This is a genomic window from Roseateles cavernae (assembly GCF_040187885.1).
Lineage (GTDB): Bacteria > Pseudomonadota > Gammaproteobacteria > Burkholderiales > Burkholderiaceae_C > Roseateles_E > Roseateles_E cavernae.
On record NZ_JBDPLH010000001.1, the window covers coordinates 595,361 to 812,546 of the forward strand.

Consider the following 217,186-nt stretch of genomic DNA (forward strand, 5'->3'; position numbering starts at 1 on the left):
CCTGCGCATGCACCAGTGCAATACCCATGGCATAGAGGCCGGCCAGCACCAGGCACAGCGGCGGCACCCAGCGGCCCAGCATCAGCAGCACGGGGCCGACGATCTCCAGACCGGTGATGCCTATGGCCAGCGCCATGCCGCCCGGCCAGCCCTGCCCCTGCAGCCAGAGGCCGAAGGGCTGGACCGCGCCGAACCAGGCCCGGGCCAACCCATGCGCCGCGATCAGCCCCGCCAGCGTGAAGCGCAGCAGGGCCCAGGCCAGGGCCTGGCGTTGTTGGTGACGGAGCGGAAGCTGGGGCATGGGGTGGCGATGGGATACTGGTGCTATGCCTGTGTGACAGCTTTTGCATCATCTCAAGCAGCGCGTCATGGGAGCAAACGGAACTTCTTGATGCTTAGCCTTAATTTCATTGAGCCTACTCCCCGGCCAGCCCGCACTGATCGATGAACCCGCAACGTCTCCCCCCGCTGCCGGCGCTGCGCGCCTTCGAGGCCGCCGCCCGGCATATGAGCTTCGCGCGCGCGGCCAGCGAGCTGCATGTCACGCCGGCCGCGGTCAGCCACCAGATCAAGCAGCTGGAGCAGTGGCTGGGCCTGGCGCTGTTCCGGCGCAGCGCCAACGGCGTGCTGCTGACAGCCGCCGGCAGCGACTACGCGCTGCGCATCCGCGACGCCTTCGAGCGCCTGGTCAGCACCAGCTGCGCGGTGCGCGATCATCAGCAGCGGCCGGTGGTCAGGATTCGCACCCAGTTCAGCGTCGCCGCCCTGTGGCTGACGCCGCGCGTGGCGGCGCTGAGCCGCCAGCGCCCCGAAGTCGAGATCAGACTGATCGCCGCGCTGCACCGCGCCAGCGGCGGCATGAACGCCGATATCGGCATCTACTTCCGGCGCGACGATCTGCCCGGCCACCGCCAGCTGCCGCTGCTGACTGGCCAGTTTCGCGCCTACGCGGCGCCGTCGCTGATCGGTCGCGCCCAGGACCTGCGGCCGGCCGATGTCGCGACGCTGCCGCTGCTGCATCTGAGCGCCGAAGACCGGGGCTGGCCCTCACCGGGCTTTGCCGAGTGGTTCGAGCAGGCCGGCGTCGCGGTGCCGGCCGCACTGCCCGGCCTGCGCTTCAATCTCGCCCATATGGCGGCGACGGCCTGCATGCTGGGCGCCGGCGTGGCGCTGCTGCCGGACTATCTGTGCGGCGACGCGCTGCGGCAGGGCAGCCTGGTGCCCATCCCCGGCCCGGCCCTGGACGCGCCCCACCCCTACTTCCTGATGTGCAAGGACGAACCGGACGAGGCCGTGGCCTGGGTGCGCGATGCGCTGCTACGCGATGCCAGCGACGCGGCGTCTCACTGCCAGCGCGCGCCCTGACGCAAGAGCTCGGCGATGCGGCCACCGCTCTGCAGCTGGGCCAGGCCGCTGTCGAAGGCCGCCGCCATGCGCTCGGTCTCCGTCCGGCCCCTGGCGAACACCGTGTACAGCGGCACCTCGCTGAGCGCCGGCTCCAGCCAGGCCTGGCGGGCGGCCTGCTCGCGCAGCTCGGTGTCGAGCAGATGGAAGGCCACGCCCTTGTCGATCAGGGCCAGCTCGACCCGACCGGCCAGCAGCTTGCGCAGATTGGCCAGGTCGTCGACGGCCGGGTCCACCGTCAGCCGCGCGCGCTCGAAACGCTCGGGATTGGCATAGCCCAACACCGTGCCGATGCGCAGGCCGGCCAGCTGCGACAGCTCGTCGACCTTCAGGCCGCTGCCGGCGCGCGCCATGAAGCCAATCCGGTTGATCAGGCCCAGGTCGCGCGGGAAGCGCATCGTCGCGGCCCGCTCGGCGCTGTGCCAGGTGCCGATCACGCCGTCGTGCAGGCCCTGGCGAAACTCCGACAGCGCCCGCGCCCAGGGCCGGAACGCCAGGCTCATGGTCCAGCCCGAGCGCTCCAGCGCCGCGCGGGTGATCGCGCAGGCAATGCCGCCCCCGGGCAGGGTGGCCGAGGTATAGGGTGGAAACTCGGTGGCCACCAGGCGGGCATGCAGCGGCGCACTGCGTGCCGCAGGCGGCAGCAGCGCCGCACCGGCCGTCAGTGCCAGCGCCGCGATCTGCCGCAGGCCGTCCCGACGCGAACTACTCATCACACAATCCCCAACGATTCCTGCGGCAAGCGTAGCGGAAGTTGATGAAAGCTCGTGCCCAACGCGGCACATCAAAGCGCGAGAAGCGGACCGATGCCACGAACCGGCTCACAAGGGCTCGACCGTCACCGCCACCTTGGGATGGGCCTGGCCGCCACGGATCACGCCGCGCAGCGGCGCGACGTCGGCGTAGTCGCGGCCCCAGGCCAGCGTCACATGGTCCAGGCCGACCGGGATGTTGTTGGTCGGGTCCAGCGCCAGCCAGCCCTGCTCGGGGCACCAGACGGCCGCCCAGGCATGCGAGGCGTCGGCGCCGACCAGCTTGGTCTTGCCCTCGGGCGCGCGGGTCAGCAGGTAGCCGCTCACATAGCGGGCCGCCAGCCCCAGCGAGCGACAGGCGCCAATCATCACATGGGCAAAATCCTGGCAGACGCCGCGCTTGAGCGCCAGCGCCTCGGTCGCGCGGGTGCCGACATGGGTGGCCAGCGGCTTGTAAGCGAACTGGCGGTAGATCAGCTGCATCAGCGCCAGCGCGCCCTCGGCCAGCGGCCGGCCGGGCCTGAAGGCCTGGCGGCCGAAGGCGGCCAGCGCCGCATCGCGGGGCACGAACTCCGAGGCCAGCGTGAACTCCACCGCCTCGCTGCGCACCGCGCCGGCGTGGTAGCGCAGCGACTCGGCCACCGCTTCCCAGGCCGGGCTGGCCAGCGGATCGATCAGCGGCGGCGCGCTCAGCCCCACCTCGAAGCCGCTGCTGACCGCCAGCCGCTCATGCACCTGGGCATGGCTGAACACCAGGCGGGCATTGCCCCAGGGATCGGTGCTGAACAGCTCGGGCGGCACCTCGGCGGCCGGCCAGCCATCGGGCGCCGGCTCCACCGTCAGCCGCCAGCCGCGCACCTGCTGCTGCGCGGTGCTGCGCGGGCTCAGGCAGGCCAGGTGATGGGCCAGCTCGACCGGCGAGTCGTAGTCGTAGACGGTGTCGTGCTGGACCCGCAGCCAGCGCTCGGGGGCGGCGATCGCAGCGGTGCTGGACGCGCTCATTGCCACACCCGCTGGTCGTGCGAACCCACATGCGAGAACAGCTTGCGGCCCAGCGCCACCGACAGCGCCTGCGCCTGCTCGCTGCAGCCCTGCAGCTGGGCCACCAGCTCGGGGTAGGCGCCGGCGGCATCGGGCGTGCACAGGCGCTCGAGCAGCCATTCGTCGGGCTGCGGCAGCGGCGCGACGACCTCGGCGGCCCAGCCCAGCTCATGGCGCGCCAGCTTGACGAAGCGGCCGCGCAGCGTGCGCGCGACCCAGGCCAGCGAGCGCGGGTTGTCGGTGTCCTGCACCAGCAGATGCAGCAGCGGCGGCACCTCGCGGCGGGCCTGGAACTTGGCGCGGTAAGTCATCGTCGAATCGAACAGGCCCAGGAGCAGCATGAAGCCCTCGTCGCTGCGCTGCAGGCCGCGCTCGAAGCCGGCGGCCAGCGCTTGCGCGAGAAAGTCCAGGCGCTCGACCTGGCGGCCGACGCTGAGCAGGCGCCAGCCGTCGTCGCGCGTCATGCGGTCGGTCTGGGCGCCGGTGATCGCGGCCAGATGGGTGGCGGCGCGCGCCAGCAGGCCCAGCGCATCGGCGCGCGGGTCGGCCGCGCCCTTGTCCAGCACCGCCTTCATATGCTGGCTGAAATGGTCGCCGACCTCATGGATCAGTTTCCAGTGCTCGGTCGACAGGCGCTCGCGCAGCGTCTGGCCGCAGGACTGCAGGGCGCGCAGATTCCAGGCCACGCTGGTCGAGGCCTTGGTGTCGGCCAGCGCATGCAGCAGCGAGCGCTCGAAGACGCGCGGCGCCTGCTCGGCCGCGGGCACGCTCTCGCCGACCAGGCCATGGCGGCGCGCCAGCTCGTCGAGCAGCGGCAGCAGCTCGGCGGCACGATCGTCGCGCGCAGCGGTGGCCAGGGCCTCCAGGCTCAGCTTGGCCAGGCGCACGCTGTTCTCGGCCCGCTCGGTGTAGCGGCCCAGCCAGAACAGGTTCTCGGCCGAGCGGCTGGTGACGGTCCAGTGCGCGCCGGTCAGGTCGGCGGCGGTCAGGGGCTTGGGCAGCAGGCTGGTGGTGTCGATCTCGTCCTCGGTGCGCACCCAGGTGTCGGCGCTGGCGCTGCCATTGCGCATCGACAGCCAGGGATCGGCGCCGCCGTCGCGCCGGCTGGCCACCCGGGTCAGCGCGCCGGGCATCACATGCCAGCTGCCGGCACCGTCGGCCACCGCGAAGACGCGCAGCACCGCATCGCGCGGCTGCAGATGGCCGTCGCGCCAGACCGGGGTTTCCGAGGGCCGCAGCCGCGCCTGCAGGGTATGGGCGGCCGGATCGGCGGCGATGCGGGCCAGCAGCGCGGCGCGCTCGCCGGCGCTCAGCGCGGCCACCGCCTTGGGCGCGAAGCCCTGGGTGGTCTCGCTGGCCGGAAAGGTCGGCGCGACCACATAGTCATCGAGCTGGTCCTCGTGGGCGCGCCAGGCGGCGTCCTCGCCGCACCACCAGGCGGTGGTGGCCGGCAGCAGCAGCTCCTCGCCCAGCAGCTCGCGGGCCACGGCTGGCCAGAAGCCGGCCAGGCCGGGGCTCTCCAGCCAGCCCGAGCCGGGCGCATTGGCCAGCACCACGCCGCCGGCACGCAGCGCCTGCAGCAGGCCCGGCACGCCCAGCGTCGAATCGGAGCGCAGTTCCAGCGGGTCCAGGTAGTCGTCGTCAACCCGGCGCAAGAGCACATGGACCGGCTCCAGCCCGTGCAGCGTCTTCAGGAACACGCGGTTGTCGCGCACCGTCAGGTCGCCGCCCTCGACCAGGCTGATGCCCAGGTAACGGGCCAGGAAGGCATGCTCGAAATAGGTTTCGTTGTGCGGGCCCGGCGTCAGCAGCGCGACGCGCGAGCGCTCGCCCTCGGGCGACAGCCGCATCAGCCCCTGCAGCAGGGCCTGGAAGCTGGCGCCGACGCGCTGCACCGACAGTTCGCGGAAGGCCTCGGGGAACTGCTGGGCGATGATCAGCCGGTTTTCCAGCATATAGCCCAGCCCCGACGGCGCCTGCGTGCGCTGGCCCACCACCCACCACAGACCGTCCTCGCAGCGCGCCAGATCGAAGGCCACGACATGCAGGTGCACGCCGCCGGGCGGCTGGCAGCCGTGCATGGGGCGCAGGTACTGCGGATGGGCGAACACCAGCGAGGGCGGCAGCAGGCCGGCGTCGAGCAGGCGGCGCTCGCCATAGACATCGGCCAGGGTCTTGTTGAGCAGATGGGCGCGCTGGATCACGCCGCGCTCGATGCCCTGCCACTCGTCGGCATCGACCAGCATGGGCAGCAGCTCCAGCGGCCAGACCCGCGCCGAGGTCTCGCCGGACATGCCTTCGCTGTAGACGTTGTAAGTGGCCCCGTCCTCCTGGACACGGCGCTGCACGCGGGCGGCGCGGGCCTCCAGATCCTGCCAGCCGGCCACGCCGGTGGCCTGGAAGAAGCGCTGCCACAGCGGCGCCATCTCCGCCGCGCCATTGCCGGCGGCGCTCAGGCGGCCACGCAGCTCGTCATGGTGGCCGGGTTTGCCGCGCAAGGCGGCGGCAGCGGCCAAGGCCACCGCATCGGGGAGGAGTTCGTCCTCGGGCAGCAGGCTGGATTGCTGCGCCCGGGCGCTGAAAAGACTGGAGGACATGTGCACATCATGCCCTGTGGGCGGCCCGCCTGGCAGCGGGGGCCGCCCATTCGGGTGTCGTCATGCTCAGCGACCGACCCGGCGCAGGTCCAGCGTGAACGGGAATTCCAGGCTGCGCTGCGGCGGCCGGGCGTCCACCGTGCCGGGCGTGTGGCCCAGCGCCGAAAAGCGCGACAGGCGCCGGCTCTCGGCCTCGTAGCTGTTGACCGGCAGGGTCTCGTAGCTGAGGCCGCCCGGGTGCGCGACGTGGTACTGGCCGCCGCCCAGCGAGCGTTTCATCCAGGTGTCGACCAGATCGAAGGTCAGCGGCACATGGACGCCGATGGTCGGGTGCAGGGCCGAGGGCGGGTGCCAGGCCCGGTAGCGCACGCCGGCCACATACTCTCCGACCCGGCCGGTGGGCTGCAGCGGCAGCGTGATGCCGTTGACGGTGACGCGGTGGCGCGGCTCGACCAGGCCGGTAATCTTGACCTCGATGCGCTCTAGCGAGGAGTCGACGTAGCGCACCGTGCCGCCGGCCGAGCCCTCCTCGCCCATCACATGCCAGGGCTCCAGCGCATTGCGCATCTCCATGTGCACGCCGGCCACGCTGATCTCGCCGGCCTTGGGAAAGCGGAACTCGTAATGCGGCGCGAACCACTGCGCATCGAAGCCGTAGCCGGCCAGACCCATGTCCTCGATGACGTCGTCGAAGTCCATCTTGACGAAGCTGGGCAGCAGGAAGCGGTCATGCAGCTCGGTGCCCCAGCGCACCAGCGGCGCGCGGTAGGGGTCCCTCCAGAAGCGCGCCACCAGCGCGCGCAAAAGCAGCTGCTGGACGATGCTCATGCGCGCATGCGGCGGCATCTCGAAGGCGCGCAGCTCCAGCAGACCCAGGCGGCCGGTCGAGCTGTCGGGCGAGTAGAGCTTGTCGATGCAGAACTCGCTGCGATGGGTGTTGCCGGTCACATCGACCAGCACATTGCGCAGCGAGCGGTCCACCAGCCAGGGCGGCATCGCATCGCCATAGATGGCCTTGCTGCGCTCGATCTCGCCCAGCGCGATCTCGAGCTCGCGCAGCTGGTCGTTGCGGGCCTCGTCGACGCGCGGGGCCTGGCTGGTCGGGCCGATGAACATGCCCGAGAACAGATAGCTCAGGCTTGGATGGTTGTGCCAGTAGGCCAGCAGGGAGGCCAGCAGATCGGGCCGGCGCAGAAAGGGCGAATCGGCCGGCGTGGCGCCGCCCATCACGAAATGGTTGCCGCCGCCGGTGCCGGTGTGGCGGCCGTCGAGCATGAACTTCTCGGTCGAGAGCCGGGTCTTCCAGGCTGCGTCGTAGAGGAATTCGGTGTGCGCGACCAGCTCGCCCCAGTTGTGGGCCGGGTGGATATTGACCTCGATGACGCCGGGGTCGGGTGTGACCTGCAGCATCTTCAGGCGCGGGTCGCGCGGCGGCGGATAGCCCTCCAGCACGATCTTGACGCGCTGCGCGGCGGCCGTGGCCTCGACTGCGGCCAGCAGCTCCAGATAGTCCTCCAGTTTTTGCAGCGGCGGCATGAAGACATAGAGCACGCCGCTGGCCTGGCCGACCTTCTCCGCCTTCGGACCACTGGCGCGGCGCGGGTCGCGCACCTCGACGCACAGCGCGCTGCGGGTGATCCAGTGGGCGCTCTGGAAGCGCTCGGGGCGCTGGCTCAGCGGCACGGCGCTGCCTGAGGCGGCAGATGCGGTTGGCGCGGCCGGCGGCAGCCCATGGCCCGGTGCCGGCCAGGCCGGGAAGGTCGGTGTCTGCGCGCGCAGCTGGGCAGCCGCCGGCAAGGCGTCGCGCGGCGCGAACGGGTCCTGCTCGATATGGAAGGGGAACTCCGCCTCGCTGACCCAGGGCAGCGAATCCAGCGGCAGGCGGTAGCCCATCGGCGAGTCGCCGGGGAACAGGTACATGCGCTCGTCGCGGAAGAACCAGGGGCCGCTGACCCAGGGCGCGCCGGCCAGGCCGGGTGCATCGCCCTTCTTGATCGGCAGCACATAGCCGACCACATGGTCCAGGCCCTGGGCGAAGACGCGACGCAGCCGGCTGCGCTCCATCTCGTCGTCGAGCCTGGACTCGAAGGGGTCGACATTGACCGGCAGGCGGCGCTCACGCCACAGGTAGTACCAGGTGTCCTCGTAGCCGGGCTGGACGAAGCCTTCATCCAGGCCCAGGCGCGCCGTCAGGCCCTGCATGAAGCGCTGGGCATCGGCGCTGGTGTAGGCGTGCGGATCGCGCTCATCGGCGATCAGGGTCGGGTCTTGCCAGCAGGGCTCACCATCGGCACGCCAGAAGATGGACAGCGCCCAGCGCGGCAGCTGCTCGCCCGGGTACCACTTGCCCTGGCCGAAGTGAAGAAAGCCGCCCTGCCCGTACTCGGCGCGCAGGCGCTGCAGCAGGGCCTGGGCATAGCTGCGCTTGGTCGGGCCCAACGCGTCGATATTCCATTCGGCGCCGTCACGGTCGTCGACCGAGACAAAGGTGGGCTCGCCGCCCATGGTCAGGCGCACATCGCCGGCCAGCAGCTCCGCATCGACCTGCTCGCCGAGCTGCAGCACCTCGGTCCACTGTTCTTCGGTATAGGGCTTGGTGACGCGCGGCGACTCCCAGATGCGGGTCACGCTCATCTCGTGGCCGAACTCGACCTCGCACTTGTCGACCGCGCCGCTGATCGGCGCGGCGCTGGAGGGCTGGGGCGTGCAGGCCAGCGGGATATGACCCTCGCCGGCGAACAGGCCCGATGTGGGATCCAGGCCCACCCAGCCGGCGCCGGGCAGGAAGACCTCGCACCAGGCGTGCAGATCGGTGAAGTCGACCTCGGTGCCGCTGGGGCCGTCGAGCGCCTTCTGGTCGGGGGTCAGCTGGATCAGATAGCCGGAGACGAAGCGCGCAGCCAGGCCCAGATGGCGCATCAGCTGCACCATCAACCAGCCCGAGTCGCGGCAGGAACCGGAGGCCTTGGCCAGCGTCTCCTCGGGCGTCTGCACGCCGGGTTCCATGCGTATCAGATAGGAGATGTCCTGCTGCAGGCGCTGGTTCAGCATCACCAAAAAGTCGATGGTCGGCAGCGGCTCCCGGTCGATCCCGGCCAGATAGGCCGCAACCAGCGGTGTGGCTTCATCGGCGATCAGATAGGGCGCCAGCTCGGCGCGCTGCTCCGCTTCGTAGGTGAAGGGGAAGTGCTTGGCATGGGGTTCGAGGAAGAAGTCGAAGGGGTTGAAGACCGACATCTCGGCCACCAGATCGACCGTGACCTTGAACTCGCGGGTCTGCTCCGGGAACACCAGGCGCGCCAGATAGTTGGCGAAGGGGTCTTGCTGCCAGTTGATGAAATGGCCCTCGGGCTCGACCCGCAGCGAGTACGAGAGGATGGGCGTGCGGCTGTGCGGCGCCGGACGCAGGCGCACGACCTGGGGGCCCAGGCTGATGCGCCGGTCATAGCGGTAGTGCGTGACATGCTTGAGCGCGACGTGGATGGACAAGGCGATTCCTTTGAGGCTTTGTGTGGGGGTCCGAGGCGCGGGTCAGGCCGCCGGCATCAGGAAGTCGCGGCTGATGCCGGCACCCAGTTCGCCGACGCGGTTCAGGAACTGGTCGAGGAACTCGTGCATGCCGCCGGCCAGGATCTCGTCGATGCGGCCATAGGCCAGCTCGGCGTGCAGTCGCCCGGCCTGGCGCTGGGTCTCGCCGGAGTGTTCGTTGGCGACCCGGTCGAGGTTGTCGACCAGTCGCGACAGGCAGTGGGCCAGCGAGCGCGGCATATTGCTGCGCAGTATCAGCAGCTCGGCCACCTTCTCGGGCTGGATCACATTGCTGTAGACCTTGCGGTAGATCTCGAAGGCCGAGACCGAGCGCAGGATGGCCGACCAGTGATAGAAGTCGTAGGCGCTGCTGCCGGCGCCGCCCTCGGGCGCCTGGAACTTGACGTCCAGCAGGCGGGCGGTGTTGTCGGCCCGCTCCAGGAAGGAGCCGATGCGCAGGAAGTTGAAGGCCTCGTCCTGCAACATCGTGCCGACCGTGACCCCGCGCGACAGATGCGAGCGGAACTTGACCCACTCGAACAGCGCCGAGGGGTCGCGCAGCAGCAGACCATCGGCGATCAGGCGCTTGAACTCCAGCCAGGTCTGGTTGGTGGTCTCCCAGGCCTCGGTGGTCAGCGCGCCGCGCACCGCGCGGGCGTTCTCGCGCGCCGCGCGCAGGCAGCTGATGATGGACGAGGGGTTGCGCTCGTCGCGCACGATGAAGTCCTTGACACGCTTGGCGTCGATCTCGCCATAGCGGTCCTGGTAGTCCTGGCTCAGCTCCGAGATCGACAAGAGGGCGCGCCAGCCCTGCTCGGCCACCTCGGGTGATTGCGGCAGCAGCGAGGTCTGGTAGTTGACGTCCAGCATGCGCGCGGTGTTCTCGGCCCGCTCCATATAGCGGGCCAGCCAGAACAGATGATCGGCGGTTCTTGACAGCATCGCTCAGTCCTCCAGGACCCAGGTGTCCTTGGTGCCACCGCCCTGGCTGCTGTTGACCACCAGCGAGCCCTCCTTCAGCGCCACCCGGGTCAGGCCGCCCGGCACCATCTGCACCGTGCTGCCCGACAGCACAAAGGGTCGCAGATCAATATGACGGGGCGCTATGCCCGAGTCGACAAAGGTCGGGCAGGTGGACAGGCTCAGGGTCGGCTGGGCGATGTAGTTGGACGGCTTGGCCAGCAGCTGAGCGCGGAAGTCTGCGATCTCCTGCTGCGTCGCGGCCGGGCCGACCAGCATGCCGTAGCCGCCGGCGCCGTGTACCTCCTTGACGACCAGCTCGCCCAGATGGTCCAGCACATAGGCCAGATCGTCCTTGTCGCGGCACAGATGGGTCGGCACATTGTTCAGAATCGGTTTCTCGCCCAGGTAGAACTCGACCATCTTGGGCACATAGGGGTAGATGGACTTGTCGTCGGCGATGCCGGTGCCCACCGCGTTCGACAGCGTCACATTGCCGGCCTTGTAGGCGGCGATCAGGCCCGGACAGCCCAGCGTGGAGTCGGCGCGGAAGACCTGGGGGTCGAGGAAGTCGTCGTCGAGACGGCGGTAGATCACATCGACCCGCTTCGGCCCGCGCGTCGTGCGCATGAAGACGCAGTCCTTGTCGACGAACAGGTCCTGGCCCTGCACCAGCTCGACGCCCATCTGCTGGGCCAGGAAGGCATGCTCGAAATAGGCCGAGTTGTACATGCCCGGCGTCAGCACGACCACGGTGGGATCGACCACGCCCTGCGGCGCCACGCTGCGCAGGGTCTCCAGCAGCAGGTCCGGGTAGTGCGCGACCGGCGCGATGCGGTGCTGAGAGAACAGCTCGGGAAACAGCCGCATCATCATCTTGCGGTTTTCAAGCATGTAAGACACGCCGGAGGGCACGCGCAGATTGTCTTCGAGCACGTAGTAGCTGCCCGAGCCATCGGGCATGGCCGCGCGCACGATGTCGACGCCGGCGATGTGCGAGTAGATGTTCTTCGGCACCGCCACGCCCATCATCTCGGGCCGGAACTGCGCATTGCGCAGGATCTGTTCGGCCGGCACGATGCCGGCCTTCAGGATGGCCTGCTCGTGATAGACATCGTGGATGAAGCGGTTCAGCGCGGTGACGCGCTGGCGCAGGCCGGCTTCGAGCTCGCGCCACTCATGGGCCGGGATCACGCGCGGGATCAGGTCGAAGGGGATCAGGCGCTCGGTGCCCTCGCCGCCGTCCTTGTCACCGTAGACCGCGAAGGTGATGCCGACACGGCGGAAGATCAGCTCCGCCTCCTCGCGCCGCGCATACATGGTCTCGACCGGCTGCTGGGCCAGCCAGCGCTCATAGGCCTGGTACTGCGGGCGCGCCCGGGCATCGCCGCCATGCATCTCATCGAAACCGGATCTCATCGAGGCTCTCCTCTCCCGGGATACAGAGCAATAAGCGCACCAGCTTTGAGCCGGGGGCGATGCACCAAGAGCCGCTGCGGCTCACCGCCGACGCACCAGCGCGGGGCGCGCCCGGTCAATCAAGCGGCGGCGGCATCGGCACCGAGGATGCGCTCCAAGGCCGCGCCCAGACTGGCCACGGTGCGATCAGGCTGGTGCAGCTTGTCCAGGCCGAACAGCCCGATGCGGAAGGTCTTGAAGTCAGGGCCCTCGTCGCACTGCAGCGGCACGCCGGCGGCGCTCTGCACGCCCTCGGCCAGAAAAGCCTTGCCGCTGTGCAGGCCGTCGTGGTCGGTGAAGCTGACCACCACGCCCGGGGCCTGGAAGCCCTCGGCCGCGACGCTGCGCAAGCCCTTGGACTGCAAGAGCGCGCGCACCCGCTGGCCCAGTGCCAGCTGCTCGTCGCGCAGGCGCTCGAAGCCGTAGTCGCGGGTCTCCAGCATCACATCGCGGGTGCGGGTCAGCGCATCGGTCGGCAAGGTGGCGTGATAGGCATGGCCGCCACCCTCGTAGGTCTCCATGATCTGCAGCCACTTCTTCAGATCGGCCGCGAAGCTGGTACTCGTCGTGGCATCGATGTGCGCGCGGGCGCGCTCGCTGAGCATCACGAAGGCGCAGCAGGGCGAGCCGCTCCAGCCCTTCTGCGGCGCGCTGATCAGCACGTCGACGCCGGTGGCGGCCATGTCCACCCACAGCGCGCCCGAGGCGATGCAGTCCAGCACGAAGAGCGCGCCGACCTCATGGGCCGCCTCGGCCACCGCGCGCAGATAGCTGTCGGGCAGCAGCAAGCCGGCGGCAGTCTCGACATGGGGCGCGAACACGATCTCGGGCTGCTCGGTGCGTATCGTCGCCACCACCTCCTCGATCGGCGCCGGCGCAAACGCGGCCTGCCGCGCGCTGCTGACAGGTCTTGCCTTCAGCACCCGCTGCTCGGCCGGGATCTTGCCCATCTCGAAGATCTGGGTCCAGCGGTAGCTGAACCAGCCATTGCGTATCACCAGGGTCTTGCGGCCGCTGGCGAACTGACGCGCCACCGCCTCCATGCCGAAAGTGCCGCTGCCCGGCACGACGATGGCCGAGCGGGCGCGATAGACCTCCTTCAGCACCGCGGAGATGTCACGCATCACGCGCTGGAACTTCTGCGACATATGGTTCACCGCACGGTCGGTGAACACCACCGAGTATTCGAGCAGGCCGTCGGGGTCGACGTCGGGGAGTAATCCAGGCATGGGGGTCTCCAAAGTGCTGGTGGTACGGGGTGTCCCAGTCGCAGGCCAGCTTATCACCAGCAGCCCAAGCGGCCGCGCCCACGACCGGGGCGAGACGCAACAAACGAAACCTGCCGCCCGCATCGGCGAAACGCTGGTGAAGCGGTCCGGCACGAGACTGCCTGCACTTCGGTCACGACCGGCAAGACCTGGCACCCACCACGCCACAGCTTCATTCCACATCACGCAGAGCCCGCAATGACAATTCTCCTGAATACCCGTTCCGTCTCGACCCTGTGCGTCACCCTGCTGGCGCTGTGCGGCACCGCCGCCCAGGCCCAGACCCTTCTCGATCACAACCGGGCCATGTCCGGCAATGCAACGCCGGGCGATGCGCCGGGCTACCCGATCACGCTGAGCCAGCCGGGCCACTATGTGCTCAAAAGCAATCTGAACGTGCCCGACGGGCTCAGCGGCATCCTGATCCAGACCGAGGGCGTGACCCTGGACCTGAACGGTTTCACGATCAAGGGCAGCCGCAGCTGCAGCTTCAACAACAGCAGCTACATCGTCAGCTGCAGTGCCGCCGGTGGCGTGCGTGGCGTCGACAGCAGCAGCCACATCAACACCACCGTGAGGAACGGCCATGTCCGGGGCTTCGCCATCGGTGTCTTCCTGAGCGGAGGCCTGGTCGAAGGCCTGACCGTCAACCACAACCTCACCGGCATTCTGGCCACCAACAACTTCGCCACACGCATCACCGGGGTGCTCGCCGAAATGAACGCAACAGCCGGCATCGCCATCGACTACCTGGGCCTGGTGGACAACGTCGTCACCGTCCGCAATACCACCGGCATCGACGGCAGTACAGGCGTCATGGCAGCCGTTCGAGACAGCCTGGTAACCCACAACAACGTCGGCATCCGCGGCGGCGTCATGCGCGCAACCCGGGTCAATCTCAACACGACGGACACCGTCGGCACGGCTGCGTACTGAACAGCATCGTCATTCCGATCCCTCGTCTAGCCCTCAAGCAAGCTCATGAACACCTCCCGCCACCTCTTCTGGCCGCTCCGTCCCCTCGCCACCCTGGCCGCCGGCCTGCTGACCGCACTGAGCCTGTCTCTGGTGGCCACGCCCAAGGCCCATGCCGTCCCTGTCACCTACAGCTTCGTCGGTGTGGTGGACTGGGACGAGGCCCAGCGCGGCTGGTCCTCCTTCGCCGGCAGCTTCAGCTTTGACAGCCAGGCCGTCGACGGCATTGCCGACGGCAGCACCGCCGCCTATGCCCACGCCGGCGCCCCCTGGGGCATGAGCGTCAGCTTTGACGGCGGTGCGCACGTCGCGGCCTACCAGCAGGTGTTCAACGTCCTGATCAGCGACAACCTGGGCGGCAGCGACCAGTTCGGCGCGCTGGCCCAGAATGCTGCCGGCACACAAAGCCTGCAGCTGACGCTGTGGGACTTCGCCGCCCAGGTCTTCGGCAGCGACGCCCTGCCGCTGCCCGACGGCGGCCTGGCCCTGGCCGACTTCCAATGGAGCAGCTTCAGCTACGAGTCCAGCGCCGGCATCCTGCAGGGCCGGTTGGCCGACTTCGGCTGCACCTCCGGCTGCTCGCCCGCCTCGCCCGTGCCGGAGCCGGGCAGCCTGGCCCTGGCACTGGCGGGACTGGGCCTGCTGCTGACGCGCCGAACCGCTCGCATGGGGTGAACCGGCGCACTCGCCTGGCGAGGCCACCACCCAGGGCAGAATCGCGCCCATGCCTGAGGATTCATCCAGCCCTGCAACGTCGCCCCGTCCCAAATCCGCCCCGCAAAAGGCCATGGAGAAGTTGGGCCTCGTGCGCGATATCGACCTGGCTCTGCATCTGCCGCATCGCTACGAGGACGAGACCCACATCACGCCGATCGCCGAGGCGCGCGAGGGCGAGACGGTGCAGTGCGAGGGGGTGGTGACGGAATGCCGGATCGAGCTGCGCGGGCGGCGTTCGCTGCTGGTGAAGATGGCGGATGACAGCGGCGAATGGCTGCTGCTGCGCTTCATCCACTTCTACCCCTCGCATCAGAAGACCATGGCCGAGGGCAACCGGCTGCGGGTGCGCGGCGAGCTGCGAGGCGGCTTCTTCGGGCGCGAGATGGTGCACCCGAGCTTCAAGGCGGTCAGCGAGGACACGCCGCTGGCGCAAAGCCTGACCCCCGTCTACCCCAGCAGCGCCAGCCTGCCCCAGGTCTATCTGCGCAAGGCCGTGGCCTCGGGTCTGAAGCGGGCCGCGCTGGAGGAGCTGCTGCCGCCCGGCACGGTGCCGGCCCGGCTGCCCAGCCTGCGCGAGGCGCTGGACTTTCTGCATCACCCGCCACCGGCCGCGGGCCTGAGCACGCTGGAGGACCACAGCCACCCGGCCTGGCAGCGACTGAAGTTCGAGGAGCTGCTGGCCCAGCAGCTGAGCCAGCTGCGCGCCCAGCGCGAGCGGGCCCGGCTGAGGGCCCCGGCGCTGCGGGCCGCGCGCGGCGGCCTGCACGAGCGGCTGCTGGCCACCCTGCCCTTCGGCCTGACCGGCGCGCAGCAGCGCGTCGGCGAAGAGATCGCGCAAGACCTGGCACGCCCCGCCCCGATGCACCGCCTGCTGCAGGGCGATGTCGGCTCGGGCAAGACCGTGGTGGCGGCGCTGGCGGCGGCGGTGGCGATCGACGCCGGCTGGCAATGCGCGCTGATGGCACCCACCGAGATCCTGGCCGAGCAGCATTTCAAGAAGCTGCTCGGCTGGCTGGAGCCGCTGGGGCTCAAGGTGGCCTGGCTGACCGGCAGCGTCAAGGGCAAGGCGCGGCAGAAGATGCTGGACGCGGCGGCCTCCGGAGAGGCCCAGCTGGTGATTGGCACCCATGCGGTGATCGAGGACAAGGTGCAGTTCAAGAAATTGGGCCTGGCCATCATCGACGAGCAGCACCGCTTCGGCGTCGCGCAGCGCTTGGCCTTGCGCAAGAAGCTTGCCAGCCAGGCGCTGGAGCCGCATCTCTTGATGATGAGCGCGACACCGATACCGCGCACGCTGGCGATGACTTACTTTGCCGACCTCGATGTCTCGACCATCGATGAGCTGCCCCCCGGCCGCACACCCATCGTCACCAAGGTGTTTGCCGACGGCAAGCGCGACAGCGTGATCGCCAGGATCCGCGACGAGGTGGCCAAGGGGGCCCAGGTCTACTGGGTCTGCCCGCTGATCGAGGAGTCGGAGACGCTGGACCTGAAGAACGCGACCGAGACCCATGCGGAGCTGAGTGCCGCGCTGGAAGGCAAGGTCGTGGGCCTGCTGCACGGCCGCATGGCACCTAGCGAGAAGGCGGCGGTGATGGCGCAGTTCAGCGCCGGGCAGATGAGTGTGCTGGTGGCGACCACGGTGATCGAGGTCGGTGTCGATGTGCCCAACGCCAGCCTGATGGTGATCGAGCATGCCGAGCGTTTCGGCTTGAGCCAGCTGCACCAGCTGCGCGGCCGTGTCGGCCGGGGCGCGGTGGCCAGCGTCTGCGTGCTGCTCTACACCGGCCCGCTGTCGCCGACCGGCAAGGACCGGCTGCGCGCGATGGCCGAGACCAATGACGGCTTCGAGATCGCGCGCCGCGACCTCGACATCCGCGGCCCCGGCGAGTTCATGGGCGCGCGCCAGAGCGGCGCCGAGCTCTTGCGTTTCGCCGATCTGCAGGAGGACGCGCCGCTCTTGAAGGCGGCGCGCGAACTGGCGCCCCAGCTGCTGGACCGCCACCCGGAGGCGGCGAGCCGGCAGGTGGAGCGCTGGCTGGGCTCGAAGGCGGAGTTCCTGAAGGCCTGAGGCGGCGTTGATCGATCAGGTAAATAAATATTGCTGGTCGATTTCTGAACAAACGACCTCGCTACACTCCGGCCACTTTCAAACACCCCCACGATCATGAAATCTGTGCTCTCCCGTCGTCCGGTTCTCGCGCTGAGCTTTGCCACCCTGCTGGGCCTGAGTGCCTGCGGTGGTGGCGGCGGCGACGCCGGCGAACCCGCCGGCAACTGGGCCGAAGTGTCCGGCTCCTCGGCCATCACCGCGCTGAAGACCACCGACACCGCGGTCGGCACCGGCGTCGAGGCCACCGCCGGCAAGAAGTTGACCGTGCACTACACCGGCTGGCTCTACGACAAGCGCGTCACCGCCAACCAGAAGGGCACGCAGTTCGACAGCTCGGTGGGCAAGACGCCGTTTGTCTTCACGCTGGGCGCGGGCGCCGTCATCAAGGGCTGGGATCAGGGCTTCAACAGCATGAAGGTGGGCGGTAAGCGCACCTTGCTGCTGCCGGCCTCGCTGGGCTATGGCGCCAACGGCTCCGGCACGGCCATTCCGTCCAATGCCGCGCTGATCTTTGAAGTCGAACTGGTGGGCGTCCAGTAAGAAGCCAGCAAACGCCGCACGCAGGGGTCAGAACTCCAGGTTGTCAATCAACCTCGTCTGCCCCAGCCGGGCGGCCGCCAGTGCCACCAGCGGCAGCCCTTCGGCCGGCGCACCCAGATCGAGGCGACGGCGCAGCACCAGATAGTCGGGCGCCCAGCCGGCCGCCTGTAGCGTCACCATGGCCTCGGCCTCGATGGCGGCGACATCGCGCTCGCCGCCCTGCCAGCGCGCGATCATGGCCTTCAGCGTGCGGCTCAGGCGCAAGGCCTCCTCGCGTTCGGCCTCGCTGAGATAACCGTTGCGTGAGGACAGGGCAAGGCCCTGTTCGCTGCGCGTGGTCTCGCCGGCCAGGATCTCGATGGGTAGGGCCAGCTGGGCCACCATGCGGCGCAGCACCATCAGCTGCTGATAGTCCTTCTTGCCGAACACCGCCCAGCGCGGCTGCACGATATTGAACAGCTTGGCCACGACGGTGCAGACCCCGGTGAAGAAGCCCGGGCGGAAATGGCCCTCCAGGATGTCGGCCAGCTCGGCCGGCGGCTGCACCTTGTAGCCCTGCGGCTCGGGGTAGAGCTCGGCCTCGTCGGGCGCGAACACATAGTCGCAGCCGGCGCTCTTGAGCAGCTCGGCATCGCGCGCCAAGGTGCGCGGGTAGCGGTCGAAGTCCTCGTGCGGGGCGAACTGCAGCCGGTTGACGAAGATGCTGGCCACCACCGGGCCGCCCTGCGACGCCGCCTTGGCCTGGCGCACCAGGGACAGATGACCCTCGTGCAGATTGCCCATCGTCGGGACGAAGGCGTTGGGGCGGCCGGCCAGGGCCTGGCGCAGTTCGGCGATGGTGTGAGTGACTTGCATCGCGCTCAATCAGTAGCTGTGGACTTGGTTGTCGGGAAAGGTCTGCGCCTTGACCTCGGCCACATAGCGGCCGACCGCCTCCTGGATCGAGGCCGCGCCGGCCATGAAGTTCTTGACGAAGCGGGGCCGGCGGCCCGGCGTGATGTCCAGCATATCGTGCAGCACCAGCACCTGGCCCGAGCAGCCGACGCCGGCGCCGATGCCAATCACCGGCACGGGCGAGGCGGCCGTGATCTCGGCGGCCAGCGTGGCCGGCACCATCTCGTAGAGCAGCATGGCCGCGCCGGCCTCGACCAGCTCCTGCGACTCGCGTTTGATGCGCGCGGCGCCGGCCTCGTCGCGGCCCTGCACCTTGAAACCGCCCAGCGCGTTGACGGTCTGCGGCGTGAAGCCCAGATGGGCGCAGACCGGGATGCCGCGCTCGCTGAGAAAGCGCACCGTCTCCACCGTCCAGCCGCCACCCTCCAGCTTGACCATCTGGGCACCGGCCTTGACCAGGGCGGCGGCGCTCTTCCAGGCCTCCTCCCTGCTGACGTGGTAGCTGTCGAAAGGCAGATCGGCCAGCACCCAGGCCGTCTTGACGCCACGCCGCACACAGGTGGTGTGATAGACCATGTCCTCCAGGCTGACCGGCGCGGTCGAGCCGCGGCCCTGCAGCACATTGCCCAGCGAGTCGCCGATCAGGAGGATGTCCACGCCGGCACCGTCCAGCAGGCTCGCAAAAGCCGCGTCGTAGCAGGTCAGCATCGCGATCTTCTCGCCGTCGGCATGCATCTGCTGCAGGCGGGGCAGGCTCAGGGGTTTGCGCTCGGTACTCATGGTTTGTGCGATGGGCGAATGCCCGCAGACCGCGGGCGGGCGCAGTGTAGCGGGGTCAGGAATTCCCGCAGACTCGGTCAAGGCAATGTAGGCTTCGCCATTGATAGGAGAAAACAATGACCCTGACCGAGCTGCGCTACATCGTCGCGGTCGCCCGCGAGCGGCATTTCGGCCGCGCGGCCGAGGCTTGCCACGTGTCCCAGCCGACGCTGAGCGTCGCGATCAAGAAGCTAGAGGAGGAGTTGGACGTCAAGATCTTCGAGCGCGGCGCGGCCGAGGTCACCGTGACGCCGCTGGGCGAGGACATCGTGCGCCAGGCCCAGTCGGTGATCGAGCAGGCCAGCGCGATCAAGGAGATCGCCAAGCGCGGCAAGGACCCGCTGGCCGGTGCGCTGCGCCTGGGACTGATCTACACGATAGGCCCCTATCTGCTGCCCCAGCTGGTCAAGAGCGTGATCGCGCACTACCCGCAGATGCCGCTGATGCTGCAGGAGAACTTCACCGTCAAGCTGCTGGAGATGCTGCGCACCGGCGAGCTTGACTGCGCCATCATGGCCGAGCCCTTTCCGGACACCGGCCTGGCGATCGCCCCGCTCTATGACGAGCCCTTTGTGATCGCCGTGCCGGCCAGTCACCCCTTCGCCCAACGCCCCTCGATCAGCTCGCAGGAGCTCAAGAGCGAGACCATGCTGCTGCTGGGCACCGGCCACTGCTTTCGCGACCATGTGCTGGAGGTCTGCCCCGAGTTCGCGCGCTTCTCCAGCGACGCCGAGGGCATACGCAAGAGCTTCGAGGGCAGCTCGCTGGAGACCATCAAGCATATGGTGGCCTCGGGCATGGGGGTCACCGTGGTGCCGGGCCTGAGCGTGCCCAAGGAGCCGCAGACCCATCTGCGTTTCATCCCCTTCGCCGACCCGGTACCGACCCGCCGCGTCGTGCTGGCCTGGCGCCGCACCTTCACCCGCTACGAGGCCATCGCGGCGCTGCGCAATGCGATCTATGACTGCGCGCTGGACGGGGTGACGCGGCTGTCCTGACTCCAAAAGGGGCTTGAAGCGGCCGCGCCGTCCGGCGAACATGGGTCTCGCCTGGAGAAGTTTGTTTCTAGCTATCGCCGACTTTGATTCAAACAAATTGATCTATTGGTAGCCGAAATTTAGTCTTCTCCCTTCCATCCAGCCACGGCTGGCCACACCCGAGGAGATAAGCCATGACCAGTGAAGCGAACAAGTGCCCCTTCCACCATGCTGCCGGCGGCGGCACGACGAACAAGGACTGGTGGCCCAACCAGCTGCGCGTCGATCTGCTGAACCAGCACTCCAGCAAGTCCGACCCGCTGGGTGAGACCTTCAACTACGCCGAAGAATTCAAGAAGCTCGACTACAAGGCGCTGAAGGCCGATCTGGTCAAGCTGATGACCGACAGCCAGGACTGGTGGCCGGCCGACTTCGGCCACTACGGCCCGCAGATGATTCGCATGGCCTGGCACTCGGCCGGCACCTACCGCACGCTCGATGGTCGCGGCGGCGGCGGCCGCGGCCAGCAGCGTTTCGCCCCGCTGAACTCCTGGCCCGACAACGTCAATATCGACAAGTCGCGCCGCCTGCTGTGGCCGATCAAGCAGAAGTATGGCCAGAAGATCTCCTGGGCCGACCTCTTCATCCTGGCCGGCAATGTGGCGCTGGAATCGATGGGCTTTCGCACCTTCGGCTTTGCCGGCGGCCGCGCCGATGTCTGGGAACCGGACATGGACGTCAACTGGGGCGCCGAGAGCACCTGGCTGGCCACCGACAAGCGCTTCCACGGTGATCGCGAGCTGGACCATAACCTCGCCGCCACCCATATGGGTCTGATCTATGTGAACCCCGAGGGCCCGAATGCCAGCGGCGACTACATGGCCGCCGCCAAGGACATCCGCGCCACCTTCTACCGCATGGCGATGGACGACGAGGAGATCGTCGCGCTGATCGCCGGCGGCCACACCTTCGGCAAGGCCCACGGCGCCGCCCCCGAATCGCACAAAGGCCCCGAGCCCGAGGGTGCCGGCATCGAGGCCCAGGGCCTGGGCTGGAACAGCAACTTCGGGCAAGGCCACGGCAAGGACACCGTCTCCAGCGGCCTCGAAGTGACCTGGACCACGACCCCGGCGCAGTGGGGCAATAACTTCTTCGAGAACTTGTTCAAGTTCGAGTGGGAGCTGGAGAAGAGCCCCGCCGGCGCCAAGCAGTGGGTGGCCAAGGACGCGCCGGACATCATTCCGGACGCCCATGTGCCGGGCAAGTTCCACAAGCCCAAGATGCTGACCACCGACCTGACGATGCGCTTCGACCCCGAGTTCGGCAAGATCTCCAAGCGCTTCCTCGAAGACCCGCAGGCCTTTGCCGAGGCCTTTGCCCGCGCCTGGTTCAAGCTGACCCACCGCGATATGGGCCCGAAGGCCCGCTACCTCGGCCCCGAGGTGCCGAAGGAAGACCTGATCTGGCAAGACCCGCTGCCGGCCGCCACGCACAACCCGTCCGCAGCGGACATCGCCGAGCTGAAGGCCAAGATCGCGGCCTCCGGCCTGTCGGTCAGCGAGCTGGTGTCGGTGGCCTGGGCCTCGGCCTCGACCTTCCGCGGCGGTGACAAGCGGGGCGGCGCCAATGGTGCCCGCCTGGCCCTGGCACCGCAGAAGGACTGGGAAGTGAACCGGCGCGCCATCGCCGCCCTGCCCACCCTGGCCGAGATCCAGAAGGCCTCGGGCAAGGCCTCGCTGGCCGATGTGATCGTGCTGGCCGGCAGCGTCGGCGTCGAGCAGGCGGCCAAGGCGGCCGGCGTCGCGGTCGAGGTGCCGTTCGCGCCGGGCCGGGTCGATGCCACGCAGGAACAGACCGATGTCGAATCCTTCGCGCTGATGGAGCCGCTGGCCGACGGCTTCCGCAACTATAAAAAGGGCAAGATCGGCGCGGCCACCGAGGCGCTGCTGATCGACCGGGCCCAGCTGCTGACGCTGACCGCGCCGGAGCTGACCGCCCTGGTCGGCGGCCTGCGCGTGCTCGGTGCCAACGCCGACGGCAGCAAGCACGGCGTGTTCACCGAGCAGGTCGGCGTGCTGAGCAATGTCTTCTTCGTCAACCTGCTCGATATGAGTACCGATTGGAAGGCGGTCGATGGCGAGGGCGAGCTGTTCGAGGGCCGGGACCGCAAGACGGGTGCGGTCAAGTACAGCGGCACCCGCAGCGATCTGGTCTTCGGCTCCAACTCGGTGCTGCGCGCCTATGCCGAGGTCTACGCCAGCGCGGACGGGCAGCAGAAGTTCGTCGCCGACTTCGTCGCCGCCTGGACCAAGGTGATGAACCTGGACCGCTTCGACCTGGCGTGATCGCGCGGGCCGGTTTCCGGCCCCTGTCAACACCTGACCCTTCGCCACAAGCGTTGGCGGCAAGCACCTAGGACAACACCTCCCCTCAGACAGGGGGGAGGGCGTCGTTCTGGCTCGTGAACTATTGCCTATTCTCCGAGACCTCGGGATGTCCACAAGACCTGCCGGGCATCATCCGATGCCCGGCCGACAGCCCTGATCGAGTGGCTGACAAAGCCCCAACGGAGGAATCGCAATGAAGACCATCTCTATGCTGCGCACGGTCGCGGCAGCGGCCGCCATCGCCTGCGCCGGCCAGGCCAGCGCGCTGAACATCGTGCTGTGGGACACCGACAACAGCTACGGTGCCTCGCCCGAGGCCTTGCTGGCCTTCCAGAAGGCGGCGAACTACTGGAACAAGACCATCAGCAACGACGTCACCGTCAATATCAAGATCGGCTTTGCCGACCTGGGCGCCAATGTGCTGGCCCAGGCCGGCAGCAGCAGCGGCGAGGTCGCGGTCAAGGATGTCTACAGCGCCCTGCGGGCCAACACCAGCAAGAGCGCGCTGGACAATATCGCCGTCAACGGCCTGGTGGCGCTGAACGCCCAGGGCAGTGTCGCGATGCGCGTCAATGGCTATGTCGATGCCGCCCAGCAGATCGGTGTCGACACCACGATAGGCAGCCGCCGCGCCGACGGCAACGACCACATCAACCGCTATCTGGACGTGAACACCTCGGTGCAGAAGGCCCTGGGCCTGACGCCCTCGAACAACGCCCGCTACGACGCCAACATCACCTTCAGCTCGAGCTTCGGCTTCGACTACAACCCGACCAACGGCACCGCCGCCGGCAGCTACGACTTCACCGCCGTCGCCATCCATGAGCTGGGCCATGCCTTGGGCTTTGTCAGCGGCGCCGACACCTTCGACTACTTCGGTCGCGCCAACGGCCCCGGCGCCGATCTGCTGGAGTCGGGCGTGTTCGGCTCGCAGCGGCTCGACGACTTCGCGATCGGCAGCGTGCTTGACCTGTTCCGCTATGGCGCCAGCCCGGCGATCGACGGCCATTTGCAGCTGCAATGGGGCGCCAACAAGGACGCTTTCTTCTCGATCGACGGCGTCACGCCGTTCAACTTCAACAACCCCGACCAGAAGATTGCCGACTTCTCGACCGGCGCCTACAACGGCGACCAGAATCAGGCCTCGCACTGGGGCGATAGCAAGCTCTATCCCGATGCCGGCCGGCCGGGCTGCTTCCTGAGCGGCACCGATATCGGCCTGATGGACCCCACCGGCACACCGTGCGCCGACGGCCGGGTGACGCAGAACGATCTCGCCGCCTTCGACGCGATGGGCTGGAACCTGAACATCGATGCGCTGCAGGCCAGCAAGTACAGCATGGACACCGCGTCCATCTACCAGCTCGATGGTCTGGCCGTCGTCGCCGTGCCCGAGCCCGCCACCTGGGCCCAGCTGCTGCTGGGTCTGGGCGCGGTCGGCGGCCTGCTGGCGCGCCGTCGCAAGTCCGGCACCGCCTGAGTCGAGGTCGTGCGAGAACCGAAGCCTTGATGCCATCCCTGTGCTGAGAAATCGGCTGGCGCCGGCCTATAGTGCGAAGCCAGTGCCAGCCTTTCTCAAACTCAGCAAGGACATCTCATGAGCAAACGTGCAAGCAAGACCGCCCAGCCCGCCGCCTCGGCCATCAATATCGGCATCAACGACAAGGACCGCGCCGCCATCGCCGCCGGCCTGTCCAAGCTGCTGGCCGACACCTACACGCTCTACCTGACCACCCACAACTTCCACTGGAACGTCACCGGGCCGATGTTCAACTCGCTGCATGCGATGTTCATGACCCAGTACACCGAGCTGTGGAACGCGGTCGACCCGATTGCCGAGCGCATCCGCTCGCTGGGCCACCCCGCCCCGGGCTCCTATGCGCAGTTCGCCAAGCTCAGCTCGCTGAAGGACGCCCCGGCGACGCCGCCCAAGGCGCTGGAGATGGTGCGCATCCTGGTCGAGGGCCATGAAGGCGCGGCGCGCACCGCGCGCAGCCTGTTCCCGCTGGTCGACAAGGCCAGCGACGAGCCCAGCGCCGACATCCTGACCCAGCGCCTGACCGTGCACGAGCAAACCGCCTGGATGCTGCGCAGCCTGCTGGAAGAGTAAATGCGATTGGCAGCGGCACCGCTGGCCCTGCTGCTGGTCGCGGGTGCGGCCCAGGCCCAGGCCCAGGCCCACGTCCAGAAGTTAAGCTGGGACGAGGCCCTGCAGCGCCTGCGCGGCGGCTCGGACCAGCTGGCCGCCGCCCGCGCCGGCCTGGCCCACAAGCAGGCGCGCGCCGAGGGCATCGCCGGCCTGGGCGGGCCCAGCGTCAGCCTGAGCGGCGCGGCCTACCGCTACAAGGCCAGCCTGGACATCGATCTGGACCCCTTGTCCCAGCGCCTGGACCAGATCGTTCCGCAATTGCCGCCGCTGCTGGGTCAGGTCTTGCCTGCCCTGCCGCAACTGCCGCACAGCTACACGCTGGAGCGCAGCAACAGCGGCAGCACCGCCTCGCTGTCGGCCGTCTGGCCGCTCTATCTGGGTGGCGCCACCGAGGCCGCGCGCGGCCTGGCCGCCGCCCAGACCGCCGAGGCCAGCGCCGATCTGCAAAGCAGCGAGCATGAGGCGGCCGCGCTGCTGGCACAGCGCTACTTCCTGACGCAGCTGGCGCGCCGCGCCGCGGCGTTGCGCGAGGCCGCCGCCGAGGGCATCGCGGCCCATGATGCGGCAGCCGAGAAGATGCTCGCCACCGGCGTGCTGTCCAGGCTCGAACGCCTGCAGGCCCGCGCCGCCCTGGAAGACGCCCGCTACCAGGCGCGCAAGGCACGCAGCGATGCGGACCTGGCCGCGCTGGCGCTGGCACGCAGCCTCAAGCTCGACGCCCCGCCCCAGCCCAGCACGCCGCTGGCGCTGAGCCCGCGGCCGCTGCCGCCGCTGCAGGACTTCATCATCGTGGCCCTGGCCAACCATCCGGGCCTGGCCAAGGTGGCGGCCAGGAAGGAGCAGGCCAGCGAACTGCAGCGCGCCGGCAAGGCGCTCAACAAGCCTCAGCTGTTCGCCTTCGGCCAGCGCTCGCTGACGCACAACGGCGACTGGGTGGCCGGCGTCGGCCTGCGCCTGAATCTGTGGGACTCGCTGGACCATGGCGCGCTGGACCGCTCGCACGCCAGCCAGATCGCCCAGGCCGACGCGACCGACGCGCAGGCACGCAGCGATATCGCGCTGCTGGTCGAGCGCCAGTGGCGGGCCACCGAAAACGCCCGCGAGCAATACCTGAGCCTGCAGGCCCAGGACGAGCTGGCCCATGAGCTGCTGCGCCTGCGCCAGGCCGGCCTGCGCCAGGGCACCAGCACCACGCTGGACCTGATCGACGCCGAACTGAACCTCGCCAAGCAGCGCACCGCCCGCGCCCAGGTCGCCTATGACTATGTGATGGCGCTGACCGGCCTGCTGCAGGCCTGCGCTCAGCTCGACAGCCTGGGCGACTACCTGAACCAGGCCGCCCTGCGCATCGAATGAAGAGCGAGCACACCGCGATGAACGCCAAGCAAGTCCTGACCCCGCTGATCATCGCCCTGGCCGCCGGCCTGGGCATCTACGCGCTCTGGCAGGCCGGCCGCGGCCCCGAGCAGGCGCCGATCCAGGGCATGATGGAAGCGCAGGAAACCGATATCGCGCCCAAGCTGACCGGCCGCATCGCCGAGCTGCGGGTGCAGGAGGGCCAGGCCATCGCCAAGGGCGAGCTGCTGCTGCGCATCGACAGCCCCGAGGTCCAGGCCAAGCTGGCCCAGGCCAGCAATGCCGAGGCCGCAGCCTCGGCGGTGGTGCTGAAGGCGCACAACGGCGCCCGCCCGCAGGAGATCCGGATGGCACGCGCCAACTACGAGCGCGCCCAGGCCGGCGCCGAGCTGGCCAGGAAAAGCCATGAGCGGGTCGAGAGCCTGCACCGCGACGGCCTGGTGGCCACGCAAAAACGCGACGAGGCCGAGGCCAACTGGCGCGCCAGCGAACGCCTGGCCGAGGCCGCCAAGGCGCAATGGGAGCTGGCCCAGGCGGGCGCCCGTGCTGAGGACCAGGCGGCCGCCAGCGCCCAGGCCCGCCAGGTGGCCGGCCTGGTGCAGGAGGTCGAGGCGGCCCGCGCCGAGACCGAGCTGAAGAGCCCGGTGGCCGGTACCGTGGCCAAGCTGCTGGCCAAGGTCGGCGAGCTGTCGCCGGCCGGCGTGCCGGTCGTGACCGTTGTCGACCTGGCCGATCAATGGGCCGTGTTCAACGTGCGCGAGGACCAGCTGGCACGCTTCGCGATCGGGGCCGAGTTCGAGGCCCGCCTGCCGGCCCTGCCCGAGCAGCCACGCCTGCGCTTCAAGGTCACCGCCTCCAAGGTGCTGCCCGACTTCGCCACCTGGCGCGCCACCCGCGGCAACCAGGGCTATGACCTGCGCACCTTCGAGGTCAAGGCGCGGCCGCTGCAGCCCATCCAGGGCGCCCGCCCGGGCATGAGCGTGCTGCTGCCGTGACTTCGGGCCGGCGCTCGGCTTGGGCCAAGGTCTGGGCGCGCGAATGGGCACAGCTGCGCGCCAGCCCGCTGGACCTGGCCATGCTCTCCTGGGTGCCGCTGCTGCTGGGCCTCTTGATGCTGTGGACCTTCTCGGCCGGCCTGGCGAGCCGGCTGCCCATCGCCGTGCTGGACCAGGACCACAGCGCCGCATCGCGCCAGCTGCAACGCCTGCTCGATGCCGCGCCAGGCCTGCGCCTGGCCCGGCCGCTGGCCGATGCGGCCGAGGCCCGTAGCGCGCTGCAGGGCGGCGCGGTCTATGCGGTGCTGGTGATCCCGGCGGGCCTGGCCCGCGAACTCAAGAGCGGCCGCGCCGCCAGCGTCACCTTGCTGCACAACGCCCAGTTTGCGACCCACTCGGGCCTGATCCAGAGGGATGTGCGCGGCGCGGTCGGCACGATGTCGGCCGGCATCGAGATCCTGGCGCGCGAGAAGCGCGGCCAGGCGCCACAGGCCGCGACGCAGGGCTTCGAGCCGCTGCGCGCGGGCCTGGGCTCGCAGTACAACCCGGCGCTGAACTACCAGCAGTTCCTGGCCACGGCGCTGATGCCGGCCCTGTTGCATCTGCTGGCCATGGTGGCCGGCGCCTGGACCGTGGGCCGCGAGCTGCGTGACGGCACGAGCCCGGCCTGGCTGGACACTGCCGGGGCTCAGGCCTGGCCGGCCCTGCTGGCCAAGCTGGCGCCCGCCTGGCTGCTGCTGGGCGCGGTCGACGCAGCCCTGCTGCTGGCGCTGCTGGGCCTCGGGCTGCTGCCCTCGGGCGCTCCGATGCTGCTGGCCCTGCATGCGGCGCTGCTGGCGCTGTATCTGGCGCTGGGCGCGGCCGTGGCCTTGCTGGCGCGCTCGCTGCGCCTGGCCTTGTCGGCGGCCGGCTTCATCACCGCGCCGGCTTTTGCCTTCTCCGGCATCGGTTTTCCGCTGATGGCCATGCCCGAGGGCGCGCGGCTCTGGGCCGAGGCGCTGCCGCTGACCTGGCTGATGCAGGCCCAGGTCGGCCTGCTGCAGCAGGGCTGGGCGGCGCAGCGCGCGCTGCCGCTGCTGGCTGCGCTGACGGCCGCTGCGCTGGCCCTGCTGGCGCTGGCCGCCTGGCGGCTGCCGCGTGTGGCCCATGACCCGGCCGCCTGGGGCAAGCGCTGATGAGCGGCTGGCTGCGCGAAGTCGTCGGCACCTGGCGCGCGGTGCTGCGCGATCCCGGCGTGCTGCTGATGCTCTTGATCGCGCCGCTGATCTATTCCTTCTTCTACCCCTGGCCTTATGCGAGCGAGCAGCTGCAGCGGGTGCCGGTGGCCATCGTCGACCAGGATCACAGCGCCCTGAGCCGCCAGATCCAGCGCTTCGCCCAGGCCAGCCCGCGCCTGGAGCTGGCGCTGCTGACGGCCGACGAGGGCCGGGCCCGGGCCGCGCTGGCGGCCGGCGAGATCCAGGGCTATGTGCTGCTGCCGGCCGGACTCAAGCGCGAGGCCGGCCGCGGCCGGGCTCAGGTCGTGCCGGTGCTGGCCGACGGCGCCTACTTCCTCGCCAACAAGATCGTGCTGCTGGGTTTTGCCGAGGTGCTGGGCACGGTATCGGCCGGCATCGAGCTGCGCCAGCTGCAGGCCCAGGGTCAGTCGCCGCGGCAGGCCGCCGCCAGCCGCAGCCCGCTGAATGTGGAGCTGGCCGCACTCTACAACCCGCATGAGGGCTATGGCAGCGCGGTGGTGCCGGCGGTGGCGGTGCTGATCGTGCAGCAGCTGCTGCTGATCGGTATCGCGATGTGGGTGGGCCAGCGCTTCGAGGACCGCACGCGGCCCGCCGAGAGCCTCGCCCTCTGGAGCGCCCGCTGCATGGCCTTCGCCAGCTTCGGCGGGCTCAGCGCGGCCTGGTTCTTCGTGCTGATCTTCCCCTTCTTCGGCTATGCCCATGGCGGCAACCCGGCCGGCGCGGCGCTGCTGCTGCTGCCTTTTTGCTGGGCCATCGCGGCGGCCGGCGTGGCGCTGGGCGCGCTGCTGGCCGAACGCGAGCGGGCCATGCAGCTCTTGTTGTGCAGCTCGCTGCCTATGGCCTTTCTGGCCGGCTTCTCGTGGCCGCGTGAGGCCCTGCCGGCGCCGCTGTGGTGGCTGGGCGAGCTCTTGATACCGGCGGTACCTGGCATCCAGGGCTTTGTGCGGCTCAACCAGATGGGCGCGCCGCTGCACGCCGTCGGCCCGCAGCTGCTGGCCTTGTGCGGCCAGGCGCTGGGCTACAGCCTGCTGGCGGCCTGGGCACTGCGGCGCCGGCCGGCCGCGCTCAGGCCGGCAGCGGTGCCTGGCCTTCCAGGATGACAAAGGCGTCGTCGGCCGGCCGGTAGTCCAGCAAGCGGCGCGTCTGGTCTATGGCCAGGCGCTTGTAGCGGTTGTCGGACACGCCGTGCACCACATGGAAACCGCTCAGCTCGGCCTCGACGCAGCGCTGCAGCAGCTGCACCACATCGCGCTCGCTGATGAAGGCGGCCACATCGCGCGGGCTGTGCTGCTGGCCCGGCGCAAACTCGGCGACATTGGCGATGCGCACCGCCACGGTCGTCATCATGCCGTCCTGCGCGAACAGCGCGGCCAGCGCCTCGCCGAAGGCCTTGCTGGCGCCGTAGAGGTTCTTGGGGCGCGGCGCCATCTGCTCCTGCACCTGCAGGTCCAGCGCATAGCCCTCGACGGCCTGGGCACTGCTGGCAAAGACAAAGCGCCGGCAGCCCTGGGCCCGGGCGGCGGTGAACAGGTTGTAGCTGCCGACGATATTGACCGGCAGCAACGAGCCCATGAAGTCGGCCTCCGGCGAAGGGTCGGCCGCCAGATGGATCACCGTGTCAATGCCGGCACAGGCGCGCATGCAGGCCTGGGCATCGCTGATGTCCAGCGCCAGCACCTCGGCGCCGGACTCGGCCAGGCCTGCGGTGGCGATATCGGCCAGGCGCAGGGCCGAGCGGTCCGGCTGCGCCCGCCAGAAGGCACGGCCTATGCGGCCGGCGGCGCCGGTGATCAGGATCGTCGCAGTCGTCATTGCTGGTCTTTCTTGCTCATCGCTCGGGTCGTGGTCCGCGCCACCAAGCATGCATGAGGCATCGATGGAGTCGGGTAGGCCGCACTGTAGCGACTGCGAATCCTCGCAAAAACCCCGAGTGACGCGGCCGGCCGGGCCTGTATCCTTCGGCCGCCGTGATCGGCGGCATCTCCAACAATATCCTCGATACCGAGGGAGGCTCATGTACAAATCCATCTCGAAGGGCGGCATCGCCCTGTCCGTCACTCTGGTCGCACTGCTGTCGGCCGGTTGCGCCACCAAGGCGCCGCCCTACCAACCCTCTCTGGACAACGTCCAGGCGATCAAGAAGCTGCCACAGTCTCTGGCGCTGGGCGTGTTCTCAGTCAATGCAGGTGCGGCCGGTGCTCAGTCCATCGGCTTGCGCGGCTCCAGCATGGAGTCGCCGGTCGGTGCGAACTACGCCGCCTATCTGGCCGACGCACTGCGCCAGGAACTGGTGCTCGCGGGCAAACTCGATCCCCAGTCAAAGCTGGAGATCAGCGGACTGTTGCTGAAGAACGATATCGACGCTTCCGGCTTCTCGACGGCCAGCGGCGAGATTGAGGCCCGCTTCATCGTCAAGAACGCCGGCCAAACACGCTACGAGAAGACCCACAGAACCACTCTGAACTGGGAGTCGTCCTTCATGGGCGCCGTTGCGATTCCCAAGGCCCAGCAGCAGTACCCGGTGGTCGTTCAGGCGCTGATCACCCGCTTGTTCGCCGACGCCGAGTTTCTGGCTGCATTGAAGTGAGGCCGAGATGACACGTTTCCTGATGCTGCTGTCCTGGGTGAGTCTGGTGCTGATCGCCACCGGCTGCGCCCACCCGATCTCACTGAGCCCCAATCTGGCAAATGTTCAAGCGCCGGCCGGCACCAAGCTGGAGCGCAAGATCGGCCTGATCGTCACCGCCGAGGACCGTCAACGCGAAGTGAATTCGCCTGGCGGCGGCGGAGACAAGCTCAGTTACTTTCCCTATCGCGACCTTGAGGTAGGGATCTACCATGCGCTGAGCCAGAGCTTTGCCGATGTCAGCAAGATCAGCGGCCCCAGCGACCCATTGATCAAGTCCGAGAACCTCAACTACATCGTCAAGCCCAGCATTGCGACCACCTCCTGGTCACAAAGCCTGGTGACCTGGCCGCCCACCTTGTTCACGGTTGAACTCAGCGGTGCGGTGCTTGACCCCCAGGGGCAGCCCGTGACGGAAATTCGGGTGCAAGGCGAGGGGCGGGCCGAGTTCGACGAGTTCAAGAGCGACTTCTCGCTGGCCGCACGACGGGCCTCGGAAGATGCCTTGAAGAAGCTGGTCAAGGCCCTGAGCGACAGCGGCAACAAGCTGCGCTGAGTAGTCAGGAGCGGCGATCTTGCTGCTGGTACATTGCCTGCTGCGACTCGTAGCAGGCAATTCATGCATATCGCCATCCTCAGCTTCGACGGCTTCAACGAGCTCGACAGCTTCATCGCGCTGGGTCTGCTGAACCGGCTGCGGCCGCAGGGCTTCAGCGCCGAGCTGTGCGGGCCGGGCAGCCATGTGACATCGATGAACGGCGTCACGGTGCAGCTGCAGCGGCCGCTGGAGTGGGCCAACGAGGCCGATGTCGTGCTGTTCGGCTCGGGCCTCTACACCCGCGCGATTGCCGAGAACAGCGCGCTGCTGGACCGGCTGCAGCTCGACCCGGTGCGCCAGCTGATCGGCGCGCAATGCTCGGGCACCCTGTTGATGGCCCGCCTGGGCCTGCTGGGCGACTGCCCCGCCTGCACCGATCTGACGACCAAGCCCTGGGTCGTCGAGGCCGGCGCCGTGGTGCTGGACGAACCCTTCCACGCCCGCGGCCCCATCGCCACCGCCGGCGGCTGCCTGGCCTCGCAATACCTGGCCACCTGGGTGATGCTGAAGAAAGCCGGCGAAGCCGCCGCCCGCGAGGCGCTGCACTATGTGGCGCCGGTGGGGGAGAAGCAGGCCTATGTGGAGCGGCTGCTGGCGCTTGTCAAACCCTTCACCGCGCCGGCTTGAACCGAGCCGCCGCAGGGCAGCGGCGATAATCGCCGGTTAGCCCCCTGCCCGACCCCGCCATGTCTGCCGACCTTCCTACCCGCATCGAAACCGAAGTGCGCCGCCGCCGCACCTTCGCCATCATTTCCCACCCCGACGCCGGCAAGACCACGCTGACGGAGAAGCTGCTGCTGTTCTCGGGTGCGATCCAGATCGCCGGCTCGGTGAAGGCCCGCAAGGCCTCGCGCCATGCGACCTCGGACTGGATGGAGATCGAGAAGCAGCGCGGCATCTCGGTGGCTTCGTCGGTGATGCAGATGGAATACCGCGACTGCGTGATCAATCTTCTCGACACCCCGGGCCACCAGGACTTCTCGGAAGACACCTACCGCGTGCTGACCGCGGTCGATGCGGCGCTGATGGTGATCGACGCGGCCAACGGCGTCGAGCCGCAGACCCGCCGCCTGCTGCAGGTCTGCCGGGCCCGCAACACGCCCATCCTGACCTTTGTCAACAAGATGGACCGCGAGGTGCAGGACCCGCTGGCGCTGATGGACGAGATCGAGCGCGAGCTGGGCATGACGGTCGTGCCCTTCACCTGGCCGGTGGGCATGGGCAAGGCCTTCCATGGCGTGATGGACCTGCGCAAGCAGCAGATGCGGGTGTTCGCACCGGGCGAGGACAGGGCCGCCGGCGAGGAGGAGGTGCTGGCGGGCCTGGACAATCCCGAGTACGCGGGCCGCTTCGGCATGCAGTACGAGCAGGCCCAGGGCGAGATCGAGCTGGTGCGCGAGGCCGCGCCGGCCTTTGATCTGGACGACTTCCTGAGCGGCCGGCAGACGCCGATGTTCTTCGGCTCGGCGGTCAACAACTTCGGCGTGCAGGAAATCCTCGACTCGCTGGTCGAGTTGGCACCGGCCCCCGGCGAGCGGGCCGCGCTGCAGCGCGTGGTCAAGCCCGAGGAGACGAAATTCAGCGGCGTGGTGTTCAAAATTCAAGCGAATATGGACCCGGCCCACCGCGACCGCATCGCCTTCCTGCGCGTAGCCTCGGGCCATTTCGAGCGCGGCATGCGGCTCAAGGTGGTGCGCTCCGGCAAGGAGCTGCGACCGAACACGGTGGTGAGTTTCCTGAGCCAGCGCCGCGAGCTGCTGGACGAGGCCTTCGGCGGCGACATCATCGGCATCCCCAACCATGGCGTGCTGCAGCTGGGCGACACCATCACCGAGGGCGAGGCCCTGCAGTTCACCGGCCTGCCCTTCTTCGCGCCGGAAATGTTCCGCAGCGTCGAAGTGGCCGACCCGCTGAAGACCAAGCAGCTGAAGGCCGGTCTGACCCAGCTGGGCGAGGAGGGCGCGATCCAGGTGTTCCGCCCCATCGTCGGCAGCGTGCTGCTCTTGGGTGCGGTGGGCCAGCTGCAGTTCGAGGTGGTGGCGCACCGGCTTGAGCACGAGTACGGGGTCAAGGCCCGCATCACCGGCAGCCGCTTCCAGGTGGCGCGTTGGGTGACCTGCGACGATGAAAAGGAGCTGAAGCGCTTCATCGACGCCAACGACCATCGCATGGCCTATGACGCGGTGGACGCGCCGACGGTGCTGGTCGAATACGCCCCCGAGCTGCGCGCAATCGAGAGCAACTGGCCCAAGATCAAGTTCCACGCGCTGCGCGAGCATGCGGGGCTGGTGTTCCAGCGACGAATCGACGGCTGACGCCAAAAGCTTGGCATTGCTGGCGCTAGCGCGTCATCGGGCCATCACCGGGCCTGCCTACACTGGCCCGATGCAGAAGCAACAGGGAGCCACCCGGCTGGATCGACGGGCGTTCACGGCGCTGGCCTTGATGGGGCTGGGTGGCGCGCGGGCGGCCGACACCCGGCTGCGCGGCTTCACCGAGAACCTGCCACCGCTGAACCATGAGATCGAGGGCCAGCCCGGCGGCTTCAGCGTCGAGCTGCTGCGGCTGATCGCCGCCGAGGTGGAGCTGCCGATAGACATCGAGGTCATGCCCTGGCCACGCGCTCAGCAGGGCGCGGCCCAGACCTCGACCAGCCTGCTGTTCTCGCTGACCCGCACACCCGCGCGGGAGGCGCAGTTCCAGTGGGTGGGACCGATCGGGCCGCGCCGCATCATGATTTACCGGCTCGGCCCACGCACCGACATCCGGCTCAGCAGCCTGCAGCAGTTGCAGGGCCACCGGATCGGTGTGGTGCGCGACTCGGCGGCGGCACGCCAGCTGCTGGCCGACGGGCTGCGGCCCGAGGAGCATCTGGAATGGGCGCTGGATGACGAGAGCAATCTGCGCAAGCTGCTGGCCGGCCGCATGTCGCTGCTGCTGATGCTGGACTGGGCGGCCGCCTGGCATCTGCGCCGGCTGCAGCTGCCTCTGGACACACTGAGTGCCGTGCTGCCCTACGACATCGACAAGTCCTACTGGTACGGCCTGCCGCCCGACACCGACCCGGCCCTGGTGAAGCGCCTGCAGACGGCGCTGGACCGTATCAAGCGCGACGGCCGCTATGCGCAGCTGCGGCAGCGCTACTTCGCCTGAATCGCTAGACTGGCGGGGCCCACCGTCGCCCAAGGCCGCCCATGACCATTCTGCAGACCGAACGACTCCGCCTGGAGCCCTTTGCGGACCACCATTTCGAGGGTCTGCACGCGATCGACAGCGACCCCGAGGTGATGCGCTACATCACCGGCAAGCCCGACACGCGCGAGGACACGGCGTCAGGGATCGCCCGGGTCAAGGCCCGCTGGGCCGAGTGGGGCTATTCCTGGTGGGCCTTCATCGAGAAGGACAGCGGCCAGATCATCGGCTCCGGCTGCATCCAGCACCTGGCCCGCGACAAGGCCAATCCGCTGGAGATCGGCTGGCGGCTGCGGCGCGACCGCTGGCACCAGGGCTTGGCCTCGGAGGCGGCCCAGGTCATGGCCGCCTTCGCCTTCGACACGCTGGACACGCCGCAGCTGTGCGCCGTCTGCCACCCCGACAACAAGGGCTCGGCGCGCGTGATGCAGCGCCTGGGCATGAGCTATCGTGGCAGCGAGCGCTGGTACGAGATGGACACCTCGGTCTACGAAATCAGCCGCGCGGACTGGCAGATACGGACCGGATCCTAGTTAGGAGGCCCACGATGCAGACCCTCGACGAGATGCTGACGCTGAAGCTGCTGACCCCCGACCAGCATGACGAGATCCGCGCCTGGGCGCGCCGGGCCAAGACACCCGAGAAGATCATGCAGATGCCGCCCCATCTGTGGCGGGCACTGGAGGAGGCCAGCGTGCTGATGGATTTCGACGCGGACCTGGCCACCAGCCAGTAGCCGCAGCGATGCTGCGCCGTCCGGGGCGCAGCCATCATCATCAACCGGACATTGCTGCAGTGCACAATAGGCGCTCCACCAGCCTCGGGAGCCTGCATGCGCCGCGTTGTCTTCAATCAGAAGGGTGGGGTCGGCAAGTCGACCATCACCAGCAATCTGGCCGCCATCGCGGCAGCGCACGGTCGGCGCACCCTGCTGATCGATCTCGACCCGCAGGGCAATAGCAGCCGCTATCTGCTGGGCGATACGGCCGACGATGCGACCGTCGGGGCGGCCGAGTTCTTCGAGAGCACGCTGAAGTTCAGCGTGCGCGCGCCCAAGACCGATGACTTCATCGTCGAGACGCCCTGGCCCGGTCTGCAGCTGATGCCCGCCAGCCCGGCGCTGGACGAGCTGCACGGCAAGCTGGAGAGCCGCTACAAGATCTACAAGCTGCGCGACGCACTGCTCGAGCTGGCCGAGGACTACGACGAGATCTGGATCGACACGCCGCCGGCGCTGAACTTCTACACCCGCTCGGCGCTGATCGCGGCCGAGGGCTGCCTGATCCCCTTCGACTGCGACGACTTCTCGCGCCGCGCCCTCTACGGCCTGCTGGACAGCGTGCAGGAGATCCGCGCCGACCACAATGCGGAGTTACGGGTCGAGGGCATCGTGGTCAACCAGTTCCAGCCACGCGCCAGCCTGCCGCAGCGCACCGTGCAGGAGCTGATAGCCGAGGGCCTGCCGGTGCTGCAGCCCTATCTGAGCGCCAGCGTCAAGATCAAGGAATCGCACGAGCTGGCGCGGCCGATGATCCATCTGGATCCGCGCCACAAGCTGAGCCTGGAATTTGTCGCCTTGTATGAAGGATTGAACCCGGGCGCCTGAAACCGGCACCCGGGCACAAGGCTTATTGCGGCACGCTCAGCACGCCGGCATCGAAGCCGATCGCATCGGCGGCCGCCGGCGTCGCGGCCCAGGGCGGCACATCGCCGGCCGCCAGTGCGGTCGCGGCGGCGCGCGGCGTCGTACGCACCACCTGGCTGGCAGGCAGGGCCGTACCGTTCTTCAGATGGGACCACATCTGGTCCATCGCGCGCACGAAGTAGACGTGCAGCGGGATGTAGCGGGTCTCATAGCCCAAGAGCGCGCCGAAGGCGATGAAGCTGTCGAAATGCTGCGCATTGGTGACCTCGTAATAGCGGGTCTTGGCCGTGGCCGCCTCCTGCACCAGGTTCTTGCCGTAATAGGCACGCCCCGCATGGTTGACCGGGATCAGCGTGTCGTTGCGGCCGGCCACGATGATGGTGGGCAGGCCGCGCAGCTTGGCGCTGAGCTGCACCTCGTTGATGCCGGCGATCACGCGGTCCGACCAGGCCTTCATCGTGCCGAACAGGCCGGCGCCGCTGACCGTGTCCTTGCCGGTCACCAGGGTCCGCATGCACAGCGCGCCGTCGAGCGCGAAGTCGGCCGTGGCGCTGGTCGGCGAGACGGCCAGGAAGTCCAGCTTGGCACCGCCGACCGCGTCGTTGTAGACGATGTTGACGCCCGAGGTCGGCGGCACGCCGTTGCCGCCCGAGAACAGCGAGGCCTGCACCGCCGGCACCTGGGCGACGACATCGCCAGTGGCATTGGTGTTGGCATAGCTGAAACCGCAGACGTTGTCCGTGACCTTGAAGCGGCCATAGCTGTTCACATAGGTCATCACGATGGAGTTGGTCGCGAAGCGGTAGTGCGACTGCTGCAGATAGTTGGTCTCGGCCATCCAGCCATAGGCGTTCATCTTGGCCAGCGCCTCGTCGGCCTGCTCGGCCAGGCTCGCGCCGGCCAGCAGTCCGCGGGCCTTCAGCGCGGCGCAGCGGTTTTGCGCGGCCGTGGTGTAGGCGGCCGGCCAGAAGGCCGCGTTCAGCGACAGCCCGGCCTGGGTCGAGAGGGCCGCGCAAGGCTGGTAGATATTGGCGAAGGTGAAGTAGTCGATCAGCGGCTTGCTGTGCGTGGCCACCGTGGCCGCGCCCTGCTTGATCGTCAGCCCGGTATTGGCGCCGGGCTGGGCATTCGGCTCGGTCACGGCCACGCCGTCGATCAGGCTTTCGGTGTCCTGCTCGGCCGCCGCCAGCGCGGCGCCGCCGCCGTTGGACACCGAGGACGCGATCACCGTGGTGTTGGCCGGCGTGATCACGACCTCCTTCTTGCCGGGCTGGGCGGCGATGTCCTTGCCGTACTTCTCGTTGAGCACATAGAAGGCGAACTTGATCGCCCGCAAGGTGTCGCGGCCCCAGTCCTTCTCGGGGTTCTGCTGCGAGTGCGCATGCTTGTAGGCGACCCGGTTCGGGAAGGCCGCGTTATAGCCCAGGCGCTCGGCCTCGCTGAGGTCGGCCTTGAAGTGGGCCTTCTTGGCGGCCGCCGTCGCGCTGGCGATGGTGCCGTCGATCTGGATCAGGTTGTCGCTCGTCAGGTCGTGCAGGCCGTTGCCCGAGCCCTTGTCCACATAGGCCACCGCACAGCCGCGCTTGAGGCCCCACTCGCCGGCCGTGCCGATGGCGCCGTAGACGCCACGCGAGCCCGAGGAGGTGGCACTGACGATGCAGGGCTTGGTGGCATCGAAGCCGGTCGGCACCTGGACCATCAGCACCACGTTCTGCTTGCCCGAGCCGTCATCGGCCACCGCGATGTGCTCGCTGCCTGTCACCTTGCCCTCGCCCAGCGTGTCGGCGCCGGCGCTGTCGATATTGGGGCCATAGAGCCGGCCGAAGCCGCCCGACGCGGTGTAGTCGACCAGGGCGCGGTAGTTGGTGAAGATGGCGTTGCGGCGCGCCTCGGCAACGGTGGGCGCCAGCGGGTTGGCAAAGGCCGGCGCGGCGGCCGCCAGCAGGCCGGTCTTGCCGAGGCCACCGGTCAGCAGGTCGTCGCTGGCCCCGTCATAGCTGGCCGCCGCCACCGCGCCGCTGACGAAGCTGGGCAGGGTGTTGACCACCGGCGCCGGAGCCGGCGGTGGGGCCGGCGGTGGGGCCGGATCGTCGGAACCGCCGCAGGCGCTCAGCAAAGCGACGGCCAGGCAGGAGGAGGTTGCGGTGAAGCGTTTCATCGATGATGTCTCCGGTGGTTCGGTGGGGCCTCTCGATGGGGGCCTTGATCCGCTCAGCCCATGGTGACAATCCCGAGTCGGGACGGCTGGCAGTCCGCTAGGCTAGGCAGCCATGCACATCAGCGACAGCCCCGTGATTACGCCCGGGTTTTCCCCAGCCGAGACCTTTGCGGCCCTCAGCCCGCTGGGCCTGGTGCTGGCTCGCGAGCGTGTGCTGCTGTGGGTCAACGAGGCCTTTGCCACGATGTTCGGCTATGCCCGCGAGGACCTGATCGGCCAGAGCTTCTGCCTGCTGTTCGCGACCAGGACCGAGTTCGAACGCATAGGCCTGCGCATGCAGACCGCGCTGAGCAGCAGCGGCCACTACCAGGACGAGCGCCTGATGCGCTGCCGCGACGGCCGGCTGCAGTGGTTTCGCGTCCATGGCCACACCAGCGACCGCTCGGCGCCGCTGCGCGAGGCGGCCTGGGTCTTCGAGCCGCTGACCGGCGGTGTCGCGCCCGACGCGCTGAGCCCGCGCGAGCGCGAGGTGCTGGCCGGCATGGTCGGTGGCCAGACCGCCAAGGAGTGCGCGCGCGAGCTCGGGCTGTCGCCGCGCACCGTCGAAAAGCTGCGCGGCCGGCTGCGCCAGCGCTATGGCGTGCACACCGCCGCCGGCCTGATGGGCCGGGTGCTGGGATTGCCGTGAACGTCATCCGGGTAAGCCCTTGCGCAATCGTACGTAAAGGTCTTCACCCTGCCCCGGCCACCCGGGATCGCCCTACATTGGGCCTCCAACTCTAAGAAATGCCGATGAGCGAACTCATCCTGGAGACACGCGGACTCACCAAAGAGTTCAAGGGCTTTACCGCCGTCGATGGCGTGGACCTGCGGGTCCAGCGCGGGCATATCCATGCGCTGATCGGCCCCAATGGCGCCGGCAAGACCACCTGCTTCAATCTGCTGACCAAGTTCCTGGAACCGACCCGCGGCGCCATCGTCTTCAACGGGGTCGACATCACCGGCGAGAAGCCGGCCCAGATCGCGCGGCGCGGCGTGATCCGCTCGTTCCAGATCTCGGCGGTGTTCCCGCATCTGACGGTGCTGGAGAACGTGCGCATCGGCCTGCAGCGCTTCACCGGCACCAGCTTCCATTTCTGGAAGGGCTTGACCGGGCTGAAGCAGCTCGACGACCGGGTGCTGGCCCTGCTGGAGCTGGTGGACCTGCGCGAGATGGCGGCGCTGAAGGCGGCCGACCTGCCCTATGGTCGCAAGCGCGCGCTCGAGATCGCGACGACGATGGCGATGGAGCCGGCGCTGATGCTGCTGGACGAGCCGACCCAGGGCATGGGCCATGAGGACGTCGAGCGCGTCACCGATCTGATCAAGCGGGTGGCCGAGGGCCGCACCGTGCTGATGGTTGAACACAATATGCGCGTGGTCTCGAAGATTGCCGACCGCATCACCGTGCTGGCGCGCGGCGCGGTGCTGGCCGAGGGCGACTACAACGAGGTGTCCAAGCACCCGGCGGTGCTGGAGGCCTATATGGGCAGCGAAGCGACCGAGCTGCAGGGGGCGCACTGATGTCCACCGCGCTCGAAATCTCGAACCTGCACGCCTGGTACGGCGAAAGCCATATCCTGCACGGCATCAATCTGAGCGTACCCAAGGGTCAGGTCATGACCTTGCTGGGCCGCAACGGCGCCGGCCGCACCACCACCTTGCGCGCCATCATGGGCCTGACCGGCGAGCGCAAGGGCTCGATCAAGGTGCATGGCCAGGAGACCATAGGCCTGCCGACCCATCGCATCGCCCACCTGGGGCTGGGCTACTGCCCGGAGGAGCGCGGCATCTTCGCCTCGCTGACCACCGAGGAGAACCTGCGCCTGCCGCCGCGCCTGCCCGGCGGCCAGGGCAAGCTGATGAGCGAGGCCGAGATCTACGCGATGTTTCCGAACCTGGCCGAGCGTCGCCAGAGCCAGGGCACACGCCTGTCCGGCGGCGAGCAGCAGATGCTGGCCGTGGCCCGCATCCTGCGCACCGGTGCCGACATCCTGCTGCTCGACGAGATCTCCGAGGGCCTGGCCCCGGTGATCGTCCAGGCCCTGGCCCGCATGATCAAGACGCTGAAGTCCCAGGGCTTCACCATCGTGATGGTGGAGCAGAACTTCCGCTTCGCCGCGCCGCTGGCCGATCACTTCGTCGTGATCGAGCATGGCAACGTCGTCGAGTCCTTTCCCGCCGCCGAGCTAGAGGCCAAGAGAGCCGTGCTCGACGAGCTGCTCAGTGTCTGAGTCCCCCATCACCTTCACATGCCCATCAAGGAGACAAGCATGACCTACTCCCTCAAACGCGTCGCCCTGGCCGCCGCCGCAGCCTGTGCGCTGTCCGGCGGTTCCTTCCAGGCCCAGGCCCAGGTCTCCGGCGATGTGGTCAAGATCGGCATCATCACCGACATGTCCAGCCTCTATGCCGACATCGACGGCGCCGGCGGCGTCGAGGCCATCAAGCTGGCCATCGCCGACATGAAGGGCATGGCGGCCGGCAAGAAGATCGAACTGATCTACGCCGATCACCAGAACAAGGCCGATGTGGCCGCGTCCAAGGCGCGCGAGTGGATAGACACCCAGGGCCTGGACCTGCTGATCGGCGGCACCAACTCCGGCGCCAATCTGGCGATGGCCAAGATCGCGGCCGAGAAGAAGAAACCCTTCATCTCGGTCGGCGCCGCCTCCTCGCGCCTGACCAACGAAGACTGCACGCCCTACACCATCCACTATGCCTATGACACCGTGGCCCTGGCCAACGGCACCGGCAATGCGGTGGTCAAGAGCGGCGGCAAGAGCTGGTACTTCCTGACCGCCGACTATGCCTTCGGCGCCTCGCTGCAAAGCGATGCCACGGCCGTCGTGCAGAAGGCCGGCGGCACCGTCGTCGGCAGCGTCAAGCACCCGCTGTCGGCCAGCGACTTCAGCTCCTTCCTGCTGCAGGCCCAGGGCAGCAAGGCCCAGATCCTGGGTCTGGCCAATGCCGGCGGCGACACGATCAACTCGATCAAGGCGGCCAACGAGTTCGGCATCACGAAGACGATGAAGCTGGCCGGCCTGCTGATGTTCATCAACGACATCCACTCGCTGGGCCTGCAGGCCACGCAGGGCATGTACCTGACCGACGGCTGGTACTGGAACCAGAGCCCCGAATCGCGCGTCTGGGCGCGTCGCTTCTTCGAGAAGATGAAGCGCATGCCCTCGATGCTGCAGGCCGGTGACTACTCGGCGACGATGCACTACCTGAAGGCCGTCGAGGCCACCAAGACCGACGACGCCGACAAGGTGATCGCCAGCATGAAGGCCACCAAGGTCAACGACTTCTTCGCGAAGAACGGCGAGATCGGTCCCGACGGCCGGCATCGCTACGACATGTACCTGATGCAGGTGAAGACCCCGGCCGAATCGAAGGAGCCCTGGGACTATTACAAGGTCGCCCAGGTGATCCCGGCCAACGAGGCCTACACGAAGATCTCCGAGAGCAAGTGCGCTCTCGTCAAAAAGTAATGGTCTTGCGGGACAGACCGCCCGAGCGTACCCGCGAGTAGCTCTGTCCCCAACTGACTGGAAACAAGATGAGCTGCTGAAGACATGACAGACTTTTTTGGCATTCCTTTGCCGGCGCTGCTAGGCCAGCTGCTGCTGGGCCTGGTGAACGGCTCGTTCTACGCGATGCTGTCGCTGGGCCTGGCCGTGATCTTCGGCATGCTCAACATCATCAACTTCGCCCATGGCGCCCTCTATATGATGGGCGCCTTCCTGGCCTGGATGGGCCTGGAATACCTGGGCCTCAATTACTGGGTGATGCTGTTGGTGGCGCCGCTGATCGTCGGCCTGCTGGGCATCCTGATCGAGCGCCTGCTCCTGCAGTGGCTCTACAAGCTCGACCATATCTACGGCCTCTTGCTGACCTTCGGCATCACGCTGGTGATGGAGGGCATCTTCCGCAGCTTCTACGGCGTCTCGGGCCAGCAGTACAACGTGCCCGAGGCCCTGCAAGGCGCGAGCAACCTGGGCTTCATGATCCTGCCGAACTACCGCGCCTGGGTCGTCGTGGCCTCGCTGATCGTCTGCTTCGCGGTCTGGGCCCTGATCGAGAAGACCTCGCTGGGCGCCACCCTGCGCGCCGGCACCGAGAACCCCAAGCTGGTGCAGGCCTTCGGCATCAATGTGCCGCGCATGATCACGCTGACCTATGCGGGCGGCGTCGCGCTGGCGGCTTTCGCCGGCGTGCTGGCGGCCCCCATCCTGCAGGTCACCGCGCTGATGGGCAGCAATCTGATCATCGTCGTGTTCGCGGTGGTCGTGATCGGCGGCATGGGATCGATCCTCGGCTCCATCCTGACCGGTCTCGGTCTGGGCATCGTCGAAGGCCTGACCAAGGTGTTCTACCCCGAGGCCTCGAACACCGTGGTCTTCGTCGTGATGGCCATCGTCCTGCTGGTGCGCCCCGCCGGTCTGTTCGGTAAAGAGAAATGAACGACAAGAAGAACAACCCCCTGATCGGCTACGGCGCGCTGTTCCTGGCCGTCGCCATCCTGCCCTGGCTGGGTGTCTATCCGATCTTCGTGATGAAGGTCATGTGCTACGCCCTGTTCGCCTGCGCCTTCAATCTGCTGATCGGCTTCACCGGCCTGCTGAGCTTCGGCCACGCCGCCTTTCTGGGCGCGGCCGCTTACGGCGCCGGCCACGCGCTGAAGGTCTGGGGCCTGCCGGCGCCGCTGGGCCTGCTGTTCGGCGCCGCAGCCGCGGCCGCCGTGGGCCTGGTGTTCGGCCTGCTGGCGATCCGCCGTTCGGGCATCTACTTCTCGATGATCACGCTGGCGCTGGCCCAGATGCTGTTCTTCTTCTTCCTGCAGGCGCCCTTCACCGGTGGCGAGGACGGGCTGCAGTCGGTGCCGCGCGGCAGCTTCTTCGGCATCGATCTGGGCAGCGACCTGAGCCTGTACTACGTGGTGCTGGCCATCTTCGGCGGCGGCTTCTGGCTGATCTACCGCACCGTGCGCTCGCCCTTCGGCCAGGTGCTGACCTCGATCCGCGAGAACGAGGCCCGCGCCACCTCGCTGGGCTACGACGTCGACCGCTTCAAGCTGGTGGCTTTTGTACTATCGGCCGCGCTGGCCGGCCTGGCCGGCGCCACCAAGACCCTGGTGCTGGGTTTTGCGACCCTGACCGATGCGATCTGGACCACCTCGGGCCTGGTGATCCTGATGACACTGGTCGGTGGCATGGGCACGATGATCGGCCCCATCGTCGGCGCGCTGATCATCATCGCGCTGGAGAACAAGATCGGCGACGCCGGCAAGGCCCTGGCCGAGATCACCGGCATCAACTGGTTCAACGGCCTGGGCGAATCGGTCAGCCTGGTCACCGGCCTGATCTTCATCATCTGCGTGCTGGCCTTCCGCCGCGGCGTGGTGGGCGAGGCACTGGCGCTGTGGGACAAGCTCAAGGCCAAGCGGCCCGCTTAGCCGTCATCCCGCCAGACCGACGTAGACCTCCTGCACATCATCGTGCGCGTCGATGGCAGCGAGGAAGGCCTCCACCTCCTCCAGCTCGGCCGCGCCCAGACCCGCTACCGGGTTCTTGGGCCGGTAGCCCAGCTTGGCCGATAGCACGTTGAAGCCATGGGCCGGCAGCGCCTTGACGACCACATCGAGATCGGCCGGCTCGCTGATGAACAGGGTCTGGCCCTCCTCCTCGCCCGGCTCGAAGTCCTGCGCGCCGGCCTCGATCGCGGCCAGTTCGGCATCGGCGCCGGCCGCGACCGGAGCGCCCTCGATCAGGCCCACATGGTCGAAATCCCATGACACCGAGCCGGCCGCGCCGAGCTGGCCCTTGCGGAACAGCACGCGGATCTCGGACACGGTGCGATTGACGTTGTCGGTCAGGCATTCGACGATCAGCGGCACCCGGTGCGGCGTGAAACCCTCGTAGGTGACACGCTCGAACTGCACCGCCTCGCCCAGCAGGCCGGCGCCCTTCTTGATCGCTCGCTCCAGCGTCTCGCGCGGCATCGAGGCCTTCTTGGCCTGCTCGACCACCATGCGCAGCCGCGCGTTCATGTCCGGATCGGCGCCGCCGCGTGCGGCCTGCATGATCTCCTTGGACAGCTTGGTGAAGATGCGGCCCTTGGCGTTGGCCGCCAGGTCCTTGTGTTTGGCTTTCCACTGTGCGCCCATGGCGGCTGCTCCTTGCTGATCTGCGGGTTGGTGGGGCGGGGTTATACACCTTCGCCGCTGGCACACAATGCGCGCACCATGCCCCAGGACGCCTACAAACCCTCATCCCTGCGGATCGAAGCCCTCGCCCACCATCCCGAGGCCCTGCCGACGCTGGCGGCCTGGTTCGAGGCCGAGTGGCCCGGCTGGTATTGCAGCGGGCGAGGCGATGCGGCGGCCGACCTGCAGGACTTCGCGCGGCTGGATGGGCTGCCGCTGGGCCTGATCGCGCTTGATGAGCAGGGCCAGCTGCTGGGCATCGCGGCGCTGAAGGCCGAATCCATCGCCAGCCACGGCCATCTGTTCCCCTGGGCGGCGGCCGGCTGCGTGGACCCGGCGCGACGCGGCCAGGGCATCGGCCTGCAGCTGCTGCGCGGGCTCGAGGCCCGGGCGGCCGCGCAGGGCTTCGAGCATCTCTACTGTGCCACCGGCAGCGCCGACAGCCTGCTGCAGCGCGCCGGCTGGCAAGCCATCGAACACATCGCCCATGAGGGTCAGGCGCTGACGATCTACCGGAAGCCGCTGCGCCCAGCTGACACAATGCCGGGGTCATGAGTACCGTCGTCCCCACCACCCCGTCCCGCCTGTCGCTGTACCTGGACCTGATCCGCTGGAACCGCCCCGCCGGCTGGCTGCTGCTGCTGTGGCCCACCCTGTCGGCGCTGTGGATCGCGGCGGACGGCTGGCCGGGCTGGCATCTGCTGATCGTGTTCACCCTGGGCACGGTGCTGATGCGCTCGGCCGGCTGCTGCGTCAACGATGTGGCCGACCGCGAGTTCGACAAGCATGTCAAACGCACCGCCAACCGCCCGGTCACCAGCGGCGCGGTGTCGGTGAAGCAGGCCCTGCTGCTGGGGGCAGGTCTTGCGCTGCTGGCCTTCGCGCTGGTGCTGACGAGCAACGCGCCCACCATCGTGCTGTCCTTCGCCGCGCTGGCCGTCGCGCTGATCTATCCCTATGCCAAGCGTCTGGTCGCGATGCCACAGGCGGTGCTGGGCGTGGCCTTCAGCTTCGGCATCCCGATGGCCTTCTCGGCCGCGCTGGGCGGCAATAACTGGAGCTGGCCGGCGCTCAGCGGCGCGGTGCCGCTGTCGGCCTGGGCCTTGCTGATCTCGAACCTGTTCTGGGTGCTGGCCTATGACACCGAGTATGCGATGGTGGACCGCGACGACGACATCCGCATCGGCATCAAGACCTCGGCGCTGACGCTGGGCCGCTTCGATGTGGCCGGCGTGATGGCCTTCTACGCTATCTTTCTGGCCAGCTGGACCTGGCTGGGCCTGCGCTTCGGCCTGGGCTGGGTCTTTCTGCTGGGCGTGGCGGCAGCCGCCGCCCAGGTGCTGTGGCACTACATGCTGATCAAGGACCGCAGCCGTGAGGGCTGCTTCAAGGCCTTCCGACAGAACCACTGGCTGGGCTTCGCGCTGTTCGCCGGCACGGTGGCCGACCTGGCGCTGCGCGGCTGAGGAGGCACCCTCAAGTGCCGCAAAAAGTCCGGTAGCCCGCAGTCAAGGCCGCCGGCGCCGGCTCCGCATAGCGCTGCAGCGCCGGGTCGCTGCTGAAGGGCTGGCGCAGCGCCGCCAGCAGCGCTTCGGTCGGCGCCATATCGCCGCTCTCCGAGGCGGCGGCCAGCGCCTCCTCGACGCGGTGGTTGCGCGGAATCAGGCGCGGGTTGGCCGCGCGCAGCTGGGCCGGCGTGGCCGTGCAGGCGGCCTGCCAGTGGGCCAGCCAGGCAGCCAGGCCCGTGCTGTCGTCAAACAGCGTGTGCAGCGCGGCTTCCTTGCCCTCGCGCGCCTCGGCCAGCGCGCGCCAGGCCTGGGTGAAGTCGGCGCCGCCCCGCTGCAGCAGGGCCAGCCAGGCGTCGGCCAGCGCCGCATCGGGCGCGCCCAGCTTTGCGCGCTGGCCCTCGCGCAGCGCCGTCTCGTACCAGGCCGGGAAGGCATCGATCACTTCGCTGACCTGGGCGATGGCCTGCTCGATCTCGGCCTCCGGGCCGTCCGGATCGACCATGGTCGGCAGCAGCGCCTCGGCCAGCCGAGCCAGGTTCCAGCGCGCGATGGCCGGCTGATTGCCATAGGCATAGCGGCCCTGCTGGTCGATCGAGCTGAAACGGGTGGCCGGGTCGTAGCGCTCCATGAAGGCGCAGGGCCCGTAGTCGATGGTCTCGCCCGAGATCGTCATATTGTCGGTATTCATCACGCCGTGAATGAAGCCCAGATTCATCCACTGCGCGATCAGCCGCGCCTGCCGCTGCGCCACGGCGCCCAGCAGGGCCAGGGCCGGCACCGGCGCGTCGGCCAGCGCGGCATCGTGGCGGGCCAGCGCATAGGCCAGCAGGCGGCGCAGCGAATCGATGTCGCCGCGCGCCGAGAAATACTGGAACGTGCCGACGCGCAGATGGCTGGCCGCCACCCGGGTCAGCACCGCGCCGGGCAGCGGCTGCTCGCGGCGCACCGTCGTGCCGGTGGCCACCACGGCCAGCGCCCGGGTGCTCGGCACGCCCAGGGCCTGCATGGCCTCGCCGATCAGCAGTTCGCGCAACATCGGCCCGACGGCGGCCCGGCCATCGCCGTTGCGTGAGAAGGGCGTGCGGCCCGAGCCCTTGAAGGCCAGGTCGCGGCGCCGGCCTTCGCGGTCGATCAGCTCGCCGATCAGCAGCGCCCGGCCGTCGCCCAGGCTGGGTGAGAAGCCGCCGAACTGGTGGCCGGCATAGGCCTGGGCGATAGGCTGGGCACCGGCAGGCAGGGTGTTGCCGGAAAACAGCGCGGCCGCCTGGTCGGCAGCCAGCGGCGGCAGGCCCAGCTCATCGGCCAGGGCCTGGTTCAGATAGAGCAGGCGCGGTGCCGGTGCGGCCTCCGGCCGGGCGGCGGCATAGAAGGCCGGGCCATCGAGCTCGCGGGCATAGCTGTTGTCGAAGGAAAAGAAAGAGGGGGGCGGCTTCATCGTCATGGTGCGCAGCTTGCCAGTTCCGGCCGCCGCTGTCGCCTTTTCATGCGAACGTTATACTGTTACAGTAACGTTATTACATCGTTATAGATCTGACATCCATGACCCCTGCCGCTCTCTTCTCCAGGCCTCGGCTGCACCTGCTGGCCGCGCTGTCCTCCCTGCTGCTGGCCGCCTGCGGCGGCGGATCGGGTGACGGCGACGACGATCATGACGAGGCGCTGCGCATCGACAGCGCCGGCCGCCTGGCCCTGATCGAGGCCAACTCGCCCAGCCTGCGCCTGTACGAGCTGGACAGCGCCAGTGTGCTGAGCAGCTTCGCGCTGGCCAACACGCCCTCGGCCGTCTACGCCAGCCCCGGCCACCGCCATGCGCTGGCGGTGCAGCGCACCCAGGACCTGGTGCAGATCGCCGACGGCGGCCTGTGGCAGGAAGACCATGTCGACCATCTGCACGACTACAAGCAGGCGCCCAAGCTGCTCGCCGCCCGCATCAGCGGCGCCCGCCCGACCCATTACGAGACGCACGAGGGCCGCGCCGCCTTCTTCATGGACGGCGTCGCGGCCGAGAACCGCAGCGCCCAGGTCCAGGTCTTCAACGAGGCCGCCATCGCCAGCGGCGCGCCCGAGTCCAGCCTGAGCCTGCCGCTGGCCATGCACGGCACGGCCGAGCCGCGCGGCATGTTCCTGCTGAGCACCTGGCGCGCCGCGACGGCCGCCTCCACCCTGCCCAGCCATGTCGAGCTCTACCGCCGCAGCGGCAGCAGCTGGCAGCTCGTGCAGCGCTTCGACACCCCCTGCCCCGATCTGCACGGCAGCTTCTCGAACAAGGACCACAGCGCCTTCGGCTGCAGCGACGGCGTGCTGCTGGTGACGCAAAGCGGCGAGAGCTTCACGGCCCGCAAGCTGCCCAACCCGGCCGATATGCCGGCCAACGCCCGCATCGGCACCGTCATCGGCCACAGCCAGCTGACCACCCTGGTGGGCCTGGCCTCACCGGGCCTGGTCTATGAGATCGACCCGGTGGCCGGCAGCCTCAAGAAGATCGCCTGGGCCGAGGGCCGCACCCGCCGCGCCCACGCTTTCGACCGCCAGGGCGGCAAGCTGATGCTGCTGGACGATCTGGGCACGCTGCACCTGCTCGATGCGCGCCGGCAGTGGGCCGCCGTCAAGAGTCTGGCCGCCGTGCCGGCCATGCCGACGGCCGCGCCCTTCCCGGCCATCGCCACCAGCCAGGCCCGTGACGAGGCCTGGATCTCCGACCCGCTGGGCCGCCAGCTGCTGCCCGTCGACACCGCCGCCGCAACGCTGCGCCCGGCCATGAAGCTCGATTTCGCACCCGCCGGCCTGGCCTGGCTGGGTATCAAACGCTAAACCCACAAACCTCAGCCCATGAAACTGAAACTTTTGACCCTGGCCCTGGCCACCCCGCTCATGGCCAACGCCCAGGCCCAGTTCGCCAAGTCCGATGCGCTGCAGTGGGGGCTGGTGCTCGATGTCGGCGCCGCCTCGCGCGAGCTGGCCCTGGGTGCGCGGCCCCAGGGCGCCCACCTGGGCGGGCTGGAGCTGGGCGTGGCCGGCCATCTGGGCGAGCACTTCGCCGGCCGCGCCACGCTGGCCGCGCACAGCCACAGCCACGATGGCAAAAAGAAGGTCGAGTCCGAGCTGGAGGAAGCCTGGATCGAGACCCGCAGCCTGCCGGCCGGCCTGCAGCTGCGCGGTGGCCGCATGCTGGCCCAGCTGGGCTATCTGAACGAGCAGCATCCCCATGCCGACGACTTCAGCGAGCGGCCGCTGCTCTACCGCGGCTTTCTCGGCGGCCACTATTTCGACAACGGCCTGCGCCTGTCCTGGACCGCACCGACCGCGCTGTACTGGCGCAGCGGCATCGAGCTGCTGGGCGGCCGCGAGCTGAATCCCGACGCAGAGGGCGCCCGCCCCAGCATCGCCGCCTGGGCCGCCAACACCAAGCTGGGCGGCGATATCGGCCGCAGCCAGAGCTGGCAGCTGGGCCTCTCCTATCTGCGCAACAAGGCGCCGGGCAGCGGCGCCCATGAGCACGAACACGAGGAGGCCCACGAAGAAGAGGAAGGCCACGACCATGCCCATGGCGCGCGCTACCAGGGCCGCCATCTGTGGATCGTCGACGGGGTCTGGAAGTGGTCGCCCGGTGGCAACAACGGCGCGCAGCAGCTGCGCCTGTCGGGCGAGTTAGCGCAAGTCAGCCGCCTGAACGAGTTCGCAGGGTCCGGCGATAAGCACCGCTCGGCCTATCTGGCCGCCGTCTGGCGCTTCGCCCCACAGTGGGAGACCGGGCTGCGCGTCGACAGCCTGTCGCTGCGCGAGCCGCATGGCGACCACTTCCACCCGGCCAAGCTGCGCGAGCAGACCTTGATGCTGGCCTGGAAGCCCTCGCATGCGCAGTCGCTGCGCCTGCAGTACAGCCGGCAAGACGATAGAGGCGGCTTCGATGCGGCCGCCAAGCGCTCGCTGCAGCTGCAATACATCGTCAGCTTCGGAGCCCATGGTGCGCACAGTTTCTAAGCTGACCGGCCTGCTGATCAGCGCCTGCGCCGCCCTGCCGGCCCAGGCACTGGAGGTCTTCACTTGCGAGCCCGAATGGGCGGCGCTGACCCGCGAACTGGCGCCCGAGGCCCGCGTCACCAGCGCCACCCATGCGCTGCAGGACCCGCACAATATCGAGGCCCGCCCGGCCCTGATCGCGGCGCTGCGCCGCGCCGATCTGGCCGTCTGCACCGGGGCCTCGCTGGAGGCCGGCTGGCTGCCGATGCTGCAGCAGCGCTCCGGCAATGCCCGGGTGCAGGACGGCAAGCCCGGCATGTTCTATATCGAGGACGTGGTCGAGCTGATCGACAAGCGCAGCGCGGTCGGCTTCAACGAGGGCCATGTGCACGCCGAGGGCAACCCGCATCTGCAGCTGGACCCGCGGCGCCTGCTGAGCGTGGCGGCGGCGCTGGCCGAGCGCCTGGCCGCGCTGGACGTGCCACGCGCCGCCCAGATCCGCCAGCGCCACGCCGCCTGGGCGGCCGACTGGCAGCGCCGCATCCCGGCCTGGGAGCAGCGCGCCGCGCCGCTGCAGGGCCGGGCCGTGATCGGCCAGCACAGCACCTACGCCTATCTGTGGCTATGGCTGAAGCTCCGGCAGGTGGCCGACCTTGAGCCCAAGCCGGGGCTGCCGCCGACGATGAGCCATCTGCAGCAGCTGCAACAGCAGGTGGCGCGCGAAAAACCGCTGGCCATCGTCACCAGCCTCTACCAGGACGAGAAGCCCGGCCGCTGGCTGGCCGAGCAGACGAAGCTGCCGCTGCTGCGCCTGCCAGCCACCGTGACCGACGAGGGCCCCGCCGCGACCCTGGCCGGCCTGTTCGACCAGCTGATCGCGCAGCTGCTCGCGAGCAGCAAGCCCTGATGCCACAAGACCTGACCCTCTTGCTGGCGCCGCTGCTGGGCGGCTGGCTGGTGCTGGCCACCCATCTGCCGCTGGGCCGCCAGGTGCTGGCGCGCGGCATCGTCTTCATCGACCTGGCGATCGCGCAGATGGCCGGCCTGGGGGTGCTGATGGCCGGCCAGCTGCTGGGGCACCCCGAGCATCCGAACGAGCTGCCGGCCTGGCTGGAGGCGCTGGCCCCCGTGCTGCCCCAGCTTTGCGGTGCGGCGGCGGCCCTTGCCGGTGCGCTGCTGGTGGCCGGGCTCTCGCGGCTGTGGCCCGAGCGGCGCGAGGCCTTGATCGGCCTGCTCTATATCGCGGCCGCCTCCACCGCCGTGCTGTGGGTCAGCGCCGACCCGCATGGCGCGCAAAAGCTCGGCGCCCTGCTGTCCGGCGATGTGCTGTGGGTGGACGGGCCAGCGCTCGTGCCGCTGGCCGGGGCCAGCGCGCTCTATCTGGGCCTGCGTCGCCTCAAGCCCGGCCTGCTGGACGGCGGCCCGGGCTTCTACCCGGCCTTCGCGCTGCTGGTCAGCCTCAGCGTGCCGCTGCTGGGCCTCTACCTGGTGTTCGCCACGCTGATCGTGCCGGCCCTGGTCGAGGCGCGGCGGTTGCCGGCCTGGCTGGCCGCGCTGCTGGGCGCGGCTGCCTATGCCCTGGGCCTGGGCCTGAGCTGGCGGCTCGATCTGCCGGCCGGGCCCATGGTGGTGCTGAGCCTGGTAGGCCTGGCCGGCCTGTCCCTGCTGCGCCCGGCTAAACTGCCCGCATGAGTAGCAGCGCCACCAAAACCAAGTCCGCCGAAACGGCGCTGGCCCGTCGGCTGGACGAGGCGCGCAGCCACTGCGAGGCGCGCGGCGCCCAGCTGACCGAGCAGCGCCGCGAGGTGCTGGAGCTGCTGCTGCGCCGCGCCGGCCATGCCAAGGCCTATGACATCCAGGAAGACATGCAAAGCCGCCATGGCCGGGTCGCGCCGACCACGGTCTACCGTGCGCTGGACTTCCTGATCGACCAGCATCTGGTCCACAAGGTCGACACCACCAACAGCTATGTGGTCTGCGAGCACGGCCACCATGCGCACCCGACGATGATGCTGATCTGCAGCAGCTGCGGCAGCATCCAGGAGTGGCAGGCGCCGGGCTGGTTCGAAGGGTTGAAGGCCGCGCTGCGCGCCGACGCCAGCGGCTTCACGCCGGCCGCGATCGAGATCAAGGGCCGCTGCGCGGCCTGCTCGAACGGCTAGCGGTAACTCTCCAGATACTGCTTGAAGCGCTCGCCCTTGAAGGCCTTGGCCGCCAGCGCCCCGAACTCGGCAATCAGGGCCGGGTCGGTCTTCATCGAATAAGCCATCGTGAACGGCCGGGCCGGCATCGGCAGCGGCACGAGGCGTATCGCCACGCCCTGCTGGCGCGCCAGATAGACGGGCGAATAGGGGTTGGCGTAATAGGCCGCCTGGATGCGCTTGGCGGCCAGCTTGCGCAGATTGATCGTCTGCCAGTTCTGCCCCGAGGCCGGCTGCCAGTGGATGGGCAGGGCCGCCAGCTCGCGCGGCGCCTTGCTGCCCGAGACCCAGCCGACCTGCAGGCCGGCCAGCTCGTCCAGCGAGCCGACCTCGCGCAGGCTGGATGATTCCAGCACCGCCAGCTGCGGCGCCGTCTGCAGATAGACCCAGTCGTAACGGCCGATCTCGCGGGACTGCGCGCCATCGGCGCTGTACATCAGCAGCACATCGACGCTGCCATCGCGCAGGCTGCGCAGGGCGCGGGCAAAACTCATCACCGGCTGCCAGACGAAACGGATCCGTGTCTGCGGCGCGATCTCGCTGCGGATGAAATCGGGCAAGGCCCCGTGCACCGGCTGCTCCGGCCCTCCCAGCATCAGCGGCGCCACGGCAAAGCCGCCCATGCGCAGGGTCGCCGGCGCGGACAGCGCCGGGCGCAGCAGCAGCAAGGACAGCAGCAATAGAGGAAACCAGCGGAGCGTCATGGCCTCAATTTAGCGGGCTTGGCTGCCAAGCCGCTGACGGGTTTCCCTCATCAAGTTTGGCGCTCCGACGATTCCGGCCTGCGCTCAGGCTAGCGCAGCGGCAATGGCCCGCATCACCGCCGCATGGTGGGCCCCGTCCAGCCAGCGCAGCACCACCACCGCATCCCGCGCCGGCTCGATCCACACCATATGGCCGCCCGCTCCCATCATGAAGAAGGCCTGCGGCGAGGCACCGGGAAAGGCCTTGCCTTCGCGATTGAGCCAGACCAGGCGGCCGTAGAACGGGGCGATCGCGCAGGGCTCGGTCATGCCCGCCACCCAGCCGGCCGGCAGCAAAGCACGGCCCTCGTGGCGACCGTCCTGCAGCAGCAGTTGGCCGACACGGGCCTGGTCGCGGCTGCTGATCGAAACGCCCGCGCCCCAGTGCGTGCCGCCCGGCACCGACTGCACGCGCCGGCCATCGGCCAGCGTCACCCAGGCATCGTCATAGCCGCGCCAGGCAAAGCCCGCACCGCCGCCAAGGGGCTTCAGGATCTCGTCCAGAAAGACCTCGGGCAGCGGCTTCTGGAACAGCTGCAGCAGAGCCAGCGCCAGCTGGTTGATGCGCACATCGTTGTATTCCCAATAGCTGCCCGGCGCCTGCAGCGGCCGCGCGCCGCCCTTGGGTCCGCCGGCCGGGCGCGGGTCATTGGCCACCTTGCGCCAGCGATCCACCGTGTCAGGCAGGCCGAAGCAGCTGCCCTCCCACTCGCTGGTCTGGTCCAGCAGCTGGGCCCAGCGGATCGCGCCGTTGTGCGTGCCATCGAAACCGATGCCGGGCAGGCGCTGCGCCACCGGCGCCTGCAGATCGGGCAGCAGGCCCTCGCGCTGCGCGATGCCGGCCAGCAGGCACAGATAGGTCTTGGCCACGCTGAAGGTCAGATCGGCGCGGTCCGGCTCGCCCCAGGCGGCGATCTCGCGGCCGTGCTGCAGGATCACGCCGGACTGCGGGCCGCGCGCATGGACCGGGCCGCGCAGCCGGTTGTAGGGCAGCGGGTCTTCGTGGTGCACGCCCCAGGCGGCCGGATCGGCCAGCGGATCGCGCGGCCAGGGGGTTTCATGGGCCTGGGCCAGGGCGATGGCGGCGCTGAGGTCGGGTATGGCGTTCATGCCCGCATTAGAGCCCGCGCCGCGCGGCCCGACCATCCGGGCAAAGCCTCCGCTGTGCGGGGCTCGCCCGGGCTAGTACCGATGGTCAGTGCGGCTCGGAGCTGCGCAGAATCACGCCATCATGTTGCTGCCATCCAAGTCCGCCCTCCTCGTGCTGGCCCTGCTGTGCAGCGGCTGCCAAAGCCTTGCCGAGCTCGATGGCGACGGTAGCTTTGGCACGGTGGCGGCCCTGTACGCCAGCGCGCCCGATGCCAGTGCCGTGGCCCAGGGCCAGTTTGGCGCGGTGCCGATCGCGCTGGCGGCCGAGCATGAGTTGCAGGCCGCCGTCGGCTGCCCCGGCCTGAGTTCGAGCCGGTTGCTGGCCCAGTGCATGCGCCACATCAAGACCGGTCAGCTCGGCTGGCTGCCGGCCCGCTCCGCCGCGCCGCTGGCCACGCCGGCGGCCTCGGTGCTGCACCAATCCTGAGCGATGAGCACGCCGGCCTATCCGCTGGCCGGCGGCTGCGATTGCCGCAGCGTCCGCTACCAGCTCGAGAGCGCGCCGCTGTTCGTCCACTGCTGCCATTGCCGCTGGTGCCAGCGCGAGAGCGGCTCGGCCTTCGCGCTCAACGCGATGATAGAGACCGAGCGCCTGAGCCTGCTGACCGGCACACCCGAGCTGGTCGATACCCCCTCGGCCAGCGGCAAGGGGCAGCTGATCGCACGCTGCCCGCAATGCCGGATCGCGCTGTGGAGCCATTACGCCGGTGCCGGCCGCTTGGTGGCTTTTGTGCGGGTCGGCAGCCTGGATGAGCCCGACCGCCTGCCGCCCGACATCCACATCTTCACCGCCTCCAAGCAGCCCTGGCTGCTGCTGCCGCCGGGCACGCCGGCCGTGCCCGAGTACTACGACCGCAAGACCTATTGGCCGGCCGAAAGCCTGGCCCGGCTCGCAGCGCTGCGGCGGACTTGACGGGGACGCCGCAGCGGCCTCAGACCTGCAAGCGCGCCAGCACGCGCGGCTGTCCGTCGGCGCCAAGGCCCAGCACCAGACCCTCGCCCGAGCCGGTGTTGACGCCCAGCAGATCGCCGAGCACGAACATATGCGTGACCCAGACCTCGAAACGGCCCGGCTGCTGCGCCGCCAGCGCCCGGCGCAGCTCGCCCAGCGATTGCGCATTGGTCGCTTCGGTGCCGGCGCGCGGCGAGCCCAGCGCGGCCCAGGTCGAAGCCGAGCCAAAGGCCAGCTCGGCCGTCTCGACGCAGCGGCACCAGGGGCTGGCCCGCACCGCCGCTGGCCGCAGGCCCCGGGCCTGGAACCAGGCGCCGATGCGGCGCGCCTGGGCCCGGCCCTCGTCATTGAGATTGCGCTGCGTGCCGCAGTCGCCGAGCTTGAAGCCGGGCGGGTCGAAGGTGCCCGGGGCCAGCGCATGGCGGAAGGCGATCACGAGGCCGCCGGTTTTCAGCAGCGCGGCCACATCGCCCGTCTGGGCCCAGGCGGGCAGGGCCAGGCCGGCGGCGGCGGCGGCGAGAAGATGGCGGCGGTCAAAAGTCGGCATGGTGGCGGCGCTCCTGAATTGCGCGCCATCATGCGGGCAAGCCGCTATCCCTTGCTCAGCGCCAGGGCTTGTGCCCGGCCAGGGCCGGCGCGAACAACTCCATCACCCGCAGCTGCGCGCCGCAGCGGCGGAACACCGAGTTGCGCGACCACAGCATCTGCGGCGAGGCCTCGGTGCCGGTGGCGGCGAGCCACTGTTTTTGCATCTGGCGCCGTGTGTGGCCGTGGCGCGCGAGCCGGCGCGGCTGCAGCTCGCTGCGCGCGACGCGCCGGTCGGCATAGAGCAGATGGCCCAGCGGCTTGGCACCCAGGCCCTTCAGCGCCTTCCAGGGCCCGGCCAGCGCGCTGGCATGCAGGGCCGAGCGGGCCCAGACCAGCGGCTGGCCGTCGACCCGCAGGATCACCTCGCGCACCACGGTGCAGCCGCGCCGCGGCAGGCCCAGCGCCGCGCGCTCGGGGCCGCGCAGCGGGGCCACCTCTTGCCGCAAGACCTGGACCTCGTAGCGCTGGCCCAGCGCCGCCAGACGCCGGCTCAAGGAACCCGGCGCGCGCAGCCAGTCGCGCAGGCCGCTCCGGCTTGCAATCCCCATCGCGGCAGACTCAGCGCCCGAACTCTTCGCCGAGCTCGCGGGCACGCTGCTCGGCGGCGCGCACCGCACGCACGATGGCGGCGTCGACCCCATCGGCCTGCAGGCTGCTGATGGCCGCATGGGTGGTGCCGCCCTTGGAGGTGACCTTCTCGCGCAGCAGGGTCGGCGAATCGCTCGATTGCAGGCCCAGGGCCGCCGCGCCGCCACAGGTGGCCAGCGCCAGCTGCCGGCCCTGCTCGGCCGACAAGCCCATCTGCTGGGCGGCCGTCATCATCGCCTCGACGACAAAGAAGAAATAGGCCGGGCCCGAGCCCGACAGCGCGGTCACCGCGTCGAGCTGCGCCTCCTGGTCCACCCACAGCGTCGCGCCGGTGGGGGCCAGGACTTGCTCGACCAGGGCCCGGTCGGCCGCCGACACGGCGGCACGCGCGAACAGGCCGGCAATGCCCTGGCCGATCAGGGCCGGGGTGTTGGGCATCGCGCGCACCACCCGCTCGCTGCCGGTGGCGGCGGCGATCGCATCGCTGCGGATGCCGGCCATCACCGAGAGCTGCAGGGCCTGGCCCAGCAGGCCGGCGCAGGGCGCGGCGGCCTCGGCGAAGAGCTGCGGCTTGACGGCCCAGACCACCAGGCCGGCGCCGGCCAGGCTGGCATCGGGGGCTGCCAGCGCACGCAGGCCGAAGTCGCTGGCGAGCTTGGCGCGCTGGGCCTCAAAGGGCTCGACGACGATCAGCGATTCCGCGGCCCGGCCGGCCCGCAACAGGCCGCCGATGATGGCGCTGGCCATATTGCCGCCGCCGATGAATGCAATGGGGGTGCTCATGGGGCGCAAGTGTAGAGCCCGGCTCGCGGACCCGCCCCATGCACCAGCCGGGTGCGGGTCTTGCCCCCGAACAGGGTGGGCGCACCGCAGCGGGCAAAAAAAGGGCCCGGGGCGTGAGCCCCGGGCCTGAATCCATCCAGGCGGATGGAGGAGACAAACGAAAGTACTTTCACTAGAGCAGCTTCCGTGCCAGCTTGCCGCCGCCTCAGCCGCTAGCATCCGAACACACCATGAGCGAACGCCTGTTTCTGCGCCTGGACGACGACGAGCTGCACGGGCCCGAAGCCCACATGCCGCCGGGCACGCTGCGCGCCTGCCCGGTGGCGGCGCCGCTGCGCCCCTATGTGTCGCACATCCTGGCCTACCGCGAGACCATCCCGGCCGGCTCCGAGATCCTGGAGCGGGTGCTGCCGGATGGCGCGCTGCGCCTGATCGTCGAGCTCGGCGATGCGCCGACCGTCCAGGTGCTGGGCGCCTCGGCAGCACCGGTGCTGCTGCGCTTGCAAGGTCGTCTTGAGGGCCTGTCGCTGACCCTGCGCCCGGGTGCCGCAGCGGCCTTGCTGGGGCTGCCGGCCGGCGAGCTGACAGGTCAGGTCTTGCCGCTGGACAGCCTGTGGCGGGGCGCCGGGGCCGAGCTGGGCGAGCGTCTCGGCACCAGCCAGGGTGACACCGCCCGTCTGACCGTGCTGCAGGCCTTTTTGCAACGGCGCTTGCCGGGGCCGACGATCACCAGCCGGCCGGCGGTGATGCAAGCCTTGCAGCTGATTGGCAGGTCCGAGGGGCGCCGGCCGTTGCGCGAGGTTGCGGCGGCCATGGGTGTCGGTGAGCGCCGGCTGCAGCAGCTGTTCCAGCTCGAGGTGGGTCTGTCGCCGCGCGCCTGGGGCCGGCTGGCCCGGCTGCAGGCTTGCCTGCGCCGGCTGCGTCTGCAGGGCACGACGCCGGGCTGGGCCGATCTGGCACTGGACAGCGGCTTCTACGACCAGGCCCATCTGGTCAAGGAGTTCCGTGCGCTGTGCGGCCTCAGCCCCACCGAGTTCCTGGCCCGTGCCGTTTCGGGTTCTTCCAATACAGGGTCCTGAGCCGGCGCTACCGTGTGGCTTCGACATCAGCAAGGACAAGCCATGCAGGACTCTCCAACACCGCGACCGCTGCAAGGCCGCGTCGCCGTGGTCACCGGCGCCAGCCGCGGCGCCGGGCGCGGCATCGCGCTGGAACTGGGCGCGGCCGGCGCCACCGTCTATGTGAGCGGGCGCAGCACCCGCGAGCAGCCGGCCGACGGCTATGGCCAGATCCTGGCGCTGTCCGGGCTGGAGCGCCTGCCCGGCACGATAGAGGACTGCGCCGAGGAACTGACCCGGCTGGGCGGGCACGGCATCGCCCAGCGCTGCGACCACACGCAGGACGAGCAGGTGGCCGCGCTGTTCGCCCGGGTCTGGCGCGAGCAGGGCCGGCTCGATCTGCTGGTCAACAACGCCTGGGGCGGCCATGAGTGCTTTGACGGCGTCTTCGAGGCGCCGTTCTGGCAGCATCCGCTGGCCCAGTGGGACGCGATGATGGATCGTGGCGTGCGCAACCATCTGCTGGCCGGCCGCCATGCGGCGCCGCTGATGGTGGAACAGGGCCACGGCCTGATCGTCGGCACCACCTTCTGGGACCGCGACCGCTATCTGCGCGGCAATCTGTTCTACGACCTGGCCAAGGCCGCGATCGGCCGGCTGGCCTTCGGCATGGCCGAGGAGCTGCGGCCGCATCGCGTGGCCTCGCTGGCGCTGTCGCCGGGCTGGATGCGGACCGAGTTCGTGCTCAGCGGGCACCGGACCGACGAGGCCCACTGGCAGGACAGCCCGGCGCTGGCCCGCACCGAGTCGCCGCGCTATCTGGGCCGCGCGGTCGCCGCGCTGGCGGCCGACCCGCAGGTGCTGGCGCGCAGCGGCCGGGTGCTGCGGGTCGCCGATCTGGCACGCGAGTACGGTTTCAGCGATATCGACGGCCGCCAGGTGGAGGCCTTCGAGCTGCCGGAGGGCTGATCAGTAGCTGACGCTGAAGCGCTCCCCGCGTGCCGAGAAGATCGCGCGCTTGAGCTGGATCTGTTCGAGCACCAGACCCTCGGCGATCTTGTCGCCCTCGCGGAACAGCTGGCCGTTGACGATCAGCATGCGCTGGGCGGGCGCGTCGGAGTACATCGCGCCGCTGGTCGCCAGCGGCGGCAGGCTGCGACGGAAGGCCTCGGGCAACTCGACCAGCGCAGGCACCGCGCGCTCGATGGCCGCAGGCGGGGTGATCGGGGCGCTAGCCACAGTGGGCGGGGCCGGGCTGGGTCGGGTCTCGACCGGCGTCTCGATGATCAGCGGGGCCGGCTCCAGCCGCTTCAGCTCGGGGCCGGGCTGGGGCGCGGCGGCCGGTGAGCGCTGGATCGGTGGCGGCGGTGGCGGCGCACTGGCCAGCTGCACCGGGGCCGGCGCGGCACCGGGCCGGAGCAGCCAGGTGGCGAGGGCCGCGGCGCCCAGCGCCAGCACCGCCGCGCCCCACAGCCAGCGTCGCGCCGGCACGGCGGTCTCGTCATCATCGGCATGGTCGGCGGGGATGGGGTTGGCGTGCAGGCCGGGCACGTTGCCGCGCTCCCGTTCGGATTCGGCACGCCGCAAGGCATCGAGGATGTAGGACATGGTGCTTCAGTGCCCGGCCAGGGCTTGTTGCAGGCGCGGCTCGTCGATGCCGCTGGCGCGGTTGAGCAGCATCAGCGTGACAGGGCCGGCCAGGCCGTCGCTGCGCAGCCCCTGGGCGCGCTGGAAGGCCGCCACCTTGGCGCGCAGCGCCTGGTCGTACTTGAGGCCGAGCGGCACCGGCGCGCCCTCCGCAGCCGGCGCGCCGGAGAAGGCCTGGTCGAGCCGGGCATCGAGCCAGGCCGGCAGCGGGCCGCTGGTGATGCGGCCCTGGTAGGCCGGCGGCGCGCGCCACAGGGTCCTGAATTCGCCGCGCCACTGCCGGTCCAGAGCCAGCAGGCTGACGGTCTGCGTGTGGCCGCCGGCGCTGACGGTGGCGTGCTGGCCGCCCAGGCTTTGCAGCAGCACATAGGCGGGCTCGCCGCTGGCGTCGTGCAGGGTCAGGATGGCGGGGCGGTCCAGCAGGCGCAGCAGGGCCAGTCCGCCGTCAGCAGTGCCGCTCTGGGTGAAACACTGGGGCGTCGGGCCGGCACTGGTCTGCGCGGTCTTGCGCAGGCCCGCGCAGAGCCCGGCGAAGTCGGCCTCGGCCCTGGGCGGCGGCAGTGCCCAGAGCGCCGCCAGCTCACGCCAGGCATCGGCCTCGCTGCGCAAGGCCAGTGTGATCGTCGCGGCCGGATCGGGTCGCGGCACCGGGGCGGAGGCGGCCGCGCTGGCGGCGGAAGCAGCAGCCACGGAAGAAGCGCTCGGCGCAGCGCTGGCCGCAGCCGAGGCAGCCGCCGCAACGACGGCGACAGGCCGTTCGGCCTCAGGCCCCAGCGCGCGCGTGGCCAGTGCGAACACGGCGGCGGCGGTCAGCGCGCCGCCGGCCCCGAGCATCCAGGCCCGGCGCCGTCCAAAACCGGAATTGGGCCGCGAGGCCGCGTCGTCGAACACCTCGGCGGCGGCCTTGTCCAGCGTCTTGCGATCGATGCGTTGGCGGCCCTGGGCATAAGCGCCCAGCAGGGCGCGGTCGCACAGCAGATTGATGCGCCGCGGCACGCCGCGCGCGAGCCGGTGGATCTGGCGCAGTGCCGCGCGATCGAAGGGCAGGGCCAGCGACCCACCGAAGCCAGCGACGCCCAGCCGGTGCCGCACATACTGCGCGGTCTCGGCCTCCGACAGGGCCTGCAGATGAAAGCGCGCGATCACGCGCTGGGCCAGCTGCTCCAGCTCGGGGGCGGCCAGCATGGTGCGCAGCTCGGGCTGGCCGATCAGCACGATCTGCAGCAGCTTGCGCTCGCGGGTTTCGAGATTGGTCAGCAGGCGCAGCTGCTCCAGCAGCGAGGGCGCGAGGTTCTGCGCCTCGTCGATGATCAGCACCGTGTTGCGGCCGGCCGCATGCTGGGCCAGCAGAAAGGTGTTCAACGCGTCCACATAGGGCTTGACCGTGCGCAGCTCGCCCGGGCCCAGCTCGATGTGATATTCCTCGCACACCGTCCTCAGCAGCTCGGTGACAGTCAGCTTGGGGTTGAAGATGTAGGCGACATTGCAGTCCTGGGCCGGAATCTGCTCCAGGAAGCAGCGGCACACCGTGGTCTTGCCGGCACCGATCTCGCCGGTCAGCAGCACGAAGCCGCCGCCACCGCGCAGGCCATAGAGCAGATGGGCCAGCGCCTCGCGATGGCGCTCGCTCATGAACAGATAGCGCGGGTCCGGCGCGATCGAGAACGGCTCTTGCTGCAGGCCGAAGAAGTTCGCGTACATGGCGGCGATGTCAGCCCGGCTGCATCAGCCCAGCACGCGGGCCAGGCCGTAGATGGACAGCGCGCCCGAGGCGATCAGGGCCAGGGTCTTGGCCGAGCGGTTGCCCAGCACGGCGCCGATGACGCTGCAGGCCAGGATGGCGCCGAAGAGATAGCTTGTTTTCATGCGGCGATGGTAAGGGCTGGCGCGGGCATTTTCTGCCACCGCGACAATCGCGGCTGCCATGCCGCCGCGCCCGCGCCACCACCACCACGTCTACGTCGTCGAACTGTCCGACCGCGTCTGGAACCTGGCGAGCTTTCGCCGCGCCAATCCCGACCACGACATCCGCAAGCCCTGCGTCTATGTCGGCATGACCGGGCTAGACCCGGACCTGCGCTTCGACCGCCACAAGGCCGGCGTGCAGGCCAACCGCCTGGTGCGCGACTACGGGCTGCGCCTGCTGCCCGAGCTCTACGCGGTCTACAACCCCATGCCTTACGAGGCCGCCCGCGAGATGGAGGTGGAGCTGGCGATCGGCTTGCGCGAGGCCGGCTACGCGGTCTGGCAGGCCTGAGCCCAGATGTCGGTGCTCAGGCCGCCAGATGGACCGGCACCACCGCGTCCTTCAGCACGCTGCGCAGCACAAAGCTGCTGTGCACGCCGGTCACCCCGGGGATGCGGGTCAGATGACCCAGCAGCAGGGCCTGGTAATGGTCCATATCACGCACCGCCACCTTCAGCTGGTAGTCGGCGGCCTGGCCGGTGATCAGCAGGCACTCCAGCACCTCGGGCAGCAAGGCCACCGCCGCCTCGAAGCCGGCGAAGCGCTCCGGCGTATGCACATCCATCGAGATATGGACCAGGGCCATCAGGGTCAGGCCCAGCTTCTTGGCGTCCACCACCGCGCGGTAGCCGCTCACCAGCCCGGCCTCCTCCAGCGCCCGCACCCGCCGCAGACAGGGCGAGGGCGACAGCCCGATCCGGTCCGCCAGCTCCTGGTTGTGGATGCGGCCTTCCTTCTGAAGAATTTCCAGAATCTGCCTGTCAAACTTGTCGATGGCCAATCAGCAACCCTTAAGAAATTGATTATTGGCAGATTATTGCGCATTGGATGAATTCCAAGCCATCTTCGCAATCATCTGCCAAGCCCTGTTCCCTACACTGAAGGCACTGAGTTACCCACTCCGACAGCGCCCAGGCCACCCGCCCGATCTCGCGTCAGGACCACCGCTTCACAAGAGCACCGGTTTGAACGCCACCCCGACCCCAAGCACAGCGATGTGGCTTGGGGTTTCGCTTTTGGGGGCATGGCGCGAAGCCATCCGCATCCGCGAGGCAGCGTCGTCGTTGGCGCTGGGATACTGTCGTCATCAGCCCTGCGCCTCGCGGTGGCAGATCAACGCAATCCATGAGATCACTCACATGCGCAAGCCCACCATCGCCGTCTCGCTGATGCTCGCCGTCTCGGCTCATGCGGCCACTGCCGCGCCCTGTGATCGAGCGGGCTTGCTGGCCAAGTTCAGCGAGGCGCCAGCGCTTGGCGCCGCACCGGAATTTCCGGACAAGCTCGAGACCCAACTCAAGCGCTTCGTGCTGTTCGACTCGCCCTTGGCGATGGATGGCTACAAATACAACGGCCTGGTCGATATGGGCGGGACGCGGGCATGGATTGTTCGCTTCGGTGGCATTGCCGGGGCTGTCGAGTGGTTCGGGCCAGTGCCTGTCGAGCCGGCCAAGTTCGTGGGCTGCCCTGACAGCCCCGCGACCACCCGCCCCGCCGGCAGCAGCGCAAGCGGCGGGCAGATCAAGTCCTGACCCCGGCGCTCGCGGCCTTGCCTTCCCGGACCTTGTCGACCCACGCCAGCCTGACCCTCGCCGCCCTGCTCGCGCTCGGCCCGACGGGCGCCTGCGCGGCCGGCCCGGTGGGCGATATCGCGGCCGGCAAGGCGAGTTTTGTGGCTGCCTGTGCGTCCTGCCATCAGGTCGGCCCCTCGGCGCGCGGCGGCTTCGGGCCGCAGCTCAATGGCATCGTCGGGCGGCCGGCCGGGTCCACGCCCGACTACAGCTACTCGGCCGCGATGAAGAACTCCGGCATCGTCTGGTCGGCGACTACCCTGGCGGCCTTTATCCGCGACCCCGAGCGCAGCGTGCCGGGCACCAAGATGCGCTTCTTCAGCATCGGCTTTAGCGACCAGAAGATGGCGAATCTGCTGGCCTATCTGGCAAGCCTGCCGGCCTCCCCTCCCTCCTCCCGATGAGCCTGGCCGATCTGCGCGCGGCGCTGGCCGCCGAGCTGGCGGCGACGCCCGAGTTCTACGACTTCAAGGTGCTGCGCAGCGAGTGCGAGGGCATGCTGTGGCGCGTCACGCTGGAGCCGGGCTATGTCTATGCCGAAGGCCAGCGGCCGGGCGCCGCCTCGGCCCAGGCCTTGCTGGACGACAGCCTGGACGGGGCCTCGGCCTGGTGGGGCGCGCCGGTCAAGGGCGGGGCCAGCGTGCTGGCCGTGCTGGCCGAGGAGGACCAGCTGCTGCTGCAGAACGCCAGCAGCGCGCCGCCGGGGCCGGACTGCCTGATACGCCTGTACCCGACCCGCTTTCTGAACGCCGTCGCCGAGGCCTGGTGGGACACGCCCTGGGCCGAGCGCGCGCTGGCCTGCCTGCCCGATCTGGGCCGGCCCCGCCCGGTGGACGCCGCCACGGCGCTGAACGGCGCGCCGTTTCGCTGGCTGCGCCCGGCACAGCGCGCCGCGCTGGCCCTGGTGCAGCACAGCAGCGCCTTTCTGTGGGGCCCGCCCGGCACCGGCAAGACCACGACCCTGGGCGTGCTGCTGGCCGAGTATCTGGAGCGCCGGCCCGAGGCCCGCGTGCTGCTGCTCTCGACCACCAACCAGGCAGTGGACCTGGCCACCATCGCGGTCGACAAGGCGCTGGAAAAAGGCCGGCGCGAGCAGTACCGGGCCGGCGTGCAGCGCCTGGGCACCCGCTTCGATGCCGCGGCCTATGCCGGCCGCGAGCACCTGATCCCGAGCGACGACCGGGGCCTGATCGGCCGGCTGGCGCGGGCCGAGGCGGCGCGGCCTTCGGCGCGCGGCGATGCCGGCGCGCTGAAGGCCTGGGCCGACCGCGTCGCGGCGCTGCGCGAGGAACTGCGCGCCGCCTCGCTGCAGGTGCTGCGGCGCTGCCGGCTGGCCAGCATGACCACCACCCGCGCCGCCTTCACGCTGAAGACGCTGCGCGAGCTGAGTGGCAGCGATGCCGACGAGCCGCCGTTCGACCTGCTGGTCTTCGACGAGGCCAGCCAGGTCAGCCTGGCCCATGCGCTGGCGCTGATGCCGCTGGGCCGCGCCCGGCTGTTCGCCGGCGACCCGCAGCAGCTCTCGCCGGTGCTGCGCAGCCCGGATCGCGGCGCGCGCCGCTGGCTGGGCCGCTCGGCCTTTGCCGAGATGCCGCGCCAGGGGCCCTCGGTGGCCCTGCTGGACGAGCAGTCGCGCATGGCCGCGCCGATCAGCGAGCTGGTCAGCGCGCTGTTCTACGCGGGCGCGCTGCGGGTGGCCGCCGACGCCCAGGCCACGCCCGCCTGGGCAGCGGCGCGCCGGCGCGCGCTGGGCGAGGCCGATGCCGACACCCATGTGCGGCTGCACCGCATCAGGAGTGACGGCGCCTGGTCGGCGGCCGAGCGCGGACCGGTCAGGCGCGAGTCGGCCGAAGCCATGGCCCGGGCCGTGGCGGCCGCGCTCGCCAGCGGAGACTGGCGGCCGCAAGAGCTGATCGTGCTGACGCCGTTTCGCGCCCAGCGCGCGCTGATACGCCGCTGCCTGCGCGAGCACGGCGTGCCCGACACGGCTGTCAAGGTCAGCACCGTGCACCGGGCCCAGGGCAGCGAGGCGCCGGTGGTGCTGTTCGATCCGGTCGACGGCAGCCAGCCTTTTCTGCACGGCGAGGAGGCGCAGCGCCTGCTCAATGTCGCGTTCAGCCGCGCCCAGGCCAAGCTGATCGTCTATCTCTCGGCCAGCGACGCGGCCAGCCCCCTGCTCGCGCCCCTGGTGCAGCGCCTGCGCCTGGCCGGCGATGCGCGCGTGGCGCTGGACCTCAGGGATCTGGCGCGGCAGCCGGACTTCCCGGCCAATGCCCTGGGCCGGCGCGTGCGGGCCGGCCGCCACACCGGCGAGGTCAGCCGGCTGAGCCCGGACGGGCTGCAGTTCTGGCTGGTCAACGAGGTGAGCGGCGCCGAGCAGCTGATCGATGCGGGGTTCTGGCGCGCGCGGGCCCTGGCGGAGGGTTGAGCCAGCGCCTCAGTGCGTCTGGGCCTTGGGCAGCCTGGCGATCACCTTGATCTCGAACTGGAAGCCGGCCAGCCAGGTGACACCGACGGCGGTGGCGGTCGGATACGGCGCCTCGCCCCAGTACTCTGCAGCCACGGCCCAGGCGCGTTCGAAATGGTCCTGGGGGTTCACCATGAAGACCGTCACATCGATCACATCGCCGAAGCTGCAGCCGGCCTCGGCGAGGATGGCGTTGAGATTGCGGAAGGCGAGGCGCACCTGCTCATCGAGCTCGGGCTCGGGCGAGCCATCGGGCCGGCTGCCGACCTGGCCCGAAACGAACAGCAAACCGTTGGAGCGGATGGCCGGCGAATAGCGGTGCAGCGCGTAGAGCGCGTGGCGGCCGGCGGGGATGACAACATCGCGTGCGGACATGCGGGAACTCCTTGAAGGCATGAATGAAATAAGTGAAAAGGGGTCGGATGCCGGGACTTTAGGAAGCCAGCGCCGCGCGATAAACAAGCAGCTCGCACAATGACTGTTTGGCGAATCGGGACAATCGCCGCCAAGCCCTCACCCCCTGCCTCTCACAAGCTGACCCTGCCGATGGACCGATTCGACGCGCTGCAAGCCTTCGCCCGCGTGGTGGAGGCCGGCAGCTTCACCAAAGCGGCGCAGACCCTGCACCTGAGCAAGACCACCGTGACCCAGTTGGTGCAGCAGCTGGAGGCGCGGCTGCGCGTCAAGCTGCTGCACCGCACGACCCGCCGGGTGACGGTGACGCCCGAGGGCGCCGCGTACTACGAGCGCGTCGTGCGCGTGCTCGCGGACCTGGAGCAAGCCGATGCCGGGCTGGCCGGCCTCACGGCGGCGCCGCGCGGCCGCCTGCGGGTGGATGTGCCGAGCCCGTTCGCGCGCCTGGTCCTGATGCCGGCGCTACCCAAGTTCCATGCGCGCTATCCGGAAATCCAGATCGATATGGGCGTCAGCGACCGCATCGTCGACGTGATCGGCGACAAGGTCGACTGCGTGCTGCGCGGCGGCGAGGTCACCGTGCCTTCGCTGATCGCGCGGCGCGTCGGCGAGCTGCCACTCGGCGTCTATGCCGCGCCCGACTATCTGCAGCGCGCGGGCACGCCCACCCATCCCGCCGAGCTGAACGACGACGCCACGCAGCACCGTATCGTCGGCTTCCTGCGCTCCGGCAGCGGCCGGGTGGCGACGATGCCGATGCGACGCGGCCGGGGCGCCGCCGGGGAGTCCGTCGAGGTCAGTGGCCGCTACATCGTCGCGGCCGACGACGGCAACGCCTATCTCGCGGCCGGCCTCGCCGGCATGGGCCTGCTCTGGCTGCCGCGCTACATGGCCGAGCCCCATGCGGCGCGCGGCGAGCTGCTGCCCTTGTTCGACGACTGGCAGATCGACGCCATGCCCATATACATCGCCTACCCGCCGACACGGCATGTCGGCGCGAAGCTGCGGGTCTTCATGGAGTGGATTGATGAGCTGATGGCGGGGGTTGCGCTGGGGTCGAGCCGTTCCTGACGACTGGCTGTTCGTGGCTGTTGCGGCCCCGCGTGCCAAGCGCACGACGGGCATCGAGGCATGCGGGGACAGGTCTTGACGGGTAGGTGTCGCTGGCCGAACCGCTCAGCGCCGAGTTGCGGAAACGTCGCTAGCGCCGAACGATTCCCCCAAAGGGCTGGCGAGGGCGATTCCGCAGCTTCGCGGTTCGGCGCCCGCCCATAATTGGCCACATGGCCTCGTCAGATTCGATCCAATTATCAACAGCCGGCGATGTCGGGCTAGCTGCCGCTATGCGGCAAGTTCGGGACGGGGAAGTCCCTTTCATTCACTAGCCCGCACAGGAACCTTGTATGCCTAGTTGGCACCTTGAAGATGCTGACCCGATTGCGGCAGAGAGTCCGTACACGTTCTACAAACCGTCACGCGAACTCATCTCACGCGTGCGGCCCGGCGAAGTCGTAAAGCTCATCTTCTGTTTCAGCAGCGACGATCCTGAGGCACCCAGAGCAGAACGCATGTGGGTTCTGGTGGATGAACTCCGTTCCGATGGAAGCTTCCGCGGGCGCTTGAACAACGAGCCTCGCTACATCCATGACTTGAAGTGTGACGATCCTGTGTCGTTCCAACCATGCCATGTGATCAACACTGAGCACGATGACGACGACAACTTGGTCGAGCGCTACATCAAGCGATGCTTCGTCACCAAGAGAGTCCTGGACGAGGGGAAGTTGGTCGGCTACCTCTACCGAGAGGATCCAGATGAGGACAACGATAGCGGTTGGCGCATCACTGCAAACGATGAGTCAGATGAGTACATGTCAGACAGCGAGAACTTGGCTTATGTTTCTCTTGGCGCGGTCTTGAGCAAAGACGATTCATTCCGTAGCCTGCTTGACGAGCCAGGCGGCTCCGCCTTCATTCGCGATCCAAAAACCGGAGAGTTCGCGGCAGAGAGTGGGGGTTGAGGCGATTGACGCCGATCCGAGGAAGCAGATGAACTTTCGCAATCGCTTGTTGCTGTCACCAGCACTCGGAGCCCAAACCCGCCCTCGTCATCCGCCCCGCATCAATGCCCCCCCGCCAGCAACGCCGCGTTGCCCCCCGCTGCTGCCGTATTGATCGTCAGCGTCTGCTCCGCCGCAAAGCGGTAGAGCTGGCCAACGCTGCAGGCTTCGAAGGCGGTGATCAGCGGCAGGATGGCGCCGGGGCGTTCGGCCAGCTGGCGCTGGACCTGGCGGGCCAGGGCGGCGTCGGGCGTGGCCAGGCAGACGCCGGCGATGCCGGCGCTGGCGATCCAGGTGGTCTGGCCCTCGTGGCCGATGACTTGCACCAGGCTCCGGTCCAGACCGGCGCCGCTCAGCGCCTGCAGCAGCTTCTCGGCAAGGGGCCGGCTGTGCTCATCGACCAGCAGGGCCAGCGCATTGCCGGCCAGCAATGCGCTGGCGACCACACCGCTCAGGCCGCGCTGGCCGGCGCCGGCGGCCAGGGCGACGAAGACGCCGCGGGCATGCTGGCGCAGCTCGTTGCTTTCGCCGGTGGGGCCCGGCAGGGCCTTCGGGGTCAGGTCTTGCTCGGCCTGCTGGGCCAGGGCAGCGATCAGCGCGGCGCTGGCGGTGTCCAGGCTCGCGCCGGCGCGCTTGATCAGCGCGGCGCGTTCGGCCACCGGGCGCTCGCGCCAGTGCGCCTGGGCCTGCTGCAGCGCAGCCAGCGCGTCGGCGGGGATCGGTGCTGCCGAAACGCTGCTACTGCTTGAAGCAGCAGCGCCTGTCGTCGTTTCCAGTCCGGCCTCGGCCACCGCCGCGAAGCGCTGCAGATAGTGCGGGCCGCCGGCCTTGGGGCCGGTGCCGGACTGGCCCTCGCCGCCGAAGGGCTGGACGCCGACCACGGCGCCGATGATGTTGCGGTTCACATAGACATTGCCGATCCTGGCCAGGCTCGCGAGCCGCTGGGCGCGGCTGTCGATGCGGGTCTGGATGCCCAAGGTGAGGCCGAAGCCCAGCGCGTTGATCTGTTCGATCACCGCGTCCGGCTCGCCGCTCCAGCGCACCACATGCAGCACCGGGCCGAAGATCTCGGCGCCCAGCTGGGCGATGCGGCCCAGCTCGAAGGCCACCGGCTGGACCAGGCGCGGCATGCTGTCGTGCACCGGCGCCTCGGCAATCAGTGTCGCCTCGCGCTTCAGGCGCTCGACATGGCGGGCGATGTTCTCGAAGGCCTCGTCGTCGATCACCGGGCCCACATCGGTGGCCAGATCATCCGGACGGCCGACCCACAGCTCGCGCAGCGCGCCGGCCAGCATCTCGATCAGGCCGTCGGCAATGCTCTCGTGCACGCACAGCAGGCGCAGCGCCGAGCAGCGCTGGCCGGCCGAGCGGAAGGCGCTCTGCACCACGGCGTCGATGACCTGCTCGGGCAAGGCCGTCGAGTCGACCAGCATCGCGTTGATGCCGCCGGTCTCGGCGATCAAGGGAACGATGGGGCCGGGCTTGGCGGCCAGGGTCTTGTTGATGATTTGCGCCACCTGGGTCGAGCCGGTGAAGCAGACACCGGCCGTCTGCCCATGGGCCACCAGGCCGGCGCCGACGGTCTCGCCGGCGCCGTGCAGCAGCTGCAGCGCATCGGCCGGCACACCGGCCTCGTGCAGCAGCTCGACCAACTTCAGCGCGACGAACGGGGTCTGCTCGGCCGGCTTGGCCGCCACCGTGTTGCCGGCCACCAAGGCGGCGACCACCTGGCCGGCGAAGATGGCCAGCGGGAAGTTCCAGGGGCTGATGCAGACGAAGACGCCGCGCCCCATGAGTTGCGGCTGGGCCTGGGCCTCGTCGGCGTAGTAGCGCAGGAAGTCGACCGCCTCGCGCACCTCGGCGATGCAGTCGCCGGCGGTCTTGTAGGCCTCCTTGACCAGCAGGCCGCTGAACTCGTGCAGCCGCGCATCGAGCGCATCGGCGGCGCGGCGCAGGATGGCAGCGCGCTCGGCCACCGGCGTGGCGTTCCAGCCCGGGAAGCCGGCCGCCAGGCGCTGCATCGCGGCCTCAACCTCGGCGGCCGTGGCCTCGGCCACCGGCGCGATGCGGGCGGCGGCGATCGCGTCGACAAAGGGCTGGCGCTGGGCCGGCGCGCTCAGGTCGGCACCGCTGGAGTTGGCGCGGCGGCTGCCGTACAGGGCCACCGGCAGCGGCAGGGCGCCCTGAGCGGCCACCTGCTCCAGCGGCGAGCCCAAGAGCTCGGGCACCTGCACATTGACATCGGCCAGCTGGTGGACGAAGGAGCTGTTGGCGCCATTCTCCAGCAGGCGGCGCACCAGATAGGCCAGGAGATCGCGGTGCTCGCCGACCGGCGCGTAGACGCGGCAGGGGATGCTGCCGTCCTTCAAGACCTCGCGGTAGACGCCCTCGCCCATGCCGTGCAGGCGCTGCATCTCGAACGGGGCCTTGGCCTTGCGCGCCATCTGCACGATGGCCGCGATGGTGCCGGCGTTGTGGCTGGCGAACTGCGGATAGATCACATCGGCATGCGCGATCAGCGCCTGGGCGCAGGCCAGATAGGAGACATCGGTGTGCTGCTTGTGCGTGAACACCGGGTAGGCGGCCAGGCCCTGCTCCTGGGCGCGCTTGATCTCGCCGTCCCAGTAGGCGCCCTTGACCAGGCGCACCATGAAGCGCAGCCCATGCTTGCGGGCAATCGCCGCCACCTCGTTGACCACGTCCAGCGCGCGGGTCTGGTAGGCCTGCACGGCCAGGCCGAAACCGCGCCACTGCGGGTAGTGGCCGGCGATGCGGGCCGCCAGCGCGTCCAGCACATCCAGCGAGAGCTCCAGGCGGTCGACCTCCTCGGCGTCGATGGTCAGATTGATATTGGCCTGGGCGGCCAGCTCGATCAGTTGCCAGACCCGCGGCAGCAGCTCGGCGAACACGCGCTCGCGCTGCAGCACCTCGTAGCGTGAGAACAGCGCGCTGAGCTTGATCGAGATGCCGTCGGCGCCTTCGGGCGAGGCCGCCTTGGCGCCGGCCGCAATGGCCTTGATCGCGCCGATATAGGCGGCCTGGTAGCGGCGCGCGTCGCTCTCGGTGCGGGCGCCCTCGCCCAGCATGTCGTAGGAGAAGCGCAACATCGGCTGGGCCTTGCGGGCATCCGCCGCCTCGCCCATCGCCTCCTGGATATTGCGACCCAAGACGAACTGGCGACCCAGCAGCTGGATCGCGCGCACCGTGGCCGCGACCACGGTCTGCGCACCCAGCCGGGTCAGCAGGCCGCCCTCGCCCTCGGCATTGGGCAGGAACTTCTTGGACAGCGAGATGGCCGAGGCGGACAGGCTGGCCAGCATCTTGTGCGGCCCCTCCGACGCGCCGTCGAACTGCCCCCGGCCCAGCTGGTCGGCCGTCAAGGCAATCGCGGTCGGCACATCGGGCACGCGCAGCAAGGCCTCGGCCAGCCGCATCAGGGCCAGGCCCTCGCTGCTGGTGATCGGGTATTCGCGCAGCAGCGACTCCATCGCCCAGAACGGTGCCGGGTTGGCGCGCACCTGCTGCACCCAGGGGCCGGCCTGATCGATCACCGCCGGCCAGTCGAGGCTGACGCTGGCGGCCAACGCGGTGACCACCGGGATCTCGGCGCGGTAGGGGTCGGGCAGGCGGGCAGCTTCGGGCAGCAGGGCAAAGGCGGTCATGACGGTCCCCAGAGAGGTGGAGCTAGTGAATGCCTGAACTTTATTGATCTCTCACATGGATTAAATTCGGAAGCAAGACACTTCAGACGACAAAAATCCCGTGACCAACGAACTCGACAAGATCGATGCCCGCATTCTGCGCGCGCTGCAGGCCGATGGCCGCATCTCCAATCTGAAGCTGGCCGAGGCGGTGCATCTGTCGCCGACCGCGGTGCTGGAGCGTGTCAAGCGCCTGACCCGCGAGGGCTACATCCTCGGCTACGAGGCGCGGCTGAACCCCGCCAAGCTGGGCGTCAGCATGCTGGTCTTCATCGAGATCCTCTTGGACCGCACGGTGCACGATGTGATGGACAACTTCAAGGCCGCCGTCCAGGCCCGGCCCGAGATCATGGAATGCCATCTGGTGGCCGGCGGCTTCGACTACCTCTTGAAGACCCGGGTGGCGGACATGGGCCACTACCGCGAGTTCATCGGCAGCGTGATCTGGACCCTGCCGGGCGTGCGGGAGACCCGCACCTATGCGGTGATGGAGGAGGTCAAGCACACGACGGCGCTGCCGATCTGAGGCGCCTAGGCGGTGAAAGGCTGAGTTTCAAGGTCTATCGGAGCCCCCCGGCGGGGGGTGGCAAGACCACCCCCTCCCCCATCGCCCCTCCCTGCGTGTGATGGGAAAGCGCCCGGCCGGCGACCACACTGAATCCATCGCCAGCCCACTTCCCCGGAGTCCATCATGCAAGTCCAGGCCCGCCAGACCAGCACCGCCACCCAAGCCGGCCAGGCCCTGATGGCCGCGCTGCTGACGGAGCCGGGTGCGCGCTGCGGCTGGTTCGACTCCAGCTTCGAGCTGAGCCAGGGCCTGGTGATCAGCGAGGAAGCGGACGAGACGCTGCTGGCGCTGTGGTGCCAGCAAGGCGGTGCGGCACTGCACTGAGCCTGGGCGGCAGCCGGCGACGATGCAGGTCCTGGCGGGTGTAGACCTGAGGCCGGCCCGAGAGCTGCAAGGACAACTCCACCATCAGATCATGGCTGCGCGATCGCGGCGCGCTCAGCGGCAGGACCAGCAGGCCGGCAGCCAGCGCGGCCGGCAGCCACAGCGGCAGGGCCAAGCGCAGGGCCGGCGCGCCGCGCAGCGCCATCACGCTGGCCAGCGCGCCGAGCGCGAAACCGCTCGCCGATTCGGAGGCCGAGTGAGCGTGCACTTCCAGTCTGGAGTAGGCCACCAGGGCCGCCAGCACAAAGCTGGCGATCACGGCCAGCTTCTGCATCAGCCGGTCCCGGCCCAGCAGCGCGACCCAGGCCAGCAGCGGAAAGCAGGCGGCGGCAAACATCGCATGGCCCGAGAAGCCGGTGAAGTCCCAGCGCGCCGAGCCATGGCCCCAGCCCATGAAGGCCACTTTGCTGAGCGCGGTCAGCCCGGCGGCCAGGGCCAGGCAGGTCAGCCAGCGCAGCACCAGCCGACCCTGGCCGGCGCCCAGCCAGAGCCACAGCATCGCGGCCAGCAGCAGCGGCACAAGGATTTGCGCCTCGCCCAGCCGGGTCAGCAGCGCCCAGGTGGCGAGAGGTGAAGAATCCGGGTTTTCCAGCATGGCCGGCATGCTACGCGATGGCGATGACGCCCCGGCCGATCACGCCAGCTGCAGGCGGCGCACGGCCGGCTTGCGGTCGGGCTCGGGCGGCGGCGTGAAGCTGAAGTCCTCGGCCGGCATCGCGCGGCCATAGAACCAGCCCTGGGCCCAGTCGCAGCCCTCGCGGCGCAGCCAGGCGGCCTGCTCGGCGGTCTCGACACCCTCGGCCAGCACATCCAGGTTCAGGCTGCGCGCCAGCACGATGACGGTGCGGGCGATCGCCGCCACATTGCTGTCGGTGCCCAGCTCGGAGACGAAGCTGCGGTCGATCTTCAGGGTCTGCACCGGCATGCGCTTCAGATAGGACAGCGAGGAGTAGCCGGTGCCGAAGTCGTCGATCGCGACCCGCACGCCGCGCTCGGTCAGCTGGGTCAGCAGCGCGATGGCCGCCTCGGCGTCCTCTAGCAGCAGGCTCTCGGTGACCTCCAGCTCCAGCGCCTGCGGCGGGCAGCCGGTCTCGGCCAGGATGAAATCGACGGTCTCGACGAAATCGGCCTGGCGCAGCTGGCGCGCCGAGACATTCACCGCGATCTGCTGCGGCTTGCCCGGCTGGCCCTGCCAGCGCGCCGCCTGGGCGCAGGCCTCCTGCAGCACCCAGCGGCCGATCGGGATGATCAGGCCGGTGTCCTCGGCCAGCGGGATGAACTCGGCCGGCGAGATCGGGCCGCGGGTCGGATGGCGCCAGCGCAGCAAGGCCTCGGCGCCGATCAGCTCGCCGTCGGACAGGCGCACCTGCGGCTGATATTCGATGCGGAACTGCGCCGCCTCATTGGCCAGGCGCAGCGCATGGGTCAGCTCGAAGCGCTGCTGCACCGCCTGGGTCAGCTCGGGCCGGTAGGCCTGGACCGTGTTGCGTGCGCTCAGCTTGGCGCGGCACATCGCGGCCTCGGCATTGCGCAGCAGGTCGTCCACCGTCGTGCCGTCGGTCGGGAACAGCGCCAGGCCGATGCTGGCGCCCAGGTTGAAGCGCTGGGCGCCGACCATGATGGGCTCGTCCATGGCCTGGATCAGCCGGTCGCCCAGGCGCATCGCGGTCTCTTCGTCGACCAGGCCCGAGAGCACGACGACGAACTCGTCGGCCCCGACGCGAGCCACCGAGTCGCTGGCCCGCACCACATTGATGAAGCGCTCGGCCGTGACCTTGATGACCTCGTCGCCGGCGGCATGGCCGGCGATGTCGTTGACATCGCGGAAGCCGTCCAGATCGATGTAGAGCACGGCCACGCAGGTGTGGTCGCGCTGGGCGATGCTGATCTGGCGCGTCACGCGGTCGCGCAGCAGGGCCAGGTTGGGCAGGCCGGTCAGGCGGTCGTGCAGCGACTGGTGCAGCAGCTCGGCCTCGGTCTGCTTGATCTTGGAGATATCGGTCAGCACCAGCAGGTGCTGCAGCGGGCTGGAGCTGCCGGGCTGCACGCGCACCAGCGTCGCCCAGACCGGCACCGGCTCGCCATCGTGCCGGCGCAAGGTCAGCTCGCCGCACCACTTGCCCTCGCGCTCCAGCGCTTCGGCGAGCTGGGCCTGCAGCTCGGGCGCCTGCTCGCCGGGGCGCAGCGGCTGCGGCAGCTGGCCCAGCACCTCGCGCGAGTCGAGGCCGCTGATCTGGAAGAAGGCCGGGTTGGCATCGACCACCCGCACCTGGGCGTCGAGCAGCAGAATGCCCTCGGCGCAATGTTCGAACACCATGGCCGCGCGCTTGAGCTCGTCCAGCGCCAGCTGCAGCTCGGTCATGTCGCGCGCCACGCCCAGCAGGCCCAGCGACTGGCCCTCGGCACGCACCGGCGCCTGCTGCATGTCCAGGCACAGGCGCACACCGTCGGTGCCGCGCGCCCAGGCGCGGCCGCGCTCGGGCAGCGGCTCGGCCAGGTCGGTGTCGCGCTTGCCCTGCAGCTGCGCCTCGCTGAGGCCGATCAGGCGCTCGAAGGCCGGGTTGCAGGCCTCGTAGGCGCCGCTGGCGTCCTTCAGATAGACCGCGTCGGGGATGGCATTGAGCAGGGCCGCCAGGCGGCTGCGCTCGCGGCGCGCGGTGAGCAGCTCGGCGCGGCGCTGGCGCAGCCAGCGGCGCTGCTGCCAGACCAGGCCCAGGGTCGCGCCCATGGCCAGCGCGCCGACCACGCAGAAGGCGCCCAGCCACAGCGTCGGGTCGCGCAGCCCGCCGGCGGTGTCCGCCCAGGCGGCGGCCGCCGGCAGCGACAGCAGCGCGAATCCAGCCAGCGGCCGGTGACGGCGACGGTTGATCAAGCTCATGGACGGACAGACCCTCGGTTCACGACATGCCGGCGCGACGCTGCGCCGGTGGTGACTGCTTTATGTGTCACAAGCGCTCGTGGCGCTTGTCCCCTCATCATTCCCTGAGGCTGTCGGAGTGTCTGCGCCCGGCTTGAGTCTGGCTAGGGTTTACAGGCTGCTGCCGAGCCGGGTTCCCTGCAATATTGCACGCTTGGCATCGAGTTCTCCGGCCTCCAGCGCGCCGCCGATCAGGTGCACGCTGCGCCCCGCCGCACGCAGCGGCGCCTCCAGTTCGCGCAGCGGCTCCTGGCCGGCACACAGCACCACGGTGTCGGCCGCGACCAGCTGCATGTCCTGGCGCTTCTCGCCGTAGCTGACCCACAGGCCCTCGGCGCTGATGGCCTCGTAGTTGACGCCCGCCAGCATCTCGACCTGCTTCATCTTCAGCGCCGCGCGATGGATCCAGCCGGTGGTCTTGCCCAGGCCCGCGCCGGGCTTGCCGGCCTTGCGCTGCAGCAAGGTGATCGCGCGCGCCGGCGCCGAGGGCTGCGGGCGGCGCACGCCGCCGCGCACCTCGCCGGGATCGGCCACGCCCCACTCGCGCTGCCAGGCCGCCGGATCGAGCGTCAGGGAGTGCCCCCCTTCGACCAGAAACTCCGCCACATCGAAGCCGATGCCGCCGGCGCCGACGATGGCCACGCGCTGCCCCACCGGCGCGCGCTTGAGCAGCACATCGATATAGGACAGCACCATGCCGGCCAGCGCCGGGTCGTCCTGGCCCTTGATGCGCGGGTTGCGCGGCGTCACGCCGGAGGCCAGCAGCACCTCGTCAAACGCCATCAGATCGGCGGCGGACACCCGCCGATTCAGATGCAGCCGCACACCGGTGATGTCTATGCGGCGGCCGAAATAGCGCAGGGTCTCGCCGAACTCTTCCTTGCCAGGAATGCGCCGGGCCAGATTGAACTGGCCGCCGATCTCGGCCGCGCTGTCGAACAGATGCACCTCGTGGCCGCGCTCGGCCAAGGTGGTGGACGCCGCCAGGCCGGCCGGGCCGGCGCCGACCACGGCGATCTTCTTGCGCGGCGTCTGCGTGGCCGCGAGCGGCACGATGCGCAGCTCCTGCTCGAAGGCGGCGCGCGGGTTCACCAGGCAGGTCGAGATCTTTTGCGCAAAGGTGTGGTCCAGGCAGGCCTGGTTGCAGGCGATGCAGGTGTTGATCTCGTCGGCCCGGCCCTCGCGCGCCTTCTTGACGAACTCGGGATCGGCCAGAAAGGGCCGCGCCATGCTGACCATGTCGGCGCTGCCCTCGGCCAGCAGGCGCTCGGCCACCTCGGGCGTGTTGATGCGGTTGCTGGTGATCAGCGGCGTCGTGATGCCCTCTTGCCGCAGCTGGGCCCTGAGTTTGGCGGTCACCCAGGCAAAGCCGGCGCGCGGCACGCTGGTGGCAATCGTCGGGATGCGCGCCTCGTGCCAGCCGATGCCGGTGTTGATGATGGTCGCGCCGCCGGCCGCGACCCGCCTGGCCAGGGTCAGGACCTCGTCCCAGCTGCTGCCGCCGGGCAGCAGATCCAGCATCGAAAGCCGGTAGATGATGATGAAGTCGGGCCCGACCGCCTCGCGCATGCGCGCGAGGATTTCCAGCGGCAGACGCATGCGGTTTTCATAAGAGCCGCCCCAGCCGTCGCTACGCTGGTTGGTGTGTGTGACCAGGAACTGGTTGATGAAATAGCCTTCCGAGCCCATCACTTCGACGCCGTCATAGCCGGCCTCGCGGGCCAGCCGGGCGCAGCGCACAAAGGCGCGGATCTGGCGCTCTATGCCTCGTGCCGACAGCTCGCGCGGCGTGAAGGGCGAGATCGGCGACTGGATGCGTGAGGGCGCGACGCAGAAGGGGTGGTAGCCATAGCGCCCGGTGTGCAGGATTTGTAAAGCGATCTTGCCGCCCTCGGCATGCACGGCCTGGGTGATCTGCCGGTGCCGCCGCGCCGCGCCCGCGCTCGCCAGGGTGCCGGCGAAGGGCTTGGCCCAGCCCTCGATATTCGGCGCGAAGCCGCCGGTCACGATCAGCCCGACCTCGCCGCGCGCGCGCTCGGCGAAATAGACCGCCATGCGCTCGAAGTGCTTGCGTCCGTCCTCCAGGCCGGTGTGCATGCTGCCCATCAGCACGCGGTTCTTCAGCGTCGTGAAACCGAGGTCCAGCGGCTGCAGCAGATGGGGATAAGACATGGCGGGCAATCCTCGGGGGTCAGGTCGCGTCGGATGACGCCCGGGATGGTAGCCCCAACACTTCTTCACACTCAGCAATACGAGGACAAAGCCCAGCAATGTCGGCCCGCTCCAATCGCGCCCAACAACAAGGAGTGAGAGATGGTTTCGAGGCGCTTGATCATGGGTGTGGCGGTTTCCGCAGCAATGCTGGCGGCCTGCGGCGGCGGCGGCAGTGACGACGACAGCGGCAACGCGCAGATCCGTCTGGTCAACGCCAGCAGTGCCTACAGCACGCTGGACCTGACGGTCAGCGACGCCAGTGCCGCCACCGGCGTGGCCTATGGCGGCGTCAGCGCCTATGCCTCGGCCAAGGCCGGCGAAAGCATCACCACCCTGGTCAAGAACGCCGGCACCACGATCAGCTCGCTCTACCCGACCCTGACCAAGGGCAGCCACTACAGCCTGATCGCCTATGGCTGGGCCGGCAATATGAAGAGCACCATTCTTCAGGAAGAGGAAGAAGCGCCGGCCGAGAACTACAGCAAGCTGCTGGTGCTGAACCTGGCCGCCGATGCCGGCACGCTGGACATCTACCTGACCCAGAACACCGACAGCCTCGACAACGCCTCGCCCACCATCAGCGCGATCGCCGGCGGCGGCAGCAGCGGCTACACCTCGATCAGCAGCGGCACCTACCGCGTGCGCGTCACCGGCGCCGGCAAGAAGAGCGATCTGCGCCTGGACATTCCCAGCATCACGCTGAGCAGCAAGCAGGTCGGCTCGCTGGTGATCACGCCGACCCCCGGCGGCGTGCTGGTCAACAGCATCCTGATGACCCAGCAGGGCAGCGCCAACGCCTATGGCGCCACCAATGCGCGGGCCCGTGTGGTCGCGGCGGTGGCCGACGGCGCCCAGGTCAATGCCACGCTGGCCGGCACCGCCCTGATGCCGACCTCGACCGCGCCCAGTATCGGCGAGTACCAGATCGTGGCCGCCGGCAGCCCCAGCCTGCTGGTCAATGTCAACGGCAAGGCCATGCCCGTGGCCACCCCGGCGCTGACGGCCGGCAATGACTACACGGTGCTGGTCTGGGGTGAGCCCGGCGCGCCGCAGATCAGCGTGATCAGCGACGACAACCGCCTGCCCGCCACCACGGGCACGGCCAAGTTCCGCATCATCAACGGCGTCGCACGCCTGAACGCCGGCCTGACGATGACACTGGACTACAGCGCCATCGCCAGCAATGTGCTGCCGGGCACGGCCTCGGCGGTCGCCACGGTCAACAACAGCAGCAGCTCCCTGCTCAATATCACCGCGCCGACCTCGGCCACACCGGTCTACAGCGTCTCCAGCCTGCCGGTGCTGTCCGGCGGCATCTACACCGTCTTCATGATGGGCGGCGCCAACAACATCCAGGGCACCTTGCGCCGCGAGCGCTGAGCCGCCGCCGCCCCTTCCCAGAGTTCCTCCCCTGTGACCCCGTCCAGCGTTCGGCGCTGCGGGGTCTTTTTTTGTTTCGCGCATGCCGCCAGGCGCACAAGCCCCGGGCAGGCCTGATGCAAGATGGCGCCCATGTCCGCCAGCGCCGCCGCCGCCGCCCGCCAGGCCCTCTGGGTCGGCCTCGCCACCATCCTGGTCTGGGGCCTGAACTTCCCGCTGCAGAAGACCCTGTTCGGCGTGATGGGGCCGGAGGGCTTTCTGTTCCTGCGCTATCTGCTGATGCCCATCTGCGCGGCCGCGCTGCTGATCTGGCATTTCGGCCTGGCCTGGCCGCGCCTGCCGCGCGCCGACTGGCTGGCGCTGCTGCGCCTGGGCCTGATCGGCCAGGGCCTGCATCTGGCGCTGGCCACCTATGGCGTGCATTGGTCCACCGCCTTCTCCAGCTCGGTGCTGCTGGCCTGCGGGCCGGTGTTCACCTTGCTGATACTGCGCGCCTCCGGGCTGGAGCGGCTCAGCCGCGCCCAGGTTGGCGGCGTTGCGGTCGCGGCGGCCGGCGCCCTGCTCTTCATGTCGGACAAGCTGCTCGGCGCCCAATGGCAGGCCAGCGGCGGCGACCTGGTGCTGCTGCTGGCGGCGGCGCTGTTCAGCTACTACACGGTGGCCAGCAAGCCGCTGATCGCGCGCCATGGCGGCGTGCTGGTGATGGGCCATGCGACGCTGATCGCCACGCTGCCGGTGCTGCTCTTCAGCGCGCCGGCCGCGCTGCGGGTCGACTGGGCCGGCCTGTCACCCTGGCTGTGGCTGGGCGCGGTCTGGGCTGTGGTCGCCAGCGGTTTCATCGGCTGGCTGGCCTGGGGTTGGGTCAATGCCAAGCGCGGCGTTGCGCGCACCGCGCCGCTGATCTATCTGATGCCGCCGATTGCCGGTCTGGCCGCCTGGGCCAGCACCGGCGAGTCCTACACCGCCGTCAAGCTGCTGGGCGCGGCCGTGGCGCTGGGCGGCGTCGCGCTGGCCCAGTTTGCCAAGCAGGGCCAGGCCGCCCTGGTGGCCAAGGACACACCACCGCTGGACTGACTAGAACAGCGCGCTTGTCGGCCGACACGCCGATGTGCGAGCATCGCCTCATGTCCATCCGACGCCGCCCGTTCCTTGCCGCCGGTCTGGCCCTGCCCGGCTGGGCCGGCGCCCAGCCGGCGACCGTCCCGCTGCGCATCGTCAGCGGCGACCTGCCGCCGTTCGCGATCGAAGGCCAGCCGGGCCGGCCGGGCGTGCTGGTGGAGCTGGTCGAGGAGCTGGCCCGGCGCGCCGGCCACAGCGTCAAGGTCGAGTTCTACCCCTGGGCCCGGGCCGTGCAGATGGCCAGCGCCCAGCCCCGCGTCGCGATCCTGCCGCTGACACGCACGCCCGAGCGCGAGCCCCACTACCAATGGCTGCTGAAGCTCTATGTCCAGCATTTCGTCTTCATCAACCGCGCCGGCCGGCCCCCGGTCAGCAGCCTGGAGCAGGCCAAGCGGCTCAAGCTGACGGTGCTGCGTGCCAGCCCCAATCTGGCCCAGCTGCAGCGCCACGGCTTCAAGGAGGAGCTGGTGCTGCAGGCCCATAGCGTCGAGGACATGCTGCGCCAGCTCGAGCGCGGCCATGTCGACGCGATTTATGGCGGCGATGTGATCAATATGGACAAGGTGCGCGGCAGCGGCCGCGACCCCGCGCAGTTCCAGGTCGGCATGGCGCTGGAGTCCGGCGAGGTCTGGCTGGCGGCCAGCGCCGGCGTCGACGAGGCCGAGCTGGCGCGGCTGCAGGACGCCCGGCAGGCGATGCTGCGCGACGGCAGCATCGAGCGCCTGTTCAAGGCCTACGGCATCAGGCCGCGCGCGGAAGACCTGCGCTGAGCCCGGTCGGGCGCGGCGCCAGCAGCAGATAGAGCAGCGGGCCGAAGGAGCCGGCCGCCAGGGTCAGCAGCACATAGGGCCAGAAGCGCCGGCCGCTGCGCTGCGCATCGCGCCACAGAAAACCCAGCAGCAGCACAGAGGCGATCAGCAGGTCCAGCACCACCTGCCAGCCGGCAAGATTGCTGAGCAGGGCCTGCCACAGGCCCAGATAGCCCAGCTCGGCGATCACATACAGCGAATAGGCGCCAAAGGCGGCGAACACCAGGGCAAGAGCGGCTTTCATCACAGGTCCTTTCATCAGGGTTTGGCATCGGGAACGGCGACAGTCTCGGCGCCGGCCCGGCTTGCGGCAATGACCTGCCAGGTCATTGCCGCAAGACCTGGCCCCGTTAGGATTCAGGCCATGAGCACCTCCACCCTCGCCGCCCTGCGGGCCCAGCGCCGCATCAGCCAGCTGGAACTGTCGATGCGGGTGGGCGTCTCGCAACGCCATCTCAGCTGCATAGAGACCGGCCGCTCGCGCGCCAGCCGCGAGATGCTGATGGCCGTGCTCGACGCGCTCGATGCGCCGCTGGCCGAGCGCAACCAGGCCTTGCTGGCGGCCGGCTACGCCCCCGCCTATGCCGAGACCCGCCTCGACGACCCCGGGATGGCGCCGGTGCGCGCGGCGCTGAGCCATCTGCTGGAGGCCCATGACCCGGCTCCGGCCCTGGTGATGGACGGCAGCTGGACCCTGCTGATGGCCAACCGCGGCCTGCGCGGCCTGATGCGCCTGCTGGGCGTGGACCCGGCCCTGCTGGACAGCGGCGACTTCAATCTGCTGCGCGCCTGCCTGCTGCCCGGCGGGCTGCGCCATCTGTGCGTCAACGAGGCCGAGGTCTGCGCCGGCCTGTGGCAGCGTGCCTGCGGCGAGGCGCAGCATGTGCCGGCGCTGCGCCCGCTGCTGGAGGAGCTGCGCCCCCATGTGCCGAAGGCGCTGGCGCCCGCGCCGGTGACGCCGCTGATGCACACCCGATTGCGCTCCTCGGCCGGCGAGCTCGCGCTGTTCTCGGCCTTCACGACCTTCGGCACGCCGCTGGATGTGACGGTGGCCTCGCTGCGGGTCGAGCATTTCTTCCCGGCCGATGCGGCCACGCGCGAGGCGCTGGCGCGGGCGGCGTCGGACTGATCATCATCGATCAGCGGCTAGCGCGGCAAATACAGCCGGTCCGAATAGGTGGCCAGCCACTGCGGCCGGAAGGCCACGAAGATGGCGGTGACCATGCCGGTGATGAAGGCGTCGCCCCAGGCGCTGAGCCAGCGGCCCAGCATCAGGTCGGCCTCGCTCAGCGAGGCCATGCCGCCGTGCAGGGCCAGCGCCGCCGCGCCGCTGAGCGTGCCGGCCAGCAGGGTCGCGAAAAAGCCCCGGCCCAGGATGTAGACCATCAGATGCGGCGGCAGCCAGCGCCGCACGCCGGCGCCCAGCCCCAGCGCCAGCGTGGCCGGCAGCAGGCCCAGCCACACACCGCGCTGCAGCGCCTCGGCCCAGGACAGATCGGCCAGCCAGGCCGTCAACAGGCACACCGGCACCAGCCCCAGCACCGCCAGCGGCCAGCCCGCCATCAGCAGCAGCAGGCAGGCCCCCGACAGCGGCTGCAGCACCGCCGACTGCGCCAGCCGGTCGGCGCTCCACAGCAGCGGCATCGCCGCCACGCCCCAGGCCAGCCAGGGCCAGGGCGGGCCGCCCGGCGGCAGGCCGCGCCAGGGACGCAGCAGCAGCGCGATGCCGATCGCGGCCAGGGCCAGCAGGAGATTCAGGAGCCAGTGCATGGGAGGATTGTCGGCACTTGGGCGGCTAGCATCGCCCGGGCGGGCCGCTGCCATCGCGCCCCGCCCTTGCCGACCACTGCTCGTTCTTCCTTACCCTCCTCGTTCCTTCCGCAACTCCTGGAGTCGCCATGCCGCGCAGCACCGCCCCCGCAATCACCCGCGCCAAAGCCCGGCCACCGGGCTCGAACTTCGCCGACTACTGCTGCGAGCTGCTGGGCAGCCTGGGCGAGGTGCGGGCCAGGCGCATGTTCTCGGGCTGGGGTCTGAGCGTGGACGGCCTCACGGTGGCGATCATTGCCTGGGACCGGCTCTACCTCAAGGCCAACGCCCAGACCCAGGCCCACTTTGCCGCCGTCGGCTGCCAGCTCTTCGAATACGAAGCCCAGGGCAAGACCCGGCGCCTGCAGTACTACACCGCCCCCGACAGCGCGCTGGAGTCGCGCGCCGCGATGCAGGCCTGGGCGGAGTTGGCGATGCAGGCGGCGCTGGCGGCGAGGAAGCCGGGCAAGCGCGGCCAGACCCTAGCTGCGCCGAGCTGAAGCCGATTCGCGCGCCAGGAACGCCAGCGCCTTGATCACGAAGTCAGCGTGGAACTGGAATACCGCGCCGTGTCCGGCGTCGGGATAGATCAGGAGTTCGCTGTTCGGCAGTCGCCGAGCCAGGTCGTAGGTATTCTGGCTGGGGACCATGCGATCACTGTCGCCGTTGGCGACGAGCACCGGATGCGCCAGCCTGCTCAGGTCCGCCGGGGCCTTGACGCCCCACAGGCGCAGCGCCTTCAGCTGGGCGCGCAGCGCGGCCACGGTGATCTTCTTGTCACGGCCTTCGGCGCGCTCCTGGATTCGCTGCAGGAATTCCTGGCCCGCGCGGATCCCGGCCGGTGTCCGGCTGAAGAACAGGAACTGCTTCGGGTCCTGCCCGGTCAACAAGCCCCGCAGCATGTCCAGATAGGTCACGCGGGCCACCTTGCTGATGCCTTCGCCGCCTGCCGGGCCGGTCCCCGTGATGATCATCCTGCGCACCAGTTCCGGCCTCATCAGCACGATCTCCTGCGCAATCATGCCGCCCATCGAAAAGCCGAGAAGATCCACCTGAGCCAGCCCCAGGCCCTCGATGAAGGTGATCGCATCCTTGGCCATCGCTTCGATCGAGGCCGCCGGGGCGCCGCTGGACGCGCCCACGCCTCGATTGTCGAAGGCGATGACACGGTGCCGGGCCGCCAGTCCGTCGATGACGCGGGGGTCCCAGTTGTCCAGCACGGCGGCCAGGTGGGTCAGGCAGACGAGCGGTGTGCCGGGGTTCTGTACCCCGAGCTCGCGGTAGGCGAAAACCACGCCGCCTGCGCTGATTGTCCGGGTTGGAACTGCCTTCCAGGTGGGCGTCGAGGGCTGCAATGCCAGCGGTTCGATAAGCATGGTGGTCCTTGCGTAAATACCTGCGCTCGGCAGCGGTGGACCCGGATCACTTGAGCTTGATGACGACCTTGCCCTTGGCATGGCCGGCTGCAACATATGCCAAGGCCTCGTTGGTCGATTCGAAGGGGAAGACCTGGTCGATGACGGGACGGATGGCGCCCGCTTCGATGAGCTCGCTGATCTGCTGCAGCTGGGCGCCATCGGCCTTCATAAAGAGGAAGGCATAGCCAATGCCCAGGCCTCGCGCGCGGCGCCTGACGCCCGCACTCAGCAGCCGCATCACCAGCCTCACGAACCCCGGCGCGGCGATCTCCCGGCCGAACTCTGGGTCCGGTGGCCCGGAGATGGAGACAAGCTTCGCGCCCCGCTTGAGCACCCGCAGCGACTTGTCGAGCGCCTTGCCATCCTGGCTGTTCAGCACCAGGTCATAGTCGTGCAAGACCTGCTCGAAGTCCTGTGTCTTGTAGTCGATGACGAGGTCGGCACCCAGGCGCTTCACCAGCGCGACATTGGCCGTGCTGGTTGTCGTGGCCACGGTGGCGCCCAGCTGCTTGGCCAGCTGAATCGCGAAAGTGCCGACGCCACCGGAACCCGCCTGGATGAAAACCTTCTGCCCCTTCTTCAGGCCCGCCTTCTCGACCAGTGCCTGCCACGCGGTCAGACCCACCAGCGGGATGGAGGCGGCTTCCACCATCGAAAGGCCCCGGGGTTTGAAAGCCAGTGATGCCTCCCGGACCGGAACGAGCTCGGCGAAGCTGCCGATCCGGAAGTCATCGACACGCGCATAGACCTCGTCGCCCACCTTGAACTTCCGCGCGCGCGCTCCCGTGCTGACCACGACACCGGCCACATCGTGCCCCAGGACGACGGGCAAGCGGTAAGGCAGGATCAGCTTGAACTCGCCGTCCCTGATCTTCGAGTCCAGCAGATTGACGCCGGCGGCATGGACTTCGACCAGAACCTCGTCATCGCGCAGCGACGGGCTCGGCATGTCTGCCAGGCGCAGTTCGCGCTGCTTGCCGTAGCGCTCGAGAATGAATGCTTTCATCGGGTTTCCTTATTCACATGATGTTCATCATGTCAAAATGCGAGCAAGAACGACAAGCCGGCCATGGGCTCAGCGACCGGTCGGGCTCAAGTGATTGAGTGCAGCCTCGCGCAGGCCTTCCGACAGCCCGGGCTCATCGACAGCGCGGGCCAGCAACAAGGCGCCGACCATGGTCGAAATGGTCACGAGCGCCCGTTCGTGGGCACCGGGCTGCCCCCAGTCCGGTGACTGGCGCGCAATGAGATCGACCATTTCCTTGATGTGCCGGGTCGCCACCCGACGCACTTCGGGCGCCTGACGCGAGGTCTCCGAACCCAGCGCGGCCAGGGGGCAGCCCAGGTCTACGTTCTCTACATGGGCTTTGGAAAGGTAAGCGCTCAGCATGGATGCCAGCGCCATGCCAGGAGGGACTCTGGTCACGACATCGGCCGCGGCGGCGGCGGATTCGGCACACGCTCTGCCAGCCGCTTCCGCCAGCATGGCCTCGCGTGACGGGAAGTGGGAGTAGAAGGCCCCATGCGTCAAACCCGCCTCCTTCATGATGTCGGCAACCCCGGTCCCGTCGTAGCCGCTTCGACGGATGGCTCGGGCCGCCACAGACACGATGCGCTCATGTGTCGCATCCTTCGCTGCGGCCCTGGCGCTGATGTTTGAATTTCGCATGATGATCATCATATGTCATTTTGAGATGGCGTGCAGCCCGGCGCTCTTGCTCAGCAGCCGCAACAGAGAAACCCTCCAGCCCCGGCGCCCCACCGCGTAGCATCCCCTCACCCCCACCCGTCGGAGCCCGCCATGCCCCCCAAGCCCACCCTCTGCCTCTGGTACGACGGCGCCGCGCTGGACGCCGCGACCTTCTATGCCGCAACCTTCCCGGACAGCGCGGTGAAGGCCGTCCATCACGCGCCGGGCGACTATCCCTCGGGCAAGCAGGGCGATGTGCTGACGGTCGAGTTCACGGTGATGGGCATCCCCTGCCTGGGGCTGAACGGCGGCCCGGCGTTCAAGCACAGCGAGGCGTTTTCCTTTCAAGTGGCGACCGAGGACCAGGCCGAGACCGACCGGCTGTGGCACGCCATCATCGACAACGGCGGCCAGGCCAGCGCCTGCGGCTGGTGCAAGGACCGCTGGGGTCTGTCGTGGCAGATCACGCCGCGCGCGCTGACGGCCGCGATCACCGACCCGGACCCGGCGGCGGCCCAGCGCGCCTTCGAGGCGATGATGCAGATGGGCAAGATCGATATCGCGGCGATCGAGGCGGCGCGATTCAAGGCGAACTGAGCGCCATTTCCTGCAGCCGGCCCGCGCTGAGACGCAGCTGCTGTGTGATCTTGCCGCTGGGGCAGCAGCGCGGGTCGCCTGGCTTCTCGACGGCGCTGTCAATCCGAACCAAGGGGGGTGCGAGCGTCAGCACCGGGTTGATGCCGCGCACCCTCTGACTGCCTGCCAGGCGCCAGCCCGGCCGGCCGGTGCCTTGTGGTGCTGGCGCCAGCAGGCTCAGCGAGGTGCTCAGGCTGTTGCCATAGGGTTTGCTCCAGAGCAGCAAGATCTCGGGGCGGCCATCAGCATCAAGATCGACCGGGCGCGCCTGCTCGACCCAGGGCCGGGCGCGCGGCTCCTCGGGGTCGCGCTGCTTGGCGAGGAACTTCTGCACGGCACGGCGCTGCGCCGCATCGAGACCGGCCAGGGCCTCGTCGGCGTGCGTAGGCAGGTGCGCAGCAGCACAGCTCAGCAGCAAGGCCGCCAAACCACCGCATTTAAGGAGTGATTGCATCATGGGCTCCCGGGTCGCGAGCATGGGCATGCTCGCCCCGTCGACCGGCCTGCGTCCACTTCCAGATGGGAGTGGTGGCCCCCTCAGTCCGCGTGGCGCGCCAGCAGCGCCACCAGGCCGGCCTGGTGGGCCACACCGGTCTTGGCGAACACCTGCTTCAGGCGCTGGCGCGCGTGGGCCTCGCTGATGGCCAGGCGCTGGGCAGACTGGCGCAGCGTCAGCCCATCAAACAGGGCCAGCGCGAGCTCGGCCTCGCGCGGTGTCAGCTGATAGGCGGCGCGCAGCAGGGTTGCCAGCCGGGGCTGCGGCGCGGCCCGCTCGGGGTCGCGCAGCTCGATCAGCAGGCCCGCCTCCAGCGGCGCCAGCCACAGGGTCAGCGGCCTGCGGCCCGGCCGCGGCAGGGCCAGCACGACCGGCGTGGTATCGGCGCGGCCCGCCAGCGCGGCGGCCGCGGCATGCAGCGCCGCTTGCAGCGCGGCCTGGCATCCCGGCTCGCGGGCGCACAGGCGCTGCCCGCGCAGGCTCAGGCCGTCCTGCTCGCGCAGCAAGGCCTGGGCGGTGGCGCAGGCATAGAGCAGCCCTCCCGCGCGGTCCACCAGCATCAGCCCGCGATGCGGCGCGGCGCTGCTCTGGCTGGCCAGCTGCTGCAACCAGCCCTCGCGCAACCCTTCGTGCAGGCGCAGCGCGCGCTGCAGATGCGGCAGCAGCAGCGCAGCGCGGCGGCGCTCGGACGTGCCATAGGGCCGCGCACCGCGTGGCCGGTGGATGCCCAGCACGCCGGTGCCGCCATCGCCGAGGTCGAACACCGCGCCTACCATGTGGCGGATCTCCAGCGGCCGCAGCCAGTCTTGGTAGAAACCGCTGCGCTCCAGCTCGCTGCTGCTGAGCAGCTGATCGTCGGTGACGATGCAATGCTTGCCATGGCGCAGCGAGCGCTCGACCCAGAGATCGTGGGCATGCCAATGGGCGGCCCAGTCGCCCTGGCTGCCGGGGATCTGCAGATTGGCGCTGCTGTCGGTCAGCCGTACCTGGCCCTGCGCGCCATGGGTCTTCAGCACCGCGCTGCTGGCATCGAAGGCCCGTGCCAGGGTCTGGGCCATGCCGCACCAGCCCTGCTGACGGGCCGCCGCCTCATAGCAGGCGCCGATCAGCGATGACAGGCTGCGATCTATCGTGCTCATCGGGGCTCCTGCGGCGAGGAGTCCCGAGTCTAGTGAAGTGCGCGTGCCGCCGGAAGTGCCGGCTGCCGATGCGACCCGCAGCGGCGGATCAACGGCGTGGCGTCAGCCGGCCAGTTGCAGCGCCGCCGTCAGGCGCTGCGCCAGCTCGGTCGCCACGCCCTCATGCACCTGGTCCACCACCTTCACTTCCTGGCCGCCATAGCGCAGGGCCACGCCGAAGCCGCGTTCGGCAAACTTTCTCGCCACCGCCTCGCCGGCCATCTGCCCGGAGCGCTGCGCCCCGGCGTTCCACGAGTTGCTGACGACGATATGGCTCGAGTGGTTCTGCGGCGGCGCGCTGACCCAGAGCGCGCGGATGTCGGCGCGCGCATAGAGCTTGCCGTCGACATCCAGGCCCGCCGGGGTCACGGTGAGCGTGACCGTGCGTCTGGCCTGGCTCAGCTTGGCACGTATCAGGACATGGAAGAGCCCGCCGCAGACCAGGCCGGCGACCAGCATGCACAACAGCAGGCTGGGGCCCCGGCCGCTCGAATGATCGGTCAGCAGGCCCCAGAGGACGAAGCCGCCAACCAGCCCGCCCGTCAAGCCCACGCCGAGCCAGCCGCCGATTAGCAGGCCCGCGGCGGCGCCGCCATAGGGCGGCGGCGTGACGATGAAGCGCCTGCCCTGCGGGCTCTCAGCCTCGCGAAAACCGTAGTCCGCCGTCATGGCGCTCGGGGCTGTGGTGGACATGGACATGATGACCTCCTTGCAAGATGTGGTACCTGCCCGTTCAGCGCCCGGCGCAAGGCGTGACCGCCGGCAGCAGGGCCGCCATGGCCAGCAGGCCGGCGGCGATGCAAGAAGGGATGCGGTTCATGCGGCACTCGGGCGGTGGATGACCCGGGCGATCTTGCGAGCCGGTCAGGCCCGGCGCCACTCCTGTTTGGGAGCGGTCGGCATGCGGCACGGCGGGTTCCCGGTCCTGTCGCCCTACTCGTTCAACTTCTTGTTTATTTCTTCAAGTTGACGAGGGTTCCGAGTGGACTCCTTCAGTGCCGCCAGCGCCATCCTGTAGGCCACATGGCGCGCCTGTGCACTCGTCGCTTTCACGTCGGGCTGAACGCCGACATGCTCCCAGTTTGCCTTCGAGATGGGGTTGATCGCCTGCCCAATGGGAATGGCAGCGCGATACCCATGGCCCAGTTCGAAGAAGCGCCAAGGGTTCGCGCCCCCTTTGGTGGTTTCACCGACGATGGTTGCCCGACGCAGCTGTTTCAGGTTGTAGGCAAACTCCTCGGCGGCCGAAAACGTTTCGGCGCTGGTCAGGACGTACAGCGGCACATCCGTACGCCTTTTGCCGTCGATGTCTTCCAGGGTCCAGAATTCGGTGGTGGTGTTCGACGGCTTCCAATAGAAGCTGTTCAAGTGAACCTTGCCAGCCAGCAGATAGCTGCTGATCAATCGCACCATATCGCCACTGCCGCCACCATTTTTCCTGAGGTCGAAAATGATGGCATCGGTGTCGGCAACCATAGCCATGACCGTTTTGACCCGGGTTCTCGAGGCGTCATTGACATTGTCGAAACCCCAGAAATCGACATAGCCGATATTGCCGTCAAGTATTTCGACTTTCTCAAAGCCAGAATTCTTTCGTCCCAGCTTGGCGAACCAGTCTTCGCCGCCAGCCCCCGCACTTGCATGCTTCTGATCTCTCCACTGGACGCCAAAATGCTTGTCGAACCGGCGCAACGATGCGGTCAACAGCTCGGTCATTTCCTGGTGTGTTGAAACACTCTTTATCGAACCCGAACGAATCGCTTCATCCAGCGTCTTGTTGATCGCACCGACATGCTCGCTGAGTACGTAGTTGTCTCCTATCTCTTGCCTGAGCTTGCCTACGATCAGGTCTTTTTCCTGTTGCGTGATTGCGGCACCAGTAGCGAGCGAGGACATCGCCAGCGAGAAAGCAGCGGCAGCAATGGACTTGGTTATCAAGTTGCGACTCCATGGTTAAGGGCGTGAACGAACTCCCCTGATTGGAATCGAGTCTAAACCTGGGGCTCGGTTCAGCAGGCTTCTGCGCTGGTCGATGCGCCTCTGAGCCCATAGGCCGCAGTGACCGACCCGGCGGCCGCCCCGGCGTTCTGCAGCGCTGCCGCTGACAGTGCGGATTCGGCAAGCCGCGCCAGCACCGGGGCGTCGTAACCAGTCGCGATGAAGATCCAGTCCGCCGCCTGGTCTGCCAGGCCGCGTAGGCGCTGCTCGGTGGTGGGTGCGATGGCCGGCTTGTCGGTCTGCAGCAGTTGCGCGCCGACCAGACCCGGCTGCGCGGGAAGCGCACGCACCAGCGCGCGCAGATGGCTGTGCAAGCGCTGCTGCTCGCCGGCCGCCGCCGGTGAGCAGCGTAGCGTCAGCGCGTGGCCCGCCACGGTGCTCCCGCTGCTGTCCAGCACGCGGCATGGGCCGCCGCCGGCATCCGCCCAGCGCAACGCTCGCAGAAAACCCGGCAGCGCCAGCCGCTCCGGGAAGTGCTCGTGCGAGTGCCAGTGCTCGAACTCCTGCGCACCTCGGCATCGATGTCCCACCACATCGCGAGCGCGGCTTGGCCCAGCATCATGTGCTCCTGTCGGGGTCGGGCGGCGCGAGCCGCAGCAGGCGCCGGAAGTGCTGTTCCATGCGCGCCGCATCGGCCTTCAGGCCGGTGAACAGCTCGAACGCACCCACCGCCTGGCCGACGGCCATGTGGCCGCCGTCCATCGTTGCGCAGCCCCGGGCACGGGCCGCCTTCAGCAGCTCGGTCTCGAGCGGAAAGTACACCGCCTCCGAGACCCATAGCGGGGGCCGCAAGAGCTCGGCGGCGAGCGGCAGGCCGGGCAGCTTGGCCATGCCGGTGGGCGTGGCGTGTATCAGGCCGGTCGCGCCTTGCAGGGCCTGCGCCGCATCGCCATGCGCGCTGACGCGAAACGGGTAGCGCAGGTTCAGCGCCTCGGCCAGCGCCTGGGCTCGCGCGGCGTCGGTGTCCACCAGGCGCAGCTGGGCCGCGCCCAGGCTCAGCACCGCATCGGCGATGGCCGAGCCGGCGCCGCCGGCACCCAGCAACACCACGCAGCCCAGATCGGCATCGGGAAGCACACGCTGGAAGCCCCAGGCCCAGCCCGGGCCATCGGTGTTGTGACCGAGCAGCCGGCCGCCGCGCAAGAGCACCGTGTTCACCGCGCCCATGGCCTGGGCCTGCGGCGAAAGTTCGTCGAGCAGCGGGATCACGGCCTGCTTGCAGGGATAGGTGATGTTCAGGCCGGCAAAGCCCATCATGCGGGCGGCGGCGAGCAGTGTCGGCAGCTGTTCGGGTGTCGCTCCACAGAGGTCCAGGTCGATCAGCTGGTAGAGCAGCTGCAGCCCGTGCCGGCGCGCTTCCTCTTCGTGCAGGGTCGGGCTGAGCGAGCGCTGGATGCCGGCGCCGATCAGGCCGAGCAGCAGCTTGTCGCCCGGCGCGTTCACCCGGTGTACCCCGCCAGGCGCGGCAGCCACAGCACCATGTCCGGCCACACCGTCACCAGCGCGAGCGCCCCCAGCATGACCAGCAGGAAGGGAAACACATCGCGCATCAGCACCGTCAGCGACACATTGGCGATGCGCATCATCATGAAGAGCAGCAGGCCATAGGGCGGCGTCACCAGGCCTATCATGATGTTCAGCACCGCCATCACGCCGAAGTGAACCGGGTCTATGCCGAGCGCGGTCGCGGTGGGCAGCAGCACCGGCAGGATGACCAGGATGATGGTGGAGCCCTCCAGGAACATGCCCAGGCCCAGCAGGATCAGATTGACCAGCAGCAGAAAGCCCAGCGGAGACAGGTCCAGGCCCCGCATCGAGGCGCTGAGCGTGGCGGGGATGTTCTCCGAGGTGATGACGTAGTTGAACACCAGCGCGCCGGCGATCAGCATGCCGATCGAGATGCTCATGCGCGCGCTGGACAGCAGCGCCTCGTACAAGTCGCGCCAGCCCATGCTGCGGTACAGCCCCGCCGAGATCAGCAGCGCGTAGGCGGCGGCGATGCCGGCCGCTTCGGTGGGCGTCGTGACACCGCTGTACATGCAGCCCAGCAGGATGACGGGCAGCATCAGCGCCGGGAAGGCCTCGCGCGTGATGCGCGGCATCTCGCGCAGCGGTGTCCTGGCCTCCACCGGGAAACCGCGCCGCCGAGCCAGCCCATAGATCAGCCCCATCTGCACGGCACCCAGCAGCAGGCCCGGCAGCACGCCGGCGATGAAGAGATAGCCGATCGAGCTGCCGGACACCAGCGCATAGAGCACCAGCGGGATCGAGGGCGGCAGGATGGGCCCGATCACCGAGGACACGGCGCTCAGTGCGGCAGCGAAGCCCGGCGTGTACTTGCCGTCCTTGGTCATCATTGCCTGCATCAGCTTGCCCGAGCCGGCGGCGTCGGCCAGCGCGGAGCCCGACATGGTGGCGAACACAATGCTCTGCAGCACATTGACCTGGGCCAGCCCGCCAGGAAAGCGGCCGACGATGGCATTGCAGAAGCGCAGCAGGCGATCCAGGATGCTGCCGCTGCTCATGATGCTGGCCGCGAGGATGAACAGCGGTATCGCCAGCAGCAGGAAGCTGGAGTAGGTGCCGTTGAGCAGCTGCTCGGCGGCCGCGCCCATGTCCATGCCCTTGAGGTAGAGGTAGAGCACCGAGCCGCAGATCATCGCGTGGCCGACCGGCACGCCCAGCAGGCTCAGCGCGACGATGACGACCAGCGCCAGCGCGAAGGGGCTGTTCACAGCGCGGATGGCGGCGTGGGGGGCGTATCACCGCCCGGCGCGGCCGGGCCGCGGGCCAGATGAAGCAGGCTGCGGGCCATGACGGCGACGGCAAACAGCAGGTAGATCGAGTACATCAGGTCCATGCGGATCCCCAGGTAGGCGCTTTTCTCGACCTTCATGAAGCTCACATAGGCCCAGGAGGCCGGCAGCGACATGCCGAACAGCAGGATCAGGCTCAGCGCGCCGACGGCGCCGATCACCCGGCGCGTGCGCCGGCTGGCCCGCTCCGGGACGAGATCGATGCGGATCTCGTCCTCGTCCTTCAGCACAAAGGCCGCACCCCACAGCACCAGCCACAGCCAGGCCGCGAGCGACAGCTCGGTGGTCCAGCCGACCGGCCAGTTGAACAGATAGCGCATAGCGATCTGCAGCAGGAAGGCGACAAAGATCAGCGCGAGCAAGACCACCGCGACCGCTTCGGCGAAGCGGTGCAAGGAACGCATGAGCCGACGCAGCATCCTTGGCTCACTTCATCGCATTGATCTTGTCGAGCATGCCGGCCGGCCAGGTCTTGGCCTCGTCCGAGCCCAGATAGACCTTCTGGGCATGCTCACGGAAGGCCGCGATATTGGGCACATAGACCTCCAGCCCCTGCTTGCGGAAGGTCTCGGCCAGCTCGGTCTCGCGCTTCTGGTGTTCGCTCGTGCTCCAGGCGATGGCCTTGTCGGCGGCGGCCTGGAAGGCGCGCTGCCGGGCCGGCGCCAGGCCCTGCCAGGTCTTCATACTGACGGTGAGCAGATCGAAGGCCACCAGATGCGAGGTCAGCACGATCTGCGACATCACCTCGTAGAACTTCATGTTCTGCACATTGGGCAGCGGGTTGTCCTGGCCGTCGATGGCGCCGGTCTGCAGGCCGGTATAGGTCTCGGCATAGGCCATCGGCGTCGGATTCGCGCCGATCGAGCGGCCCAGCATCTGCCAGGTGTCGCCGGGCGGCATGCGCAGCTTCACGCCGGCCAGGTCGGCGGGCACGTTGACGCGCTTCTTGGTCTTCAGCCCCAGATGGCGGGTGCCGAAGAAGGTCGGGCCCAGGATCTTCACCTTGAGCTGGTCCTCCACCAGCTTCTTCATCTGCGCACCCGCCTCGCTGGCGAAGAAGCTGTTGAGGTGGTTGGCATCGCGGAACAGATAGGCCGAGGTCAGCAGCGACCAGGCGGGCACCTGCTTGGAAATGTCCTGGGGCGAGATATTGCCCATCTCCAGGTTGTCGCGCTGCAGCGCGACCAGCTCGGTGCCCTGGCGAAACAGCGTCGAGTTCAGATGCATCTCGAGCTTGAAGTCGGCCTCGATGTCCTTGGCGAACATCTTCATCATCTCGGCACGGATGTCCTTGTCGGAGAACACGGCGGCGAAGCGCAGGGTCGGTGGTGTCTGCGCCCAGGCCGGCAGCATGGCCCCGGCGGCGAGCGCGGCGCCCGCGCCCAGCAAGCGGCGGCGATCGATGCGAGAAGGGTTCATGGTCGTCTCCTTTGGAATTGTGATGAGGGCCAGTTCTTCAGGGCGAGGCAGCCGCCAGCTTCTGAGCCAGCGCCCGGATCGCGAGCTCGTAGCCGAAGGCGCCGAAGCCGCAGATCACGCCGGTGGCGGCGAGCGACATCAGCGAGTGCTGGTAGAGCGGATCGCGTCTATGGATATTGGTCAGGTGGACCTCGGCAATCGGCTGCTCCAGCGTCTTCAGCGCATCCAGCAGCGGGATGGACCGGAACGACAGGCCCGCCGGGTTGATCACCAGCGCCGCCGCCCGCTCGCGGGCTTCCTGCACCCAGTCCACCAGCACGCCCTCGTGATTGCTCTGCCGGAACTCGCAAGCCAGCCCCAGCTCGGTGGCCACGCGCTGGCACAGCTGCTCGATCTGCGGCAGCGAGGTGCTGCCATACAGATGCGGCTCGCGTATGCCCAGCAGGTTCAGATTGGGGCCGTTGAGGACGTAGAGGGTGGCACTCATGGCTTGATTGTTGGGTGCGGTCCAGAAAGACTTTCCATTCAGGAAACCTGTTTCACAATACAGGAATGACCCTCGCTCTGGAACGCGGACTTGCGCTGCTGGAACACCTGATCCAGCACCCTCAGGGTCTGCCTCTGACCCTGATCGCCGCCGAGCTGGACATGCCGCTCAGCGTCTGCCACCGTCTGCTGGCGGACCTGCAGCGCTACGGCTATGTGCGCCAGGCCCACAAGCAGGGCGACTATGTGCTGACGACCAAGGTGGTGTCGATGGGCCTGGGCTTCCTCAGCAGCGCGGGCATCGTCGACATCGCCGAACCGCTGCTGGAGCGGCTGGCGCAGGCCTCGGGCGAGCTGGTGCGGCTGTCCATCGTCGACGACGACCGCCTGACCTGGGTCGCCAAGTCACAGGGCATGCGGCAGGCGGGCCTGCGCTATGACCCGGACATGGGCATGGACGCGCGGCTGTCCTGCACGGCCTCGGGCCACGCCTGGCTGATGACACTGAGCGATGAACGTGCGTTCGAACTGGTCGCGCGCCAGGGCTTCGGCCAGCCCAGCGACTATGGCCCCAAGGCACCCACCACCATCAAGGCCCTGGTCGGGTTTCTGCACGCGGCGCGCGTGCGCGGCTACGCGCTGATCGACGAGGTGTTCGCGCCGGGCATGGCGGCGATCGCGGCCCCGGTGTTCTGTCGCCAGCAGGCGATCGGCGTCATCAGCATCGCCGGCCCCCGTACCCGCCTGAGCAGCGCGCGGGCCCGCGATCTGGTGCCCGCCCTGCTCGCTGCCACCGCCGAGCTCGGACCGATCAGCAACGCCTCCAGCCTGTTCGGCCGGCCACCGCTGGGCAAGGGCTGAGCGGGGTTGTCCCTGCGCAAAGCCCGTTAAGCGCCCGCCCCGGGCCGGTGGACTCTCGGCCCCAGCTCGCGCAGCGCATCGGCGCCTATCCAACGCGCGCTCTTCTCGGGCCGCTCGCGCAGACGCTCGGCGCAGTCAATGGCATGGGGCAGCAAAACATCCGAGCGTTTGCCGATCTGGCGCAGCGCCCAGTTGACGGCCTTCTTGACGAAGTTGCGCTCATCGTCGGCCGCCGCCTCGATCAGCGGCAGCAGCGCGATGAAGTCGGCATCGGGCCGCTTCTTGTCATGCACCGCCATCACGGCCAGCAGCGCATAGCCGGCGCGCCGCACGAACTCTTCGCGGCGGGCGGCCCAGACGGGGATGCGCGCCCAGGCCAGCGGCGATTTGCGCAAGGCATTGTTGCAAGCCTGGTCGCAGACATCCCAGGCCGCCATGCCCTGGGTCCAGTGGTCCATCTGCGCCAGCGTCAGCTTTGCCGGCTCGGCGATCAGGCCGGCGACGATCTGTGCGTCGGGGATGGCCGTGTCCCACAGCGCCAGCGCCAGTTCGTGGTCGCGGCCCAGCTGCCGGGCCACGTCGCGCATCTGCGGCACCGACAGGCCCAGCCGCCCCTCGCCCCCGATCGCAAAGCGCGCCAGCGCCTGCAGCGCCTCGGGCCGGGCTTCGGCCCGGATCAGCTGCAAGGCCTCGGCCAGCCTCTCGGACATACCTTCGGCAAGACCTGGCACCGTGGAGATGTTCATGGCCGTTAGCATAAGCGCAGCACAGGACAGCAGGCCGAGTCGCCACCGCCGATGAAATACGTCGTCTTCTTCCGCAATCTCAATCTGGGCCGCCGGAACTGCCCGGACAAGGCCTTGCTGGAACAGGTTTTCGAGGCGGCCGGTGCGCTGCGGCCGGCCTCCTTCCAGGTCAACGGCACCCTGGTGTTCGAGGCCCGCAGCGATGCGGCGGCGCGGCGCGTGCTGGCGGCGGCCTCGGCCCATCTGAACACGGCCTGCGGGCTGCGCGAGCCGGGCTTTCTGCGCCGGCTCGCGGCGGTGGCCGAGCTGGTCGACAGCCAGCCCTTCGCGAGCCAGCGGCTCGACGATGTCTACGACTGCTGCATCAGCTTTCTGTCCGCCGAGGCCGGCGAGCTGCCGGCGCTGCCGCTGTGCTCGGCGCGCGGCGACGCCGAGGTGTTCGCCTATCACGCCGCCAGCCACACGGCGCTGGGCCTGAGCCGCCAGCTCGGCGCCAGCCCCGGCAGCAGCAATGCGCTGCTGGAGAAGACCCTGGGCACGCCAACGACGATGCGCAACTGGGGCACGCTGAGCCGGCTGGTGGCCAAGCACTTCAGCCGACGCTGAGCAGGCTTAGCGCCGGCGACGGACGGCTCGCCAGCGCAGATCCTGGCTCCCGGCTACAGCAGCCCCATCGTCAGCGCCTTCAGCGTGGCGGCGGCGCGGGTCGTGCAGTCGAGCTTGCGGAAGATGTTCTCCAGGTGCGCGCGCACCGTGCTCGGGCTGATGCCCAGCGCACGCGCCGCCTCCTTATTGCTCTCGCCATGGCTGATGCGGCGCAGCACCTCGATCTCGCGGGCGCTCAGCGGCCCGGCCGGATCGGCGGGCGCCGGCGATGGCGCCGGCGCGCCGGTCAGCGCGGCCACCACACGCGCATCGAAGCGGCCCCGCTGCGCCTCGTCGCGCAGGCGCTGGCTGGCCTCGGCCGCGTCCAGGCCCGGTTGGCCGGGCCGCTTGGTCTGCCACAGCAGCCATTGCGCGGCTGCGGCCAGCACGCGGCCCTCGATGCCGATCGCGTCGCCCGACGCGCCACGGAAGAAGCCCGAACCGTCCAGGCGCTCGTCGGCCTGGGAGGCGATGTCGGCCTCCTCGCTCAGGCTGCCGATGCGGCGCGCGGCACGCGCCGTCCAGTAGGGCACCAGGCGCAGCCGCTCCAGCGCCGCCTCGCTGTGCGGGCCGGGCCGGTTCCAGATCTCGTTGGGCACCGCGGCGCGGCCCATGCCGTGGATCAGTGCGGCGCGGTAAATGCGCTGCGCCTGCGCCTCGCTCAAGTCAAGCCGCAGCGCGGCGGCGCGCGCCGCCTCGGCCACGCGGCGCGAGTAGCCGGTCAGCCAGGGCAGCTTCAGGTCGATCACATCGGCGATCAGCTCCAGCGGCGCGGTCGGCAGCGGCAGCTGCGCCGGCGCATCGATGCAGGCCGGCTCGCTCTCCAGCGTGTGCAGCCAGTCGGCCGCATGCTGGCGCAGCACCGGCAGCCACGCGGCGGGGTAGTGGCGGCCGGCGCGCGCGGCCAGGCCGGCCAGCGCGTGTTCCAGGTCATGGACGCGGCTCTGGATCTCCAGGTCGCTGGCGACCTGGGCCAGCAGCACCTCGACCGGCACCTCGGCGCCGGCGAGCGCGTTCGGCTGACCGCTGCCGTCCAGCTTCTCGAAGATGCGGCGCAGCGCGCGCTCGATCTGCGGCGGCAGGCCCAGGGTGCGCGCGACATCGCCCGAGACCTCGCAATGGATCTGCGCCGCCGGGATCAGCCGGCCGGACAGATGGGCCGGCAGGCCGACCGCCAGCATCGCCTGCCGCCCGCCGACATCGTCGCCGATCACCTCGGCGACCTCGGAGGCGTTGGCGGTGCAGCCGGACCAGCGCAGCAGCGCGACGTAGGCCGCGTTGGCCTGCAGCGAGGCATCCAGGCCCAGCGCCGCCGCCAGCTGCACGGCCAGCCAGGCGCTGCGGGCGGATTGGTCGATCGGCTGGCCCATGCTCAGATCGCCGACAAAGGCAAGCGCCCTGACGGCATCGAAGACCTGGACCTGGGCGTTCGCGAGGACGGGGGCGCTGACGACAGACATGGTGTGCGTTGAACGGAAGCGGGCGCGCCGCATCGCACGGCGCGCCCGCCCATCATGCCCTGTTGCTTACTTGACGCTCTGCACCGCGTCCAGTATCACCGCAGCCACCTGGGCCGGCTGCGACTGCTGCGGCACATGGCTGGCCTTGACGGTGCTCAGCTTGGCCTTGATGGCCTGGGCCGTGGCGCGCTGCAGCTCCGGCGCGATCATGCGGTCGGCCTCGGCCAGCAGATACCAGGAGGGCTTGTGCTTCCAGGCGGCCACCGAGACCTTGTCGCCGAAGGCGGCGCCCAGGATCGGGCCCTGCGTGGCCGCCATCACCGCGGTGGTGGCGGCCGGCAGGTCCTGCGCGAAGTGCTGGCTCATGCCTTCGGGCGTCAGGTACAGCCAGCCCGCCGGATCGGGCGCGAAGTGGGCCAGGCCCGAGGGGGTCGGGTAGTTCTTGCCGAGCTCGCCGACGGCCTGGCCGACATCCGGCGCGAAGGCCGCGATATAGACCAGCGCGGCCACCTTCGAGTTGACGCCGGCCTCGGTGATGACCGCGCCGCCCCAGGAGTGGCCAACCAGAACCACCTTGCCGGGCTGCGCGTCGATCGCGCGCTTGGCAGCGGCCGCATCGTCGGCCAGCGAGCTGAGCGGGTTCTGCACAGCGGTCACGCGCACGCCTTGGGCCTGCAGCAGCGGGATCACCTTGGCCCAGTCGGAGCCGTCGGCAAAGGCACCGTGCACGATGACGACGCTGGGTTTCGCGGCATCAATCGGCGTGGCGGCAGCGGCGGAGCCGGCCATGATGGACGCGGCGAGGCCGAGGGTGGCGAGCTTGAGGAAAGAGTTCATGATGGAGAAAAGACAGCTTGGTTGGGGGAGGCCTCACTGTCTCCTGATGGCGCCAGGCGCGCCATTGGACGAATGTCCAGTCGGCCGCGCGATGCTGCTGACCCCGGCAGCAATTGCTGCGGGCGTGCTGGCTGCTCGCGGCCAAAGCCAGTCGCTCAAATCCGTCCGCAATGGGAAGGCGGGCTGAAGACCATATCGGCCGTCCGGCAAGAGCATCGACGGAAACCTCGGAAGCGAGTAGGCTGCGGCTTCCATGGCAACCAGATAAGGAGGTGATATGCAAGCAACTTCTAGGTCCGGGGCAGCCTCCAGCCCTTGAAAGAGGGCCGGAACGGATTCCTACTTCATGTAGCCCGGCGTCTGTAGCCGGACCCGCGGGCGCTCCCCTGTGAAGGGCAGCGCCCGCGTCATTTGTGGGAGCGCCGACTCGACGTGAAAGGCGGCAGCCAGCGAGCACCCAATGGACCCAATCTGCCGAATGACAAGCGGCAGCTTCCTTCATGCCTCGACCTGCTGACGCTGTCGGCGACCAAGAGTCCTTCAGTACCGGCTCCGTTCCGGCATCTCATCTTGGTTATGCTCGCGGTGCCGTAGCCAGGAGGTGGGCACCAGAAAACTGGTCACATCGCGGAATATGCAGCTTTGCAGACGGTCAGGCTATCGAAGCCGAAGATCAACCGGGAATTTCTGATGACGCATCAAGGCGCATGCCACTGCGGCGCGGTCCGCCTCACGCTCCCCTCGACGCCCGAGGTCGCCACGGATTGCAACTGCTCGCTGTGCCGCAGGATCGGCGGGCCCTGGGTGTACTTCGAGTTCGGAACTGTGACGATCGAAGGTCATCCCGACTCGACCGAAGCCTACGTCCAGGGCGACAAGACCCTGCGCACGATCCGATGCCGGCATTGCGGCTGCGTCACGCACTGGGAGCCGATCGCGATGGAGGCTGGCGCGAGGCATGGCGTTCATCTTGGAAACTTCGACCCAAAGTTGATCGCATCCGTGCAGGTTCGCAAATTCGACGGCGCGGACACTTGGAAGTTCTTGGACGAATGAACAAGCATTTGGCCCCGTGGCGCAGAGTTGGACGATAGTTTGCAAGCCTCATGTAGGCCGTCTTGAAGGGCAGTAACGGGTCGCATCCAGCGCGGCGGGTGGGCCAGCACGGAGCGCGCGCGTCAGCGCATCGGCATCAGCAGGCGCCCCATCCGGCAGCGCGATGGCAAAGGCATCGGCGAGACGCGGCGAGGGGTGTTGGGCATGGCAGGTGGGGGGCAGGTCTTGCGCGGTGGGCCATCCCAGCGGACGCCGCTACGGTTAGGCTGAGTGCGTGTCTACGATCCCGTCATGGTGCCCACCTTGCAGACCAGCAACGACAGCAGCGACGACTTCCCCTTCTACAACGGCCAGCCCGTCGCGCTGAGCCCGCTCGCCTGGGGCCTGCTGATGCTGGCCGTGGTGGCCGGCTTCGCGGCCTTGTACCTGCCGCTGCCGGCCGGTCCGGCCCGCCTGATCCCGGCCCTGCTGTTCCCGCTGATCCCGCTGCTGGCTCTGCGCGCGCTGGCCGGGCCGCACTGGCGCGCCCTGTTCCGGCGGCTCGGTCCGCGCGAGCTGGCGCTGGCCCTGGGCATCGCGCTGCTGAACATCGCGGTGACCGTGGCGATAGGCTGGGTCGTCTCCCGCTGGATAGGCACCCACGCCAACCCAGCGGTCGAGGCGCTGGGCCGGGAGTCGGGCGGCGCGCGTGCGCTGTTCTTCCTGCAGTCGATCCCGCAACTGCTCGGCGAGGAGCTGCTGACCCTGCTGCCGCTGCTGGCCTTGCTGAGCTGGTTCAGCGGCCACCTGGGCCTGCCGCGCCGGCGTGCGCTGCTGCTGGCCTGGCTGCTGTCGGCCCTGCCCTTCGCGCTGGCCCATCTGCCGACCTACCAGTGGAACCTGGCGCAATGCCTGCTGGTGATAGGCTCGGCCCGGCTGGTGCTGAGCCTGGCCTATCTGCTCAGCAAGAACATCCTGGTGTCGACCCTGGCCCATGTGCTGAACGACTGGATGCTGTTTGGCGGTGCCATCGTGCTGAGCGGTCTGGCCGTCCGGGGCTGAGCGCCGCTTGTGCGCAGCGCGCATAAGCTCCTGCATTCCCCTCATGGGCAGGGCCTGGCTGTTGGGCAGACAATATCCCTCCTGATCAACAAGCCCGGCCCGCCTCACAAGGGCGGCGCGCTCGCCCCATGACACCACGCCTGACCGCCCTCGCCCTGGCACTCGCCCTGAGCAGCCCCACCGTCCTGCAGGCCGCCGCGCCCGCCGGCGTCAGCTGGCAGGCGGCCGCCGCCGATGCCGATATCGAGCGCGCCTTCGCGCAGGCCAAGGCCGAGAAGAAGCCGGTGCTGCTGTACTGGGGCGCCAAATGGTGCCCGCCCTGCAACCAGCTGAAGGCCACGCTGTTCAACCGCCAGGACTTCATCGAGCAGTCGCGCGCCTTCGTCGCCGTCAATATCGATGGCGACCTGCCCGGCGCGCAGAAGCTCGGCAGCCGCTTCAAGGTGCGCGGCTATCCGACCATGATTCTGTTCAGCCCCGAGGGCAGCGAGATCACCCGCCTGCCCGGCGAGGCCGATGCGCCCCAGGTCATGAAGGTGCTGCAGCTGGGCCTGGCCGGTGGCCGCCCGGTCAAGGCGGTGCTGGCCGATGCGAAGGCCGGCAAGAAGCTGGCCGCCAACGAGTGGCGGCTGTTGGGCTTCTATTCCTGGGAAACCGACGAGCAGCAGCTGGTGCCGGCCACTGAGCGGCCCGGGCTGTTGACCCAGCTGGCCGTGGCCAGCCAGGGCGTCGATGCCGAGACCACCACCCGGCTGTGGCTGAAGGCGCTGGCCGCCAGCAACGACGGCCAGGGCGTCAAGGCCGATGCCGCGCTGCGCGAGCGGGTGCGCGCGGTGCTGGCCGACGCCAGGCAGAGCCGCAGCCAGGCCGATGTGCTGACCAACGAGGCCGCCGACATCGTCCGGGCCCTGCACAACGAGCCCGGCACCGAGCGCCAGGCCCTGGTGGCCGAGTTCGAGACCGCGCTCAAGCGCCTGGAGGCCGATGTCACGCTGTCGCGCGCCGACCGCCTGGGCGCGCTGCTGGCCCGGGTCGGCCTGGCCCGCATCGACCAGCCCAAGACCGAGCTGCACCCCAAGATCGCGCCGGCCCTGCAGCAGGAGGTCAAGACCCATGCGGCCCGCGCCGACCGCGAGATCAGCGACGGCTACGAGCGCCAGGCCGTGATCACCTCGGCCGCCTATCTGCTGGGCCAGGCGGGGCTGTGGAAGGACAGCGACGAGCTGCTGAAGGCCAGCCTGGCCAAGAGCCATTCGCCCTACTACCTGATGAGCCAGCTGGGCGGCAATGCCAAGAAGCAGGGCCGCAACGACGAGGCGCTGCGCTGGTACGAGGAGGCCTTCAACAAGAGCGAAGGCCCGGCCACCCGGCTGCAATGGGGCTCCAGCTACTTCAGCGCGCTGGTCGAGCTGGCGCCGCTGGACGCGGCCAAGATCGAGAAGACCGCCGCCCAGCTCTTCGCCGAGGCCGCCAAGGACAAGGGCGCCTTCTACGAACGCAGCGCCCGCTCGCTGCAGCGCGTCGGCACCCAGCTGGCCAGCTGGGGCGCCGAGGGCCAGCACCAGGCGGTGCTGAACCGGCTCAAGACCCAGCTGAACGGCATCTGCGCCAAGGTCGACAGTGCCGACCAGCAGCGCGCCACCTGCGAAGGGCTGATCAAGGCGCCGGTCAAGAAGACCTGAGCGTCTGCAGCTTGGCGGCCAGGCCCCGGTAGCGGGCCTCGTCGCTGGCCGCCAGATACTCGTCCAGCGGCCGCCAGGCCGCGCCATGCACCTCGGCCAGCTGCGGGGCCAGGTCTTGCGTCAGCGGCGCGATCACCAGATAGGCGTAGTCGTGATGCCAGTGATCGCCCTCGCCCTTGTTGGGATTGGCGGCGATCGGGTGGCTGTCGATGTCCAGCGGCAAGGCCTGACCCCAGGCCGGATGAGCGGCGAGATCCGTCACCCCGGTTTCCTCGGCCACTTCGCGCAGCGCCGACCCCCACAGGTCCAGGCCGGGCTCGTAATGCCCGCCCGGCTGCAGCCAGCGGCCGATCACGCGGTGGTGTATCAGCAGGATGTGGCGCAGCGACGCGTCCAGCACCAGGGCGCTGGTCGTCACATGGCCACGCATATTGGCGCGGCTCAGCGGGTCGCCGGCGTCCTCGTCGAGCTGTTCGCGCAGCGCGGCCAGGCGCGCCGCCTCGGCCGGAAAGCGCTGCAGATAGAGCGCCAGCTGCTGGCGCGCCTGCGCTCTCACTTGATCAGGCCTTCGGCCTTCATCGCTTCCTGCACGGCCGGGCGAGCCGCGACGCGCTCGCGATAAGCCAGCAGCTGGGTGTAGGCGCCGAGCTCGACATGGACCATCTTGGCCCAGTTGCTGACGGTGAACAGATAGGCGTCGGCCACCGTGAACTGATCGCCCATCAGGAATTGCTTGCCGGCCAGCTGGGCGTCAATCCAGCCCAGGCGCTCGGCCAGCTTGGCGCGTGACAGCGCCTTGGCCTCCTCGGGCATGGCCGGGTTGAACAGCGGCGAGAAACCCTTGTGCAGCTCGGTGCTGATGAAGTTCAGCAGCTCCTGCAGGCGGTAGCGCGCCCAGCTGCCATTGGCCGGCGCCAGCTGCTTGTCAGGCGCCTGGTCGGCGATGTACTGCACGATGGCCGGGCCTTCGCTGAGGCGCTCGCCGTTGTCCAGCTCCAGCAGCGGCACATAGCCCTTGGCGTTGATGGTGTAGAAATCGGTGCCGTCCTGCAGCTTGTGGGTCTTGGTGCTGGCCAGCACCAGCTCGAAGGGCAGACCCGCCTCGCGCAGCACGATGTGCGGGGACAGCGAGCAGGCGCCGGTGCTGTAGTAGAGCTTCATCAGGGGTTCTCCGTTGCGGGTTCAGAAAGCCGTGACGATACGACGGATTCAGCCGGCCTGCCGGATCGGCCCGAACAGCCCGCTGGGTGCCGCGAAACGCCGCACCAGCGCCGGTATCTCCTCGGCCGGCAGCGCGCGGGCGAACAGCCAGCCCTGCAGCTCGTCACAACCCTCCTGCTGCAGAAAGACCTGCTGGGCTGCGGTCTCGACGCCCTCGGCCACGACCGTCTTGCCCAGGGTCTTGGCCAGGCCGATGATGGCCCGGGCCAGCACCGCGTCCTGCGGGTTGCGGGTGACGCCCTGGATGAAGTCGCGGTCCATCTTGAGTCGCGACACCGGCATCTGCCGCAGATGGCTCAGCGAGGAGTAGCCGGTGCCGAAATCGTCCAGCGCCAGCTGCACGCCCAGCGCCGCGACCCGCTCGAGCTGCGCCTGGGCCTGGTCGTGGTGGGTCATCGCCGCCGTCTCGGTGATCTCCAGCTCCAGCAGCGCGGGCGGCAGCCGCCAGCGCTCCAGCAGGCCCTGGATACGGTCGGCAAAGCCGGGCTGGCGCAGCTGGTGCACCGACACATTGACTGCCACCCGCAGCGCCAGCCCCTGGCCGCGCCACAGCGCAATCTGCCGGCAGGCCGCCTCCATCACCCAGTCGCCCAGGCCCTGGATCAGGCCGGAACTCTCGGCCACCGCGATGAAGCGCGCCGGCGCCACCTCGCCCAGCTCGGCATCCTGCCAGCGCAGCAGCGCCTCGACGCCGACCACCCGGCCGCTGACGGCGCACAGCTGGGCCTGGTAGTGCAGGCGCAGCCCGGTGCCGTCCAGCGCCTTCTTGAGCCGACCCTGCAGCAGCACTCGCTCTTCCATCTGCCGGGCCATGCCGAGATCGAACACCGCATAGGTGCCGCGCCCGGCCTCCTTGGCGCGGTACATCGCCATATCGGCGCGGCGCAGCAGGGTCTCGGCGTCCTGACCGTCATGGGGCGCGAACACCACGCCGATGCTGGCGCCCGGGAAACTCTCCTGGTGGGCGAACTGCCAGGGCCGCGAGATCGCCTCCACCAGCTTGTGGGCCACCGTGGTGGCGGCCAGCACATCGGCCTGCTCGCGCAGCAGTACCGCGAACTCGTCCCCGCCCAGCCGGGCCAGCGCATCGCAGCCGCGCAGCACAGCGCGCATGCGCTTGGCCACCTCCTTCAGCAGGGCGTCGCCGACGTGGTGGCCATGGCCGTCGTTGACCGCCTTGAAGTCATCCAGATCGATCAGCAGCACGGCCATCGGCTGGCCGCTGCGGCGCGTGTGTTCGACGGCCTGGGCCAGCAGCTCGCCGAACATATGGCGGCTGTAGAGCCCGGTCAGCTTGTCGTGCATGGCCAGGTAGCGGGCCTGCGCATGCATGGCCTGGATCTGGCTGATGTCGCGGATCACGGCCAGCGCATGGTCGCCCTCGGCGCTGCGAAAGCGCCCCAGCGAGATGTCCACCGGCACCGCCCGGCCCTCGCTGTGCCACAGGCCCAGCTCCTGCACCCGGCCCATCGCCCGGCTGCGCGGCTCGGCGAAAAAGTAGGCTATGTGCTGAAAATGCCGCGCGCGCTGCTCCGGCGGCAGCAGCAGGGCCAGCGGCTGGCCGAGCAGCGCCTGTGGCGTCCGCCCGCTGAGTTCCGCCAGCGCGGCATTGGCGCAGACGATCAGGCCCTGCCCGTCGATGATCAGCACGCCGTCGGGCAGGAGATCGATCAGCTGCCCGACCTGGGCCAGGGACAGCGGCAGCCCGGTGTGGGGATCAACCATCGCGGAACACCTCGACCGCGCGCGCCAGCCAGCCCGACTGGCTGCGCATCTGCCGCGAGGCCGCCAGCGACTGCTCGGCCATCGCCGCGTTCTGCTGCGTCATGCGGTCAAGCGCCTCGATACGGGCGGCCACGCCCTCGACGCCGCGGGCCTGCTCGGCGCTGGCCGCGCTGATGTCGGCAATCAGCGCGGCCGCCTGCCGCACCTGCTCGACCAGCCCGTCCATCGCCAGGCGCGAGCGCCCCACCAGGGCCGAGCCGGTCTGCACATGGTCGGCGCTGGCGCCGATCAGGCCCTTGATCTCGCGGGCCGCCCGCTGGCTGCGCTGCGCCAGGCCGCGCACCTCGGCCGCAACCACCGCGAAGCCGCGCCCCTGGGCGCCGGCGCGGGCCGCCTCGACGGCCGCATTGAGCGCCAGGATATTGGTCTGGAAGGCGATGTCGTCGATCACGCCGATGATGTCGCCGATGCGCTCGCTGGCCCGACTGATCTGCGCCATGCTGGTCTCGGCCTCGGACACCAGGCCGCCGACCTGGCTCACCGAGGCCGCCATCGCGCTCGCCCGCTGGCTGGCCTGGTCGGCGGTCTGCGCGTTGTGCCCGACGCTGCCGCTCAGCCGGGTCAGCGCCGCCGCAGCCTCGGCCAGACGGGCCGAGGTCTGCTCGGTGCGCGCGCCCAGATCGCCACTGGCCGCCTCGACCTGGCCTGCCATCGATTGCAGGCCGGCGACCTGCTCGCTGACATCGGCCACCAGGGCGCGTACATTGAGGCCGGCCTGATTGATAGAGCGCAGCAGCATGCCGATCTCGTCGACCCGCTCCATCCGCACATCGGCATCAAAATAACCGGCGGCGACCGCCGCCGCCTGCCGGGCGACGCGCCGCAGCGGTGCGGCCAGCTGATGTTGCAGGCCCGCATCGAGCGCGGCCAGCGCCAGGCCGCTGCCCAGCGCCATCGGCAGCAGAGCCTCCAGCTCGCGCAGGCCGCAGGCCCAGGACAGCCCCAGCAGCGCCGGCCACAGCGGCCAGACCGCCAGCCGTATGCGGGCCGGCAGCGCCAGCCGCTTCAGCAGATCAGGCCCGCCCCGCCAACCGCGCCGCAGCACCAGGCCGCGATAGAAGGCCAGGCCCAGCGCCTGCCCTTCGCGAAAGCGCCGGTACACCGCCTCGGCCCCCGCGACCTCCTCACGCGTGGGCCGGGTGCGCACCGAGATATAGCCGCTGACCTGCCCGCGACGCGCCACCGGCGCCACATTGGCCCGCACCCAGTAATGATCGCCGTTGCGGCGCCGGTTCTTGACCAGGCCCGTCCAGGCATGGCCGGCGCGCAGCGTGGCCCACAGATCGGCAAAGGCCTGGCGCGGCATGTCGGGATGGCGCACCAGCTGGTGCGGCGCACCGATCAAGGCCTCGGGCTCGAAGCCGCTGACCGCGACAAAGGCGGCATTGGCGTACTGGATGTGGCTGTGCACATCGGTGGTCGACATCAGCGTGGCCTCGGCCGGAAAGCTGAACTCCTGCTGCGTCACATGCCGTTCGGTCATCCTGCGTCCTCTGCTGTGCTGGTCCCCGGTGCGGGGGTCTGCCCGGCCCGGGTCCTTGGGGGCGCTTGCATTCTGTGAAACGCGACCAGGGCCGGACGCCGGCGCCGACCGCCGCTGTGAGGCAGCGCACAGCCCGGCGCGCAAAAAGCGTGCATCAGTTGTCGGCCGTCAACAGTTTTTCCAGCGCCGGCATGTCGAGATCGACCGCGCGCGCATGGCGGCGGCGCACGATGCCACGGGTCTCGAGCTCGCGCCAGGCCCGGTTGACGCTCTCGCGCGTCACGCACAGCAGCTCGGCCAGCACCGCCTGGCTCGGCAGCTGGATCGCCGAGGCGGGCTGGAACGCGGCAATCAGACGCAGCGCCGAGGCCAACCGCCGCATCGGGCCGGGCATGCGCACGACCTGGCTCCAGCCGGCCAGCGACAGCACGGACTGGCGCGTGTAGCGGGCGATGCAGACCGGCAGCGACAACTCGCAGACCGACACCGAGGTCAGCGCCTGCACGGTCAGCACCGCCGCCTGGCCATGAACCAGGGGCTGGCCGACCAGAAATCCAGGGCCGATGACGGCGATGGCGCGCTCCACGCCGTCCATGCCGGTCTGGCGCACCCCCAGCAGCCCCGACTTGATGAACAGCAGATGGGCCGGGCGCTCGCCCTCACGCTGCAGCCGCACACCGCGCGCGAACAGGCGCGGCCGAGCTCCCCTGCGCAGCGGGGCGCGGCCGGACATTGGTCCGCCAGCACGCACTGCACACAGGGAGGGTCGCGCCCATCCTGCGCCATCTCATCAGGCTTCATCAAATCAAGGTCTCGTCGAGTCAGGGCCGGCCGAAGCAGCGGATTCTGTGGGCCGGCCCCCGTGCCGGCTGTGATGCAGATCACAGCCGCCGCGCCGGTACGGGCGAGCAGCGCGCAACAACCCGCCCGATCGCGGGGGGCGGCAATAATCCGGCCATGCACCCACCACCCGACTCGCTGCGCCAGACGGCCGCGCTGGCCTTGACGGCGCTGCTGCTGGCTACCGCCCGGCCGGCCGGCGCGCTGGACCTGAACGCGATGTGGGATTTCGGCAACCCCGCGCTCAGCGAGCAGCGTTTCCGCGCCGCGCTGGTCCAGGCCAGTGGCGACGAGGCGCTGATCCTGCAGACCCAGATTGCCCGCACCCATGGCCTGCGGCGCGATTTCGAGGCGGCGCGCACCGTGCTGGCCGCCATCGAGCCGCAGCTCGCGAGCGCCGGCCCCGAGCCGCGCGTGCGCCATGCGCTGGAGCTGGGCCGCAGCTACAGCTCGGCCACCCATGCGCCGGCCACCCAGACCGCAGAGACGCGCGCCCTCGCCCGCGCCGCCTACCTGCGCGCGCTGGAGCAGGCGCGCGCCGCGCGGCTGGACGGCCTGGCGGTGGACGTGCTGCACATGCTGGCCTTTGTCGACACCGCGCCGGCCGATCAGCTGCGCTGGGGTCGCGAGGCGCTGGCCCTGGCCCAGGCCTCCGAGCAGGCGGACGCGCGGCGCTGGCGCGCCACGCTGCACAACAATATCGGCATCGCGCTGCGCGAGCTGGGCCGGCCCGAGGAGGCGCTGGCCGAGTTCCGCACCGCGCTGGCGCTGCGCCAGGAGGCCGGCGAGACGGCGCGGGCCCGCATAGCGCAGTGGATGGTCGCCAACCAGCTGCGTCTGCTGGGCCGCGCCGACGAGGCCCTGGCCCTGCAGCTGGCGCTGGCGCGGGACAACGCCGCAGCCGGCGCGCCCGACCCCTATGTGTTCGAGGAGCTGGAGGCGCTGTACCGGGCGCGCGGCGATGCGGCCCAGGCCGATCACTACGCGCGGCTGCGCGCCGCCGGCAAGCCCTGACCCTGGCGCCCCTCAGGGACGCGTCTGGCCGTCGTGCCGCGCACGCTTGATGCTGCGGCTGTTGCGGTCCTGACGCTGCTCCAGCCGCAGCGCCTCCTTGCCGGTGACGCGGCCATCGGCCTCGACCCGCTGCTCCAGCCGGGCGGTCCTGGCCTGCTGGTGCTCCAGGCGCAGCTGCTCGCGACGGGTCAGCTGGCCGGACTCGATGCCGGCCGCGATGCGGCCGGTCTGGCGTTCCTGGCGCTGATCGACGCGTTGCTCTTGATGATCGGCCCAGCCGGCCTGGGCGCTGCCGACAGCCAGGCTCAAAGCGGCGATGGAGATGAAGCTGCGAACCACAGTCATGGTGCTTCCTTTCGGGGTTGAGAACAAAAAGTTGGTCTACGGCGCTTGAACCCGCGCCAGCCGGCCGGCTTACGGCCTGGCGGCAAATCCCTGCACACCGCTCGGATTTGCCGTAAGAGACTGCGGCCGGCCGGGTTCAATAGTCATGCAAGCCCCTGCCCTCGCCGCCCATCGCTTCGGTTATGCCGAGACCAGCCTGCGCGCCATGCAGGCCGACCCGCGTGCCTGGGTCCAGGCCCAGTTCGCTGACGATCGGCAAGACCCGACCCCTTTCGACGCCAGCGGCCTGCCCGGCAGCGCGAACGCGCTGGCGCTGAGCGCCGAGCTGCTGCAGGCGCTGCGCCAGCCGGGCGAGACCGAGGCGGTCCGTGAGGCCAGGCAGCGCCTGCGCGCGCTGAACGCCGCCGGCCTGCAGCGCCGCTGGCAGCACATCATCACAACCGAGTCGCCGGTGGCCGAGCGCTGGGTGCAGTTCTGGGCCAATCACTGCTGCGTCGCGGCCACCAAGCTGGCGGTGGCCGGCCTGGTGTGGCCGCATGAGAACGAGGCAATACGCCCGCAGGCGCTGGGCCGCTTCGAGGACCTGCTGCGCGCCTCGACCCTGCATCCGGCGATGCTGCTGTACCTGGACAATGCGCAGTCGATAGGCCCGCAGTCGCGCGCCGGCCGGCGCCGCGAGCGTGGCCTGAACGAGAACCTGGCGCGCGAGCTGCTGGAGCTGCACACGCTGGGAGTGGGTGGAGGCTACACCCAGACCGATGTCACCGAGACCGCCCGCCTGCTGACCGGCTGGACCGTGCGCCTGCGTGGCGACGGCCGCGCCGGCTTCGAGCCGGCCCTGCACGAACCGGGGCCGAAGACGGTTCTGGGCAGGCGCTATCCGGAAGGCCCGCAGGCCCTGGACCTGCTGCTGGCCGATCTGGCCCGCCACCCGGCCACGGCCCGCCATCTGGCGCTGAAGCTGGCCCGGCATTTCGTCACCGACGATCCGCCGGCCGCCCTGGTCGACGCGGTGGCCGCCCGCTTCCTGGCCAGCGACGGCGATCTGCGTGCCACCGCGCAGGCCCTGTTCTCCCATGAGCAGAGCTGGCGCGCCGAGCATCGCCCCAAGTTCAAGCGGCCCGAGGAGCTGCTGCTCTCGGCCCACCGCATGCTGAAGCTGCCGATTGGGCCGCAGCAGCTGGGCGCCGCCAGCCAGGCCTTGCTGGCGATGGGCCAGGCGCCGGGCCGTGCGCCCTCGCCGCAGGGCTGGCCCGACCGCAGCGAGGACTGGCTCTCGCCGGACGCGCTGCTCAAGCGGGTGCAATGGGCCGAGCGCTTCGCCCAGGACCATGCCGATGCGGCCGATGCCCGGCTGCTGGCCCCACTGAGCCTGGGCCCCGATCTGGGCGCGACCACACGGCAGCAGATCGAACGCGCGGCCAGCCCGGCCCAGGCGCTGGCGCTGTGGCTGGCCAGCCCCGACTTCCAACGGAGGTAAGCAGATGATGACGCGCATCGACACACAACGCCGGCTTCTGCTCCAAGGCCTGGGGCTGGCCACCCTGCTGCCGACCCGCCTGGCCCTGGCCGCCGGAAAAAACACCGTACCCGAGGCGCCGCGCCTGGTGGTCGTGATGCTGCGCGGCGCGCTGGACGGGCTGGCGGCGGTGCCGGCCCCCGGCGACCCGGCCTGGGCCGCGCTGCGCGGTGCCGATGGCCCGGCCCCGCTGCCACTGGACGGCTTTTTCGGTCTGCATCCGGCGCTGACCGGGCTGCAGCGCTGGTGGGGCGAAGGCCAGCTGCTGCTGCTGCATGCGGCGGCCAGCCCTTACCGCGAGCGCTCGCATTTCGATGCCCAGCAGCTGCTGGAAAGCGGCGGCGAGCGGCCCTTCGAGCTCGGCACCGGCTGGCTGGGCCGGGCGCTGCAGGCCAGCGGCCAGGGCAGCGCGGTGGCGCTGAGCAGCAGCCTGCCGCTGGCGCTGCGCGGTGCCCAGCAGGCCGGCACCTGGACACCGGCGCGGCGCGCCGGCGCCGACGAGGACCTGCTGGCCCGCGTCGGCCAGCTCTACCAGGACGACGCCGCGCTGTCCGCCGCCTGGCAGCGGGCGATGGCCCAGCAGGGCATGCTGGGCGGGGAGTCGGCCGGCACGGGTAATGGTTTTGCCGCGCTGGCCCGCCAGGCCGGCACTTTTCTGGCGGCCGAACAGGGTCCGCGTGTCGCCTGGCTGGAAGCCAATGGCTGGGACACCCACACCAACCAGGCCGGCCGTTTGCAGCGCCTGCTGGCAGGCCTGGATGAGGGCCTGCTGGCGCTGCGCGAGGCGCTGGGCGCGCAGTGGCCGCACAGCACGGTGCTGGTGATGACCGAGTTCGGCCGCTCGGCGGTGCTGAACGGCAGCGGCGGCACCGACCATGGCACGGCCGGCATGGCCTTGCTGGCCGGTGGCGCGGTGGCCGGCGGTAAGGTGCTGACCGACTGGCCCGGCCTGGCCCGGACCCAGCTGCTCGATGGCCGCGATCTGCGCCCGACCCTGGACCTGCGCCAGCTGATCGCGGCCCTGTTGCAGCGCCAGTTCGGCCTCAGCCAGGCCCAGCTGGCGGGCGGCGTGCTGCCCGGTGTGAGCGCCCGTGAGCTGGCGCTGTGGCGCGCCTGAGCGATGATGGTGAACAGGATGAAGGCAACGCTGATCTCTCTTCTGCTGGTGGGCCTGGTCTGCGCGGCGGCCCGGGCCGCACCGCCGGCCGTGCCCGACCCGCAGGACTGGGCGCGGCTGACGCCCGAGCAGCAGCAGGAGCGCCGCAGCGAGCTCAAGCAGCGGCTGCAGCAGGCCACGCCGGCCGAACGCCGCGAGTTCCGCGAGCAGCTGCGCCAGCGGCTCGAGACACTGAGCCCGGCCGAGCGCCGCGCGCTGGTCGCCCAGACCCGTGAGCGCTGGGATCAGCTGCCGCCCGAGCAGCGCCGGCGCATGGCCGAGCAGCGCCGCCAGGAGATCCAGGCCATGTCGCCCGAGCAGCGCCGCGAGCTGCTGCGGCAGCGCCGGGCCATGCTGGACAAACTCAGCCCCGAGGAGCGGCGGGCACTGCGCGAGAAGCTGCCCGAGCGATGAGCGACAGCGCCGCTGCCACCGCGCCCGGCCTGCTGGCCCGCTGGTTCGGCCGCGCGCCGCGCCAAGCCGGCGAGGACTGGGCGCTGTGGCGCCGCGCCTGCGAGGGCGAGGCGCTCGCGGCCACCGAGCTGGTGCGCCGGCTGACACCCCAGGCCCATGGTCTGGCCCTGCAGCTGCTGCGTCGCAGCGAGGACGCCGAGGATGCGGTGCAGGAGTCCTTTCTGCGCCTGTGGGGCAGCCGGCCCAGCGATGCCCGCGGCGCCAGCCTGGCCACCTTCTTCAACACCATTGTGATCAACCGCTGCAAGACCTGGCTGGGCCGGCGCCAGGAGCTGGCCACCGAACAGGCGCTGCTGACCGAGCTGGCCGATGCCCAGCAACAGCTTGTCGAGCCTGCCCCGGCCCGATGCGCTGGCGAGTTGACCGCCGCCATGCAGCGCCTGCCGGCGCGCCAGCGCATGGCGCTGGCGATGTGGGCCTATGCCGATGCCTCGGTGGCCGAGATTGCCGCCACGCTGGACCTTGAACCCAATGCCGCCCACCAGCTGCTGCACCGCGCCAAGCTGGCGCTGCGCCAGCAGCTACGGGAAGGAGAGTCATGATGAAGCCCGATGAAGCCGGCGCTGACGAAGCGCTGCGCCAGACCCTGCGCACCGGCCTCCACGCGGCCGACGATTCCCGTGAGGCGCTGCAGGCCCGCGTGCTGGCCCAGTGGCGCCAGCGCCATGCACCGCTGTCCGCCGAGGCCAGGCTGGCAAGCGCCGGCGGGCAGGACTGGCCCGCCTCGCGCCCGCGGCGCTGGCTGGGCGCCGCCGCGCTGGCCGCGACCCTGCTGCTGGCGCTGGCCTGGTGCAGCCGGCCCGACCCGGCGCTGGACGAGCTGATGCAGCTCGATGTGCTGTCGCAGATCGCGATCGGCGAGCTGTAGCAGCCCGCTGTCGCCGAGGCGATGCCCGGCCGGCCCGGCCCTGCCTATAGTCGGCGCATGGACGCCACGACAAAAACCCATGCTTTCGAAGACTTCCAGGTCGGCCAGGTGCGCGAGTTTGGCGGCCGGGTCGTCGACAAGGCCGAAGGCCTGAGCTTCGCCGCCGCCTACGACCCGCAGCCCCTGCACCTGGACGAGGAGGCCGCCAACGCCTCGGTGCTGGGCGGGCTGTCGGTCAGCGGCTGGCACACCTGCGCGATGGTGATGCGCATGATGTGCGATGCCTACCTGCTGGACTCGACCAGCCAGGGCTCGCCGGGCATTGACAATCTGCGCTGGCTCAAGCCGGTGCGCCCCGGTGACACCTTGCGGGTACGCATGACGGTGCAGGAGACGAAAGCCAGCAAGAGCCGCCCGCAGCTCGGCCTGGTGCGCTCGGCCTGGGAGGTCTTCAACCAGCGCGACGAGGCGGTGATGACGATGGAGGGCTGGGGCATGTTCGGCCGACGCGAGGCCACAACCACCAGCTGACGAAAACTTGCCGTTCGCCGCCCCCGGCCGCCGTTCGGGACATCGCCGCGCGGCACTTGTCGCAAGCCTGCTCATAATCCGCTCGCATCAAGCAAGGAGCATGGGCAGATGGCGATGTGCAGAAGAATCCTGGCGCTGGCCCTGCTGGCCGCGGCGCTGGGCCAGCCGGCCAGGGCTGCGACAACACCTGGCCCCACCGAGCCCTGCCGCATCGAGGGCGTGGCCACCGAGCTGCGCTGTGGCCGGCTGCAGCGGCCGCTCGACCCCGGCCAGCCGCAGGGCCGGCAGATCAGCGTCCACTATCTGGTGGTGCCGGCGATGGCGCGCAACAAGCAGCCCGACCCGGTGCTGCTGCTGGCCGGCGGGCCCGGGCAGAGCGCGATCGAGATCGCCGGCCGGGTCCTGCCTCGGCTTGCGCGGCTGAACAACCGGCGCGACCTGGTCTTCATTGACCAGCGCGGCACCGGTCGCTCGGCGCCGCTTCAATGCGCCGATGACAGCCGCCTGGCGATGGCCGAGGCGCTGGACCCGCAGGCCCAGCAGCGCCGCCTGGCGCAATGCCTGATCGAGCTGCAGAAGCTGCCCCATGGCGATCTGCGCTTCTACACCACCACGATCGCGATGCAGGACTTCGACGCAGTGCGCGAGCAGCTCGGCGCCGCGCAGTGGAATCTGGTCGGCGCCTCCTACGGCACACGCGCCGCGCTGGAATATCAACGCCTGTTTCCGCAGCGGGTGCGCCGCACGGTGCTGGACGGCATGGCGCCGCCCGATATGGCCTTGCCGGCCAGTTTCTCGACCGACGGGCAGGCGGCGCTGGACGCGGTCTTCAAGGCCTGCGAGGACGAAGCCGCCTGCAAGACCGCCTTTCCCCGGCTGCGCCAGGACTGGGCGACCCTGCTGCAAGGCCTGCCTCGGCAGGTGGTGCTGGCGCATCCGCTCAGCGGCGCGCCCGAGCGGCTGACGATCACGCGCGAGCTGCTGATGCGGGCGGTGCGCGCGCCCATGTATGTGCCAGCCTACGCAGCCGGGCTGCCGGCCGCGATCAATGCGGCGGCCGGTGGGCGCTTCGAGGCGATCTCGGGGCTGAGCGGCGCGCTGGGCAGCAGCCGCAGCGGCAAGCTGGCGATGGGCATGCACTTGTCGGTGATCTGCAGCGAGGACCTGCCGCGCCTGGAGCGCACGGCCGATGCGCCGGGCGCCGACTTCGGCCGCATCGATGCCGAGTTCTACCGACAGGCCTGCGCGCAGTGGCCGCGCGGCACGGTGGCCGAGGCCTTCTACCGGGTGGGCGCCGCGCCCGCGCCGGTGCTGCTGCTCAGCGGCGGGGCCGACCCGGTGACACCGCCGCGCCATGGCGAGCGCATCGCCGGCGCGCTGGGCCCCAAGGCCCGCCATCTGCAGGTGCCGGCGGCCGGGCACGGCGTGCTGTCCATCGCCTGCATGGGCGAGCTGCTGCACCGCTTCATCAACAGCAAGACCGAGGCCGAGGCGCTGGCCGTCGAGGCCGCTTGCGCCGCCAAGATGCCGCGACCGACGGCGGTATTCCCCATCCAGACCGCGACGCGATGATCAGCATCAGCCAGCTCAGCAAGCAGTTCACGTCCCGGCCCGGCGGCTCGGTATTCAAGCGCGCCCCGAAGCAGATCGTGCGGGCGGTGCAGCATCTCGATCTGGAGGCACCGAACGGCCGCATCACCGGACTGCTGGGACCGAACGGCGCCGGCAAGACCACCAGCCTGCGCATGCTGGCCGGCCTGTTCGCGCCGGACAGCGGCGCGATCAGCGTCGACGGCATCGATGTGCGGCAGGCACCGCAGCAGGCGCTGGCGCGCATGGGGGTGCTGGGCGATGCCCATGGCCTCTATCCGCGCCTGTCGGCGCGCGAGAACATCGTCTATTTCGGGCGGCTGCAGGGCATGGAGGCGGATGCGGCCCATGCGCGCGCCGAGGCGCTGGCCGAGCTGCTGGACATGCGCGCCATCCTGGACCGGCGCAGCGAGGGCTTCAGCCAGGGCGAACGGATGAAGACCGCGCTGGCCCGCGCCCTGGTGCATGACCCCGCCAATATCGTGCTGGACGAGCCGACCAACGGGCTCGATGTGCTGGCCACCCGCGCGCTGCGCGAGGCGCTGCGCCATCTGCGCTCGCCGGCCGGGGGCAGCAAATGCATCGTCTTCTCCAGCCACATCATGCAGGAGGTCGAGCTGCTGTGTGACCATGTCGTCGTGATGGCTCAGGGGCGGTCTGTGGCCGAGGGCTCGGTGGCGGCGCTGCTGGAGCGCACCGGTCAGCAGCGCTTCGAGGACGCCTTCGTGGCGCTGGCGTTTGCCGACACGCTGGAGGCGCGGCCATGAGCAAGAGTTTCACGCGCGCGCTGCGGGTGGTGTTTGCCAAGGAGGTGGTCGACGCGCTGCGCGACCGCCGCACGCTGCTGAGGCTGCTGATTCCGGCGGTGCTGATGGGGCCGCTGCTGCTGCTGGCCTTGTCCGGCCTGATCGCCTCGCTGGAGGAGCGGGCCGAGAAGCGCGAGATCCTGGTCGTCGGCATCGAGCACGCGCCGACCCTGCGCAACTTCCTGGAGCGCCAGACCTACACGATCAAGACCGCGCCGGCCGACTACGAGGCCGGGCTGCGCGCCACCACCCTGCTCGATCCGGTGCTGGTGATAGGCCCGGACTTCGAGGCCGCGCTGGCGCGCGGCGAGCAGCCGGCCGTGGAGCTGGTCAGCGACAGTGCCAACCAGCGCGCCAGCGCCAGCGTCGGCACGCTGGGCCGGCTGCTGCAGGGCTTCAACCGCGAGCGCGCCGGCGTGCTGCTGGCGCTGCGCGGCGTCTCGGCCAGCCTGCTGCAACCGGTGCTGGTGGAAGAGCGCGATCTGGCCAGCACACAGGCGCGCGCGGCGCGGCTGACGGCCATCGTGCCGATGTTCATCATCATGGCCGTGCTCTACGGTGCGCTGACCGCCGCGCTGGACAGCACCTCGGGCGAACGCGAGCGCGGCTCGCTGGAGCCGCTCCTGATGAACCCGGCCCCGCATATGGCCCTGGTGCTGGGCAAATGGGGCGCGGTAGCCCTGCTGGGCATGGTGGTGGCCGTGCTGGCCAATCTGAGCTTCATCCCGGCCCAGCGCCTGATCCAGAGCGACAGCCTGCAGGCGATGTTCCAATTCGGCGGCTACGAGGTGGCGGTGTTCGTGCTGCTGCAGCTGCCGCTGGCGGCCGGGCTGGGGGCGCTGCTGATGGCCATCGCGATCCGCACCAAGACCTTCAAGGAGGCCCAGGCCAGCACCACCATCGTCATCACGCTGGTGGCCTTGGCGCCAATGGTGAGCCTCTTGAACCCGGGCGGCGAGGCGGCCTGGTATTACTGGGTGCCGGGCCTGGCGCAGAACAGCCTGATGATGCTGGTGCTCAAGGGCGAGGCCCTGCCCTGGCCCAAGCTGCTGCCCTCCTTGGCCGTGGGCGTGGCGCTGACCTGGGTCTGCCTGGCCTTCGTGGCCCGCTCGATGCGCAGCGCGGTGGCGCGGTGAGGGGTGGTTGATCGCTTCAGTGCAGACCGAGCACGCGCTGCACCTCGTTCTGCCAGGGCAACGCATGGACGATCTCGTTGAGCTGCAGCACCGACTGCATAGGCGCCAGCACCTCGCCGGCCGGGCTCAGGAACTGCAGATTGGTCACCAGCGACATCGGATCGACCATCGCGACCACGCCCTCGGGCAGGCGGATCCAGTCCCAGGCGACCCCGGCGGCGCCGCTGTCGGATTCACCGGTCCACAGGGTTTGCCCCAGGGCCGGATGCTCCGCGTCTCCCGACACCAACACCCGGGTGCTTAAATGCGCGAAATGCAGACGCGGTGCGCGTTCCGCCTCACACAAAATTCGCGGCCATGCGTACACAATCCAAGCTGGAGTCATTGTCTATAGATTTTCGGGTGCGGTTGTGGAACCAAGCGTTCTGGGTGTTGCCAGTTTGCTGACGGGCAACGTAAATCGCTAGCTGTAAACCTTGTCAGGGATATGACGTCCGGCGTCGCAGCTGCGGCCCGGTCAAGCCATTGGAAACAAGTTAGATGCTGCAGGGCGGTTACCAGTCGGTGCTCGAAGCCAGAACCCGTGATGAATTTCGCGGGGAGATCAGTCGCTTCACGGAAGCCTTGGAGTTCGAGACCTTCTCTGCGATCACCGTGGTCGACCATGCAATCGGAAAATCCGAGTTCATTGCTATCGACAACTGCCCGCCCGGCTTTAATGACGCATTGAATGATCCCAAGCTGGGCCGGATCGACCCGGTGATGCAGCATTGCAAGCGCCATAGCGTGCCCATCGTCTGGGATAGGCAGACCTATGTCCGCCATGAGGCGACGGACCTGTGGGAAACCCAGGCGCGCTTTGGCTACCGCACCGGCATCTGCCTGGCCCTGCATCTGCCCGAGGGGCGGCACTTCGTGCTGGGCGTGGACCGCGACAAGGCCTTGCCCAAGGACACCACCGAGCTGACCCGGCTGGTGGCCGATCTGCAGCTGTTTGCCGTCCATGCGCTGGACGCGGCGATGCGCGTGCTGCTGCCGCCGGAGCAGCAGCTGGACGCGCCCAAGCTGACGCCGCGCGAGCTCGAGTGCCTGCGCTGGACCATGGAGGGCAAGACGGCCTGGGAGGTCGGCGCGATATTGAGCATCACCGAGCGGACGGCAGTGCTGCATATCAATAACGCGATGCACAAGCTGGGTAGCCATAACAAGCATCAAGCCGTTCTCAAAGCGTTGCGCTTAGGCCTAATACGCTAGCACGCTGCCGTACATCCCCCACTGTAAGAGTTGACAGTTACTCATGAATGTTCTTGCTGCTCAAATTCGTTCTGTGCACTTCCTCGCACTTCAACGAATTTGGAGCCGGTCATGCAAAATCAAAAGCAAGTTTCCCCGTCGCAAACCCTGTCGAACGACAAGCTGGCAGCGCCTCGCGAAATCGACGCCAGCCTGCTGCATCTGGTCAGCGGCGGTGCACCGAAGAACACCTGGGGCGCACAGACTCTGTCCACCCAGGCCCCCAAGAACACCTGGTAAGTCACAAGTTTTCGCTGTCATCGGCTCGCGTGAGCGGGCATCAGTTTTGCCGAGTCTGAATGCTGTTTCGTAAAGAGGCGCTGGCCGGCCAGCAACAAGCCTGGCTTGGCAGCATTCAACTTCTCAGGCCCCTTTCGCTGAAGCTGCTCACGGCCGTTGCCGTGGGCAGTGTTTTTTTGGTCGTCACTTTCCTGTGCACGGCCGAGTACAGCCGCAAGGCCCGTGTCGCCGGCTATCTGGTGCCCGACCGCGGCGTGCTGCGCATCAGCTCGCCGCAGTCGGCCACGGTGCTGGCCCGCCAGGTCAGCGAGGGCCAGGCCGTCAAGGCCGGCGATGTGCTGTTCGTGCTGAGCCTGGACGCCGCCAGTGGTGCCGGCGAGGGTGTGGCACAAAGCCTGAGCGAGCGCCAACTTTCTCTGAATGAGGCAGCCGAGCAGCAGCGCCGCCTGGCCAGCCAGCAGGACGAGAGCCTGCGGGCACGCATCGCCACCTTGCAGCGGGAGCTGGCGGCCGCCGCCGTCGAGGCGCAGGCCTATGCCGAACGGCTGCGCCTGCTGCGCGAGGATCTGAGCAAGCATGAGGCGCTGCGCCAGCAGGGCTTCTACTCCGACACCCTGCTGCAGAACAAGCGCCAGGAGCTGCTGCTGGCCCAGGCCCAGGCCCAGAACCTGGCGCGCGAGCGCGAGGCCTCGCAGCGTGATCTGCTGGCCCTGCAGGCCGAGGCGCGCGAGCTGCCTTTGCGCAGCCAGGTGCAGCAGGGCCAGATCGCCCGCGACCTGGCCAGCCTGAAGGCGCTGGGCCTGGAGACCGAGGCGCGGCGCCGGCTGATCCTGCGCGCGCCCGCCGATGGCGTCGTCAGCACGGTGCAGGCCGAGCCGGGTCAGCCGGTCAACCCCTCGACGGCGCTGGCCCAGGTGCTGCCGGCGCATACCCAGATGCTGGCCCATCTGTATGCGCCGTCCAGCGCGGTCGGCTTTGTGCGCCCCGAGCAGGCCGTGCGCCTGCGCTACCAGGCCTTCCCCTATCAGCGCTTCGGTCATCAGCACGGCCGGGTGCTGCAGGTCTCGCGCACCCCGCTGGCAAGCCAGGATCTGGCGGCTCTGCCGCTGGGCGAGAACAGCGGCAACGAGCCGCTGTACCGGATTACCGTTGCCCTGGAACATCAGTCGGTGGCCGCCTACGGGCAGGAACAGCCGCTGGCGGTCGGCATGCAGCTGGATGCCGATGTGCTGCTGGAGAAGCGCCGCCTGATCGAGTGGATTTTCGAACCTTTGCTGAGCCTGGCCCGACGTGTCTGAGTCCTTGTTGAACCGCCTGCACCTGGGCTTGGGCCGGCGCTCCAGGCTGCCGCTGATCCTGCAGACCGAGGGCGCCGAATGCGCACTGGCCTGCCTGGCGATGGTGGCCAGCTTCCATGGCCAGCGCTGCGATCTGGCCGAGCTGCGCGGGCGCTTCTCGCTGTCGCTGAAGGGCGCGACGATGGCCGACCTGGTCCGGATGGCCGACCAGCTGGGCCTGGCCAGCCGTGCCTTGCGCGCCGAACCCGAGCATCTGGCCCAGCTGCAGCTGCCCTGCATCCTGCACTGGGACTTCAAGCATTTCGTCGTGCTGGCCGAGGTGCGCGGCGACCGGGCGCTGCTGCACGACCCGGTGGCCGGTCAGCGCTGGATCACGCTGGCCGAGCTGTCGCGCCACTTCACCGGCGTGGTGCTGGAACTGCGGCCCGGTGCCGATTTCGCGCCCAAGCCGGCGCCGCCGAAGATACGCTGGCAGCAGCTCCTGGGCCGCATCACCGGGCTGAAGCGCTCGCTGGCCCAGATCCTGGCGCTGGCGCTGGCGCTGGAGCTGCTGGTGCTGCTGTCGCCCTTCTTCATGCAATGGGTGGTGGACGGGGTGCTGGTCAGCGCCGACCACGACCTGCTGGTGACGCTGGGCCTGGGCTTCGGCCTCTTGGTGCTGCTGCAGGTGGGCATCGGTGCGCTGCGCTCCTGGGCCGTGCTGCAGCTCTCGGCCAGCCTGAACCTGCAGTGGCTCAGCAATGTGTTCACCCATCTGCTGCGCCTGCCGCTGGCCTGGTTCGAGAAGCGCCATCTGGGCGACATCCTGTCGCGCTTCGGTAGCGTGCAGCAGATGCAGCAGACGCTGACCACCCACTTCATCGAGGCCTTGCTGGACGGGCTGATGGTGCTGATCACGCTGGTGATGATGTGGATCTACAGCCCGCGTCTGGCCCTGGTGGCGCTGGCCGCCGTGCTGGCCTATGGCCTGCTGCGCTGGGTCTATTTCCGGCCGCTGCGGCTGGCCTCGGAAGAAGCCCTGGTGCACGAGGCGCGGCAGACCAGCCACTTCCTGGAATCGCTGCGCGGGGCCCAGGCCGTCAAGCTCTTCAATGCCCAGGCCGACCGCAGCGCGCGCTTTGCCAATCTGGTGGTCGAGACCATGAACGCCCTGCTCGGCACGCACCGGCTGGAGCTAGGCATGGGCGTGGCCAACAAGCTGCTGTTCGGGCTGGAGCGCGTCATCATCATCTGGCTGGGCGCGCTGCTGGTGCTGGACCGGCAGCTGTCGGTGGGCATGCTGTTCGCGTTCATGGCCTACAAGGAACAGTTCAGCCTGCGCATCAGCGCGCTGATCGACAAGGCGGTGAGCCTGAAGATGCTGGGCCTGCAGGGCGAGCGTCTGGCCGATATCGTGCTGACCGCGCCCGAGCCGAACGAGGCCCCCGCCCTGCCCCGCCCGGTCGAGCAGGCGGCGGCGCTGGAGCTGCGCGAGGTGTCGTTCCGCTATGCCGACGGCGAGCCCGAGGTGATCTCCGGCTGCAGCCTGCACATCGAGGCCGGCGAGTCGGTGGCCATCGTCGGCCCCTCGGGCTGCGGCAAGACCACCTTGCTGAAGCTGATGCTGGGCATCCATGCGCCGCAATCGGGCGAGATCCGGCTCGGCCAGCAGGCGCTGTCGCAGATCGGCCTGCAAGACTGGCGCGCGCGCATCGGCACGGTGATGCAGGACGACCAGCTGTTTGCCGGCAGCATCGCCGACAACATCTCCTTCTTCGACCCCGAGGCCGATGCGGACTGGATCGAGCGCTGCGCGGTACTGGCCTGCGTGCACGAGGACATCGTCGCGATGCCCATGGCCTATGAAAGCCTGATCGGCGATATGGGCTCCAGCCTGTCCGGCGGCCAGCGCCAGCGCGTGTTGCTGGCGCGCGCGCTGTACAAGAAACCGGCCTTCCTCTTCCTCGACGAGGCCACCAGCGCGCTGGACGTGGAGCGCGAGCGCCAGGTCAATGCCTCGCTGCGCCAGCTGCCGCTGACCCGCATCGTGATCGCACATCGGCCGGAGACGATTGCGGCGGCCCAGCGCGTCATCACCTTGCAGCAGGGCCGGGTCGCGCAGGACTTGCGCAGCGTGCCACCACCGGGCGCCCAAGCCTAGCTATCGCCACGATGGCCAGATTCAACTGGTCGGCCCAGATGGGAATCATTAGCATTCTCCTATCCAAATTTCGGCATCGATAGGGGTAACACCATGGCCAAAACCGCCAGCTTCGGCATCCTGCACCTGGGCACCGCCTTTGGCGTCACCTATGCGCTGACCGGCGATGTCGCGATCGCCGGCGCCGTGACCTTTGTCGAACCGATGGTCAACACCGTGATGCACTACTTCCACGACAAGCACTGGGACCGCATCGCCCAGCACCTGCCGCGTCTGACTCAGTTCTCCGGCCTCAATCGGGCTTGATCTTGGCGCGGGCGATCACGGCCTTCCAGCGCTGCTGCTCCTGGGCGATGAAGCTGGCGAACTGAGCGGAGGTGTTACCCACCGGCTCGGCGGCATCGGTGGCCAGGCGCTCCCTGGCGCTGACCGAGCGGATCGCCTTGACGGCCTCGACCGCCAGCTTGTCGATATGGGCCTGCGCCATCGAAGCCGGTGCGTTCAGCCCGTACCACTGCGTCATCTCGAAGCCCGGGAAGCCCTGTTCGGCCACGGTCGGCACATCGGGCAGCTGGGGCAGGCGCTCCTTGGAGCCGGTGGCGATGCAGCGCAGCTTGCCGGTCTTGATGAATTGCAGGATGGCCGGCGCACCGACGGCCGCCGCATCCAGCCGGCCGGCCAGCAGATCGGTCAGCTGCGGGCCGGTGCCGCGATAGGGCACGTGCAGGATGAAGAGATTGCCGGCCATCTTCAGGTATTCGAAAGCCAGGTGGCCGGCGCTGCCATTGCCGGCCGAGCCGTAGTTGAGCTTGCCGGGCTTGCTGCGTGCCAGCGCGACGAATTCCTTGAGATCCTTGGCCGGCACATCCGGATGGACCACATAGAGGCTGGGCACCTTGGCCAGCAAGGTCACCGGCTTGAAATCCTTGTTGGTGTCGAAGGGCAGCTTGTCGTAGATGAAGGGGTTCACCGCCAAGGTGCCGATATGGCCCAGGATCAGTGTGTGCTGGTCATCGGCACGGGCCACCTCGCCCATCGCGATATTGCCGCCGCCGCCAGGCTTGTTCTCGACATAGACGGTCTGGCCCAGGGTCTTGCTGAGCTCGAAGGCGGTGGCGCGGGCGACGATCTCGCTGCTGCCCCCCGGTGCAAAAGGCACGACCAGACGCACCGAGCGGCTCGGCCACGGGCCGGCCTGCGCGGCAGCCGGCAGGCCCACCAGGCCGGCGGCACCGGCCAGGCCGGATTGAAGAATGAGGCGGCGATCTACGGGCATGGGCTTGTCTCCATCGTTGTTGTGGAGCCAGTCTAGGCCTGCCGCCTGTCAAGGCGCTGTCTCGCGCTCCATCCAGCCCAGCCAGCGCAGTGCCTGTTCGCGCGTTTCGCCACACATCATCTCGCTGGGCTGCAGCGAGCCGCAGACGGCCGGACGCTCGGGCCGGCCAAAGATCTTGCAAGCGTCCTGCTCGTCGAGCTGGATGCAGCGCACACCGGCGGGCTTGCCCTCCGGCATCCCGGGTATGGGCGAGCTGATCGACGGCGCGATGCAGCAGGCGGCGCAATGGTCTCGGCACTTCATCGCGATATTGTCGCGGCCCTCGCGGTCCCCAGCCGTGACTTATCCACAGCCCCCCGGTAAAATTCAGGGTTTGCCCGCGCCGGCATTTTCGGCGCCTGATCGAGGCACTTCCCCATGCTCTACCCCAAGGAATTCGACGTCATCGTGGTCGGCGGCGGCCATGCCGGCACCGAGGCCGCGCTGGCCGCCGCCCGCATGGGCGTCAAGACCCTGCTGCTGACCCACAATATCGAGACCCTGGGCCAGATGAGCTGCAACCCCTCGATCGGCGGCATCGGCAAGGGCCATCTGGTCAAGGAGGTCGACGCGCTGGGCGGCGCGATGGCCGCCGCCACCGACGAGGGCGGCATCCAGTTCCGCATCCTCAACGGCTCCAAGGGCCCGGCCGTGCGCGCCACCCGCGCCCAGGCCGACCGCGTGCTCTACAAGGCGGCGATCCGCCGCCGGCTGGAGAACCAGCCGAATCTGTGGCTGTTCCAGCAGGCGGTCGATGACCTGATGGTCGAGGGCGACCGCGTGGTCGGCGCCGTGACCCAGATCGGCCTGCAGTTCCGCGCCCGCGCCGTCGTGCTGACGGCCGGCACCTTTCTGGACGGCCGCATCCATGTGGGCCTGCAGAACTACAGCGCCGGCCGAGCCGGTGATCCGCCGGCGGTTTCGCTGTCCGGCCGGCTCAAGGAGCTGAAGCTGCCGCAGGGCCGCCTGAAGACCGGCACGCCGCCGCGCATCGACGGCCGCAGCATCGATTTCTCGAAATGCGAGGAGCAGCCCGGAGACCTGGATCCGGTGCCAGTGTTCAGCTTCATGGGCTCGGCCGATCAGCACCCGCAGCAGGTGCCCTGCTGGATCACCCACACCTCGGCCCGCACCCACGAGATCATCCGCTCCGGCTTCGAGCGCAGCCCGATGTTCACCGGCGTGATCGAGGGCGTCGGCCCGCGCTACTGCCCCTCGATCGAGGACAAGGTCAATCGCTTCGCCGACAAGGACAGCCACCAGATCTTTCTGGAGCCCGAAGGCCTGACCACGCACGAGTTCTACCCGAACGGCATCTCGACCTCCCTGCCCTTCGACATCCAGCTGGCCGCAGTGCAATCGATCCCCAGCCTGGAGAACGCCCACATCCTGCGCCCCGGCTATGCGATCGAATACGACTACTTCGACCCGCGCGAGCTGAAAAGCAGCTTCGAGACCCGCGCGATCCAGGGCCTGTTCTTCGCCGGCCAGATCAATGGCACGACCGGCTATGAGGAGGCGGCGGCCCAGGGCTTGTTCGCCGGGCTGAACGCCGCGTTGCAGGTCAAGGACCAGGGCCCCTGGTTGCCCGGCCGCGAGCAGGCTTATCTGGGCGTGCTGGTCGACGACCTGATCACCAAGGGCGTGACCGAGCCCTACCGCATGTTCACCAGCCGCGCCGAGTTCCGGCTGCAGCTGCGCGAGGACAACGCCGATATGCGGCTGACCGAGGCCGGCCGTGAGCTGGGTCTGGTCGATGATGCTCGCTGGGAGGCCTTCAATCGCAAGCGCGATGCTGTTTCACGTGAAACAGAGAAGCTGAAGTCGACCTGGGTCCATCCCAGCATTCTGCCGGCGGCCGACGCCGAGCGTCTGGTCGGCAAGGCGCTGGAGCGTGAGTACAACTTCATCGACCTGCTGCGTCGGCCTGGCGTGGTGTTTGACACGCTGGTCGAAGTCGCTTCGATCGCGCGACCCGAAGCGGGTGTTTCACGTGAAACGTTGACCACGGAGTTGGGCGCAACGATGGCCGATGCCGTCATCGAGCAGATCGAAACCAGCGTCAAGTACGCGGGCTACATCAACAAGCAAGTCGAGGACGTTGCCCGCGCGGCCCACTTTGAGAACCTGAAGCTGCCGGCGGAACTGGACTACGGCCAGGTCCAGGCCCTCTCCTTCGAGGTGCGCCAGAAGCTCAGCAAGCACCAGCCCGAAACCCTGGGCCAGGCCTCGCGCATCTCGGGCGTGACGCCAGCGGCGATCTCGCTGCTGCTGGTCCATCTGAAAAAAGGTCGATTCAAGGGATTCGTTGATGCCGCATGACATGAAGCCGGCGCTGGCCGGTGCTGCCGCCGAACTGGGCCTGGCGCTCACCGAGACGCAACTCGATCAGCTGCTGGACTATCTGGCACTGATACAGAAGTGGAACAAGGTCTACAACCTGACTGCGGTGCGCGAACCCCAGGCGATGCTGACCCAGCATCTGGTGGACAGCCTCAGCCTGATCCCGGCCTTGCGCCGGCACACCAAAGGCCAGGCCCTGCGAATGATGGATGTCGGCAGCGGCGGCGGACTTCCAGGTGTGGTGGTGGCGATCTGCGACCCGTCGATCGACGTCACCTGTGTCGATGCCGTCGCCAAGAAGGCAACCTTCATCAAGCAGGTGGCTGCCGAGCTGGCTTTGCCGAATCTGCACGGTGAGCACTCGCGTGTCGAGGCCCTGGACACCGCTCCATTCGATCTGATCACCTCTCGCGCCTTTGCCTCGCTGCTGGACTTCACGACGCTGACCCGTCAGCACCTCAAGTCCGATGCCATCTGGCTGGCGATGAAGGGCCAACACCCCGCCGAGGAGCTGGCGGCCCTGCCCTCCGACCTGGATGTGTTTCACGTGGAACAACTGCAGGTGCCCGGGCTCGATGCCCAGCGTTGTCTCATCTGGATCAAGCCTAGGGCCTGATCCGGGCTTTTGCCCCGCCCATCCGGGCTACCATCGCTGCCTGCTGAGAAAAACTAGACCATGGCCAAAATCTTCTGCATTGCCAATCAAAAAGGGGGGGTCGGCAAGACCACCACGACGGTCAACCTCGCGGCCGGTCTGGCCCAGGTCGGCCAGCGGGTGCTGGTCGTCGATCTGGACCCGCAGGGCAATGCCACGATGGGCTCGGGCATCGACAAGCGCGCACTGGAGTTGAGCGTCTATGACGTGCTGCTGGAATCGGCCTCGATCGCCGAGGCCAAGCAGCGCAACGACAAGGTCGGCTATGACGTGCTGGGCGCCAATCGCGAGCTGGCCGGCGCCGAGGTCGAGTTGGTCGAGCTGGAGCGCCGCGAGCGCCGCCTCAAGGGTGCGCTGGCCGCCGCCAAGGACGACTACGACTTCGTGCTGATCGACTGCCCGCCCTCGCTGTCGATGCTGACACTGAACGGCCTGTGCTCGGCCCATGGTGTGGTCGTGCCGATGCAGTGCGAGTACTTCGCGTTGGAGGGCTTGTCCGACCTGGTCAACACGATCAAGCAGGTGCATGCCAATCTGAACCCGGACCTGCAGATCATCGGCCTGCTCCGGGTGATGTTCGACCCCCGCATCACCTTGCAGCAGCAGGTCAGCGAGCAGCTGAAGAGCCATTTCGGCGACAAGGTCTTTGACAGTGTGATCCCCCGCAATGTGCGCCTGGCCGAAGCGCCCAGCTACGGTCTGCCGGGCGTGGTGTTCGACCCAGCCTCCAAGGGCGCGCAGGCCTTTGTCGAGTTCGCCCGGGAGATGGTGCGCCGCGTGGGGGCGATGTGATGGGGCTCGAAGCACTGGCGCGTCGCGCCGAAGCGGCCGGTCTCAATGCCAGCGCCCCGCCCCAGCAAGCCCAGGTCGACGGCTGGCTGATTCGTTTGTCACCGGGCAAGGCCAAGCGCTCGCGCTGCGTCAATGCCTTGAGCACCGGCAGCACCGCGCTGGAGCACTTGCTGGGCCGGTGCCGGCAGGCCTTCGATGCGGCCCAGCTGCCGCTGATCGTGCGCATCACCCCCTTCAGCCAGCCGGCCGATCTGGACGCCCAGCTGGCAGCCAAGGGCTGGTTCGAATTTGATCCGGCCGATGTGATGGTGCGCCCTCAGCTCGATGAGCTGCCGGCCGTCCATCAGCGGCTGCAAGCCGTCGATGCGCCGCGCTACGCGCAGATCGTTGGCGAGCTGCGCGGCTCCAGTGCCGGCGCGATCGCTGCCCATGCTGAGCGCATGCTGGCCGCTGCTGTGCCTTATCAGGGCTTTGTGCTGCAGGGTGGCGCGGGGCAGTTGCTGGCCTGCGGGCAATTCGTCCGCGAGGGCGATATCGTCGGCCTCTACGACATCTTCACGCCGCCCGAACAGCGCGGCCAGGGCCATGCCCAGCAGCTGTGCAGCGCCTTGCTGCAGGCCGCCAGGGCCCAGGGCGCGGCGCAGGCCTATCTGCAGGTCGGCAGCGACAATGAAGTCGCCAAGCGCCTGTACGCGCGCCTGGGATTCAGCTTCGCCTACCGCTACCACTACCGGAGCGACAACCCGGACGCCGTGGACTGAGTGCGGTCGCGGCTCAGTCGCGCGGCTTCCAGACCTTCAGCAAGGTGTGTCGCGTGAAACCGGGCACGAAGTCGTGGACATGGGCGATGCAGGCGTAGCCGAGGTGCTCGTAGATCTCGGCCACCTCGTCCAGCAGGGTCTCGATCAAGGCATCGACGCAACCGCGACGCAAGGCCTGGGCCTCCAGCTGGCGCAGGCAGTCGCCACCCAGGCCCTGGCCGCGATCAGCATCGCGGACCCACAGATAGCTGATATAGAGGCGCTGGAACTCGGTACGGCCCCAGGCACCGGCGACCAAGTCCTCGCCTTCGTACAGCGCACAGGCAATATCGGCCGCATCGCTGCCCTGGGCCTGCTGGCGACCATGGCTGATCACGCCGTCGCGGATCGCCTCCAGCGCCGATTGCGGCACGGCGTCATCGCGACGCCACTGCCGCGTCGCGCGCATCAGAGGCCCAGGCCTTCGTCCAGGCCCAGATGCACATTCATCGCCTGCACGGCCGCGCCACTGGCGCCCTTGCCCAGGTTGTCCAGGCGGGCCATCACCAGCACCTGCGTGTCGGAGCCGAACACGAACAGGTCGACCCGGTTCGTGTCATTGCAGGCCTGCACATCGAAGAAGCCTGCTTCCAGGGTCGCCGCATCGCGCAGCGGCATCACGCGAATGAAGCGCTCGCCTTCGTAATGGGCCGCCAGCGCCTGCTGGATGTCCTCGGCCTTGGCGCCAGCGCGCAGCTGGCTCAGATGCAGGGGCACGGTGACGGCCAGGCCCTTGTAGAACTTGCCGACGATGGGCATGAAGACCGGCGCGGTCTTCAACCCGGTGTGGGCCACCATCTCGGGCAGATGCTTGTGGGCCAGGCCCAGCGCATAGGGGCGCGGCGAATCCAGCTTGGCATCGCCACCGGCCTCGTACTGCGCAATCATCGATTTGCCGCCACCCGAGTAGCCGGTGATCGAGGTCGCCGACACCAGGGCATCAGGCGACAGCAGGCCGGCATCGACCAACGGGCGCAGGGCCAGGATGAAGGCGCTGGCATGGCAGCCGGGATTGGCGATGCGCTTGGCGGCGCGGATCTTGGCGCGCTGGTCGCGGGCCAGCTCGGGCAAGCCGAAGGCCCAGCCGGGCACGGTGCGGTGCGCGGTGCTGGCGTCGATCAGGCAGGTATTGGGGTTGTTGATCATCGCGGCCGCTTCGCGCGAGGCCGCGTCGGGCAGGCACAGGAAGGCGACGTCGGCCGCGTTCAGCAGGCGCGCGCGCTCGGCCGGGTCCTTGCGCTTGTCGGCATCGATGCGCAGCACCTCGATGTCTCGACGCGCGGCCAGATACTCATGAATGCGCAGGCCGGTCGTGCCCTCTTGACCATCCACAAACACCGCGTACGTCATGACATCTCCAGCACAATGAGCAACAAAGGAAGCGAAGCATAAAGCATGACGATGTCTGACGAACGCGTGTTGTTGTTGCCCGGTTGGCTGAACTCCGACCACTATCACTGGCAAAGCCGCTGGGAGCGGCAGTTCGGCCACCAGCGCGTCGAGCAGGCCGACTGGCAATGGCCGCGGCGCGGCGACTGGATGGCCCGGCTGGACGAGGTGCTGCTGGCCGATCCGCGCCCCGCCCTGCTGGTCGCCCATTCGCTGGGCTGCCAGCTGGTGGCCGCCTGGAGCCAGCATTCTCAACACACAGCCCGCGTGCGCGGCGCCCTGCTGGTCGCGCCACCGGATACCGAGGCCGAGCACATGCCACCACAGCTGCACAACTGGCGGCCCATCCGCCGCCCGCGCCTGCCCTTCAAGGCCATCGCCGTGATCAGCAGCGACGACCCCTACTGCGATCCGGCACGCGCCAGCCAGATGGCGGCCGACTGGGGTGCCGAGCTGGTGATCGCTGGCCCGCGCGGCCATTTGAACAGTGAGTCCGGCCTGAGCGACTGGCCCGAGGGTCAGGCCTTGCTGGCCTCTCTGAGGTCATAAGCGACAATCGCGCCCTATGGTCACGAAAAAACCCAAAGGCCTCGGCATGGGCCTGGAAGCCCTGCTGGGCCCCAAAGTCAGCGAGAACGCTGGCGCCGCCGCCCGCGACGGCGAACCCAGCAGCCTGCGCCTGGAGCTGATGCAGGCCGGCAAATACCAGCCGCGCACCCGCATGGACGAGGGCTCGCTGTACGAGCTGGCCGAGAGCATCAAGGGCCAGGGCATCATGCAGCCCATTCTCGTGCGCCCCATCAGCGCCGAGTCCTCCAAGGACGGCGAGGCCCGCTACGAGATCATCGCCGGCGAACGGCGCTTCCGCGCCGCCAAGCTGGCGGGCTTGCGCGAGGTGCCGGTGCTGGTCAAGACCGTGCCCGACGAGGCCGCGGCGGCGATGGCCCTGATCGAGAACATCCAGCGCGAGGACCTGAACCCGCTGGAAGAAGCGCAAGGCCTGAAGCGCCTGACCGAGGAGTTCGGCCTGACCCACGAACAGGCCGCCCAGGCGGTGGGCCGCTCGCGCAGCGCCGCCAGCAATCTCTTGCGCCTGCTGCAGCTCGCCGAACCGGTGCAGGCCATGCTGATGGCCGGCGATCTGGACATGGGCCATGCCCGTGCGCTGCTGCCGCTGGACGGCGCCCACCAGATCACCACGGCCACCGAGATCGCCGCCAAGAAGCTCAGCGTGCGCGAGGCCGAAAAGCTGGTCGCACGCCATCAGGGCGCGGGTCGCCAGTCGCCCTTGCTGCGCGTCAAGAACGACAAGAGCCGCGACCTCCTGCGCCTGGAGGAGGAGCTGTCGGATTTGTTGACGGCCCAGGTCGAGGTGCGCGTGAAGAAGCGCACCAAGCGCGGCGAGCAGGGCGAGGTGTCGATCCAGTTCGGCTCGCTGGACGAACTCAACGGACTGATCGACCGGCTGCGCGGCCCGCAGTAAGTCCGCAGGTAAAGCCGTGCAAAGCCGTGACTCGTTCACGGCTTTTTTGTCTGCGCCGAGCAAAGCTGGCACGCCCTATGCATATTGATATTCGCTGCCCATCCACCGTTTTCGGGGGGGTGGCTCAGGGGGTCAGGTCTTGCCTTGCACGAAAAATCACAGAAGGGCGTAGCATGGTGTCAACTCAGGGAGCATTCGACGTGTTGAAGGCCTAAGACAGGGCTTATCCTGTGTTCAAGGCGGCAGCCTTGAACGAAGCTAGAGTTGAAGAGATCACGCTGAACCTCGGAAAGCTCTGATGACGCCTCGGCCCAGATTTAGGGGCGCCATCAGAACTTCCCAGACGACGCCGGGTAGCCCATGACCCGCGCCGTCTCACCCCGACACAGGAGGTCAGCATGGACGTGATCAGCAGCTTCGCCGCTCGCTACGAACGCACAAGGGTTGAAGAAATCTCTCTCGAAGAGTATCTGGCCGAGTGCAAACGCAATCCCCTCGCCTACGCCACCGCAGCCGAGCGCATGCTGCAGGCCATCGGCGAGCCGCAGATGGTGGACACCCGCAATGACACGCGGCTGTCGCGCATCTTCGCGAACAAGACCATCAAGATCTATCCCGCCTTCGCCGAGTTCTACGGCATGGAGGACGCGATCGAGCAGGTGGTCAGCTATTTCCGCCATGCCGCGCAGGGGTTGGAGGAGAAAAAGCAGATCCTCTACCTGCTGGGCCCGGTCGGCGGCGGCAAGAGCTCGATCGCCGAACGCCTCAAGTACCTGATGGAGCAGGTGCCCTTCTACGCACTGGCCGGCTCGCCGGTCAACGAGTCGCCGCTGGGCCTGTTCAATGCGGCCGAGGACGGCCCGCTGCTGGACAAGGAATACGGCATCCCGCTGCGCTACCTGAACCGCGTGATGAGCCCCTGGGCCGTCAAGCGGCTTGAGGAGTTCGGTGGCGACATCCGCCGCTTCAAGGTCGTCAAGCGCTATCCCAGCGTGCTCAAGCAGATCGGCGTGGCCAAGACCGAGCCGGGCGATGAGAACAACCAGGACATCTCGTCCCTGGTCGGCAAGGTCGATATCCGCAAGCTCGAGACCTATGCGCAGGACGATCCCGATGCCTACAGCTATTCCGGCGGCCTGTGCCTGGCCAACCAGGGCCTGCTGGAGTTCGTCGAGATGTTCAAGGCGCCGATCAAGGTGCTGCACCCGCTGCTGACCGCCACCCAGGAGGGCAACTTCAAGGGCACCGAGGGCTTTGGCGCGATCCCCTTCGACGGCATCGTGCTCGCCCACAGCAATGAGAGCGAGTGGAAGACTTTCCGCAACAACAAGAACAACGAGGCCTTCCTGGACCGCATCTACATCGTCAAGGTGCCCTACTGCCTGCGCGTCTCCGAGGAGGTCAAGATCTACGAGAAGCTGATCCGCGGCTCCTCGTTGGCCCAGGCCAAATGCGCGCCCGGTACCTTGAAGATGATGAGCCAGTTCGCGATCCTGACCCGGCTGAAGGAGCCGGAAAACTCCTCGCTGTATTCGAAGATGCAGGTCTACGACGGCGACAACCTGAAGGACACCGACCCGCGCGCCAAGAGTTATCAGGAGTACCGCGACTACGCCGGCGTCGACGAGGGCATGAGCGGCGTCTCGACCCGCTTCGCCTACAAGATCATCTCCAAGGTCTTCAATTTCGACAGCGCCGAGGTGGCGGCCAATCCGGTGCATCTGATGTATGTGCTGGAGCAGCAGATCGAGCGCGAACAGTTCCCGGCCGAGACCGAGCAGAAGTATGTCGGCTTCATCAAGGAGCTGCTGGCGCCGCGCTATGCCGAGTTCATCGGCAAGGAGATCCAGACCGCCTATCTGGAAAGCTATAGCGAATACGGCCAGAACATCTTCGACCGCTACGTCACCTATGCCGACTACTGGATCCAGGATCAGGAGTACCGCGACACCGACACCGGCGAGGTGTTTGATCGCTCGGCGCTGAACGGCGAGCTGGAGAAGATCGAGAAGCCGGCCGGCATCAGCAATCCCAAGGACTTCCGCAACGAGATCGTCAACTTCGTCTTGCGGGCGCGCGCCAACAATGCCGGCAAGAACCCGGCCTGGACCAGCTACGAGAAGCTGCGTACCGTGATCGAGAAGAAGATGTTCTCGAACACCGAGGAGCTGCTGCCGGTGATCAGCTTCAATGCCAAGGCCAGTGCCGACGAGGCCAAGAAGCACGAGAACTTCGTCCAGCGCATGGTGGACAAGGGCTACACGGCCAAGCAGGTGCGTTTGCTGTGCGAGTGGTATCTCAGAGTCCGCAAGAGCTCATGATCTGAGGAGCCCCGATGCTTCAACAAATCATCGATCGCAGGCTGTCAGGGAAAAACAAGTCGATAGGCAACCGCGAGCGCTTTCTGCGCCGCCACAAGGAGCAGATCCGCGAGGCGGTGAAGCGGGCCGTCGACGGCCGCGGCATCCGCGATATGGAGCGCGGCGAAGAGGTGCGCATCCCGAAGAAGGACCTCAGCGAGCCGGTGTTCGGCCATGGCGAGGGCGGCGTGCGCGAGGTGGTGCGGCCCGGCAACACCGAACATGTGCGTGGTGATCGCATCGCCAAGCCGCCCGGTGGCGGCGGTGGCCAGGGCGGCGGCCAGGCCAGCGATTCGGGCGAAGGCGAGGACGACTTCGTCTTCCACCTCAGCCGCGAGGAGTTCATGCAGGTCTTCTTCGACGACCTGGCCCTGCCCAACCTCGAACGCACCCAGTTGGCCGATACGCCGGAGTGGAAGAGCCACCGCGCCGGCTATGTCTCGGACGGCACGCCGACGAACTTGCATGTGGTGCGCTCGATGCGCGGCGCCTTGGGCCGACGCATCGCGCTGGGCACCAGCAAGCGGCGCGAGCTGCACGAGCTGGAGGAGCGCCTGGACCTGCTGCACCGCGAGGATGCGCGCAAGCTCGATGTGCAGGCCGCACTGCAGGAGACCGAGGCCCGCATCCTGTTCCTGCGCCAGCGCATCAAGGCCATTCCCTTTCTCGACCCGATCGATCTGCGCTTTCGCAACCGCGTGCGGGTGCCGGTGCCGACCAGCCGGGCCGTGATGTTCTGCCTGATGGATGTCAGCGGCTCGATGGACGAGAGCCGCAAGGATCTGGCCAAGCGCTTCTTCATCCTGCTCTATCTGTTCCTGACCCGGCACTACGAGAAGATCGAGGTGGTCTTCATCCGCCACCATACCCAGGCCCAGGAGGTCGACGAGCAGAACTTCTTCCACGCCACCGAGACGGGCGGCACCGTGGTCTCCAGCGCCCTGGTGCTGATGGAAGAGATCATCCGCGAGCGCTATCCGCGCAGCGAATGGAATATCTACGGCGCCCAGGCCAGCGACGGCGACAACTGGCACCATGACAGCGGCCGTTGCCGCGAGCTGCTGGCCGACAAGATCCTGCCGCTGTGCCGCTACTTCGCCTATGTGCAGGTGGCCGAGGCCGAGCAGAACCTCTGGGAGGAGTACGCCAAGCTCAGCGACGAGGTCGGTCACTTCGCGATGCGCAAGGCCGTCGAGGCCTCGCAGATCTACCCGGTCTTCCGCGAGCTGTTCAAGAAGGAAGGGGCCAGCACATGAGCGTCATCGAGAACCGCCGCAATATCGGCATCGCCCCCGACAAGCATGAGTACGGCGGGCGGCGCCACCGCGAGCCGCTGCGGCAGATGCTGCCGCTGAAGCAGCGCCCCGCAGCACCCCTGCCCTCGCCCAGCGACTGGACCTTCGGCCTGATCGAGGACTATCACGATGTCATCCGCGCCACGGCCGAGCGCTACGGCCTGGACACCTACCCCAACCAGCTGGAGGTCATCAGCTCCGAGCAGATGATGGATGCCTATGCCTCGGTCGGCATGCCGGTCAACTACCGGCACTGGAGCTATGGCAAGGAGTTCATCGCCACCGAGCGCAACTACTCGCGCGGCCAGATGGGCCTGGCCTACGAGATCGTCATCAATTCCGACCCCTGCATCGCTTATCTGATGGAGGAGAACACGCTGGCCATGCAGGCCCTGGTGATCGCCCATGCCTGCTACGGCCACAACAGCTTCTTCAAGGGCAACTACCTGTTCCGCATGTGGACCGATGCCTCGTCCATCATCGACTACCTGGTCTATGCGAAGAACTTCGTCGCCGAATGCGAGGAGCGCCATGGCCTGGATGCGGTCGAGCAGACGCTGGACTCCTGCCATGCGCTGATGAACCACGGCGTCGACCGCTACCGCCGCCCGGCCAAGCTCTCGCTGGCCCAGGAGCGCGCGCGCCTGCACGACCGCGAAGCCTATGCCCAGCAGCAGATCAACGACCTCTGGCGCACCTTGCCGCGTCGCGCCGACAAGGCCGAGGAGGAGAAGGAGGTGCGTCGCTTTCCCGAGGAGCCGCAGGAGAACCTGCTCTACTTCATCGAGAAGAATGCACCGCTGCTGGAACCCTGGCAGCGGGAAATCGTTCGCATCGTGCGCAAGATCGCGCAGTACTTCTACCCGCAGCGCCAGACCCAGGTGATGAACGAGGGCTGGGCCACCTTCTGGCACCACCGGCTGCTGAACCAGATGTATGACGATGGTTATCTCAGCGACGGCATGATGATCGAGTGGCTGAAGTCCCACACCAATGTCGTGGCACAGCCGGCGATGGCCAATCTGAACCCCTATGCGCTGGGCTTCGCGATGTACACCGACATCAAGCGCATCTGCGAGAAGCCCACCGACGAGGACCGCCGCTGGTTCCCCGACCTGGCCGGTGCCGACTGGCTGCCGACGCTGGACCATGCGATGCGCAACTACAAGGACGAGAGCTTCATCGGCCAGTACCTGAGCCCGCATCTGATGCGCGAGTTCCGGCTGTTCTCCATCGTCGATGACGCCGCGCAGCGCGAGTACGAGATCTCGGCCATCCACGACGAGGCGGGCTACCAGCATGTGCGCGAGGCCTTGTCGCGCCAGTACGACCTCAGCACCCGCGAGCCCAATATCCAGGTCTGGAACGTCAATCTGCGCGGCGACCGCTCACTGACACTGCGTCACACCCAGCATCAGAACCGGCCCCTGCATGAGAGTGCACAGGAGGTGCTCAAGCATGTGGCGCGGCTGTGGGGCTTCGGCGTCCATATGGAGAGCGCCAACGACAAGGGCGACATCACCAAGCGCTGGAGCGTGCCCGCCCCCGAGCATTGAGCCCGCCGCAGGTTCAGAGCGCGAAGATCTTGCCCGGATTCATGATGTTGCGGGGGTCCAGCGCCTTTTTCAGCTGACGCATCACGTCCACGGCGCCCTCGCCCGCCTCCTCGACCAGAAAGCCCTGCTTGTGCAGGCCGATGCCGTGCTCGCCGGTGCAGGTGCCCTCCAGGCGCAGCGCGCGCTGCACCATCTGGGCGCTGAGCCGCTCGGCGGTCTCGCGCTCGGCCGGGATCGCGGGGTCGATCAGATAGCCGAGATGGAAGTTGCCGTCGCCGACATGGCCGACGATGAAGTACGGCAGGCCGGCCTCCTCGACCTCGCGCACCGATTCGTTGATGCTCTCGGCCAGGCGCGAGATCGGCACGCAGGTGTCGGTCGTGACACAGCGGCAGCCGGGCTTGGTCTGCAGCGCCGACAGATAGGCGTGGTGGCGCGCGGTCCAGAGCTTGGTCCGGGCCTCGGGCGTGGTCGCCCATTCAAAGTCCTCGCCGCCAAACTCGCGGGCAATCTCCTGCACGGTCTCGGCCTGCTCGGCCACGCCGGCCTGTGAGCCATGGAACTCCATCAGCAGCATCGGTGCCTCGCGCAGACCCAGCTTGTCGTGCAGATTGACGGCCCGCACCGAATGCGCGTCCAGCAGCTCGCAGCGCGCGATCGGCACACCCATCTGGATGATCTGTATCGTGGTCTGCACCGCCGCATCAATGCTGGGGAAGAAGCAGATCGCCGCCGACAGCGCCTCGGGCAGCGGGTAGATGCGCAGGCTGACTTCGGTGATCACGCCCAGCGTGCCCTCGCTGCCGACGAACAGGCGCGTCAGGTCATAGCCGGCGCTGCTCTTGCGGGCGCGCGAGCCGGTGCGGATGATCTCGCCCTGCGGTGTCACCACCGTCAGCCCCAGGACGTTTTCGCGCATCGTGCCGTAGCGCACCGCGTTCGTGCCGCTGGCCCGCGTCGCCGCCATGCCACCCAGCGAGGCATCGGCGCCGGGGTCGATCGGGAAGAACAGGCCGCTGTGGCGGATCTCGTTGTTCAGCTGATTGCGGCTGACGCCGGCCTGCACCGTCACGGTCAGGTCTTCGGCGTTGACCCGCAGGATCTCGTTCATGCGCGAGACATCCAGGCTGACGCCGCCCTGCACCGCCAGCAGATGGCCCTCCAGCGAGGAGCCGGCGCCATAGGGGATCACCGGCACATGGTGTTCATGCGCCAAGGCCAGCACAAAGGCCACCTCCTCGGTGCTCTGCGCAAACACCACGCAGTCGGGCGGCGCCACATCGAAGGGCGACTCATCGCGGCCATGCTGCTCGCGCACCGCCAGCGCGGTGGCGCAGCGCTCGGCAAAGCGGGCCTTCAGCGCCTCCAGCATCGCGGCCGGCAGGGGCCGGCGCTCGGCGGCGAGAAGATGGGCGGGTGGGGAAGAAGCATTCATCGCGGGCGCTCCGGGTGTCCGAAGCGCCCATTCTGCGCGTTTGCGGCAGAGGTCTGAGCGCGATGCGCCCAGACCTTGGCGCTCACTCGCTGATGCTCATGCTCTTGTAGGCCGGGTCGGCCTTGATCTCGGCCTCGCTGAAAGGCAGCTTGGCCCACTTGGCCCCCTTCAGGAAGATGTCCGAGTAGAGCCTGGTCTGGTCCGAGAAGTGCGGCGACAGCAGATGGCTGGACTGCGAGTAGGTCAGCACCCCCTCGGCCACCGGGCCGTTGGCATCGAAAGTGACGAACTGCATATAGCTGTTGCCATAGACCGGGTCACCGTAGAGGCCCGAGGCACCCAGATTGCCGCGCACATTGTTGAAGGTGTAGCGGCCTCCGGGGAACGGGATCGGCGCACTGTCACGGATGATCACCTGCTTGCGCGCATTGATCTCCTCCAGCGCGAACTTGTTGGTCGCGAACCATTGCACCGTATCGGCCAGCAAGGTGACGGCCTTGGTGTTGGCGGTGTTGAAGCCGCGCGGCGTCATCACCGGATCGGCCGCGCTGAAGGGCACGCGCCAGTAGCCGGCCTCCTCCAGCTCGCCGGCCAGCTCATAGAGCTTGCGGAACAGCAGGGCGCCCGGATCGGTCAGGCCCTCGGTCTTCTTCCAGATGGCCAGCACGCCGCAGGCCTTGGTGATGTCGGTGTCGACGCCGTTCGTGCCCTTGACGACGATGGGTTGAGGCTTGCCGGCGCAGGTGGCGGCCAGGAACTCGTCCAGCCACATCTCGGCGCGGAAGAAGCGGCTCTTGGCATAGACCTGCTGCAGATTGGCGAGGGTGAAGCGGTTGCCGCCCAGGCCGTCGGCATTGCTGAGCCTGTCCTTGACCTGGACGATGCCCATGCGGGTGCGCTCGCCCTGGGGCATGCCTTCGGCATCAGGCCCGGTGGCGATGATCTTCGGGAAGGCCGTCAGCCGCACCTGTTCATTGGGCAGCCAGTGGCTGTCATTGGCATTGACGATGTAGTCGTCGCGCAGCACATAGGGCCGCTGGGTGGCCGGGATCGCGCCGGTCCACTGGCAGCTGCTCTTGCTGCCGTCCATCAGCACCAGGCCGCGCGTGGCCAGCAGGAACTGACCGGTGGGGCTGTTGACGCAGCTCGCCAGCTGGGCATCGCTGACATTGGCCGCCACCGAGTAGTTGGCGTAGAGGGTCTTGCCGTTCTTGTCGGCCGCCATCGTGTTGACCCAGGGCAGCGCGTTGTGCGTGGCCAGGTTCTGGCGCAGGCTCTCGGCGCTGGTGGACATGCTGTTCAGCAGCGCCTGGTCGATCAGCTTGTAGTTCGTGTAGTTGGCGTCGCGGATCACAAAGGCCGCCGCGCCGCTCCAGCTGAAGGTGGCGCCGTCGCTGAGCAGCGGGCCGAAGTCGGTGCCGTACAGCGTGCGCTGACGGGTCTTCAGGCTGCCATCGGGCTGCAGGGCCTCGACCGTCAGCGCGGTCTTGCTCATCGCCTTGTAGGCACCGTCGACCTGGTAGCGGGTCGGGTCAGCCGGGTCCAGCTTCAGCTGGAACAGCGTGAAGCGGTTGTCGGTCGAGAAGGTATGGGTCCAGGCCACGTCCTTGTTGAAGCCGATCAGCGGCACCGGCGCACCCAGCAAGGTGGAGCCGAAGACATCGAGCTTGCCGGGAATGGTCAGGTGCAGCTTGTGCAGGCGCAGCGCGCCCCACCAGGGAAAGTGCGGGTTGCCCAGCACCATGCCGGCGCCGCTCTGCGTCACGTCCTTGCCCAGGCCGTAGCCATTCGAACCGACCGCGTGCTCGAACAGCGGGTTGGTCGCCTGCACCAGCGGGCTGTTCAGCACCGCCAGCTGGCTGCGCTGGGTCTTCAGCGCCTTGCTGCTCAGCACCGGGGTGGCCGCCACCTTGACGACCGGCGGCTGGGCACTGCCGATGGCCTCGATGAACTGGATCGAGCTGCCGGCCATCGCCGCCTGGCTGAAGCGCCAGTAGGCCTCGTCCTCGGTCATCGGCTTGACCCAGGCCGCGCCCTTGCACTCGACCGGCAGGCCGTTGACGCCCTTGTCGCGCAGATAGCGGTTGTAGCCGGCCACAAAGCCGCTGACCAGATCGCGCGTGTCGGCGCCGGCGGCGGCCCGCATCGCCTGCGCCAGGGCCGGGGTCAGGTGCAGCTTGTAGAAGAAGTCGGAGGCCAGATTGGGCGTGGCGGCACCGAACTGGCCCAGATAGTTGATCGGCACGCCCTTGGCATCGAAGTCACCGAAATAGCGAGAACGCTCGCCGCGCATCGTCACCAGCTCCTGGGCGAACAGGCAGACATGGTCCTCGGCAAAGGCGTAGCCGTAGCCATAGCCGGCGCCCTTGAAGTTGTCGGCCTTGATATGGGGTACGCCATAGCTGGTGTAGCGGATCTCGGCGGCGAAGCCGGGCGCGGCCGGCGGCGGCGGTGCGGTCGGATCGGCATCGCCGGAGCCGCCGCAGGCGCTCAGCAGCGCGGCCAGGGCCAGCAGGCTGCAGGCGCCGGCGACGGGGGTCAGGCCTTGCCTGCGCGCGGCAGTCGGCGTTTTTGTCTGTCTTGTCATCGGGTGTCTCCTTAGTGTTTTATCACGACAACGGCCTGTGCGAGCCGTAACGCAGAGCGGGCTTCCGTATACGTCAGGCAGGCTATCATCAAATGCAAAAGGCCAGCTACCCGGCCTACCCTCAAAACATACGGAGACCGCATGCGATTCGCCCCCACACCCCTGTTGCTCGGTCTGCTGTCCGCACTGAGCGCTTCCTCCGTGATGGCCTCGGGCTATCACTTCGGCTCGCAGTCGGCCTCGGCTCAGGGCACGGCCAATGCCAACGCCGCCGAAGCCGGCGACGCGACGGTTGTGTTCTACAACCCCGCCGGCATGACCCGTCTCGACGGCACCCGCGCCAGCGGCGTGCTCAATGTCGTCGTGCCCGAGGGCAAATTCAAGGACCAGGGCAGCATCACCTCGCTGGGCCTGCCTATCAGCGGCAGCAACGGCGGCAAGTTCGTCGAGGCCACCGCCGTGCCCCATGGCTACATCACCCACAAGTATTCGGACCGCCTCAGCCTGGGCCTGGGCATCTTCGTGCCCTTCGGCTCCAAGAGCGATTACTCGAAGGACTGGACCGGCCGCTACAACAGCATAGGCACCGAGCTGAAGACCCTGGCCTTCAATCCCTCGATCGCTTTCAAGCTCAACGAGAAGCTCAGCCTGGGTGCCGGCCTGACGGCCCAGCACATCGAGGGCAAGCTGTCCAAGGCCGCCGACTTCGGCTCGGGCGCGATGAATCTGGTGATCGAGCAGCAGGTGGCCGCGAACGCGGCGCCGGGCGTGCCGCTGGACGTGGTGCGTGCCGCCGTGATCAATCAGCTGGGTGGGCTGATCAAGCAGGTCTCCGGCAATCCGACCTATTCGGGCCGGGTCGATGTCGAGGGCAAGGACTGGGGCTTCGGCTTCAATCTGGGCCTGATGTACCACTATGACGAGAGCACGCGTTTCGGCATCGCCTACCGCTCGCGCATCAAGCACCAGCTCAAGGGCGATTCGCAATGGCAGGTGCAGACCCCCGCCGGCAATCTGGGTGCGCTGCTGAACGCCGCCCTGCCCGGCGCCGGCACCCAGGTGCAGCAGCGCCTGGTCGGCCTCTATACCGACAGCGATGCCCGCCTGAAGGTCAACACGCCGGAGTCGCTGTCCTTCTCCTTCTACAAGGAGCAGGACAAGAAGTTCGCGGTGATGGGTGATGTCACGCTGACCAAGCATTCGCGCTTCCAGGAGCTGCGCATCGATTTCGCCAACAACCTGCCCGACTCGAACACACTGCAGCGCTGGGAAGACACGGTGCGTGCCTCGCTGGGCATCAACTACAAATGGAGCGATGCGCTGGCCCTGCGCGCTGGCGTGGCCTTCGACCAGTCGCCGGTGACTGCCGTGCGTCGCACACCGTCGATCCCGGACAACGACCGTACCTGGTTGTCCGGCGGCTTCAACTGGAAGCTCGACAACAAGCGCTCGGTGGACTTCGCAATGAGCTATATCCATGTGGCCGACAGCCAGATCGATATGTTCGACAACGGCGGCCAGCGCAATGCGGTCGGCTCGGCCGTCTGCAACACGGCCGGCAACACCTCCAGCTGCGCCACGCTGCGCGGCCGCTATCAGCTGAGCTCGGCCCTGTTCGGCCTGCAGTACAACCATCAGTTCTGAGCCCGACCCTGGTGCCGGCTTGCCGCCAAGGCCGGCCGGTGACACCATAGAGGCCTGTTCCTGATGAAGGAGGTCGGCCATGTCGGATCCCGCCAGCCTGCTCTTGCTGCTCGTCCTGCTGCTGGCCCTGATCGGCGCGCTGCGCTTCGATCTGATGGGCCTGATCTGGCGCGAGTGGCTCAAGCTCGGCAACAAGGGCAGCGCCCTGCCGCCGGCCGACTCCGCCCACGGCCCCTATCAGGGCCGGCCCGGCCACCTGCCGCATCGCAGCCCGGCCGCCGCCCACAAGCCTGACTTCCACCGCAGCGGCCGGCGCGGCTGACCCCAAGGCCGAACTCGGGCAAGATGCGGGTCTTCCCAAGACCCGCAGACATCAAGCCCCATGGCCAACCGACTCTCTCAAATCGCAACCCGCACCGGCGACGACGGCACCACCGGCCTGGGTGATGGCAGCCGCGTGCCCAAGGACCATCTGCGTGTGCAGGCCATGGGCGATGTCGACGAGCTGAATTCGCAGATCGGCGTGCTGCTGGCCGAGCCGCTGCCCGATGATGTCCGCGAGCTGCTGATCACGATCCAGCATGAGCTCTTCAATCTCGGCGGCGAGCTGTGCATGCCCGGCTATGAGCTCTTGAAGATGGACGCCGTGCTGCGCCTGGACGAGGCCCTGGCCCACTACAACACCGCCCTGCCCCGGCTGAAGGAGTTCATCCTGCCGGCCGGCACGCGCAGCGCCGCGATCGCCCATGTCTGCCGCACCGTGGCCCGCCGCGCCGAGCGCGCCGTCGTCACCCTGGCCGCGCAGGAGAGCATCAACGCCGCGCCGCGCCAGTACCTGAACCGCCTGTCCGACCTGCTCTTCGTGCTGGCCCGCGTGCTGAACCGCGCCAACCTCGACGGGCTGGGCGGCGACGATGTCTACTGGCACAGCGAGCGCCTGAAGCGCCAGGACGCCGCCGATCAATCCAGCTGAGCTGCGGCCTCCCTGAGCCGCTTCGCATAGGCCTGGCGCAGCGCCGGCGGCGCCAGCACCTCGACCTGGCCGGCGTGGCGCAGCAGGTCCATCAGCAGCTCGGTGGCATCCACATACGGCACCTCCAGCTGCCAGCGCCCGTCCGCCAGCCACTCGCTTTGCTGGCTGGCGTGCCACTCCTCGCGTGAAACCCAGGCCGCCGCCTCGGCGCTGAACACCAGCTGCGCCTGCTGGGTCTGGCCACCGGCAAAAATGCCGTAGCCCTGGTCGAGCTCCGTCTCCAGCGCCTTCAGCGCCACCGGCTTGGCTTTCTCGTCCAACAGCTCGGCAGCCTCCATCGCGTCCAGCGCAAAGCGGCGCAGGCCCTCGCTCTGATGGCACCAGGCATCCAGATACCAGGTGTTGCGGTAATGCACCAGGCGCTGCGGCGACACCACCCGCGAGCCCAGCGTGCCGCCGCCCTTGCCGCGCTTGCGATAGCTGATGCGCAGCTTCTGACGCTGCACCACGGCGCTGCCCACCGTCTCGAAATACTCGCTGGCCACGCGCCGGCGTGCGGTACTGATCAGCTTGACGCGCCGCGTCATCTCCTTGGCCTCGGCCGCATCGGTGCCCAGCATGCCGGTCAGCTTGTCGAACATGGGCTGCAGATGCCGGCTCAGGATGCCGTTCTCGTCCAGCCCGGACAGCAGCTGGTGCATGGTCAGCAGCGCATGCAGCTCTTTCTCGTTGAACCAGACCCCCGGCAGCTCATGCTGCTGGCCGCGCCATTGCTGGCCGAAGCGGTAGCCATTGGCCAGCGCGTCGTACTCGATCGGCGCATCCATGCGCTCGCGCAGGTACTGCAGATCGCGTTTCAAGGTCGCCGGCGACACCTCCAGCGCCTCCAGCAAAGTCGCAAAACTGACACATTCACGGCCGCGTATCAGCAGCTCGATCTTGTAGAAGCGCTCGGTCCTGTCCATGCGATGGCCATCCCTTCTCTGATTTTTTTACTGGCTCATTCCATGAGCTAGTGAGGTCAGACACTGTGCCACATGGTTGCTGACAAATCGATGGCAGCCGCAACCGGAGCACCTCATGGCACAGATCGCAGCAGCATCCGCCCAGATGGAATTGGGCATCCTCCCCGTCGAACAGGCCGCGCCTGCCAGCCTCGGCTTCGAGCTGGGCTGGGATTTCGCCCACCATGGGGTGGCGCCGCCGGTGGCCCATCTGTATGCGCAGTCGCCGCTGCTGCAGGGCTGGCAGGCCGGCTCGGCCACCTTCGGCCGCCGCACGCTGAAGCCCTCCCGCCACACCCAGCTGTGGCTGCAGCTGCGCACCCATGCCTGGGCGCGCGGGCGCAGCTTCGAGGATGTGCAAGTCACACCCAACTATCTGCAGCAGATCACGGTCGACTACTGCCCCATCCTGCGCCAGCCGCTGCTGGGCCAGGCCTCCGTCGACCGCGTCCGCAACGATGCCGGCTACGCGGCCGGCAATCTGGCGATGATGAGTGCCGGCGCCAATGCCGCCAAGGCCGCCCATGGCTGGGCCGAGGCGAACGAGATCGCCGGCAGCGTCAATGAAGGCCCTTTCCAGCGCATCGCCGGCCTGGGCCCGGCCGAATGGCAGCGGGTCGCGGTGCTGTGCAGCTTCGTCACCGAGCTGTCTCATGAGGAAGCGGCGACGATCCCGCTGCATCTGCTGCCGCCGAACCGGCTGCGCCTGTTCAATCCGATCCAGGCGCTGCAGGCCCTGGTGACCCGCCAGCTCGCGACACCGGGCTGGAGCGCCCGCCTGGCGCGCATCGAGGCCCTGCTGCCGGGCGATGCGCTGCGCGCCGACTTCAACCGCTTCCTGATGGCGCTGGCGCCACGGGTGCTCCGGGTCGGCGTGCTGACCGAGGCCCAGGACATCCGCTGGGCGCTCGAAGACGCCTGGAGCGATGCGCTGGTGCAAAAGCGCTGGGTCCGTTTCGCGCTGCAGCTGAACGCCGCCCAGGCCGAGAAGCTGGTGCAGCGCGCCGCCGCCAAGCGGCTCAGCACCGTCCATGTGCAGCGCCATCCGCGCCTGAGCGCCACCGAGGGTTGGGCGCTGGAACGCGGCGGCTACCGGGCAGCCGCCTGACGAATATTCAGCCCGGCAAACCCTGGCTGACCTTCTCCATGCCGCCGCTCTGGTCCTGCAGGGCCACATGGTGACCGCGCTCGCCGAACCAGTGCGCCCATTGCTCGGCCAGCTTCTTGTTGGGCAGCCAGGGACCGGTGCGGTCCATCTGTACGCGGTTGCCGCGGCGCTCATAGAACACCACGCGCCACATGCCGCTGGAAATTGATCGGTCGAAGTTGCTCATCGGTCGGCGAATCTAGCAGAGCTTGTGTGACGCTGCCGCCCCGTCAAACCCTCAGCGCCGTCAAAAATTCCTCGCTGCCCAGCAGCTTGAAACCGGGCTTGGCGGAACGTGCGACCAGCGCCCGCAATGCCCTGCTGTCGCTGACCAGAACACGGCCGCGCGCGCCCTGCGCCAGGCTCAGTGCGAGCTGCTCGAAGGCCGGCAGCCGTGCGGTCCTGGCAGCTGCCGGCGCCTCGGCCGGCAGCACCTGGGCATAGGGCAGATAGTCGGCCAGCAACTCATGCTGCTGCGTCGCCGACAGCCCCAGCACCGGGCAGGCCAGCGCCAGCATCAGCGCCCGTGCATTGGCCGGATCGACCAGGGCCTGGCAGCGCCCGAGCTGCCAGCTCTGGCGCAGCCGCTGCGCCCGGGCATCGCCCGACACCAGGGCGCCCAGCAGCAGCCGGGTGTCGAACACCACGGTCGGCGCGGCGATCGCTTTGGTCAATCGGCGAGCGGTGCTCATCGCGCGGTCTTGCGCTTGCTGACTGTCTTGACGGCCGGCCTGGCAGCACTCGATGGTTTTTTTGCCGCCGTTGTTTTGCGCGCCGCCACCAGCTTCTTGACGGCTGGCTTCTTGGCCGCTGCGGTCTTTTTGGCACTCAATGGTTTTGCCGCTGCCTTCTGGGCCCAGTCCAGCGCCGCATCCAGCGTTTTTTCGTCGATGGCCAGTTCGGCCAGCTTGGCCCGCAGCGCGTCGCCGCGCTGGATGCGCACCGGGGTCAGGATGATTTGCCCGGCCTTCTCCTGCACCTCGAAATACTGCACCGGCCCGAGGGCCTGGGTCACGCTCTTGGGCAGCGTCAATTGGTTCTTGGAGGTGATCTTGGCCAGCACTTGGAGGACTTGTGGAAAGTAAGGGGCCATTACTTTAACGTTTTCCGACCGGCGGAAAGTGCGTAGGCAAGACCTGGCCCTTGTGGTTCGGAAGGGTGATCGGAGGGACGAAAAAAAGCGCCCTTTGAAGGGCGCTTCATCAACGGAGCTTGGGGTCTCAGACCAGCGAGCGCTGCAGGCGCAGCTCTTCCAAACGCACGCCGCTGACCTCGGTGGTCTTGGTGCTGCCGAGCTCGCGCTTGAAACCGGCCAGCTCGAAGAAACGCAGTGCGCGCTCATTGCGCAGCCAGGTCCACAAGGTCACCTTGGTGCAACCTTCTTCCTGCAGGCCATCGCGGGCCGCATCCCACAGGGCCAGGCCGACGCCCTTCTCCCAATGCACCGGCGAGGCATAGATGGCCCAGATCTCGCCGGTGGTCGACGGCGTGCCCTTGTCGCGCGAGCGGTCGAAGCCGACAAAGCCCATCACCTCGTTGTCGATATGGGCCACCAGCACCTGGGGCTCGCAAAGATCGATGGCCTCACGCCAGAAGGCCTGGCGCTTCTGCACCGACAGCGCGTCCAGTGCGGCATCGGGCAGCAGCCCCTTGTACGCGTCCTGCCAGGCTGCAACATGGATTTCGGCAATGGCTTTGGCGTCACGCAGGGTGGCCGGACGGACCTGAATACTCGACATACGAATGAATAGAACTCTGGGAACTCAAACAAAAACGGAAGGGCGGAATTTTGCGCCCCTAAAGCGCCGCGATGAGCGCTTGACAGCGGGTTTTTTTCTGCCGTCAGTTCGCGGCCAGTGCCGGACTGCGCGCCGCCAGCTGCGGCCGGGCGTAGTCGGATACACAGCGTTGCAAAGCCGTCTTGGCCGCGCGCTGCAGCCGCGCCAGCAGTGCGTGCTCGACGCGCAAGGGCCCGAGCTCACGCGCAAAGCGTTGCGCCAGATCGGCCTGCATGCGCAGCAGCAGATGAGCGGTGGTCTGCGCATCGGCCAGCGCGCGGTGAGCCCGGCCCATGTCCGGCAGCGCATGGAACTGGGCCAGCGTGCCGAGCTTGCAGTTCGGCGCCTCCGGATAGAGCCGGCGCGCCAGCAGCACGGTGCAGGCGAACTCATGGGCGCTGTCGCGCTCGCAGCCGGCCCGCTCCAGCTCATGGAACCAGAAGCCGCGATCGAACGAGGCGTTGTGCGCCACCAGCGGGCAGCCGCGCGTGAACTCGGCCACCTCGCGCATCACCCGCGCCGAATCGGGCGCCTGGGCCAGCATCGCATTGCTGATGCCGGTCAGCTGCTCGATGAAAGGCGGCACCCAGGCGCCGCTGTTCATCAGGCTCTGGTAGCTGCCGACGATCTTGCCGCCGCGCACCAGCACCGCCGCGATCTCGGTGGCGCGGCCGCCCGCGCCGGGTCCGAGGCCGGTGGTTTCAAAGTCGATGACGGCGATGGTCTGCATGCGGTTGAGAGGAGAAAAGATTCAGGGCGGCGGGTACTTCAAGGCATTCTTGGCCAGCTTGCGTTCGACTGCCGCCGCCATATCGACGCCGCTGTGATCGGCAATCTGCAGCAAGTAGAGCATCACATCGGCAACTTCATCGCCCAGATGTTCGAGCTTGGCCGGATCCTGCGCAATCGCCTGCGACTCTTCCGGTGTCATCCACTGAAAGATCTCCACCAATTCGGCCGCCTCCACGACCATGGCCATCGCCAGGTTCTTGGGCGTCTGGTAGGGCTGCCACTGCCGCTCGGCGGCGAACTGGCGCAGCCGCTGCTGCAGGTTCCGGATGTCCATGTCTTCAATCCCTGTATTTAGATCTTTTAACTTGGTAGTCGTAGTAGAGCCGGCAGCCTGCTGTGGACAGCTGGCAAAGTCGCTTTGAATTCAAAGACTTAGCAGCACCAAAAGGCTGTGCGCCGAAGCCGGGACAGCGCCGGGCTCAGCCGACAACAACTTGGTTGCACAAGACATTGCTGTGGACAAGCACCCACTTGCTCAAGACTTATCCACAGACTTGTTCCATCACTCGATGCCGATGACCTTGTGCATCTGCACGCTCAGCCGCCACTGCGGGTGTTCCATGCAATAGGCCACGGCCGCGCGGGTGTGCTGGGCCTTCAGCAGCGAGTCCATCGGCTGCAAGAAGAAATGCTCGAAGTCCAGGCCGGCAAAGCGCTCGGGCAGCGCGGCCGGTTGGGGATAGACCAGCTTCAGCTCATGGCCGCGGGTCAGCACGATCTCGCTGTCGGCCTTGGGGCTGACGCAGATCCAGTCCAAACCCTCGGGCGCCGGCTGCGTGCCATTGGTCTCGACCGCGATCTCGAAGCCGCGGGCGTGCAGCGCCTCTATCAGCGCCGCGTCGAGCTGCAGCAGGGGCTCGCCCCCGGTGCAGACCACATAAGGCCTGCCAGGCCGGTCTGCGGGCCAGCGCGAGGCAATCGCGGCGGCGAGGGCCTCGGCCGTGGCGAACTTGCCGCCGCCCTGGCCATCGGTGCCGACGAAATCGGTATCGCAGAAGTTGCAGACGGCGCTGGCCCGGTCCTGCTCGCGCCCGCTCCACAGATTGCAGCCGGCAAAACGGCAGAACACCGAAGCCCGGCCGGCCTGCGCGCCCTCGCCCTGCAAGGTATAGAAAATCTCTTTGACAGCGTAAGTCATACCGGAATCAGATCATCAATGCCCGAGGCGCTGACGATGGCGCCCGAGCCGCGGGTTTCGTACATATCGACCCGGTCCAGCTGCGGCAGCACGGCCCGGCCCTTGGCCAGCACCCAGGCCGCCAGGCTGGCGCTATCGCCATCGGGCAGGTCGGCGATCTCGTAGAGCGGGCGGTGGTCGATGGCCTTGAAGATGGGATCGAAGCGTGTTTTCACATCGCCGAAGTCCACCGTCCAGCCCTTCAGCGCATCGAGCTCGGCGCTCAGATGCAGGCGCAAGGTGTAGGTATGGCCATGGATGGCCCGCAACGGGCTACCGGCCGGCGCGCGCTTGAGCTGGATCGCGCTGTCCAAGGTCAGCTCCTTCCAGATCCGGTACTGCTGGCCATCGAAATTGGCGCCGCAGGAGCCGGTTTCATAAACCGTGATCCAGGACAGCTCGGGCAGCTGGGGCTTCAGCCGCTGCCACAGCCAGGCCGAGATCACCTCGCTGGTGGGGTTGTCCAGACCCTCGATCTCGTTGAGACACTGGTAGTTCAGCTGCATATGGAAGGGCGCCCAGACCTCGTCCAGATGGTCGTAGTCGATGCTCAGATCACGCTCGCCCAGATCCTGGTTGGCATGGACGATGACCTCGAAGCCGTGGCCATGCATGCGGCCGCATTTGTGGCCGGGCGGCACATTCGGCAATTGGTGCGCGGCCTGGAAGCGGTAGCGCCGCCAGACATGGGCGCGGCCGCTGACATCCAGATCGACCCCGCTGTGCGCGGTGCTCTGGATGCCGATCTGCTGGATCCCCGGCACATCGAAGGCCTGCTCCAGACGGTTTTTGATCCAGCGCGCGATGTTTTCGTCGGTCGGCTGTTCCAGCGTGGTGTTCAGCAGCCCGTGATCCAGCGGCGCCAGACAGGCTTCCAGCCGCCGGCGCAATTCCTCGACCTCCGCGCCGGGAAACGGCGCCCAGTGGGGCGGCAGCGCGGCCCTGACGGTGGCGAGATAGCTGTGGCCGTGCAGACCGCGGCTGCGATGGCCCTCGGGCAAGGCCGGGATCTGGCAGGCGGCTTCGAAACCGCAGGAAGCCGAGTACAGCGTGGAGGGGAGTGGGGCGGGGGATGTGGTGGTCGTGTGCATGGCGCTCCGTGGCGCGATGCACACGGGGCGGCAGTGTGACATGAGCCGGGCTTTGTGCGCTAACCGCGCGACCAAGCCCGCCCGGGCCGCTCAGGCTTTGAAATACAGCGGAGAAACGCTCCGCTCTTCTTACTGGTATTTCTATCTTTCAGATTAGTAGTCTTAGTAGAGCAGCGCTGCGGCTGTGGACAAGCTGTTTTTTCCGTTCTGATTCAAGCACTTGCAAGCGGTCAAAGCATGTGGGTCGCTTGGGGTCAGCGCGGCACACCGACAGATAACAACTCCGGCTCAACGCAAACAGCTGTGGATAACTGGGGTCTTGTTCAAATATTGTGCACAGCTTTGTCCGTCACAGTGCCGGCGCCGCCTCCAGCAAGGACCCCACCATTGCATTGAACATCGCCGCATGGCTGATCGGCCCCAGATGGCCGGCGCCGGGCAGCATGCACAGCTCGGACTGCTCCAGCGCCAGGGACAGCAGCTCGCTGACCCGGCGTGCCGGTGCCCGGGTCAGCGAACCACAGACCAGGCGCAGCGGCAGCGCCCGCAGCCGGGCCAGCTCGCGCGGCCCCCAGGTGGCGGCGAACAGCGCGGCGAAATGCCGATCGACGCTGGGCATGCAGCGCGCGATGCGCTGCTGCTGGTTGTCGTTCATGCCCTGCCAGGCCGGACCGGCCGCCCAGTAGTTGCAGAACATCTGGCCCGCCGCCTCGAAGCGGCCGGCGCCGACCAGCTCGCTGACGATGCGGGCGATCTGGGATATTTCGCTCCAGGCCTCGCCCCAGGGCTCGTGTCTACGCAGCAGACCAAACAATACCGGCTCATACAAGGTGAGTGAGCGCACACAAGACGGGCGCTCCACCGCCATCTGCAGCGCCAGCGCGCCGCCATAGGAATGGCCGACGATGTCCAGCGGCTCCTCGATATCGCCCAGCGCGGCCCAGACTGCGTCGCTCTCCAGCCCCAGCCCGATGGGCGCATCGGCGGGCCAGTCCGGGCTGCGGCCGTGGCCGGGCAGATCGGGGATCAGCAGCTCGCGCTGCCCTTGCAACTGCTCGGCCAGCCCGCGCCATTGGCCGGCACTGGCGCTGCTGGAATGCAGGCACAGCAGCGGACGGCCCTGGCCCAGGCGCTGCATGTTCAGGGAGAGGGTGGCGGTCATCGTGCAAGCCTTGTCTTGTTCAACAACAGGCTGGCAGTCTCGGCGGCTGCGGTTTCAGCCCGGCTTCTGCGGCCGGGTCTGGCGGTTTCGTTTGTTCAAGCGTGTATCCAGAAGGCGCTCTCGGCGAACTCCTGGCCCAGCCACCAGCCGGCCTTGCCGGTGCCGAAGCGGAAGTTGCTGGCCCCGGCCTGGCTTTGCAGCGGCGCCATGACCTCGCCGGCGCTGTCGCGCCTGGCCCGCAGCTCACCGAGCTCGGGCACCACCGGCACGATATGGCCGGAGCGTCCGTCTTCCTTGCGCCGCGCGATGATCAGACCGATCGCGCCCTGGTTGGCGGCCTGCTGCAGCTTGGTCAAGGAGCCGGTCTGGCGCCAGCCAAAGACGGCACCATGGTCGCGCAGCCAGCGGAACAGATCGTTGGCACGCAGCTCGACGATGGTGTTGCCGATCAGCGGCGCCACCGTCTCGCCCTGGGCCAGTTTCAGCAAGGCATGGGCCGACCACCAGACCCGCGGCAGGTAGACACCGGCCAGATGGCAGTAGTCATGCGCGTAGATATTGCAGAAGGTCAGGCCGCTGCGCGGCTGGTAGCGCCCATGGGCCGGCTTGTCGACCGCCAGCCAGTCGATGATGGCGGCCAGCTCCTGGCGCAGGGTCTCGGCATCACCGCCCTTGCGCTGCGGCTGGCCGGCTTCGTTCAGCGAATGGGCATTGGCCAGGTCGATGCGGCGTGTCACCGAGCCGCTCTTGCGCGGCATCCAGACCGCGACGATGCCGCTGCTGGGCAGGGCCGGCGCTGGCTCGACGACGGCAATCGGCTCCGGCGCGGCATCGGCCACCAGCAACTTGGCCGAGACGAAGCCGCGGATCAGTGCGCCGGCCAGGCTGGTCTCGATCTCGAGAAAGCCCTTGACCGGCTTGCCGCTGACGGCACGCACCGGATGGCCGTCCGGCAGGTGGCTGATCACATTGGCGGTCTCGGGCTGGCTGATCAGCGGTTCGCTGCGCACGCGCAGCATGGACAGCTGGGTCTTGACGCGGAACTGGGGGCCTTCGGCGGTGACGGGGCTGGGCGGCGGCAGGATGGCCTGGCCGGGCGGCGGCGCGTCAAGCAGCGCATCTTCGCCGCTCAGCGCCACCGTATGGGCCAGGCGGATGAAGTCGAACAGCGCCTCGCCATAGAACTGCGTGCCGTTGAAATGCCCCTGCTTGAGTCCCTTGGTCGGCTTGAAGCCGCCGGTGTTGTAGGCGATGCCGACGGCGGCCAGCTCCTGGTCGCTGAGCTCGCTGCGGTCCTGCAGACCCAGCTTGCGCAGGCCCTTCTTCAGCTCGTCGACGCACAGGGCCAGCGTGTCTTCGAAGCGCTCATAGCGCTTTTCCAGAAAGTAGTCGGGGTCGCTGAGGAAGAACTGCAGATCGCGCTGGAACAGGCCATAGCCGTGGCAGAACTTGTGCGGCCGCGCGGCCACAGCGGCGAAGCCGGGGATGTGCTGTGCCATGTCGACCAGGGCCTGGTGGGCAATCTCGAACATCGCCGCGCCATCGGGCGCGGCGAGCAGATCGGCCTTGGTCTGCGGGAAGGCGCGGCGGCCCTTGTCGGCATCGAGCGTGTCGCCAACGCACAGGGCCAGGATCTTGTTCGTGCCCAGGTTCTTGCGCCGCAGCAGCGACCAGATGGCACCGGTCTCCTGGCAGGCGATCGCGGTGATCATGTCTACCGTCAGTGGCGTGCCGGCCAGCGCCGGCGTGATGCGGGCCTGGAACTGTTTTTTGAACCACAGGATGTCGGCGCTGTCGGGCATGGCGGTCTCCAGGGAGTGTGCGCCCGACATTAGGGGATCGCAGGGCCGGCGCCTAGCCGTCGGCGGCGGCTTTGCTCCTGCAAGATAGGGATGCCGTGCCCGGTTCCGGGCGCCTCAGCGCCGGCCCGCCGGCTTGGCCGGCAGGGTCTGCAGATAGGCGTACATCGCGTGCAGGTCGGCGTCGTTCAATTCCTTCAGCGCGTTGAAGGGCATCACCGGGCTGACCGCGCTGCCGTCGGGGCGCTGGCCGCTGCGCATCATCGTGGCGAACTGCTCGGCGCTCTGGTAGGCCGGCATCGCGCTGCCCTCGCCCGGCGTCAGGTTCGAGGCCGGCGGCCAGTCGGGCGGCGTGCCCGGGATCTTGCCGCCCGAGAAGCCGGGCCCGTGGCAGCCTATGCACATGCTGGCCACATAGGCGCCGTTCGCGACGCTGACGGTCGAGGCCATCGCTGGCGAGGGCGGCAGGCTGTGGTCGATCTTCTCGGCCGCATCCTCGATCAGGCCCAGGCCGTACATGGCCTTGAAGGGCAGCGACAGCTGGACGATGGCCGGCCCGCCCTCGACCCGGGGCATGCGCTGCAGATGCGCGATCAGCGCGCCCATGTCCTCGTCGCTGAGCCGGTTGTAGTCCTCGCTGGGCATCACGATGGCGGGCCGGCCATCGGGCTTGACGCCATGGCGGATCGCGCGCACCCAGTCCTCGACCCGGTAGTGGGCGACGGTCGGCGAACCCTGCGCGATATTCGGGCCGCGCACGAGCAAGCCCTTGCCATCGTCGATCAGCACCTTGCCGCCGCCGGCGCGGTCATGGCAATCGACGCAGCCGCGCGACAGATAGAGATAGCGACCGCGCTCCAGCGCGGCCGCATCGGTCGGCAGCGGGACGGCTGCCACCCGCAGATCGACCTGGCGCTGCAGCTTGTAGTCGGCGCGGGCCAGGGCCAGGCCGACGGTGGCGGCCAGGGCGGTCGTGAGGCCAAGCAGTATCAAGAGGCTGCGGCGCAGCCAGGTTCGCTGGGTCATGGGTGTTTCCTTGCTTCGGTGGCATCAGGCCGGGCCGCACCTTAATCGCCGGCCGAAGCGAAAAACCGGGGCTGAAACAAACGAAGCCGGGCTGAAACAATCTAAGCGGGGCCGGGAGTCGCCAGGGAGTCGCGCCGGTACTGCAGCAGCCGGCCGCTGTAGCCGGGCTGCTTGATGACGGTCTCCTGCAGCCGGTAGCCCAGCGTCACCATATGGCGGCTGAAGGCCGGGCGATTGCCGCGGTTCGGGTCGACGATGATGACCTCGCTGGCCGGCCGCGCGTGCAGCGCGATGAAGGCGGCCAGGCTGCCGGCCTCGTCGCGCTCGTACAGCACATCGCTGCCGATGATCAGATCGAAGCGGCCCTGCACGCGCGGCGCGCTCTGAGCGCGTTCGGTGGTGGCCGGGCCCCAGTCGCCATGGCAGTAGCGCATCGGCGCCAGCGCATTGAGCCGCAGGTTCTCCAGCAGAAAGCCGGCCGCCATCGGATGGCAGTCGCTGGCCGTCACCAGCGCGCCGCGCCGGTGGCTGACCAGGCTGGCCAGCGCCAGGCCACAGCCGATCTCGAGGATGCTCTCGCCGGCCAGCAGCGGCCGGCACGCCATGGCCGCCGCCAGGTGCAGGCCCGAGGGCCACAGCAGGCCGAACAGCGGCCAGGCCGCCGACGAGATGCCGCGTGCCAGGGCTTCGCCCAGCGGGTCGTCGAACTGCTGGCGGTCCAGCAGCGAGCGGATCTGCAGATCCGCCACGCCAGCGATGGCGATGCACTCCTGCTTGACCACATAGGGCCGGCTCACGACGACGGCCCCGAAAAACCGGCAGGAGTTGGCAGGCCGCAGGGCCGGCCGGGCCTATATTCCCGCCCATCCGAAAGAACCAGGCGGTGAACACGATGAAAAGCCAAGCATTCCGTCATGGGCGCCCCGCCCACGCGCTGCTGCTGACCTTGCTGCTGCTTCAGCCCGCGCTGCAACCCGGTTCGGCACAGGCCGGTCCGACGCTGGATCGCATCAAATCCAGCGGCCGCATCGTGCTGGCGCACCGCGAGTCCTCGGTGCCTTTCTCCTATCTGGATGCGCAGCGTCGGCCGGTCGGCTATGCGCTGGACCTCTGCCACCGGCTTGGCGAGGCCTTGCGCAAGCATCTGCAGCTCAAGAGTCTGGCCACCGACTATCTGCAGGTCAGCTCCAGCGACCGCATCGCGGTGATCGCCGAGGGCCGTGCCGACCTGGAATGCGGCTCGACCACCAACAACGCCGAGCGGCGCGAGAAGGTGGCGTTCACCGTGCCGCACTACATCACCGGCTCGCGCTATCTGGTGCGCGCCGATTCCGGCATCAAGGAGCTCAGCGATTTCGCCAAGCGCCGGCTGGTGCCCACCAAGGGCACGACCAGCTTCAAGGAGATCCAGGCCGTCAACCGCGACCGCCTGCTGGGCATCCAGGTGCTGGAGGCGCCCGATCATGGGCGCGCCTTCGAGATGGTCGAAAAGGGCGAGGCCGACGGTTTCGTGATGGACGATGTGCTGCTCTACGGCCTGATCGCCGGCAGCAAGAATCCCCGGGGCCTGGAGGTGGTGGGCAAGTTCCTGACCATCGAGCCGCTGGCGGTGATGATGTCGCGCGAGGACGCCGAGCTCAAGCGCGTCGTCGACGCCGAGATGAAGCGCCTGATCGCCAGCCGCGAGGCCCATGCCCTCTATGAGCGCTGGTTCCAGCAGCCGATACCGCCGAAGCAGACGGCGCTGAATCTGCCGATCAGCTATTTGCTGCGCGACTTCTGGAAGTATCCGAGCGACCAGGTGCCGAACTGAGCGAGGGCCGTGCACCTGATGGCCCATGGCCTCAGCTCAATAGCGTGTAAGGCCCGCCGCGCTCCAGCGCGCGCTGGTAGGCGGGGCGTGCATGGATGCGCTTCAGGAAGTCGCTCAGCCGGGGTCGGTCGCCGGCCAGCCCGCCGCGCGAGGCGGCTGCCTCGAGCGGAAAACTGAGCTGCACGTCGGCGGCCGTGAACTCGGCGCCGGCGAACCAGGGGCTCTTGGCCAGCTCGGCCTCCATGAAATCCAGATGGCTCTTGATCGCCGGCAGGATGAAGCCGGCCTTGACCTTGGCCGCGATGCCCTTGGCAATCGGCTTGGCGAAGAAGGGCATGGGCCCGCGCTCGAGGCGGTCAAAGATCAGCTTCATCAGCAGCGGCGGCATCGCCGAACCCTCGGCGTAATGCATCCAGTAGCGGTAGCGCAGCGCCTCGGCGCTATCGGCCGCGGGCTTGAACCGGCCCTGACCGTAGCGGTCCACCAGGTATTCGAGGATGGCGCCCGACTCGGCCACCACCAGCGCGCCGTCGGTGATCACCGGGGACTTGCCCAGCGGGTGCACCGCACGCAGCTCGGGCGGCGCCAGCATCGTCGCCTTGTCGCGCTGGTAGTGCTTGATTTCGTAGGGCAGGCCCAGCTCTTCGAGCAGCCACAGCACGCGCTGGGAGCGCGAGTTGTTGAGGTGGTGAACGGTGATCAATCCAAGCTCCTGTTGTCAGCGGCGGCCGCGGGTCTGCCACAGCGGCTTCTTGCCCTTCAGATGGCGCTCGATGCCGTCGTTGAGCCGGCTGCGCAGATCCCCGACGGCCGCCACATGGCCGTAGACCCCCGGGAAGCGCAGGTCCAGCCACAGCCACAGGGTGCAGGAGCGCAGCGCCTGCTCCATGCGGTCGAGGCGGCTGTGCTCGTCGACATCATCGAGGAACCAGGGCGCGCCGACCGTGCCGGTCAGCGCGTGGCGGCTGGCCCAGTCCAGATACTCCTGCACCTGGCTGTCGGTGCGACTGTCCACCGGCGCCTGCGCATAGATGAAGCGGGCCTTCAGCGGCAGGCCGCCGGCCGCGCGGTCCAGCTGCTCGGCCAGCGCCAGCATCTGCTCCAGCTCGGCCACCTCGAAATGGGCGTTGTCCAGCAGCAGCTGGTCCATGAAGACCATCAGCACCCCATGCAGCTTCTTCAGGCCCAGGCGCTGCGCGATGGTGTCGATATGCCACCAGTTCGGCGCCACTGCGGCCTTGAAGTCGCGCGGCGCGCGCGGGCTCTTGGGCAGCAGCTCCTTGAGCGTGCGCGCCGCCGTCGGTTCGGCCTCGCGCAGCACGCCGACAAAGCCCTCGTCATGCATGCCGTAGCGCCCGGCGCGGCCGGCGATCTGGTGCACCTCGGTGACTTCCAGTGTGCGGTCGCCCTGGCCATCGAACTTCGTCATCGTGCTGAACAGCACGCGGCGGATCGGCAGGTTCAGCCCCATGCCGATCGCGTCGGTGGCCACCAGGATATGGGTCGCGCCATTGGCAAAGCGCTCGGCCTCGCGGCGTCGCACCTCGGGCGGCAGCGCGCCGTAGATCACCGAGACCGGATGGCCGGCTGCGCCGATCTGGTCGCGCAGCATCAGCACCTCGCGGCGGCTGAAGGCCACGACCGCGTCGCCATGCTTGAGCGCCGCGATCGGCACCGGCGCCGGCAACAGCTGCACCTCCTGCTTGCGCTCGAAATGGCGCACCGTGCAGCGCTCGCCACACAGGCCCAAGAGGCTTTCGATCGCCGGCACCGCATAGGCGCTGCAGATGATGATCAGCTCATTGGCCGGCACCGCGACGATGGCCTGGGTCCAGGCCCAGCCGCGGTACAGATCGAACAGCATCTGCGCCTCGTCGATCACCGCGACGTCGATGGGCTTGTTGGTGTTGACCATCTCGATGGTGCTGGAGACCACGCGCGAGTTCTCGGCCGGCACATTCTCCTCGCCGGTCAGCAGCGAGCAGGGCACGCCGCGGCCCACCAGCCGGTCGCGCCCTTCCAGTGCCAGCAGGCGCAGCGGCGCCAGATAGGCCCCCTGCTGGGCCTGGGCCAGGCGCTCGAAGGCCGCATAGGTCTTGCCGCTATTGGGCGCACCGACGTAGAGCGTCACGGTGCGCTGCATGCGCCGCGCGATGTCGAAGGTGTCCGGATAGCCCTGGAAGGCCAGATCCTGGTTCAGGCCGGCCAGCGCATTGAGCTCGGCGACGCGATGTTCCCAGCGGTCCTGGGCCCGCGTGCAGCCGGCCTTCAGGGTCTCGAAGGACTGCGGCGTCGCGCACTCCGACTGCAGGCGCGGCAGCAGCGTGTCCAGGTGTTCCGGGTGGCCCGATTCGCTGCGCAGATAGAGATTCTCCAGATGCGCTTGCAGCTCGGCCGCATGGGTGTAGGCCGGCATCTGGCCGATCGCGGCCTTCAGCGCGTGCAGATCGCCGCTGCGGTAGAAGGCCCAGATCGGCGCGTCATCGGCGACTTCGGCGCGGTAGCTGACCGGAATCTGCCAGCCCGGCTCGGCGAGCTTGAGCACCAGCTTGCACAGCCGGCTCCAGCGCTGGCCTTCACGGCTCAGGCCCAGCGCGGTCTCGATCTGGGCGGTGCGCTGCTGCATCAGCGCGCGCACCGTCGGGGCGGTGCCGACCACATCGAGATGGGCCAGCGCCGAGGCGATCAGGCGCGGCGCGATCCAGCGGCTGGGCCGCGCGCCGCTGCTGGCCTTGGTGGCCTTCTGGATCTGGATCAGGCCCAGCTTGTCGAGCTGATCTTCGTGTCCGGTCTCGCCATCGAAATCACCGGGTGTCAGCACCTGCGGCAGCTGATAGGCCGCCTGGCGGATGCGCTGCCATTGCTCGGGCGCGATGTCGGCCGGCAGGCGGGCCGCGTGGCGCGGGTTCGGGAGTTGCATCGTGGCCGGCGGGAGTTGGGCGGCCGGCGCGGGAGTGGGGAGAGTTTTTGTATCAGGCACTTGGGGAGTGGAACACAAGAGGCCGGCGGGCTGTGCCTCTGCTCTGGCAGAAGAATGCACTGCCAGCCCCTGCCAATCGCGCAGATGTCGCCGTTGCGGGCACCGACTTCGGCATCCGTCCGAGCCGGTTCTGCCTAGCATCAAGCCATCCCTGATCAACTGCCGAGAGGCGTCCTCCTGCATGTCAAACCATCTGCTCGTCCCCTTCAACTTCGACCAACTCGGCGAGGCGCAGGAATACCGGCCGCCGGCCGACCGTGTCATCGAGGGCGATATCGTCTGCCGCAGCTGGGAGGTCGACAGCGCCAAGGACGGCAAGGTGCGCGCCGGCGTGTTCGAGGCCACGCCGGGCGTCAACCGTTCGATCAAGGGCGAAACCTGGGAGTTCTGCCTGATCCTGTCCGGCCGGGTCGAGATCACCGAGGACGGCCACCCGCCGGTCATCTACAAGGCCGGCGACTGCTTCATCATGAAGCCCGGCTACACCGGCACCTGGCGCACCTTGGAGACTGTGCGCAAGGTCTGGGTCACGGCCTGAAGAGGTCGGCAGCGTCGCCGGCCCCCACCTGCCCGAACACCTCCAGCGCCCGCTGCGCGTGCAGGGCGCTCAGCATGTCCGCCGGATCCACCGCCTCTGCCAGCGCCAGTGCACCACTGAGCCGATACGAGGGCGCCAGCAGGCGCCGGGCCGCTTCGATGACGATGGGGGCGGTCACGGCATAGATGTCCTGCCCGCGCACGCCGGCCTTCTTGCTGACACCGTCCTGCAGCAGCTCCAGCTGCAGCTCGAAGCGCTGGGCCGAACGGCCGCTGTCGTCCACCGCGGTGGGCGGCGGCGTCGTGGCATCGCGGATGTCCTCGAGCGCCGAGCGGTTGAGCAGGGAGCGGATCGCACCGATCTCCAGATGATGGCTGAGCGTGATGATCTCGCTGAACGGCAGCTCGACCATGGGCAAGCGGCCCAGCGGCGCCCCGAAGCGCCAGTCTTGTGGCTCGGCCGCCGGCACCAGCGGCGCAAGCCGGCCTTGCTTGACCACCAGGCGGGGCAGCTTGTTGCGCTCGCCGGTCTCGCGCGTGCCATGGGTGGGCCACCAGCGGTCCAGTCCGATCGCGACCGTGATCGCATCGATCGTGCCGGCCGAGGCCATCGCGCTGGCCAGCAGGTCGGCCAGGCCACCATAGAAGCCGGCCGCCGGGATCACGACCCGGCCGGCGGCGCGCGCCGGTGCATCGAGCTCGGCAAAGCTGGCCTGGGCGCTGCCCTGTTCGGCCGTCACATCGATGTAGTGGCTGCCGGCCCGCAAGGCCGCCCGGGCCACCGGCGCGGCGGTGTCGAGAAACGGCCCGACGCAGTTGATCACCACGGCGCAGCCGGCAAAAGCCTGTTCAAGACTGGCGTCGTCGTCGAGCGCTGCGACCCGGTGGGTCACGGCCGCCGACGCAAACATCTCCGCGAGCCGCGCGGCATTGCGACCGACCGCGGCCACATTCAGCCCGCGGCGCAGGGCTTCAGCAACGACGAATCGACCGGTAGTGCCGCTGGCACCGTAGACGGCAATGGAGGCGGCGGAAAAGGGCTTGCTGGTGGATGTTGGCATGATGTCCTTTCGGTAGATACAGACCTGTCTGTTCTTTAATGATTACAGACAGGTCTGTATCATGTCAAGCATGGTCAACACACCAACCCCCCGTTCCCCACGAAATCCGATGGCCGGTGCGGCCATCAAACGTGCGGCCAAGGCTGCGGGCGGTGTCGCCATCGAGCCGGTGCCGGATGTGCGCGACCGCATCCTCGACACCGCGTCCACGCTGTTCTATCAGCGCGGCGTGCGTGCCGTCGGCGTCGATCTGGTCGTGCAGGAGGCGGCGGTGGCCAAGACCAGCCTGTACCGCTATTTCCCCACCAAGGACGATCTGATCGTCTCCTTCCTGGAGCGCGAGGATCTGGAGTTCTGGGCGCTGTGGGACAGCGTGGCCGCGCAGCATGCCGACGACCCCGCCGGCGAACTGGCCGCCCATATGCGCTGGATCGGCGAACGCCTGGCCCGCGCCAACTACCGCGGCTGCCCGCAGATCAATGTGGCCGCCGAATTCGCCGAGCAGGATCACCCGGCCCGCCAGGTCGCGCAGCGCCATATGCTGGCGCTGCGCGGTCGGCTGCAGGACATCGCCCGGCGGCTGGGCGTGGCGCGCCCCGACCCACTGGCCGCCCAGCTGGCGCTGCTGGTCAACGGCGCCTTCGTCAGCTCGGCCCTGCTCAGTGCCGAGGAGGCCACCGATGTGCTGCTCGGCGCGCTGCAAGCCCTGCTGGCCGCAGCGCGCGCCGGCGCCTGAACCGAGCCCCGCTCCGAACCCCCAAGCCAGAAAGGTTTGATCGCCATGAGCACGACCACCACCATCCGTCTGCACCGCGTGCTGCGCGCGCCGGCCGAGCGCATCTACCGCGCCTTCCTCGATGCGGCGGCCTTCAGCAAATGGCTGCCCCCGCATGGCTTCACCGGCACGGTCCACGAGATGGATGCGCGGGTCGGCGGCGGCTATCGCATGTCCTTCACCAATCTGACGACCCAGCAAAGCCATGGCTTTGGCGGCCGTTATCTGGAGTTGGTTCCGCATGAGCGGCTGAGCTATACAGCCATCTTTGATGCGGCGCTGAACCTGCCCGGCGAGATGCGCACCACCGTGACGCTGAAGGCCGTGTTCTGCGGCACCGAGGTTCATATCGAGCAGCAGGGCATACCGGCCCAGATTCCGGCCGAGGCCTGCTATCTGGGTTGGCAGGAGTCGCTGACCCTGCTGGCCCAGCTGGTCGAGCCCGAGATCCGCCAGTAGCATCCAGCGGTCCGTCCCTCCATCTGGCCACCGGGAGCCCGTCGATGTTTTCCCACGTCTTTGTCGGCGTCAGCGACTTCGAACGCGCTCTGGCCTTCTACACGCCGCTGATGGCCTGCCTGGGTCTGCCGCCGCGCTTTTGCGATCATGATCGCCCCTGGGCCGGCTGGCAGACGCCGGGAAGCGCCAACGGCCGCCCGCTATTCCTGATCGGCCGGCCCCATGACGGCCAGGCCCATCTGCCGGGCAATGGTCAGATGCCGGCCTTTCTGGCCGCTGATCGAGCCAGCGTCGATGCCGCCCATGCGCTGGCGCTGCGCCTGGGCGGCCGCTGCGAGGGTCCGCCGGGGTTGCGGCCCGACTACCACCCGCACTACTACGGCGCCTACTTCCGCGACACCGAGGGCAACAAGCTCGGTGTGGCCTGTCACACGGCCGAGTAGCTGGGTCGGCATCAGCCGGGCTTCTTCGACCGCCGCGGCCCCGCCCCGTGCTGGCGCAGTTCCTGCGCCGTCAGGAAGAACTCGCGGTTGCCCGCCACCCGCTCCACCGCGAGATCGATGAAAGCCCGCACCCGGGCCGGCTGTGCGAGCCGGCTACCGTAGTAGGCATACAAGCCCAGGTGCTCGGCCACATGGTCGGTCAGCAGCGGTACTAGCAGGCCGGCGCGTATCAGCGGCGCGGCGCTGACGCCGACCAGCTGGCCGATGAACTCTCCGGCCAGCACGGCCTTCTCTTCCAGCTCGACATCGTTGGTGCACAGCCGCGCCGGGATCGTGCGCGAGACGATGTCCTCGCCGACCCTGAAGTCCCAGCTCATCAGCTTGCCGGTGGCCGGGTGGCGGAAGCCGCTGCAGCGGTGCTGTGAGGACAGCAACTCGTCGATGCTGGTGGGCACGCCGTGGCGTTGCAAATAGCGGGGCGCGGCGCAGACGATCAGCTGGATCGGCAGCAGCCGTCGCGCCACGACGCCCTCGGCCGGCGGGCTGCCGGCACGAAAGCCGACATCGATGCGGTCCTCGACCCAGTTGCCGATGCGATCGTCCAGCTGCACATCGGGCTCGACCTCGGGGTGGCGCCGGCAGAACTCCTCCAGCACCGGCCACAGCATCGGCAGCATGATGGAGCGCGGCGCCGCGATGCGCAGCGGCCCGGCGATCTCGTCGCGGCCGCGCCGCGCGCCATGCAGTGCGCGTTGCAGCGTCGCCAGACCCGGTTGAGCGGCTTCCAGAAAGGCGCGGCCCTCCTCGGTCAGGCTCAGGCTGCGCGTCGTGCGATGGATCAGCCGCACCCCCAGATGCGCCTCCAACTGGCTCAGCGACAGGCTGGCCGCTTGCGGCGTGATGCCCTGCGATGTGGCGGCCTGTCGCAGGCTGCCCAGCTCGACGGCCTTGATGAAGGTGGCGACGGCGCGCAGTTCGTTGAAAGCCATGCAAGTCCTCGAATTGTCATGATTATCTTGCGGATCAATGCATGGATTGTGGGCTAGTTGGCGCGCAATCCAACACCTACATTGAGCTCACCCCATCACTTTTCTGCAAGGAAACGACCATGAGCTCCTCCCCTTCTTTCAAGCGTGTCTGGATGATCACCGGCGCCTCGCGCGGCATCGGTGCCCGCCTCGTCGAGGCCGTGCTGGCCCATGGCGATGCGGTTGTCGCGACGGCGCGTGACAGTGCCGCGCTGCACCAGCGCTTCGGTGCCCAGGCCGGGCTGCTGGCCCTGCCGCTGGATGTGACCCGCGAGGCCGATGCCGCCCATGCGGTCGAAACAGCGCTGGCCCATTTCGGCCGCATCGATGTGCTGGTCAACAACGCCGGCTATGGCCTGCTCGGTGCGGTGGAGGAGGCGAGCGGCGACGAGGTGCGGCGTCTCTACGAGACCAATGTGTTCGGCCTGTTGAACGTCACGCGGGCGGTGCTGCCGAGCATGCGCTCGCGCCGCAGCGGCCATCTGATCAATATCTCCTCGCTGGGCGGCTACCAGTCGGGAGCCGGCTTCGGTGTCTATTGCTCGACCAAGTTTGCGGTCGAAGGCCTGACCGAGGCGCTGCACGCCGAACTGGCGCCGCTGGGCATCCATGCCACGGTGGTCGAGCCGGGCTATTTCCGCACCGACTTTCTGGAGAGCCAGTCGCTGGCCGTGTCGCCCAAGGTGCTGGAGGACTATGCGGCGAGCGCCGGTCAGGTGCGCGAGGCGGCCAAGCGCATCAGCCTGAACCAGCCCGGCGACCCGCAGCGCCTGGCCCAGGCCCTGATCCTGCTGGTCGAGACTTCGCGCCCGCCACTGCGCTTGCCGCTGGGCAGCGATACGCTGCAGACGATCCGCGCCAAGCATGCCTTTGTCGAGCAGGAAACGGCGGAGTGGCAAGCGCTGGCCGCCTCGACCGACTTCCCGGCCGGCGCCTGAGTGCCCGATCAGGCGTCGACGATCACCTCGAAGCCGCCAAAAATCATGCGCTGGCCATCGAAAGGCATATTGGCCGGGCCTATCGCCGTCATGCGCGGATCGGCCATCGCGTTCTTCATGCCCTCGTCGCGCATGCCGCGCGAGGGCCAGACGATCCACGAGAACACCACGCTCTCATCCTCCTTGCGCTGCACGGCCATCGTGAACGAGGTGAGCTTGCCCTCGGGCACATCATCACCCCAGCATTCGACCACCGACAAGGCGCCGTGGTCCTTGAAGACCTGGGCCGCGGTTGTCGCGAGTTCACGATAAGCCTCCCGCTTGGCGGTCGGCACGGCCAGCACGAATCCATCGACATAGCTCATTTCGCTGCTCCTGAAAAAGTTTGGCTTGGAATCCAGACGACGCCGGGCTGCACGCAAAATCGACGAGTCACCAGGAAAAAACTGCCATGACCCTTGCCCTGCCCCCCGCCGCACGCCCCGGCGACCCGCTGTCGGCCGTCGACACGCCGGCCCTGATCCTCGATCTGGACGCCTTCGAACGCAACCTCGATCGCATGCAGGCGGCCGCTGCAGCCGCCGGCCTGGCCCTGCGCCCCCATGCCAAGGCGCATAAGTGCCCGGCCATCGCCCAGGCCCAGATCGCGCGCGGCGCGCTGGGCATCTGCTGCCAGAAGGTCAGCGAGGCCATCCCCTTTCTGCAGGCCGGCATCAGCGACATCCACATCAGCAACGAGGTGGTCGGCGCCGCCAAGACCGCACTGCTGGCCCGGCTGGCGCTGCAAGGCCGACTGAGCGTCTGTGTCGACCACGCCGAGCAGGTCGCGGCGCTGGCTGCGGCCACGGCTGAGGCCGGCAGCCGGCTCGATGTCTTCGTCGAGATCAATATCGGCCAGCACCGCTGCGGCGTGGTCGCCGAGGCGCTGGCCGTGCTGCGCCTGGTCGAGGCGATTGCCGCCCATCCGCAGCTGCGCTTCAAGGGACTGCAGGCCTATCACGGCGCGCTCCAGCATCTGCGCGGCCATGCCGAGCGGCGCGAGGCGGTGGCCGCGGCGGCGGCGCGCACGGCCGCGGTCGTCGCGGCGCTGGCCCAGGCCGGGGTGCGCTGCGAGACCGTGACCGGCGGCGGCACGGGCAGCGCCGAGTTCGATCTGCACTCGGGTGTCTACACCGAGCTGCAGCCGGGCTCCTATGTCTTCATGGACGGCGACTACGGGCGCAACGACTACGGCCAGGCGCTGCGCTTCGAGCACAGCCTGTTTGTCGCCACCACGGTGATGAGCCAGGGCAGCGGCGATCGTGTGGTGGTCGACGCCGGGCTGAAGTCGCTGGCGGTGGACTCCGGACTGCCGACGCTCTGGGACGAGGCCGGGCTGGTCTATGTCTCAGCCAATGACGAGCATGGCCTCGTGCAGCTCGCCGATGCGAGTGTGCCCCGGCCGGCGCTGGGCCGCCAGCTGCTGCTGGTGCCCGGCCATTGCGACCCCACCTTGAATCTGCATGACGAGATCGTCGCGCTGCGCGCCGGCCGGGTCGAGGCTGTCTGGCCGATCGCGGCGCGGGGCTTGAGCCGCTGAGCCGCTGAGCCATTCGCAGTGGCGGCGGCCCAGGCTTGCGCCGGATCCATGGCGCGCAGCGACGACGCCGGCGTTTGCGCTATTTGTTGTCCGATTTGGCCGCCGGCACGCTCAGCACGATCTCTTCCGAGCCGCGACCGACCGCATCGCTGATGAGCAGACGCAACTCGCCTTCCGGGGCGTTGCTGCCGATGTGCAGGTCGACGATGACGACCGTGCCCTCCAGGCTCACGGTCAGGCTGCGTTGATTGTCCGGCGGCGTGCCTGGATTGCCCTGCAAGGACACCGCCGGCACGCCTTTGGCGCCGCTGATCTGGAAGCGATAGCTGCTGCCGCGCTGCACCGTGCGGTCGTCGGCCGGAAAGACGGCCAACGAAGCGCCGCCGCCGCCACGGCATTCGGGAATATTGCGCACCCGCCCCGCCATATCGTAGTGGTTGACCAGGAACTGGTTGACCACCCGGCGTGTCGCATAGAGCAGGGCAGTCTGCTCCACCACTTCGACAAACTCGGTGTCGGCCAGGCGGGGTACCCGGTTGAGCGCGGCAATCGCCTTGTCCTGTTCGGCGTTCTTTTTGCGCAGCTCGGTCAGCTCCCGGTCGCGGTGCTGGGCGTTCTTGGCTGCAGCCTTCTGCTCTGAGGCCAGCGCTCTCTCGGCATTGGGGTTGCTCTTGATCAAGGCCTCCAGCCGCTTGTTGACCTCGGCGAACTGTTGCGCCACGGCGGGGTCCAGGGTCTTGGCCGCCGGCGTTCCCGGCGTTGCCGCACCGGCCACCGGTGCCGGCGCATCGGATTCCTCCTGAGCCTCCCCGGGCTCGCCGCTTTCGGGCACGGGCGCGATGGCCTGGAATCGCCCGGTGACGGCCTTGAGATTGGCCAGCAGAAGTTCGGGTTCGACGATGCCCACATTGTTGCGCCGCAGTTCCTCGCTGACCGCCGCAACGATCAGATCGCCCTGTCGCCGCAGCTGGAACGCCGCGCTGTCGATTCGGGCGCGAAGTTGCTCGCCCGACAGCAGCGTCTTGCGGGCCTGGCGCAGCGCCTGTTCGGCTTCCTGTAGTGCTCGGCCCTCGAAGGTCGTCCTGTCGTTGCGCGGAATGCCGTGCTGAAAGCGCAGGCGCAGCACCACAGCGTCCAGATGGCGGATGCGGTCGCTCAGGGATGGCTCTAGGGTCGGCATATAGGTCGGGGCAAGGCTGGTGCTTGAGACCAGCTGCTCGTAGGCCTGCGGACTCAGCAGATAGGGCCTCGCCCGAGCCATCAGGCAGGACAGGGCCTTGAAGCCCTCGACATAGGTTTCATCGTGTTTCGGGTTGAGAAAAAGATTGCCGACGGCGTAGGCCGAACCGGCGCCAATGCCGGCCTTGGCGACATTGCGTCGGGTGGCTTCGCTGGCGACGCCGTCCTTGACGAATCCCGGCTTGAGGCCTTGATAGAGCCCCCAGGCACTCAGGCTGTAGACCGCCAGCGAGGAGAGATGGGCCGTGCGGGCGTGACTGGACAGGGAGTCGAACCATTCAACCCTTTGCAGATGCAGGTCGCGCAGGGCGGGACCGAGATTCTGCGCATAGCTTGTGAGCTGAGTACCCGGCGCGCCCTCCTTGGTGATCAGGTCGCTGTCCAGGGCCTCGCTGCGCTGGTAGGGGTTGATGGTGCTGCAGCCGGTCAGGAACACGGCGGCGAAGATGGTGCTGAGTTTGCATGGACCGGTCATGGCGCCCTCGTTCGTTGGAGATACCGGCCCTCAGGCTAGGCCCCCGGATCAGACGGCCGCATCCTCAAGGTGGAGGGTCTGGGCGCGGGAGCAACGACGTTCCCGCAGAACCCGCGCCTTTTCGCCACGGCCAGGAAGACGGTGGCGACGCCTCAGCAAGCTCGAGTTCCGCAACGGCCGCGACGCGCTGGCCGGTGGCCAGATCGACGACTGCTATGCGAACGACCGGCTCAGCATCGAGATCGCCCATCAGCAGGCCTTGGCCGACCCGATCTGGACCAAGCGGGTGCCGGCGCGGCTGGAGCCGGCCTATCTGCTGTCGAGCCAGCAGGCTTTTGTGGGTTTCTCTCAGCAGGCCCTGAGCAAACGGCCCGAGCTGGCCCAGCTGCGTGCCAGCGGCGAGATGCAGCGGCTGGCGGGCATGTACAAGCCGCGCTGAGCGCCGAGACCGGCGACATCACCCAGCCCGCGCTGGAAATCTGCACAATCACGCGCACCATCCATACCGGGGAGTACGAATGTCCTACTTGCTTTTGATCGTTGAACCCACCGGCCAGCGCGCGGAGCGCGGCCTTGACGCGGGCCGTGATGCCTGTGAGCAGATGGGGCGCTTCGGCGCCGATCTGCAGGCCAAGGGTCTGCTGGTGGGCGCCAATTCACTGGCCACCTCCGGTGTGCGCCTGCAGATGCGCGAGGGCCGGCGAGTGCTGACCGACGGGCCATTTGCCGAGGCCAAGGAGCTGGTGGGCGGCTATTTCCTGCTGAACTGCGAAAGCCGCGAGGAGGCGCTGGCCATCGCCGCCGAATGCCCGGCTGCCCAGTGGGCGAGCGTCGAGGTCCGCCGCATCGCCCCCTGCTACGAGGACTGAGTCGGGACCGAGGCGAGTCCCTGCGGACTCACTGACGCCCGACGAAGGCCCAGACGCGTCTCGTGCGGCTGGGCTGAGTCATGGCGAGGCCCTGCGGAATCGGCGATGCCCGACGAAGGCCCGGCCGCAGTCCGTGCGGTTGGGCTGAACCGCCGCCCTCAGACCGGCGGCCCGAACACCAGGGCCTGATGCACCGAGGCGCCGGCCATCACGCCGTCGGCCGAGGCGAAAGTGGCGTTGTGCGGCACGCGCGCGGCATCGCCGGCCGCGTAGACGCCGGCCACCGTGGTCTGCTTGAAGGCGTCAGTGCGTATCACCGGGCCGAAGGGGCCGGTGTCGAATTCGCAGCCCAGCTGCTCGGCCAGCGGGCTGGCCATCTCGGTGCGGCTGGCCAGATACAGGGCCGCGATCTCGATCAGCCGGCCGTCGCGCAGGCGCACGCCGCCGTCTTCCATGCCTGCCAGCGGCGCCGGCTCCAGACTGACGCCGCGCGCCAGCAGCTGGGCCCGCATCTCGCCATCGAGCTCAGCTTCGCGGCCGTTCAGCAACAAGGTGGTCGGGCCCCACTCGGGAATCAGCTGGGCCTGGTGCGCCGACATCGGTGCAACCCACAGCACGCCCAGCGGCCGGCCGTTGAACTCGTAACCATGGCAGTAGGGGCAGTGCAGCACGGTCCGGCCCCAGCGCTCGTGCAGGCCCGGGATGCCCTCGGGCAGGCGGTCGACGATGCCGCAGGCCAGCACCAGCTTGCGCGCGCGCAGCGCCTCGCCGCTGTCCAGCACCACCGAGAAACTGCCGCCGCCGGCCTCGGCCGCTGCGCCGACGGCCAGTCCCTGGATGAAGCGCACATTGGGGTAGGCCAGCAGCTTCGCGCGCGCGTTCGCGATCATCGCCAGCGGCGCCTCGCCGTCCTGGCCGAAGAAGCCGTGCGAGGCGCTGGCAAAGCGGTTGCGCGGCGCGCCGGCGTCGACGACGCAGACCCGGCGGCGCCCGCGCGCGATCTGCATCGCGGCGGACAGGCCGGCGAAGCTGCCGCCGATGACAAGCGCATCAAAAGTCATGGTCGTGGTGGTGTTGATGGGCCGCACCCCGGTGGGATTGCAGGCGTTGATGAAAGTCAGCGGACAGCTGGGCCAGGCTGACGCCCCCCAGTCGTGCCAGCAACAGGGCCTCGGCCTCGGCGAAGGCGCTGCCCAAGGCCGCATTGACGGCTTTCTCGACCAGGCAGTCGGGGTGCTCCGAGCGGTGGCCGATGGCCAGCAGGGTCGGCGCGCCCAGCGCCTCGTGCACATCGCGCAGACTGATATCGGCCAGCCGGCAGGCCAGCGACCAGCCGCCGCCATGGCCTTTCTCCGAGGCGACAAAGCCGGCCTCGCGCAAGCCGCCCAGCAGCCGGCGCAGCACCACCGGGTTGCTGCCCATCGCCTTGGCCAGCGTTTCGGAGGTGGCGGGGCCGTCCATTTCGGCCAGGTGCAAGAGCACATGCAGAACGGCGGAGAGGCGGCTGTCTCTAGTCATGCAACATCATATGTTTCATGATCTGAGAACGTCAAACCGTTTCGGTGAAAACCATCTGGTTTCGATAAAACCCTTTGTGTCGATGGTCTTGTCGATTTCGTCCGATCTGCTTCGTCGTGCATGCAGGGGCCGACGAAACGCTCCACCCAGCCAAGGAGAACACCATGCGTTACATGATCATCGTCCGGGCTACGGCCCAGAGCGAAGCCGGCGTGATGCCGCCGCCCGAGGACGGGCTGATGGCCGAGATGGCCGCCTTCCACGAGCAGCTGGCCCAGGCCGGCGTGCTGCTCGATGCCAACGGTCTCAGGCCCAGCAGCGAGGGCTGGCGCATCCGCCACCAGCGCGGCCAGCGGCTGCTGATCGACGGCCCCTTCGCCGAAACCAAGGAGCTGATCGCCGGCTACACGCTGATCCAGGTGCGCTCGCGCGAAGAGGCGATGGAATGGGCGCGGCGCTTTCCGGCGCCCTTTCGCGACCAGCTCTGCGAGATCGAGGTGCGCCGGCTCTACGAGCTGGAGGACTTCGAGGACCAGGCCTCCGTGGACCGCTTCCGCGAGCTGCCGCCCTACAAGAACTGAGTCACATCGTTAACATCAAACTTCAGGGAAAACATCCAATGATCAAGACCATTGCCCTCGTCATCGTCGCCGCCCTGGCCCTGCTGCTGATCTATGCCGCCACCCGCCCCGACAGCTTCCGCGTCGAGCGCAGCGCCCGCATCCAGGCGCCGCCCGAGAAGATCTATGCGCTGATCCATGATCTGAAGGGCTTCAACCGCTGGAACCCCTACGAGAAGAAGGACCCAGCCATCAAGGGCCAGTACAGCGCCGTCACCGCCGGCCCTGGCGCCCGTTATGGCTGGGAGAGCGACAAGGTCGGTGTCGGCAGCATGGAGATCACCGAAGTGACCGCGCCCAGCCGGGTCGCGATGAGGCTGGACTTCGTCAAGCCCTTAGAGGCCCATAACCAGGTGGAGTTCAGGCTCAGGCCCGAGGGCGGCGCCACCCAGGTGAGCTGGGCCATGCAAGGCCCCTCGCCCTTTGTCTCCAAGCTGATCGGCGTCTTCATCAGCATGGACCAGATGATCGGCCAGGACTTCGAGGACGGGCTGGCGAACCTGAAAAGCCTGGCCGAGCAGCACTGAATCACCCACCCACCCACCAAGCAAGCGAACAAACCACCCAGGGAGACCTCATCATGCACAAGCAAATCTTCGTCAATCTGCCGATCAAGGACATGGCCCGTTCGCAGGCCTTCTTCCGCGCCATCGGCTATGAGTTCAACAGCCAGTTCACCAACGATCAGGCCGCGGCCCTGGTGCTGGGCGAGAACCTCTATGCGATGCTGCTGGTCGAGGACTTCTTCAAGGGCTTCACGGCCAAGACCCTGGTCGATGCCCACCAGAGCACCGAGGTGCTGACCTGCCTGTCCTGCGACAGCCGGGCCCAGGTCGATGCGCTGGTCGCCAAGGCGGTGGCCGCCGGCGCCACCGTGCCGCGCCCGCCACAGGACCATGGCTTTATGTACTCCCATGGCTTCGAGGACCTGGACGGCCATGCCTGGGAGCTGATGTTCATGGACGCCAGCGCCGCCGCCAATCCCGCCCAAGATGCCTGAGCGCAGCGAGATCCATCGCGCCATCGATGCGGTCTGGCGCATCGAGTCGGCCAAGATCATCGCGGTCGTGGCCCGCATGGTGCGCGATGTGGGCCTGGCCGAGGAGCTGGCCCAGGACGCGCTGGTGGCCGCGCTGGAGCATTGGCCCGTCGACGGCCTGCCCGACAAGCCCGGCGCCTGGCTGACCACGACGGCCAAGCGCCGTGCGCTCGACCGCCTGCGCGAGCATGCGCTGCACGAGCGCAAACATGAGGAGATCGGCCTGGACCTGGAAGCGCTGCAGCAGCATGTCGAACCCGATTTCGTCGACGCGCTCGACGCCGCCCGCCAGGACGATATCGGCGACGACCTCTTGCGCCTGATCTTCACCGCCTGCCATCCGCTGCTCTCGACCGAGGCGCGGGTGGCACTGACCCTGCGCCTGCTGGGTGGCCTGTCCACCGACGAGATCGCGCGCGCCTTCCTGACCGCCGAGACCACGGTGGCCCAGCGCATCGTGCGCGCCAAGCGCAGCCTGACGGCGGCGCGCGTGCCCTTCGAGGTGCCGCCGGCCGGCCCGGCCCGCGCCGAGCGTTTGGCCTCGGTGCTGGAGGTGATCTACCTGATCTTCAACGAGGGCTACTCGGCCACCGCCGGTGACGACTGGATGCGCCCGGCGCTGTGCGAGGAAGCGCTGCGCCTGGGCCGGGTGCTGGCCGGGCTGGCACCCGATGAGCCCGAGGTGCATGGCCTGGTGGCGCTGATGGAGATCCAGGCTTCGCGCACCCATGCCCGCACCGATGCGCAAGGCCGGCCGGTGCTGCTGATGGCCCAGGACCGCAGCCGCTGGGACCGCTTGCTGATACGCCGCGGCCTGGCCGCGCTGCAGCGCGCCGCCGGCCCCGGCGCGGCGCTGGGCCCTTACGGCCTGCAGGCCGCGATCGCCGCCTGCCATGCCCGCGCGGCCCGCCCCGAGGACACCGACTGGGCCCAGATCGTCGCGCTCTACGACGCGCTGCACCAGCTGATGCCCTCGCCGGTGGTGGCGCTGAACCGCGCTGTCGCGGTCGGCATGGGCCAGGGCCCCGGCCTCGGCCCAGCCGCCGCGCTGGAGCTGGTCAACATGCTCGCCGCCGACCCGCAGCTGCAGGGCTACCACTGGCTGCCCAGCGTGCGCGGCGACCTGCTCGCCAAGCTGGGACGCGGCGCCGAGGCCCGCGCCGAGTTCGAGCGGGCGGCGGGCCTGACGCGGAATGGGCGGGAGCGGGAGCTGCTGCTGGGGAGGGCGGGGGAGGCGGGGTAGGGCGCTGGCGGGCGGGATGCGAGCAGGCCAGGCGAGCTGACCGGCGAGGACGGCGAGTTCCAGGGAATCGCGCCGGCCTACGATATCCTGCCCATGCGTTACGCCTCCATCGGCGGGGGCCTGGACCCAGAGCTGAGTCCGGTAGAACCCAAACGTCGGCCCCGTCGCGGATATCTCCACAGTCAAGACATGACCCCATCAGCATTGCCCATCTACCGGCAATGCCCCTACAAACCACGATGACCCACCACCTTGAGCTTCGATTCGAACCCGACACGGATGGCACGGGTGAGCTGTTCGCCTCGGCCCGGTGTGAGAACTTTTCCGGCGCCGGGTCGGCTTGGTTTCATGAGTGGGAAGTCCGGGCCTTCGGTGCCAAGCTGCAATCGTGCTTCCCGCTGCTCCCGGGCACGGAACTGCGACTCGAAGGAGGGTATTGGGATTCCAGCTGCTCGCCAACCCGACTGAAGGACGTGCTGGTGGGCATCCGGATCTACCCGGTAGGCATTACTGGCGAGATCGGGGTTCGCTTGGAGCTGGGCGACGGAACGTATGAGCGTCAGCGGCCGGAGAGCCGTGGGCGCGCAAGCTTCGAGCTCACGGCGACCTACGAGGACATCCAGAGATTCGGCGCTCAGATCCAGCTGCTGGTGCAGTCGACCGGCGGCACCGCCAGCCTCTATCGAAATGCCGCTTAGACGGTTGCGGGGCTTTCCGTCGCATGAGTTCTCTCATCAAGACCTGACCCCCGCACAGGTCCGCCATCCCACCAGCGCGCGAGCAACCCCATGGCCAAATACCTGATCTCCTTCCCCAGCGCCGCGATGGTCGTGCCCGATGGTGAGTGGGGGGCCGTCGGCCGCGACGCGCATGCGGTGATCGACGAGGCAAAAACCGCCGGCGTCTATGTCTTCGGCGGTGGCATCGATGAGGATGTGCTGCCCGTACTGGTTGCGGCTGACGGCACGGTGGCCGAGGGCGGCTATCCCTGGGCGCCTGCGCTCAATGGTGGCTTCACCGTGCTCGAACTGCCCTCGCGCGAGGCGGCCGTTGCCTGGGCCGCGCGCATTGCCAGAGCCTGCCGCTGCGAGCAGGAGCTGCGCGTCTTTCAGTTCGACCCGCAGTCCTGAGGAGGCCCGAGCGGCCGCAGCCCATAAACTGCCCCGCATGCCGTCCCCGTCCACCGCCTCCCTGAGCCAGCTGATCCTGTTGCGCGCCGTGCAGCGTCTGGAGGCACAGCAGGGGCCGTTGGACGACGCGCAGGCGATGCGCGAGGCCCATGCGCAGCAGCGCGCGATGCCGCAGCGCCTGCTGGCCCGGTCCGCCTGGCTGGCGCGCGAGCAGCGGCTGGATGTAGCACTGGCGCAATGGCGCGGCCGGCTGCCCTGGCTGGCGCTGTTGGCGGCCATGCTGATCGGCCTGCTGAGTTTCAGCCTGCTGCAGGCGGTGGTCGGGGGCAGCCGCCAGATCAATGCGGTGGCCGCGCTGCTGGCGGTGCTGGGGCCGCATCTGCTGAGCCTGGCGCTGTGGCTGCTGATGCTGGTCGCCGGGAGCGAGGGCGGTGGCCTGGCTCGTTGGCTGGCCTGGGCCATGGCCCGGCTGCCGGGCGGTACGCCCGCCCAGACCCTGGTGCTGGAGGCCGGCCTCGATGTGCTGGGCCGCAAGAGGGGGCTGAGCGCCTGGGTGCTGGGTGCCGTCAATCATGCGATCTGGTCGCTGGCCCTGCTGCTGACGCTGGCCGGCCTGGTGTTCGTCTTTTCCTTTCTGGCCTACCGCCTGACGTGGGAAACGACGATTCTGGATGCCCGTTTCTTCGCCGGCTTTGCCCGCATCAGCGGCTGGCTGCCGGGGCTGCTGGGCTTTGCCACGCCGGAGCTGGGCATTACCGGGTCGAGTGGCGCCGATGACAACCGGGGCTGGGCCCTGTGGCTGCTGGGCTGCACCCTGGTCTATGGTCTGGGCCTGCGCTTGATCGCGCTGCTGGTGAGCGTCTGGCGCAGCCGCCGCCTGCTCGCCGGGCTGACGCTGGACAGCGAAGACCCGCAGCTGCGCCAGCTGATGCAGCGCTTTGCCGCGCTGGACGCCAGCGCCCTGCTCGATGCCGAGCACCACCGCGCGCCGCCGCCGCCCGCGCCGCCCGAGGGCGGGCGCGTGATGCAGGGCGCGGCCCTGCTCGGCTACGAGCTGCCGCTGTCTCTGCCCTGGCCGCCGGCGGGGCTGCCGGCGCCGCCGCTGGCCCTGCGCATCGCCGGTGCGGCCGATGAAAAACGCCGCCTGCTGGCCCAGCTGCAAGACCTGGCCCCGCAGCGCCTGCTGCTGGTCTGCCATGGCCCGTCCAGCCCCGACCGCGGCACCGAGCGATTTGTCCGCGAGGCCTTGCAGCGGGTCGGTGCCGGTGCCCTGCTGCTCAGCGGCGAGGCGGGCGCCGCGCGCTGGCACAGCTGGGTGGCGGACTGCGCCCTGCCCCTGCAGGCGGTGTTCGACGCACCGGCGCCGGCGCGCGCCTGGCTGGAGGGGGCGGACCATGGCCGCTGAGTTCCCGGCGCTGAATATCGCGGTGGTCGGCCACACCAATGCCGGCAAGACCTCGCTGCTGCGCACCCTGACGCGGCGCGCCGATTTCGGCGCGGTGTCCGACCGGCCGGGCACGACCCGCCATGTCGAGGCCATCACGCTGGACCTGGACGATGGCGAGCCGGCGCTGTGCTTTGTCGACACGCCGGGGCTGGAGGATGCGGTCGCGCTGCTGGATCATCTGCACGGCCTGGACGCCGCGCTGCCGCGTGCACAGCGCCTGCAGGCCTTTCTGCAGGGCGAGGCAGCCAAGAGCCTGTTCGAGCAGGAGGCCAAGGTGCTGCGCGCGCTGCTGCAGGTCGATGCCGGCCTGCTGGTGATCGATGCCCGCGAAGACCCGGCCCTGCCCAAGTTCGCCGCCGAGCTCGAGATCCTGATGCTCGGCGGCCGCCCGCTGATGCCGGTGCTGAACTTCGTCCGCGAGCCGAGCGCTCAGGAGGCGGGCTGGCGCGCGCTGCTGGCGGCCCATGGCCTGCATGCGCTGCTGCGCTTCGATGTCGTCGCGCCCTTTGTCGGCGCCGAGACTCATCTCTATGGCGATCTCGGCGCCCTGCTGCCCGAGCGGCGCGCCCAGCTGGCGGGCGTGGTGGCGTTTCTGGAGCGCGAGCGCGCCGCCCGCCGCAGCGCCAGCCTGCGCCTGATCGCCGCCTCGCTGTTGGGCCTGGCGGCCTACCGCGAGGCTGCGCCCGGACAGCAGCTGGACGATGAGCATGCGCGAACGGCCTTTGTGCGCGCCTTTCGCCAGACGGTCAATGCGCGGCTGCAAATCAGCCGGCTGCAGCTGCTGGCCCTGCATGGCTTCGGCGCGGCCACCGCCGAGGCCGCCGAGCTGCCTCAGCTGGTCGGGCGCTGGGAGGCCGATCTGTTCAACCCCGAGCTGCTGAAACAGGCCGGCCGCCAGTTCGGCACCGGTGCGGCAGTGGGCGGCGCCATCGGCGTGGTGGCCGATGTGGCGCTGGCCGGGCTCTCGCTGGGTGCCGCCGCCACGCTGGGCGCGACCATTGGTGGCCTGGCCAGCCAGGGCCTGGGCCAGGTCGGCCGGCGCCTGGGCAACAAGCTGCGCGGTGTGCTGGAGCTGAGCCTGGAGGACGCAGCCCTGCTGCAGATCGCCACGCAACACCTGACCCTGCTGCTGGGCCTGGAGCGGCGGGGGCATGCGGCGCTGGAGGTGATGCGCGAGCAGGCCGGCATCAGCATTGAGCCCGAAGCCGTGGCGGCGCTGCTGCGTGCGCTGCGGCCGGCGCGCGGCCACCCGGAATGGGCCGGTGTCGGCGCACGGCCCGGCGGGGCCGACGAGGCGCGGGTGCTGGCCGCGCTGGCCTCGGCGCTGGCGGCGCAGCCGGGTGATGCTCAGTCGCCGAGCTCGATCAGCGCCGCCAGCGCCACGCCGCCCAGGCCGGCCGGCAGCGCGTAGTCCGCGATCACCCAGGCCCGCTGCGCGCTGTCGGCCGCCTCGGCCAGCAGCTCGCTGAGCAGGCGGCCGGAGCGCGCGTCCAGCGCGGCATAGGGTGTGTCCAGCAAGGTCAGCGCGGCGCCGCTGGCCGCAGCCGCCACCAGGCCCAGCTTGCGCCGGCTGCCGGTGGACAGCATGAACATCGGCTTGTCCATGTGCGGACTCAGCCCCAGCCCCTCGATCAGCCCCAACTCCAGCGCCGGCAGCCAGGTCGCCGCGAAGCGTCCCGCGCGCCGCTCAGCCAGCCAGGCGCGGGCAAGCACCGGGTCGTGCACCGGATCGGCCGGCTGCTCGAAGCTGCAGCTGGCCGTGTCGGCGCTGCGCAGGATCTGCCCGGCGCCGGGCGCCAGCTCGCCGGCGATCAGGCGCAGCAGGCTGGTCTTGCCGCGCCCGTCGCCGCCGCGTATCAGGCTCAGTCCGGGCGTGAGATCGAAGCTCAGGTCGGCGAACAGCGGGGCGCTTTGACCGGGATGGGTGTAGGCGAGGCGGCGGGCTTGCAGGAGGGCGATCGGGGCGGGCATGGTGGGTGGGGCGTCACCGGAGCGGCACGGGCGCCCAGTTTATGTCCGCACCGCCGGTGGCCTGGCCGGCCCTGTCATGCGCAAGTCTGTGGAGGCCCGCTTGCGCTGCCGGGCGTAGGCTGATGGCTTCTCGACCGTGACAAGGAGCTTCCCATGCCAGGTTCAAGCGTGCTTATGACGTCGACGTCCAACGATGCCGTCACCGACGGGTCACAGGGTAGTGTCGACAAGCCGGGTGTCAGCGACTTTCTGACCGTCCAGTCGTTCACGAACTTCGCCGCCGTGAGCGGCGCCATCACCGCAGCCTGGCACGCGATGCCCGCGCTGATACCGCAGGCGGCCGGCGCCTGGTTTCCCTATCTCTGCGCCGGCCTGTGGGCCGTCATCTCCTACCAGATCTCGAAAGACGGGCTGGCCAAGGACGACGGTAACGGGGGCAAGACCGTGCCCTGGGGCACGACGGGCCAGGCCTTGTTCTTCGCCCTCATCAACGCGCTGGTGCTGGCCGGCTCGGTGGTCGGCACCAGCGGTGCGATACGGGCCGTTGCGGCACCATAGCGTGGCGATGAACAGGTCCGTTTTCGGCCGGTTTTCTGCCGAGGTCCCGCTAGGCTTGAGTGATCAGACAAGCCAAGGAGACCGACATCATGAGTCCGAAGGAAGTAGTGAGCGCGCTTTACGCCGCCTATGCGTCCGGCGACCCCAAGCAGATCGGAGACCTGCTGCACGAGGAGGTGATCTGGGTCGCCCCGCCGGGCAATGCCACCCAGGTCGCGCTCGGCTTCGGTCGGGCCGAGGACGCAGGCCCGCCCGGTGATTCGAACAACCTCGGGCATCGCCATATCGTCCAATTCATGGCCTACAACTTCGCGCGCCTGTTCCTGAGGCCGAGCAACAAGTTCCGCTCGATGATTGCGGAGGGGGACCTTGTTTTTGTCGAGCATCGCCTGTCCGCGCTGCTGCCGAACGGACGGACCTATGTGAACGACTACTGCTTTGCCTACGAGGTCCGGGACGGCCAGGTGCGGCATATCCGCGAGTACATGGACACCCGGGGCGGCTGGGCCCAGGTCTTCGGCGAGGAGCCCGCGCGGGTGCTGCTGCCCTTCATCGAGCGATAGGCGAAGGCTTGGTTACGATCCGGGACCAAGCAAGGAGCCCTTCATATGATCACCTGCCATCTCCGCTATGTGCTCGACCCGGCCAAGCTCAAGGAGTTCGAGCATTACGGCAAGCGCTGGATTCCGCTGGTGCGCAAGTTCGGCGGCATCCACCACGGCTATCTGCTGCCCTCGGAAGGGGCCAGCAATATCGCGCTGGCCTCGTTCTCCTTCCCCTCGCTGGCGGCCTACGAGCAGTACCGCATCCAGTCCTTCGACGACCCCGAGTGCCAGGCCGCGTTCCAGTACGCCGAGCAGACGCGCTGCTTTCTCAGCTACGAGCGCACCTTCTTCCGCCCGGTGTTCGAGTGATGCGGGACATGCCGGCCCTCGCGCTCTCCCCCGTTTCCCTCGCCGACCTCGACGAGCTGCACGAATTCGAGCAGCGCAACCGCGCCTTCTTCGAGGCATGGATCAATGCCCGGCCCAAGGACTACTACTCGCTCGACGGTGTGGCCCAGGCCATCGAAGCGGCGCGCCGCGATGCCGAGCAGGACCGGGGCTACCAGTTCCTGCTGCGTGAGGACGGGGTGCTGGCCGCCCGGGTCAATCTGAGCCAGGTGCGGCGCGCGCACTTCCACTGCGCCTCGCTGGGCTACCGGGTCGGCGAGCAGCACCAGGGCCGAGGCCTGGCCAAGGCGGCGGTGCGTCTGGCCCTGCAGCAAGCCTTTGCCGAGCTGGCGCTGTGGCGGCTGGAAGCGACATCGCGTGTCGAGAATCCGGCCTCGATCCAGGTGCTGACGGCGAATGGCTTTGTGCAGTTCGGTCATGCCCGGCGCTGCTTCCAGCTCGGCGAGGCCTGGTTCGACCTGCTGCACTTCGAGGCGCATGCCAAACCCCGTTGAGCCTGCCCATGTTTTTTTTCACCCTCAAGCCTGTCCTCTACATCCAGATCTCGCCCGAGCGCATCACGCTGAAGAACCTGAAGACCGGTGAGCTGATTGCCGAGGTGCCCGAGATGGCAATCACCGCCGCACCAAAGCCGACGATTCTGGCGGTCGGTCCGCAGGCGCGCCTGGCCTGCGCCGCGCAGGCGGCGCAGCTGCGCAACCCGTTTGCCCACCCGCGCAGCCTGGTGTCCGATTTCACGCTCGCCGAGCAGCTGCTCCGCTACTACGTGCACCGCATCCGTGGCCAGGCTTGGCTGAGCATCGCGCCGCGCATCGTGCTCCATCCGCTGGGCCAGCCCGCCGGCGGCTTCACCCAGGTCGAACGCCGGGCGTTCCGGGAATTGGCCTTGGGCGCCGGGGCTGCCGAGGCGGTGGTGTGGATGGGCCGCGTCCTCACCGACGAAGAAATACTGACCCGGCGCTTTCCGGCCGGCGAGGGTGAATGGGAATGATCAGTCCCCGCGCCGCCCCAAGCGCTCTACCAGCAAAGCCAGCTGCCGGCGCGCGCCCTCGCCGACGCTGATCTGCGGGTTGGAGTAGCCGTCGGTCTTGCCGGCCTCCTGCTCGCGGGCGTCGATGATGGGCCGTGCCGCCGCGTGCGCGGCCTCGAAGGACAGGGTGTGCTGGCGCAGCTGCTCGGCATACATGGCGCGGCCGAAGAAGGTCAGCTCGGAGCCCTTGCCGCAGCCGTAGGAGGTGTGCTCTGCGTCGGCCGCGCTCATCACCAGGCTGCCCGGCCCGGCCAGCGGCGCGATCCAGCTGCCCGAGTAGCAGGCCGAGACCGAGAGCACGCGCCAGCGGATGCCGGCCTCGTCCAGCCAGGTCTTGAGCATTTGGGGCGTCACCTCGTCCAGTGCCAGCGGATCGAGCGAGGCCGCCAGCTTGCCGTCCTGCGCGCCATGTGAGGTCAGGTGGATGAACAGGATGTCTTCGTCGCGATTCATCAGTGCGGCCATCTGCCGGATCGCGCGTTGCAGGTTCAGCGCCGTGGCCCAGGGGTGTTCGAGCGCCGTGCTGGCATGATTGACCAGCTGCAGGCTGCGGCCCTGGGCGCCGAAGCGATCTTGCATCAGCCCATCGACCAGCGCACTCTCGTTGCGGAACACGTCTTCGGGTGCATAGGGGGCGAAGGTGATCGAGTACAGCTCCACCTCGCCGCTGCGGCCGGCCTGCAGCGCCTGCAGCCGGCGCTCCAGCAGGGCCGGCTGCAGCTCCAGCAGTTCCTGGGTCAGGCGCAGCCTTGCGGGTTGCCCATCCTCGGTGGCTTCGGCATACCAGTGCGCGGAGGGCTGAACCCAGACCGGCAGGGCCGCCGCCGCCGCGACCAGCAGGCCCGCCGGCCAGCGCCGCCACGCCGTCGTGTCGCTGCGCCACAGCAGCAACCACTGGGCAGCGACCAGCCACAGCGTCGCGGCGCCCCACAGACCCCACCAGCCCCAGGGCCCCAGTTGCTGGTGCCAGTCCAGGCGCACGGCCGGCACCAGCACCAGGCTGGTGATGAGGGTGATGGGCAGGGCCAGAGCGATCAGCAGGCTGAACAGCGCAGCGCTGCTACCCTCCTCGCTGCGCGGCCTCAGCCACCAGCAGGCCCAGGCCAGCACCAGGGTGCCTATCCAGCCCTCCCACAGCGCGGGCCAGTAGAAACTGGCCGGGCCGGCGATATAGAGCCGTTCCGCCAGCAGCTGGACCGCGAGCAGGCTCAGCAGCAGTGCGGCGCAAAGCCCCGGTGTCGCCTGCAGCCCGCGCCAGTCCGGGCGCCGGAACAGCGCGCTGCGCAGCCCCTGCCGCCACCACAGACCCAGCGAGCCGGGCGCCGCCGCCGCTGTTTGCTGCTCATCTCCCTCGCTCATCACAAGCTCCTTTGGGCGCGAACTGTAGCGGGATCAAGGGGGCCGGGCCCGGTCACAGGCTTTTCATCTGCGCGGCCTAGCATCGCGCGCTTCTCCGCTCACCAGACATCGCCACCATGCGCACCATTCCGCTCCTGCTTGCCCTGCTCAGCGCGTTTGCGGCCCAGGCCCAGCAAGCCTTCCCCGCCACCCTGGCCGGCCACAGTGTGCTGCCGGCGCTGAGCTTTGTCAGCGCGCCCAAGAACGCGCCTGCCAGCCTGCGCACCTCGGGCAAGTACACCGCCCCCGACGGCCGCCGCGAGGACCGGCTGGAGGTGATCGCCGGCAGCTCCTATCTGTCGGCCAAGGGCGTGCCCAAGCCCACCGGCATCAGCCTGCCCTTCCGCGGCCAGCCGGTGCAGGGCTTCTCGGGCATCAAGGCGATGGCGGATGGCAGCTACTGGGTGCTGTCCGACAACGGCTATGGCAGCAAGGCCAACTCGGCCGACGCGATGCTGATGTTCCACCAGCTCAGGCTCGACTGGAAAAGCGGCGCCGTGCAGCGCCAGCAGACCGTGTTCCTTCACGACCCGGACAAGAAGCTGCCGTTCCTGATCGTCAACGAGGCCACGCCGCAGCGCTACCTGACCGGTGCCGACCTCGACATCGAATCGATGCAGTTCATCGGCGAGCATGTCTGGTTCGGCGACGAGCTGGGCCCCTATCTGCTGAAGACCGACCGCAAGGGCCGGGTGCTGGCGGTGTATGAGACCCTGGTGGACGGCAAGCCGGTGCGTTCGCCCGACCATTTCGCCGTCACCACGCCGGCCACGCCCGGCGCCTTCACGACTCCGGTGCGGCGCTCGCGCGGCTACGAGGGCATGGCCGCGTCCAAGGACGGCCAGTTCCTCTACCCGCTGCTAGAAGGCCCGCTGTGGAACGAGGCCTCCAAGCAGTGGGAGCACAAGGACGGCCGCGAGTATCTGCGCGTGCTGGAGTTCAATGTCGCCAAGGGCGAATGGACCGGTCGCTCATGGAAGTACGCGCTGGAGGCCAATGGCAACAATATCGGCGACTTCAACATGATCGACGCCGACACCGGCCTGATCATCGAGCGCGACAACGGCGAAGGCCTGGCCGACACCGCCTGCGAGGGCGCGCCCCGGCCCGACTGCCAGAATGTGCCGGCCCGCTTCAAGCGCGTCTACAAGATCAGCCTGAAGGACGCCGATGCCGATGGCTTCGTGCGCAAGATCGGCTATGTCGATCTGCTGGACATCCAGGACCCCAAGGGCCTGGCCCGGGTCGGCGGCAAGGATGGCCGCTTCAGCTTCCCCTTTGTGACGATCGAGGATGTCGACGTGGTCGACGCCGAGCACATCGTGGTCGCCAACGACAACAACCTGCCCTACTCCTCGGGCCGCCGGCTCGGCAGCAACGATGACAACGAGTTCATCCTGCTGCATGTGCCGGGGCTGCTGTCGGCGCGTTGAGCGTCAGGCTAGGCCTTACTTGTAGAAGGCCTCGACGGTGCCGGTGAGCTTGATCAGCAGCGGCTGGCCCTTGCGGTCGACCTTGCGGCCCACCGGCACCTTGATCCAGCCCTCGCTGATGCAGTACTCGGACACGTCGAAGCGCTCCTTGCCGTTCAGGCGGATGCCGACGTCGCGCTCGAACACGGCGGCGTCGTGAAAGGGGCTGCGCGGGTCGATCGAGAGGCGGTCGGGCATGGCCGCGGGTGTGGAGGGTTGCTGGTCTTCGCTCATGGCTTGGCAATCGATAAAAGGGTTCAAGAAAGCGCTATTTTCGCTGCTCGCCGCAGGCCCGTACCCGGGCGACGGTGTGTGGCAGCGCACAGACCCCGACCCTGCCGGGGTGCAGACTGGTGCTTTGACACAGTCGTGAGGGTCTCCCCATGTCCAATGCCATCGCCGCCCACAAGCATCGTGCCCGTCTGCATGTCCTGCGCGACAAGGTCAAACGCGCGCTGCGCGACCAGCAGCGCGGCATCCCCGGCGCGGACGCGCGCGTGATCGCGCACCAGGCGGCGCGGGCCGCCTACCGGGCCGCGCATCCGGCTTGATGTAGGACAAGCGCCGGGCCTGGCCCGCCACCCACAATGGCCGCATCCCAGTCCGAAGCGGAGATGCGCATCATGGCCAAGCTGACGAGGTTCCTGATCCTGGCTCTGCCGCTGCTGGTGGCCGGCTGCGCCGTGGAGCTGCAGAACACCGAGATGGTGGCGCGTGAGCGGGCCCAGCTGGCCGGGCCTTCGGGCTCGGTCTACACCGGCTGGCGCATCTTCCAGGACAAATGCGCCGCCTGCCACGGCAGCGCCGCCACCGGCGGCAAGGGCGCACCCGATCTGCTGCAGCGCGTGCGCGAGATCGGGCCGCAGCGCTTCGTCGGCCTGGTGCTGACACGCTATGACTGGAACCTCCCGGCGCTGCCGCCCGCCGGCGCCGCCCGCGAGGCCGCGCTGGAGGCCCTGTTGCAGCGCCAGCAGGGCGCGCTGACGATGCCGGCCTGGCAGGGCGAGCCCAGCGTCAATGTGCATATCGCCGATCTCTATGCCTATCTGTCGGCGCGGGCCGCCGGCACGCAGGGGCCGGGGCGGCCGGCGCCGTAGTGGCGCTGCGTTGAGGCCGCGCCATGGGTGAAGCACAAGCCGCCGGCGGCCTGGACGCCGCCACCGCCGCGCGCCGCCTGCGCGAGGAAGGCCCCAACGAGCTGGGCGTCAGCCAGCGCCGCGGGCTGCGCGATATGGCCTGGGATGTGCTCACCGAGCCGATGTTCCTGCTGCTGCTGGGTGCCGGCGCGATCTATCTGGCGATGGGCGACGCGCAGGAGGCGCTGATACTGCTGGGCTTCGTGATCATCATCATGGGCCTGACGGTGCTGCAGGAGCGCCGCAGCGACCAGGCCCTGACGGCGCTGCGCGACCTGTCCAGCCCGCGCGCGCGGGTGCTGCGTGACGGCGTGGCGCTGCGTATCGCGGGCCGCGAGGTGGTGCGCGAGGATGTGCTGATGCTGGCCGAGGGCGACCGGGTGCCGGCCGATGGGCTGCTGCTGGAAGCCCATGAACTGGCCACCGACGAATCGATGCTCAGCGGCGAATCGGAGCCGGTGGCCAAGCGCGCTGACGGCGATGCGGTGTTCGCCGGCACCCTGGTGGTCGGCGGCCAGGGCCTGGTGCGGGTGACGGCGGTGGGACGGCAGACCGAGCTGGGCCGCATCGGCCAGTCGCTGCAGCAGATCGGCCTGCAGGGCTCGCCGCTGCGCGACGAGATGAGCCGGCTGACGCGCCGCCTGCTCTGGATCGGCATGGCCCTGTGCCTGCTGCTGGTGGGCCTGCTGTGGGCGCTGCGCGGCGATGCGCTGCAGGCCCTGCTGGCCGGCATCACCTTGGCCATGGGGGTGCTGCCGCAGGAGCTGCCGGTCATCATGATCGTGTTCCTGGCGCTGGCGGCGCGCCGGCTGGCGGTGCAGCAGGTGCTGACGCGCCGCCTCAACGCCATCGAGACCCTGGGCCAGACCACCGTGCTGTGCGTGGACAAGACCGGCACGCTGACGCACAACCGCATGGCCGTGGCCACGCTGGTGGCCGGCGATGCCGAGCTGGATGTTGCTGCACTGCCGCCTGGTGCGCTGCCCGTGCCCTTTCACGCGCTGCTGGAGTACGCGGTGCTGGCCAGCGAGATCGCGCCGCACGACCCGATGGAGCTGGCCTTCCACCAGCTGGCCGGCCAGCAGCTCGCCGATACCGAACAGTTCTCGCATCGGCACTGGACGCTGGCGCGCGAGTACGAGCTCTCGCCCGAGCTGCTGGCGATGAGCCATTTGTGGCGCAGCGCGGCGCCGGCGGCCGCGCACGATGTGGTGGCCAGCAAGGGCGCGCCGGAGGCGGTGATGGCGCTGTGCCGTCTGCCCGAGGCCCGGCGCATGCAGTTGGCGGCCCAGGCGGCGCGCCTGGCCGACCGCGGCTTGCGGGTGCTGGCGGTGGCGCGCGGCCGGCATGCGCGCGACACGGCGTGGCCGGCGCTGCAGCAGGACTTCGATTTCGAGTGGCTGGGCCTGGTCGGCCTGGCCGATCCGCTGCGGCCCGAGGTGCCGGCGGCGGTGGCGCAATGCCAGCGGGCGGGCATCCGCGTCGTGATGATCACCGGCGACCACCCGCGCACCGCCCGGGCCATTGCCGAACAGGCCGGCATCGCCAGCGCCCGGGTGCTGAGCGGTGACGAGATGCAGGGCCTGGACGCCGCCGCGCTGGCGGCTACCTTGCGCGAGGTCAGCGTCTATGCGCGCGTCAAGCCGCAGCAGAAGCTGGCCCTGGTCGAGGCGCTGAAGGCGCAGGGCGAGGTGGTGGCGATGACCGGTGACGGCGTCAACGACGCGCCGGCGCTGAAGGCCGCCCATATCGGCATCGCGATGGGCCAGCGCGGCACCGACGTGGCCCGCGAGGCGGCGTCCCTGGTGCTGCTGCAGGACGACTTCGCCTCCATCGTCGGCGCCATCGCCGACGGCCGTCGCACCTTCGCCAATCTGCGCCAGGCCATGGTCTACACGCTGGCCGTCCATGTGCCCATCGTCGGCCTGGCGCTGCTGCCGGCGCTGTTCGGGCTGCCCCTGCTGCTGGCGCCGCTGCACATCGCCTTCCTGGAGCTGGTGATCGCGCCGACCTGCTCGCTGGTGTTCGAGGCCGAGCCCGGCGCCGCCGATCTGATGACGCAGCCGCCGCGCCGCAGCGGCGCTGCCCTGCTCGCGCGCCGCCACGTGCTGCTGAGCCTGCTGCAGGGCGGCCTGGTGACGGCGCTGAGCGTGGGCCTCTACATCTGGGTGCTGAGCCTGGGTCTGGCGCAGGGGGCGGCCAACACGGCGGCCTTCATCGCGCTGGTGACGGCCAATGCCGCGCTGATACTGCCCAGCCGCTCGGCGCGCAGCGGCTGGCGCCACCTCTGGCAAGGCCTGACCCCGGCCGCCGCCTGGGTGCTGGGCGGCACCCTGCTGGCGCTGACCCTGATCACGACGCTGCCGCCGCTGAGCCGGGCCTTCGGCTTTGCGGCGCTGCCGCCCGCCCTCTGGGGGGCAGCGGTGGCCGCCGGCCTGGCGATGATTGCGGTATTTCAGCTGGCCAAGCAGCGGCTGGGCCGCAGCGCGGCCGAGCCGCGCGTCAGCGGTCCGCTGCCTGCTCCTTGACCAGGCGCTGCATCAGCGCGAAGAAGCGGTCATAGAACTCGCCGGCCGGGATCGTCTCCGAGGCCACCTTGACCAGCGAGTCCTGGGTCGAGGACAGCGGCACCGAGATCGAGCCGATCGCGCTGACACCGATGCTGGTGGAGTTGGGGCTTTTCTTCAGCGTGTAGCGGTCCTGCTGGGCCGAGACATAGGCGGTGGACAGCTGGGTGCCGGTCTTGCCGTCGGGCACGCAGACCACGGTGAAGCCGATCTCCACATGCACCTCGCCCTCGGGCTGGAAGCGCTTGGCGCCGTTGATCAGGCCGGATTGCGCATTGCTGATCACATAGCCCTGGCTCAGCAGCGCACGGCGGGCGGCCTCGCAGGTGGTATCGACATCGGCATCGAACAGGCGCGAGAAGGTCTCGTCGGACTGGAAGCGTTCCTTCTGGTAGACCTGGGCCGGCCGCGTCGACTTGCCGAGCCCCGTGCCCAGGCCGCCGCAGGCAGCCAGGCCGGCCAGGCAGACGAGTCCGAGAACGGTGTGGCGGGCGCTGCGGCGCAGCAAGCCGGCAGACGGTGAGGGCGGCTGTATCGGGATCACGGGCTGCATTATCCCGTGCCGCGCTGTCATGGCCCGGTCACCGCCGCTGGCTATGGTGCGGGCCTTTGACCGTTCCAGTGAACCCCACCATGTCCTCGATGATGTCCCCGCGCGCCCAATCCCTGCTGGCCCTGCTGAGCCTGGCCCTGCTGTCCGCCTGCGGCAGCGATGACGATGGGCCCGCGGCCATCAACGCGCGCCTGCTGGACGGCGCGGTCGAGGGCGTGCAGTACAGCGCCAGCCCCTCGGGCCTGGCGGGCCGCACCGGTGCGAATGGCGCCCTGAGCTGCAAGCCGGGCGACCAGCTCAGCTTCAGCCTCGGCGGCGTGGCGCTGGGCCAGGCCGGCTGCGCGGCCGACATCACGGTCGGCGATCTGGCCGGCACCCAGGCGCTCGGCGAGGCGCGGCTGCAGAACCGCCTGCTGTTCCTGCAGGCGCTCGACGAGGACGACGAGGCCGCCAACGGCATCCGCATCAGCGAGGCCGTGGCCGCCGCGCTGGCCGGCAAGAGCCTGGACTTCGCGGCTCCGGCCGCCGCCTTCGATGCCGCGCTGAAGGCCCTGCTGCCGGCTGCGCTGCAGGACGGCTATGGCCAGCCCTACAGCGCCCGCACGCTGGGCGCGCTGCGCCGCCTGGCCGCCACCGATCACTACGAGGCCATGCTGGCCGCCGAGCTGGGCAAGACCGAGACCACCGCCAGCAGCCAGACCAGCGCTGGCGGCGAGGTCAGGATCACCAAGCATGAGCTGCGCGCCGAGGCTTCCCTCTACGTGCCCTATGAGGGCACCAACGCGGCCGCCAGGAAGGACTTCCCCAAGGGCTTCTACCCGGCCGTCGGCTCGGGCCTGGTGTTCAAGGGCAAGGCCGCCGACGGCAGCCTGGAGTTCTGGGGCATCACCGACCGCGGCCCGAATGGCGACAGCCCGAATGCGCCGCGCCCCGACAACAACGCTGCCAGCCTCAGCAAGATGTTTCTGGCGCCCGGCTTCACGCCATCCATCGGCACGATCAGCGTCGGCGCCAAGGGGGCGCAGCTGAGCAGCCTGCTGCCGCTGAAGTCCGACGCCAGCACCCGCATCTCCGGCCGCCCGCTGCCCTTCACCAGCATCGGCGCCAGCCTGGAGGTGCCGCTCAACGACGCGCTGCGCTACGACGCCGCCAAGGGCGGGCTCGACCCGCAGGGCCTGGACAGCGAAAGCCTGGTCTATGACGCCGCCGCCAAGGTCTTCTGGACCTCGGACGAGTACGGCCCCTTCATCGCCAAGATCGATGCCGCCAGCGGCCAGATCCTGAAGCGCTACGCCCCCGGCACCGGTGCCGGCAGTCTGCCCGAGGTGCTGAAGCACCGCCGCGCCAACCGCGGCATGGAAGGCCTGGCGATGGACGCCGCCAGCGGCAAGCTGCACGGCTTCCTGCAAAGCCCGATCGATCCGCTGGACGCGGCCGGCAAGTCCGTCGAGACCACCGACAGCGCCGATCTCGACCAGGACGGCAAGCGCAATGACAAGGTCAAGGTGCGCGACTTCGCGCAGTTCGCCCGCTGGATCGAGTTCGACCCCAAGACCGAGACCTCCAAGCTCTATGCCTACCCGCTGAGCTACGCGCTGGCCGGCGACAAATGGGACCGCAACCGAACCGGCAGCGCCAAGCTGGGCGATCTGGTCGCGCTGGGCCATGGCCGCTTCATCGTCATCGAGCAGGGCACGGACGCCAGCGGCGCGGTGCGCAACTTCCTGATGCTGGTCGAGCTGTCGGCCGATGCCAGCGATATCGCGGCCATCGGCATCGAGCTGGAGAAGAACAGCATCGACGCCAGCACGCCCAGCGCGCTGAGCTGGAGCCAGGTGGTCAAGCTGAAGAAGACCCTGCTGCTGGACCTGAACGCCGCCGGCTGGAAGGCCGAGAAGGCCGAGGGCCTGGCCCTGGTCGATGCCCAGACCGTGGCCCTGATCAATGACAACGACTTCGGCCTGCGCACCACCCTGGTCGACGCCGCCGGCCGCGCGCTGGACGGCGACCCGACCGCCTGCACCGTCGATGCCAACGGCGTCATCGTCAACGACGGCGCCTGCGCCGCCGGCGCGGTGGGCGTGCGCGTGGCGCGCGGCAACGAGATCGACCGCGGCACGCGGCTGTGGCTGCTGAAGTTCCCGAAGGCGCTGAGCAGTTACGCGATGCCTTGAACGACCGTTGGCGGCCGACCCGGAATGGGTGGAAGATGACGGGGCCTTTTTTCCCGAAAGTTCTTCATGTCCCAGCTCGTCTTCCGCCAACTGTTCGATCCCCAGTCCTCCACCTACACCTATCTGCTCGGCGATGCCGCCTCGGGCGAGGCCTTGCTGATCGACCCGGTGTTCGAGCAGGTGCGGCGCGACACCGCGCTGCTGCGCGAACTGGGCCTGCGCGCCATCGCGACGCTGGACACCCATGTGCATGCCGACCATGTCACCGGCGCCTGGTTGATCAAGGCCGGCAGCGGCAGCCAGATCATGCTGTCGGCGGCGGCCGGCGCCACCAATGCCGACCGGCTGCTGCGCCACGGCGAGCGGGTACATTTCGGCGCCCGCTACGTCGAGGTGCGTGCCACGCCGGGCCATACCGATGGCTGCCTGAGCTATGTGCTGGACGACCACAGCATGGCCTTCACCGGCGACAGCCTCTTGATACGCGGCTGCGGCCGCACCGACTTCCAGCAGGGCAGCCCGGCCCAGCTCTACCGCTCGGTGCAGCAGCAGATCCTCTCGCTGCCGCAGGCCTGCCTGCTCTATCCGGCGCATGACTACCGGGGTCTGACGGTCACCAGCGTGGCCGAGGAGCGGCGCTACAACCCGCGCCTGGGTGGCGATGTCAACGAGGCCGACTTCGCCGGCTATATGAACAACCTCGGCCTGCCTCACCCCAAGCTGATGGACATCGCCGTGCCCGCCAATCTGCGCTGCGGCCGGCCCGAGCCGGACAGCGCGGCGGCGCAGCAGGAACCGACCTGGGCGCCACTGAGCTGCAGCTTTGGCGGCATCTGGGAAATCCAGCCGGCGGCGCTGGACGAATGCCTGGCGGCCAATGACCAGGCCATCCAGCTGATCGATGTACGCGAGCCGGCCGAGTTCAGCGACAGCGCGCTGGGCCACATCCCCGGCGCCCGCCTGCTGCCGCTGGCCGAACTCGCCGCCCGCGACGGCGCCGAGATCGCCAGGGACAAGCCCGTCGTCACCATCTGCCGCTCCGGCGCCCGCTCGGCCCAGGCCACCGTGCTGCTGCAGAAGGCCGGCTTCACCCAGGTCGCCAATCTGGCCGGTGGCATGCTGCGCTGGCGGACCGAGGGGATGGGGGTGGAGGCCGGGGCGCAGGATTGAGCGATCCCCTCCGGCCGAACCAACCGGGCCCGAGATATGGGGTCCAGGAGCATCCTAGGGTCTGGCGACAGCAACAGGCAGTGCTGCGGGCCGTCCTTCCAGTGCCCGCACCCGCAAGAACAGCCAGCCGACGATGCTGAGATTCAGGAGATTCCATCCGATGCCGTTGACGAAGGCGGCGTCGTAGCTGCCCGTCATGTCGAATACCCAGCCCGACATCCAGCCACCCAGAGCCATGCCAAGCAGGGTGGCCATGATGACCGTGCCAACCCTGGAGCCGGCCTCCTGCGGCGCGAAGTGCTCGCGCACAATGATGGCGTAGGTCGGCACGATGCCGCCCTGGAACAGGCCGAACAGGGCCGAGATCAGATAGAGGGAGACCAGGCCGTCGAAGGGCAGGAACAGCAGCAGCGCCAGGCCCTGCAGGGCCGAGCCCAGCAGCAGCGTCCGGATACCGCCGATGCGGTCACAGACGAGGCCGAACACCAGGCGGCTGACGATGCCGCAGGCCAGCATCAGCGAGAGCATCTGGGCGCCGCGGGCGGCGCCAAAGCCCAGGTCTGAGCAATAGGCCACGATATGGACCTGGGGCATGGCCATCGCCACACAGCAGGCCACCCCGGCCACGCAAAGCAGGAACTGCGCCTGCAAAGGACGCAGGCCGAATGGGCGGCTGCGGTCGAACACCGGGGCCCCGGCACTCGCCGGTGCAGAACTGACCAGGGGCGGGCGCTGCCGCATGCCCAGCGACAGCGCGAAAACACCCAGCCCGCACACCAGGCCGAGCAGCATATAGGTGTGGCGCCAGCCTAGGGTCTCGATGCCGTGCTGCACGATGGGCGGCCAAATCGCGCCGGCGATGTAGTTGCCACTGGCGCAGACGGCCACGGCGATGCCGCGCCGCCGGTTCCACCACAGGGCGGTGTCGGCCAGCAGCGGCGCGAAGGTGGATGAACTGCCGAAGAATCCCAGCAGGCCATGCGCCAGGCCGAAGGCCCAGATGCTGCCCGACAGGCCGGCCCAGACAAAGCCGCCGCAGACCGCCAGCGCGCCGACCCACAACACCGGCATCAGGCCATAGCGGTCGGCCAGTCGCCCGGTCCAGATGCCTCCCAGCCCCAGGCAGACCATCATCAGCGTGTAAGGCATGGCGGCCTCGGCCCGGCCGATGCCGAATTCGGCCTGCACCGTGGGCAGCACGACAGCCACCACATACATGCTGCTATTGCCCAGCACCACCAGGCCCAATGTGACCAGCAGGCGCCACGCGGCCTGGCGTGAGTCGATGAGGGAGGGGTCGGCCGGGGCGGTGCTCAGCATGCTGCCGAATTTACTCGAAAGGTGTCGTCAAGCGCCTGGGGCTTGCTCGGGCATGTAGGCAAGCCGCTGTAGCACCTTGGTGCTACATTGATGACACTCCAGGAGCGCTGCCCATGTCGACCACCACCATCCGTATCGAAGACGAGCTGAAGGCGAGGGTTGCTGCCGCTGCGGAGCGGGCGGGCAAGACCTCGCATGCCTTCATTGTGGACGCCATCGCCCAGACCGTTGAGCAGGCCGAGCAGGACGACCGGTTCCACCGGATCGCCGACCAGCGTTGGGAAGAGATACTGGCGACCGGCAAGACAGTGGCTTGGGACGAAGCGCGCGCCTATCTGGCGGCCAAGGCCAGCGGCCAGCCGGCGCGCAAGCCCACCGCACGCAAGCTGGGTCGCTGACGCTCTCGCCCCACTTCATGACCCGCATCGAACTCGCGCCGGCGGTGCTGCGTGACTTTGATCGCATCTTTGACCATGTCGCGGGCTTCGATCCCGGTAATGCACCAGCTCGTATTGAGGAGATCCTGCAGGCCCTGCAGCTGCTGAGCAGCAGCCCGCTGATCGGCCGTCCGGTACGCGGCGACAAGCGCGAACTGGTGATCGGGCGAGCGACGCGCGGCTATGTGGCCCTGTACCGCTACGTCGCCGAACTCGATACGGTGTTCGTGCTGGCGGTGAAGCATCAGCGGGAGGCGGGGTTTGGGGCGTAGCCGGCGCTGCACCGCACTCAATTGGGGGACGCGGAGCAGTGGTGTTGGGCCAAGGGGGGCATCTAGCTCGCAGCAGCGCTAAACCCAGAGGCGCAGGTACCTGCAGGTTCTTACCGGCAACCCGTTGGTCAGCCAGTTAATCCGTGGCGGCAAGCCCGAAGTCGTGATTTGGCTGGCGCCGTATCTATCCGTCGCAGGACGTGTTTATGGGAAGCGCAAGGCCTGACCCTACCGCCGCTTGTCGTTACAGCTGGCGCCCGTGGGCGCACGCGCAGAAGAACATGCGACGATTGCGACCAGAAAAAACGGCGCGCACCATATGAGCATTCAGTTCCTCAAGACGGATTTCGAAAAGGTTAGCTACATGCTCAACTTGCTTGTTGCGCATGCGACAGGAAAGCCAGCCGAATCCAGCGAGTACGAGGCCCTTCGGCATCAACTGCTTTCTGACCCACTGATCGCAGACGCGCTACCTGTCTGGATAAAGACTCATCGAAGCTTGGAGTCATTCTGGGGTTTCATTCAGCCAAAGTTCAAATCCTATGCAGAACGTCGCACCTATCTATCCGAGCAGTTCACACCACTGCTTGACGCGCTTGAGTTCGATGACATCAAGTCCTTGCAGAACCCCACGACCGCACGTAAGCCGCACGGAGGAACTGCAGTCACGCGGAACAAACGGAAGGTCTTCATCGTTCACGGACGAAACAACGAGGTCAAGCAAGAAGTCAGTCGCTTCATCGAGCGACAGGGAATAGAAACCATCATCCTCCACGAACAAGCTAGCGCCGGGATGACCATCATTGAGAAGATTGAGCACTACTCAAATGATGCGGACTTTGCCTTGGTTCTCTATACCGCCTGTGATCATGGTCGCGGCGCCCATGAGACAAAGATCCCACCGAAGAATCGCGCGCGGCAGAACGTTGTGTTTGAACATGGGTACCTCATGGCCAAGCTCGGACGCGAGAATGTTTGCGCCCTCGTCCAGGGCGACATCGAAACTCCCAATGACATCAGTGGAGTTGTCTACGTTTCTCTTGATGCATTTGGAGCGTGGAAGTCCGAGGTGATCAAGGAGCTCAAAGCTTGTGGCTACAGGGTCGCTGAGTTTCCTTGAGGAGACGCAGGGGTAAACCTTCCGCATTGCAGAGCTCAGCCTCAAGGCCACCCATCACCCCCTCACATACCCCGCCAAATGCCGCCCCGTCAGCGTCGACCGCGCCTTGACCAGCGCGGCGGGTGTGCCCTCGAAGACGATGCGGCCGCCGTCGTGGCCGGCGCCGGGGCCGAGGTCGATGATCCAGTCGGCGTGGGCCATCACGGCCTGGTGGTGCTCGATCACGATGACCGATTTGCCGGCGTCGACCAGGCGGTCCAGCAGGCCCAGCAGCTGCTGCACATCGGCCAGGTGCAGGCCGGCGGTGGGCTCGTCCAGCACATAGATGCCGCCCTGCTCCGACATATGGCTGGCCAGCTTGAGGCGCTGGCGCTCGCCGCCGGACAGCGTGGTCAGCGGCTGGCCCAGGCGCAGATAGCCCAGGCCCACATCGGCCAGGCGTTCAAGAATGGCTGCAGCGGCCGGCAGGCGTGCCGCGCCGGCGCCGAAGAAGGCCCGGGCCTCGGCCACCGACATCGCCAGCACCTCGCTGATGTCGTGGCCACCCAGGCGGTGCTGCAGCACGGCGGCCTGGAAGCACTTGCCCTCGCAGTCCTCGCAGGGGCTGGCGACGCTGGCCATCGGCCCGAGCTCGGTGTAGACGACGCCGGCACCGTTGCAGCCGGGGCAGGCGCCCTCGGAATTGGCGCTGAACAGCGCGGGCTTGACCCCATTGGCCTTGGCGAAGGCGCTGCGAATCGGGTCCAGCAGGCCGGTGTAGGTGGCCGGGTTGCTGCGCCGCGAGCCGCGCACCCCACCCTGGTCCACGAAGACCACGCCGGCGCCGGCCGGCATCGCGCCGTGCAGCAGCGAGCTCTTGCCCGAGCCGGCCACGCCGGTGACCACCACCAGCAGGCCCAGCGGAATGTCGACATCGACATCGCGCAGATTGTTGGTGTTCGCTCCCCGTATCGAGAGCGCGCCGCTGCGCTGGCGCAGCTGCGGCTTCAGCGCGGCCCGGTCGTCGAAATGGCGGCCGGTCAGCGTGTCGCTGGCGCGCAGGCCCGCGACGCTGCCTTCGAAGCAGACCCTGCCGCCGGCGCTGCCGGCGCCGGGGCCGAGGTCGACCACATGGTCGGCGATCTGGATGGTCTCGGGTTTGTGCTCGACCACCAGCACCGTGTTGCCCTTGTCGCGCAGGCGCAGCAGCAGCTCGTTCATGCGCTGGATGTCGTGCGGGTGCAGGCCGATGGTGGGCTCGTCGAACACATAGCTGACATCGGTCAGCGCCGAGCCGAGATGGCGGATCATCTTGACCCGCTGGGCTTCGCCGCCCGACAGCGTGCCCGAGGGCCGCTGCAGCGACAGATAGCCCAGGCCGATCTCGACAAAGGAGTCCAGCGTGTGGGTCAGCGCGGCCAACAACGGCGCCACCGTTGGTGCTTCCAAACCGCGCACCCAGTCGGCCAGCTCGCTGATCTGCAGCGCACAGGCCTCGGCGATATTGAGCTTGCCGATCCGCGAGGAGCGGGCCGCCTCGCCGAGCCGGGTGCCGGTGCATTCGGGGCAGGTCGTGAAGCTCACGGCCCTCTCCACGAAGGCGCGCACATGGGGCTGCAGCGTGTCCACATCCTTGGACAGCATCGACTTCTGGATCTTGGGGATCAGGCCCTCGTAGGTCAGGTTGATGCCGTCGACCTTGATCTTGGTCGGCTCCTTGTACAGCAGGTCGTGCAGCTCCCGCTTGGTGAACTTGCGGATCGGCTTGTCGGGGTCGAAGAAGCCGCAGCCATTGAAGATGCGGCCGAACCAGCCGTCCATGCTGTAGCCGGGTATCGTCAGCGCCCCTTCGTTGAGCGACTTGCTGTCGTCATAGAGCTGGCCCAGGTCCATATCGCTGACCGAGCCCATGCCCTCGCAGCGCGGACACATGCCGCCCAGGCGGGTGAAGCTCTGCTTGACGGCCTTGCTGCCGGCGCCGCGCTCGACCTCGATCACCCCCACGGCCCGCACCGAGGGCACGTTGAAGGCAAAGGCACTGGGCGGGCCGATCTGCGGCTGGCCGAGCCGGCTGAACAGGATGCGCAGCATCGCGTTGGCGTCGGTGACCGTGCCCACGGTGGAGCGGGCGTTGGCGCCCAGGCGTTCCTGGTCCACGATGATGGCCGTCGTCAGCCCTTCCAGCACATCGACCTCGGGCCGCGCCAGCGTCGGCATGAAGCCCTGCACAAAAGCGCTGTAGGTCTCGTTGATCAGGCGCTGCGATTCCGCCGCGATGGTGCCGAACACCAGCGAGCTCTTGCCCGAGCCCGAGACCCCGGTGAACACCGTCAGCCGGCGCTTGGGCAGCTCGACGCTGATGTCCTTCAGATTGTTGACCCGCGCGCCCTGCACGCGGATGCGGTCGTGGCTGCCGCGCGGCTCGATGGTTTTGGCCGGCTTGGCGGTTTTTTTCGTGGCCCTCATGTCTGTTTGTCTCCCTGGGTTCGTCGGCTGGGCGCCTGGCGAGGTGTTGTCGGATCATCGTAAATCCAGGAATACAGAAATCCGGGTATGCCGAAAGTAAGGAAGTCGGAAAAGTCCTGCCGAGCCGCCCGGGTTTGCCCCTGCATCCCAAGCTGGTGCGCCGGGCGTAGACTGGCCCGAGGAGTGAGGCACCGATCTGGCGCGAGTTCGCCCTGTTCTGGACGGTGAGCCCTGCTCGCTTAGCCCCATGCAGGAGGTCAGCCAGGTGCAGCCCAGCGACATCGCCGATCCGGCCTATTTCCACAAGGTCGTCGACTGCCAGTGGGCCTGTCCGGCCCACACCCCCGTTCCCGAGTACATCCGCCTGATCGCCCAGGGCCGCTATGACGAGGCCTATCTGGTCAACTGGGTGTCCAACGTCTTCCCGGGCGTGCTGGGCCGCACCTGCGACCGGCCCTGCGAGCCGGCTTGCCGGCGCGGGCGGGTGGAAGAGGTCAATGCACAGAAGCCCGAGGCTGTCGCGATCTGCCGGCTCAAACGCGTGGCGGCCGACAACAAGAGTGAGGAACTGCGGGCAATGCTGCCGGTGCCGGCGGCTCGCAATGGCAAGCGGGTCGCCTGCGTCGGTGCTGGACCGGCGTCGCTGACGGTGGCGCGGGATCTGGCGACCCAGGGCTATGCGGTGACGGTGTTTGACGGCGAGGCGAAGGCGGGCGGTTTCATCCGGACACAGATCCCACGCTTTCGTCTGCCCGAGAGCGTGATCGACGAGGAGTGTGGCTACATCCTGGGCCTGGGCGTCGAGCTGCGCGCCGGCCAGCGCATCGCGTCGATGAAAGCGCTGCTGGCCGAAGGCTATGACGCGGTGTTTGTCGGCAGCGGTGCGCCGCGCGGGCGAGACCTGAGCCTGCCGGGTCGGCAGGAGGCCGCCGCTGACATCCATATCGGCATCGACTGGCTGGCATCCGTATCTTTCGGCCATATCACGGCGGTCAAGCCCAGAGTCATCGTGCTGGGCGGCGGCAATACCGCGATGGACTGCTGCCGCTCGGCCCGCCGGCTCGGGGCCGAGTCCGTCACGGTGGCGGTGCGCAGCGGCTATGCGCAGATGAAGGCCTCGCCCTGGGAGAAGGAGGATGCGCAGCACGAGGGCATCCCGATACTGGACTTCCAGCAGCCGCTGGCCTTCGAGCATGACGGCGCGGGCCGGCTGACCGGCCTACGCTTCAAGCGGGTGCAGCAGGGCGACGAGATCGTGATCCCCTGCGACGAGGTGCTGATCGCCGTGGGCCAGGAGAACGCCTTCCCCTGGATAGAGCGCGATGCGGGCATAGACTTCAACGAGCAGGGGCTGCCGGTGCTCGACGCGATCAGCCACCAGTCCAGCCTGCCGCAGGTCTTCTTCGGCGGCGACGCCGCCTTCGGGCCCAAGAACATCATCTGGGCCGTGGCCCATGGCCATGAGGCGGCGGTGTCCATCGACCGCTTCCTGCATGCCGAGCCGGTGAGCAGGCGACCGCCGCCGCACGTCAATCTGCTGTCGCAGAAGATGGGCATCCACGAGTGGAGCTACGACAACAACCCGTCCAACGATCTGCGCAACAAGGTGCCCTGGACCGCGGCCGACAAGGCGCTGGCCAGCATCCGGGTCGAGGTGGAGCTGGGCTTCGATGCCGCCACCGCCTTCAAGGAGGCGCAGCGCTGCCTGAACTGCGATGTGCAGACGGTTTTCAGCGACAAGCTCTGCATCGAGTGTGATGCCTGCGTCGACATCTGCCCGACGGACTGCATCAGCTTCACCGAGAACGGCGAGGAGACCGAGTTGCGCCAGCGGCTCAAGGCACCGGCGCTGAACCTGAGCCAGGACCTGTATGTCAGCGGCGCCTTGAAGACCGATCGCGTGATGGTCAAGGACGAGGACGTCTGCCTGCATTGCGGCCTGTGCGCCGAGCGCTGCCCGACCGGGGCCTGGGATATGCAGAAGTTCCTGCTGCTGACGACCAAGGCGGGACCGGGCTGCCGGGATCATGCGGTCAGGAGAACGACATGAGCCGCATCGAGGCCACGAACGACTTCGTCGTCAAGTTCGCCAATGTCAACGGCTCGGGCTCGGCCTCGGCCAATGAGCTGTTCGCGAAAGCGATCCTGCGCATGGGCGTGCCGGTCAGCCCGCGCAATATCTTCCCCAGCAATATCCAGGGCCTGCCGACCTGGTACGAGGTGCGTGTCAGCGAGGCCGGCTGGCTGGGCCGGCGCGGCGGCGTCGACCTGATGGTGGCGATGAACCCGCAGACCTGGGCCCAGGACGTGGCCGAGGTCGAGCCGGGTGGCTATCTGTTCTACGACTCGACCCGGCCGCTGGGCCCCGAGTCGGTGCCGCGCAGCGACATCCATGTGCTGGGCATGCCGGTCACCGCCATCTGCAACGCCACCTACGAAGACTCGCGCCAGCGCCAGCTCTTCAAGAACATCATGGTGCTGGGGGCGCTCAGCCAGCTGATGGAGATGGACCCGGCCGAGATCGAGACGCTCTTTGCCGAGCAATACCGCGGCAAGGAGAAGCTGCTGGACTCGAATGTGCGGGCCCTGCATGCCGGCCGCGAGTTCGCGCGCGACCACCTGGGCCAATCCTTGGAAGGAGGGCTGCGGCTGAAGGTCCGGCGTGCCGACCGGATCGGCGAGCGCATCTTCATCGAGGGCAATGCCGCCACCGCGCTGGGCTGCGTGTATGGCGGTGCGACGGTCTGCGCCTGGTACCCGATCACGCCCTCCTCCTCGGTGGCCGAGGCCTTCCAGAAATACTGCGCCAGCTACCGGGTCGATCCGCAGACCGGGCAACACCGCTACGCCATCGTGCAGGCCGAGGACGAGATCGCCTCGATCGGCATGATCACCGGCGCCGGCTGGAACGGCGCGCGCGCCTTCACCGCGACCTCCGGCCCCGGCGTCTCGCTGATGACCGAGTTCCTGGGCCTGGCCTATTTCGCCGAGATCCCGATCACCATCATCGATGTGCAGCGCGGCGGCCCTTCGACGGGCATGCCCACCCGCACCCAGCAGGCCGATCTGCTCAGCAGCGCCTATGCCTCGCATGGCGACACCAAGCATGTGCTGCTGCTGCCCGAGGATCCGAAGGAGTGCTTCGAGCATGCGGCGGCCGCGCTGGACCTGGCGGACCGGCTGCAGACCCCGGTCTTCGTGATGAGCGATCTGGACATCGGCATGAACCAGCGCCTGTGCGAGCCGCTGGCATGGGACGAGGCGCGCGCCTATGACAGGGGCAAGCTGCTGAGCGCCGAACAGCTGGACGCCGGTGCCCACCAAGGTCGCTACGAGGATGTCGACGGCGACGGCATTCCCTGGCGCACCCTGCCCGGCACCCATGCCAGCAAGGGGGCCTACTTCACGCGCGGCACCACCCGCAATGCCCGGGCGCAGTACTCCGAGGCCGGCGCCGACTACCTCTACAACGTCGAGCGCCTGCAGAAGAAATTCGCCACCGCCGCGACCCTGGTGCCGCAGCCGGTGCTGAAGCCGGCGGCGGTCAAGACAGTGCTGGGCGTGATCTATTTCGGTTCCACCGCGCCGGCGATGGACGAGGCCCTGCAGGCCCTGGCCGAGGCCGGCATCCATCTGGACGGGCTGCGGCTGCGCGCCTTCCCCTTCCCGGCCCTGGTCGGCGAGTTCGTGCGCGCGCACGAGCAGGTCTTCGTCGTCGAGCAGAACCGCGATGCGCAGATGCGCACGCTGCTGATCACCGAGCTGGAACTGAATCCGGCGCGCCTGAGCAAGGTGCTGCATTTCGACGGCACGCCGATCACCGCACGCTTCATCACGCAGGCGATCACCCGCCATGTGCATGCCCTCGCCACCACGCCCCGCCAGGAGCCGGCATGACCTACCTCGCCAAACCCAAGCTCCACCACCCCTCGCTGCAGAAGAATGCGGTCGGCTACACCCGGCGCGACTACGAGGGCAAGGTCTCGACCCTGTGCGCCGGCTGCGGCCACGACTCGGTCTCGGCCGCCATCGTCCAGGCCTGCTGGCAGCTCGACATCGCGCCGCACCGCGTCGCCAAGCTCTCGGGCATAGGCTGCAGCTCCAAGACCCCGGACTATTTCCTCGGCGCCAGCCATGGCTTCAATACCGTGCACGGCCGCATGCCCAGTGTGCTGACCGGCGCCAACCTGGCCAACCGCGAGCTGCTGTATCTGGGCATCAGCGGCGACGGCGACTCGGCCTCGATAGGCCTGGGCCAGTTCGCCCATGCGATGCGCCGGGGCGTGGCCATGGTCTATATCGTCGAGAACAACGGCGTCTACGGCCTGACCAAGGGCCAGTTCAGCGCCACCGCCGACCGCGGCTCGACGGCCAAGAAGGGCGCGACCAATCAGGATGCCGCGATCGACCTGGTCAGCCTGGCCCTGCAGCTGGGTGCCAGCTATGTGGCGCGGGGCTTCAGCGGCGACAAGGGCCAGCTGGTGCCGCTGATCGAGGGCGCAATCAAGCATCGCGGCGCGGCCTTCATCGATGTGATCAGCCCCTGCGTCGCGTTCAACAACCATGCCGGCAGCACCCGCAGCTACGACCATGTGCGCGAGCACAACGAGGCGCTCAACCGCATTGACTTCATCGAGCTGGCGCCCGAGCAACAGGCTATCGGCGACGAGGCCGTGATCCTGCTGCCGCAAGAGGACGGCAGCCAGATGCGATTGCGCCGTGTCAAGGCCGACTATGACCCCACCGACCGCATCGCCGCGATGAACCAGGTGGCGGCGCTGCAGGCCGCCGGCGAGATCGCCACCGGCCTGCTCTTCGTCGACCCGCACCCGCGCGATCTGCACCAGGGCCTGAACACGGTGACCACGCCGCTGAACCGGCTGGGCGAGCGGGAGCTCTGCCCCGGTGCAGCGGTGCTGGCCAAGATCAACGCGGGGCTGCGCTGAGGCAGCCCTCAAGCCAGGAGCGAGACAACCATGCGCATCGATCCCTATCTCTTCTTCACCGGCCGCTGCGAAGAGGCCATCAAGTTCTACGTCAGCGAGCTGGGCGCCGAGCTGCAGATGATGATGCGCTTCTCGGACAGCCCCGAGCCGGCGCCACCGGGCATGGTGGCGCCGGGCAGCGAGCACAAGATCATGCATGCCTCGCTGCTGATCGGCGGTGCCCTGCTGATGTTGTCCGACGGCGACTGCAGCGGCGCCGACCCGGCCGCCGCCTTCAAGGGCTTCTCGCTCTCGCTGGACTGTGCCGACGAGGCCGAGGCACGCCGTGTCTTCGACGCGCTGGCCGGCCAGGGCGGACAGGTCACGATGCCGCTGGGCCCGACCTTCTGGGCCCCGCTGTTCGGCATGGTCAGCGACAGGTTCGGCGTCGGCTGGATGGTGGGGGTGGCGGCTGAGCCCGAGGCCTGATCGATTTTCTGGCGGCCGGTGCTACTGGCCTGCTGCCGCCATCGCCTCCAGAGCCTTCAGCGCCGCCGGATGCTGCGGCACCGCCAGGCCCTGGCGGGCGTTGGCGGCGGCGATCTGGGCACCCTGGGCGCTGCCGCGAGCGGTCAGGTCGCCGCCCTGGCCGAACACGAAACGGGTCAGCGCGCCGACCTCGGAGTCCGACAGCTCCGGCGCGGCCAGCAGCAGCGCGGCGGTCGCGACCGTGCTGATCTCGGCGCTCTGGCTTGCATAGCTGCCGCGCGCGATGCGGTGCGCGAACAGGCCCGAGGGCGCGGCGCTCAGCCGGGAGATGGCGCGATCGGACAGCGGCAGCAGGCGCAGCGGCAGCTCGGACAGCGCCTCGCGGAGGCTGTCGGCCGGCACGCCGATGACCTGGATCAGCGCATCGACCCGGCCCTGGCGCAGCGCCACCAGGGCTTCGCCCAGCGGCAGCTCGACGGCCCGGATGTCAGTGTCGGCCAGCTCATGGGCGCGCAGCACGCGCAGCGCGGTCAGCCGCGAGGCCGAACCCGGCACGCCGATCGCGATGCGCTGGCCGCGCAGATCGGCCACCGTCCTGGCCTTGGAGTCGGCCGCGACCAGCACATGGACCGGCTCCGGATAGAGGCTGCCGATGGCGCGCAGCGCGGCGTCGGGCCCGTCGGCGGCGAAGGCCTCGCTGCCCTGGTAGGCGGCCAGCGCCGCATCGCCCTGGGCCAGCGCCAACGCGACCTTGCCGGCGCGCAGCAGGCGCAGGTTCTCGTCGCCGCCGCGCGTCACCAGCGGCACGGTGCGCGCGCCCTGCTGCGACGACAGGGCCTGCACAAAGCGCAGATACTGGCCGCGCTCCGGGCCGGCGGCGATCGCATAGCCGTCGGCCGCGCGGGCCAGGCGCGCGCGTATCGCCGCATGGGCGGCGGCCAGTTCTTCCTCGATCAGCGCGGCCTGGGCCGGCGCCGAGTCACGCGACACCGCCTCCACCACCTTGCGCATCGCCTCCAGCAGGGTCGCGGCGCGGCCGGCCGGCGCATTGCTGGCATAGCTGGGCGCGGCGGCGGGCTGGTAGCCGCCGGGCGCCACGGCCAGCCATTGATCGCCGTCGCGTTGGTAGATCGCCGTGCCATGGACGCGCACGAGGTCGCCGGCCTTGTTGCCGCCGGCCGTGATGCCCACCAGGCCTTTGGGCCCGGCGCCCAGTGCCGACACCAGACCGGCCACGCCGGGCGAGTCCCAGCCGCCGAAGTCGAAGTCGCGCTTCAGCCGCAGCGCGATGTCGTAGTAGACGATGCGGCGCGTCTGGCCGTCCGGTGCCTTGCTGTCGGACTGCGAGCCGCGGCGCTGCAATTCGTGCAGGCTGACCGTGCCCTCGGGCAGGGCCTGGGCCAGACGGGCCTGCAGATCGCGCTGCAAGGTGTCGGTGTCGGCGACGCGGCCGCAGGCGATCAGCAGCGGCAGCAGCACGAGGCCGATGAACAGGGTTCGTAGCGTCATCTCAGCCTCCGATCAGCGGCAGGGTCAGGGTCAGCACCACCGCGTTCATCAGATCGATGAAGAAGGCGCCGGCCAGCGGCACGATCAGATAGCTCTGCGGCGCCGGCCCGTAGCGGGCCGTGATGGTCTGCATATTGGCCATCGCGGTGGCGGTCGAGCCCATGCTGAAGCCGATCAGCGCCGCCGACGAGACGGCGGCCTCGTAGTCGCGGCCCATGAAGCGGAAGCAGACGAACACCGTGTAGAGCACGATGAAGACCACCTGGGCCGCGATCATCAGCACAAAGGGCCCGGCCGACAGCGCCACCTCGACCAGGTTCAGTGCCATCATCGTCGTCACCAGGAACAGCGACAGGCAGATCGTCGAGATCAGGTCCGAGGCCCGGTCGTCCAGGCGCATGCCGGCGAAGGGCAGCAGATTGCGTATCGCGACCCCGACCACCATGCACCACAGAAAGCTCGGTATCGTCACCGCGCCGCCGCCGAAGCGCCCGGCCAGCCATTGGCCCGCCACCACGGCCGCCAGGATGCCGGCCAGCGCGCCCATCATGCCCAGGCTGTTCAGCGTGGACTCGGATTCATGGCGTGCTTGCGGATCGGTGCTGCCCGCAGCGGCGCTCGCCTCGGCGCGCAGGCCGTGGCGCTTGATCAGGTACTGGGCCACCGGGCCGGCAATGATGCCGCCGACGATCAGGCCCAGCGTCGCCACCGTCATCGACAGCTCCATCACCGACTGCAGATTGTTGACCTCGGCAAAGCGCTCGGCATAGGCCGCGCCGGTGCCATGGCCGCCGACCAGCGTGATCGAGCCGCCCACCAGGCCGAAGATCGGGTGCTGGTCCAGCGCCAGCGCGACCGCGATGCCGACCCCGTTTTGCACCAGGATGTAGGGGAACAGCACCAGCAGGAAGATCAGCAGCGCCCGCCCGCCGCGCCCCAGCATGCGCAGATCGGCGCACATGCCGACGCCGGCGAAGAACATCAGCAGCAGCACCGGCTTGAGCGTCTGGTCGATCTGCAGCCTGAAGTCGGTGATGGCAAAGACCAGCGAGGCCAGCGCCGCGAACAGCAGGCCGCCGGTGATCGGGTCGGGGATGTTGTAGCGCGACAGCAGGCCGATGCGGCGATTCAGCAGGCTGCCGATCAGCAGCACGACGGTGGCCGCCAGCAGCGAGGCGAGGGGATCCAGACTCATTGAACTTCCTAGGAGGGGGGCCGGTGGCGGCCGCAAACGTGGCCCCGATTGTCCCGCCCTGACGCAGATCAGTCATTTCGCCGGGCCGTGATGTGCGATGTGGCGCACCGCCGTGCCGCCGCGCGTGCGGCTGGAGCCGGTCGCGCGCTATCCTGTGGTCGTGGCGTGCCAGGTAGTTGCGGACATTCCGATGCCCTGGCCATCGTCTTGATGGCGCCGCAGCGCCGTCCTTACTTCCTTGTTTGCTCACCCAGCCGCCAGTGCCGATGTTCTTGCTCTCCAAACCGCCCGCCGCAGCGGGCTTGTTGCGTTGCTTAGGCCTGCTGTGTGTGGCGGCTGCGCTGTCGGGCGGCGCGGCAGCGGCCAGCGAGGAGGGCGCCGAGATCGTGCTCGGCAGCTCGGCGGCGCTCAGCGGTCCGGCCTCGGCCCTGGGCCAGCGCTATCACCTGGGCGCCCGGGCGGCCTTCGAGCAGCTCAACAAGCAGGGCGGCATCCAGGGCCGGCGCGTCGTGGTCGATCTGCAGGACGATGGCTACGAGCCCGACCGCAGCGAAGCCAATACCGTGGCCCTGCTGCAGGATGCGCGGGTGCTGGCTCTGTTCGGCTATATCGGCACCCCCACCAGCCGGGTCGCCCTGCCCCATCTGCGGCGCGCCGGCCCCGTCGCGTTTCTCGGGCCCTTCACCGGCGCCAGCCTGCTGTGGGATGAGCGCAGCCACCCGAACGTCTTCAATGTGCGAGCCAGCTATCAGGACGAGAGCCGCGCCCTGGTCCGTGCCATCAAGGCCAGCGGCGCGCGCCGCATCAATGTCATGGTGCAGGCCGATCCCTTCGGCCGCGCCGGGCTGGAAGCGATGCGCGAGGCCACCCGGGCCGCCGGCCTCGATATGGTGGCCACGGCCACCGTCAAGCGCAACAGCACCGAGGTGGCCGAGGCCGTCCACACCCTGGTGCGGCAGCACAGCGCCGACGCCATCTTCATGGTCAGCACCTATGAGACCTGCGCCGCCTTCATGCGCCAGGCCCATGCCCAGGGCTTTCGCGGGCGTTTCTACACCTTGTCCTTTACCGGGCTCGAGCCTTTGCGCATCGCACTGCAGGATGAGCCCGAACTCAGCGGCCGCCTGACCCTGGCCCAGGTGGTGCCCGACGCCGAGGACCGCAGCGTGCCGGTGGTGGCCGCCTATCAGCGCGCGATGCGCGAGGCCGGCGAGCGCCAGTTCGACAGCATCAGCCTGGAGGGCTATCTGGCCGCCCGCGTGATGAGCGAAGGCCTGCGCAAGGCCAGGCCGCCGCTGACGCGGGCCAGCCTGCTGCGCAGCCTGCAGACCCTGGGCGATCTGGACCTGGGCGGCTTTGCGGTGCACTACCGCGAGGACGACCGGCGCGGCTCGTCCTATGTGGCCCTGCGCCGCCTGGTCGACTGAAGGACAAGCCCGCGCTCAGAGCGGCGTCAGCAGCGCCCGGCCCGCCTCCAGCGCCTCGACATTGGCGATGAACAGCTCCACCGTCGCGCGGATCGCCTCGGGCGACCAGCCGGCGATATGCGGCGTGAGTATCACGTTCGGAAAACCCAGCAGCGCCGTCGGCGGCAGCGGTTCGCTCTCGTAGACATCCAGCGCCGCGCCACCCAACTGGCCGGCGGCCAGCGCGGCGGCCAGGGCCGCGGTGTCGACCAGGCTGCCGCGCGCGATATTGACCAGATGGCCTTGCGGGCCCAGCGCGGCCAGCACCTCGGCATTGACCGCATGCCGGGTCGCGGCGCCGCCGGGCGCGGCCACCACCAGGAAGTCGGCCCAGCCGGCCAGGGCCGGCAGGCTGTCGAAATAGAGGGCCTCGCCGGCATCGGCGCGCGGGCTGCGATTGTGATAGCCGATCTGCATCTCGAAGGCCTGGGCGCGGCGCGCGATCTTGCGGCCTATCGTGCCCATGCCGAAAATGCCCAGCCGGCGGCCGTTGACGCTGGGCCGGATCGGCAGTGCGTCGCGCCACAGGCCGGCCCGCAGCGCCTGCTCCTGCTGGGGCAGCGCGCGCACGCTGGCCAGCAGCAGGGCCAGCGTGTGGTCGGCCACGCAGCTGTCATTGGTGCCGGCGCCGTTGCACACCGCAATGCCGCGCGCCTTGGCCGCCGCCACATCGAGGTTCTCGTAGCCGGCGCCCTGGGCGGCGGCCAGCCGCAGCCGGGGCATCGCGGCCATCTCCTCGGCGCGCAGGCCGGTCGCGCCATTGCTCAGCACCAGCTCGATCTCGGCGCCGCGCGCCGCAATCGCGGCGGCGCGTTCCGCCGCAGTCGGCGCATCGATCAGCTCGAAGCGCTCGCGCAGCAGGTCCTTGTACTCATCGGCCAGGGCCACCAGCAACAGGCAGGGGGTTTTCGCTATTTGCGTCATCATGCCTGCCATCATCGCCGCTCTCGGCCTGTGCCGGTGCGCGCAGCGAACCGGGCGTCACCCCCATCACGCGCTTGAAGGCGCGGTGGAAGGCCGCCTCGGAGGCATAGCCCAGCTCGTCGGCCAGGCGCGCCAGCGGCACCGGCCGGCGACGCAGCCGGGTGGCCGCCAGATGGATGCGCCAGCGGGCCAGATACTCCATCGCCGGCAGGTCCACCAGGCGGCTGAAACGCTCGGCAAAGGCCGAGCGCGACAGCCCCGCCTCGGCGGCCAGGGTTTCCAGGCTCCAGGCCTGGCCGGGGCGGCGGTGCAGCGCGGCCAGCGCGCGGGCGATCTGGCGGTCCTGCAGGCCGCGCAGCCAGCCACGCTGGGTCGCCGGCATCTGCTCCAGCCAGCCGCGCAGGGCCTGCACCACCAGGATGTCGGCCAGCCGGGTCGTCACGGTCTCATGGCCGGGCCGGCGCGCGCGGGCCTCGGCCAGCAGCAGCTGCAGCGTGCTGTGCAACCAGCCCTGCTGCTGTTCCTGGGCGCCGACCGAGAGCAGCGGCGGCAGCAGGGCCAGCAGATGCAGGCTGGCCGGATCGTCGACCCGCAGCGCCCCGCACAGCAGCTCGCTGCGTGGCCCCGGGCCGTCCCCCAGCAGCAGCTCCTCGAACCACTCGGAGCGGGCGCTGCGCTGCAGCGAGAAGAGATCCGGGCATTCGACGCCGGCGGCGCTGAGCAGCCGGTGCTCGACGCTCTCGGTCAGCAGCGCGAAGTCGCCGGCCTGCAGCTGCAGCGCCGGCTCGCCGTCCAGCTCCAGCCGGGCCGAGCCCTGCAGGACGATATGGAACATCAGGCAGCCTGGCATCGCCGGCAGCTGGATCCCCCAGGGCGCGGCCGGCTCGGAGTGGCAATAGACCACCGCGCTCATGCGCAGGAACTGCAGCGCCTCGCCGACCGGGTCGTCGCGCTGCCAGCCGGCGGCGGGCGGGGTGTCGCTATGCATGGATCTGGATGCTCGATCAAGAAGGCCGGACGGGTGGCGATGGCGGCCGCAAGGCAGCGCCGCGAGACTGCGGGCATCGTAATCAATCCATCAGCGGGAGCCTCCATGAGCCAGACCACCACCATCACCATCCTGGGCGCCAGCGGCCGCACCGGCGCGCGCGTCGCCGCCCGGCTGCTGGGCCGGCCCGGGCTGAAGTTGCGCGTGATGGGTCGCAGCGCTGCGGGCCTGGCGGCGCTGGCCGCAGCCGGCGCCGAGCCGCGGATCGGCCGGCTGCAGGATGCGGCCTATCTGCGCGCGGCCTTCGAGGGCGCCGATGCCGCCTATGTGATGCTGCCGCATGAGCTGGACCGGCCCGGCTTTCTGCAGCGCCAGCGCGAGGATGCCGAGGCGATCGCGGCGGCGCTGCACGGCGCCGGCGTGCGCCATGTGGTGGCGCTGAGCAGCCTGGGCGCCGAGCAGACCGAGGGCACCGGCGTGATCCTGGGCCTGCATGCGCTGGAGCGCAGCCTCGGCGCGCTGCACGGTCAGCATGTGCGCCTGCTGCGCCCCGGCGCCTTCTTCGAGAACCTGCTGGCCCAGCTGCCGGGCCTGAGCGCCGGCGCCCCGCTGGTCGATGCGCTGCGGCCCGATCTGGCCGTGCCCATGCTGGCCACCCGGGACATCGGCGACGCCGCCGCCGCGGCCTTGCTGGCGCGCGACTGGCAGGGCCTGTCGGTGCAGGAGCTGCTGGGCCCCTGCGACCTCAGCGGCGAGCAGCTGGCGCGCCAGCTGGCCCTGCAGCTGGGCCGCCCGGCCCTGGTCTACCAGCAGCTGCCCTACGAGGTGATGGCGGCCGAGCTGCACGAGGCCGGACTGGCCGCCGACGCCGCAGCGCTGATGATGGACATGGCCCGCGCGCTCAACGAGGGCCGCATCCGCTCGCTGCAGGGCCGCGCCGATGGCAACAGCACGCCGACCGGGTTCGCGCAGTTTCTGCGCGAGCAGCTGGCGGGCTAGGCCCATAGCCGGCAGGTGCCGGTTTCTGGCAGAGTGCGCGGCATCGTTATCAGAGGGAGAGACACGCCATGCTGCAACGCCGCCACATCCTGCTCGCCGCTGCCGCCACGCTGAGCCTGCGCCCATCGCGCGCTGCCGCGCGTCCACGCCTGCGCCTGGCGATGATAGGCACCGGCATGCGGGGTCAGGTCTTGCTGCGCGAGCTGCTGCGCCGCGAGGATGTGGACCTGGTGGCGCTGTGCGATATCGAGCCCATCATGCTCAAGCGCGCGCTGGCCATGGTCGAGGGTGCCGGCAAGCCCGCGCCCAGGACCTATGGCGAGAGCGGTGACACCCAGGCCTGGCGCCGGCTGCTGGAGCTGCCGGGCCTGGACGGCGTGATCATCGCCACACCCTGGGAATGGCATGCCGAGATGGCCATCGCCGCGATGCAGGCCAAGGTGGCGGTGGGCTGCGAGGTGGTGGCCGGCGTCACGCTGCAGGACCACTGGGATGTGCTGAACACCCAGCTGAAGACCGGCACGCCCTATATGCTGCTGGAGAACGTCTGCTACCGGCGCGACGTGATGGCGGCGCTGCAGATGGTGCGGGCCGGCCTGTTCGGCGAGCTGGTGCATCTGCAGGGCGGCTACCAGCATGATCTGCGCGCGGTCAAGTTCAACAGCGGCGACCCGGCCAAGCCCTATGGCGGCGGCGTCGAGTTCGGCGCCAAGGGCTGGAGCGAAGCGCGCTGGCGCACCGAGCACTCGGTGCAGCGCAATGGCGAGCTCTATCCCAGCCACGGCATCGGCCCGCTGGCCATGTATGCCAATATCCATCGCGGCAACCGCTTCACCCGCATCAATGCCTTCGCCAGCAAGGCCCGGGGCCTGCAGGACTATGTGCAGACCCAGGGCGGCGCCAAGCACCCGAACGCGGCCGTCAGGTTCAAGCTGGGCGATATCGTCACGACCACGCTGGCCTGCGAGAACGGCGAGACCATGGTGCTGCAGCACGACACCTCGCTGCCGCGCCCCTACTCGCTGGGCTTCCGGGTGCAAGGCACCAAGGGCCTGTGGATGGATCTGAACCAGTCCATCCATATCGAGGGCCGCAGCAAGCCGCATGACTGGGAGGCCTTCAAGAGCTATCAGGACCGCTACGACCATCCGCTGTGGAAGAAGTACGAGGGCGCGGCCGCCGGCGCCGGCCATGGCGGCATGGACTTCTTCGTAATCCACGCCTTTGTCGAGGCGCTGAAGGCCGACGCCCCGATGCCCATCGACATCTATGACGCGGTGGCCTGGAGCGCGATCACGCCGCTGTCCGAGCAGTCGATCGCGCAGAACTTCCAGACCCTGGACTTCCCCGACTTCAGCGGCGGGCTGTGGAAGACGCGCAAGCCCATCTTTGGCTTCGACGAGCGCTACTGAGGGGGCTGGGTGCCGCCACGCCGGTAATAGCGCCCCAGCTCCACACTGACGATGCAGACGCTGAGCCAGGCCAGGCCGGAGGCGAAGCCGGCGGCCACATCGGTGGCGAAATGCACCTGCAGAAAGACGCGGCTGCAGCCGACCGTGAAGGCCAGGGCGGCCGCCGCCAGCACGGCCGGCAGATGCCAGACGGCCGGCAGGCTGCGCAGCGCCAGATAGGCCAGCATGCCGTAGGCGACCACGGCGCCCGAGCTGTGGCCGCTGGGGAAGCTCCAGCCCAGCTCGCTGACCAGGCCGTGCTCGTGCACCGGGCGGGCGCGCTCGAAGATGCGCTTGAGCAGCGGATTCAGCAGCCCGTTGCCGCCCAGCGCCAGCACCCAGCCCAGCGCCAGCGCATGGCGGCGCTTGAAGAGCAGCAGCAGCGTGACGACCACGCCCAACAGGCTCAGGTTCAGCACATCGCCGAAGCGGGTGAAGCCGGCGAAGGCGCGCAGCGTCGCGGCGTCGACATGCTGGCGTATCGAGGCCGTCAGCGCTTCGTCGGCCAGCGCCAGCGTGCCGCCACGGCCCAGGTGTTCGGCAATCTCGGCGAACAGCCCGGCCCCGCCCAGCAGCAGGCCGAAGCCGGCCAGTGCGTTCAGCAGCACGAAGCCGCTGGGCGGCAGCGCGCTGCGGGCGCGCGGCAGCAGATGGCGGTCCAGCGACCACCACAGCGTGGCCGTGGCGAGCAGCAGCAGCATCAGCAGGGCCAGGAAGACGGGCAGGGCCTGGGCGCCCGTCTGGGTGGCCAGGGTGACGAGGGGGTGGTCCAGCGGCGTGGCGGTCATCGGTGCGGATAGTGAGGGAAGCGCCGCATCATGCCGGAATCAGCAATAGTGCATTGAAGCCAGCCTGGTTTTTCCGGAGCGCCCGAAGTTTCACAGTAGAGCCCATGGACACGGCGGGTGCCGGGTCCAAGCAAAACCCCCGAAGCTGAAACCCAAGGACCCCATCATGAACAAGCTGACCCTGATTGCCCTGTCCACCCTGCTGAGCGCCGGCGCCGCGATGGCCGACGGCCTGAGCCGCGATGAGGTGGTGGCCGAGCTGGTGCGTGCCCGCAATGCCGGCGAACTGACGGCGCTTCAAAGCGAGAGCTATGGCGGCTACGGCCTGAAGGTCGCGGCGAGCAGCCTCAGCCGCGAGGCGGTGACCGCCGAGCTGCGGCGCGCCCAGCAATCCGGCGAGCTGGCCCGCCAGGAGGCCGAGCGCTATGGCCTCTCGGTCGCGCCGATTGCCTCGACCAAGACGCGTGCCCAGGTGCTGGCCGAGCTGCAGACCGCCCGCGACAGCGGCGAGCTGGCCCTGCTGAACAGCAACAACCCGGGCTACACCGAGCTGTTGCAGCTGGGCCAGCGCAAGGCCGCCACCGAGCTGATGGCCGGCCAGCCCGCCACTGCGCGCTGAGGGGCAGGGCCGGCGACCCCAGGGCCGCCGGCCCGCTCGTCGCGGGAAATTGCAGCTCATCCGCAGCGCCCGGCAGCCCATCGCGAGGCCATGGCAAGCCAGGCCGGCATTGCCGACACTGCATGCACTGACACAGCAACGCCATCCCAGGAGCCCACCATGAACACCCGCCGCCACCTCCAGTCCCTCGCCGTCCTCGCCACCGCAGCCGTCGCCGTTCTCGGCGCCGCGATGCTGGCCACCCACGCGCCCAGGACCGAGATCGTGCAGCTGGAGCGCGTGGTGATCGTCGGCAAGCGCGCCGAGGCTCCCGTCGTCGCGCAACTGCCGCGCGTCGTGATCACCGGCCGCAGCACGGCGGCCGAGCAGCTGGCCGAAGCCAGCCTGCTGAAGGCGAAGATGGTCTGAGCGCTGGCTTCGCTGCTGTCACCGGGCCCGCCTTGTGCGGGCCTTTTTCATTGCTAGGCCTCGAAGGGATGGCCCTCGGCCCGCAGCCGGCGCAGGCCGCTGTCCAGATGGGCGCGCGCGCTCTGTGCATCACCCTCGCGCATCTGCTCATACGTGCGTTGCGCGATCGCCGGCGGCACCGGCTTGAGCGCCCGCCCGCTGCTCATGGCCTTGAGCTGGACCTCGGCGGCGCGTTCCAGATAGTAGAGATCGTCCCAGGCTTCGGCGATGCTGGGGCCGCCCACCATCACGCCATGGTTCTTCAGGAACAGGATGTCGGCCCTGCCCATGGCTGCGGCGATGCGGTCGCCCTCGGAGGCGTCAAGCGCCAGGCCGTTGTAGTGCTCGTCCACCGCGGTGCGGCCGTAGAACTTCAGCGCGGTCTGGCCGGCCCAGAGCAGCGGCGGGCCCTCCAGCATGGCCAGCGCGGTGGCGTTGGGCATGTGCGTGTGGAAGGCAGCGCGCAGGCGCGGCTGGGCGCGGTGCAGCCGCGCGTGGATGTAGAAGGCCGTGGCCTCGGGCTGGCCTTGGCCGGCGACCACATGGCCGTCGACATGGCAGACCAGCAGCCGCGAGGCGCTGATCTCGGCGAAGGCGTAGCCGTAGGGGTTGACCAGGAAGAGCTCGTCGTGGCCGGGCAGCAGGGCCGAGAAATGGTTGCAGATGCCTTCCTCCAGCCCGTGCCGGGCGGCCAGCTGGAAGCAGGCGGCCAGCTCGATGCGGGCCTGGCGGATCGCGTCGGTTTCTTCCAGCGCGAGGTGCAGCGCTGGCGCGCCGCTGATCGTGATGGTGTGAGCCATAGCTTGATGCCTCCCTCGCTCACCAGTCTAGCGAAGCGAACAGCGGCGGCACTTCGTCCAGCCGCGTCAGGGTCGCGTCGGGGCGGTAGTCGGGCAGCGGCCGGCGGCCGGTGCCGCGATCGATCCAGACGCAGCGAAAGCCGAGATCGCGCGCCGCCGCGTGGTCCAGATGCGGGCTGGCGCAGATGTGGACCACCTCGTCCTTGCCGACGCCCAGCGCGGCGTGCGCGTGCTCGAACAGCCGGGGCGCGGGCTTGTAAGCACCCGCCTGCTGGGCCGTGATCACGCGGTCGATATGGCCGCCCAGCTGGGCCACATTGCCGGCAATGATGTCATCGTCGGTGTTCGAAACGATGCACAGCCGGTAGCCGGCCTGCTTGAGCCGGGCCAGCGTGTCGACCACTTCCGGGAAGGGCGGCATGCGCGAGATGCGCTCGGTCAGCACGCGGATGTCGCTGTCATCGACCGGCAGACCCAGCTCCTGCAGCGCCAGGCGCAGCCCCTGGCCGGCCACCTCGCGGAAGCTGCGGTGCGGCGGTGTCTGTTCCAGCGCATGTTCGTGGCGGTCATAGACCTCGATCAAGGTGGCCGGCTCGATATGGCCGGCCTGCTTGCGCGTCAGCAGCTCGCGCACGGCGGCCTGCAAGCCTTCATCCCACTGGATCAGCGTGCCGTAGCAGTCGAAGGTCAGCCAGCGCGGCCGCGAAGTGCTGTGAAGAGACATCGGGAGTCCTGGGTCATTGGAGGAAGAGCGAAGCCTAGCCAGCACTGAAGACATTTGGAAATTGGATTTGTAGTGGATGTGAATTTGAATATCTAATGGCTTCATGCTCGATCTGGAACTGCTTCACACCCTGGTCTGCGTCGTCGACGAGCGCAGCTTCACGCGCGCCGGCGAGCGGGTGCACCGCACCCAGTCCACCGTCAGCCAGCAGATCCGCAAGCTGGAAGAGCGGCTGGGCCATGCGCTGCTGCTGCGCGACCGCAGCGGCAGCCGGGTGACGCCCACCGAGCAGGGCGAGCTGCTGGCCACCTATGCGCGGCGCCTGCTGGCGCTGGCCCAGGAGGCCGAGGAGGCGCTGGGCAGCGCCGGCAGCGCGCTGCTGAGCCTGCGCATCGGCGTGCCGGAGGATTTCGATGCGCGGCGCATCTCCAGCCTGCTGTCGGGCTTTGTCGCGCGGCAGCCGGGCTTGCGGCTGGAGACCATCAGCGGCATGAGCAGCGAGCTGCAGCGCCGGCTGGCCGGCGGCGAGCTGGATATCGCGCTGGTCAAGCGGGTGCCGGGCGAGGGCGGGCCCTGCGTGGCGGCCTGGCCCGAGACCCTGGTCTGGGCCGGTGCCGGCCAGGTCTTGCCGGCCGACGAGCCGATCCCGCTGGCGCTGTTTCCGCAGGGCTGTGTCTACCGTCAGCGCGCGCTGGCGGGCCTGGACCAGGCGCGGCGGCGCTGGCGCATCGCCTTCGGCAGCCACAGCCTCAGCGGCATCCAGGCGGCGCTGTCCTCGGGCCTGGGCATCTCGGTGCTGCCCACCACGGCGCTGCTGCCCGAGCACCGCCTCTGCGAGGGCCTGCCCGCGCTGCCGCCCACGGAGCTGGCCCTGCTCAGCGCGAGCACCTCGCCCAGCGCCGTGCAGCGCCAGCTGCTGGACACCCTGTGCGAGGCACTTCGATCATGAAGGAATCAGCAACAGTGCGTTGAAGCGGCGCTGGTTTTTCTCTTGGAGCCCAAGCTTCACAGTGGAGCCCATGGACACGGCAGGCAAACAAGCCGGGTCCAAGAACCCAACGAAGCTGAACTGAAAGGACTCCATCATGAACAAGATCACCGCCATCGCCCTGACTTCCCTGCTGGCCGCCGGCGCCGCCATGGCCGATAGCGCCAGCACCCGCGAGTCGCTGCGCCAGAGCCAGACCGCCGCACAGAGCACGACCACCCGCAGCGCCGTGATCGCCGAGCTGCAGCGTGCCCGCCAGGCCGGCGAGCTGAATGGGCTGTACCGCGAAGTCGATCTGCGCCCGGCCTCGAGCGCCTCGACCACCACCCGCGCCGCCGTGCTGGCCGAGCTGCGGGCGGCCCGCGCCTCGGGCGAGCTCGCGGTGCTGAACAGCAACAATCCCAGCTATGCGCAGCTGGCCGCACTGCATGGTGGCAAGAGCGCTGGCGGCGAGCTGCTGGCCGGCCAGCCCGCCACGGCCCGCTGACGATCGGGCGCTCCCTGGCGGGCGCCCACGAATTCAATACAAGACGAGGACCGTTGACCCCGGTCTGCCAAGGGTCAGCTTCGTCTGGTGGTGCGTTGTTGTAGTTACCGCCTGCCAGGCTTCGCCCGGTGGCCTGTACAGGCCATCGGGCTTTTTTACGTCCGCTGCGTCGCCGTTTCGTCGCCGGCATTTGCATCTCGTCCGGCCGGGCCGCCGACTCGTCGCCAGGCTGTGGCGGCGCCGGCCACCAAGTCAGACACTGCAATCACTGACACAGCAACACGCACAAGGAACACACCATGAACACCACCACCGCCACCAAGTCTTTCGCACTCTTCGCCATCGCAGCCGTCGCCGTCGCGGGCGCCGCGATCTTGCAGAGCCCGGCCAAGCCGGCCGCCAGCGAGATCGTGCAGCTGGAGCGCGTGGTGATCGTGGGCAAGCGTGCCGAGGCCGCGGTGATCGCGCAGCTGCCCCGCGTGGTGATCACCGGTCGCAGCACGGCGGCGGTCCCCACCCAGCTGGCCGCTGCCGGCACGACCCCGGCCATCTGATCGAGCGCTCCCCACGCGGCCTTGCCGTGTCCAGTACAAGCCCGCTGCATGCGGGCTTTGTCTTTTAAACGCCTAGGCGTGCTCGGTCGGCGCGGCGATGTGCGCCAGCTGCTCGCGCAGCTGCTTGCGGCCCGCGCTGTTGCTGGCCCGCCAGGCGGCCAGCGCCAGCGCCATGAAGGCCTTCTCCTTGTCGGTCGGCGCGGCGTCCAGCCGGGTCTCGTCCAGCCAGCCTGGCGGCTTGCCGCAATGGCTCTCGATCTGGCGGGCCAGCTTGTCGCCGATCGGGCGTGCGGACTTGATCTGGCTCCACATGCTGGGTGAGATCTCGACGCTGGCGGCAAAGGCCTGCTCCAGTCCCTTGGGCGAGGTGCCTGCAGCCAGCGCCTGCTCGGCATAGAGCTGGAACAGCGCCAGCGCGTTCTGGCGGCGTATGAGAGTGGGATTGGTCAGCAAGGCTGTGCGCTTCGTACAACAGGAACAACAGCGATTGTCGCTGTAGCTTGACGCGATAGTAAAGACTATTTACAGTGCGGCCAGCGCTGTGGGAGCCATCAGCCCTCGCAGTACCGACCCAACAATCACCCAGCAAGAAAGGCAGCATCGTGAACACCCGCCACCTCATCGCCAAGCTCAGCGCCCTCGCGGCCCGAGGTGCGATCGTGCGTGGACTTGGTGAGCCGAAGCGCTTTGTTGCTTGCATGCATCCGGGAGAAGGCAGCGCCTGACGCGCCCGCCCTCTCTCCTCTGACCCCAGAGGCCCGGATTCTGCAAAGAGTCCGGGCCTTTTGCTTTGGGCCAGTGGTTTGAACGTCCGACTTCGGCTGTGTCCTTGCACTCCGTCGCTGCATCTTGACGGTGTTGGCAGCGCGGGATGTGCGCGGGACCGATCGCAATGGGCCAGCCCCTCGTGCAGCGAGACACCACGTCCGACGGGACGCTCGCGCTTGGGCACAGCCGAAGTCGGAGGTCGTCGAACCTCCTCCTCATCAAGAAGCCTCCGTCGAGCTCACGCCTCGGGGGCGGAAATCGGCCGCAACGATTGGGCGGCGCCGGAACCCGTGACCGGCACT

At 68.8% G+C, this 217,186-nt stretch carries 223 protein-coding genes (1 of these 223 only partly in view); 128 read left to right on the forward strand and 95 right to left on the reverse strand.

What is annotated here, in order from left to right; translation table 11 throughout:
* Positions 1–301, reverse strand: partial view of a DoxX family protein gene (locus ABGI63_RS02880; RefSeq protein ID WP_349740947.1) — the 5' portion only. It extends 131 nt beyond the left edge of the window; 301 of the gene's 432 nt are visible here — the first part of the coding sequence; the start codon lies at positions 299–301; its stop codon lies beyond the left edge, outside the window.
* A gap of 143 nt (positions 302–444) precedes the next feature.
* Between ABGI63_RS02880 and ABGI63_RS02885 the strand changes: the two genes are divergently transcribed.
* Positions 445–1,365, forward strand: a complete 921-nt coding sequence (locus ABGI63_RS02885; RefSeq protein WP_349740948.1) for a LysR substrate-binding domain-containing protein — start codon at positions 445–447, stop codon at positions 1,363–1,365.
* Here the strand turns inward: ABGI63_RS02885 and ABGI63_RS02890 are convergent.
* From ABGI63_RS02890 to ABGI63_RS02920, 7 genes are all read right to left on the reverse strand, one after another.
* Positions 1,344–2,117 carry a substrate-binding periplasmic protein gene (locus ABGI63_RS02890; RefSeq protein WP_349740950.1) on the reverse strand — a complete coding sequence of 258 codons (774 nt, stop codon included), beginning with the start codon at positions 2,115–2,117 and terminating at the stop codon, positions 1,344–1,346. The two genes, ABGI63_RS02885 and ABGI63_RS02890, sit on opposite strands and share 22 nt — an antisense overlap.
* 108 nt (positions 2,118–2,225) lie before the next feature.
* Positions 2,226–3,158, reverse strand: a complete 933-nt coding sequence (locus tag ABGI63_RS02895; RefSeq protein ID WP_349740951.1) for a transglutaminase family protein — start codon at positions 3,156–3,158, stop codon at positions 2,226–2,228.
* A complete protein-coding gene (locus ABGI63_RS02900) occupies positions 3,155–5,794 on the reverse strand; it encodes a circularly permuted type 2 ATP-grasp protein (RefSeq protein WP_349740953.1) in 2,640 nt (879 codons plus the stop codon). The genes ABGI63_RS02895 and ABGI63_RS02900 overlap by 4 nt, the downstream gene beginning before the upstream one ends.
* Before the next feature lie 66 nt (positions 5,795–5,860).
* Positions 5,861–9,283: a transglutaminase family protein gene (locus tag ABGI63_RS02905; RefSeq protein ID WP_349740954.1), complete on the reverse strand. Its 3,423-nt coding sequence runs from the start codon at positions 9,281–9,283 to the stop codon at positions 5,861–5,863.
* 42 nt (positions 9,284–9,325) lie between these two features.
* The gene (locus ABGI63_RS02910) at positions 9,326–10,264 is read right to left on the reverse strand and encodes an alpha-E domain-containing protein (RefSeq protein ID WP_137944280.1); all 939 of its coding nucleotides are present in this window, start codon (positions 10,262–10,264) and stop codon (positions 9,326–9,328) included.
* Between the two features lie 3 nt (positions 10,265–10,267).
* A complete protein-coding gene (locus ABGI63_RS02915; RefSeq protein ID WP_349740955.1) occupies positions 10,268–11,701 on the reverse strand; it encodes a circularly permuted type 2 ATP-grasp protein in 1,434 nt (477 codons plus the stop codon).
* A 119-nt stretch (positions 11,702–11,820) separates the two neighbouring features.
* The gene (locus ABGI63_RS02920) at positions 11,821–12,969 is read right to left on the reverse strand and encodes an aminotransferase class V-fold PLP-dependent enzyme (protein WP_349740956.1); all 1,149 of its coding nucleotides are present in this window, start codon (positions 12,967–12,969) and stop codon (positions 11,821–11,823) included.
* A gap of 237 nt (positions 12,970–13,206) precedes the next feature.
* Between ABGI63_RS02920 and ABGI63_RS02925 the strand changes: the two genes are divergently transcribed.
* From ABGI63_RS02925 to ABGI63_RS02940, 4 genes are all read left to right on the forward strand, one after another.
* Complete coding sequence (locus ABGI63_RS02925; RefSeq protein WP_349740957.1) at positions 13,207–13,944, forward strand: hypothetical protein; 738 nt, start codon at positions 13,207–13,209, stop codon at positions 13,942–13,944.
* Between the two features lie 45 nt (positions 13,945–13,989).
* The gene (locus ABGI63_RS02930) at positions 13,990–14,658 is read left to right on the forward strand and encodes a PEP-CTERM sorting domain-containing protein (RefSeq protein ID WP_349740958.1); all 669 of its coding nucleotides are present in this window, start codon (positions 13,990–13,992) and stop codon (positions 14,656–14,658) included.
* 49 nt (positions 14,659–14,707) lie between these two features.
* Positions 14,708–16,771, forward strand: coding sequence for an ATP-dependent DNA helicase RecG (gene recG / locus ABGI63_RS02935; RefSeq protein WP_349740959.1), 2,064 nt, complete (start codon positions 14,708–14,710; stop codon positions 16,769–16,771).
* A 234-nt stretch (positions 16,772–17,005) separates the two neighbouring features.
* A complete protein-coding gene (locus tag ABGI63_RS02940; RefSeq protein ID WP_432767382.1) occupies positions 17,006–17,353 on the forward strand; it encodes an FKBP-type peptidyl-prolyl cis-trans isomerase in 348 nt (115 codons plus the stop codon).
* A gap of 27 nt (positions 17,354–17,380) precedes the next feature.
* Here ABGI63_RS02940 and panC read toward each other — a convergent pair whose 3' ends face one another.
* Together panC and panB are read right to left on the reverse strand one after the other, a co-directional pair.
* A complete protein-coding gene (panC, locus tag ABGI63_RS02945; RefSeq protein ID WP_349740960.1) occupies positions 17,381–18,208 on the reverse strand; it encodes a pantoate--beta-alanine ligase in 828 nt (275 codons plus the stop codon).
* A 9-nt stretch (positions 18,209–18,217) separates the two neighbouring features.
* Complete coding sequence (gene panB, locus ABGI63_RS02950; RefSeq protein ID WP_432767368.1) at positions 18,218–19,108, reverse strand: 3-methyl-2-oxobutanoate hydroxymethyltransferase; 891 nt, start codon at positions 19,106–19,108, stop codon at positions 18,218–18,220.
* A gap of 35 nt (positions 19,109–19,143) precedes the next feature.
* Between panB and ABGI63_RS02955 the strand changes: the two genes are divergently transcribed.
* The 8 genes from ABGI63_RS02955 to ABGI63_RS02990 all read left to right on the forward strand — a co-directional run bounded on the left by ABGI63_RS02955 (position 19,144) and on the right by ABGI63_RS02990 (position 29,268).
* On the forward strand, positions 19,144–20,064 hold the full coding sequence (locus ABGI63_RS02955; RefSeq protein ID WP_349740962.1) for a LysR substrate-binding domain-containing protein: 921 nt from the start codon (positions 19,144–19,146) through the stop codon (positions 20,062–20,064).
* 173 nt (positions 20,065–20,237) lie between these two features.
* Positions 20,238–22,388, forward strand: a complete 2,151-nt coding sequence (gene katG / locus ABGI63_RS02960) for a catalase/peroxidase HPI (protein ID WP_349740963.1) — start codon at positions 20,238–20,240, stop codon at positions 22,386–22,388.
* Between the two features lie 235 nt (positions 22,389–22,623).
* Positions 22,624–23,910 carry an NF038122 family metalloprotease gene (locus tag ABGI63_RS02965; protein WP_349740964.1) on the forward strand — a complete coding sequence of 429 codons (1,287 nt, stop codon included), beginning with the start codon at positions 22,624–22,626 and terminating at the stop codon, positions 23,908–23,910.
* Positions 23,911–24,027: 117 nt separating this feature from the next.
* Positions 24,028–24,540 (forward strand): Dps family protein, encoded by a 513-nt coding sequence (locus ABGI63_RS02970; protein WP_349740965.1) that lies wholly within the window; start codon positions 24,028–24,030, stop codon positions 24,538–24,540.
* Positions 24,541–25,935 carry a TolC family protein gene (locus ABGI63_RS02975; protein ID WP_349740966.1) on the forward strand — a complete coding sequence of 465 codons (1,395 nt, stop codon included), beginning with the start codon at positions 24,541–24,543 and terminating at the stop codon, positions 25,933–25,935. It abuts the gene before it with no gap.
* The gene (locus tag ABGI63_RS02980) at positions 25,932–26,930 is read left to right on the forward strand and encodes an HlyD family secretion protein (protein ID WP_349740967.1); all 999 of its coding nucleotides are present in this window, start codon (positions 25,932–25,934) and stop codon (positions 26,928–26,930) included. Before ABGI63_RS02975 ends, ABGI63_RS02980 begins: the two co-directional genes overlap by 4 nt.
* Entirely contained in the window at positions 26,927–28,105 is a 1,179-nt protein-coding gene (locus tag ABGI63_RS02985) for an ABC transporter permease (protein ID WP_349740968.1), read from the forward strand. Before ABGI63_RS02980 ends, ABGI63_RS02985 begins: the two co-directional genes overlap by 4 nt.
* A complete protein-coding gene (locus ABGI63_RS02990) occupies positions 28,105–29,268 on the forward strand; it encodes an ABC transporter permease (protein ID WP_349740969.1) in 1,164 nt (387 codons plus the stop codon). Before ABGI63_RS02985 ends, ABGI63_RS02990 begins: the two co-directional genes overlap by 1 nt.
* Here the strand turns inward: ABGI63_RS02990 and ABGI63_RS02995 are convergent.
* Entirely contained in the window at positions 29,234–29,980 is a 747-nt protein-coding gene (locus tag ABGI63_RS02995) for an NAD-dependent epimerase/dehydratase family protein (protein ID WP_349740970.1), read from the reverse strand. The two genes, ABGI63_RS02990 and ABGI63_RS02995, sit on opposite strands and share 35 nt — an antisense overlap.
* A 202-nt stretch (positions 29,981–30,182) precedes the next feature.
* On the opposite strand from ABGI63_RS02995, the gene ABGI63_RS03000 reads away from it, so the two are divergent.
* From ABGI63_RS03000 to ABGI63_RS03035, 8 genes are all read left to right on the forward strand, one after another.
* Positions 30,183–30,755: a hypothetical protein gene (locus ABGI63_RS03000; RefSeq protein ID WP_349740971.1), complete on the forward strand. Its 573-nt coding sequence runs from the start codon at positions 30,183–30,185 to the stop codon at positions 30,753–30,755.
* A gap of 7 nt (positions 30,756–30,762) precedes the next feature.
* Positions 30,763–31,350 (forward strand): hypothetical protein, encoded by a 588-nt coding sequence (locus tag ABGI63_RS03005; protein ID WP_349740972.1) that lies wholly within the window; start codon positions 30,763–30,765, stop codon positions 31,348–31,350.
* A 63-nt stretch (positions 31,351–31,413) separates the two neighbouring features.
* The gene (locus ABGI63_RS03010; protein WP_349740973.1) at positions 31,414–32,019 is read left to right on the forward strand and encodes a type 1 glutamine amidotransferase family protein; all 606 of its coding nucleotides are present in this window, start codon (positions 31,414–31,416) and stop codon (positions 32,017–32,019) included.
* Between the two features lie 59 nt (positions 32,020–32,078).
* Entirely contained in the window at positions 32,079–33,707 is a 1,629-nt protein-coding gene (locus ABGI63_RS03015; protein ID WP_349740974.1) for a peptide chain release factor 3, read from the forward strand.
* 70 nt (positions 33,708–33,777) lie between these two features.
* Complete coding sequence (locus ABGI63_RS03020) at positions 33,778–34,545, forward strand: substrate-binding periplasmic protein (RefSeq protein ID WP_349740975.1); 768 nt, start codon at positions 33,778–33,780, stop codon at positions 34,543–34,545.
* A 41-nt stretch (positions 34,546–34,586) separates the two neighbouring features.
* A complete protein-coding gene (locus tag ABGI63_RS03025; protein WP_349740976.1) occupies positions 34,587–35,117 on the forward strand; it encodes a GNAT family N-acetyltransferase in 531 nt (176 codons plus the stop codon).
* A gap of 14 nt (positions 35,118–35,131) precedes the next feature.
* On the forward strand, positions 35,132–35,320 hold the full coding sequence (locus ABGI63_RS03030) for a hypothetical protein (RefSeq protein ID WP_137944301.1): 189 nt from the start codon (positions 35,132–35,134) through the stop codon (positions 35,318–35,320).
* Positions 35,321–35,416: 96 nt separating this feature from the next.
* Positions 35,417–36,190 carry a ParA family protein gene (locus ABGI63_RS03035; protein ID WP_349740977.1) on the forward strand — a complete coding sequence of 258 codons (774 nt, stop codon included), beginning with the start codon at positions 35,417–35,419 and terminating at the stop codon, positions 36,188–36,190.
* Between the two features lie 22 nt (positions 36,191–36,212).
* Here the strand turns inward: ABGI63_RS03035 and ABGI63_RS03040 are convergent, their stop codons facing one another.
* Positions 36,213–38,387, reverse strand: coding sequence for a 3-hydroxybutyrate oligomer hydrolase family protein (locus tag ABGI63_RS03040; RefSeq protein WP_349740978.1), 2,175 nt, complete (start codon positions 38,385–38,387; stop codon positions 36,213–36,215).
* 112 nt (positions 38,388–38,499) lie between these two features.
* Here ABGI63_RS03040 and ABGI63_RS03045 point away from each other — a divergent pair, with 112 nt between their 5' ends.
* The 6 genes from ABGI63_RS03045 (at position 38,500) to ABGI63_RS03070 (ending at position 43,884) form a co-directional block, all read left to right on the forward strand.
* Positions 38,500–39,075, forward strand: a complete 576-nt coding sequence (locus tag ABGI63_RS03045; protein ID WP_349740979.1) for a LuxR C-terminal-related transcriptional regulator — start codon at positions 38,500–38,502, stop codon at positions 39,073–39,075.
* Positions 39,076–39,179: 104 nt separating this feature from the next.
* Positions 39,180–39,950: an ABC transporter ATP-binding protein gene (locus ABGI63_RS03050; protein WP_137944305.1), complete on the forward strand. Its 771-nt coding sequence runs from the start codon at positions 39,180–39,182 to the stop codon at positions 39,948–39,950.
* Complete coding sequence (locus ABGI63_RS03055; RefSeq protein ID WP_349740980.1) at positions 39,950–40,660, forward strand: ABC transporter ATP-binding protein; 711 nt, start codon at positions 39,950–39,952, stop codon at positions 40,658–40,660. The genes ABGI63_RS03050 and ABGI63_RS03055 overlap by 1 nt, the downstream gene beginning before the upstream one ends.
* Before the next feature lie 39 nt (positions 40,661–40,699).
* Positions 40,700–41,920: an ABC transporter substrate-binding protein gene (locus ABGI63_RS03060; RefSeq protein WP_349740981.1), complete on the forward strand. Its 1,221-nt coding sequence runs from the start codon at positions 40,700–40,702 to the stop codon at positions 41,918–41,920.
* Positions 41,921–42,004: 84 nt separating this feature from the next.
* Complete coding sequence (locus ABGI63_RS03065) at positions 42,005–42,892, forward strand: branched-chain amino acid ABC transporter permease (RefSeq protein WP_349740982.1); 888 nt, start codon at positions 42,005–42,007, stop codon at positions 42,890–42,892.
* A complete protein-coding gene (locus tag ABGI63_RS03070; RefSeq protein ID WP_349740983.1) occupies positions 42,889–43,884 on the forward strand; it encodes a branched-chain amino acid ABC transporter permease in 996 nt (331 codons plus the stop codon). Before ABGI63_RS03065 ends, ABGI63_RS03070 begins: the two co-directional genes overlap by 4 nt.
* Before the next feature lie 3 nt (positions 43,885–43,887).
* Here the strand turns inward: ABGI63_RS03070 and ABGI63_RS03075 are convergent, their stop codons facing one another.
* Entirely contained in the window at positions 43,888–44,595 is a 708-nt protein-coding gene (locus ABGI63_RS03075) for a YebC/PmpR family DNA-binding transcriptional regulator (RefSeq protein WP_349740984.1), read from the reverse strand.
* Positions 44,596–44,673: 78 nt separating this feature from the next.
* On the opposite strand from ABGI63_RS03075, the gene ABGI63_RS03080 reads away from it, so the two are divergent.
* Together ABGI63_RS03080 and ubiA are read left to right on the forward strand one after the other, a co-directional pair.
* The gene (locus ABGI63_RS03080) at positions 44,674–45,189 is read left to right on the forward strand and encodes a GNAT family N-acetyltransferase (RefSeq protein ID WP_349740985.1); all 516 of its coding nucleotides are present in this window, start codon (positions 44,674–44,676) and stop codon (positions 45,187–45,189) included.
* Positions 45,186–46,100 carry a 4-hydroxybenzoate octaprenyltransferase gene (gene ubiA, locus ABGI63_RS03085; protein WP_349740986.1) on the forward strand — a complete coding sequence of 305 codons (915 nt, stop codon included), beginning with the start codon at positions 45,186–45,188 and terminating at the stop codon, positions 46,098–46,100. Before ABGI63_RS03080 ends, ubiA begins: the two co-directional genes overlap by 4 nt.
* 10 nt (positions 46,101–46,110) lie before the next feature.
* Here ubiA and ABGI63_RS03090 read toward each other — a convergent pair whose 3' ends face one another.
* Positions 46,111–47,583 carry a protein adenylyltransferase SelO gene (locus ABGI63_RS03090; RefSeq protein ID WP_349740987.1) on the reverse strand — a complete coding sequence of 491 codons (1,473 nt, stop codon included), beginning with the start codon at positions 47,581–47,583 and terminating at the stop codon, positions 46,111–46,113.
* Positions 47,584–47,681: 98 nt separating this feature from the next.
* On the opposite strand from ABGI63_RS03090, the gene ABGI63_RS03095 reads away from it, so the two are divergent.
* The 5 genes from ABGI63_RS03095 to ABGI63_RS03115 are packed head-to-tail and all read left to right on the forward strand — an operon-like array spanning position 47,682 to position 52,264.
* Positions 47,682–48,953 (forward strand): hypothetical protein, encoded by a 1,272-nt coding sequence (locus ABGI63_RS03095; protein ID WP_349740988.1) that lies wholly within the window; start codon positions 47,682–47,684, stop codon positions 48,951–48,953.
* Between the two features lie 18 nt (positions 48,954–48,971).
* Positions 48,972–50,123, forward strand: a complete 1,152-nt coding sequence (locus ABGI63_RS03100; protein WP_349740989.1) for a hypothetical protein — start codon at positions 48,972–48,974, stop codon at positions 50,121–50,123.
* Entirely contained in the window at positions 50,104–51,009 is a 906-nt protein-coding gene (locus ABGI63_RS03105; protein WP_349740990.1) for a metal ABC transporter substrate-binding protein, read from the forward strand. The genes ABGI63_RS03100 and ABGI63_RS03105 overlap by 20 nt, the downstream gene beginning before the upstream one ends.
* Entirely contained in the window at positions 51,009–51,794 is a 786-nt protein-coding gene (locus ABGI63_RS03110) for a metal ABC transporter permease (RefSeq protein ID WP_349740991.1), read from the forward strand. The genes ABGI63_RS03105 and ABGI63_RS03110 overlap by 1 nt, the downstream gene beginning before the upstream one ends.
* Positions 51,791–52,264, forward strand: coding sequence for a Fur family transcriptional regulator (locus ABGI63_RS03115; protein ID WP_349740992.1), 474 nt, complete (start codon positions 51,791–51,793; stop codon positions 52,262–52,264). Before ABGI63_RS03110 ends, ABGI63_RS03115 begins: the two co-directional genes overlap by 4 nt.
* Here ABGI63_RS03115 and ABGI63_RS03120 read toward each other — a convergent pair.
* Together ABGI63_RS03120 and ABGI63_RS03125 are read right to left on the reverse strand one after the other, a co-directional pair.
* A complete protein-coding gene (locus ABGI63_RS03120) occupies positions 52,261–53,007 on the reverse strand; it encodes a substrate-binding periplasmic protein (protein ID WP_349740993.1) in 747 nt (248 codons plus the stop codon). The genes ABGI63_RS03115 and ABGI63_RS03120 overlap by 4 nt on opposite strands.
* 84 nt (positions 53,008–53,091) lie before the next feature.
* Entirely contained in the window at positions 53,092–54,156 is a 1,065-nt protein-coding gene (locus ABGI63_RS03125; protein WP_349740994.1) for a serine hydrolase domain-containing protein, read from the reverse strand.
* Positions 54,157–54,277: 121 nt separating this feature from the next.
* On the opposite strand from ABGI63_RS03125, the gene ABGI63_RS03130 reads away from it, so the two are divergent.
* Both ABGI63_RS03130 and ABGI63_RS03135 read left to right on the forward strand, forming a co-directional pair.
* Complete coding sequence (locus ABGI63_RS03130; RefSeq protein WP_349740995.1) at positions 54,278–54,622, forward strand: hypothetical protein; 345 nt, start codon at positions 54,278–54,280, stop codon at positions 54,620–54,622.
* A gap of 3 nt (positions 54,623–54,625) precedes the next feature.
* Positions 54,626–55,108, forward strand: a complete 483-nt coding sequence (locus ABGI63_RS03135) for a GFA family protein (RefSeq protein ID WP_349740996.1) — start codon at positions 54,626–54,628, stop codon at positions 55,106–55,108.
* 19 nt (positions 55,109–55,127) lie between these two features.
* On the opposite strand, the gene ABGI63_RS03140 is transcribed toward ABGI63_RS03135, so the two are convergent.
* From ABGI63_RS03140 to proC, 3 genes are read right to left on the reverse strand one after another with little or no spacing between them, the layout of a single operon-like run.
* Positions 55,128–55,694, reverse strand: a complete 567-nt coding sequence (locus ABGI63_RS03140; RefSeq protein ID WP_349740997.1) for a histidine phosphatase family protein — start codon at positions 55,692–55,694, stop codon at positions 55,128–55,130.
* Positions 55,695–55,749: 55 nt separating this feature from the next.
* Positions 55,750–56,283, reverse strand: a complete 534-nt coding sequence (locus ABGI63_RS03145; protein ID WP_349740998.1) for a chorismate--pyruvate lyase family protein — start codon at positions 56,281–56,283, stop codon at positions 55,750–55,752.
* A gap of 10 nt (positions 56,284–56,293) precedes the next feature.
* Positions 56,294–57,106: a pyrroline-5-carboxylate reductase gene (gene proC / locus ABGI63_RS03150; protein WP_349740999.1), complete on the reverse strand. Its 813-nt coding sequence runs from the start codon at positions 57,104–57,106 to the stop codon at positions 56,294–56,296.
* 230 nt (positions 57,107–57,336) lie between these two features.
* Here proC and ABGI63_RS03155 point away from each other — a divergent pair, with 230 nt between their 5' ends.
* Positions 57,337–58,185, forward strand: a complete 849-nt coding sequence (locus tag ABGI63_RS03155; RefSeq protein ID WP_349741000.1) for an AraC family transcriptional regulator — start codon at positions 57,337–57,339, stop codon at positions 58,183–58,185.
* A gap of 42 nt (positions 58,186–58,227) precedes the next feature.
* Positions 58,228–59,133 (forward strand): SDR family NAD(P)-dependent oxidoreductase, encoded by a 906-nt coding sequence (locus ABGI63_RS03160; protein ID WP_349741001.1) that lies wholly within the window; start codon positions 58,228–58,230, stop codon positions 59,131–59,133.
* On the opposite strand, the gene ABGI63_RS03165 is transcribed toward ABGI63_RS03160, so the two are convergent.
* From ABGI63_RS03165 to ABGI63_RS03175, 3 genes are read right to left on the reverse strand one after another with little or no spacing between them, the layout of a single operon-like run.
* Positions 59,134–59,772 (reverse strand): general secretion pathway protein GspB, encoded by a 639-nt coding sequence (locus ABGI63_RS03165; RefSeq protein WP_349741002.1) that lies wholly within the window; start codon positions 59,770–59,772, stop codon positions 59,134–59,136. It lies immediately after the preceding gene.
* 6 nt (positions 59,773–59,778) lie between these two features.
* On the reverse strand, positions 59,779–61,512 hold the full coding sequence (locus tag ABGI63_RS03170) for an AAA family ATPase (protein ID WP_349741003.1): 1,734 nt from the start codon (positions 61,510–61,512) through the stop codon (positions 59,779–59,781).
* Positions 61,513–61,536: 24 nt separating this feature from the next.
* Positions 61,537–61,677, reverse strand: a complete 141-nt coding sequence (locus ABGI63_RS03175; protein ID WP_171018366.1) for a hypothetical protein — start codon at positions 61,675–61,677, stop codon at positions 61,537–61,539.
* A 58-nt stretch (positions 61,678–61,735) separates the two neighbouring features.
* Here ABGI63_RS03175 and ABGI63_RS03180 point away from each other — a divergent pair, with 58 nt between their 5' ends.
* Positions 61,736–62,068: a hypothetical protein gene (locus ABGI63_RS03180; protein WP_262972148.1), complete on the forward strand. Its 333-nt coding sequence runs from the start codon at positions 61,736–61,738 to the stop codon at positions 62,066–62,068.
* 16 nt (positions 62,069–62,084) lie between these two features.
* Here ABGI63_RS03180 and ABGI63_RS03185 read toward each other — a convergent pair whose 3' ends face one another.
* Positions 62,085–62,558 (reverse strand): Lrp/AsnC family transcriptional regulator, encoded by a 474-nt coding sequence (locus ABGI63_RS03185; RefSeq protein WP_349741004.1) that lies wholly within the window; start codon positions 62,556–62,558, stop codon positions 62,085–62,087.
* Between the two features lie 184 nt (positions 62,559–62,742).
* Between ABGI63_RS03185 and ABGI63_RS03190 the strand changes: the two genes are divergently transcribed.
* Genes ABGI63_RS03190 through ABGI63_RS03200 form a run of 3 tightly spaced genes read left to right on the forward strand, consistent with a single transcriptional unit; the run spans position 62,743 to position 65,776 of the window.
* Positions 62,743–63,309: a hypothetical protein gene (locus ABGI63_RS03190; RefSeq protein WP_349741005.1), complete on the forward strand. Its 567-nt coding sequence runs from the start codon at positions 62,743–62,745 to the stop codon at positions 63,307–63,309.
* Positions 63,310–63,341: 32 nt separating this feature from the next.
* A complete protein-coding gene (locus ABGI63_RS03195; RefSeq protein WP_432767369.1) occupies positions 63,342–63,752 on the forward strand; it encodes a c-type cytochrome in 411 nt (136 codons plus the stop codon).
* Positions 63,749–65,776, forward strand: a complete 2,028-nt coding sequence (locus ABGI63_RS03200; RefSeq protein WP_349741006.1) for a DEAD/DEAH box helicase — start codon at positions 63,749–63,751, stop codon at positions 65,774–65,776. The genes ABGI63_RS03195 and ABGI63_RS03200 overlap by 4 nt, the downstream gene beginning before the upstream one ends.
* A 9-nt stretch (positions 65,777–65,785) precedes the next feature.
* Here the strand turns inward: ABGI63_RS03200 and ABGI63_RS03205 are convergent, their stop codons facing one another.
* Complete coding sequence (locus ABGI63_RS03205; protein WP_349741007.1) at positions 65,786–66,190, reverse strand: RidA family protein; 405 nt, start codon at positions 66,188–66,190, stop codon at positions 65,786–65,788.
* A 171-nt stretch (positions 66,191–66,361) separates the two neighbouring features.
* Between ABGI63_RS03205 and ABGI63_RS03210 the strand changes: the two genes are divergently transcribed.
* Both ABGI63_RS03210 and ABGI63_RS03215 read left to right on the forward strand, forming a co-directional pair.
* Positions 66,362–67,300, forward strand: coding sequence for a LysR family transcriptional regulator (locus ABGI63_RS03210; protein ID WP_349741008.1), 939 nt, complete (start codon positions 66,362–66,364; stop codon positions 67,298–67,300).
* A gap of 332 nt (positions 67,301–67,632) precedes the next feature.
* Positions 67,633–68,247, forward strand: coding sequence for an immunity protein Imm33 domain-containing protein (locus ABGI63_RS03215; RefSeq protein WP_349741009.1), 615 nt, complete (start codon positions 67,633–67,635; stop codon positions 68,245–68,247).
* 101 nt (positions 68,248–68,348) lie between these two features.
* Here the strand turns inward: ABGI63_RS03215 and putA are convergent, their stop codons facing one another.
* Positions 68,349–71,948, reverse strand: a complete 3,600-nt coding sequence (gene putA, locus ABGI63_RS03220) for a bifunctional proline dehydrogenase/L-glutamate gamma-semialdehyde dehydrogenase PutA (RefSeq protein WP_432767370.1) — start codon at positions 71,946–71,948, stop codon at positions 68,349–68,351.
* Between the two features lie 100 nt (positions 71,949–72,048).
* Between putA and ABGI63_RS03225 the strand changes: the two genes are divergently transcribed.
* Together ABGI63_RS03225 and ABGI63_RS03230 are read left to right on the forward strand one after the other, a co-directional pair.
* Positions 72,049–72,513, forward strand: a complete 465-nt coding sequence (locus ABGI63_RS03225; RefSeq protein WP_349741010.1) for an Lrp/AsnC ligand binding domain-containing protein — start codon at positions 72,049–72,051, stop codon at positions 72,511–72,513.
* 165 nt (positions 72,514–72,678) lie between these two features.
* On the forward strand, positions 72,679–72,879 hold the full coding sequence (locus ABGI63_RS03230; protein ID WP_349741011.1) for a hypothetical protein: 201 nt from the start codon (positions 72,679–72,681) through the stop codon (positions 72,877–72,879).
* Here ABGI63_RS03230 and ABGI63_RS03235 read toward each other — a convergent pair.
* From ABGI63_RS03235 to ABGI63_RS03245, 3 genes are all read right to left on the reverse strand, one after another.
* Positions 72,812–73,534, reverse strand: coding sequence for a phosphatase PAP2 family protein (locus ABGI63_RS03235; protein ID WP_349741012.1), 723 nt, complete (start codon positions 73,532–73,534; stop codon positions 72,812–72,814). The genes ABGI63_RS03230 and ABGI63_RS03235 overlap by 68 nt on opposite strands.
* Before the next feature lie 39 nt (positions 73,535–73,573).
* Positions 73,574–75,817 (reverse strand): putative bifunctional diguanylate cyclase/phosphodiesterase, encoded by a 2,244-nt coding sequence (locus ABGI63_RS03240; RefSeq protein WP_349741013.1) that lies wholly within the window; start codon positions 75,815–75,817, stop codon positions 73,574–73,576.
* Between the two features lie 150 nt (positions 75,818–75,967).
* Positions 75,968–78,028, reverse strand: coding sequence for an oxidoreductase (locus ABGI63_RS03245; protein WP_349741014.1), 2,061 nt, complete (start codon positions 78,026–78,028; stop codon positions 75,968–75,970).
* Positions 78,029–78,169: 141 nt separating this feature from the next.
* Between ABGI63_RS03245 and ABGI63_RS03250 the strand changes: the two genes are divergently transcribed.
* From ABGI63_RS03250 to ABGI63_RS03260, 3 genes are all read left to right on the forward strand, one after another.
* A complete protein-coding gene (locus tag ABGI63_RS03250; protein ID WP_349741015.1) occupies positions 78,170–79,450 on the forward strand; it encodes a DUF4397 domain-containing protein in 1,281 nt (426 codons plus the stop codon).
* A gap of 132 nt (positions 79,451–79,582) precedes the next feature.
* A complete protein-coding gene (locus tag ABGI63_RS03255; protein ID WP_349741016.1) occupies positions 79,583–80,524 on the forward strand; it encodes a DMT family transporter in 942 nt (313 codons plus the stop codon).
* Between the two features lie 50 nt (positions 80,525–80,574).
* Positions 80,575–81,339: a substrate-binding periplasmic protein gene (locus ABGI63_RS03260; protein ID WP_349741017.1), complete on the forward strand. Its 765-nt coding sequence runs from the start codon at positions 80,575–80,577 to the stop codon at positions 81,337–81,339.
* Here ABGI63_RS03260 and ABGI63_RS03265 read toward each other — a convergent pair.
* Positions 81,311–81,622 (reverse strand): DUF2834 domain-containing protein, encoded by a 312-nt coding sequence (locus ABGI63_RS03265; RefSeq protein WP_349741018.1) that lies wholly within the window; start codon positions 81,620–81,622, stop codon positions 81,311–81,313. The two genes, ABGI63_RS03260 and ABGI63_RS03265, sit on opposite strands and share 29 nt — an antisense overlap.
* A gap of 120 nt (positions 81,623–81,742) precedes the next feature.
* On the opposite strand from ABGI63_RS03265, the gene ABGI63_RS03270 reads away from it, so the two are divergent.
* Positions 81,743–82,507, forward strand: a complete 765-nt coding sequence (locus ABGI63_RS03270; protein WP_349741020.1) for a helix-turn-helix domain-containing protein — start codon at positions 81,743–81,745, stop codon at positions 82,505–82,507.
* Between the two features lie 17 nt (positions 82,508–82,524).
* Here ABGI63_RS03270 and ABGI63_RS03275 read toward each other — a convergent pair whose 3' ends face one another.
* Positions 82,525–83,148 (reverse strand): hypothetical protein, encoded by a 624-nt coding sequence (locus tag ABGI63_RS03275; RefSeq protein WP_349741022.1) that lies wholly within the window; start codon positions 83,146–83,148, stop codon positions 82,525–82,527.
* A 128-nt stretch (positions 83,149–83,276) separates the two neighbouring features.
* Here ABGI63_RS03275 and ABGI63_RS03280 point away from each other — a divergent pair, with 128 nt between their 5' ends.
* Positions 83,277–83,687 (forward strand): TfoX/Sxy family protein, encoded by a 411-nt coding sequence (locus ABGI63_RS03280; RefSeq protein WP_349741023.1) that lies wholly within the window; start codon positions 83,277–83,279, stop codon positions 83,685–83,687.
* Here ABGI63_RS03280 and ABGI63_RS03285 read toward each other — a convergent pair.
* From ABGI63_RS03285 to ABGI63_RS03295, 3 genes are all read right to left on the reverse strand, one after another.
* Entirely contained in the window at positions 83,670–84,563 is an 894-nt protein-coding gene (locus ABGI63_RS03285; RefSeq protein WP_349741024.1) for an alpha/beta fold hydrolase, read from the reverse strand. The two genes, ABGI63_RS03280 and ABGI63_RS03285, sit on opposite strands and share 18 nt — an antisense overlap.
* A 46-nt stretch (positions 84,564–84,609) precedes the next feature.
* Complete coding sequence (locus ABGI63_RS03290) at positions 84,610–85,611, reverse strand: NADP-dependent oxidoreductase (RefSeq protein WP_349741026.1); 1,002 nt, start codon at positions 85,609–85,611, stop codon at positions 84,610–84,612.
* 69 nt (positions 85,612–85,680) lie between these two features.
* Positions 85,681–86,286 (reverse strand): TetR/AcrR family transcriptional regulator, encoded by a 606-nt coding sequence (locus ABGI63_RS03295; protein ID WP_349741027.1) that lies wholly within the window; start codon positions 86,284–86,286, stop codon positions 85,681–85,683.
* A 120-nt stretch (positions 86,287–86,406) separates the two neighbouring features.
* Here ABGI63_RS03295 and ABGI63_RS03300 point away from each other — a divergent pair, with 120 nt between their 5' ends.
* The gene (locus ABGI63_RS03300) at positions 86,407–86,892 is read left to right on the forward strand and encodes a VOC family protein (RefSeq protein ID WP_349741028.1); all 486 of its coding nucleotides are present in this window, start codon (positions 86,407–86,409) and stop codon (positions 86,890–86,892) included.
* On the opposite strand, the gene ABGI63_RS03305 is transcribed toward ABGI63_RS03300, so the two are convergent.
* From ABGI63_RS03305 to ABGI63_RS03355, 11 genes are all read right to left on the reverse strand, one after another.
* Positions 86,879–87,385, reverse strand: a complete 507-nt coding sequence (locus ABGI63_RS03305; RefSeq protein ID WP_349741029.1) for a hypothetical protein — start codon at positions 87,383–87,385, stop codon at positions 86,879–86,881. The genes ABGI63_RS03300 and ABGI63_RS03305 overlap by 14 nt on opposite strands.
* An 83-nt stretch (positions 87,386–87,468) precedes the next feature.
* Positions 87,469–88,566: a helix-turn-helix transcriptional regulator gene (locus ABGI63_RS03310; RefSeq protein ID WP_349741030.1), complete on the reverse strand. Its 1,098-nt coding sequence runs from the start codon at positions 88,564–88,566 to the stop codon at positions 87,469–87,471.
* Positions 88,567–88,668: 102 nt separating this feature from the next.
* Positions 88,669–89,304 (reverse strand): hypothetical protein, encoded by a 636-nt coding sequence (locus ABGI63_RS03315; protein ID WP_349741031.1) that lies wholly within the window; start codon positions 89,302–89,304, stop codon positions 88,669–88,671.
* A gap of 34 nt (positions 89,305–89,338) precedes the next feature.
* A complete protein-coding gene (locus tag ABGI63_RS03320) occupies positions 89,339–89,515 on the reverse strand; it encodes a hypothetical protein (protein WP_349741032.1) in 177 nt (58 codons plus the stop codon).
* 23 nt (positions 89,516–89,538) lie between these two features.
* Positions 89,539–90,543 carry a S41 family peptidase gene (locus tag ABGI63_RS03325; RefSeq protein WP_349741033.1) on the reverse strand — a complete coding sequence of 335 codons (1,005 nt, stop codon included), beginning with the start codon at positions 90,541–90,543 and terminating at the stop codon, positions 89,539–89,541.
* A 71-nt stretch (positions 90,544–90,614) separates the two neighbouring features.
* Positions 90,615–91,136, reverse strand: a complete 522-nt coding sequence (locus ABGI63_RS03330; protein WP_349741034.1) for a hypothetical protein — start codon at positions 91,134–91,136, stop codon at positions 90,615–90,617.
* Positions 91,137–91,161: 25 nt separating this feature from the next.
* Positions 91,162–92,046, reverse strand: a complete 885-nt coding sequence (locus ABGI63_RS03335) for a shikimate dehydrogenase (RefSeq protein ID WP_349741036.1) — start codon at positions 92,044–92,046, stop codon at positions 91,162–91,164.
* Positions 92,043–93,338: a TRAP transporter large permease gene (locus ABGI63_RS03340; RefSeq protein ID WP_349741037.1), complete on the reverse strand. Its 1,296-nt coding sequence runs from the start codon at positions 93,336–93,338 to the stop codon at positions 92,043–92,045. Before ABGI63_RS03340 ends, ABGI63_RS03335 begins: the two co-directional genes overlap by 4 nt.
* Complete coding sequence (locus ABGI63_RS03345; protein WP_349741039.1) at positions 93,335–93,823, reverse strand: TRAP transporter small permease; 489 nt, start codon at positions 93,821–93,823, stop codon at positions 93,335–93,337. The genes ABGI63_RS03340 and ABGI63_RS03345 overlap by 4 nt, the downstream gene beginning before the upstream one ends.
* A gap of 22 nt (positions 93,824–93,845) precedes the next feature.
* A complete protein-coding gene (gene dctP / locus ABGI63_RS03350) occupies positions 93,846–94,838 on the reverse strand; it encodes a TRAP transporter substrate-binding protein DctP (protein ID WP_349741041.1) in 993 nt (330 codons plus the stop codon).
* 37 nt (positions 94,839–94,875) lie between these two features.
* Entirely contained in the window at positions 94,876–95,325 is a 450-nt protein-coding gene (locus tag ABGI63_RS03355; protein WP_349741043.1) for a type II 3-dehydroquinate dehydratase, read from the reverse strand.
* A gap of 65 nt (positions 95,326–95,390) precedes the next feature.
* Between ABGI63_RS03355 and ABGI63_RS03360 the strand changes: the two genes are divergently transcribed.
* Positions 95,391–96,185: an IclR family transcriptional regulator gene (locus tag ABGI63_RS03360; protein ID WP_349741044.1), complete on the forward strand. Its 795-nt coding sequence runs from the start codon at positions 95,391–95,393 to the stop codon at positions 96,183–96,185.
* Between the two features lie 26 nt (positions 96,186–96,211).
* Here the strand turns inward: ABGI63_RS03360 and ABGI63_RS03365 are convergent, their stop codons facing one another.
* Positions 96,212–96,931 carry a DNA alkylation repair protein gene (locus tag ABGI63_RS03365; RefSeq protein WP_349741046.1) on the reverse strand — a complete coding sequence of 240 codons (720 nt, stop codon included), beginning with the start codon at positions 96,929–96,931 and terminating at the stop codon, positions 96,212–96,214.
* 51 nt (positions 96,932–96,982) lie between these two features.
* Here ABGI63_RS03365 and ABGI63_RS03370 point away from each other — a divergent pair, with 51 nt between their 5' ends.
* On the forward strand, positions 96,983–97,537 hold the full coding sequence (locus ABGI63_RS03370) for a DUF1697 domain-containing protein (RefSeq protein WP_349741048.1): 555 nt from the start codon (positions 96,983–96,985) through the stop codon (positions 97,535–97,537).
* Between the two features lie 53 nt (positions 97,538–97,590).
* Here ABGI63_RS03370 and ABGI63_RS03375 read toward each other — a convergent pair whose 3' ends face one another.
* On the reverse strand, positions 97,591–99,036 hold the full coding sequence (locus ABGI63_RS03375; protein ID WP_349741050.1) for an HD domain-containing phosphohydrolase: 1,446 nt from the start codon (positions 99,034–99,036) through the stop codon (positions 97,591–97,593).
* 66 nt (positions 99,037–99,102) lie between these two features.
* Positions 99,103–99,873, reverse strand: coding sequence for an alpha/beta hydrolase (locus ABGI63_RS03380; RefSeq protein ID WP_349741052.1), 771 nt, complete (start codon positions 99,871–99,873; stop codon positions 99,103–99,105).
* Positions 99,874–100,563: 690 nt separating this feature from the next.
* Here ABGI63_RS03380 and ABGI63_RS03385 point away from each other — a divergent pair.
* From ABGI63_RS03385 to ABGI63_RS03395, 3 genes are all read left to right on the forward strand, one after another.
* Entirely contained in the window at positions 100,564–100,929 is a 366-nt protein-coding gene (locus ABGI63_RS03385; RefSeq protein WP_349741053.1) for a GFA family protein, read from the forward strand.
* Positions 100,930–101,220: 291 nt separating this feature from the next.
* Complete coding sequence (locus tag ABGI63_RS03390; protein WP_349741055.1) at positions 101,221–101,970, forward strand: CPBP family glutamic-type intramembrane protease; 750 nt, start codon at positions 101,221–101,223, stop codon at positions 101,968–101,970.
* 128 nt (positions 101,971–102,098) lie between these two features.
* Complete coding sequence (locus tag ABGI63_RS03395; protein WP_349741057.1) at positions 102,099–103,652, forward strand: thioredoxin family protein; 1,554 nt, start codon at positions 102,099–102,101, stop codon at positions 103,650–103,652.
* On the opposite strand, the gene ABGI63_RS03400 is transcribed toward ABGI63_RS03395, so the two are convergent.
* The 5 genes from ABGI63_RS03400 to ABGI63_RS03420 form a co-directional block, all read right to left on the reverse strand.
* Positions 103,639–104,208: an NUDIX hydrolase gene (locus ABGI63_RS03400; protein ID WP_349741059.1), complete on the reverse strand. Its 570-nt coding sequence runs from the start codon at positions 104,206–104,208 to the stop codon at positions 103,639–103,641. The two genes, ABGI63_RS03395 and ABGI63_RS03400, sit on opposite strands and share 14 nt — an antisense overlap.
* Positions 104,205–104,813 carry a glutathione transferase GstA gene (gstA, locus tag ABGI63_RS03405; protein ID WP_349741061.1) on the reverse strand — a complete coding sequence of 203 codons (609 nt, stop codon included), beginning with the start codon at positions 104,811–104,813 and terminating at the stop codon, positions 104,205–104,207. Before gstA ends, ABGI63_RS03400 begins: the two co-directional genes overlap by 4 nt.
* A 48-nt stretch (positions 104,814–104,861) precedes the next feature.
* Positions 104,862–106,598 (reverse strand): putative bifunctional diguanylate cyclase/phosphodiesterase, encoded by a 1,737-nt coding sequence (locus tag ABGI63_RS03410; protein WP_349741062.1) that lies wholly within the window; start codon positions 106,596–106,598, stop codon positions 104,862–104,864.
* Positions 106,591–108,141 carry a methyl-accepting chemotaxis protein gene (locus ABGI63_RS03415; RefSeq protein ID WP_349741063.1) on the reverse strand — a complete coding sequence of 517 codons (1,551 nt, stop codon included), beginning with the start codon at positions 108,139–108,141 and terminating at the stop codon, positions 106,591–106,593. The genes ABGI63_RS03410 and ABGI63_RS03415 overlap by 8 nt, the downstream gene beginning before the upstream one ends.
* Positions 108,142–108,295: 154 nt before the next feature.
* Positions 108,296–108,874 (reverse strand): Crp/Fnr family transcriptional regulator, encoded by a 579-nt coding sequence (locus ABGI63_RS03420; protein ID WP_349741064.1) that lies wholly within the window; start codon positions 108,872–108,874, stop codon positions 108,296–108,298.
* 224 nt (positions 108,875–109,098) lie between these two features.
* Here ABGI63_RS03420 and ABGI63_RS03425 point away from each other — a divergent pair, with 224 nt between their 5' ends.
* Entirely contained in the window at positions 109,099–109,995 is an 897-nt protein-coding gene (locus ABGI63_RS03425; RefSeq protein WP_349741065.1) for a tetratricopeptide repeat protein, read from the forward strand.
* Between the two features lie 12 nt (positions 109,996–110,007).
* On the opposite strand, the gene ABGI63_RS03430 is transcribed toward ABGI63_RS03425, so the two are convergent.
* On the reverse strand, positions 110,008–110,340 hold the full coding sequence (locus ABGI63_RS03430) for a hypothetical protein (RefSeq protein ID WP_137945390.1): 333 nt from the start codon (positions 110,338–110,340) through the stop codon (positions 110,008–110,010).
* Positions 110,341–110,485: 145 nt separating this feature from the next.
* On the opposite strand from ABGI63_RS03430, the gene ABGI63_RS03435 reads away from it, so the two are divergent.
* From ABGI63_RS03435 to ABGI63_RS03475, 9 genes are all read left to right on the forward strand, one after another.
* Complete coding sequence (locus ABGI63_RS03435; protein ID WP_349741066.1) at positions 110,486–111,820, forward strand: DUF1800 domain-containing protein; 1,335 nt, start codon at positions 110,486–110,488, stop codon at positions 111,818–111,820.
* 4 nt (positions 111,821–111,824) lie between these two features.
* Positions 111,825–112,976 (forward strand): DUF1501 domain-containing protein, encoded by a 1,152-nt coding sequence (locus tag ABGI63_RS03440; RefSeq protein ID WP_349741067.1) that lies wholly within the window; start codon positions 111,825–111,827, stop codon positions 112,974–112,976.
* Positions 112,977–112,994: 18 nt separating this feature from the next.
* Positions 112,995–113,429, forward strand: coding sequence for a DUF3106 domain-containing protein (locus ABGI63_RS03445; RefSeq protein ID WP_349741068.1), 435 nt, complete (start codon positions 112,995–112,997; stop codon positions 113,427–113,429).
* Positions 113,426–114,031: an RNA polymerase sigma factor gene (locus ABGI63_RS03450; protein WP_349741069.1), complete on the forward strand. Its 606-nt coding sequence runs from the start codon at positions 113,426–113,428 to the stop codon at positions 114,029–114,031. Before ABGI63_RS03445 ends, ABGI63_RS03450 begins: the two co-directional genes overlap by 4 nt.
* A complete protein-coding gene (locus ABGI63_RS03455) occupies positions 114,031–114,357 on the forward strand; it encodes a hypothetical protein (protein WP_269839614.1) in 327 nt (108 codons plus the stop codon). The genes ABGI63_RS03450 and ABGI63_RS03455 overlap by 1 nt, the downstream gene beginning before the upstream one ends.
* 57 nt (positions 114,358–114,414) lie before the next feature.
* Positions 114,415–114,888, forward strand: a complete 474-nt coding sequence (locus ABGI63_RS03460) for a MaoC family dehydratase (RefSeq protein ID WP_349741070.1) — start codon at positions 114,415–114,417, stop codon at positions 114,886–114,888.
* A gap of 108 nt (positions 114,889–114,996) precedes the next feature.
* A complete protein-coding gene (locus ABGI63_RS03465) occupies positions 114,997–116,460 on the forward strand; it encodes an alpha/beta hydrolase (protein WP_349741071.1) in 1,464 nt (487 codons plus the stop codon).
* On the forward strand, positions 116,457–117,245 hold the full coding sequence (locus ABGI63_RS03470; protein ID WP_349741072.1) for an ABC transporter ATP-binding protein: 789 nt from the start codon (positions 116,457–116,459) through the stop codon (positions 117,243–117,245). The genes ABGI63_RS03465 and ABGI63_RS03470 overlap by 4 nt, the downstream gene beginning before the upstream one ends.
* The gene (locus ABGI63_RS03475) at positions 117,242–118,420 is read left to right on the forward strand and encodes an ABC transporter permease (RefSeq protein ID WP_349741073.1); all 1,179 of its coding nucleotides are present in this window, start codon (positions 117,242–117,244) and stop codon (positions 118,418–118,420) included. Before ABGI63_RS03470 ends, ABGI63_RS03475 begins: the two co-directional genes overlap by 4 nt.
* A 16-nt stretch (positions 118,421–118,436) precedes the next feature.
* Here ABGI63_RS03475 and ABGI63_RS03480 read toward each other — a convergent pair whose 3' ends face one another.
* Entirely contained in the window at positions 118,437–118,706 is a 270-nt protein-coding gene (locus ABGI63_RS03480; protein WP_349741074.1) for a DUF4902 domain-containing protein, read from the reverse strand.
* A gap of 254 nt (positions 118,707–118,960) precedes the next feature.
* Here ABGI63_RS03480 and ABGI63_RS03485 point away from each other — a divergent pair, with 254 nt between their 5' ends.
* The 5 genes from ABGI63_RS03485 to ABGI63_RS03505 all read left to right on the forward strand — a co-directional run bounded on the left by ABGI63_RS03485 (position 118,961) and on the right by ABGI63_RS03505 (position 123,697).
* Positions 118,961–119,674, forward strand: coding sequence for a helix-turn-helix transcriptional regulator (locus ABGI63_RS03485; protein ID WP_349741075.1), 714 nt, complete (start codon positions 118,961–118,963; stop codon positions 119,672–119,674).
* A 111-nt stretch (positions 119,675–119,785) separates the two neighbouring features.
* Positions 119,786–119,953 (forward strand): hypothetical protein, encoded by a 168-nt coding sequence (locus ABGI63_RS03490; protein WP_349741076.1) that lies wholly within the window; start codon positions 119,786–119,788, stop codon positions 119,951–119,953.
* A gap of 59 nt (positions 119,954–120,012) precedes the next feature.
* Positions 120,013–121,251, forward strand: coding sequence for an HlyD family secretion protein (locus tag ABGI63_RS03495; protein ID WP_349741077.1), 1,239 nt, complete (start codon positions 120,013–120,015; stop codon positions 121,249–121,251).
* 4 nt (positions 121,252–121,255) lie between these two features.
* Positions 121,256–123,391: a peptidase domain-containing ABC transporter gene (locus ABGI63_RS03500; RefSeq protein ID WP_432767383.1), complete on the forward strand. Its 2,136-nt coding sequence runs from the start codon at positions 121,256–121,258 to the stop codon at positions 123,389–123,391.
* 93 nt (positions 123,392–123,484) lie between these two features.
* The gene (locus ABGI63_RS03505; RefSeq protein ID WP_349741079.1) at positions 123,485–123,697 is read left to right on the forward strand and encodes a DUF2061 domain-containing protein; all 213 of its coding nucleotides are present in this window, start codon (positions 123,485–123,487) and stop codon (positions 123,695–123,697) included.
* Here the strand turns inward: ABGI63_RS03505 and ABGI63_RS03510 are convergent.
* Together ABGI63_RS03510 and ABGI63_RS03515 are read right to left on the reverse strand one after the other, a co-directional pair.
* Complete coding sequence (locus ABGI63_RS03510) at positions 123,684–124,667, reverse strand: Bug family tripartite tricarboxylate transporter substrate binding protein (RefSeq protein ID WP_349741080.1); 984 nt, start codon at positions 124,665–124,667, stop codon at positions 123,684–123,686. The genes ABGI63_RS03505 and ABGI63_RS03510 overlap by 14 nt on opposite strands.
* Before the next feature lie 48 nt (positions 124,668–124,715).
* Positions 124,716–124,970 (reverse strand): YkgJ family cysteine cluster protein, encoded by a 255-nt coding sequence (locus ABGI63_RS03515; protein WP_349741081.1) that lies wholly within the window; start codon positions 124,968–124,970, stop codon positions 124,716–124,718.
* Between the two features lie 114 nt (positions 124,971–125,084).
* On the opposite strand from ABGI63_RS03515, the gene mnmG reads away from it, so the two are divergent.
* Genes mnmG through ABGI63_RS03535 form a run of 4 tightly spaced genes read left to right on the forward strand, consistent with a single transcriptional unit; the run spans position 125,085 to position 129,257 of the window.
* On the forward strand, positions 125,085–127,028 hold the full coding sequence (gene mnmG / locus ABGI63_RS03520; protein WP_349741082.1) for a tRNA uridine-5-carboxymethylaminomethyl(34) synthesis enzyme MnmG: 1,944 nt from the start codon (positions 125,085–125,087) through the stop codon (positions 127,026–127,028).
* Entirely contained in the window at positions 127,018–127,665 is a 648-nt protein-coding gene (rsmG, locus tag ABGI63_RS03525) for a 16S rRNA (guanine(527)-N(7))-methyltransferase RsmG (RefSeq protein ID WP_349741083.1), read from the forward strand. Before mnmG ends, rsmG begins: the two co-directional genes overlap by 11 nt.
* 60 nt (positions 127,666–127,725) lie before the next feature.
* Entirely contained in the window at positions 127,726–128,496 is a 771-nt protein-coding gene (locus ABGI63_RS03530) for a ParA family protein (protein WP_137945373.1), read from the forward strand.
* Positions 128,496–129,257 (forward strand): GNAT family N-acetyltransferase, encoded by a 762-nt coding sequence (locus ABGI63_RS03535; protein WP_349741084.1) that lies wholly within the window; start codon positions 128,496–128,498, stop codon positions 129,255–129,257. The genes ABGI63_RS03530 and ABGI63_RS03535 overlap by 1 nt, the downstream gene beginning before the upstream one ends.
* Positions 129,258–129,270: 13 nt before the next feature.
* Here the strand turns inward: ABGI63_RS03535 and ABGI63_RS03540 are convergent, their stop codons facing one another.
* Together ABGI63_RS03540 and argC are read right to left on the reverse strand one after the other, a co-directional pair.
* Positions 129,271–129,705: a GNAT family N-acetyltransferase gene (locus tag ABGI63_RS03540; protein WP_349741085.1), complete on the reverse strand. Its 435-nt coding sequence runs from the start codon at positions 129,703–129,705 to the stop codon at positions 129,271–129,273.
* The gene (gene argC, locus ABGI63_RS03545) at positions 129,705–130,646 is read right to left on the reverse strand and encodes an N-acetyl-gamma-glutamyl-phosphate reductase (RefSeq protein ID WP_349741086.1); all 942 of its coding nucleotides are present in this window, start codon (positions 130,644–130,646) and stop codon (positions 129,705–129,707) included. Before argC ends, ABGI63_RS03540 begins: the two co-directional genes overlap by 1 nt.
* 45 nt (positions 130,647–130,691) lie before the next feature.
* On the opposite strand from argC, the gene ABGI63_RS03550 reads away from it, so the two are divergent.
* The 5 genes from ABGI63_RS03550 (at position 130,692) to ABGI63_RS03570 (ending at position 137,379) form a co-directional block, all read left to right on the forward strand.
* Entirely contained in the window at positions 130,692–131,234 is a 543-nt protein-coding gene (locus ABGI63_RS03550; RefSeq protein WP_432767371.1) for an RBBP9/YdeN family alpha/beta hydrolase, read from the forward strand.
* A gap of 16 nt (positions 131,235–131,250) precedes the next feature.
* Positions 131,251–132,168, forward strand: a complete 918-nt coding sequence (locus tag ABGI63_RS03555; protein ID WP_349741088.1) for a ParB/RepB/Spo0J family partition protein — start codon at positions 131,251–131,253, stop codon at positions 132,166–132,168.
* Positions 132,169–132,566: 398 nt separating this feature from the next.
* The gene (locus tag ABGI63_RS03560) at positions 132,567–134,489 is read left to right on the forward strand and encodes a PrkA family serine protein kinase (RefSeq protein WP_349741089.1); all 1,923 of its coding nucleotides are present in this window, start codon (positions 132,567–132,569) and stop codon (positions 134,487–134,489) included.
* A 14-nt stretch (positions 134,490–134,503) separates the two neighbouring features.
* Positions 134,504–135,784 (forward strand): YeaH/YhbH family protein, encoded by a 1,281-nt coding sequence (locus ABGI63_RS03565; protein WP_349741090.1) that lies wholly within the window; start codon positions 134,504–134,506, stop codon positions 135,782–135,784.
* A gap of 86 nt (positions 135,785–135,870) precedes the next feature.
* Positions 135,871–137,379, forward strand: coding sequence for a SpoVR family protein (locus ABGI63_RS03570; RefSeq protein ID WP_349741702.1), 1,509 nt, complete (start codon positions 135,871–135,873; stop codon positions 137,377–137,379).
* 13 nt (positions 137,380–137,392) lie between these two features.
* Here ABGI63_RS03570 and ABGI63_RS03575 read toward each other — a convergent pair whose 3' ends face one another.
* Both ABGI63_RS03575 and ABGI63_RS03580 read right to left on the reverse strand, forming a co-directional pair.
* Complete coding sequence (locus ABGI63_RS03575; RefSeq protein WP_349741091.1) at positions 137,393–138,814, reverse strand: FAD-binding oxidoreductase; 1,422 nt, start codon at positions 138,812–138,814, stop codon at positions 137,393–137,395.
* 82 nt (positions 138,815–138,896) lie between these two features.
* On the reverse strand, positions 138,897–141,401 hold the full coding sequence (locus ABGI63_RS03580; RefSeq protein WP_349741092.1) for a penicillin acylase family protein: 2,505 nt from the start codon (positions 141,399–141,401) through the stop codon (positions 138,897–138,899).
* Between the two features lie 141 nt (positions 141,402–141,542).
* Between ABGI63_RS03580 and ABGI63_RS03585 the strand changes: the two genes are divergently transcribed.
* The 3 genes from ABGI63_RS03585 to ABGI63_RS03595 all read left to right on the forward strand — a co-directional run bounded on the left by ABGI63_RS03585 (position 141,543) and on the right by ABGI63_RS03595 (position 144,018).
* A complete protein-coding gene (locus tag ABGI63_RS03585) occupies positions 141,543–143,045 on the forward strand; it encodes an OmpP1/FadL family transporter (RefSeq protein WP_349741093.1) in 1,503 nt (500 codons plus the stop codon).
* Positions 143,046–143,124: 79 nt separating this feature from the next.
* The gene (locus tag ABGI63_RS03590) at positions 143,125–143,367 is read left to right on the forward strand and encodes a hypothetical protein (RefSeq protein WP_349741094.1); all 243 of its coding nucleotides are present in this window, start codon (positions 143,125–143,127) and stop codon (positions 143,365–143,367) included.
* 60 nt (positions 143,368–143,427) lie between these two features.
* Entirely contained in the window at positions 143,428–144,018 is a 591-nt protein-coding gene (locus ABGI63_RS03595) for a cob(I)yrinic acid a,c-diamide adenosyltransferase (protein ID WP_349741095.1), read from the forward strand.
* On the opposite strand, the gene ABGI63_RS03600 is transcribed toward ABGI63_RS03595, so the two are convergent.
* Complete coding sequence (locus tag ABGI63_RS03600) at positions 144,006–144,983, reverse strand: helix-turn-helix transcriptional regulator (protein WP_349741096.1); 978 nt, start codon at positions 144,981–144,983, stop codon at positions 144,006–144,008. The genes ABGI63_RS03595 and ABGI63_RS03600 overlap by 13 nt on opposite strands.
* Positions 144,984–145,098: 115 nt before the next feature.
* Between ABGI63_RS03600 and ABGI63_RS03605 the strand changes: the two genes are divergently transcribed.
* On the forward strand, positions 145,099–146,130 hold the full coding sequence (locus ABGI63_RS03605; protein ID WP_349741097.1) for a hypothetical protein: 1,032 nt from the start codon (positions 145,099–145,101) through the stop codon (positions 146,128–146,130).
* 7 nt (positions 146,131–146,137) lie between these two features.
* Here the strand turns inward: ABGI63_RS03605 and ABGI63_RS03610 are convergent, their stop codons facing one another.
* The 12 genes from ABGI63_RS03610 to ABGI63_RS03665 form a co-directional block, all read right to left on the reverse strand.
* Positions 146,138–146,356, reverse strand: coding sequence for a hypothetical protein (locus tag ABGI63_RS03610; RefSeq protein ID WP_137945357.1), 219 nt, complete (start codon positions 146,354–146,356; stop codon positions 146,138–146,140).
* Between the two features lie 43 nt (positions 146,357–146,399).
* Entirely contained in the window at positions 146,400–146,861 is a 462-nt protein-coding gene (locus ABGI63_RS03615; RefSeq protein WP_349741098.1) for a hypothetical protein, read from the reverse strand.
* The gene (locus ABGI63_RS03620) at positions 146,858–147,232 is read right to left on the reverse strand and encodes an AbrB/MazE/SpoVT family DNA-binding domain-containing protein (protein WP_349741099.1); all 375 of its coding nucleotides are present in this window, start codon (positions 147,230–147,232) and stop codon (positions 146,858–146,860) included. The genes ABGI63_RS03615 and ABGI63_RS03620 overlap by 4 nt, the downstream gene beginning before the upstream one ends.
* Before the next feature lie 157 nt (positions 147,233–147,389).
* A complete protein-coding gene (locus tag ABGI63_RS03625; RefSeq protein WP_137945355.1) occupies positions 147,390–147,908 on the reverse strand; it encodes a GNAT family N-acetyltransferase in 519 nt (172 codons plus the stop codon).
* 103 nt (positions 147,909–148,011) lie between these two features.
* Positions 148,012–148,677: a 3'-5' exonuclease gene (locus tag ABGI63_RS03630; protein ID WP_349741100.1), complete on the reverse strand. Its 666-nt coding sequence runs from the start codon at positions 148,675–148,677 to the stop codon at positions 148,012–148,014.
* 21 nt (positions 148,678–148,698) lie between these two features.
* Positions 148,699–149,013, reverse strand: a complete 315-nt coding sequence (locus ABGI63_RS03635) for a nucleotide pyrophosphohydrolase (protein ID WP_262972223.1) — start codon at positions 149,011–149,013, stop codon at positions 148,699–148,701.
* A gap of 228 nt (positions 149,014–149,241) precedes the next feature.
* Positions 149,242–149,877 carry a 7-carboxy-7-deazaguanine synthase gene (gene queE / locus ABGI63_RS03640; protein ID WP_137945352.1) on the reverse strand — a complete coding sequence of 212 codons (636 nt, stop codon included), beginning with the start codon at positions 149,875–149,877 and terminating at the stop codon, positions 149,242–149,244.
* A complete protein-coding gene (locus tag ABGI63_RS03645) occupies positions 149,874–151,007 on the reverse strand; it encodes a 6-pyruvoyl trahydropterin synthase family protein (RefSeq protein WP_349741101.1) in 1,134 nt (377 codons plus the stop codon). Before ABGI63_RS03645 ends, queE begins: the two co-directional genes overlap by 4 nt.
* A 349-nt stretch (positions 151,008–151,356) precedes the next feature.
* Entirely contained in the window at positions 151,357–152,169 is an 813-nt protein-coding gene (locus tag ABGI63_RS03650) for an alpha/beta fold hydrolase (protein WP_349741102.1), read from the reverse strand.
* Between the two features lie 95 nt (positions 152,170–152,264).
* Positions 152,265–153,971: a hypothetical protein gene (locus tag ABGI63_RS03655; RefSeq protein WP_349741103.1), complete on the reverse strand. Its 1,707-nt coding sequence runs from the start codon at positions 153,969–153,971 to the stop codon at positions 152,265–152,267.
* A gap of 114 nt (positions 153,972–154,085) precedes the next feature.
* Positions 154,086–154,994, reverse strand: coding sequence for a c-type cytochrome (locus ABGI63_RS03660; RefSeq protein WP_349741104.1), 909 nt, complete (start codon positions 154,992–154,994; stop codon positions 154,086–154,088).
* A 101-nt stretch (positions 154,995–155,095) separates the two neighbouring features.
* The gene (locus tag ABGI63_RS03665; RefSeq protein WP_349741105.1) at positions 155,096–155,791 is read right to left on the reverse strand and encodes a class I SAM-dependent methyltransferase; all 696 of its coding nucleotides are present in this window, start codon (positions 155,789–155,791) and stop codon (positions 155,096–155,098) included.
* Positions 155,792–155,886: 95 nt separating this feature from the next.
* Here ABGI63_RS03665 and ABGI63_RS03670 point away from each other — a divergent pair, with 95 nt between their 5' ends.
* Positions 155,887–156,807 (forward strand): amino acid ABC transporter substrate-binding protein, encoded by a 921-nt coding sequence (locus ABGI63_RS03670; RefSeq protein ID WP_349741106.1) that lies wholly within the window; start codon positions 155,887–155,889, stop codon positions 156,805–156,807.
* A 31-nt stretch (positions 156,808–156,838) separates the two neighbouring features.
* On the opposite strand, the gene ABGI63_RS03675 is transcribed toward ABGI63_RS03670, so the two are convergent.
* Both ABGI63_RS03675 and ABGI63_RS03680 read right to left on the reverse strand, forming a co-directional pair.
* Entirely contained in the window at positions 156,839–157,510 is a 672-nt protein-coding gene (locus tag ABGI63_RS03675) for a glutathione S-transferase family protein (RefSeq protein WP_349741107.1), read from the reverse strand.
* A 15-nt stretch (positions 157,511–157,525) separates the two neighbouring features.
* A complete protein-coding gene (locus ABGI63_RS03680; protein WP_349741108.1) occupies positions 157,526–159,727 on the reverse strand; it encodes a helicase-related protein in 2,202 nt (733 codons plus the stop codon).
* 241 nt (positions 159,728–159,968) lie between these two features.
* Between ABGI63_RS03680 and ABGI63_RS03685 the strand changes: the two genes are divergently transcribed.
* Complete coding sequence (locus tag ABGI63_RS03685; protein WP_349741109.1) at positions 159,969–160,325, forward strand: cupin domain-containing protein; 357 nt, start codon at positions 159,969–159,971, stop codon at positions 160,323–160,325.
* Here the strand turns inward: ABGI63_RS03685 and ABGI63_RS03690 are convergent.
* On the reverse strand, positions 160,315–161,385 hold the full coding sequence (locus tag ABGI63_RS03690) for a saccharopine dehydrogenase family protein (RefSeq protein WP_349741110.1): 1,071 nt from the start codon (positions 161,383–161,385) through the stop codon (positions 160,315–160,317). The genes ABGI63_RS03685 and ABGI63_RS03690 overlap by 11 nt on opposite strands.
* A 109-nt stretch (positions 161,386–161,494) precedes the next feature.
* Here ABGI63_RS03690 and ABGI63_RS03695 point away from each other — a divergent pair, with 109 nt between their 5' ends.
* From ABGI63_RS03695 to ABGI63_RS03705, 3 genes are read left to right on the forward strand one after another with little or no spacing between them, the layout of a single operon-like run.
* Positions 161,495–162,121 (forward strand): TetR/AcrR family transcriptional regulator, encoded by a 627-nt coding sequence (locus tag ABGI63_RS03695; protein WP_349741111.1) that lies wholly within the window; start codon positions 161,495–161,497, stop codon positions 162,119–162,121.
* A gap of 45 nt (positions 162,122–162,166) precedes the next feature.
* Positions 162,167–162,619 (forward strand): SRPBCC family protein, encoded by a 453-nt coding sequence (locus ABGI63_RS03700; protein ID WP_349741112.1) that lies wholly within the window; start codon positions 162,167–162,169, stop codon positions 162,617–162,619.
* A 44-nt stretch (positions 162,620–162,663) separates the two neighbouring features.
* On the forward strand, positions 162,664–163,062 hold the full coding sequence (locus tag ABGI63_RS03705) for a VOC family protein (RefSeq protein ID WP_349741113.1): 399 nt from the start codon (positions 162,664–162,666) through the stop codon (positions 163,060–163,062).
* Between the two features lie 11 nt (positions 163,063–163,073).
* Here the strand turns inward: ABGI63_RS03705 and ABGI63_RS03710 are convergent, their stop codons facing one another.
* On the reverse strand, positions 163,074–164,051 hold the full coding sequence (locus ABGI63_RS03710) for a LysR family transcriptional regulator (RefSeq protein WP_349741114.1): 978 nt from the start codon (positions 164,049–164,051) through the stop codon (positions 163,074–163,076).
* A 119-nt stretch (positions 164,052–164,170) separates the two neighbouring features.
* On the opposite strand from ABGI63_RS03710, the gene ABGI63_RS03715 reads away from it, so the two are divergent.
* The gene (locus ABGI63_RS03715) at positions 164,171–165,028 is read left to right on the forward strand and encodes an oxidoreductase (RefSeq protein WP_349741115.1); all 858 of its coding nucleotides are present in this window, start codon (positions 164,171–164,173) and stop codon (positions 165,026–165,028) included.
* A gap of 8 nt (positions 165,029–165,036) precedes the next feature.
* Here the strand turns inward: ABGI63_RS03715 and ABGI63_RS03720 are convergent, their stop codons facing one another.
* Positions 165,037–165,393: a DUF1428 domain-containing protein gene (locus ABGI63_RS03720; RefSeq protein WP_349741116.1), complete on the reverse strand. Its 357-nt coding sequence runs from the start codon at positions 165,391–165,393 to the stop codon at positions 165,037–165,039.
* A gap of 86 nt (positions 165,394–165,479) precedes the next feature.
* On the opposite strand from ABGI63_RS03720, the gene ABGI63_RS03725 reads away from it, so the two are divergent.
* Positions 165,480–166,607, forward strand: coding sequence for a DSD1 family PLP-dependent enzyme (locus ABGI63_RS03725; RefSeq protein ID WP_349741117.1), 1,128 nt, complete (start codon positions 165,480–165,482; stop codon positions 166,605–166,607).
* 79 nt (positions 166,608–166,686) lie between these two features.
* On the opposite strand, the gene ABGI63_RS03730 is transcribed toward ABGI63_RS03725, so the two are convergent.
* On the reverse strand, positions 166,687–168,321 hold the full coding sequence (locus tag ABGI63_RS03730; protein WP_349741118.1) for a hypothetical protein: 1,635 nt from the start codon (positions 168,319–168,321) through the stop codon (positions 166,687–166,689).
* 259 nt (positions 168,322–168,580) lie between these two features.
* Here ABGI63_RS03730 and ABGI63_RS03735 point away from each other — a divergent pair, with 259 nt between their 5' ends.
* The gene (locus ABGI63_RS03735; protein WP_349741119.1) at positions 168,581–168,760 is read left to right on the forward strand and encodes a hypothetical protein; all 180 of its coding nucleotides are present in this window, start codon (positions 168,581–168,583) and stop codon (positions 168,758–168,760) included.
* Between the two features lie 79 nt (positions 168,761–168,839).
* Positions 168,840–169,190 carry a YciI family protein gene (locus tag ABGI63_RS03740; protein ID WP_137945330.1) on the forward strand — a complete coding sequence of 117 codons (351 nt, stop codon included), beginning with the start codon at positions 168,840–168,842 and terminating at the stop codon, positions 169,188–169,190.
* Positions 169,191–169,348: 158 nt separating this feature from the next.
* Here ABGI63_RS03740 and ABGI63_RS03745 read toward each other — a convergent pair whose 3' ends face one another.
* Positions 169,349–170,251, reverse strand: coding sequence for an NAD(P)/FAD-dependent oxidoreductase (locus ABGI63_RS03745; protein WP_349741120.1), 903 nt, complete (start codon positions 170,249–170,251; stop codon positions 169,349–169,351).
* Positions 170,241–170,708: an Rrf2 family transcriptional regulator gene (locus ABGI63_RS03750; RefSeq protein WP_349741121.1), complete on the reverse strand. Its 468-nt coding sequence runs from the start codon at positions 170,706–170,708 to the stop codon at positions 170,241–170,243. Before ABGI63_RS03750 ends, ABGI63_RS03745 begins: the two co-directional genes overlap by 11 nt.
* Before the next feature lie 164 nt (positions 170,709–170,872).
* Here ABGI63_RS03750 and ABGI63_RS03755 point away from each other — a divergent pair, with 164 nt between their 5' ends.
* The 8 genes from ABGI63_RS03755 to ABGI63_RS03790 all read left to right on the forward strand — a co-directional run bounded on the left by ABGI63_RS03755 (position 170,873) and on the right by ABGI63_RS03790 (position 177,598).
* On the forward strand, positions 170,873–171,289 hold the full coding sequence (locus tag ABGI63_RS03755; RefSeq protein ID WP_262972243.1) for a YciI family protein: 417 nt from the start codon (positions 170,873–170,875) through the stop codon (positions 171,287–171,289).
* Positions 171,290–171,327: 38 nt separating this feature from the next.
* On the forward strand, positions 171,328–171,855 hold the full coding sequence (locus ABGI63_RS03760) for an SRPBCC family protein (RefSeq protein ID WP_349741122.1): 528 nt from the start codon (positions 171,328–171,330) through the stop codon (positions 171,853–171,855).
* Positions 171,856–171,908: 53 nt separating this feature from the next.
* On the forward strand, positions 171,909–172,328 hold the full coding sequence (locus ABGI63_RS03765) for a VOC family protein (protein ID WP_137945326.1): 420 nt from the start codon (positions 171,909–171,911) through the stop codon (positions 172,326–172,328).
* On the forward strand, positions 172,321–173,610 hold the full coding sequence (locus ABGI63_RS03770; RefSeq protein ID WP_349741123.1) for an RNA polymerase sigma factor: 1,290 nt from the start codon (positions 172,321–172,323) through the stop codon (positions 173,608–173,610). The genes ABGI63_RS03765 and ABGI63_RS03770 overlap by 8 nt, the downstream gene beginning before the upstream one ends.
* A 239-nt stretch (positions 173,611–173,849) precedes the next feature.
* Positions 173,850–174,308, forward strand: a complete 459-nt coding sequence (locus tag ABGI63_RS03775; protein WP_349741124.1) for a hypothetical protein — start codon at positions 173,850–173,852, stop codon at positions 174,306–174,308.
* 90 nt (positions 174,309–174,398) lie between these two features.
* Positions 174,399–174,740 carry a YciI family protein gene (locus ABGI63_RS03780; protein ID WP_349741125.1) on the forward strand — a complete coding sequence of 114 codons (342 nt, stop codon included), beginning with the start codon at positions 174,399–174,401 and terminating at the stop codon, positions 174,738–174,740.
* 37 nt (positions 174,741–174,777) lie between these two features.
* The gene (locus ABGI63_RS03785; RefSeq protein WP_349741126.1) at positions 174,778–176,145 is read left to right on the forward strand and encodes a DUF2868 domain-containing protein; all 1,368 of its coding nucleotides are present in this window, start codon (positions 174,778–174,780) and stop codon (positions 176,143–176,145) included.
* Entirely contained in the window at positions 176,135–177,598 is a 1,464-nt protein-coding gene (locus ABGI63_RS03790; RefSeq protein ID WP_349741127.1) for a GTPase/DUF3482 domain-containing protein, read from the forward strand. Before ABGI63_RS03785 ends, ABGI63_RS03790 begins: the two co-directional genes overlap by 11 nt.
* On the opposite strand, the gene ABGI63_RS03795 is transcribed toward ABGI63_RS03790, so the two are convergent.
* Positions 177,535–178,158 (reverse strand): ABC transporter ATP-binding protein, encoded by a 624-nt coding sequence (locus ABGI63_RS03795; RefSeq protein ID WP_349741128.1) that lies wholly within the window; start codon positions 178,156–178,158, stop codon positions 177,535–177,537. The two genes, ABGI63_RS03790 and ABGI63_RS03795, sit on opposite strands and share 64 nt — an antisense overlap.
* Positions 178,159–178,332: 174 nt before the next feature.
* Here ABGI63_RS03795 and ABGI63_RS03800 point away from each other — a divergent pair, with 174 nt between their 5' ends.
* The 5 genes from ABGI63_RS03800 (at position 178,333) to ABGI63_RS03820 (ending at position 180,660) form a co-directional block, all read left to right on the forward strand.
* Positions 178,333–178,716: a hypothetical protein gene (locus ABGI63_RS03800; RefSeq protein WP_349741129.1), complete on the forward strand. Its 384-nt coding sequence runs from the start codon at positions 178,333–178,335 to the stop codon at positions 178,714–178,716.
* An 89-nt stretch (positions 178,717–178,805) separates the two neighbouring features.
* On the forward strand, positions 178,806–179,279 hold the full coding sequence (locus tag ABGI63_RS03805; protein ID WP_349741130.1) for a nuclear transport factor 2 family protein: 474 nt from the start codon (positions 178,806–178,808) through the stop codon (positions 179,277–179,279).
* A gap of 45 nt (positions 179,280–179,324) precedes the next feature.
* A complete protein-coding gene (locus ABGI63_RS03810; protein ID WP_349741131.1) occupies positions 179,325–179,630 on the forward strand; it encodes an NIPSNAP family protein in 306 nt (101 codons plus the stop codon).
* 8 nt (positions 179,631–179,638) lie between these two features.
* Entirely contained in the window at positions 179,639–180,163 is a 525-nt protein-coding gene (locus tag ABGI63_RS03815) for a GNAT family N-acetyltransferase (RefSeq protein ID WP_349741132.1), read from the forward strand.
* An 8-nt stretch (positions 180,164–180,171) separates the two neighbouring features.
* Positions 180,172–180,660 (forward strand): rod shape-determining protein, encoded by a 489-nt coding sequence (locus ABGI63_RS03820; protein WP_349741134.1) that lies wholly within the window; start codon positions 180,172–180,174, stop codon positions 180,658–180,660.
* On the opposite strand, the gene ABGI63_RS03825 is transcribed toward ABGI63_RS03820, so the two are convergent.
* The gene (locus ABGI63_RS03825; RefSeq protein WP_349741135.1) at positions 180,661–182,058 is read right to left on the reverse strand and encodes a C13 family peptidase; all 1,398 of its coding nucleotides are present in this window, start codon (positions 182,056–182,058) and stop codon (positions 180,661–180,663) included.
* A 116-nt stretch (positions 182,059–182,174) separates the two neighbouring features.
* Between ABGI63_RS03825 and ABGI63_RS03830 the strand changes: the two genes are divergently transcribed.
* The gene (locus ABGI63_RS03830; RefSeq protein ID WP_349741136.1) at positions 182,175–183,530 is read left to right on the forward strand and encodes an esterase-like activity of phytase family protein; all 1,356 of its coding nucleotides are present in this window, start codon (positions 182,175–182,177) and stop codon (positions 183,528–183,530) included.
* Positions 183,531–183,545: 15 nt separating this feature from the next.
* On the opposite strand, the gene ABGI63_RS03835 is transcribed toward ABGI63_RS03830, so the two are convergent.
* Entirely contained in the window at positions 183,546–183,803 is a 258-nt protein-coding gene (locus ABGI63_RS03835; RefSeq protein WP_137944865.1) for a DUF3297 family protein, read from the reverse strand.
* Between the two features lie 149 nt (positions 183,804–183,952).
* Between ABGI63_RS03835 and ABGI63_RS03840 the strand changes: the two genes are divergently transcribed.
* The 3 genes from ABGI63_RS03840 to ABGI63_RS03850 are packed head-to-tail and all read left to right on the forward strand — an operon-like array spanning position 183,953 to position 187,233.
* A complete protein-coding gene (locus tag ABGI63_RS03840) occupies positions 183,953–184,120 on the forward strand; it encodes a hypothetical protein (protein WP_349741137.1) in 168 nt (55 codons plus the stop codon).
* A gap of 36 nt (positions 184,121–184,156) precedes the next feature.
* Positions 184,157–184,666 (forward strand): c-type cytochrome, encoded by a 510-nt coding sequence (locus tag ABGI63_RS03845; RefSeq protein WP_349741138.1) that lies wholly within the window; start codon positions 184,157–184,159, stop codon positions 184,664–184,666.
* Positions 184,667–184,689: 23 nt separating this feature from the next.
* Positions 184,690–187,233 carry a cation-translocating P-type ATPase gene (locus tag ABGI63_RS03850; protein WP_349741139.1) on the forward strand — a complete coding sequence of 848 codons (2,544 nt, stop codon included), beginning with the start codon at positions 184,690–184,692 and terminating at the stop codon, positions 187,231–187,233.
* Here the strand turns inward: ABGI63_RS03850 and ABGI63_RS03855 are convergent.
* On the reverse strand, positions 187,208–187,816 hold the full coding sequence (locus tag ABGI63_RS03855) for a DUF2242 domain-containing protein (RefSeq protein WP_349741140.1): 609 nt from the start codon (positions 187,814–187,816) through the stop codon (positions 187,208–187,210). The genes ABGI63_RS03850 and ABGI63_RS03855 overlap by 26 nt on opposite strands.
* A gap of 89 nt (positions 187,817–187,905) precedes the next feature.
* On the opposite strand from ABGI63_RS03855, the gene ABGI63_RS03860 reads away from it, so the two are divergent.
* A complete protein-coding gene (locus tag ABGI63_RS03860) occupies positions 187,906–189,999 on the forward strand; it encodes an esterase-like activity of phytase family protein (RefSeq protein ID WP_349741141.1) in 2,094 nt (697 codons plus the stop codon).
* 66 nt (positions 190,000–190,065) lie between these two features.
* On the forward strand, positions 190,066–191,169 hold the full coding sequence (locus ABGI63_RS03865; protein ID WP_349741142.1) for a rhodanese-like domain-containing protein: 1,104 nt from the start codon (positions 190,066–190,068) through the stop codon (positions 191,167–191,169).
* Positions 191,170–191,223: 54 nt separating this feature from the next.
* On the opposite strand, the gene ABGI63_RS03870 is transcribed toward ABGI63_RS03865, so the two are convergent.
* A complete protein-coding gene (locus ABGI63_RS03870) occupies positions 191,224–192,489 on the reverse strand; it encodes an MFS transporter (RefSeq protein ID WP_349741143.1) in 1,266 nt (421 codons plus the stop codon).
* Positions 192,490–192,602: 113 nt separating this feature from the next.
* On the opposite strand from ABGI63_RS03870, the gene ABGI63_RS03875 reads away from it, so the two are divergent.
* From ABGI63_RS03875 to ABGI63_RS03885, 3 genes are all read left to right on the forward strand, one after another.
* Positions 192,603–192,887, forward strand: coding sequence for a ribbon-helix-helix protein, CopG family (locus tag ABGI63_RS03875; protein ID WP_349741144.1), 285 nt, complete (start codon positions 192,603–192,605; stop codon positions 192,885–192,887).
* Between the two features lie 17 nt (positions 192,888–192,904).
* A complete protein-coding gene (locus ABGI63_RS03880; protein ID WP_349741145.1) occupies positions 192,905–193,198 on the forward strand; it encodes a type II toxin-antitoxin system RelE/ParE family toxin in 294 nt (97 codons plus the stop codon).
* Positions 193,199–193,457: 259 nt separating this feature from the next.
* Positions 193,458–194,318: a TIR domain-containing protein gene (locus ABGI63_RS03885; protein WP_349741146.1), complete on the forward strand. Its 861-nt coding sequence runs from the start codon at positions 193,458–193,460 to the stop codon at positions 194,316–194,318.
* A gap of 54 nt (positions 194,319–194,372) precedes the next feature.
* Here the strand turns inward: ABGI63_RS03885 and ABGI63_RS03890 are convergent, their stop codons facing one another.
* Entirely contained in the window at positions 194,373–196,763 is a 2,391-nt protein-coding gene (locus ABGI63_RS03890; protein WP_349741147.1) for an ATP-binding cassette domain-containing protein, read from the reverse strand.
* Positions 196,764–197,028: 265 nt separating this feature from the next.
* Between ABGI63_RS03890 and ABGI63_RS03895 the strand changes: the two genes are divergently transcribed.
* The 4 genes from ABGI63_RS03895 to ABGI63_RS03910 are packed head-to-tail and all read left to right on the forward strand — an operon-like array spanning position 197,029 to position 202,177.
* The gene (locus ABGI63_RS03895; RefSeq protein WP_349741703.1) at positions 197,029–198,813 is read left to right on the forward strand and encodes an FAD-dependent oxidoreductase; all 1,785 of its coding nucleotides are present in this window, start codon (positions 197,029–197,031) and stop codon (positions 198,811–198,813) included.
* The gene (locus tag ABGI63_RS03900; protein ID WP_349741148.1) at positions 198,810–200,660 is read left to right on the forward strand and encodes a 2-oxoacid:acceptor oxidoreductase subunit alpha; all 1,851 of its coding nucleotides are present in this window, start codon (positions 198,810–198,812) and stop codon (positions 200,658–200,660) included. Before ABGI63_RS03895 ends, ABGI63_RS03900 begins: the two co-directional genes overlap by 4 nt.
* On the forward strand, positions 200,657–201,709 hold the full coding sequence (locus ABGI63_RS03905) for a 2-oxoacid:ferredoxin oxidoreductase subunit beta (protein ID WP_349741149.1): 1,053 nt from the start codon (positions 200,657–200,659) through the stop codon (positions 201,707–201,709). The genes ABGI63_RS03900 and ABGI63_RS03905 overlap by 4 nt, the downstream gene beginning before the upstream one ends.
* Before the next feature lie 30 nt (positions 201,710–201,739).
* Positions 201,740–202,177, forward strand: coding sequence for a VOC family protein (locus tag ABGI63_RS03910; RefSeq protein WP_349741150.1), 438 nt, complete (start codon positions 201,740–201,742; stop codon positions 202,175–202,177).
* A 21-nt stretch (positions 202,178–202,198) separates the two neighbouring features.
* Here the strand turns inward: ABGI63_RS03910 and ABGI63_RS03915 are convergent, their stop codons facing one another.
* Complete coding sequence (locus tag ABGI63_RS03915) at positions 202,199–203,686, reverse strand: TAXI family TRAP transporter solute-binding subunit (RefSeq protein ID WP_349741151.1); 1,488 nt, start codon at positions 203,684–203,686, stop codon at positions 202,199–202,201.
* Between the two features lies 1 nt (position 203,687).
* Complete coding sequence (gltS, locus tag ABGI63_RS03920; protein ID WP_349741152.1) at positions 203,688–204,881, reverse strand: sodium/glutamate symporter; 1,194 nt, start codon at positions 204,879–204,881, stop codon at positions 203,688–203,690.
* A gap of 266 nt (positions 204,882–205,147) precedes the next feature.
* Here gltS and ABGI63_RS03925 point away from each other — a divergent pair, with 266 nt between their 5' ends.
* On the forward strand, positions 205,148–206,308 hold the full coding sequence (locus tag ABGI63_RS03925; protein ID WP_349741153.1) for an ABC transporter substrate-binding protein: 1,161 nt from the start codon (positions 205,148–205,150) through the stop codon (positions 206,306–206,308).
* Positions 206,309–206,323: 15 nt separating this feature from the next.
* Here the strand turns inward: ABGI63_RS03925 and ABGI63_RS03930 are convergent, their stop codons facing one another.
* On the reverse strand, positions 206,324–207,274 hold the full coding sequence (locus ABGI63_RS03930) for an NAD(P)-dependent oxidoreductase (RefSeq protein ID WP_349741154.1): 951 nt from the start codon (positions 207,272–207,274) through the stop codon (positions 206,324–206,326).
* A complete protein-coding gene (locus tag ABGI63_RS03935) occupies positions 207,219–208,259 on the reverse strand; it encodes an AraC family transcriptional regulator (protein ID WP_349741155.1) in 1,041 nt (346 codons plus the stop codon). Before ABGI63_RS03935 ends, ABGI63_RS03930 begins: the two co-directional genes overlap by 56 nt.
* Positions 208,260–208,364: 105 nt before the next feature.
* Between ABGI63_RS03935 and ABGI63_RS03940 the strand changes: the two genes are divergently transcribed.
* Entirely contained in the window at positions 208,365–209,258 is an 894-nt protein-coding gene (locus ABGI63_RS03940; RefSeq protein WP_349741156.1) for an NmrA family NAD(P)-binding protein, read from the forward strand.
* Between the two features lie 68 nt (positions 209,259–209,326).
* Positions 209,327–210,670, forward strand: a complete 1,344-nt coding sequence (locus ABGI63_RS03945) for a Gfo/Idh/MocA family protein (RefSeq protein ID WP_349741157.1) — start codon at positions 209,327–209,329, stop codon at positions 210,668–210,670.
* Here ABGI63_RS03945 and ABGI63_RS03950 read toward each other — a convergent pair.
* Positions 210,664–211,497, reverse strand: coding sequence for a phosphatase PAP2 family protein (locus tag ABGI63_RS03950; RefSeq protein ID WP_349741158.1), 834 nt, complete (start codon positions 211,495–211,497; stop codon positions 210,664–210,666). The genes ABGI63_RS03945 and ABGI63_RS03950 overlap by 7 nt on opposite strands.
* Positions 211,498–211,663: 166 nt before the next feature.
* On the opposite strand from ABGI63_RS03950, the gene ABGI63_RS03955 reads away from it, so the two are divergent.
* Together ABGI63_RS03955 and ABGI63_RS03960 are read left to right on the forward strand one after the other, a co-directional pair.
* Positions 211,664–212,116: a DUF4148 domain-containing protein gene (locus ABGI63_RS03955; protein ID WP_349741159.1), complete on the forward strand. Its 453-nt coding sequence runs from the start codon at positions 211,664–211,666 to the stop codon at positions 212,114–212,116.
* A 159-nt stretch (positions 212,117–212,275) separates the two neighbouring features.
* The gene (locus ABGI63_RS03960; protein ID WP_272645308.1) at positions 212,276–212,524 is read left to right on the forward strand and encodes a hypothetical protein; all 249 of its coding nucleotides are present in this window, start codon (positions 212,276–212,278) and stop codon (positions 212,522–212,524) included.
* Positions 212,525–212,577: 53 nt separating this feature from the next.
* Here the strand turns inward: ABGI63_RS03960 and ABGI63_RS03965 are convergent, their stop codons facing one another.
* Complete coding sequence (locus tag ABGI63_RS03965; RefSeq protein ID WP_349741160.1) at positions 212,578–213,363, reverse strand: aldolase; 786 nt, start codon at positions 213,361–213,363, stop codon at positions 212,578–212,580.
* 19 nt (positions 213,364–213,382) lie between these two features.
* Positions 213,383–214,087 carry a haloacid dehalogenase type II gene (locus ABGI63_RS03970; RefSeq protein WP_349741161.1) on the reverse strand — a complete coding sequence of 235 codons (705 nt, stop codon included), beginning with the start codon at positions 214,085–214,087 and terminating at the stop codon, positions 213,383–213,385.
* A gap of 103 nt (positions 214,088–214,190) precedes the next feature.
* Here ABGI63_RS03970 and ABGI63_RS03975 point away from each other — a divergent pair, with 103 nt between their 5' ends.
* The 3 genes from ABGI63_RS03975 (at position 214,191) to ABGI63_RS03985 (ending at position 216,116) form a co-directional block, all read left to right on the forward strand.
* Positions 214,191–215,036 carry a LysR substrate-binding domain-containing protein gene (locus ABGI63_RS03975; protein WP_349741162.1) on the forward strand — a complete coding sequence of 282 codons (846 nt, stop codon included), beginning with the start codon at positions 214,191–214,193 and terminating at the stop codon, positions 215,034–215,036.
* Between the two features lie 136 nt (positions 215,037–215,172).
* Complete coding sequence (locus ABGI63_RS03980) at positions 215,173–215,562, forward strand: DUF4148 domain-containing protein (protein ID WP_349741163.1); 390 nt, start codon at positions 215,173–215,175, stop codon at positions 215,560–215,562.
* Between the two features lie 299 nt (positions 215,563–215,861).
* Complete coding sequence (locus tag ABGI63_RS03985; protein WP_349741164.1) at positions 215,862–216,116, forward strand: hypothetical protein; 255 nt, start codon at positions 215,862–215,864, stop codon at positions 216,114–216,116.
* A gap of 72 nt (positions 216,117–216,188) precedes the next feature.
* On the opposite strand, the gene ABGI63_RS03990 is transcribed toward ABGI63_RS03985, so the two are convergent.
* On the reverse strand, positions 216,189–216,569 hold the full coding sequence (locus ABGI63_RS03990; protein ID WP_349741165.1) for a hypothetical protein: 381 nt from the start codon (positions 216,567–216,569) through the stop codon (positions 216,189–216,191).
* Between the last annotated feature and the right edge of the window lie 617 nt (positions 216,570–217,186).

Excerpts from the sequence above, each read along its gene's own strand:
- ABGI63_RS03670 (WP_349741106.1), top strand. The coding sequence starts at position 155,887 with ATGAAAAGCCAAGCATTCCGTCATGGGCGCCCCGCCCACGCGCTGCTG.
- ABGI63_RS02965 (WP_349740964.1), top strand. The coding sequence starts at position 22,624 with ATGAAGACCATCTCTATGCTGCGCACGGTCGCGGCAGCGGCCGCCATC.
- ABGI63_RS03820 (WP_349741134.1), top strand. The coding sequence starts at position 180,172 with ATGTTTTTTTTCACCCTCAAGCCTGTCCTCTACATCCAGATCTCGCCC.
- ABGI63_RS03125 (WP_349740994.1), bottom strand. The coding sequence starts at position 54,156 with ATGAACGCCATACCCGACCTCAGCGCCGCCATCGCCCTGGCCCAGGCC.
- ABGI63_RS03690 (WP_349741110.1), bottom strand. The coding sequence starts at position 161,385 with ATGCCAACATCCACCAGCAAGCCCTTTTCCGCCGCCTCCATTGCCGTC.
- gstA (WP_349741061.1), bottom strand. The coding sequence starts at position 104,813 with ATGAAGCTCTACTACAGCACCGGCGCCTGCTCGCTGTCCCCGCACATC.
- ABGI63_RS03940 (WP_349741156.1), top strand. The coding sequence starts at position 208,365 with ATGAGCCAGACCACCACCATCACCATCCTGGGCGCCAGCGGCCGCACC.
- queE (WP_137945352.1), bottom strand. The coding sequence starts at position 149,877 with ATGACTTACGCTGTCAAAGAGATTTTCTATACCTTGCAGGGCGAGGGC.
- ABGI63_RS03285 (WP_349741024.1), bottom strand. The coding sequence starts at position 84,563 with ATGCTTATCGAACCGCTGGCATTGCAGCCCTCGACGCCCACCTGGAAG.
- ABGI63_RS03155 (WP_349741000.1), top strand. The coding sequence starts at position 57,337 with ATGAGCGAACGCCTGTTTCTGCGCCTGGACGACGACGAGCTGCACGGG.
- ABGI63_RS03075 (WP_349740984.1), bottom strand. The coding sequence starts at position 44,595 with ATGGGCGCACAGTGGAAAGCCAAACACAAGGACCTGGCGGCCAACGCC.
- ABGI63_RS03210 (WP_349741008.1), top strand. The coding sequence starts at position 66,362 with ATGGACCGATTCGACGCGCTGCAAGCCTTCGCCCGCGTGGTGGAGGCC.
- ABGI63_RS02920 (WP_349740956.1), bottom strand. The coding sequence starts at position 12,969 with ATGCCTGGATTACTCCCCGACGTCGACCCCGACGGCCTGCTCGAATAC.
- proC (WP_349740999.1), bottom strand. The coding sequence starts at position 57,106 with ATGAGCACCCCCATTGCATTCATCGGCGGCGGCAATATGGCCAGCGCC.
- ABGI63_RS03655 (WP_349741103.1), bottom strand. The coding sequence starts at position 153,971 with ATGCCCGACAGCGCCGACATCCTGTGGTTCAAAAAACAGTTCCAGGCC.
- ABGI63_RS03530 (WP_137945373.1), top strand. The coding sequence starts at position 127,726 with ATGGCCAAAATCTTCTGCATTGCCAATCAAAAAGGGGGGGTCGGCAAG.
- recG (WP_349740959.1), top strand. The coding sequence starts at position 14,708 with ATGCCTGAGGATTCATCCAGCCCTGCAACGTCGCCCCGTCCCAAATCC.
- ABGI63_RS03740 (WP_137945330.1), top strand. The coding sequence starts at position 168,840 with ATGTCCTACTTGCTTTTGATCGTTGAACCCACCGGCCAGCGCGCGGAG.
- ABGI63_RS03680 (WP_349741108.1), bottom strand. The coding sequence starts at position 159,727 with ATGCAACTCCCGAACCCGCGCCACGCGGCCCGCCTGCCGGCCGACATC.
- ABGI63_RS03830 (WP_349741136.1), top strand. The coding sequence starts at position 182,175 with ATGCGCACCATTCCGCTCCTGCTTGCCCTGCTCAGCGCGTTTGCGGCC.
- ABGI63_RS03925 (WP_349741153.1), top strand. The coding sequence starts at position 205,148 with ATGTTCTTGCTCTCCAAACCGCCCGCCGCAGCGGGCTTGTTGCGTTGC.
- ABGI63_RS03950 (WP_349741158.1), bottom strand. The coding sequence starts at position 211,497 with ATGACCGCCACGCCGCTGGACCACCCCCTCGTCACCCTGGCCACCCAG.
- ABGI63_RS03070 (WP_349740983.1), top strand. The coding sequence starts at position 42,889 with ATGAACGACAAGAAGAACAACCCCCTGATCGGCTACGGCGCGCTGTTC.
- ABGI63_RS03040 (WP_349740978.1), bottom strand. The coding sequence starts at position 38,387 with ATGAAACGCTTCACCGCAACCTCCTCCTGCCTGGCCGTCGCTTTGCTG.
- ABGI63_RS03485 (WP_349741075.1), top strand. The coding sequence starts at position 118,961 with ATGCTGCAGGGCGGTTACCAGTCGGTGCTCGAAGCCAGAACCCGTGAT.
- ABGI63_RS03745 (WP_349741120.1), bottom strand. The coding sequence starts at position 170,251 with ATGACTTTTGATGCGCTTGTCATCGGCGGCAGCTTCGCCGGCCTGTCC.
- ubiA (WP_349740986.1), top strand. The coding sequence starts at position 45,186 with ATGAGTACCGTCGTCCCCACCACCCCGTCCCGCCTGTCGCTGTACCTG.
- ABGI63_RS03700 (WP_349741112.1), top strand. The coding sequence starts at position 162,167 with ATGAGCACGACCACCACCATCCGTCTGCACCGCGTGCTGCGCGCGCCG.
- ABGI63_RS03575 (WP_349741091.1), bottom strand. The coding sequence starts at position 138,814 with ATGAATGCTTCTTCCCCACCCGCCCATCTTCTCGCCGCCGAGCGCCGG.
- ABGI63_RS03005 (WP_349740972.1), top strand. The coding sequence starts at position 30,763 with ATGACACGTTTCCTGATGCTGCTGTCCTGGGTGAGTCTGGTGCTGATC.
- ABGI63_RS03850 (WP_349741139.1), top strand. The coding sequence starts at position 184,690 with ATGGGTGAAGCACAAGCCGCCGGCGGCCTGGACGCCGCCACCGCCGCG.
- ABGI63_RS03380 (WP_349741052.1), bottom strand. The coding sequence starts at position 99,873 with ATGAACTCTTTCCTCAAGCTCGCCACCCTCGGCCTCGCCGCGTCCATC.
- ABGI63_RS03375 (WP_349741050.1), bottom strand. The coding sequence starts at position 99,036 with ATGTCTGTCGTCAGCGCCCCCGTCCTCGCGAACGCCCAGGTCCAGGTC.
- ABGI63_RS03560 (WP_349741089.1), top strand. The coding sequence starts at position 132,567 with ATGGACGTGATCAGCAGCTTCGCCGCTCGCTACGAACGCACAAGGGTT.
- ABGI63_RS03445 (WP_349741068.1), top strand. The coding sequence starts at position 112,995 with ATGAAGGCAACGCTGATCTCTCTTCTGCTGGTGGGCCTGGTCTGCGCG.
- ABGI63_RS03205 (WP_349741007.1), bottom strand. The coding sequence starts at position 66,190 with ATGTCCGCACGCGATGTTGTCATCCCCGCCGGCCGCCACGCGCTCTAC.
- ABGI63_RS03260 (WP_349741017.1), top strand. The coding sequence starts at position 80,575 with ATGTCCATCCGACGCCGCCCGTTCCTTGCCGCCGGTCTGGCCCTGCCC.
- ABGI63_RS03015 (WP_349740974.1), top strand. The coding sequence starts at position 32,079 with ATGTCTGCCGACCTTCCTACCCGCATCGAAACCGAAGTGCGCCGCCGC.
- ABGI63_RS03875 (WP_349741144.1), top strand. The coding sequence starts at position 192,603 with ATGTCGACCACCACCATCCGTATCGAAGACGAGCTGAAGGCGAGGGTT.
- ABGI63_RS03390 (WP_349741055.1), top strand. The coding sequence starts at position 101,221 with ATGGTGCCCACCTTGCAGACCAGCAACGACAGCAGCGACGACTTCCCC.
- ABGI63_RS03295 (WP_349741027.1), bottom strand. The coding sequence starts at position 86,286 with ATGATGATCATCATGCGAAATTCAAACATCAGCGCCAGGGCCGCAGCG.
- ABGI63_RS03810 (WP_349741131.1), top strand. The coding sequence starts at position 179,325 with ATGATCACCTGCCATCTCCGCTATGTGCTCGACCCGGCCAAGCTCAAG.
- ABGI63_RS03935 (WP_349741155.1), bottom strand. The coding sequence starts at position 208,259 with ATGCATAGCGACACCCCGCCCGCCGCCGGCTGGCAGCGCGACGACCCG.
- ABGI63_RS03455 (WP_269839614.1), top strand. The coding sequence starts at position 114,031 with ATGAAGCCCGATGAAGCCGGCGCTGACGAAGCGCTGCGCCAGACCCTG.
- ABGI63_RS03175 (WP_171018366.1), bottom strand. The coding sequence starts at position 61,677 with ATGAAAACAAGCTATCTCTTCGGCGCCATCCTGGCCTGCAGCGTCATC.
- ABGI63_RS03450 (WP_349741069.1), top strand. The coding sequence starts at position 113,426 with ATGAGCGACAGCGCCGCTGCCACCGCGCCCGGCCTGCTGGCCCGCTGG.
- ABGI63_RS03115 (WP_349740992.1), top strand. The coding sequence starts at position 51,791 with ATGAGTAGCAGCGCCACCAAAACCAAGTCCGCCGAAACGGCGCTGGCC.
- ABGI63_RS03915 (WP_349741151.1), bottom strand. The coding sequence starts at position 203,686 with ATGACGCTACGAACCCTGTTCATCGGCCTCGTGCTGCTGCCGCTGCTG.
- ABGI63_RS03825 (WP_349741135.1), bottom strand. The coding sequence starts at position 182,058 with ATGAGCGAGGGAGATGAGCAGCAAACAGCGGCGGCGGCGCCCGGCTCG.
- ABGI63_RS03080 (WP_349740985.1), top strand. The coding sequence starts at position 44,674 with ATGCCCCAGGACGCCTACAAACCCTCATCCCTGCGGATCGAAGCCCTC.
- ABGI63_RS03720 (WP_349741116.1), bottom strand. The coding sequence starts at position 165,393 with ATGAGCTATGTCGATGGATTCGTGCTGGCCGTGCCGACCGCCAAGCGG.
- ABGI63_RS03750 (WP_349741121.1), bottom strand. The coding sequence starts at position 170,708 with ATGACTAGAGACAGCCGCCTCTCCGCCGTTCTGCATGTGCTCTTGCAC.
- ABGI63_RS03570 (WP_349741702.1), top strand. The coding sequence starts at position 135,871 with ATGCTGCCGCTGAAGCAGCGCCCCGCAGCACCCCTGCCCTCGCCCAGC.
- ABGI63_RS03020 (WP_349740975.1), top strand. The coding sequence starts at position 33,778 with ATGCAGAAGCAACAGGGAGCCACCCGGCTGGATCGACGGGCGTTCACG.
- ABGI63_RS03385 (WP_349741053.1), top strand. The coding sequence starts at position 100,564 with ATGACGCATCAAGGCGCATGCCACTGCGGCGCGGTCCGCCTCACGCTC.
- ABGI63_RS03870 (WP_349741143.1), bottom strand. The coding sequence starts at position 192,489 with ATGCTGAGCACCGCCCCGGCCGACCCCTCCCTCATCGACTCACGCCAG.
- ABGI63_RS03610 (WP_137945357.1), bottom strand. The coding sequence starts at position 146,356 with ATGAGCAACTTCGACCGATCAATTTCCAGCGGCATGTGGCGCGTGGTG.
- ABGI63_RS03090 (WP_349740987.1), bottom strand. The coding sequence starts at position 47,583 with ATGACGATGAAGCCGCCCCCCTCTTTCTTTTCCTTCGACAACAGCTAT.
- ABGI63_RS03255 (WP_349741016.1), top strand. The coding sequence starts at position 79,583 with ATGTCCGCCAGCGCCGCCGCCGCCGCCCGCCAGGCCCTCTGGGTCGGC.
- ABGI63_RS03760 (WP_349741122.1), top strand. The coding sequence starts at position 171,328 with ATGATCAAGACCATTGCCCTCGTCATCGTCGCCGCCCTGGCCCTGCTG.
- ABGI63_RS03035 (WP_349740977.1), top strand. The coding sequence starts at position 35,417 with ATGCGCCGCGTTGTCTTCAATCAGAAGGGTGGGGTCGGCAAGTCGACC.
- ABGI63_RS03975 (WP_349741162.1), top strand. The coding sequence starts at position 214,191 with ATGCTCGATCTGGAACTGCTTCACACCCTGGTCTGCGTCGTCGACGAG.
- ABGI63_RS03140 (WP_349740997.1), bottom strand. The coding sequence starts at position 55,694 with ATGCCGACTTTTGACCGCCGCCATCTTCTCGCCGCCGCCGCCGCCGGC.
- ABGI63_RS02975 (WP_349740966.1), top strand. The coding sequence starts at position 24,541 with ATGCGATTGGCAGCGGCACCGCTGGCCCTGCTGCTGGTCGCGGGTGCG.
- ABGI63_RS03110 (WP_349740991.1), top strand. The coding sequence starts at position 51,009 with ATGCCACAAGACCTGACCCTCTTGCTGGCGCCGCTGCTGGGCGGCTGG.
- ABGI63_RS02925 (WP_349740957.1), top strand. The coding sequence starts at position 13,207 with ATGACAATTCTCCTGAATACCCGTTCCGTCTCGACCCTGTGCGTCACC.
- ABGI63_RS03535 (WP_349741084.1), top strand. The coding sequence starts at position 128,496 with ATGGGGCTCGAAGCACTGGCGCGTCGCGCCGAAGCGGCCGGTCTCAAT.
- ABGI63_RS03420 (WP_349741064.1), bottom strand. The coding sequence starts at position 108,874 with ATGTCCGGCCGCGCCCCGCTGCGCAGGGGAGCTCGGCCGCGCCTGTTC.
- ABGI63_RS03345 (WP_349741039.1), bottom strand. The coding sequence starts at position 93,823 with ATGCGTTCCTTGCACCGCTTCGCCGAAGCGGTCGCGGTGGTCTTGCTC.
- ABGI63_RS03025 (WP_349740976.1), top strand. The coding sequence starts at position 34,587 with ATGACCATTCTGCAGACCGAACGACTCCGCCTGGAGCCCTTTGCGGAC.
- ABGI63_RS03930 (WP_349741154.1), bottom strand. The coding sequence starts at position 207,274 with ATGATGACGCAAATAGCGAAAACCCCCTGCCTGTTGCTGGTGGCCCTG.
- ABGI63_RS03470 (WP_349741072.1), top strand. The coding sequence starts at position 116,457 with ATGATCAGCATCAGCCAGCTCAGCAAGCAGTTCACGTCCCGGCCCGGC.
- rsmG (WP_349741083.1), top strand. The coding sequence starts at position 127,018 with ATGCCGCATGACATGAAGCCGGCGCTGGCCGGTGCTGCCGCCGAACTG.
- ABGI63_RS03135 (WP_349740996.1), top strand. The coding sequence starts at position 54,626 with ATGAGCACGCCGGCCTATCCGCTGGCCGGCGGCTGCGATTGCCGCAGC.
- ABGI63_RS03235 (WP_349741012.1), bottom strand. The coding sequence starts at position 73,534 with ATGCTGGAAAACCCGGATTCTTCACCTCTCGCCACCTGGGCGCTGCTG.
- ABGI63_RS02885 (WP_349740948.1), top strand. The coding sequence starts at position 445 with ATGAACCCGCAACGTCTCCCCCCGCTGCCGGCGCTGCGCGCCTTCGAG.
- argC (WP_349741086.1), bottom strand. The coding sequence starts at position 130,646 with ATGACGTACGCGGTGTTTGTGGATGGTCAAGAGGGCACGACCGGCCTG.
- ABGI63_RS02970 (WP_349740965.1), top strand. The coding sequence starts at position 24,028 with ATGAGCAAACGTGCAAGCAAGACCGCCCAGCCCGCCGCCTCGGCCATC.
- ABGI63_RS02895 (WP_349740951.1), bottom strand. The coding sequence starts at position 3,158 with ATGAGCGCGTCCAGCACCGCTGCGATCGCCGCCCCCGAGCGCTGGCTG.
- ABGI63_RS03305 (WP_349741029.1), bottom strand. The coding sequence starts at position 87,385 with ATGCAATCACTCCTTAAATGCGGTGGTTTGGCGGCCTTGCTGCTGAGC.
- ABGI63_RS02915 (WP_349740955.1), bottom strand. The coding sequence starts at position 11,701 with ATGAGATCCGGTTTCGATGAGATGCATGGCGGCGATGCCCGGGCGCGC.
- ABGI63_RS03130 (WP_349740995.1), top strand. The coding sequence starts at position 54,278 with ATGTTGCTGCCATCCAAGTCCGCCCTCCTCGTGCTGGCCCTGCTGTGC.
- ABGI63_RS02980 (WP_349740967.1), top strand. The coding sequence starts at position 25,932 with ATGAAGAGCGAGCACACCGCGATGAACGCCAAGCAAGTCCTGACCCCG.
- ABGI63_RS03360 (WP_349741044.1), top strand. The coding sequence starts at position 95,391 with ATGACCCTCGCTCTGGAACGCGGACTTGCGCTGCTGGAACACCTGATC.
- ABGI63_RS03635 (WP_262972223.1), bottom strand. The coding sequence starts at position 149,013 with ATGGACATCCGGAACCTGCAGCAGCGGCTGCGCCAGTTCGCCGCCGAG.
- ABGI63_RS03905 (WP_349741149.1), top strand. The coding sequence starts at position 200,657 with ATGACCTACCTCGCCAAACCCAAGCTCCACCACCCCTCGCTGCAGAAG.
- ABGI63_RS03490 (WP_349741076.1), top strand. The coding sequence starts at position 119,786 with ATGCAAAATCAAAAGCAAGTTTCCCCGTCGCAAACCCTGTCGAACGAC.
- ABGI63_RS03065 (WP_349740982.1), top strand. The coding sequence starts at position 42,005 with ATGACAGACTTTTTTGGCATTCCTTTGCCGGCGCTGCTAGGCCAGCTG.
- ABGI63_RS03785 (WP_349741126.1), top strand. The coding sequence starts at position 174,778 with ATGCCGTCCCCGTCCACCGCCTCCCTGAGCCAGCTGATCCTGTTGCGC.
- ABGI63_RS03645 (WP_349741101.1), bottom strand. The coding sequence starts at position 151,007 with ATGCACACGACCACCACATCCCCCGCCCCACTCCCCTCCACGCTGTAC.
- ABGI63_RS03860 (WP_349741141.1), top strand. The coding sequence starts at position 187,906 with ATGTCCTCGATGATGTCCCCGCGCGCCCAATCCCTGCTGGCCCTGCTG.
- ABGI63_RS03440 (WP_349741067.1), top strand. The coding sequence starts at position 111,825 with ATGATGACGCGCATCGACACACAACGCCGGCTTCTGCTCCAAGGCCTG.
- ABGI63_RS03275 (WP_349741022.1), bottom strand. The coding sequence starts at position 83,148 with ATGCACTGGCTCCTGAATCTCCTGCTGGCCCTGGCCGCGATCGGCATC.
- dctP (WP_349741041.1), bottom strand. The coding sequence starts at position 94,838 with ATGAACCCTTCTCGCATCGATCGCCGCCGCTTGCTGGGCGCGGGCGCC.
- ABGI63_RS03395 (WP_349741057.1), top strand. The coding sequence starts at position 102,099 with ATGACACCACGCCTGACCGCCCTCGCCCTGGCACTCGCCCTGAGCAGC.
- ABGI63_RS03660 (WP_349741104.1), bottom strand. The coding sequence starts at position 154,994 with ATGACCCAGCGAACCTGGCTGCGCCGCAGCCTCTTGATACTGCTTGGC.
- ABGI63_RS03765 (WP_137945326.1), top strand. The coding sequence starts at position 171,909 with ATGCACAAGCAAATCTTCGTCAATCTGCCGATCAAGGACATGGCCCGT.
- ABGI63_RS03730 (WP_349741118.1), bottom strand. The coding sequence starts at position 168,321 with ATGACCGGTCCATGCAAACTCAGCACCATCTTCGCCGCCGTGTTCCTG.
- ABGI63_RS03550 (WP_432767371.1), top strand. The coding sequence starts at position 130,692 with ATGACGATGTCTGACGAACGCGTGTTGTTGTTGCCCGGTTGGCTGAAC.
- ABGI63_RS02990 (WP_349740969.1), top strand. The coding sequence starts at position 28,105 with ATGAGCGGCTGGCTGCGCGAAGTCGTCGGCACCTGGCGCGCGGTGCTG.
- ABGI63_RS03425 (WP_349741065.1), top strand. The coding sequence starts at position 109,099 with ATGCACCCACCACCCGACTCGCTGCGCCAGACGGCCGCGCTGGCCTTG.
- ABGI63_RS03215 (WP_349741009.1), top strand. The coding sequence starts at position 67,633 with ATGCCTAGTTGGCACCTTGAAGATGCTGACCCGATTGCGGCAGAGAGT.
- ABGI63_RS03980 (WP_349741163.1), top strand. The coding sequence starts at position 215,173 with ATGAACAAGATCACCGCCATCGCCCTGACTTCCCTGCTGGCCGCCGGC.
- ABGI63_RS03230 (WP_349741011.1), top strand. The coding sequence starts at position 72,679 with ATGCAAGTCCAGGCCCGCCAGACCAGCACCGCCACCCAAGCCGGCCAG.
- ABGI63_RS03250 (WP_349741015.1), top strand. The coding sequence starts at position 78,170 with ATGGTTTCGAGGCGCTTGATCATGGGTGTGGCGGTTTCCGCAGCAATG.
- ABGI63_RS03900 (WP_349741148.1), top strand. The coding sequence starts at position 198,810 with ATGAGCCGCATCGAGGCCACGAACGACTTCGTCGTCAAGTTCGCCAAT.
- ABGI63_RS03300 (WP_349741028.1), top strand. The coding sequence starts at position 86,407 with ATGCCCCCCAAGCCCACCCTCTGCCTCTGGTACGACGGCGCCGCGCTG.
- ABGI63_RS03505 (WP_349741079.1), top strand. The coding sequence starts at position 123,485 with ATGGCCAAAACCGCCAGCTTCGGCATCCTGCACCTGGGCACCGCCTTT.
- ABGI63_RS03965 (WP_349741160.1), bottom strand. The coding sequence starts at position 213,363 with ATGGCTCACACCATCACGATCAGCGGCGCGCCAGCGCTGCACCTCGCG.
- ABGI63_RS03955 (WP_349741159.1), top strand. The coding sequence starts at position 211,664 with ATGAACAAGCTGACCCTGATTGCCCTGTCCACCCTGCTGAGCGCCGGC.
- ABGI63_RS03410 (WP_349741062.1), bottom strand. The coding sequence starts at position 106,598 with ATGGTTGATCCCCACACCGGGCTGCCGCTGTCCCTGGCCCAGGTCGGG.
- ABGI63_RS03590 (WP_349741094.1), top strand. The coding sequence starts at position 143,125 with ATGTCGGATCCCGCCAGCCTGCTCTTGCTGCTCGTCCTGCTGCTGGCC.
- ABGI63_RS03245 (WP_349741014.1), bottom strand. The coding sequence starts at position 78,028 with ATGTCTTATCCCCATCTGCTGCAGCCGCTGGACCTCGGTTTCACGACG.
- ABGI63_RS03805 (WP_349741130.1), top strand. The coding sequence starts at position 178,806 with ATGAGTCCGAAGGAAGTAGTGAGCGCGCTTTACGCCGCCTATGCGTCC.
- ABGI63_RS03120 (WP_349740993.1), bottom strand. The coding sequence starts at position 53,007 with ATGACGCTCCGCTGGTTTCCTCTATTGCTGCTGTCCTTGCTGCTGCTG.
- ABGI63_RS03565 (WP_349741090.1), top strand. The coding sequence starts at position 134,504 with ATGCTTCAACAAATCATCGATCGCAGGCTGTCAGGGAAAAACAAGTCG.
- ABGI63_RS03045 (WP_349740979.1), top strand. The coding sequence starts at position 38,500 with ATGCACATCAGCGACAGCCCCGTGATTACGCCCGGGTTTTCCCCAGCC.
- ABGI63_RS03585 (WP_349741093.1), top strand. The coding sequence starts at position 141,543 with ATGCGATTCGCCCCCACACCCCTGTTGCTCGGTCTGCTGTCCGCACTG.
- ABGI63_RS03910 (WP_349741150.1), top strand. The coding sequence starts at position 201,740 with ATGCGCATCGATCCCTATCTCTTCTTCACCGGCCGCTGCGAAGAGGCC.
- ABGI63_RS03835 (WP_137944865.1), bottom strand. The coding sequence starts at position 183,803 with ATGAGCGAAGACCAGCAACCCTCCACACCCGCGGCCATGCCCGACCGC.
- ABGI63_RS03960 (WP_272645308.1), top strand. The coding sequence starts at position 212,276 with ATGAACACCCGCCGCCACCTCCAGTCCCTCGCCGTCCTCGCCACCGCA.
- ABGI63_RS03800 (WP_349741129.1), top strand. The coding sequence starts at position 178,333 with ATGACGTCGACGTCCAACGATGCCGTCACCGACGGGTCACAGGGTAGT.
- ABGI63_RS03985 (WP_349741164.1), top strand. The coding sequence starts at position 215,862 with ATGAACACCACCACCGCCACCAAGTCTTTCGCACTCTTCGCCATCGCA.
- ABGI63_RS03160 (WP_349741001.1), top strand. The coding sequence starts at position 58,228 with ATGCAGGACTCTCCAACACCGCGACCGCTGCAAGGCCGCGTCGCCGTG.
- ABGI63_RS03625 (WP_137945355.1), bottom strand. The coding sequence starts at position 147,908 with ATGTCGAGTATTCAGGTCCGTCCGGCCACCCTGCGTGACGCCAAAGCC.
- ABGI63_RS02955 (WP_349740962.1), top strand. The coding sequence starts at position 19,144 with ATGACCCTGACCGAGCTGCGCTACATCGTCGCGGTCGCCCGCGAGCGG.
- ABGI63_RS03790 (WP_349741127.1), top strand. The coding sequence starts at position 176,135 with ATGGCCGCTGAGTTCCCGGCGCTGAATATCGCGGTGGTCGGCCACACC.
- katG (WP_349740963.1), top strand. The coding sequence starts at position 20,238 with ATGACCAGTGAAGCGAACAAGTGCCCCTTCCACCATGCTGCCGGCGGC.
- ABGI63_RS03695 (WP_349741111.1), top strand. The coding sequence starts at position 161,495 with ATGGCCGGTGCGGCCATCAAACGTGCGGCCAAGGCTGCGGGCGGTGTC.
- ABGI63_RS03460 (WP_349741070.1), top strand. The coding sequence starts at position 114,415 with ATGGACGCCACGACAAAAACCCATGCTTTCGAAGACTTCCAGGTCGGC.
- ABGI63_RS03095 (WP_349740988.1), top strand. The coding sequence starts at position 47,682 with ATGACCCCTGCCGCTCTCTTCTCCAGGCCTCGGCTGCACCTGCTGGCC.
- ABGI63_RS03755 (WP_262972243.1), top strand. The coding sequence starts at position 170,873 with ATGCGTTACATGATCATCGTCCGGGCTACGGCCCAGAGCGAAGCCGGC.
- ABGI63_RS03100 (WP_349740989.1), top strand. The coding sequence starts at position 48,972 with ATGAAACTGAAACTTTTGACCCTGGCCCTGGCCACCCCGCTCATGGCC.
- ABGI63_RS03430 (WP_137945390.1), bottom strand. The coding sequence starts at position 110,340 with ATGACTGTGGTTCGCAGCTTCATCTCCATCGCCGCTTTGAGCCTGGCT.
- ABGI63_RS02910 (WP_137944280.1), bottom strand. The coding sequence starts at position 10,264 with ATGCTGTCAAGAACCGCCGATCATCTGTTCTGGCTGGCCCGCTATATG.
- ABGI63_RS03515 (WP_349741081.1), bottom strand. The coding sequence starts at position 124,970 with ATGAAGTGCCGAGACCATTGCGCCGCCTGCTGCATCGCGCCGTCGATC.
- ABGI63_RS03605 (WP_349741097.1), top strand. The coding sequence starts at position 145,099 with ATGGCACAGATCGCAGCAGCATCCGCCCAGATGGAATTGGGCATCCTC.
- ABGI63_RS03510 (WP_349741080.1), bottom strand. The coding sequence starts at position 124,667 with ATGCCCGTAGATCGCCGCCTCATTCTTCAATCCGGCCTGGCCGGTGCC.
- ABGI63_RS03595 (WP_349741095.1), top strand. The coding sequence starts at position 143,428 with ATGGCCAACCGACTCTCTCAAATCGCAACCCGCACCGGCGACGACGGC.
- ABGI63_RS03030 (WP_137944301.1), top strand. The coding sequence starts at position 35,132 with ATGCAGACCCTCGACGAGATGCTGACGCTGAAGCTGCTGACCCCCGAC.
- ABGI63_RS03540 (WP_349741085.1), bottom strand. The coding sequence starts at position 129,705 with ATGCGCGCGACGCGGCAGTGGCGTCGCGATGACGCCGTGCCGCAATCG.
- ABGI63_RS03315 (WP_349741031.1), bottom strand. The coding sequence starts at position 89,304 with ATGTCCATGTCCACCACAGCCCCGAGCGCCATGACGGCGGACTACGGT.
- ABGI63_RS03270 (WP_349741020.1), top strand. The coding sequence starts at position 81,743 with ATGAGCACCTCCACCCTCGCCGCCCTGCGGGCCCAGCGCCGCATCAGC.
- ABGI63_RS03105 (WP_349740990.1), top strand. The coding sequence starts at position 50,104 with ATGGTGCGCACAGTTTCTAAGCTGACCGGCCTGCTGATCAGCGCCTGC.
- ABGI63_RS03970 (WP_349741161.1), bottom strand. The coding sequence starts at position 214,087 with ATGTCTCTTCACAGCACTTCGCGGCCGCGCTGGCTGACCTTCGACTGC.
- ABGI63_RS03890 (WP_349741147.1), bottom strand. The coding sequence starts at position 196,763 with ATGAGGGCCACGAAAAAAACCGCCAAGCCGGCCAAAACCATCGAGCCG.
- ABGI63_RS03815 (WP_349741132.1), top strand. The coding sequence starts at position 179,639 with ATGCCGGCCCTCGCGCTCTCCCCCGTTTCCCTCGCCGACCTCGACGAG.
- ABGI63_RS03180 (WP_262972148.1), top strand. The coding sequence starts at position 61,736 with ATGCCGCCGCGCCCGCGCCACCACCACCACGTCTACGTCGTCGAACTG.
- ABGI63_RS03280 (WP_349741023.1), top strand. The coding sequence starts at position 83,277 with ATGCCGCGCAGCACCGCCCCCGCAATCACCCGCGCCAAAGCCCGGCCA.
- mnmG (WP_349741082.1), top strand. The coding sequence starts at position 125,085 with ATGCTCTACCCCAAGGAATTCGACGTCATCGTGGTCGGCGGCGGCCAT.
- ABGI63_RS03465 (WP_349741071.1), top strand. The coding sequence starts at position 114,997 with ATGGCGATGTGCAGAAGAATCCTGGCGCTGGCCCTGCTGGCCGCGGCG.
- ABGI63_RS03060 (WP_349740981.1), top strand. The coding sequence starts at position 40,700 with ATGACCTACTCCCTCAAACGCGTCGCCCTGGCCGCCGCCGCAGCCTGT.
- gltS (WP_349741152.1), bottom strand. The coding sequence starts at position 204,881 with ATGAGTCTGGATCCCCTCGCCTCGCTGCTGGCGGCCACCGTCGTGCTG.
- ABGI63_RS03165 (WP_349741002.1), bottom strand. The coding sequence starts at position 59,772 with ATGTCCTACATCCTCGATGCCTTGCGGCGTGCCGAATCCGAACGGGAG.
- ABGI63_RS03435 (WP_349741066.1), top strand. The coding sequence starts at position 110,486 with ATGCAAGCCCCTGCCCTCGCCGCCCATCGCTTCGGTTATGCCGAGACC.
- ABGI63_RS03710 (WP_349741114.1), bottom strand. The coding sequence starts at position 164,051 with ATGGCTTTCAACGAACTGCGCGCCGTCGCCACCTTCATCAAGGCCGTC.
- ABGI63_RS03715 (WP_349741115.1), top strand. The coding sequence starts at position 164,171 with ATGAGCTCCTCCCCTTCTTTCAAGCGTGTCTGGATGATCACCGGCGCC.
- ABGI63_RS03055 (WP_349740980.1), top strand. The coding sequence starts at position 39,950 with ATGTCCACCGCGCTCGAAATCTCGAACCTGCACGCCTGGTACGGCGAA.
- ABGI63_RS03355 (WP_349741043.1), bottom strand. The coding sequence starts at position 95,325 with ATGAGTGCCACCCTCTACGTCCTCAACGGCCCCAATCTGAACCTGCTG.
- ABGI63_RS03290 (WP_349741026.1), bottom strand. The coding sequence starts at position 85,611 with ATGAAAGCATTCATTCTCGAGCGCTACGGCAAGCAGCGCGAACTGCGC.
- ABGI63_RS03840 (WP_349741137.1), top strand. The coding sequence starts at position 183,953 with ATGTCCAATGCCATCGCCGCCCACAAGCATCGTGCCCGTCTGCATGTC.
- ABGI63_RS03845 (WP_349741138.1), top strand. The coding sequence starts at position 184,157 with ATGGCCGCATCCCAGTCCGAAGCGGAGATGCGCATCATGGCCAAGCTG.
- panC (WP_349740960.1), bottom strand. The coding sequence starts at position 18,208 with ATGCAAGTCACTCACACCATCGCCGAACTGCGCCAGGCCCTGGCCGGC.
- ABGI63_RS03630 (WP_349741100.1), bottom strand. The coding sequence starts at position 148,677 with ATGCAGACCATCGCCGTCATCGACTTTGAAACCACCGGCCTCGGACCC.
- ABGI63_RS03000 (WP_349740971.1), top strand. The coding sequence starts at position 30,183 with ATGTACAAATCCATCTCGAAGGGCGGCATCGCCCTGTCCGTCACTCTG.
- ABGI63_RS03865 (WP_349741142.1), top strand. The coding sequence starts at position 190,066 with ATGTCCCAGCTCGTCTTCCGCCAACTGTTCGATCCCCAGTCCTCCACC.
- ABGI63_RS02930 (WP_349740958.1), top strand. The coding sequence starts at position 13,990 with ATGAACACCTCCCGCCACCTCTTCTGGCCGCTCCGTCCCCTCGCCACC.
- ABGI63_RS03615 (WP_349741098.1), bottom strand. The coding sequence starts at position 146,861 with ATGAGCACCGCTCGCCGATTGACCAAAGCGATCGCCGCGCCGACCGTG.
- ABGI63_RS03310 (WP_349741030.1), bottom strand. The coding sequence starts at position 88,566 with ATGAGCACGATAGATCGCAGCCTGTCATCGCTGATCGGCGCCTGCTAT.
- putA (WP_432767370.1), bottom strand. The coding sequence starts at position 71,948 with ATGACCGCCTTTGCCCTGCTGCCCGAAGCTGCCCGCCTGCCCGACCCC.
- ABGI63_RS03145 (WP_349740998.1), bottom strand. The coding sequence starts at position 56,283 with ATGGGGATTGCAAGCCGGAGCGGCCTGCGCGACTGGCTGCGCGCGCCG.
- ABGI63_RS03495 (WP_349741077.1), top strand. The coding sequence starts at position 120,013 with ATGCTGTTTCGTAAAGAGGCGCTGGCCGGCCAGCAACAAGCCTGGCTT.
- ABGI63_RS02995 (WP_349740970.1), bottom strand. The coding sequence starts at position 29,980 with ATGACGACTGCGACGATCCTGATCACCGGCGCCGCCGGCCGCATAGGC.
- ABGI63_RS03650 (WP_349741102.1), bottom strand. The coding sequence starts at position 152,169 with ATGACCGCCACCCTCTCCCTGAACATGCAGCGCCTGGGCCAGGGCCGT.
- ABGI63_RS03600 (WP_349741096.1), bottom strand. The coding sequence starts at position 144,983 with ATGGACAGGACCGAGCGCTTCTACAAGATCGAGCTGCTGATACGCGGC.
- ABGI63_RS03705 (WP_349741113.1), top strand. The coding sequence starts at position 162,664 with ATGTTTTCCCACGTCTTTGTCGGCGTCAGCGACTTCGAACGCGCTCTG.
- ABGI63_RS03780 (WP_349741125.1), top strand. The coding sequence starts at position 174,399 with ATGGCCAAATACCTGATCTCCTTCCCCAGCGCCGCGATGGTCGTGCCC.
- ABGI63_RS03945 (WP_349741157.1), top strand. The coding sequence starts at position 209,327 with ATGCTGCAACGCCGCCACATCCTGCTCGCCGCTGCCGCCACGCTGAGC.
- ABGI63_RS03725 (WP_349741117.1), top strand. The coding sequence starts at position 165,480 with ATGACCCTTGCCCTGCCCCCCGCCGCACGCCCCGGCGACCCGCTGTCG.
- ABGI63_RS03775 (WP_349741124.1), top strand. The coding sequence starts at position 173,850 with ATGACCCACCACCTTGAGCTTCGATTCGAACCCGACACGGATGGCACG.
- ABGI63_RS03010 (WP_349740973.1), top strand. The coding sequence starts at position 31,414 with ATGCATATCGCCATCCTCAGCTTCGACGGCTTCAACGAGCTCGACAGC.
- ABGI63_RS03555 (WP_349741088.1), top strand. The coding sequence starts at position 131,251 with ATGGTCACGAAAAAACCCAAAGGCCTCGGCATGGGCCTGGAAGCCCTG.
- ABGI63_RS03580 (WP_349741092.1), bottom strand. The coding sequence starts at position 141,401 with ATGACAAGACAGACAAAAACGCCGACTGCCGCGCGCAGGCAAGGCCTG.
- ABGI63_RS03795 (WP_349741128.1), bottom strand. The coding sequence starts at position 178,158 with ATGCCCGCCCCGATCGCCCTCCTGCAAGCCCGCCGCCTCGCCTACACC.
- ABGI63_RS03685 (WP_349741109.1), top strand. The coding sequence starts at position 159,969 with ATGTCAAACCATCTGCTCGTCCCCTTCAACTTCGACCAACTCGGCGAG.
- ABGI63_RS03770 (WP_349741123.1), top strand. The coding sequence starts at position 172,321 with ATGCCTGAGCGCAGCGAGATCCATCGCGCCATCGATGCGGTCTGGCGC.
- ABGI63_RS03365 (WP_349741046.1), bottom strand. The coding sequence starts at position 96,931 with ATGAACATCTCCACGGTGCCAGGTCTTGCCGAAGGTATGTCCGAGAGG.
- ABGI63_RS03880 (WP_349741145.1), top strand. The coding sequence starts at position 192,905 with ATGACCCGCATCGAACTCGCGCCGGCGGTGCTGCGTGACTTTGATCGC.
- ABGI63_RS03200 (WP_349741006.1), top strand. The coding sequence starts at position 63,749 with ATGAGCCTGGCCGATCTGCGCGCGGCGCTGGCCGCCGAGCTGGCGGCG.
- ABGI63_RS02900 (WP_349740953.1), bottom strand. The coding sequence starts at position 5,794 with ATGTCCTCCAGTCTTTTCAGCGCCCGGGCGCAGCAATCCAGCCTGCTG.
- ABGI63_RS03415 (WP_349741063.1), bottom strand. The coding sequence starts at position 108,141 with ATGACCGAACGGCATGTGACGCAGCAGGAGTTCAGCTTTCCGGCCGAG.
- ABGI63_RS03265 (WP_349741018.1), bottom strand. The coding sequence starts at position 81,622 with ATGAAAGCCGCTCTTGCCCTGGTGTTCGCCGCCTTTGGCGCCTATTCG.
- ABGI63_RS02890 (WP_349740950.1), bottom strand. The coding sequence starts at position 2,117 with ATGAGTAGTTCGCGTCGGGACGGCCTGCGGCAGATCGCGGCGCTGGCA.
- ABGI63_RS03240 (WP_349741013.1), bottom strand. The coding sequence starts at position 75,817 with ATGAGCTTGATCAACCGTCGCCGTCACCGGCCGCTGGCTGGATTCGCG.
- ABGI63_RS03170 (WP_349741003.1), bottom strand. The coding sequence starts at position 61,512 with ATGTACGCGAACTTCTTCGGCCTGCAGCAAGAGCCGTTCTCGATCGCG.
- ABGI63_RS03475 (WP_349741073.1), top strand. The coding sequence starts at position 117,242 with ATGAGCAAGAGTTTCACGCGCGCGCTGCGGGTGGTGTTTGCCAAGGAG.
- ABGI63_RS03370 (WP_349741048.1), top strand. The coding sequence starts at position 96,983 with ATGAAATACGTCGTCTTCTTCCGCAATCTCAATCTGGGCCGCCGGAAC.
- ABGI63_RS03050 (WP_137944305.1), top strand. The coding sequence starts at position 39,180 with ATGAGCGAACTCATCCTGGAGACACGCGGACTCACCAAAGAGTTCAAG.